Here is a 230,686-nt window from a genome sequence, read left to right as displayed (position 1 = left end):
TACGTAAAAAATATGTCTACAGATTTCGAGTATACTTTAGATCATATGAGTTTTGATAATTTAAGTATTAAAACTGAAAATTCTAAACTCCTCGGAAATATTCGTTTCGATTATGATCGTGAGGATTTTAAAGATTTTGAAGATAAGGTTAAAGTTACAGCCCGATTTAAAGACTCTGAAGTTTTTCTTAACGACCTCAATACGTTCTATAATGAGTTTGGAGCAAATCAAAAAGCAAGATTAAATGTTAATCTTTCAGGAACGCTTAACGACTTAAATGCCAAAAACCTTCAACTTAATGCCAGCGGAAGAAGTAGAATTTATGGAGATATAAACTTTAAAAACCTGTTTAGTAAGGAAGATGGAGATTTTTCGATGAACGGACGCTTTGATAATTTAACATCTAATTATTTTGATTTAAGGGCATTGTTGCCAAATATTCTTGGTGAGTCTATTCCTAGCGTGTTTTCAAAACTTGGAAACTTTACGATTACCGGAACGTCTTTTATAACAGATTCTACTATTGATGCCGATCTAAATATTAATACTGACCTTGGTCTTATCGTTTCAGATATGAATATGACACATGTTGATGATATTGATAATGCTAGCTACAAAGGGAATGTTGTTTTTGATGAATTCAATTTAGGCGCTTTATTAAATGATCCAAAAGTAAATACCACCTCATTTGATTTGGATGTAGATGGCAAAGGGTTTACAATAGATAATTTGAGCACACAAATTACAGGGAAAGTATTTCATATAGAATATAATGATTATGATTATAAAGATGTTGATGTTTCTGGTAAACTAGGAAATCAAATCTTTAATGGCTTGTTAGAATCGAAAGATGAAAACTTTAAATTTAAGTTTAATGGTTTGGCAGATTTATCAAAGGATATTAAGGCTTTCGATTTTAATGCCAATGTGGAATACGCCAATTTAAGAGCCCTTAATTTTATTACCAAAGATAGTATTTCTATTTTCAGAGGAAATGTAACGACCTCAATGAAAGGGGCTTCAGTTGATGATGCCTACGGAACGCTAAACTTTAAAAACACTACTTATATCAATCAAAATGATGAATATTATTTTAAAGATTTTAAGGTAGAATCTAAGTTTGAAAAAGATAAACGAGTTTTAACTATAAACTCACCAGATATCATTCAAGGAACAATGAGTGGTAATTTCAAATTTAGAGATATTGGCAAATTAGTTGAGAATTCGGTAGGTAGTATTTATACCAATTATATTCCAAATGAAATAGAAACAGATCAATACGTAGAATTCGATTTTAAAATTTATAATAAAATTGTCGAAGTCTTTTACCACGATATAGAGTTGGGGCCTAATACAACAGTAAAAGGAAGAATTGAAACCGACGAAAAGCAATTCAATTTAACTTTTAAATCGCCTCAAATTAAGCTGTTCGACTACTTTGCAAATGATATATCGGTGTTAATTGATAATAGCAACCCATTATTTAATACCTATGTTGAAATTGACACTTTGAGTACAAAATATTACGACATCTCAAAATTTAGCCTCATTAACGTAACGCAACGAGATACTTTATTTATTAAATCAGAATTTAAAGGCGGAAAGAAAAATGCCGATGATTTTGATCTTAATATGTTCTATACTATAGACGAAAACAACAAATCTGTTGTCGGATTTAGAAAATCTGATGTCACTTTTAAAGGAAATACGTGGACATTAAATGAAGAAAAGAACAACCAACATAAGGTTGTATTTACAAGAGACTTTAAAAACTTTGATATAAGCCAAATGGTCATGAACCACTTTGATGAACGTATTGAGTTATCAGGCGTGCTGAATGGTAATAATTACAAAGATCTAAAACTAGATTTTACAGATGTTGATCTCACTAAAATTACACCAAGAATAGATAGTTTGTCTCTCGAAGGACTCGTAAATGGTAAACTAGAAGTATTGCAAAAGGATGGTGTATATTTACCAAATTCGAGCGTGACCATAAGTGAATTAAAGGCAAACGATTTTGAACTAGGTGAACTGAAAGCACTAGTAAAAGGGAACCAGTCGTTAACAAATTATGATGTTGATGTGACGCTTATAAATGATAATTTAAAGTCGTTAGACGCCAAAGGAACAATAGACGTGGACTCCAATGCTATTAATTTGGATGTCGTTTTTGAGGAGTTCTTATTAGATCCGTTAGATCCTTTCGGAGAAGGCGTAATTACCAATATTAGAGGTTTGGTTTCTGGGAATGCTAAAGTCTCAGGTAGCTTAAAAGAGCCACAATTTAATGGCGATTTACTTTTAGATAATGCCGGATTAACAATTCCATACCTTAATATAGATTATAGTTTCGATTTTGATTCTCGTGTAAAATTAGAGTCACAACGCTTTATTTTTCAAGATGTAGAGATTACAGATTCAGAATTCTTTTCTAAAGCCACTTTAAATGGATTTATTGCACATCAGAATTTTTCAGATTGGAGATTAGGGTTGAAAATAGAAACCGATAGATTACTGGTCCTTGATACTGAATATGATGAAGATGAATTGTATTATGGAACCGCTTTTGTTAATGGAGTTGCAGATATTACTGGTCCTACAAATGAGTTAAAGATAGAATTTAACGGAAGTACAGCTGAAGGGACTGTATTTAAAATTCCACTCAATGACTATGAAACTTATGGGGAGAACTCCTATATCCATTTTATTACACCTGAAGAAAAAGAAGCACGTCTTAAAGGAGAGGTTGTAAATACGACGGAAATTAAAGGGCTTGAGCTCGAGTTCAACCTCTTTGTTAATCCGTATGCAGATATTGAAATTGTGATTGATAAAAACCAAGGGAGTACAATTCAAGGGAAGGGAAATGGAAATTTATTGTTTGATATCAATACTAACGGAAAGTTTCAAATGTTTGGAGATTTCCAAATTGTTGAGGGTAATTATAATTTTGCTTATGGTGGATTGGTTCAAAAGAAATTAGAGGTAGAACCAGGTGGAAGTATTCGATGGGAAGGAGATCCATTAAAGGCCAATATTGATCTTACTGCCATATATTCCACAGATGCGAATCCATCTGTATTATTAGATAATCCAATCAATAGAGAAATACCAATTGAAGTAGAAATTAATCTAGTTGGACAATTAGAACAACCTGAATCTGATTTCACCTTTAACTTTCCTAACGTAAATTCGACTATAAAATCTGAGCTCGATTATAGACTAGAGACTAAAGAAAGTCGTTTTACACAAGGAACATTTCTTTTAGTTACTGGATCATTTCAAAGTGATATTGGCTTAGGTCAACAGGCCTATGGTACAGTGTCAGATAGAGTAAATGATCTTTTAAATAGTATTTTATCTACTGGTAATGACAAAGTTCAAGCTTCTTTTGGTATTAACCCGGGAGAACAAACGGCAGAATATCAGACTGGAGACCGTTTAGACCTTACACTAAGTACAAAAATTAGTGATAGAATCTTAATTAACGGTAAAGTTGGTGTACCTATTGGTGGTGTAGACCAAACGGTAATTGCTGGTGATGTAAGAATTGATATTCTACTTAATGAAGATGGTACACTTAAAGCATCCTTTTTCAACAGAGAAAACAGCATTAGAAATTTTGGAGAAGAAATTGGATATACACAAGGCGCAGGTATTACTTATAATGTAGAATTTGATACATTTAAAGAACTTCTTGAAATCATATTTTCTGGAAAAAATAAAAAGGAAAAGAAAAAAGAGGGTGAAAAGAAGGATGAAGACCTTGAAAAATTAACACCAGACTTTATTAATATCAAATCAAAAAAGGACACAAAAGGCAATTAATTCAGCTATTTTTTAACAAAATTATTTTTTTTTATTAACGAAAACGTTTGAGTTTTTGTAGTACTGTTAAATAAAGTCCAATTCCATTTTTATTGTTGTTTTTGTTTACTAGCTTTACTTTTTGAAACAGAATTTATATGTCAAAAAAGATAAAAAAAGTTGGTGTAATGACTTCTGGAGGAGATGCTCCAGGAATGAATGCAGCCATTAGATCTGTTGTTAGAACTTGTGCATTTCACGAGATAGAATGCGTTGGCATTTATCGAGGCTATGAAGGTATGATTGAAGGCGATTTTAAAGCCATGAATGCTCGTAGTGTGAAGGGTATTATTAACAAAGGCGGAACCGTTTTAAAATCGGCACGCTCTAAAACCTTTAGAACAGCTGAGGGACGTCAACAGGCTTACGAAAAATTAACCGAAGCCAATATTGATGCTTTAGTAACCATTGGTGGTGATGGTACATTTACAGGAGCCATGATTTTTAATAAAGAATTCGATTTTCCTGTTATTGGAATTCCAGGTACAATTGACAATGATATATATGGTACTTCACATACTTTAGGTTACGACACAGCCTTAAATACAGTAGTTGATGCTATTGATAAAATTAGAGATACAGCAAGTTCTCATAATCGCTTGTTTTTCGTAGAAGTGATGGGACGTGATGTTGGGCATATAGCATTAAATGTTGGTGTTGGAGCAGGAGCCGAAGAAATTTTAATACCCGAAGAAGATTTAGGTCTCGATCGATTATTAGAATCTTTACGTCGAAGTAAACAATCGGGTAAGTCCTCAAGTATTGTTGTTGTTGCTGAAGGAGATAAAATAGGAAAAAATGTATTTGAACTTAAGGATTATGTTGATGAAAACATGTCTGAGTATGAAGTACGTGTTTCCGTTTTGGGACATATGCAACGTGGTGGATCACCTTCTTGTTTTGATCGCGTACTAGCCAGTAGAATGGGCGTAAAAGCAGTAGAAAGTTTGCTCGAGGGTAAAACAAACTACATGGTAGGTCTAATAAGTGATAAAATTGAATTAACCCCTTTGGATAAAGCCGTAAAAGGTAAATCTGAAATAAATATGGAATTATTACGAGTGTCTGATATTATGTCTACATAATAGCGACTAATTCCAACGAAAATTAATAATAAATAATAGAAAATAAAGAAAAGATGTCAAATTTAAAATTAGGAATAAACGGTTTTGGAAGAATTGGAAGAATCGTTTTTAGAGCAACAGTAAAAAGAGATGATGTAGATGTTGTTGCAATTAATGACTTGCTAGATGTAGAGCATTTAGCGTATCTATTAAAATATGACTCTGTACATGGAAATTTTGATGGGACCGTTGAAGTTAAAGATGGTCACTTAGTTGTTGATGGAAAAACGGTAAGAGTCACCGCCGAAAGAGATCCCAAAAACTTGAAGTGGGATGAAGTAGGAGCCGAGGTTATTGCAGAGTGTACTGGGATTTTTACAACCTTAGATACAGCAGACTATCATATTCAAGCAGGAGCAAAAAAAGTTGTTATTTCTGCACCAAGTAAAGATGCACCTATGTTTGTAATGGGTGTTAATGATAATGAATTAACAGGAGATCATAAGATTGTATCGAATGCGTCTTGTACAACAAATTGTTTAGCGCCAATGGCGAAAATTGTTGATGATAATTTCGGATTAGAAGAAGCATTAATGACAACAATTCACGCAAGTACGGCTACACAGTTAACGGTAGATGGACCATCACGAAAAAATTATCGCTTAGGTCGTTCAGCAATTGTAAACATCATACCTTCTAGTACTGGAGCAGCTAAAGCTGTAGGGAAGGTTATTCCGAAATTGAACGGAAAGTTAACAGGTATGGCGTTTAGAGTCCCAACTGCAGATGTATCTGTAGTAGATCTAACGGTTAGAACTAAGGAAGAGACGTCTCTAGAAGCGATTAAAGCTGCGTTTAAAAAGGCTTCCGAAACCACAATGAAAGGTGTTGTTGGATATACTGAAGATGCCGTTGTTTCTCAAGATTTCGTTAGTGATACACGTACTAGTATTTTTGACGCCGATGCAGGTATCGAATTGAATTCTAAGTTTTTTAAGTTGGTAGCCTGGTACGATAATGAATTTGCTTACTCAAATAAATTAGTCGACTTAGCTCAAAAAGTCAACACGTTATAAATAATCATTTAAATCCGTAGTGCTAATCTCACTGCGGATTTCTTTTTCAAAATAAATCATGATTTTAATCACTGATAGCGGTTCTACTAAATGCGACTGGATTGCGGTAGATAGTAATGGAGAACAACTTCACGAGAAAATTCGAACTAAAGGACTTAATCCTGCAATACTAAAAGAAAAGAAGCTCAAGAAAATCATAAAAAAGAGTGATGAGTTAATGCGGTTTAAAGACCAAGTTACACATGTCTTTTTTTATGGCGCAGGTTGTGGTACAACTAACCCTAAATTAATCTTAACAGGTGTTTTAGAATCTGTTTTTACTAATGCAATAGTAGACGTTCAAGAGGATACTATGGCTGCTGTAAGAGCAACGCTTAATCACAGTAATGAAGCCGCTATTGTTTGCATAATGGGCACAGGTTCTAACTGCAGTTATTTTGATGGTCATAAATTGCATCAACGTGTAATATCTCTAGGATATACGCTTATGGATGATGCTTCAGGTAATTATTATGGAAAAGAGCTTGTGAAAGATTACTATTATAACAACATGCCAGAAGACATTAAAGTAGCATTTGACCATAAATACAATTTAGAAGCCGATTATATAAAATACAACCTTTATAAACAACCAAATCCGAACGCTTATCTAGCGAATTTTGCCGAATTTATGTTTTTGAATAAAGATTCGGTCTATATAAAAAATCTTATAAAAAAGGGATTTAGACAATTTTGTGAGAATATGATTTTTCAGTATAAAGAAGAATTAAAAACGATTCCTGTACATTTTGCAGGATCTATTGCGTTCTTTTCAGAAACCGAAATACGAGAAGTGGCGAACGAATTAGGCTTTACAGTTGGTAACTTTGAAAGACGACCTATTGAAGGTTTAGTGACCTATCATATTAACGCCCTTTAATAATCATAGCATAACATTTATTTTAAATTATTGAGCAGATTTTAGCGCCTTTCTAACTAATAGTGCGCAAATAATAACCCCTGCAACTAGGCCAAATGCTAACGTTGTTTTTCCATAGATAAAATTACCAATAGCAAAAAGCGCACAATATACACCTATAACACCAGAGAAAAACCCTAGAATTTTCATTCCAAAACCTTTAAATTTAGAATCAGTACCAAAAATGAGGCTATTGAATGAATGAAGCGTTTTGTCATCTGTTGGTTTAGTTAACAAAGTCACAAGAATCCAGCCTATAGTTGTAACCACAACACCAAATACCAATTGCCAATGACCTGCAAGTTCTATCATTGGAGTTTCCATCTTACCATTAATAAAGAAGAAAACAGCAATGATAAATGAAATTATCATAGCAGCAATTTCACTATACGGATTTATCCTTCCCCAAAACCAGCGTAAAATAAAAAGTAATCCAGTACCAGCACCAATTTGAAGCAATAAGTTCAACACTTCACCTGCAGATTGCAAGAAAAATGAAAAGGCAGCAGCCAAAATCATTAATACAATAGTAGAAATTCTACCTACCAAAACTTGATCTTTATCGGTAGCTTCAGGTTTTATGAATCGCTTGTAAAAGTCATTTACAATATAGGAACTTCCCCAATTTAATTGTGTAGATATTGTACTCATGAATGCAGCAATAAGTGATAAAAGAACAATTCCTATTAAACCTGCAGGCAAATAGGTCATCATTGCGGCATAGGCAACATCTTCACCTTGCATTGATGCAGATAGACTAGGGAATGCTTGATTAATACTTTCTAAGTTTGGAAATACAACTAATGAGGCCAAACCAACAACAATCCATGGCCATGGACGGATAGCATAATGAGCAACATTAAAAAATAAAGTAGCCCAAGTTGCATGTTTTTCATCTTTTGCAGCCAACATACGCTGTGCAATATAGCCACCACCACCTGGTTCGGCTCCAGGATACCACGTGCTCCACCATTGTACTGCAATAGGAATAATAAGTACTGTAATTAAGGCTTCGGTATTACTAAAATCGGGTAAAAGTGCTAACTTATCACTAACATTTACATGTGATAGAAGGTTGGTTGTTCCTCCAATTTCGGGTAAGTTAATAATATATATGGTTGCCCATATACTACCAATCATTGCAATTATGAACTGTATAAAATCTGTAATTAAAACACCTCTTAATCCTCCAAAGGCTGAATAAATAACTACAATAATAGAGGAGTACAACAACATCTCACCTTGAGAAATACCTAATAAAATATTGGCAATTTTGGCGCCTGCCAAACAGACTCCAGCCATAGTAATGACATTAAAGATTACGCCTAAATAAATGGCTCTAAATCCTCGTAAATAACCTGCAATTTTTCCGCTGTAGCGTAATTCATAAAATTCTAAATCTGTTGTTATTCCACTTTTCCGCCATAATCTCGCATAGAAAAACACGGTAAGCATTCCAGTGAGGAGCATGGCCCACCACACCCAATTTCCTGACACACCATTTTCTCTTACTAATTGCGTGACCAGACCTGGAGTATCAGCAGCAAAAGTAGTAGCAACCATACTTACTCCTAATAACCACCAAGGCATATTTCTACCAGACAGAAAAAACGCTTTAGAATCTTTACCTGCTTGTTTTGAGACATAAATACCAATTCCGGCAAAGAGCAATAAAAAAAAGATTATTATAATCCAGTCTAAGGTTGAAATAGTCATGGGTTGTTTTTAAAAAGTTAGTGTAACAAATCTAATATTAAAATAATAAAAAAAAGCATTAGAATTCTCTAATGCCTTTTTAGGATAAAATAGGTTGGTTAGGATATTATTTTATCCATGCTTTTGAGATGGCTTTCTTTGAAAACCATATTAGAAATATACAAACAATAATGACTAGTGTAGGCATTACCTTGTCTGTTCCTTTAACTTCCATTACATAATATATTTGTTGAGTTGTAGCACATATAAATGAAATTATAAAAAGAAAATAAGCCCATTTTTTGCGTATGAGCAATGAAATACAACCAAGTACACCCCCAAATACAGCTAATGCAAATAGTGCTGTGTACCAAGCAGGATGTTCATAAGCCATTTCAAATTGAAGTTGTGGCTCGAGTTCAGCAATCATTTCATCTGTCATAAAATGTGGCGATAAATATGCGACAACACCCATAAGATTCCATAAAAGTGCTAATATACTCACAATCCAAAACCAAACGGGTGGTTTATTGTTAGAATAATCTGTCATGATTAATTGATTTTAGTTAGTTAAACATAACAATTTATAAAAATTAGGGCTATTAAAAACGAAAAACTCAACTAAATTTCATAGTTAATATAAAATTGAGTTGAGTTTTAACACTTAAAATTTGTAAAAACTTTAATCTTCTACAACATGAAGTACAGGTGTTTTATTGACCCATTTTCCATTTTTAGACTCACCTAATATGAGTACATCCTTTGAATGTTCATATTCTTTAATAGTACGCATCATCTGCTCCTTAGTGTCTCTATGTAGTTTGATTCCAGTAGATTTACCTTTGTTTCGTATTTCCAAGTAGAATCCATCTCTGAATTTTATTGGTCTTGTTGGAGGTCTTCCCATGTATATATATTTGTAGTAATAGTCTCGCATATTAGTAAAAAAAACAGCAATATGCAAGTGATTTATTAATTATTCAAAGCTAATCATTTTATCCTCTATAAATCAGTGGTTTACATAGTTAAAAACTATGTGGTAATAGAACAACATTATATCTAGTTTTTTTAGATTTTTAATGCATCTCTGCTAAGGAGGTCCTTAGTTTTTTTGTATTTTTAAGCTGAAAAAATAAAATTAAATGGCGACTCCAAAATTCTCAAAAGAAATTCTAGACTTCTTTAAAAAATTAGAAAAAAATAACGATAGAGACTGGTTTAATGAACATAAAAAAGAGTTCAAATCAAATGAAACGAAGGCTAAAGAAGCCTATAAATATCTCTATGAGGCCATAAATAAGCACGATGTTGTTGATAATTTTAAATTGTTTAGAATTTATAGAGATGTGCGATTCTCAAAAAACAAACTACCCTATAAAACTCATTTTGGTGGTTCGTTTCATAGAAAAAAACCAGAATTGAGAGGAGGTTATTATTTACATATTCAGCCCAATAATGAATCATTTATAGCCACTGGGTTCTGGGAACCAAATAAAGATGATTTACTAAGAATTAGAAGAGAGTTTGAGCAAGACGACAAAGAGATACGTGACATTTTAAGTGATAAGACGTTTAAGTCAATTTGGGGGGATTTTGTTGGTGATGAATTGAAAACAGCACCAAGAGATTTTGACAAAGATCATCCCGCAATAGACCTCATAAGAAAAAAGCAATACATTTTTACGAAAAAATATACAGATAAGGAGGTCGTAAGTGACAACTTTATTAATGATGTTGATGCATCATTTAAGGCTATCAGACCATTTTTTGATTATATGAGTGATGTACTTACCACAAATTTAAATGGCGAATCTATTATCTAAATAGCTTTAGCCAAAGGTTGAGAAAATAACTGAATATTTGCTACAAGTCGATCTTTAACAATATTCATCATGCGCTTATTCAATGCAGATGAATTTTGAATGTAGAGTTCGTATTCTTCAATAGTAAACTGACCAATTATCATTCCTTTAACCGAATTTCTGAACTTCATGTCTTTATGAATGGCGTTTTCAATATAGACCAATTGCTTAGGTACACTTAAATCGTAAAAAACATTTTTACGTTTATCAATGTAATTCCTGAAAACGGCAATTAATAAATGGTTTTGTAATTTAATAATTGGGCGTAAAGTCCCATTTTGAAAGCACTCGTCACTGGTCATTGAATCATTAACTTGTGCAGAAGTAATGACAGGGCGTATAGATTTTAGGTGGGTAGATCGATCATTCATGGCTTTAAATTTTATTAAATATAGCCATTATGCTTGCGAAATTTCTGGCAGGTTTTAGATGTTGTCAACGGTGTTATTAACAAAAGCGTAATGGGTATAAGACCATTACGCTTTAATTTAAAATTAAGGTCTTAATTAAATCTGACTCAAACCTCCATCGACTTCAAGTTCAATACCGTTGATATAAGAGGCATCATCCGAGGCTAAAAACAATGCCGTTTTAGCAACTTCCTCTGATGTACCAAAACGCCCTAAAGGTACTTGTTGAGCAAATCCTTTCCCCATATCTTCAACGACATCTTGTGGTAACCCCATTTTTCCATAAAGAGGGGTGCTAATTGGGCCAGGAGCAATAGAATTTACTCTAATACTACGAGACTTCACCTCCGATGTTAATACACGCGCATAAGATCTAATTGCTCCTTTACTTGCAGAGTATACGCCTAATCCATCAAATCCTTTCTGACTTACAATTGAGCTAGTAAATAATATAGAGCCACCATCATTTATATGTGGCAATGCCTCTTTTACTGCCAATATCGGACCTTTAACATTGATGTTGAATATCTCATCATAGTGTGTTTCAGTAATGTCTGTGGTAGGGGATATAGGCGCAATTCCTGCGTTAAGAAATAGAATATCTATGTTTCCGTAAGCATTGGTCGCTTCTTTAATGAGGTTGACATTATCTTCAGGTTTTGAAACATCTGCCACGACAGTTATAAATGTACCATCTAAATCTTTAGCTACTGTGTCTAGTGCCTCTTTCCGTCTTGCCGCTAATACAACTTTTGCGCCTTCTTTTAGATACAATTTTGCAGTTGCTAATCCGATTCCACTATTTGCGCCAGTTATAATAGCGACTTTGTTTTTTAATGTATTCATTTGACATTATTATTTTATTTGAAACAATCGTTTCAAATAGGGTTAAAAAAAATTAAATTAAAGTTTGAAGTATTGTTTTAATAATACTCTGTAAATGTTTTTTATCTCTAATAAGTATACCTGTCATTCTAAAGCCTTGTAATGAGCTAAACAAATACAATGCATATTCATTGGCAGATTTATTACTATTTATATGTTGGTCTTGTTGTCCTTTTGCAACCAACTGTTCGAAAAAATCTATAGTATAGTTTTGATTTTGAGTTAAAAACGATGTTATCTTATCGTCATGATTTGCCATTTCAGATTTGCAGTTTGCAATCAAACATCCTCGATCTTCACTATCACTAAGCATTTCATTCATGTACATATGGAACAATAGTTCTATAGCATCAATGGAATTTTTAGCATCTAATAAAACCGTATTACTTTTCTTATGATATTTAAGTTGGTAAGCGTTTAGGCATTCCATGAACAAACTAAGCTTACAACCAAAAGAATTATATATACTCGACCTATTTAAACCTGTAGCTTCAACAAGATCTTGCATAGAAGTAGCATTGTAACCTTTATCATGAAAAACCTCGATGGCTTGACTGATTACTAAATCTTTATTAAATGTTTCTGTCTTAGGCATATCTATTTGAAATGAACGTTTCAAAATTAAACATTTTTTTATACTAAGATGTTAAAATTTTGTTATTCTAAATATCAACCATTGAAAAGGAGTTTATAAACTTCACTTATAACTAGTATCTTTGATAAAAACGATAATATGAAATTTGGAAGTGTTGATAATCCCCAAGATTTAGATTTAAGTTTGCCACAAGATCATATTGATACTGCTGGTGTATTAAATAGGGTTAAGGATGATAATTTTCCCGAAATTTTCGTGGGTTGTGCTAAATGGAATAAAGCCGACCTCAAAGGATTTTATCCTCGCGGAACCAAGGATGAACTTCAGTATTACTCTAATCAATTTAATTCTATTGAGTTAAACGCCACGTTTTATCGAATTTTCCCTCCAGAACAATTTTCTAAATGGTATGATAAAACTCCTAATGGGTTTAAGTTTTTTCCAAAGCTAAATCAAGAAATAAGCCATTGGAAGCGACTCAATGAGGTTAATGCAGTCGTGGATAATTATTTAAATAGTGCTATTAACTTAAAAGAAAAACTCGGGACTATTTTCCTTCAAATGCATTCAAATTTTGCACCTAAAGATTTTGATAGAGTGGTGCACTTTGTAGAAAATTGGCCAAAAGAAATAGGACTTGCCATAGAATTTAGACATACCAATTGGTATAATGATAGTGCCGTTTCTAATCAATTATATGATTTATTAGAACGAAATAATATTTCTAACGTTATTGTAGACACGGCTGGAAGGCGTGACTTAATGCACATGAGATTGACCAGTCCAACTGCATTTGTGCGTTACGTTGGAGCAAATCATGAAAGTGATTACACCAGATTAGACGATTGGGTGACTAGATTAAAAGATTGGAAAGAACAGGGCATTAAGGAGATAGATTTTTTTATACACCAAAATATTGAGAAAGAATCTCCATTACTTTCTGCTTACTTTATAAAGAAATTAAATGAAACTTTAGGTTCAAATTTAAAAGTGCCTAATGAAGAAAGTAATACGTTATTTTAATTAATAGTTAGGAATATTTAATCCCAAAATAATATCCCTCGTGGCCGTTTTAATCTTAGCATTACCCTTAAGAGTAATAACGCCCGATCCACCTCTAGGCTTAGCTCTTTTGACAATATTTGGCGTAATATTAGGATCATCAGAGAAATAAAAATCTTCTACGTAATAAGCGCTAACATTCGGTTCTTTTACCGTTATATGTATATGTTGCGGGACAGTAGAATTTGGGTATGACGCCGGTCTTGTAGTATAAAAAGTATAGCAACCTTTTTCATCTGTCTTTAACCAAGTTCTTAAATAGCCATGTCTTTTTTCCCAACCTTTAGAAGACGTGTTTGTTGGATAACGACCATTTTGATCTGTATGATACACATATAAAACAACATCTTTTGCTGGTGTTTTGCCATCCTTATGATACACTGTGCCATTAATTTTAATTTTATCGGTTTCAGTTTTAAAGCCATGTATGGTATCTATAGATTGTAATGTTTTTTTTCCATAATCGTTTACAGCTTCACAACCTTCACATGATCCTCCAACTTGAGTGCTTTGCGATTGTGCACATGAACTGGCAATGAGTATTAAACTTATTAATAATGTGACAAGATGTTTCATTTTGATTGATTTAGCTTTTTAAAAATACCATTTCAAATATGTTTACCACCTTGATTAAGAAAAGTTTAAAAAAAGATTAACATCAGATTATGTGTTTTTGCTAATAAATGGTAATCTTTACATAAAAAAAGATGAGATTTCATACACGGAAATGGGTAAAACCAGAAGATTTAAACCCCAATCAAACCCTTTTTGGAGGACAGCTATTAGCTTGGATTGATGAAGAAGCTGCATTATACACAATTATTCAACTCGAAAACTCCAAAATAGTAACCAAGTACATGTCTGAAATCAACTTCATGGCTTCGGCAAAGCAAGGAGATATTATTGAAATTGGTATTGAAGTTATTAAGTTTGGTCGTTCGTCATTAACAATGAAATGTGAGGTACGAAATAAAATGACACGAGAAACTATTCTCACTGTCGATAATATTATAATGGTTAATCTGGGCAAAGATGGAAAACCTGCACCTCATGGAAAAACCAAGGTAGAATTTGTAAAAGATAGGATAGAGGAGTAGATTAACTTAAAGCCTGTTGGCCAGTGTTAAACTCGAAAACCTCCAAATCGAAATAAGATACAGCAGCCATAACATGATCGAAAATATCAGACATGATGTATTCATAATTCTCCCAACGTTTATCACTACTAAAACAATAGATTTCTAAAGGTAAGCCTTGAGCTGTAGGTGCTAATTGACGCGTCATTATTGTCATGTCTTTATTTACAGCAGAATGACCTTCAACGTAGGTTTGAATGTATTTTCTAAAAACACCTAAATTGGTCAAATTCCTCCCATTAATCAATAGCGATTTGTCTATATTTTTTTCTTGATTTGAAGTGTTTATTTCAGTCTGACGCTCATTTAAATACGACGTAATTAGCGCTACTTTCTTTAACCTTTCAATTGTAGGGTCATCTAAATATTTTATACTCGTTGCTTTCAAAATTACAGAACGCTTAATGCGCCTTCCACCAGACTGACTCATACCTCTCCAGTTTTTAAACGAGTCTGATATCAACGCATATGTAGGGATTGTGGTAATGGTTTTGTCAAAATTTTGAACCTTTACAGTAGCCAAATTAATTTCAATAACATCGCCATCTGCTCCGTATTTTTCAAAAGTAATCCAATCTCCAATACGTACCATGTCATTTATAGAGACTTGAATACTGGCTACAAAACCAAGAATAGTATCTCTAAATACTAAAATAATAACGGCAGAAGCGGCACCTAGTGTCGTAACAAACTTCCAAAATGATATGCCACTAATGATTGCAAAAGAAGAGAACAGCCCAATAACCCAAGCAAAAATCATAAAGACTTGAATATAACTATCAATAGGTTTGTCTTTATAACGATCTAAAGTTTTGAGATAATCTTTAATGGTGTTTAAAACACTACGTGCAATCCATAACGTGAGCACTATACCAAATACTTTAGCACCCTTTTCTATTATAGTTTCTAGATATTGAAAGTCAGAAAAAATAATCGGAATAAATTCTATCGCAATTAACAAAGGAATGATATGTGCAATATTTCTAGGAACTTTGTTCTTAACAAGGATATTATCAAAACTCGTTTTAGATCTTACTGCAAAAGCATTAAACGCATTTACCAGAACTTTTCTAATAAGATAATCAATAACAAACAGCACGATTAATAGTGAGATACTAAGTACCAACATGTTTAAATACTTAGCAGATGTATCACTTAATCCTAGCGACACAAAATAATCGTAAACGACATGGCGAAAGTTCATCATGATGCTTTATTCTTTAAATATTTTTTTTCAATATAGAATGTACCAAACGGAATTATAGATGCCAATAAAACAATAATCAATGTCTTAGTGTTCCATTTAAGTTCTTGCCAAACCATTATGGCCAGAACAACATAGGCCAAAAATAAAATGCCATGCGGCATTCCAAGCAGTTTAACATAGGTTGGGTCGTCTCCAAAATATTTTATTGGAGTCGCAATAAATAGTAATAGTATATATGATACTCCTTCTAATAGAGCAATTATTCTAAAGCTGTTCAATAATGACATCTGATATAAATTTCCTGCAAAATTACCTCATGTGGAACTAAAAGCCACAGTATTTGATTATTTTTTTTGGTAAATGCTCTTTATCAGTTAAGTTTTTAAAGCCATGACGCAAACAATTACAAAACTTACAAATAAATAATTTTAGAAAACTATCTGAAAATTATGAAATTACTGATTTGAATGTTTGAAATTATCAAATTGATAATTTTTACTACAACGATGTAGTATATTTTATTAATTATTCATTCATCCATTTTTTTTAACACCTTATCGAAAATGATAACTAATTCGTGGTTTTTATCCACAAAAAGTGCCCGTAGTAGATTTTATTTTTAACTTTAAAATGCTATTAATCGACAGAATTGTTCCGTTGATTTCCCAAAATTTACAATAAACATTCATGAAATGTCTATAAGGCTCAAATTTTAAAAAGGCTTTATACGGTTACTTATGGTCTAATATGTTTGGTAACTCAAAACTAATTAGTTAATTAAATAACCAACCAAAATGAAGAAAAAACTATTTTTTCTATCGTCCCTTATTTTCCTACTATTTATTAATCAAAATCTCTTTTCCCAAAATTCAGGAATATTTGAAGCCTATGTCGTCACAGACACCAATGGTAGTGGAAATTTTTACAGCAATTTAGTCCCCACAGGAGGATTTAATGGTGCCGATTTCGGAGATTTTAATCCTACAAATACACTTATATTAAGAGGAGGACAAGCGAAAACGTTTAAAAACAATGGGCATAACGTATTTAACAGTAGTTTGTTTTATAGAATATATCCAACAGGTTCACCTTCTGGAGCTTTTATTGAAATCAATTTAAATTTTGATCAAAACTTGGGGAATCCTGGCGATCAACAATGGGATAATGTTCAAACAGGAAACCAACAGAATATTGATGTATTATCTGGATTAGCAACAGGAAATTATACAATTGAAGTTTTTGTGAGATCTCAAGTAGACACAAACAATGATAATCAAATTGACTTGGATAATTTCTGGAGTGACTTTGGAAATAATTTTAAAGCAACATTTGATTTCTTTGCCGATGATGACAATGATGGTTTTGCGAGTGATGTAGATTGTGATGATACTAACCCTGCAATTAACCCAAATGCTGATGAGATATGTGATGGAATTGATAATGATTGTGATGGTTTTACAGACAGTGCCGATAATAACTTGGTTGATACTGATGCTCCAACAGCAGTGTGCCAAGACCTTACAGTGGAGTTAGATGCTTCTGGAAGTGCAACAATAACTGCCGCTCAAATTGATAATGGGTCTTCAGATAACTGCGGAAATGTAAGTTTGAGTTTAAGTCAGGATACGTTTAGTTGTGCTGATATTGGAAGTGGCGGACCAGCAATCACTGATTTATTCATTTCAGAATATGTGGAAGGCTCATCTTCTAATAAATATATAGAAATCTATAATGGTACTGGAGCCGATGTAGATCTTTCAGATTATCAATTACGTTTATACTCTAATGGTAATGGATCTCCTTCTACATCAAATACCTTATCGGGCACACTTGCCGATGGCGATGTGATTGTCTATAGAAATTCAAGCGCTACTATTTATGCAGGAGCAACAACAGTGCTTTCTGCGGTAAATTGGAATGGTGATGATGCTATAGAGCTCTTTAAAATAAGCACAGGAAGTGCAGTTGATATCTTTGGAGAAATAGGTGTCGATCCAGGTTCTCAATGGACTGTTTCAGGAAACAATACACAGGACCAAACTTTAGTAAGAAATGCGGATGTATTAGCTGGTAACACCGTTAATAGCTCTGGTTTCCCAACATTAGGGACTGAGTGGATAGAGTCTGCTCAAGATGATGTGTCTAATCTTGGTAGTCATACCGTTAATGCGCCAAGTGCTGGCGTAGAAGTCACGTTAACAGTTACAGACGATAGTGGAAACCAATCTACTTGTACAGCTACTGTGATGGTTTCAGACCTATTAGGTCCAACTCCAGATGTGGCTAACTTACCAGATGTTAACGAACAATGCGAAGTTACAGCTTTAACAGAACCAACAGCGACAGATAATTGTGGAGGATCGGTTGCAGTAACTAATGATGCTACATTGCCAATTACAACACAAGGAACTACCGTTGTAACTTGGACTTATGAAGACGAAAATGGAAATACATCTACTCAAACTCAAAACGTTATTATTGATGATACCGAAATGCCAACAGCTGTTTGCCAAGACCTTACAGTGGAGTTAGATGCTTCCGGAAGCGCAACAATAACTGCCGCTCAAATTGATAACGGATCTTCAGATAACTGCGGAAATGTAAGTTTGAGTTTAAGTCAGGACACGTTTAGTTGTGCCGATATAGGAGGTAGTGGAGCAGGAATTACTGATTTATTCATTTCGGAATATGTTGAAGGTTCATCTTCCAATAAATACATAGAAATCTATAATGGTACTGGAGCCGATGTAGATCTTTCAGATTACCAATTACGTTTATACTCTAATGGTAATGGATCTCCTTCTACATCAAATACCTTATCGGGCACACTTGCCGATGGCGAAGTGATTGTATATAGAAATTCTAATGCTTCTATTTATGGAGGAGCAACAACAGTGCTTTCTGCAGTAAATTGGAATGGTGATGATGCTATAGAGCTCTTTAAAATAAGCACAGGAAGTGCAGTTGATATCTTTGGAGAAATAGGTGTTGATCCAGGTTCTCAATGGAATGTTTCTGGAAACAATACACAGGACGAAACTTTAGTAAGAAATGCAGATGTATTAGCAGGCAACACCTTTAATAGCCCTGGTTTCCCAACATTAGGGACTGAGTGGACAGAGTCTGCTCAAAATGATGTATCTAATCTTGGTAGCCATACTGTTAATGTTCCAAGTGCTGGCGTAGAAGTTACGTTAACAGTTACAGACAACAATGGTAATCAGTCAACATGTAAAGCGACAGTGATGGTGTCAGATTTATTAGGTCCAACACCAGATATCGCAAATTTACCAGATGTTAATGAACAATGCGAGGTTACAACCCTTACAGAACCAACAGCGACAGATAATTGTGGAGGATCGGTTACAGTTACTAATGATGCTACATTACCAATTACAACACAAGGGACTACCGTTGTAACTTGGACTTATGAAGACGAAAATGGAAATACATCTACTCAAATACAAAATATTGTTATTGATGATACGGAAGTGCCAACAGCTGTTTGCCAAGACCTTACAGTAGAGTTAGATGCTTCTGGAAGTGCAACAATAACTGCCGCTCAAATTGATAATGGGTCTTCAGATAACTGTGGCGATGTAACATTAAGTTTAAGCCAAGACACGTTTAGTTGTGCCGATATTTCGAGTGGAGGCGGTACTCCTACAAATGCAGTATGGATTAATGAATTTCATTATGATAATGTTAGCTCTGATGTTAATGAATTTGTAGAAGTTGTTTCAAATTTTGATGTGTCAAGTTATCAAATCATCTTCTATAATGGAAGTAATGGAACGAGTTACGGAACAGGTAGTTTAACCCTAATGTCAACAGATTCTGGATACAATTTTTATAGAGTAGAACAACCAGGTAGTGGCATTCAAAATGGAGGTCCTGATGGAATTGCTCTAGTAGATGGATCAACTGTCATAGAATTTTTAAGCTACGAAGGAACATTCATGGCTACTAATGGAGCAGCTAGTGGAATGACATCAACTGATGTAGGTGTTTCAGAAACGAGTTCGACGCCTGTAGGTTCTTCAATTCATAGAACGGGTTCAGGCAGTGTAGCAGCAGATTTTAGCTGGGCTTTGACATCTAGTAATACGTCTGGTGCAATTAATAGCGGACAATCTTTTGTTAGCTCTGGAGGTGGTGTAGAAGTGACCTTAACTGTAACCGACGAAAATGGCAATCAATCAACGTGTACCGCTACGGTAACCGTTACAGATATGTTGGCTCCAACGCCAGATGTTGCTTCTTTAGCAGATGTAACAGCAGAATGTGAGGTGTTGAATTTAACAGCACCAACAGCAACAGATAACTGTGGTGGGTTGGTTACAATAAGCAATGACGCCTCGTTGCCTATTTCAAATCAAGGAACTACGATTGTAACTTGGACATACGAAGATGAAAATGGAAATACATCAACACAAACTCAAAATGTTGTAATTAATGACGTTACAGATCCTTTGGCAGTGTGCCAAGATATTTCAGTGAATCTTGATGCCAACGGAGTAGCATCTTGGTCGGCTGCAGATATTAATAATGGTAGTTCAGACAATTGTGGAATATCATCCATTTCAGTAGATAAAACAACGTTTGATTGTAACGACGTTCCAAAACTTGTAATATCAGGAGTTATTGATGGGCCTTTAAGTGGAGGGGTTCCTAAGGCTGTAGAATTATATGTTTTGGCAGATATTGCAGACCTATCAGAATTTGGAATAGGAACAGCTTTTAATGGCGGGAGTTCAAATGGAGAAGACTTTAGTTTCCCATCAACATCTGTTTCAGCAGGAACCTTTATTTATGTTGCTTCGGAAACATCTGGATTTATTAATTTCTTCGGATTCTCTCCTGACTATACATCGAGCGCACTCGGCGTTAATGGAGATGATGCTTTCGAATTGTTCCAGAATGGAACTGTTATCGATGTATTTGGAGAAGTTGGTGTAGATGGATCAGGAGAACCTTGGGAATATTTAGATGGTTGGGCGTATCGCGTAAGCAATACTGGTCCTGACGGAGATACTTTTAACCTAAGCAATTGGACATTTAGTGGCACTAACGCTCTAGATGGTGAAAGTGAAAATAACACGGCAACAACACCATTTCCAGCAGGAGGTTTTTCTGCGAGTTCTGGTTTAACGTTTAATACATCGGTTGTACTTACAGTAACAGATGGTAATGGAAACAGTAGCAGTTGTACTGCTACTGTTACTGTAATTGATCCTGTAGTGCCTGAAATTTCTTGTCCTACAAACATTGTCGTTAATAACGATACTAATGTATGTGGTGCTATTGTAACATTTGCGGCACCTGTAGGTACAGATAACTGTGTTGGTTCTGCAACAACTCAAACTGCTGGATTAGAATCGGGCTCTATTTTTCCAATAGGAACTACTACAAATACATTTGAGGTTACAGATAGTTTCGGAAATAGTGTAGAGTGTAGTTTTACGGTTACTGTTATTGATAATGAAGCACCAACTATTGCTTGTCCATCAGATATGACCATTAATAATGATGTTGATGTTTGCGGAGCAACAGTAAATTATGCGCTTACAACATCAGATAATTGTCCTGGAGCCATAATCACACAAACGTCTGGTTTGGCCTCTGGTGAACTATTTCCAATAGGAACAACAACTAATGCATTTACAATTACAGATGCTTCAGGGAATTCAGTATCATGTAGTTTTGATGTTACTGTTATTGATAACCAGAATCCAGTTATTGATTGTCCATCAGATATAGTTGTTGATAATGAATTGGGGCAATGTGGAGCAGCAGTTGTTTATAATGTCTCAGGAACAGATAACTGTCCTGGTGAAACATTAACGATGCTTTCTGGTTTACCATCAGGAGATGTCTTCCCAATAGGAACTACAAACGTTTCTTATGAATTGGTTGATGCTTCTGGTAATTCTGTAACATGCATGTTTAGTGTTACTGTTAACGACACCGAGACACCAACTATTAACTGTCCGAGTAACATTGTAACAGTTAATGATGCTGGAACATGCTCGGCAATTGTAAATTACACTGTGACATCAGGTGATAATTGTCCTGGTGTTAGTGTCTCGCAAACTTCAGGGCTAGCTTCTGGAGCGGCATTCCCAATTGGGGTTACAACAAATACATTTGTTATTACTGATGCTTCTGGAAATTCAGAAACATGTAGCTTTGACGTCGTTGTAAACGATACGGAGGCTCCAACAATTGATTGTCCAGTTGATATTTCAGTAGCAAATGATTTGGGAGCATGTAGCGCTGTTGTAAACTACGCTATTACAGGGAACGATAATTGTCCAAATTACACGATTACGCAAATAGCAGGTTTGGCATCAGGAGAAGCCTTTCCAATAGGAATAACAACTAACAGTTTTGAAATTGAAGATGCTTCTGGTAATATTACAACATGTTCGTTTAATGTTACTGTAAGTGATACTGAGCAACCATCAATTACTTGCCCTTCACTTATTGTCGTTGATAACGATCCAGGTTTATGTGGAGCAATGGTAAACTATAATGTAGATATCTCTGATAATTGTCCGGGAGTTTCAATTAACCAGACCTCTGGGTTTGCTTCAGGATCATTATTCCCAGTAGGAACAACAGTAAATATGTTTGTAGTGACTGACGCTTCTGGAAATACAAATACGTGTAGCTTTGAGGTTACAGTAGACGATAAAGAAGCCCCAATAATTACATGTCCGAATGATATTCTTACAGGAAATGATATTGGATCATGTTATGCGACGGTGACTTATGAATTGACCACAAGTGACAATTGTCCTGGTACTGTAATTACTCAAACAGAGGGATTACCTTCTGGATCACAATTTCCAATAGGAGATACAACAAATAAGTTTACAATTACTGATGCGGCTGGGAATACAGCATTATGCTTCTTTATAGTGACTGTAGAAGATACAGAGTCGCCTACGCCTGGAGCAAGCTTGCCAGATATTATTGCACAATGCGAAACTACTGTTTTGCCTCCAACAGCACCAGATAATTGTAAAGGAACAGTGACTGGAACTACAAATGACCCAACAACATATACAGAACAAGGAAGTTATGTGATTACTTGGACATTTGATGATGGTTCTGGAAATACATCACAGCAGCAGCAGCAAAATGTAATTATTGAAGATACAACTGCACCAGAAATTCCAATTATTAATGACTTTGTTGATCAGTGTTTTGCAACAATTCCGGTACCATCAACAACAGATAATTGCGCTGGTACTATTTTTGGAACAACAGCAGACCCAACAAATTATACAGAACAAGGGGTTTATCTTGTTAACTGGACCTTTGATGATGGAAATGGAAATAGCATTGTAGTACCGCAAACAGTTATAGTAGATGATGCGACTAACCCTGTACCTGATAATACTAATTTACCAACATTAACTGCCGAATGTAGTTTAGAGATAACTACAATTCCTACGGCAACTGATAATTGTATTGGCTCAATTTCGGCAACAACAACAGATCCATTAATTTATACAGATCAAGGGAATTATAGTATTACATGGCTATTTGATGATGGTAATGGTAATGTCGTTAGCCAAACACAAACGATTATTATAAATGATTCAACAGCTCCTGATGCTGTAGTATTGGCAGACGTTATTGGTCAATGTGATGCAACTGTGACTGCTCCAACAACATCAGATAACTGTGCAGGTCTACTTACGGGGACAACATCTGATCCTTTAGTTTACACAGACCAAGGTAACTATTTGATTATATGGGTTTTTGATGATGGGAATGGAAATAGCTTTAACGCCACACAAAACGTCATTATTAATGATACTGAGGCTCCTGTTCCAGATGCTAATAGTTTGACGACAGTTACTGGAGAATGTGATGCTACTGTTTCTGTTATTCCAACGGCAACCGATAATTGTAAAGGTTTAATTTCTGGAACAACTAACGATCCATTAAGCTATACAGACCAAGGTACATATAACATTACTTGGACTTTTGATGATGGTAATGGTAATGTATCTACACAAGATCAAACGGTTATTGTTTTAGACACAAGTAACCCTACGATTTCAGCATGTCCATCAGATATCACGCTTTGCGGCATACAATCTGTTTTATGGACGCCTCCAACGGCAAATGATAATTGTGATGTGACTTTAACAAGCACACATAATCCAGGAGATGTGTTTGGCTTAGGAACAACAACAGTGGTTTATACTGCCACTGACAATGCAGGTAATAGTGTGTCATGTAGCTTTGATGTTACTATAAGTGCTACGCCAATTATTAGTATTGTTGAAACACCTTTAGATGGTTTCTGTCAAGGCCTTGGAGAGTTAACTGTTGTAGTAGCTAACGCATCAGATTTTAATCAGCCATTATCTATAAGTTGGTCAGATGGTAGCACAGGAGAGTCTATAATAATAGATGACAATAGTACTTATACAGTAACCGTATCTAGCCAATCGGGTTGTGAAGCAACAACGTCATATACGTCGTCCACAAATCCTGAAGATGTACTTAGCGGTTATGTTATGGTTGCTAAGCGTGGTGTACGACTTATTGGTAGTCGCGTATTTGATGGAGGTGTTGGTGTAACCGACAACAACCGTGTTGCGCAAGTTAGAGCCTTTAGTCAGGTATATGGTTTTGTAAAATCAGATTACATCTATACAGATTGGTTCAGTTATGTTCAAGATCCAATCTATAGTGATGCAGATGTGACCTTACCAACATTCTATAATAATACAGCCGACAGTTATTGTGGAGACGATGTTACTGTTCAACCTTATGATACTGTTGTGTTGGATGAAGAAATCTATGATGACGTTTATGTACGTTATGGAGCGACTTTAATAATTGATGCTCCAGAGATATATATAGACAGATTAAAAACCGATCCAGGTGTGACGATTATTTTCAACCAGTCATCTGCGGTTATGATAGATGAACAAATGAGAATTGGAAGTTATAACACTATTGATCGTAACGGGTTTGGAGCAACATTCTATGTAGAGAAAGATGTAAGAATAAATGGTAGTGTTAATATTGAGGCTAATATCTATTCTAAACGAAGTATCAAAGTAAGTCGCTCAGGGTATTTCTACAGAACTAAAATGCGCGGACTTTTCATTGCGCTTAAGAATATACAATCGTCATTCTTTGTAGATTGGTATCCATCAAATGGATGTTCTACAACGCCAACTCCAGATGGACCACCTTCATGTTCTGGTTATAGAGATGCTGTAGATGCTAGTTTGGAAATTGATGAGGACAAAGTGAAATTGTATCCTGTTCCAACAGTTGATATACTAAACATTTCATTAGAAAGTCCTGTCGCTACAAAAGCGAATTACTCCATTGCAAGTATGAGAGGAGAGGTTTCTATTCAAAACGATTGGACTCTAAATGAAGGGCATAATACTGTGAAAGTTGATGTTACTCGCTTGTCTGATGGTCTTTATAATCTCATTATAAAACTCAACGGAGAAACTATAAGCAAGCAGTTTGTAGTAAAACGAGGTAAATAAAATAGCATTGCTAAATATAAAAAGGCAACTCGTAAAGAGTTGCCTTTTTAGTTCTATTCAATAAAAAAAAGACTGCTGTATCTAGCAGCAGTCTTTTCATGGATTAATTAACCACACGATATAGGTCAAGTAATTATTCATTTGATGACATCATCGCAAAAAACTTATCGATATTAGGTAAAATAACGATTCTTGTTCTACGGTTTTTAGCTCTATTGTCTTTAGTATCATTATCTGTTAAAGGCTGGTAAAAACTACGTCCAGCTGCAATTAATTGCTCTGGAGCCACATTGTAATCGTTCTGTAATTTTTTAACAACAGAGGTTGCTCTAAGCACACTTAAATCCCAGTTATCCTTTACAGCAGCACTGTTTTTCATCAATTTATTATCTGTATGTCCTTCAACCATAACGTCAAGACTTTCTTCAGAATTAATAACATTGGCAATCTTTTGTAAAATATCATTTGCCTTATCACTTACTTTGTAGCTTCCAGAGTTGAATAACATCTTATCTGAAATAGAAATCATCACTACTGTTTCTTCAATATTAACGGCAATATCTTCATCTTCTTCAATGTTATCCATAGATTGTTTCAGATTAAATTGCAATGCTAAATTCATCGAATCTTTTAATGTTTTTGCCGTTGACATATATGCAGGTGGAACATTTTTTAAAGACTCGCGCATGGCTTCTTTTTGATTTTCAGAAACAACAACACCCTCAACAGATACGAGTTTTGCATTATTATCTTCTGTCAGTTCATTTATCTTAGAATTGTAACTATCTACGCGTTGTTGGATTCGAGCAAACTTAGTTTCTAATTCTTCCTTTTCAACCTTTGTTTTTGTTAACTCACTTTTTAATTCGCCGTTGTCTTGCTCTAGTGCGAGGTATTTCTTTTTAGACACACAGGCTGTTAAAAATAATGCTGATAGTATGATTACTGAAATTCGTTTCATAATTGTTTTGTTTATGTTTTGGTTACGTGTATATCTACGAAGCAAAATGAGATACGGACTTTCAATTTCAGAATATTTATTAACCGTTGCTTGTTAACTTCGGAAATGGGAGCCCTTAAAATTTTGTGAAAGGCAATTACATCTTGACATACTTTGATTAATTTTAAAGCATAATCACACGAAACTATCTAATCATGAAAAAATCATTGCTTTTCACATTGACATTACTCTTTTGTTTAATGCCAATGTCTCAACAAGCACAATCCAAAAGAAAGAAGAAAAAAAATCAAAAAGCTGAAGTCACAGCACCTCCACCAAAAAAGAAACAAGGTAAAATTAAAGACTATGATAAAGTCATTACAAAGGATGCCATTACAGATGATGGTCTTTTTAAAGTGCATAAAGTAGGAGAGAAATACTTTTTTGAAATTCCGAATGACCACTTAGGAAAAGACATGCTTTTGGTAAGTAGAATTGCTAAACTCCCAGCTAACTTAGGAGGTGGTTATATTAATGCAGGTTCAAAAACAGCCGAACGTCTTATCGCTTGGGAGCGTTTTGATACTAAAATATTACTTAAAGAACGCTCTTATAATTCGGTTGCCGATGAAGAATTACCGATAAGTATTTCAGTAAAATCAAATAATTACGAACCTACCTTATTTGCTTTCGATATTGCAGCATTTAATAAGGATTCTTCGGCAGTAGTAGTTGATGTCACCAAATTTTACAGTAGTGATGTCAAGGCCATTAGCGGTCTTCCTGGACGTTTACGTAGCACTTATAAAGTGAGAAATTTAGATGGGTCACGTAGCTTTATCAACACAATGAAAAGTTTTCCTCAGAATATTGAAGTGGTTCAAGATATGACCTATAACGCATCTCAGCCACCTTCGGCACGCTCTGCAGAAACCATAAGTTTACAAATGAATCAGTCTATGATTCTATTGCCCGAAGAGCCTATGCAACCGCGTTTCGCAGATGAGCGTGTAGGTTGGTTTACTTTTAGTCAAGTAGATTATGGTAGTGAAAAATTAAAGGCAGATACCAAAACATACATCCGTAGATGGCGTTTAGAACCAAAAGACCCAGCGGCCTATGCAAGAGGGGAGCTGGTTGAACCTGTGAAACCGATTATTTATTATTTAGATCCAGCCACGCCAGAAAGCCTAAGAAAGTACATAAAGGAAGGTATAGAATTATGGCAAGGTCCATTTGAACAAGCGGGCTTTAAGAATGCAATTATTGCCAAATATCCGCCAACAAAAGAAGAAGATCCAGATTTTAGTCCAGAAGATATTCGTTACTCTGTGGTACGCTATGTGGCTAGTGAAACTAGAAATGCAGTAGGCCCAAGTGTTTCAGATCCAAGAAGTGGTGAGATTATAGAAAGTGATATTATCTGGTATCACAACCACTTACGTTCATACCGAAATCGCTATTTATTAGAAACAGGAGCTGCTAATCCTTCGGCAAGAACCTTAGATACACCAGCAGAAGATATAGGCGAAATGATGAAAATGGTAATTGCTCATGAAGTTGGACATGCACTCGGATTACCACATAATATGAGTGCGAGTAAGGCCTATGACGTTGAGAGTTACAGAAATGGTGCTTTTACACAAGAGTTTGGAATAGCATCAACTATTATGGATTATGCGCGTTATAATTATATCGCACAACCTGGAGATCAGAATATTCGATTTATTCGTCAGATAGGACCTTATGATAACTATGCCATAAATTGGGGTTATCGTGTGATTCCTGGTGCCAGTTCTCCTGAGGCAGAGCGTAATATGCTAGACAAATGGATAATGGAAAAAGCTGGAGATCCTAAATATGTCTTCGGAAAACAGAGTAGCCGATTCGATCCTACTTCACAAACAGAAGATATAGGGAATGATGCTATTAAAGCCTCAAATTATGCGTTGAAAAATTTAAAATTCGTTTCTGAAAATTTACCGCAATGGACTAGTAGCCAAACCAATAATTATGATGATTTACAAGAATTATATGGCGAATTATTAGGTTGTTATAATCGTTATATCGGACATGTTCTTGGGAATGTTGGAGGTGTAGAGGAGTACTTAACAACACCAAGACAAGGTGGTGTTGCTTATCAAGCTGTTCCGAAGGAAAAGCAACAAGCATCAATGCAATGGTTGCATAAAAATGCTTTTGCTACACCAACATGGTTGGTAGATAAAACGATGCTTCAAAATATTGACTATGCAGGCTATACAGAGCGTTTACGCCGATTACAAAGCCGTTATCTCAACGGCCTGCTAAGTTTTGATAGATTGGGACGTTTAATAGATCATGAAACACTAGACGCTAACAATTATAGTGCTTTATCAATGATGAGAGATTTAAGAAAAGGCATTTGGAGTGAAGCCAATCTCACAAAAAATGTTGATGTATACCGTAGAAATTTACAACGTGCTTATATCGATAGAATGGCCTATTTAATGACAGAAGATATGGATCCGCAATTTAGTAGAAAGTACTTTAATGTGTCTCAATCTGATATTAGAGCCTTAGTACGAGGCGAGTTAAATACCTTAAAACGTCAGGTTGCAGCGGCAAGCAATAGAGGCGTGAATACCATAACAAAATACCATTATAGAGATATTGTAAAACGTATTGATGATATTTTAGACCCGAAATAGACTCACTTATCAATTTTTAAAAAACACCTTTTGGGCTCGCTCTAAAAGGTGTTTTTTTATGGTAAGCACATTTCAACTATATTTATGGAGTGAAGTTGATTAAACTAATCTTATGAGTATTTTTAATAATAAACGTATGGCATTACTTTCGAAAAAGGGCATTTTTAAATATCTCACTTATGGTATTGGTGAAATTATTTTAGTCGTCATTGGTATTTTAATTGCTGTGAGTATCAACAATAAAAATCAGGAGCGTGTCGCACAGAAAAAGTTACGAAGCTATTTGCAAGTATATCAGCAAGATTTGGTTCAGGATACCTTGGTTGTCGGACAAGTATTAAAATACGTTGATGATAGAAAGAAATTCTTCAGAATCTTTCTTAGTGATACTGTAACAGCCAAAACATATGATGACAACAAGGAAGGTTACGGACTTGTATTATCATATTCGCCATTCAAACTTCAAGAAAAAGGAATCAACCTTTTGGAGAACTATGTGAATGATAACGAAACAGAGCAAGACACACTTATTTCTAGAATTTTAACCAATCACAGGGCTTTTGGAAATCTAATTGACGAAACCAATGTTCGTATAGGAAATGACATTGATAACAATATGATGTATCTTAAAGAACATGAACCATGGATTGCAGACTTACTTATAGGAAATTTGTCTAATCCAGAGATGATCACCTATTTCTTGAGTGCTAATTATAAAGCGCGTTTAGCGATACACTCTACACTAATTTATGGCAATTTAGAACCTATGTTAAAAGGTTTGCAAGCCGCTAATAAGGAAACTTTAGGGATGCTTAACGAACGATTGGAAGAATAAAATGCCATAGAAGTGTAACAAGACCAGGATTTTAGTCTCTTATAGATATATCAATCAACTAATCACCATTTCATGAAAACAACTTCTCGATTAATCGTCAGTTTCATGCTTATCATGAGCATGCTTATAAACGTAAACGCACAAAACACCTTATCTAAAGTAGAATGGCAAGAAGACCTTAGGCATTTGCAAACTATTATTCATAAAGATTACCCTATCTTATTCAAAAAGACAACAGCTAAAGAGTTTGATACTGCAGTAGAACAACTATACAATGAGATTCCGTCATTAGACACTCATGAAATTCCTGTAGCATTTGCTAGAATTGTCTCTTCATTCTTATATGGACATACACAAATTCCGTTTAGTACTGTAGCAAAAAACGGCGTACTTCCTGTTAATCTTTACCATTTTAACGATGGTATTTTTATTGAAGGCGTTCAAAAAGAACATCAAAGCACATTAGGAGCCAAAGTACTAAAAGTAGGAGTTAAGCCTATTGAAGAAGCCCTAACATTAATACGTCCTGTAGTTCCTGCTGAAAATGATAACTATTTTAAGGGTTATGGCTTACGTTTTTTAACCGTTCCGGACGTGTTGCATGCGCAACGCGTAATTCCAGAATTATCAGATACGATTACATTAACACTCGAAAAAGACGGAAAGGTATTTGAATATGCATTTCCGAAGATTGAATTAAGAGCGCTATCAAGAAGCTATTTGTATACCATACCAAATGAGACCTGGATAAGCTCAAGATCCATGGATAAAACACCGTTATATCTCAAGCATTTGAATGATAAATACTACTTTTTTGAGTATCTAAAAGATAGTAAAACGTTGTATGTGCGTCAGAGTTCTGTGTTTAATCACGAATCTGAAACCTTAAAAGCTTTTTATAGCCGGCTTTTTGAATTCATAGATAGCAATGATGTTGATAAACTTATATATGATGTGCGTCTAAATGGTGGCGGAAACAACTACAATAATGTGCATTTAATCAAAGGGTTAATGGCACGACCAAATATTAATAAAAAAGGACATTTCTTTTATATTATTGGTAGAAACACTTTTTCGGCATGTCAAAACCTAACCAATGAGATTACGAATTATACTGAAGCTATTCTGATAGGTGAACCAACTGCTGAAAACGTTAATTTCTTGGGTGATGCTAGGAGGGAAGTATTACCAAATTCTAAAATTTCTGCGTATTTATCTTATGCGTGGTGGCAAGACAAACCACAATGGGAAAATAAAGATTGGACCATACCTCATATTGGCGTTGACATGTCTTTTGAACAGTATATTACCAATCAAGATCCTGTTTTGGATGCTGCCATGAATTATACAGACTCTGGTTTTATCCTAGACCCAATGGCACATTTAACACAGCTGTTTATGGCTGGAAAATATGATCAATTGAAGTCTGACGCTGCTGAGATTTCTAAAAACAAGAACTATCGTTATTATAATTTTCAAGACGAATTTTCAAAAGCAGGAAACCGATTAATATCCAGTGGCGATTCTACAGCTCAAAAATCTGGTATGTTTATTTTGCAATTGGTTGCAGAGTTATACCCTGAATCGGTAAGCGCATTATACAGTTTGGCCAATGCTCAAGAAATAAATAAGCTCAATGAAAAGGCTATAGAAAGTTATACTAAAATGATAGCGTTAGATCCTAAAGGTTCGTTGGTAACAGTAGCCAAAAGTAGGATAGAAGCGCTAAAACAATAGTCAATTTAAGGAGCTATTTGCAAGTATATCAACAAGATTTTTTAATTTTAATAAATGAGCGATTGAAGTAAGGTTGGTAGCTAATTTGCCGTTAATGATATATCGAAAGTTAAATCATGATTTGCTGGATTGTAGTTTCTCCTGTCGACGGATTGGAGGTAAAAAACCATTTTATGTTCAACTCCGAAATTGGAAATTGGAATGCCATCAATATGTTCATTGTAGTAGATCATATTGCAGTTATAATCTGAGCATAATCCACATTTTTTATGACAACGTTTAATTGAATTATCAACATCAAAATAATAGTTCCCTTTCTCTAATACATCTTCCTCAACAACAAAAGCTACTGTATTTTTAGGTAATCTATCTAAGTTTCGCTTGTAAAAATCCTTGCTTTTGTTTCCTTCCCAATTGATAAGTTTTGAGGTTCCACTCGCTTTAATGGGACCAATGATATCTCCATCATTGTCGATAAATAATTGTAATGTAACCTCTCCTTGAATTTTTCTACAGTCATCGTTATGCACAGGAGTCTTTAATTTTGTGATATTAACATATAAAATACGTTTATTGGTATTACTATCTTGGACATTACGATCTATAGGAAGACCAGGGTAAATATTACTATCTTGAAGTCCATCATGATCTATATCTGTTGCAATGGCTACTTGGATTTTTTGATTCCACCAAAGTTTTAACACTCTAGTATCACAAGAACAGTTTCTATCATCACTAATATCACTTCCACCAGTATCACCCTGAACATCAATAAAAAATTTTAAGTCATTAGCTCCACCAGATATATATGCTGAAATATCCTTACTATTATCATCATCACAAAATACACCACCATCTCCACTCATGTCTAAAGATGCATATCCATAAGAATTTCTTGCCCAATTGGAAAAACCATTACCATTAAGATTTTCCTGTCTAAAACCAACTATGGAACTCTTCAAGTCTGAAATTCCGAATACTTTGAATCTTCTACTACCTTTAACAAAGACATTTGGGTTATTTACCCCTTCAAAACTGAACTGGATATCTAAATATAGAATACTCTCACTATCTGTTATATCAATCCACCATCTATTAGTTTGATTGAATTTAACGCGACCATTAAAATCTAAACCTCCTGGGCCTATAGTATCATCTTTAACATTTGGACAGTAGACTCCATTTAAAGTAGGAGTGAGTGCTGTTATTTCATTACCTATATCTATTATTTGGCCAAATCCTTGAATAATTATAAAGAGGCAAATCAAAAAGGTTAGATGTAATTTTCTCATGGTTATTAGTTTATTTAATGTTTTAAATAAACTTAACATATATCGAAACTCTTTTCAAGAGGGAATTCCCCTTTCTTAAAAGGGTATTTACCTCTAAATAGAAATTAAAAAAGTATCTAGGCTAAAGAGTACAAACGCCGCTGGAACCGCAAACACCTTTCATATAGCGGTATCCACAAGTAACATGATGTGCATCACCAACTTGTACAAGGCCAGCTTTTCCTTTTGTGAGTTCTAATAAAATCTCGCCAAAACGAATTAAGGGGTTAGAGGCAGGGAAACTATTATCAATAGCACCATGTTTGTTTATAAACTGCACATTTTTTTCACCTACAGGTTCATAATTCCATTGTGCAGCTTTATTAAGTAAATCCTTAATAATGTCTGGAAGTAATGGAAATTTCTCTAAAAGTTCAATAAAATCTTTACCTGGAGGTAAAAAAGGTACGAGGTCTAAGTAATTTTCAAAATTGGTGCTATTTGGAAATGCGCTGTCATAGTTAGCAGCAAAAGTAGCATCACCAGGTTTTGGGCCAGCAAAGGTTACAACATGATTAGCCGTAAATAATTTTTTATTCTTAAAGTATAAGGCGGCAATTGGAGACATAGCGCCACCTTTGCTATGCCCTGTAATATAAATGGGTTTAGAATTATCTGGATTAAGCTGACCTAAGGCATATAGGATTCCTGTTTCTAAAGACTTTAAAGCATCTAAGAAGCCCTCATGAACTTTCCCAGGGAAACCAGAAAGGTAAGGAACAGTATCAGCATAGAATATATTTTGAATCCAATCGGCAATAGATTGATCTGTAATAGGAAAAGGAGGTAAGGTACCTCGAAATGAAATGATAATACCTTCGGCTGTTTCACCGATAAAACACGCCTCAATCTTTAGAAACTCGTTAGGTTTTAAAGGCGATGCGACCACAACAAACGGATCTGAGAGTAATTTTATAGCATCATACTGATTAATGATGTTATGATTATCTGGGTTTGTGCTTGGTACAGGTCTTAAGTTTTTGCGATAAATACCATTAGGAAATGATATTTCGATAAGATATGCGGAAGCTGAAGCGCATAATAGTCTACAGTGATCAATAGTTGCCATAATTTGAATATTTTGATGTATTCAAATATAACCGCTGAAAACAAGAATATGTACCGTATAATTACGTGGTTTTGAAATCACGATATACTATACAGACCGCAGTATTTTAAGCAATACGCTTTTGATCGGCGTGCACAGATGCTTTAATTTGAAGCAAATGATTTACAATAGAAGATAGCTCAAACTTTAAGAGGCGCGCATCTTTCCGTGTAAAATCTTCTACATGGTGTTTGTAGATGGATTCGACACCTTTTTTAATAGAAATAAAATAACTATCGTCACTCGCATCAAAAGTAACAGAGCTCTTGAAATCACTTTCTTTTAGTAACCAATACGACAAACTATTGATCTGGTTGAATAAGGCTAAATTTTCGTCCATAATAGTAGATTTTAATAGTTTTGAGGGATACTCTAAATTACTATCAATCAGACCGTTTAGTGTTAAAAGGGGATGAACGACCAATAAAATCGCCAACCGAAATAGGAATGTCACGTTTTACCGTTGAATGACCCAATATGATGACATATGATGTTATAAATTGATGTTAATTAATGCCTGCGCATTGCATTTGTTTTTTAACTTGGTGTTATGAAAGTAGTTCTAGTATGCTTAGTGTTAGCCTGTTTACCATTACAAGGTTTTTCTCAATACAAAGAAATGGATTGGAAAGAGCGTGATACATGGATGGCTTTAGACACTATATTTAGTGCCATTGGTGTAGAAAAAGGAGATCGGGTCGCCGATATTGGTTGTCATGAAGGGTATTTAAGCGTACGATTGGCAAAAAAGATTGGCAAAAAGGGGAAAGTGTATGCTGTAGATCTTCGTACAGATCGTTTGCAGACCTTAAAAGACATATCGAAAGAGCGAAAACTTGATAATATTAAAACCATAGTTGGCGATTATGACAATCCGAATTTACCTAAAGGACGTCTAGATACTGTTATTATTATGGATACGTATCATGAGATAACAGATTATATGACTGTTTTGGGTCATGTTAAAAGTGCATTAAAACCAGGCGGTCAGATTGTGATTATAGAAAAACTAAAATCGCGTATAAAAGGTAAGTCTCGTGATGAACAGACTGACGCACATAGCTTAGGTCCAAAATACGTAGAGCAAGAATTGAGAAAAGCCGGATTTACAATTCGCTATGAAAATAATGATCTTGGTGATTGGGAGAATGATCCTGACAAGGTTATTTGGATGTTGATTGCAACTAAAGCGAAATAATCGATTTAGTTAGATGTGAGTATATAAGGAAGTATGTGAAATGACTCAATTATACTTGATCAGCTTTAGACGTCTTATTGACTTTAGATATTTTTATTTTACATACTATTCACGTAAAATGATCCAGTGGATGATTTTACTTGAATATCAAAAATGAAGAGTACAAGATATAATTCACTATATTTTTATTTTACATACTATACGAAAGTGATCATCCTGTGGATGATTGCTTTTGGATACGACGTAGATAGGCAAGAAGTCTTATTGGCTATAAATATTTCTATTTTACATAATATAAATTATAGTACAATTTGATACAATTAGCGTAATAGAGCGTTTTCGCTCTATTCGACATAATTGCAGATATAATATCACATACGTGATTTATATCGATAGTAATTATGTACAAGCTAATTGTATTATCCTATTTATATTTTTAAAACCCTGGAAATCCTCCGAGAATCTTGAAATACGAGATTCTCAACGATTAGGATTTTGTATTAAAAACTAATTATCCACTGGATCATCAGTTTTTAATAGTATGTAAAATATCCGTTACCAAACGCTCGATTGCTTTCATAAAATAAAATTACTATTGTAATTTATTTTATACGCTAATTATCCAACGCTTGCCAGCGCATTATAAAATCTTCACTTTTTGCTACGTTTTAAAAATCGCGTATTCGACAAAATGTACGTCATAAAAAATTTTAAGCGATTCTCAGAGCTTTATTTGTATTTGACATAATTATCCACTGGATGTTTATTTTCAAATAGTGTCTTGAAACACTATTTAGCGAAAGCTAAATACTTAAAACAAAAATTCAAGCTAGGTATTCTCAATATTGATACTCAATCAATATCTCAAATAGTATATAATTTGGAAACAGGAACGAATGTTAAGAAAAGGTCTTGTAGACCTTTTTAATGAAGTTGCCAGCTGGCGCGTTGAGCTCATTCGCTATATTTTAGACTATTTGACGTTTAGAAAATGTCTAGTAGACATTTTTAGTTAAATACGATTAGAAGTTCACTTTGTTATAGATGTGATGTATTCAAATACAATCATCCACAGGATAATTGCATTCTTATAGTCTAAAATATCGTCGTTCCACTCGCCTATTGTTTTGACCAAAATTTTATGAGGCCGTTTCTGCTTCTATTTTACATAATATACTATCATTTAAAGAAACCTGTTTTCTTTTAGGTTTAGATTTCTTTTTAATACTTTCCAAGTATTTTGATATATCCGAATATATTTTTTTAGCTAAAGCTTCAGCTAAATTAACTGGAACAGCATTACCAATCATTTTATAACCAGTATTTAAATTCTCATAAAAGAATAAAAAATCATCAGGAAATGTTTGAATTCTTGCACATTCTCTTATTGATAATCTTCTATATAATCTTTTACTTCCTTTAGCAAACTCCATTACATCTTTTTCTACTTTTACCATTTTTGGCGCTTGAGGATGCAATGAGGCTTGCCTCCCACTTGCTTGAATTGTATACGATGGCAAGTTCCAGTCCAATACTCTATTTCTAGACATAAAAATATATGAATACGTACCTTTAAAATATTCATGATTCGGAATAACACATTTTTTCGGTTGAGCTAAATTATCTTTTGAACTGATAGGCTTTATGGTAATATCTGCTAAATATTCTTTTACAAGTGTTTGATTCGTATTTTTCTTTGGTAATGAGAATTTTAAGTTTAAATCATTTCTATAACCAACAATTATGACTCTTTCACGTTTTTGAGGAACTCCATAATCTGCCGAATTAACCAAGTTAATTGTAACGTTATAGCCAGCTTTATTTAATAAATTTTTTATTAATTCCACAGACTCTTCATGCTTTTCTGACAGCATTCCTTTTACATTTTCTGCTAGAAAAAAGAGAGGCTTTTTATCCTCTAATATTCTTATATACTCAAAAAACAGCTTGCCTCTTGGGTCATTTATTCCTAAACCATTTCCTGCAGCGCTCCAACTTTGACATGGTGGTCCACCTATTAACCCAAAAATATTACTTGGAATATCTTTAGATGGAATTTTTGAAATATCACCTATCTCAATGTCTGTATTCGGGTGATTATACTTATATGTTTCAAGAATGTTTTTGTCATTATCGTTTGCCCAAATTACATTGAATCCAGCATTTTCAAAGCCTCTATCTAATCCACCACAACCAGAAAATAATGATATTAAATTAAAATCTCTATTCATTAAATTAAAAAGGAATTTTATTAGTCAATATATCATTTATTATTTGATTAGCAGGTAATCTATCGATAAATTCATTACTAGATTTGGTTAAATTATTCAAAATCCTTTCTCTATCAAATATAATTGCATTTCTATGTTTCCTATTTATTAACCATTCTCCGTCCAGCGTTCTGTAAGATCTTGGAATAAAAATCATTGGATATGGTTTAGAAGTTTTATTAAATTCAAGATTGTCATTCCAGACAGCAGGTTCGCATTCAGCAATTTTTCTTTTCCAATCTTTTCCACAAGCACATTGACCAAAAAATATAGGAATATTTAGTTTATTTCTGCTATCTAAAGGTATATATCCAAATAAGTCTAATCCCCCATCACCTGAATCTCTTGAATCAAAATCATCTTCATTGTAGGTAGTTGCTAAATCTCCCAACTCTACTCCTAGTTTTTTAATTTTTGCAATTAGTTTTCCTGAAAATTTATTCCCATGATTTAATTGATTTTTACCAAACAAAAACGATTTAGCTCTTTTTGGTAAAACCTCTTTAAATGCTTTTAATGAAATGTATTCAAATGATGAAGTTAATTTAGACGTTGCATTATTTGTCGAGTTATTCAGATTAGAAGATAATAAAAGTGCAATATAAATTTTTCTCTTTCTGGTAATTTTACTTTTCAACTTAAGCATATCTCCATCCACTTGATAAGGGTAGAAATTACCATATATTTCTTGTCTACTTTTCAAAAACTCTAACCAATCGTAAGCCATATTTGACCATTTGATATCAGCTTCTGATGAATCTTCATCATCAGTACCATCTGTTTTGTTTTCATTAATATAGTCTTTAGCAATTTGGCCAATTTCATCTATCATATCATCTCTAGACATCTCTCCATCGTAAGAGTAAATACAAACTAATTCTATATAATCAATCCATAAGTTTTTGTCCCGCACCTCATTGCCTTTATTATTTGGAGGTATTAATTTCCCAATTCTTTGAACTGCCATAAACTATAACTTGCTTTTAAGTTTTTCGATTACAACCTCTAAAGTTTTAGATATTCTTTTTGCAACTGAAAAATCTTCTTCAAGATTATCAGAATCCACATAGTCAAGAATGTTTATAGCTCTTTTTAACTCCGAATCTGCACTTTCTAATGAATCAAGGAATGCTTCATGTGGATCATCTGAAAGTTTTAAACTTTCAGACAAACTAGCACCTTTTTTAAATTCTAACAATGCTTCCTCGCTTGCAACTACTTCATCCAAGTCAGATAAATTCCTTGATTCTCCTAATTTAGTCTTTCCTTTTTCATTTCTTTCAAACATCCAATGAACTAAATCACCCAGTTTTTCTGGATCAAGATTTTCAGTTGGTTTTTGAGCATTTAAATTTACACCAACATAATCTGAAATATTGCTTTTTGCTAGAGCAGTATATAAAACACCAAAATCTAATGTAGTATCATCTAAATTTTCAACGTTATAATATTTTTGTTCATTAATCTGTTCAGCTACCTCTAAACCCACAAGTAAAAGCCTTACATGATTTGACTTACTTCCAATAGTTCGAGCTAAACTTCTATATTGCTCGTCTTTAGGTAAATCTGAAACAGATGATTGAAGTTGTTTAAGATATTTCGCTTTTGCAATTGGGCTCCATGGTTTGACACCTGTAATATGTCTGTAACCTAAATATTCTTCTATTTCATCGCGTACATCATAAATTAGCACAGGTATATTTTGTAAGTCATGCTTGTGATCTGCTGCTAATTTTATTAATTCTTCTACGGCAGATTTTTTCGTTTTTATTTCTGCTAAATTATTTAATAAATATAGAGCTGCAAACCTTCTATTTCCTTCAACTACATAATATTCGTCTTGACCTTCAGAAATAGGAATTACCAAGAGAGGTTCGGCAGGAAAAAAACCCTTTTCAGCTATTGAGCCCATAAGCTCTAATAAATTGGCTGACTTTAACATCCAGTTTATTACAGCGTCATTATTTGTACTATCTATGCTTGAAGGAATACGTGGATTTTGTGGGTCAAAATTAAGGCTTGCAATCGGTATTGGCTGGGTTTGTTTTATTTCTACCATAGAGAAAAAGATAAATTATCAGATAAGTTATAAACTTATAAAATTACTATTATATTTTAGGTTTTAATATGATATTATTTTCTATGTAATATTTAGACATATGCATAGTATTACAATACTAACCGATTAGAATATTCCAATCTGCTGTAATTATTAAAAAATAGGGAGAATTCAAATATAACAAATTCTGTAAGAATATATTTTATGGAAAGCCGTAAAGATTTTATACAACATTATTTAAATCCATTCCACACATATTACGCTTCCCTCCTACGTCGTCGTGTAAAAAGTGTTCCATTAACATCACAGAGAAAAAATTTGTCAAGAAAAAAATAAAGAAAATGATGTATTAAACTTTCGCTTTTAACCAAAGCTCAAGTTACATAACGCGGTACATTATAGTACAATTTGATACAATTAGCGTAATAGAGCGTTTTCGCTCTATTTGACATAATTGCAGATATAATATCACATACGTGATTTATATCGATAGTAATTATGTACAAGCTAATTGTATTGTCCTATTTGTATTTTTAAAATCCTGCACAATACTCCTAGAATTTAAAAATACGAGATTCTCATCGATTAGGATTTTATACGCTAATTATCGAACACATTAACGCCCATTGCTAGCTACTGGCGTTATTGGTTTAGTTTTTTTTCATATTCACCAAGTTTGTCCATAATCGCATAAAACTCCTTTAATCCATCCATACTTGTAATAGTTGTATTAATTATTAGCAGCTTCCCAACATTAGTTTTAGGATTAAAAAACATAAGAGTAGCAACTCCTGGGTCAAATCCGGTATGACCAATATTTCCGTCTCCACCAAATCCCATAAAAATTCCAGAATTATATTCGTCGTTATATTTATCTTCTTTATCACGCTCATCAAAATGAGTTTCGTCTAATTGTAGAGTAAATAATTCCCTATAACTTTTATGGCTAAGAATTGTTCCTTCCCCAAGTTTGCCTTTTATTAGTTCTGTTAGATATAGAGCTAAGTCATTAGCTGAAGTGATAAATCCACCATCTGGAAATGTGATTAAAGAATAATAAGGAAGCTCTGTTTCGTTTTTGGTGTAAAGTTTTGAGTGATTATACATGTTTACATCTTCAAATGACCATCCTGAATTAGACATCTTTAAAGGTTTAAGAATGTGTTCAGTTGTAAAAGATTCATAAGATTTCCCCGTTGCCCTTTCCAGAACAAGTGCAGCTAAAGATGCTCCAATATTTGAATATTCAAATTGCTCTCCTGGCTTTTTTTTCAAAAAACCATCTTTTTGATACCATTCTCCTTCCTTCTGAAGAATTGCCCTTAAAAAATCAGTCATAGCTATTTTCATATCTGGTTGATTCAGGGTTTCCGATAATCCTTCAATATCTATGAACTTCTCTTCTTTTAAAACATATGCCTTTTCATCATAATATTTGGTGTCTATAATGGTAGATGTATGAGTGGCTAATTGTCTAATTGTAATCGGAGAGTCTGGATAATAAGGGTTTGTTATATCAAAAGATAAATATTTACTTATTGAATCATCAAGATTAAGTTTACCTAGTTCTTGGGCTTTTAAGAGGGCTATTCCTATTAATGTTTTAGATATGGAAGCAATATTCTGAATAGAATTTTCATTATACTCCTTATTGTTTTGTAAGTCACTAAATCCGAATCCATTTTGATAAATAGTTTCAGACTGATTTACAATAGCCACAGAAAAGCCGTAAATGTGTCCACGATTATAAATTTGATTCAATTCGTCAGTAAGTGAGTCTCGTACTTGATAAAATTGTTCTAAAGAATTTTTAGATTGATTAGGTTGCTGTTTGCATGATATTATAGTGCAAATTGTTAAAAAAAAGATCGCATTTCTCATGTTTCATTTTTTAAATTAAGGACATTACTTATAGCTAATATGTAAATTTTAGAATAGTACTCTAATCAATGTATTGAATATTTTCTACCATTTAAAAATTTACCAATAAATGTTGACCTAACCAAGTAATGATAAGTTAAAAAACATATTACCGTTGAAATAATTAGTGTAATAAGAAACTTAACAATCGCTGGTAAGATCCATCCAGCAATTAAACCTGGGATTATTATTGTGAATGGAATGTGAATGAGATAAATCCAATAAGAAGCATCAGACGCATAGCGCATTCTTTTAGAGTTTGAGTTAAAATATCGAATAAATAACCCTATAATGCCAAACAGAAATAGTGACATAATAAGAGCACTCATTAGACCTTGTTCAACGTCTCCAATTACGTCAGAATATACAAATTGAATCGTAAATATTACAATTGCAATACTTACATATGCCCAATCATTTCGTTTAAAATTATTCAGTTGATGTTTCAATTTAAATAAAACCCAACCTACACCATAGAAAAACAAATAAAATATAAGAGCGTTAATATCTGGAATAAAACCTAGAGGTACAGGCGGTCCTAAATCCCAAATTAATAAAAGCAAAATAAATATAATCAAAGCAAAAATGAAGATTTTGCCTATGCTCTTTTGAAAAATAATATTAAATATTGAAGCAATAAAATGTTTTAATCGTGATACCTTATTTAAGACTAGAGCAATAAGCACTGTTAGTCCAGAAATAATAACTAGATAGTATAAGAACCATAAATGCAAAGTCCATTCTGGTATGAACTGATTGAAATTTTTTAATGTTTCTGCAAAAGCATTACTTTGGCCTTCAAAAAGCGCTGTTGAATATTCCAATGAGAAAACTACAATTGGATATAAAATCAACAGAAAAACAATAAATGGTAATAAAATTCTTGAAGCTCTATTTTTAAGCATTCTAACTTTACCTCGCTCATAAAACAATAAAGCTCCAAAAAAACCAGCGACAAGAAAGAATACAGGCATCCTAAACATATGGATGATGTTTTCAAGATAATTTAATGAAATAGAAGTAGCATTAGTATCTTTAGGCCAAGGCGCGTTAGTTCCAATTAGGTAAGTTTCCGTGGAATGTAAGACCAAACCTAACAACATCATAATTGCTCTTAGTGAATCTAAAGAATGAATGCGTTCAATTTTATTTTTCATTTGAATACTGGTTTTTAAATGAACCACAAATGAAAATATACTTGCATAAATATAAAAGTGCATCAGAGCATTTTATGCTGAAGTGCTATAAATTTTAGAGTGAACTGCTATTATACCATTTTCTAAATTTAGATGCTTTTAACCTGCTAACTATAATTTCTTCTTCAGTAGAATCGTGTTTTTTTATTTTAACCGAAATTTTACCATACGTAGACGAAGACATTGAGGCCACTTTGTCGAAATGAATAATGATGTTTCTCGTAACTGGAAAAAAGAAATGTTCTGGAAGAAGCGATGCTAGCTTTCTCAAAGTGCCTTGAAAGATAAAAATCTCTCCGTTCTCCATATGTATCTTAATAATTCCAAATTCACTTTTTGCAATTCTTATGTCATCTATATTAGCAAGATAGTCTCGATTCCTTTTTTTAAGTTTAATAGAACGGGCAGTAAGCTCTGGCTTAGATAATAATTCATCTAATTTGATGTTTACCTTCTTTAAATTCCATTCTGAAAAAACCCACTTATTATAAAATTGAACTGCCCATTTTATAATTACTAAAATCAAAGCAATAATAAAAACGACTAAATTGATAATAAGAATTTCTTCATTTGTATAGAATTCATCTGCTAAGTACCAATGATAAACTCTACCAAGCACATTTATAATAAATACTAATATTAATGTGAGATAGAGTAATTGAAAAAAAAACCGCTTTTTCGCTTCGTTATTCCAATTGTATTTTGCTTCTAATTTTTTTCCAACGAACCGATTTACTTCAGTAATTGGAATACAAAAAATGAATGCAGTTACAAATTCTTGCATAGATAGCCAATTTCCTGGATGACTTGGATTAAATAACATATTAATAATAAGATTAGCAAATGAGCCTAAGAGTAAGGGGTCTATTAATCTCCAAAAATTAAAATGCCTAGTATACATTATGCAATATGTTATTCAAATAGCTGAAAGTAAAAATAGTATATTAAATAATATTAAGAAAGGAAAGGAAAGGAAAGGAAAGGAATCAAACCATTCCACACACATCACTCACGCATCCTTATTGTTTTAAGAAATCGTGAACCTCATTCTTCGGTTTCCACTACTCTCCTATCGCCATTTGATCATTTTCAACTATATTGCTTTAATAATTATATAAATCATTTTAATTGATTAGTCACGCACATACCATATCGCCTAGCTTATCTAAATATGTGGCAGCAATGATCTACAATAAAGATTATTATCCAGAATGTGAAATGGACAAATATCTTCCAGACGGAACTATTAACATCATATTCGAGCTCACAGGAACAGATAAATTCATTTTTGATAATAACACTAGAAAGAAAAAGCAAGGCTACTCAGATGTTTGGTTTTCCGGAGTTCTTAAAGATTATATAACGATTAGTGCAGCAAGTGAAGAAATGATAGTTGTTGTATTTAAACCTGGTTCAGGGTTTCCTTTGATTCACAAATCTGTAAACCTATATACCAATAAAGTGGTTCAGGCTAATGAAATTTTTGGAACATCCATTTTAGAACTTCATACTCAGCTTAAAGCACCCACTTCTCCTCAGGAGAAATTTAATGCCATTGAAAAGTGGTTACTACCACAATTTAAAGAAGACGATTTTTATACTAATATCATTCACTTTGCCATAGATACAATTCAAAATTCATCATCAAAAATTAGTATCGCAAATCTTGCTAAAAAGACTGGGTTTTCTCAAAAGCAATTCATTCAATTATTTAAAAAATACGTTGGGATAACGCCAAAACAGTTTCATAGAATCATAAGATTTAATGAGATTTTGGCGGCTTTGGAGAACAAAGAGAAAATCTCTTGGACAGCCATATCTGCAGACTGTGGTTATTTTGATCAGGCACATTTCATAAAGGATTTTCAGTCTTTTTCTGGCTTGAATCCAAAAAAATATTTAAATGATGTTGGCGATTATCCCAACTATGTTCCTGTAAAGTAAATTTTTTACAATTTTCACTACGCTTATTGTCGTTAGTTTGCTTCTATATTTAAAACTAACATTCTATGGAAAGCATGATAATTAATCATTGGGCAGTATTTGTCTGTGCAGTAGTCAATATGATTTTGGGAGCATTATGGTATTCTCCTTTACTATTTTATAAGGCATGGAAGAAAGAAAATGCTTTAAGCGACGAAAAACTCAAATCTGCCAATCCATTAAAAACCTATGGCATAAGTTTTATTTTGGCTTATGTAATGTCATATAACATGGCTTTTTTCCTTGGAGGTGTCGATACCGATTTTACTTGGGGTCTCACAGCAGGTTTTTTAACAGGTTTTGGCTGGGCTGCGGCAATATTTACAATTATCGCCTTATTTGAACAGAAAAGTTGGAAATACATATTTATAAATAGTGGGTATATCATCATCTATTTTACTGTGATAGGTGGAATACTTGGTGCCTGGAGATAAATTAAAACTATGAAGACAATTATTTTTACGTTAGCAATTGCTATGGCGAGTTTGAGTTACGCTCAAAATCAGGATGAAGGAACCAAATTTCAAGGACATCAAAATCTAATTGGTGGCACATGGAAATCTACATCAGGAGCAGCATGGGGTGATGGTACACCTTTCAAATTATATATTGAATTTGAAGCTAGTTTAAATGGAAACATTATAAAATCTCAAACCAAAGGAAATATTAGTGAGAAAGCTTATGAATTTGGCTTAAGAAGCGAGGGCATTGTATCGTATGACAACGAAGAGAAGAAAATTAAATTTTATGAATTTGATGTTTTCGGAAACCTAACTACAGGAGAGGTGAAATACCAAAACAATAGTATGTATTATAGTTATAAATACGCAGCCTCAAAAACTAATTTAATTCTTACAGACTGCTGGGAGTTTATTGATAAGAACACTTATAATTTTACTGTTGGCGTTTATGATAACCTAAATAATAAATGGGAAAAGAAGTTTCTAGAAACGCAATTCAAAAGATCAAAAGACGAATAATTATATCAAAGACATCGTATTCATGGCGCAATGAGCAATAATTACTGGCCATAAGTTTCTACCAAATTTTACATATGCGATGCCCATAATGATGCCAATTAAAGCAACAGATACTGAACGTTCTGAAAAATCATAGGAATGTCTAAATCCCCAAATACACGCTTGAATTATAATAGCTAACGCCGTTTTAAATCGCAAATTTGAAAATAAACGTTCTAACCATGTTATTAGAAAAGCACGCTCTAAGAGTTCTTCTAAGGCAGATTGTATCCAAACAAAAATAATTATAGAAAACACATAGGCATAATCACCATTGCTTATTGTATACCCTTTAATTGTTCCTTTCGCCGCTTCATCACTCTCTTTAACTATTGAAAAAAAATCCTGTATAACATTAAAAACAAGTAACATGGCTATAATTGTAATGAACAGTCCTCCCGCTATTAAGACTGTTTTTGGAATGTCTTTAGGTCTGCGCAATCCTATACTTTTCCAAGTAACACCTCGTCTTTTCATTAGCCAAGTAGCCGCAATTAACGTTGTTCCCGAATAAAGAAAGCCCGTTACCAAATAATGCGTATTAGGAATTGAAGTTTCTCGAATTAGAAACATAATGGCTATATAAATGACTAAGTCTAGTAAATAACCCTTTGAATTTGTTTGATCGGTTGCAGTTATCATCTCTATACCTTTAAGTTTTGAAGCAATTCTATTAGACAGTTAGGTTTATTGAATCGTTTTCTTCAATCTTTTCGTTTAAAGTTTGTGCTTGTAAACTTGTGATAAAACAGATTATAAAAAAAATAGTTACTCGTATCATTGATGCATGTTTTCAGATGAATACATCAAAATTGAATAAACACAAGTTGTTATTGAAATGAAATAGACCTAGTAGGACATTTTATAGATGTTCTATAAGATTTTGTCTATGATGAAAAATCAGTATTGATGAATTTTTGAAACCTTTCTTTATACTTTTCGGAAACAGGAATGTACTTATCTCCAAAAACTATGCGATTGCGCTCAATTGTTGTTATCTTATTTAAGTTGACTATAAAAGAACGATGTACACGCATAAAGTGTTTTTCAGACAATTCTTCTTCTAAAGATTTCATGCTTTTTAAAGTGAGGATTGGTTTTTCAGAATTCACTGTGTAGAATTTTAAATAGTCCTTTAAGCCTTCTACATATATTAAATCTTTTAAATTAATCCTTAATAACTTATAATCAGACTTCACAAAGATATAGTCATCTATAGAATTTACGCGGTTGGGCTGATTTAGAATCTGTTGTTTGGCTTTATTTGCTGCGGCAAAAAATTCAGCATAACTTATTGGTTTTACCAAATAATCAATGGCGTTTACCTTATAACTTTCAAGCGCAAATTCTTCAAAGGCTGTGGTGAAAATAATTTTAGTTGGTTTGTTTAAAAGTAATTTAGAAAACTCCATTCCCGATAGATTTGGCATTTGAATATCAGTAAAAATCAAATCTACAGTTTCTTTTTCAATGATTTCAATTGCAGCAATAGCACTATTGCACTTAGCAACTAATTTCAAAAATGGTGTAGATTTAACGTAAGTTTCCATTAAGTCAAGCGCTAAAGGCTCATCATCAATTAAAATACAGGACAGTATCATTCTTTAAAATTAAGTGTTAGTGTTGCGAAATATTGCCTATTGATTTCCTTTGTAATCAACTCAAAATTATTCGGATATAATAGTTCTAATCGTTTTTTTAAGTTTTCTAATCCAATTCCAGAATCTGTTACTTTTTCTCTTTCTGGAAATGAAGAATTAGTAACTGAATACTTTAACCTATGATTATCAATCGTTAATTCAATTTTTATAAAAGAATGCTGTACTGCATCTATGCCATGTTTAAAGGCGTTTTCAATAAAAGAGATTAATAAAAGTGGGGCAATTTGTATAGGTTGATTTATAACAGGAAAGTTCTTTTCTAGTGTTAGGTTAGAGGATATTCGTAATTGCATTAAATCAATATAACGCTCCAAAAACTCAATTTCTTTAACCAAAGGAACTTTACTGGTTGAAGCATCATGTAATACATAACGCATCATTTTACTCATACTATGTATGGATGCCTTGGCTTTAACAGGAGAGCTATCAATTAATGCGTAGATATTGTTTAGTGTATTAAAAAGAAAATGCGGTTGTACCTGGTATTTTAAATATTTAATTTCTGTATCCAATTGGTTCTGTCTTACCTGTTGTAAGGTTAATTTATTTTTATTCAATTTGGTATTGATTTTTAAACCAACACACATTCCAATACTTAAAATTATTGGCAATATAACTTGAACCGTAGTCATTGCTCCGCTTCTAATTTCACCTGTTTGGACACCTTCAATGCTTGGATGAAATATCTTAAATTTTAAAAAATAACTTAAAATAACATATTGGATTATAATCAATAACCCATTTAAAATATAAAAGTGGACTTTTTTATTATTTAAAAAAAAGTGGTCTACTAAGAAGAAATAATTAATATAAAAGACAAGAAAAATACTTGATAACGACAACCAATTTCTGTAAATAAGATACTCACTATCTAAAGAAACCAATGGGTAGATAAATAATAGTAGCCATAAAAAACTATGTAATAAAATTTTTAAATAATTTTTTTGCACGTATCTCATATAAAAAACTAAGTTAGTTTAAACAATCCAATCTTAGTGATTATATAGACCAATTATAATTTTTTATAGATAAGTACTTCGATTTTATCTACGACATTCTACTTCTCTCCGATCATAGTTATTGTTCTACAAATGCAGGTACTACGGTTTCAAAAATAGATGTCATGATTTTATCATCTTCGCTATCATGGCCAGAAATTACAATGGTTAAATCAAGTTCTTTTACAACCATAACACGCTGACCGCCGCCGCCCCAAGCCAATGTCATGTTATAGCTTTTGTTACCAACCTTTACTGGTGTATAGTACCAAAAATAGCCATAAAGATAGTTCTTAGGCATCCAGTCTATTGCAGGTCTTACAATGCCACTAGTGGCTTGGGCTAGATAGTCTGCAGAGATAAGTTGCTCGCCATTTAATTTACCATTATTGAGTACCAAATGTCCCAGTTTGATCATGTCACGAGACATGATACTCGCTCGCCATCCTGCTTCTGGCAAACCACTAATATGAGTTGACCATTTATAATTTGTAATGCCGAGTTTGTCAAGTAACTCCGTTTTAATAAAGTCCTCAGCTGTTCCTGGGACAACGGCATCAATGACTGTCATAACTAATATCGGATTAAAATTACCATATAAAAACGTCTGAGACGCGTTGGTTATAGGTGCGCTTTGCTCAAGAAGCGTTTGTGCTAGCCCTTGACCTTTTAATCGCACAGAATCATTCTCAATGACTTTCCATGCATCTCTATCAGTAGCTAGACCTCCTTGCATAGTTAATGCCTTATGAAGTGTGATATTTTCGGCACCTTTAGTCATTTTTTTAGGGTCGATATCTTTTAGAAAACTAATCAAAGGTTTGTTTAGATCCTCCATAGATAGGTAACCCATTTGAATGGCTCTACCTAAAACCAAACTGGTGTATGCTTTTACTGCCGATGCTTGTCCGTGAGGCAAATTGATACGTCCTTTTTTATAATAGGATTCAAAAACTAATTTATTGTTGTGTGAAATGAGTAAAGCATCATAGCTTCCATGTTCGCCATCAAAAATCTCTTGAGACAATTTAAGGATGGCTTTTTGATCATTGCTACTTACCGCTAATGTATCAACTGCTATTCCATCATCTCTGTCCTCTGGTGTTGTACTGATATAGGCATTATTAAGATGTGGAATCTCCCAGAATGAGATCTCATCGCCTATACTTGAAATAGGACTCAATAAAGAGGACAACCAAACGGCACTGCGGACAGCTGTTGTAGGGAATGCAGTACTATGGTTCCCATCAATCACTTCTTTATATACGGATAAACCAACATCTCGTCTATCATTTAATAATTTAATAAATGCCTCCATAGGCGCAACCACTCTCTCTTCTTCTAATGAGCCATAGGCAATAAAAACATTGGCATTCAAACTTGAGTTTCTATTGGATGGTTCATAGGGTCCAAATTTGGTATTCAATTCTGTTAGGTAATCGACTTCACCTCTAACTGTTGGACTTCCAATAATGTAATTATTAAAAGTATCAGGTTGAGTCATTAGAATATACGCACCAAATTCACCACTCAATGAATAGCCAAAGTAGGTGCGACTGTTTGGGTCTGTTCGGTATGCATTATCAACATATTTGATAACATCGTTACGAATAAAATCTAGATGCTTATGAGCTTGTCCAAACTGTATTTTTTTTTGAATTTCAGGATTGCTGTGTTCCTTCATCGAGTAATCTCGAAACCTACTCACATAGACTCCTACTTCTTTTTTTAGATCTTCATTAATGTCTAATTGATAAGAAATTCCAACTAGAATCAAATCTTCAAGAATAAATTCTTGGCAAGAAGATAGTATTTCACGATGCCACTTAGCATCTGTATAATAAAGCACAGGATACGTTTTATGTGTGTTCTCACCATAATCTTCTGGCAGCTCTATGTACAGTTCATAGTTTCGCTCTGTCTTTGTGTCTTTTATTGGAACTACCTGTATCTCTGGTAATACTAAGGAAGCTCCTTTCACTACTTGTGAATTTTCGTTTACGCTATTGTCTTGTGCAAAGACAGTATGGGTTATTAGAAGAAAAATTAGAAGTAATAGTCCTGTTATGTTTTTCATAATCTTTAGTATTTATACATATTTTGGTATTGAAACTCACCCATTGATGGACGTTTGTTTTATTCGTTTTTTTGTAATTCCTTGAGTTGATGCTTGACTTCGTTATTTTGTGGATTTAATTCAAGTGATTTTGAATAATTTAAAATGGCCAGATCAATATCTCCAATTTTCACACAGGCTTTTGCATAACTTTCGTATACTTTGAAGCTTTTTGGATAGAGCATCATGTTCAATTTGAAAGTGTTTTGCGATAATTTCATTCTGTTATCGTGGTAAAAATCATAACCTATCTTATTGAGATACTCTTCAGTAACTCTAGAGTTAGTAGGATCATGTTCGATTAATGTTCTATAGGCTTTAAGTGCATTTTCAAAGTCATCTTCAAGAAGGAATTCTACAGGTTCTATTTTATCTGTATCTGTCTTGACAAAAGTTGCAGCTAAGGTCTCATCGCTTCTATTAAGATGAATTAAATTGATGGTTTCATTTTCGGAGTTTGGTTTGAACTGGATAAATCGGCTAGAATTTCTTCTAACAAAATTACTATCCGAGACTTTGATGAGTTCATCAGCTTCTACGTCAAGTATATTTTTATAGAATAGTAGATTGTCCTTTTCAAAAACTTCTACAGTAACATTATCAGACTTGTATCTTCCAGTAATTTCATCGACTAAAGACTGTTCAATTTTCATTTTTTTATAAACAGGAACATAATTATCCCAATTATACGTCTGTGCTACAGCACGTATCACTTCAGCATTAAACTCTGGAAATGTGGAATTGGTCATCACAACCACGCCATAACCTTTGTCTCTATGGGCTACTATCTCGGTATAGAAACCTGTATTCCATCCGTGATGTCTTAGGTAGATTTCATCCTTTCTATTAAGAAGCTGAAAGCCTAAGCCCAATGTAAAAGACCAAGCAGAATCATGCACACCATAAGGTGTTCCCATTAATTTTGTCAGGTCTTTTGATAATCCTTTAGTAGTCTTGCCTTCTAGGGTTTGCTGTACGTTGGTAATAAATTTTGCATAGTCCTCAGCAGTAGTCCATAACCCACTTGAAGCCATTGATGGGCTGATATTTCTTTTACCTTCTACCATAGAACCATCTGATAAATAACCAGTGGCCGCCATCGCTAATTGTTCCTTAGTAAGCGATTGGTTAAAGGTGCTGTTGTTCATTTCTAAGGGTTGCAACACGAGTTCATGCATAATCTCTGGGAATGTTTTTCCATCAACATCCAGCATCATTTGTTGTATGGGTACATAGCTAGCATATGCAAAACGAACACTTTCACCAGGCTCTTTATTTATGGTAATTGGCTCGTTTGTTGCTGGAAATGTTCCGTTTAAAATCTCTACAAGCGTTGGAATTGTTTCATTTATACTATAGGATCCTGTTCCGCGAGGATATATTCCGGCAGAATGATTTAAAAGATTTCTTATGGTGACTTTGCTTTCCTTGTTAAATTCATTTTCGGGTACTTTCCAAGATTTCAAGTAGCTGTTAACATTTTCATCTAAGTCTAATTTATTTTGTTCCACAAGACGCAATGCACCATAAGCCGTTACAGGCATACTAGTTGCCGCAGCCTGAAAAAGGGTGTGTTCTGTCACAGGAACTTTACTTTCTTTATCCATGACACCATACGCTTTTGTCCAGGCAATTTCACCATGATGTATGACCGCAATACTCACGCCAGGAATTCCATAATGATCCATACGTTCTTCTATAGACCATGTTGAATCGCCATCTATATGTATTCGAGTTGTGAGACCAGTTTCTACCGTTTTGCTTAAATCGGTTGTAGTATCAGAATTTGATTTTTCTGTACATGATTGAAAAAGAATTATGATAAAGAGTACTGAAATAATAGTTTTCATGTTTTTTTATTTAATACCGAATAAAGATATCCTATAATCTAGATTCAATATCTTAAAGATGATAAACACAAGGGTTAAATGACAAAGCTGTTTCGTCATTGATATATGGCTTTCGTAAGAAATTGTAGAATATTGTTTTTGTAGATACTATCTTTATTTTTTCTAAATGAAATGTTTATGCTTAAAAAATCTTTGAAGCACACTATTCTCCTTAACATAGGAGCCTTTTTATTGGTTTTTATACTTGAAACAGTAAGTAATTTGTTTTTCAAAGATAATTTTGATGATAGTTATTCTTTTTACGCACATGGACTTGATTATACGATTATGATTATGGGGTTCATTTGGTTAAATCATTTTATTCTCATTCCTTTTTTCTTAGATAAGAAAAAGTATTTTGCATATGGAATTTTGCTTATTGGAAGCTTATTTATTTTTTCGCACTTAAGAGCAAATGCTTGGTCTGGAACTTCTAAGATATTCTTCTTTCTTCTTTATACAACAGGAGCTGGTATGGCTGTTTTTTTCTTAAGAAGAAATATGATCTTCCAAAAAGAAAATGATGAGAAAGAAAAATTGCAAAAAGAGATGGAGCTTAACTATTTAAAGGAGCAGGTAAATCCTCATTTTTTGTTTAATTCATTAAATAGTATTTATGCCCTTTCTAGACGGCAATCACCAGAAACACCAGATCTTGTCATGCAACTTTCAGAATTAATGAGATACCAGTTAGAGAGTTCTAAAAAGGATACCGTTTTATTAAAAGAAGAGCTTGAATTCATAGAGAATTATTTATTGCTTGAAGAGAAAAGATTGAGTAAACGTTGTACTATCGAATTTTTAATTGAAGGAGACTTGATGGATTTAAGGATGTCTCCAATGTTACTTATTCCATTTGTAGAAAATGCCATTAAGCATGGTGCTCAAAGTACTAATGAACAAAGTAAGATTGACATTTCAGCTGCTGTTAAAACTAACACGCTTTATTTTTCCGTAGTTAATTCAAAACCTAATATGCTTTCTGAATCGAAAAGAAAGGGACTAGGACTTGAAAATGTAAAAAGACGATTAGATTTGCTATATCCAAATTCTTATGCGTTAGAAATTGATGATATGGAAAAAAAATATCATGTAAATTTATCTATTGATTTAACAGATTCCATACTAAAAAAGACAGGAGATGATTAAAATTGGTATTGTAGATGACGAAATACTAGCACGTAAAGTGTTAGAAGAGTATTGTTCTAAAATTGACAACTTTGAATTAGTCTTTAGTACAGGAAACCCTCTTGAATTTGTCAACTTTATGCAGCAAAATGAAGTTGATCTCATTTTTCTTGATATAGAAATGCCAGAACTTAATGGCATGGAAATTTTGCGTTCTATGATACATCCACCTAAAGTTATTTTAACTACAGCGTATTCTGAATATGCCTTAGAAAGCTATAATTATGGTGTTGTAGATTATTTATTGAAACCTATAAAGTTAGTACGCTTTTTAAAGGCCATAAACAAAGTTTCGGCTTCAGAAATAACCCCTAAAAAAAATAATGGTAATGAAGATCTTCAAATAAAACATGATGGTATACCAATTAGTATCTCATTTAAATCGATTCTATATATTCAGAGCTTTGGTAACTACTTGAAAATTTTTACAGATTCAAGAATGTACCTTATCTCCGAAACACTAGTTAATATTACGTCATCATTATCTGATAATTTCCAACGCACGCATAAATCATATATTGCCAATTTGGAGAGAGTTGCAAAAGCCACCAAAACACATTTGCAAATTGAAAATAAAAAGGTGCCAGTGAGTCCTATGTATAAGATTATTGTTTTTGAAAAAATTAGAAGTTTAAACGACATCTTAAAATAGTTGTTTATTCTGTAAACATTCCATCTTTGCTCCTATGATCAATTTGTTAGAATTTCTTTCGTTTTCAGAAAACTGTCGTCCCAGATATGTTCTATATTCCAGATACCTACTTGAATGTCTGTTAATGCCATTTGTAATGACTGCTTTTGTTATACTTAATTAATTTATAGTCAATAAACTTGACACATTTATATTATTCCTTAATCCTATATTCAACATACAGCTCATGCTCTTTAAAACTTCCTCTAGGCCAATTATTAGAGCTATATTTAATCTTCCCTTCATCCATACGAGCAATGCGCCCTTTAGTTTTCTTTTTGAGTTCTTTATACAAGTTTTTGGCTGGCATTTTCCAAGGTATCTTACGACTAGAGATATTAGGATCTCTTTTATCTACAGGAATGAATGCCACTAAATCTTTATGAGTCATCAGATCTAATGTTGGTTTTATAGTGGCATTATGACTACCATGATGCCCCACTTTATAGAAAACGGTTTTACCCATCATCTCCTCAAGATTCATTTTTTTATTGTCATCTTTCCAAGGAACGGTCTCCCATGAGCGCCAATTTCCAGCTTGAGCATCACCAACGAATAGTAATACCTTACCAGATTCAACCAACTCAAATGCAAGAACTAGGCTTGTATTATTTGTGTAGCCATTTAGATGTAATGCAAACCTATTAACAGAGCTTAACCAATCATGATCTATCCTTTTCCAATCATACTTTTTATCAATATATTCCTTGAATATGGTTTTGGTTGATTGATGAGAAAATACTTTATCGTTTTTATCCTTTTTATGCGGATACTGGCGGTATTTTTTGTTGAAAGGAAAGTGCTTATCGGCATGTCCAGTATCTAGTACCTCCTTTATATCATCTATGGCTATTGATAAATCATGTAATCGTGTATGGAATGATTCTTTCTTTCTAGGGTTTTTAGATTTTAAAGATTTAGAGTCTTTAGGAGGCCCTAAAATATGAATTCGAACTTTATCTTTGTCGTAACCAGGTAAATCCAATATATCTCCTGGCGATAAATATTTTATGGGTTGTTTTCCAACGCTTTTTAGAAATTGTGTAGCTTGTCCTGTAAGTGAATTATCTGTTTTAAAAGTTCTTTCATCAACTAATTGACTTAAGGAACTTTTTACCGTTTCAGCAAATCCACCTTTTTTCTTATCTATAATCCCTTTAATATTGCGTAACTTATTCATTACTTTACCATGTTCTTCAGCTATCGCTATAGCCTCTGGATCTGTTTCATCATCAAGCCAAGATAAAACGACCTGTTCCATCCCTAAACTTGTGAAAGCGTTTTTGGCATGCATAAATCCAGACATATGATCGTTGTGTTGATGCGTGGCAACTACCAAATCTAAAGACGCATTATTACCAATAGTTTCCTGTATGTTCTTAACGATACGTTTAAATTTTTTAGGAGAGTCGTTTCTATTCCAATACGAACCACAATCAATCATAACATTATAATCTTTACTATCGTCTGAAAAAGTTACTAGAAAGCAATCTCCTAGTTCTTCTAATTTATACATTCGAATGTTTGTGGTGATATTACTCATGGCTATGTAAATTCTTGATTTGTAATGGTAAGAAAGATTTGTCCTCGTCCATAAAGGAAGAGTTCAATTCATAGAAATTGTCGTATCCAAGCTGATGTTTAAGTTGGTTTTTAAGTCGTTGTTCGCTAATTAGCTTTTTTACAATGGCATAAGTTAATGTCGATGTTTCTGAAAGATCAAATACCAAAGTACAGCCACCTCTAAACTTAAGCCCGTTTAAATCGTGCCCTTTCTTCTCCACCCTCAACGTTTGCAAAAGTGATACAACAACTTGGTCTATACGACGACCATCCCTACTCGATCGATATACAGGTCTAAGGTTTAAGACTTGTAGTTTAAAGTCTTGATTAAACGGAATTTTTTTACCTTCATATTCATGCATTAATCCCATATTTGGCATTAACCCTAAATTCTCTAAGAAGTTTCGCCAACCATTGTTCTTTTTAACATCATTAAGCGACATCGATACCTTCTTTTTTTTGTCGTAGGTAATCTGAGATGTACTTTGATTAATTTGAGATTCATAGTTAGATTGGTACGATTTAAAGTTAATGATACTCATTTCTTCTTCCTTATCATAAACTTTGGTTGGTTCCAACTCATCTATAATTAAACCATGTATAATAGTGTTAATTTTTCTACTGAGATTATAGATCTGACTTCTATTTTTTTTACCTAAGAGCTCTCTAATAATAGGTTTTAAATTAGATACAATAACAGCTAAGGCCTCAACGTCAAAATCATTTTCAAAAAGTTCTTTTGGTGAACTCCATTTTAAGGATTCGGCAGACATGGTATTAACGCGATCAACCATAAAACCCCAATCTCGAAAGGACTCTATTAGTGCTACACGATAACCACCATTGTCTTCTGGAGTCATTTCCATATCGGCGGTAATCATGGCGCGAATGTAATCGCCAAAAGTGATGTCGCAAGGTGGTACAAAATCTAGAGCCTGAATGCAAATTTTTAATAGTGTCTGACTAATCTCAATCGCTTCTTTTGTTAAACGGTTTACCAAGTCTATACTAATGGCTTCTTTAGAGTTTTCATCATATTTTGCGATCCTCAGTAAATCTTGTGTTGAATGATTATAGAGTCTTATAAATGCATCAAATACACAGGCTACAAAGACGCCACCTTTATCATGATATCCTTGTGTTTTTTGTTGAGCAAATCTATCTGCTTTAATTCTACGCCACTTGCCCTTTTTATCATAATAACCTATCATATTTCTCAAAGCATGGTGACCTAATTTGGAGGCTTGACCAACCTGAGTTGCTAGATTACCAAAAATACTTTCGGAGTCTATTTGTCCGTTTGCAGAAAGGAGCTGGTGAGTCACTAAATCTTTATTACCTACCATTTCTAAAAGCGCAATAATGTCTGCAAAAGCTTCATGAAAGGCGGCCACGTCAGGATTGGTGTTCTCAATAAAATGTGGATGTATACTATCGAGAATAGCATGAGTCATTTCATGAGCTATGATGTCTGGAGATAAGCATGTAAATACTGTGCTTCCTGGTATGTTAATACCTTGAAATAGTTCTTCTGCTTTAAAATATCCAAAGAGAATCGCATTTTTTTCTGAATTATAATAAGCATTGGCTTCTAGTAATGCATGGGGATAAATGCGTAAAGGTTCGATACCATCTTCCTCGTCTACATCATTGTAATGATTAGGTCTCCAAATAATCTTGCGGCCTAAAGCATCTTCAAATAAACGGATAATTTTCATTCCTATAGTGTAGACAAACTGTTGATGAAATTGAGGATTACCCTCACTTGGTTTTAAGCCTTGCTGCGAAATGACCTCGGCATTGTCTAAGTCTATTGGCTGGTACCAACATTCATTTGGTGCATCAAAATCCAATACTTCCAAATACTCTCCTTTTGGTCCAGGATCAACATTTTCCCAAGGAATTTTGTAAACGGTTTCATTGACGTTATAGGTTTTTAATACGTTAGAAAAACTGGGATCTAAGGTGTATCCCTTTAAATATCTATTGGCTGGCATAACTACTAGAATCTTTTATAGCTAATGATTTTATGATTAAAAAACACTAGACTGTATCCAATACTGGATAATTCATAAACATGCTATGTAACAACTTAAAAGGGAGAGTTAATCATTGATTATTAAATGATTATTATAAATATAGTGAAATTATTTTAAACCAATCTATGCATCATAAGACATATATAATCCCTTGTAAACCTGGTCTTAGCACATGATTGGACCTTTTTTGATAATTTTATAAGATGATGATATGTTAACGATATTTTTAGTTAATTTGTTTTCTAATCAACTCACATGACTTTTAAAACCAACCGCTACTCTATTTTTATAATCATCTGCCTTTTTAGTTTCGGCCATTTCTATGCTCAAATTAAAACCACGGAAACGCCACAATGGGTCATACAGCAGTCTTATGAAAAATCACCTAATATTGATTTAAATGAAATATCGTATGGATTACTTACTTTGCTTAGTGATGAGCAAATTCATATTCCTAAAAAAGAACGCTACATTAGAATTGTACGTAAAATAACAGACTATGTTGGTGTGCAGGATGGTTCGTCCATATCAATTAATTATGATCCAACCTATCAGCAACTTTTTCTTCATAGCATTACCGTTTTAAGAAACGGAAAAACCATAAACAAACTCAACGTTGATGATTTTCAGTCTATTAGACAAGAATCTAATGCTGAAAGTTATATCTATGATGGTAGTCTTAATGCTATAGCTAACCTAGCCGATATTAGGAATGGTGATATTTTAGACCTAAGCTATACTATTAAAGGCTTTAACCCTATTCATGGTAATCATTTTTCTGGTGGCACAACCTTAAACGATTTTCAGCCTGTTGGTAAAATCAACTACTACTTAATTGCTAATAAGACACTGTATTATAAAACTCTAAATTGTGATATAAAGCCTAAAATAGCTAGTTATAATGGTTATAAAACATACAACTGGACGACAACCTTAACCAAAACGCCTCAATTTGAAGAGAACACGCCTAGTTGGTATTTGCCTTATCAAGATCTCTTTGTAACCGATTTTAAATCTTGGGATGCCGTAGTGAATTGGGCTTTACATATATATCAAGATGATACAAAACTGTCGGAAGCATTGAAGTCAAAAATTGAACACATAAAAAATAGCACAGAATATGAAGGCGAGCGTATTTCGGCTACACTTAAGTTTGTACAAAACGAAATTAGATATCTTGGTTTAGAGTCTGGTATTGGTGCTTACAAACCATTTTCGCCAAATAAAGTATTAGAGCAACGCTTTGGTGACTGCAAAGACAAAAGCTGGCTTATGATTACCATGCTGCGTCAAATGGGTATTGAGGCTTATCCTGTACTTATTAATTCGGCCTTCGGAGAATCACTGCATCAGTTTTTGCCGTCACCAAAAGCATTTGACCATGTGGTTGTTAAAGTAGTAGATAGCACAAATACTAACTTATTTTATGATCCAACCATTAGCAACCAATTTGGCAGTTATAAGAAAATTTCATTTCCAAATTATGGTAAGGCTTTAGTCATAAAAAAAGGGGTTAACGCTTTGGAGAAAATCAAATCTAAAAACGAAGATTTAGTAGAAGTATTTGACACCTTCGATTTGCCAACTGTTGGTGGACCTGCAACACTAAATGTTATGACAGTCTATCGCGATGCCGAAGCAGATGCCGTTAGAACGCGTTTTAAATCGAGTAGCCTCTCATCCATAAGCAAGGAATTTAAAAATTATTATGATAACCTTTATGATGGTGTTGAAGTGTTAAAAGATCCAGTTATTGATGACGATAGTTTGTCTAATAAAATACTCGTTGAAGAATCGTATAAGATCAATGATATATGGATTCCAATGGTTGGCAATGATAAAAATATCAATGTAGAATTTTCACCATATAGTATTTTGGATATTTTTTATTCACCAGACGAAAAGGAACGAAAAACGCCATTTGCACTTTATTATCCATCGCATAAAAAACATCAGATTACTGTTAAATTACCACAGCGATGGAGCATTGCTAATGATAATGTAAAAGTGAATTCTAAGAGTTTCGATTTTTCTCTGAAAACCAAAATGAATAGGGCTCGCGATATCATGTATCTTAATTATGAATACCGAAATAAAGCAGGTTTTGTTAAGCCTGAAGATTTTGAGGACTATTACACAAAAATTAAAGAGGTAGAGCAAATAATAGCCTATTACGTTTACATACCTAAAAGTGAATCAAAAAGTCGAAGTTTTGAAAAATCTTTTGATACCGAAAAAATAACTTCAAATTTAGCTACGTTGTTTTTTTGGATCGCTGGTATCGTCTCAATTGTTGTAATTGGTCTGATTATTTACGTTGTTAGAAGTAATAAAAATAGAGATTAATTATTACTTATTTAGGCACAACAGTCGCTCTCATTGTTTGTGCTACGATATAGCCATTTCTAATAACAAACGTATCAACGCCATCTGAAATACTTATAGAAGGAGAATCTGCTGTCCATTCGAAAAATACAATCTCGCCTTCTATAGTTTCACTAATAATAGATGAAGATGAACCTTCTTCTAAGGTATCGAAATGGTTTTTATACAAGGCTCGTATTTTGTCTTTACCAACAAGTGATTTATTTGTTGTGACATAAATACAATCCTCGGCATAATCTAACATCACTTCTTCTAAATTGGCATTTGCAAATGCAACTTTATGGTGTTCCCATACGTCTTTTACAGTTCTCATAATCTGTTCGTTTTATTTGGTTTATTAGGCAGGTGTCTAAATGCATCTTTGTCCTACTCCAATAATAGTAGGCCTTTATTTAAAACGAAAACATACCCAATAAGAGGTAATTTTACCTTGTACTTTAAAATTCTAGAAAAAAGGATGCGACTACCGTCTAATTACCACATTCTCTTTTTTTAATATTATTTCTAAAAAGGCACCTAACTTATCTCTCTCTCCTATTTGAGCTTTAATCAAAATGTAACCTGTTAATCTATTTGTTACGCTATTGTAACACACTGAATCAAATTGAACACCCAAGTATCGGTCTGTCCTTGACGTTTCAATGACGAGAATCGGAATTTCTCCATTTTTTTCAAGTCCATATCGTCTTCCTGAAAAAATGTCCTCAGACACACTAGCATTACTGCTAGTATTTACACGTAAAGATCTACCAATATCCAAGGTATATTGCTCTGTTTCAGCGTTAACTTCTACCGAAAAAGCAATTTTAAATTGCTTGATCATAGGGGCTCCTGCCCAAGCTCTCCAGCCTCTATCAGGTTCTCCATAGAAATTCTTTTTTTCATCATATCGATCAGAACCATCCTGTACAATTAGCATATGTTTTATTCCTTCATCGTTTTCCCACCACAATAACTCTGAAGGATGTATTTCTGGTCTATTACCATGTACTTCTTCTCTTACCCAAGGTCCATAGACACAAATATCTTGATTGCTTAAAAGTGAAGAAGTAACATTTTCGATAGAGAAATCTTCATAGTCATTGAGCTCTTTTGGTGGTGTAATTTCAGCTTCCATACAAGGTACGCCATCACATTCCTGCCAATTATGCCATGAATAATTATAATATTGATATGGTCTAGCATCTTCAATAAGGTAATTGTAATTATCATGAGGAATTATAAATATATTCCAATCATTTTCAGAGTGTGCTCTAATTGGCCTAGCAGCATTTATAGCAAATCGGTTATACGATCCACATAGAACTTTACGATTTCCATCCAGAGGGTACCAATTTTTACCACGCGGAGGTTTTCTTGCCGCGGCCGAACCAATGAAATCCCCGCTTGGATCACCTCCTCTAATGCCTAGCATATCCTCTAAAACTAAAGACAATTCGTTATTTTGATTTTCAGTGCACTCTAAGCAATCATCAACGTTTAAGTATCTATTGATGTCATTTTTTAAGGTAAGTATTCCAAAATTTGACTGATCTTTGATTATAAAATCACTTGTATCATCATCATTAAAATCTCCCACTCCTTGAAATTGTTCAGCGCTCCATAAGTTTAGAGGTGAAGTCGTTGATGGATAATTACCAGCTTTAATAATTAGTGCTGTATAAGTGCCCAAATCATTTAACCCTATAATTCCAAGATGAGTACTACTCTTAATTACAAAATCGGTTTGACCGTCACCATTAAAGTCGCCTACTCCTAAAATTTCATCAGCGGTATTAAGACGCCAACCAGAATCACCTAAAGTACTATTATTAGCTGCAATGGCAAGATTTGTATAGTTTCCTTCAGCACTGAGACTCATAATACCCAAATGAGTGGAACTTTTAATGATAAAATCAGTTTTATTATCATTATTGAAATCGCCTACTCCTAAAATTTCATCTGTAGCATTGAGACGCCAACCAGAATTTCCTAAGTTATAACCATTAACGCCAATGGCAAGGTTAGTATAATTTCCGCTATTATTGAGACTCATAATACCTAGATGAGAATTACTTTTAATGATAAAATCACTACGATTGTCATTGTTAAAATCTCCTATTCCCAAGACCACATCTCCTGCATTAAGTCGCCAACCTGAGTCTCCTAGGTTATGATTATTAGCACCACTTGTAATTGCTTCAAAATTTCCAGAGTTATCAATACTAATGATACCCAAATGGGTTGAGCTCTTAATAATAAAGTCACTTCTATTATCATTGTTAAAGTCGCCTACTCCTAATATTTTATCATACCTATTATATTTCCACCCACTAAACCTCTCTCCATTTGAAACCATACTTGTTGTTTCAAAATTATTTAAGCCATCCAAGCTAATAACACCCAAACTATTTACGTTTTGAATTAAGATATCATGTTTGTAGTTAGGGTGAAAATACCCAACACCTTTGATATTATCATTTCTACTAATTGTCCACCCCGAATTGTCCAACTTAGATCCATTCTCAGCGAAAGTTAGTGTTGTGAGTTCATTAGCACTGTTTAAATTAATAATACCAAGACCCGAAGCCCCTTGGATTAACATGTCACTTCTTCCATCTGCATTAAATTTACCAATTTCGACTATTTTATCTTGGCTTTTTATTGTCCAACCATTTGAACCCAAAACCTTTGGAAAGTTTGGGCTACCATAGTTGGTAATACTTAATTGTTCAAATAAGGTTTGAGTGTAAGAATTTGTTGTAAATGCTAAAAGTAATGCACTAGTCATGCATAAACATCTCAGGCTTGAATATATATCTATCATTTTAAATAGTTTTAGAATGGTTATCATTTTTATTATTGGAAATTAAGTTACAACAACCTGTATTTTAATCTATAGGCCTTTATCCTCATTTTTTAAGGGGTTTTCACTGTTTTTTTAGAACTAGTATTAGAAGTAACTTTGGCAGAGTTTTGAAATATATCAGAGATCATGAGTTGTAAATAATATATGTTAATTCTGAAATATCATTTTACAGACACTTTTTATCATCTAAAACTGTTACTTTGTAATCTCATATCTTACTTATGAACTCAACCAACAAAATTAGAACGCTAAATGATTTAAAGACTCCTAAAGGTCATCTTCTACTTGGAAACTTAAAAGCATTTAAAAAAAAAGACAAGCATCGTAAACTAGAAGATTGGAGTAAACTTTATGGCGCACTTTATACCATTCGTCTTGGTCACATTAAGGCATTAGTATCAACAGATTCTGAGTTCAATAGAACGATTCTAACGCAAAGACCTGAAGGTTTTAGAAGGCTTTCCAAAATTAATGAGGTCCTTTTAGAAATGGGAGTTCAAAGCGTATTTAATGCTGAGGGAGAGAATTGGAAAAGACAGCGTAAAATTGTTGCCGAAGCCTTAAATGTTAAAAAAGTAAAGGGCTTTTATCCTGTTATTAATAAAAGGGCTACGCAGCTTATTAATAAAATCGAAACCTATTCACATAGCAATGATTCCGTAGATATTATAGATGATTTTATTTCGTTTACAATTGATGTTACCACAGAAATTGCATTTGGATACCAATTAGATACTGTAAACAAGAAAAGCGATAGTTTTCAAGAACATCTAGAGTTAATATTTCCGCTTATTAATGAAAGAATTACTGCTCCATTACCTTTATGGCGATGGTTTCCGAATAAACGAGATAGGCAGCTAAAAGACTCCTTAAAAAGTATTGAAGTGATTATACAGAAATGTATTGAGGAGGCAAAAATTAAGGTCAAAAACAATCCTGTTTTACAAGAAAAACCTTCCAATTTTTTAGAGGCTTTGTTAATTGAAAGCAGTAAAGAAGAAACGGTATTTGATGATAAAACGCTATACGGAAACGTTTTTGCTATGCTATTGGCGGGTGAAGATACTACGTCTAACACCTTATCATGGACATTATACTATCTTGCACAATATCCAGACGTCGTTAGCAAAATACGAACAGAGGCTATTGATGTTTATCAAAACAATCAAGTTCCAGAAGCGTTTAATCAATTGTCACAATTAAAATACACCAGTGGTGCAATTCAGGAGGCTATACGATTAAAGCCAACGACTCCCATGTTGTTTTTTCAGGCAAATGAAGCCACTATAATACAGGATTTAAAAGTACCAAAAGATACTTTAATCATTGTGCAAAACGGTTTTGGTCAAATTCAAGATGAGCATTTCTCAAAGCCAGAATTATATGATCCAAAACGTTGGTTAAAAAATGAATGTCCTGTTTATCAAAATCATTCACCAAAATTAGTACGTGCTTTTGGAGGAGGACCAAGATTATGTCCTGGAATGAATTTGTCACTAGCCGAAATGACTACAGTGATTTCAGGTATATGTAAACATTTTGATATGGAACTAGCAGTATCTAAAACCGAGGTTCATGAAAATTTTGCATTTACCGTTTTGCCAGAAAACTTGAAAATAAGGTTCAGTAAAGTTTCAAAGTAAATACTCGTGACTCCCAGTTTTTTTTATGCTCTTACATCTCTTTTTTTCTAAATGCCGAAGGGGTTGTTTTTTCAAATTTCTTAAACGCACTATTAAATGATGACAAACTGCTAAAACCAACATCAAAAGCTATAGAGGCTATCGTATGGTTTTTAGTTGATTCACTCAATAACAACTTTTTGGCATCTTGAATTCGATGATTGTTCACAAAATCATTAAAGTTCTGCTTGGCATATTGATTAATAATTTCCGATGTTTTTTGTGTGCCCTTCCCTATCTGTTTTCCTAAACTAGCCAGGGATAATTGAGCATCTAAATACAGTTTTTCTTCCTTAAATAGCTTTGAAATCTGGTTAAATACTAAGGCATCGTCATTCTGCTTGAAGATTGAACCATCCACATCAATGATTTTTAATTGAAACGCCTTATAACTTAAAAAATAAACAACAATCGAATACATTATTGGTCCAACGATATATGGAACCGCATCTTCTATAATGTTTAAACAATAGGATAACCAAATGACTACAAACCCACCTATAAGTAGTTTCAACCAGCTAAATACAGCCTTTTGAGACTTTGTTAGCAAGGTTTGAGAATGATCTCGTTTTGCGCGTCTCCATATCAACCAAGACATAAGAATATGAGTGGCCAAATGCAGATATATAAAGATAAGCACTGTTGCAAATACAATAATTACTTGTTTACTCTGACTTTCAAACCAACTTTTACTAACAAAGAAGCTCAACGCAAAAACCAATAGAAATGGTGTAAACTCTAATACAAAGTATTTTGACAACTTAAAATTGGCAGCCGTCATTCCTAAAACATACCATTTCAAAAGTGGGCCAATTAATAGTAAAAACGCTAACCCAGCGAAAATAAATATAGGTTCTAGATCATTACCAAAATTTAGCATAACAGACTTTCCTATCCTAAAGGCCATAAAAAATAAAATGAGACCAAGCAGTATATTGGTAATCGTTCTTTTCTTTTTTACAAAGCATAAATAAATAGCAAACAGAACTCCGTGTAGAAGTCCTGCGCTACTTATTATTATAAGAAGTATATCTGAAAAATTCAATTGGTTATTTTATTCAAATTTAAGGATATTATTTATTCTTGCTCCTCTAAATCTTTAGCATATGATGTTAAGTTTAATAGACTAAAAAAGCGTCCTAATCTACCTTTCATTGCTGCAAGAATCCCATGTTTGGCAATAAGTAATCTATTTACTGGTTGATCTTCATCTCTAATAAGTTGATTGAGAAGCGTTTTAGCCCCTTCGCTGCCATTATTTTCATACGCTTGCAATACATGAATAGCATGCTCTTCGTCGGTAACAGGTCTATATTTAGGCACATAACCTAATTCAGAAATCATCGTTTCGGCTAAAACCCATACAGACCAAGGATTTTGACCAGTAATAAGGTTTTTATCATGGCTCATTTTTTCTAAATACATTGTGCCTGCATTAAAACGAGCACCTTCTTCAACTAATTTGTCTTGTAGTAAAAAAGGGAATATAGATTTCGCATCAGAAATAAGGAGCAACTCTTCTTCATTGGTAAAACTACTTACCGTTTTGTTCTCTACTAAAGGTTTTCCGTTATCTAAAGTGACATTTACCAAAGCAGCTGGACCATGACATACCGCTCCAATAACTTTGTCGTTCTGATAATAATTACGCACAAGAGATTGAATGGCTTTATTATTTGGAAAATCAAACATTGCACCTTTTCCGCCAACAAAATATATGGCTTCATAATCTTTAGCTATAACGTTACTAATTTTTTGAGTATTATTTGCTTTGTACTGGGCAATAGAATCATTTAAGAAAGCATAGTCATATTTGCCCATATCTTCATCATCAATAACAACAGGTGGCTTCCCTCCTAATGGGCTCGCTATATCTACTTCAAAACCGTTGGCTTTAAACACATAATATGCACGTGCCAATTCAGTAAGCTCATACCCTGTACTTTCATCGCTTGTTCCCATCTTATCAGTGCTGGTGACAACAGCCAATATTTTTCCTCTGTACTCAGGGACATCCTCTGTAATATATGCAATGTTTTTTGCCTCGCTAGAGACTATGTTTGTATCACGTGGTGGAATTAAACTTCTTATCCAAAAAAATAGAGATACTAGAAGTATTATTAAGCTCAAAAAAACACCTAGTATCCATTTCAATATTTTAAATTTTTTTTTCATGTCATTTCGTTTATAATTATGCTGCAATAACAATAAACCTGTTTAAAAACACTGACGAAATGATAATTCCGTTAGAGTAAAAAATATATTAACATAAAGTAAAAAATAAAGTAAGAGGTGCTTAGTGACTTAAAATCAAAACATTAGACTTGAATATTATAAATTAAAAAGCCACAACATAAAGTTGCGGCCTTTTATAAAATCAATCTGGAAATCTAGATGATTTCAGCTTAATATCTTTTAGTGACGTTACCAAATTTTGATACGCTCATCTTCGGTTTTAAAATTTGCCTCTCCTGGTTGAAGATCAAACGCTTCATAAAATGGTGTAAAGTTCATTAACGGACCATTTACACGCCAAATTGGAGGCGAATGTGGATCTGTAGCAACATAATTACGTAAATACTCATCGCGCATTTTTACACGCCAAATGTTGGCTATAGACAAAAAGAAACGTTGGTTTGGTGTATAACCGCCAATTTTTGTGGTGTCTTGTCCTTGCTCTGTCATTTTAAAGGCATCAAACGCAATAGCTATACCTCCGTTGTCGGCAGTATTTTCGCCAACAGTTAAGGCGCCTTTTAAGTGCACACTATCCAAGACTGTAAATGCACTATATTGATCAATAATTTGTTGTGTTTTCGCTTTAAATTTGGTGTAATCTTCTTCGGTCCACCAATTAGAGACATTTCCATTTTTATCGTATTGTGCACCTTGATCGTCAAATGCATGTGTAAATTCATGACCAATAACCATGCCTATGCCTCCATAGTTTACGGCATCATCGGCATATAAATCAAAATATGGAGCTTGTAAAATTCCTGCTGGAAATACGATTTCATTAAGGGATGGGTTGTAATAAGCCGTCACTGTAGAAGGCGTTGTTCCCCAGGCATCCCTGTTTGGCGCTTTATTAAGTTGATCTAACTGGTATTGGTAAGCATCCTGACGCAAGGCTACAACATTTTCAAAAAACTGATTTCGATCTATTGAAACATCATACGTTCTCCATACATCTGGATATCCAATCTTTTTATTAATAGCATAAAGTTTGTCTTTTGCCTTAATTTTGGTACTATCACTCATCCAATCTAAGTTGTCAATTCGAGTTTCTAGAGCCTTTTGAAAATTATTAACCAATTCTAATGCACGCTTTTTCGCATCCTCATTAAAATAGCGCTTCACATATAATTGTCCTAATGCAAAACCAATTTGTCCATCAACACGACGAACCATTTGTTTATCACGAGGTTGTTGTTCAGATTGCCCAGACAATACTTTAGAATACTCAAAAGACGCATCTTGAAACGCTTTACTCAAAATACTGGCATATGATCCAATAGAATTTGCTTTAAGGTACAGTTTCCAATCACGCAATGGAACGGAAGACAACATCTTATTTAATGTATCGTAATAAGCGGGTTGTGAAACATCTACATAGTCCACTTCAGCACCTAAATTATCAAATATGGTTGGCCAATCAATGTTTGTATGTCTTTCGTTTAATTCGGAAATTGACATCTTGTTATAATTGGCTTTAACATCTCTGCGCTCTATTCTAGTTTTATGAGCTTGAGCCAATTCCTTTTCTATATGATATACGATGTCGGCATGTGCCTTTGCTTCTGTGTCACCAACCAATTCAAAAAGTGCACTTAAAAACGTTTTATAAGCACTTTGAATGTTCATTACTGAAGGATTATCTGAAAAATAGTAGTCTCTATCTGGTAAACCTAAGCCTGTTTGAGCAACATGCATTATGTTTAATGCACTATTCTCTTGATCTGGAGAAATAAATGGTGCCAATATCGAGTAGTCTCCAGATTTTATTTGAGTGGCTACAAACTTAGTCAATTCAGAAATATTAGTAATTGCATCGATGCGATCTAATATAGGCTGTATCGGTTTCATGCCTCGATTATTAATACTTATCGTATCCATACCTGATGCAAAAAAGTCACCAACTTTTTGTTCAATGCTCCCTTTAGGATGTTCTTTTTGTGACACTTCTTCAAGAATATTCTTTAATAATTCTTGCTGAGGAATATTTAAAAAACGATAAGAACCAACTCCAACTTGGTCATCAGCAATAACGGCCTTATCAAACCAGTTTTTATTTACGTGATTAAAAAAATCATCTCCTGGTTTAATGGAGCTATCAATACCATCAAATACAACTGGTTTTAATACTATAGAAGTATCGTCATTTTCCGTTGTTTTGTCCTGTTTACATGAAAAACATAAAACAAGAATTAAAGAAAAATATCTTAGAGTTTTCATAAATGAATGTGTTTAGTTTCTCAAAGATATACATTTCTTTGAGCGATGTATAAAGTTTAGTATTTTGTTAATAGTGTCACATTAGAATTACCTATTGAAACGTTAAATTTTATAGGATATCTACTTGATTAAATGACATTTGTACTAATTATTATCAAAGACAAGGCGCTACTGTTAGAAAAAAACTAATAACTCTAACAACAAATTAACACTTCCCAACGTTTTTATTTTTTAATTTCGGCCATCAAAAATTAGCAATTTTTTAATCACACCATGAAATTATTTATTACTTGTGTCTTCATTGCATTGACCGCTAACGTTTTTGCCCAAAAAGAACCTGAGTTTAAATTAGTTGATCTTTCAGAATTTAATTTTAAGACATCGATAGATTCTATAGAAAAGGAAACTGTTAAGGTTAAAGACAGCTTCACTCCTATTGATATCAAAGCTGAATATTGGGATCATACAGTCTACAACCCTTATAAAGAGGTTGATGTCGTTTTTCCTTTGCAATTAAAGTTCGAAGATTCTACCTATGCTTCTCCTATTGGTAAAAATAAGGTTATTACATCTCGTTATGGTTGGAGACGTGGAAGGGCTCACAAAGGAATTGATATTGATTTGATAACTGGCGATAGCTTATATGCCATGTTTGATGGTGTTGTAAGAATGTCTAGATATACTAGAGGTCATGGAAGAACAGTGGTGATTAGACATTATAACGGATTAGAAACGGTATATGCACATTTATCGGCTTATGGAGTTAAAGAGAATGACACCATAAAACGCGGCGCATATATAGGTAAAGGAGGTGTTTCTGGTAATGCTAGAGGGAGTCACCTGCATTTAGTTGTGAATTATAAAGGAGTTTCTATAAATCCAGAATACCTTTTTGAGTTTAATGAAGATAATACCATACGTTCTAAAGAACTTTGGATTACCCGAAAATGGACACGACCAATTGCTCATAATTCAAAGCGCCAAAGCAAAATTATTCCTTTATTATCTGAAGAAGATGCTGTAGCAAGTTTAATTAAGCAACAATCTATTTATACAGTTAAGCCAGGAGACACTTTGTCGAGAATTTCTAGACGAAATAATGTGACCATAGCTTCACTGTGTAAGACCAATGCAATCAAGAGAAACGCTGTTATTCGAGTTGGTCAAAAATTGGTCATAGAAAAATAACAACCCACTTTCCTCGAGTTTTAACCAAATACTCGCGATTTTATTTTCAAGTACATTTACGTGGTATATACTTCCTTGTATGGATTTAAAATACAAGTATTAATACGTAATTCTACCTTGTATCAATACTATAATTTTACAGTGTTATTAGCTTAAACAAAATGCTAGTAAACGTATTATTAATCTTTAAAATCATTTTATTATGGGAAATTTAAGTACAGTATTCGCAAATCCATCAGACAATAACACTGGATCTGCTACAGATGGTGTAGCCGTAAATGCTTACGGACAAGGACAATGTTCTGGTGTGACTTACACAGTGCCAGCACACGGAGACATTGCAGTATCTTTTAAACTAAAAATGCAGTGTGTAACACCTGCAAATGTTGATGCATTAGATAAACTAATTCAAGGAATGTTAAGTGCTTCAAACAAAAGGAAGTATGATCAGCTTACACAAAAGAGTTCTAGTGGTGGACGAGGGTTTTTCTTGTTTTTCTCCGCTGGAGGAAGTAGAACATCTACAAAACAAACAACACATACGATGACAGAGTATGGTTTAACAACAGAGCAACAAACAAAAATTATTGATGCTATGTTAAAAATGGCAAACGAAATAAACACCTTTAATTATAAAGGTACCATTAACAATACTAGGTATGATTATTCAGTATCTGGAAATCTATTCGGAATTGTTATGGACGCTACAATTCAAAAAGGTGAAAACCATACCCAATTGCGTTTCTTAGCTCCTAACGTACATTTAGATGGAGACAATGGATCGTCATTGCCTTCTGTAGGAAAATTGTACTAATAGTAGCTTAAATTCTCCCTAATTTTAATATCTAACTATTTATAAATGAAGTGCTAAGTTTATTAGCACTTCATTTTTTTGTTAGAAATAAAACTTAATATAAAAGTCATTAGAAAACATACGTCGTTTTTGATTTGTAGTCGACAGAATGAGGTTTTGATCTTGAGCATTAGTATTGGTGCTTCTTAGAATAAATAAATCTTTCATATTTGGTGACCTTTCCATGATAATGAAATGTCCAATATGTATGATTTTATAACCAATCTCTATATTTGTAAAGTTTTCAAATTTAAACAGAAACCCAGCTCCTATATGCCACGCAAAAGGAAGGTTTCTGTTAGTTTCTGGAGCAATATTTCCTGGGCCAAGAATATTATTTTGACTATTGTTGTTGTTGTTACTATTAGTGACTTGCATCGTAAGAAATACATTATTGAGTTGAGATCTTAAGGTCATAAAAGACAATCCAGCTCCAGCAGATATTTGGAATGAGACTTGCGAACGATAATTCATATCAAATTGAAATAGCTCAAATTTTGAAAGCGCAAATAAGGACGTCGTACTAATCTTTGAATAATGACTAAATAATCCTGTTGTGGCAATCAATAGATTATTTGATAACACATGCTTTTCTTCTGCAAAGGACATGACAGAACTGTAGTTATAACTATCTCGATATTGCAAACCTATTCCCAATGACAGTTTCGGATTTAATGGATATTGCAGCTCCAACCCCAAGTACCCCAAATTAGAAATATAATCAGCAAATGACCTACTTTGAAGAGAAAAGACTTCGTCTTGAGGGTTTGAAGGAAAACTTAAAATTGTAAAACTCTGGCCACCTTCTATTGTAGGATATGACAAGCCATATTCGACATTGACTGCTAATTGAGACCACCAATCATGTCTTGAAGATTGCGCATGCGTTCGAGATGAAATCATGCTAATGCCAAATACTAATATGCTAGAATAGCAATAATTTTTTAATGAATATAAAGAGCTCATGATGTATTAGATCTCTATTAAAGATGGATAGACAATCTAACAAATTCATGTTATCAATTTATAAGTAATTATACCCGATTTAAAAAAATAAACATAGATGAAATCGAACTGTTATTTCGTGGTATTTACATCTGAGCCAAGAATAATGTCTTTTTGAACAACAAGTAGTCCATCCACTTTTTTAGGTTTAAGAACTCGAGAAGGATCACCTTTTTTTGCTAATCTTTTTCTACATAGCTTTGATAATAGAGGATCTTCATCAAAAAGGAAACTTGCAATATCGTATTCAGGCTTAGAGGCTTCTTTTATAGAAGGGTACAACTGTTGCAATTGACTATAGCGTCTGTCATTTCCAGGAATATAAGTGTAAAATGTATAATGTCCGTTAGCATCTGTTTTTACCCAACCTCTATTATACACATAACGTTTGCCATCTTGTTCTCTTAAATCGAAATCGCCGTTTTCGTCAGCTTGTTCAATAAATAATATAACGTCGGCAGCTGGCGTGATACCATCACTTTTAAAAATGGTTCCTGAAATCTTAAGCTTTTCTTGCTTGGAATCAAAACCAGGAATTGTATCGGTATGATTTAATTGTACTTCAGAATAGTCATAGATTGGGTGACGTTCTAAAAAATTTGTAGAACCGTCATCAAGAGTATTTACAGATTCTTGTGCAATCGACACATGATTCATGCAAACCAAACAAATGAAATAAAGTAGGGCGTTAATATTTTTCATGAGGTTAAGCATTTTAGATATATCCAAAATTGGTGGATTTATATCGTAAACCACTAAAAATCACATGAATGTTCAAATTTTACGATAAAATGTTGAAAACGGTAAATTCTATCGATGAAAGGATCATAAATGTCTACCTCAAAGTTTAGTACGTATTAAGAACTTAAAGGATTCGATTATGAGATATTAAACTAAAAATTAAGTTACTGGATATTTAATTTATTTGATTAGTTAAGCTGAAAAAACTCAAAATAATTTCACTTTTCAAAGCTAAAAAAAGACCAAAAAAGCATCAAGTATTTCGTCGTATAAATCTGCATTTTATCTAGTAATTAAGCACTTTATCCAAGAAATATGCATTTCGTAAGGAAAAATACTTTGCAAAAAAAAGGAAAATTTAGTTGTTTTTTTTAATTATTTGTATAGATTTGCTTATCTAACGTTAACTAAAAACCCAAAAAATGAAAACAAAGCCTACTTTATTTATCGTTGTTTTTTTTCTGATGGTTAGCTTCGGTTTTGCTCAAAAAAAGAATGCTCCAATTAATATGATCAGTGGAAAAACAAGTATATCCAAATATCATAGTCATGAAGAATTAGGTAAAATGTCTAAAGGCGCATTACTTAATCTCTATATAGAGCGTATAGAAGTTATTGTAAATATCTTACCAAATATTGCTTTTGCTACTAAGCCCGGTGTAACCATGGAATCTCTGGGTATCCCGGAAACTAAAGACAATAAAAAAGCACTGGAAGATAACAGAGAGGCGTCTGTAGAATACTTTGATAGTACTGTCGAGTTTCAAAAGAAAATATTGCCTTATTCTGATACACGCGATTTAATAGCTGCGATTATGTTTTATGAAGAAACCTTAAAATCTTTGCACACTTATAACGATTACAAAACAGATTAGTTTTATTACTTATAAATTCAATTTAACCTCAACTTTTTAGTTGAGGTTTTTTTGTGTCTTATCCAAAATACTTAAGTGATTGATTTGTTGTCAGTTAGTCGTTTAAGTTTAATTCATTAAAATAACCTCTATTTTTGTAGGAAAAAGAATACGACATGTCAAAATATATGTATTTCGTCGATATTTTTTGCATTTCATAAGTATTGTTCATATGTTTGGTATATATATTTTAGCGCCCACTAATCTAAACAAATACGAATTTAACCACTATGAAAAAAATTACTCAAATTGCACTTTTATTTTTAGTAGTGTATGGCAATACATTTGCCCAGCAAGAGAAAGGAATTATTGGCTATAACAACTGGCTAAATCCTTGGACAGAATTCAAACCAAACAAGGTTGAATATGGTAAGCCAACCAAAATACTAAGTGGTAATATTACCAAAGACACAAAACTGCTTAAGCGAGATATCTATCTTTTGCTTGGCGATGTATTTGTAACAGACAGTACTACACTTTCTATAGAACCTGGAACTGTTATTCTTGGTGATTTTAAAACCAAAGGTTCTCTTACTATTAGCAACGGTTCGAAAATTATTGCTGATGGTTCTCACACCGACCCTATTATTTTCACATCTAATAGAAGCGTGAAGAAACCTGGAGATTGGGGAGGCGTCTTTATTTTAGGAGATGCACCTACCAATAAGTATGGTAATGAATCTTCATTAAACTATGGCTTAGTTCCAAGTGCTGCAAAAACAATAAGCTATGGAGGGAATAATCCTGCTAGTTATTCAGGCGTATTGCGTTATGTACGTATCGAATATGCTGGAAAAAGAACTAGAGATTATGGGTATTTTAATGGACTTACATTAGCTGGTGTTGGTCAACAAACCATTATAGAGAATATCATGGTAAGTTATTGCGAAGGCAATTCATTTAATATATTAGGTGGTGATGTCATTTTAGATAAAATGGTATCGTATAAATCTAGCATAAATGACTATGAATTTAATTACGGAGCGCAATGCCAATTAAATAATTCACTTGCCATAAGGTCTCCATACGTATCTGGTGCCGAAACATCAAGATGCATGTACGTCTTGGCACATGATCTAAAAGAAGAAGCCGATTTTTCTAAAAGACAAACGTTTGTTGACGCCGAAAATTTAACCTTAATAAATCTAAGCTCTGATCTTAAAAATGATATCAAAGTTGGTCTCGTTAATGAAGCTATATTTATTGGAGAAGATGCCTCATTCAGTATTGATAAAAGTGTTATTTCTGGATTTAATCCTGCTGTGATTTTCGATAGCAAAATAAAAATCAACAGTGAGAATCTCGAAAAAATAAAATTTACGCGAACCTATTTCAATAATTGCAAGGGAAACATTTTTGTTGAAAATGTCGCTAACAATGAAGATTTAGAAAACTGGTATGGAAACAGAGCATTTAATAATGTGTATTCTAAAGGGCCAGATTCTGAAACCTTTATTGATGTAGAAAATTTAAAGCGTCCAGATTTCAGATTAAGAATCAATAGAATTATTGCTTCTAATGATATTGAAGATGATGACGATTAAAATATTTAAAATTAGCTATTAATCTCAATACGAATTAAAACAACCAAGCTTATAGAAAAAAAATACGCCCCAAACTAAATGTACTACCTAAATTCCCTATATAAATTCCTTTTAGGATTTTGTTTATTTGTTCTTGTTTCACAAGAAAAAGTAAATGCTCAGATTGTTATTGGTTCACCCAATCTTGGGTTTAGTCAAGCTTGTGCTAGCGATTCTTTTAATACGTTTAGCGCAACTTTTGTATTCTCTCCAGAAAATGGATTGAACCCATCAAACCAGTTTACAGTTGAAATGTCGGATGCTGATGGTGATTTTTCAGACCCTACTGTCGTTTATACATCTACAGCAGGCTCTATAACAACATCTCCGGCTACTGTTAATTTTTCAATACCAACTACTGCTGCTGGGGAAAACTATAAGATTAGAATAAAAAGTAGCGCTCCAGTTGCTACGAGCTCTGGTTCTAGCACTTTTGCCGCTTATTATAAACTACAAGATTCGCCTTTTACCATTAATAATTTGGTGTCAACTGGAGCATATTGTTCTGGTGGAAGTTATCTATTAACTATTGATAATCCTGGTAATGGCACCAATGATTCACCACTTAACTACCCCTCACTTACATATAATTGGTTTAAAGAAACGGGGCCAACGACTTCAGTTTTTGTGTCTGAAGGTCCTACTCTATCTGTAAATGAAGAAGGAACTTACTTTGTGGAAACAAACTACGGAACATGCACATCCGATTCATTTTCTAATCGTGTTACAATTAGTGAAGTAACTAATGGTGAAGCCAATGCAGGAATAGCTTCAAGTTTAGGTAATCCATTTTGTCCAGGTCAAGGTGCTACAACATTAAGTACTATTGGAGGCAATAGCTATCAATGGTTTAAGGATGGTAATATTATTCCTGAAGCTACCAATCAAATGTATCAGGCAGATGAATCTGGTACTTATGCTGTTCAAGTAGATTTAGGAGATTGTTCTGCTTCTGGAACCATTGAGCTTGAAAGCGAACTATTTGATGGTTCAATTAATGTTTCAGAAACAAATACTATTGAAGATGGTGAGACCTTATCTGTAGTCGTAACTACATCTGCTATAAATCCCGAATTCAAATGGTACTTAAATGACGTTTTAATTACTGGTGCTATAGATGACAATTATGATGCTGGTGAATTTGGAAGCTATAAAATCGTGGTCAACGAAACTGTTGGATGTATTGGGTCAAGAGCGTTTTTATTCGAACTTAATGAAGCCTTGGATCCTTTTCCTGAAGTCGGAAATATACCAAATGTTATAAGTCCGAATGGCGATAATATTAATGATACTTGGGTTATTCCTACCAGATATGTAAGTGGCACTAACACCGAGGTATTGATTATGACCAATCGAGGAAAAGTGGTCTTAAAAACAAATAATTATTTAAATAATTGGCCCGAGAATGACTTAGGCCTTACGAGTATCAATAAAGTATTCTATTACGTAATAACAACTGAAAATAACGAAACTAAAAAAGGTTCAATAACAATTGTGAAATAATATGAAAACATATATGTTGGTTTTAATATTATGTTTCTGTTCTATACAGATGTTCTATTCTCAAGAAGATGATGGGGTAGTATCATTGAGCCTTCCTGTAAGAAATTCACTAACATTTAATCGTTATACAATTAACCCTACGTTTAGCTTTGTTAGAGAGCAAACCAAATATATTAGTATTTTCAATAAAAGAGAATGGATCCAATTTGAAGATGCTCCACTCACCTACTTAGCCAGTTATTCTGGGCGATTTGGAGAAAATATTGGAGCAGGATTAGGAGTGTTTCAACAAAACTATGGTGTTTTAACAACATTTGGTGGTGTTGCAAATTTCGCATATAATGCTCAATTGGCACGTGACAGCAACTTAACCTTTGGGTTAAATATTGGGGCTTATAAAAGTGGTGTCAATACTGGAAATGTTATAACAAATTTTGATGATCCATCACTACAAAATGTTCCTGAAAACTTCCTGTTAACTGTAAGTCCAGGGATTAATTATGGTCTAGTGTTTTTAGATTTTGGTCTATCAATAAACAACTTGGTAACTTATAACTCTACATCTTCAGCACTCATTGAAGATAATCCAGAACAAAGTATTCAAGCACATTTAATGTACACTGGATATATGAACACCAGAGGCTTCTTTGATGAAAGTAAGTTTTCAGGTCTTATCAAATCTGAATTTAAAAAAGATGAAACAGTAATTTCTGCAATTGCTATGCTTACAGTTCCAAAAGGAATTTGGGCACAAGTTGGTTATAACAATGTATATGGAGCATCTGCAGGTTTAGGCGTTAACATTACTCCACAAATTGCCATTGAATATAATTATGAAAAAGCACTTGGCGATTTAACCGATTTCGGTCCATCGCACGAATTTACACTTGCTTATAGGTTTAAGAGCAAACAAAACTATGATTATAGTAGTGGTGATGAAATAAGTGGATTAATCTCTGGAAATAAAAGAAAGCCTGTCAAGTCAAACATATCTAAAGCACAAGCAGAAGCAAATCGTAAAGCCTCTGCTGAACGAAAAGCTGCAGCTCAAGACAAACTATTGGCAGAACAGAAGGCTAAAGAAGAAGCTGATACTCAAGCTAAATTATTAGCAGAACAAAAAGCCAAAGAAGAAGCTGATGCTCAAGCTAAATTATTAGCAGAACAAAAAGCCAAAGAAGAAGCTGATACTCAAGCTAAATTATTAGCAGAACAAAAAGCCAAAGAAGAAGCCGATGCTAAAGCTAGATTGTTAGCAGAACAAAAAGCTAAAGAAGAAGCTGATGCTAAAGCTAGATTGTTAGCAGAACAAAAGGCTAAAGAAGAAGCCGATGCTAAAGCTAGATTGTTAGCAGAACAAAAAGCTAAAGAAGAAGCCGATGCTAAAGCTAGATTGTTAGTAGAACAAAAGGCTAAAGAAGAAGCCGATGCTAAAGCTAGATTGTTAGCAGAACAAAAGGCTAAAGAAGAAGCCGATACTCAAGCTAGATTGTTAGCAGAACAAAAAGCTAAAGAAGAAGCTGATGCTAAAGCTAGATTGTTAGCAGAACAAAAGGCTAAAGAAGAAGCTGATGCTCAAGCTAGATTGTTAGCAGAACAAAAAGCTAAAGAAGAAGCTGATGCTCAGGCTAGATTATTAGCAGAACAAAAAGCTAAAGAAGAAGCCGATACTCAAGCTAGATTGTTAGCAGAGCAAAAGGCAAAGGAAGAACGTATTTCAAATCCACAAGATGAGATTGGAAAATCAATGTATGCGCTTACTCAACAAGCAGAAGATGCTAAAGTGACTCAAAACGAATTACTTAAAAAGTTTGATGATATCGTAGCTATTAAGGATAAAGACCTTAAAGATCTTAAAGAGGAAAATGATTTAAGCGAACAAGGTATAGCAGTTAAACCTAGACCTTTCAAAAGTATTACTGCCGAAAACAATGCCTTAAATGCGATCAAGTCAGATTTAGATGCAGCCATTAAAACAAGAGGTGATAACATCAAAAAGTTAAAAACGCTTTATGAAGATAAATATCAGGCAGATACGTTGATAAATGATGATGTATATCTCTATTATCAAAAAGCTTTAAAACGTTTAGAATCTGAACAACTAAAAGCAACAGAAGCTAGAACCAATTTAGAAACAAGATTAGAAGACATTAGAGTGGCTACTGAATTTGAGAGAAGACGTCGAATAAAGCGTGCCGCTTTTGACAACGAAGATGAACGTTATGCACAAGACAGAACAACACTTGAAAATATCAAGCAATCAACTGCCTTAAGCAGCACCCCTATAAAATCAGAAGATTTTGATTTCGGTGAAAAACAGAGTGATAACATTCAAATATTAGAGAATGTAACAAATGTTGAAAAAGGATATTATTTGATACTTGCTGTGCATAGTGATGTTGAAAAGAGAAATGAATTTTTAAGAAAAGTTGTTGCTTCTGGACGTACAGATATTGATTTCTTTTATGATGTGAACACAAGTAAATATTACATCTACTATGATAAGTTTGATAATATAGAAGCTGCAAATGAGAAATTAAAATCAAAAGGCAGCAGACCATATAATAGCAAAATGTCTATAGCAAAAATTGAAAATTAAGAACGAATATAACTAAGGCTCCATTCCTTATTTCTGAAAGCCTCACTGATGAAAAAGGAATAACAAATATTAAATATTATGAAAAGACCTACATTTTCTAAAATCACCATCATTGCATCAATACTATTTTTTGGTCTTCAGTCATATGCCCAAAATTATGAGCCCTTTACTCCTCGATTTGATCAGGATTTAAAGGGAGATATCGTACTTATAGGAAATAACATACTTGGGCCAGATAACAATGCTTTTAATGATAACTCTGTTTACAACCACAATGTTGACATGCAATATATCGACATTGATGGGGATGCTACAACGTTCAGTTCTTCTAGTGCTGACTTAGAAATTCCTAATCCGAATTGCTATCAAATTATCTATGCCGGTTTATATTGGGGAGCTGTAAATCCAGGAGATGAACCTATAACTGATGTTAAATTTAAAGGGCCCGTTGGAGGCTATAACGATATTCAAGGAACAATTATTTATGATGCAAATGGAACGACTGTTGATGGTGGAGATAGTTTTTCATATGCCTGCTTTGCAGATGTAACATCTATTGTAACCAGTTTTGGTTCTGGTGTTGATTTAGGAACATATACAGTTGCTAATGTTTCTTCTGCATTAGGAGAAACTGCTACATTTGATCCTTATAATGGTACTGGTCAATCCGCAGGATGGTCTTTATTTATCGTTTATGAAGATCCAACATTGCCAGGTAAATCAATTACAAGTTTTGACGGATTTAGTGCTATTAGTGTTCCAGGTAACAATCCTAACTTAGATATTCCTGTTGATGGTTTTAGAACTGTCCCTGCTCCTGCTCCTGTAAGAGCTAATTTTGCTTTTGCAACCTTGGAAGGAGATAGTCCTATTTTAGGAGATAGATTACGACTAAATGGCGTTAGTTTATCAACAGTAGATCGCCCTGTAACCAATTTCTTTAATAGTTCGGTAACACAATTAGATGCGACACCCGTAAATAATAGGGTTCCTAACAGTACAAATACTTTAGGTTTTGATACTGGAGTAATTGCAATTCCTAACCCTGGAAATTCAGTTATTGCCAATGATGCAACTTCTGGCGTCATTAGATTAGAAACAAGTGGTGACACCTACTTTCCATATTTCTTTGCCTTCGCAGTTGAAATTATAGAGCCCGATATTGTGCTCACGAAAATTGTAGAAGATGACGCAGGTAATGATATAGGTGGACAAATTGTCGATCTTGGAGCGTCTTTAAATTACGTTATTGGTTTTCAAAATACAGGAAATGATAATGCAACAAATTTTATCATACGTGATGTACTTCCTGTTAATATTATATTCAATTACCCTGACGATTTAGTGCTCCCTCCTGGTGTATCGGTTGTTAGTTATGATCCTGTAACAAGAGAACTTGTGCTTAGTATTGAGGATTATCTTGTTGAAGAAAATGATCCTGTATATGAAATCAGAATTGAAGTACAGGTTGTAGATACTTGTAATGAACTCGCAGATGCGTGTTCTAATATTATCAATAACCAGGCATTTGCAACATATAACGGATTCTATAACCCGACATTTCAAATTTCGGATGATCCTAGTTTAAATAGTAATACAGGATGTTTATTAACACCACAAGCAACCAATTTCTTAGCTGATCTTGATTGTGTGTTTTCAGAAGAAATAATTCTCTGTGGATCTAGTGTAGAATTAACGGCTGCAGATGGTTATGACTCTTATTCTTGGTCTACCAGCCCTACAGGAACACCTGTAATTGGGACAACACAAACGATTACTGTTACTGAAGTGGGAACTTACTATTCATTTAATACAGCTATTGCGCCTTGTCAGTCTATTGAACAAGAATATGTTGTAGCATTATTTGGAGGTGATATAGAAAACCCTGTGATACCTTATGCAGATGAAGTAGTAACTTGCCCTAACGATGGGAAACTATTACCAAATATATTTTTATGTGGTGCCAATGACTCTAGATTTATTCAAACCAATATTTCTGGAGCATCCTCTATTATTTGGGAACAATTGGATGAATCTAGTTGCCCAGCCGTATCAGATCCAGATTGTGCAAACGAAGACGATACCTGTACGTGGAATGAAGTTGGTACAGGCCCAGATTTCTTAGCTGATACATCAGGTCAATTTAGGTTAACCATAAATTATTCAGGTGGTTGTTTTGTTCAGTTTTATTTCAATGTATATCAAAACTTATTAAACCCAACAGTCATTGCTACAGATATTATTTGTACAACTCCAGGAACAATAACAGTAAATGATGTTCCTTCTGGTTATGAGTACAGTTTAGACGACATTAACTACCAACCTAGTAATGTTTTTACGGTTAATACGCCTGGAACTTATACTGTATATATTAGACAAATAGGTGTGCCTACAAACCCATGCGTTTTTACTGTACCTGATGTTCAGATTAGAGATCGTGATTTTAGTGTGTCAACAACAATACTTCAACCGCTTTGTAATGGAGATTTAGGCAGTATTCAATTAGCAGCGAATGATGTAGACCCACAATATACCTTCACACTTCATGAAGGCGGAACACTAGTGAATACCGTTGGTCCTATTATTGAAAACACATATATTTTTGCCAATTTAAACCCAGGAACTTATACGGCAACAGTTGAAACTGAAAATGGATGTTTCTATACTGAAGATGTCACTATAGTTGAACCACCATTATTAACTGTTACAGCCGCTATTACTATACCATTGACTTGTACAGATGGTGAAATTACCATATACCCAGAAGGTGGCACACCTCCATATTTCTATTTTGTAAATGGTTCAACAGATTTTCAGACTGTACCAGAAATTATTGTGACTACGGCAGGAGTATATGACATCACAGTTGTAGATTCTAATAATTGTAGCGCGAGTACTTCTATAGTAGTTGATCCATTACCAGAGCCTGAATTTAATATTTCAACAACAGACATAGCTTGTTCTGGTACTACAGGCGAGATTTCTATTAACGTTACGGCTAGTAATGGCTATAGCCTTGAGTATAGTATTGATGGTGGGAATTCATTTTTTAACTCACCAATTTTTACAGGACTTGCCCCAGGTGATTACGATGTAGTTGTTCAGTATTCTATTGGTGCTTCAATATGTGATAGTACACCACAAACCGTATCAATTATAGCAAATGATGCCATTTCAGGTACCGCAGAATTGACTACCGATTACACCTGTAATTCTGATGCAACAATAACTGTGACTGGAGTCACGGGAGGAGCCCCTCCTTACACTTACAGTATTGATGGCGTTAATTTTCAATCAAATAATGTGTTCACTGGTTTAACAGCTGGTACTTATACGATTAGTGTACAAGATACCAATAGTTGTACCGCTGTGATCAACGATATCACAATAGAACCATTAAACCCTCCAACCGATTTAATGTTTGATAACTCACCTATTACTTGTCCTTCAAACACAACTACTGTGACTATCACTGGTACAACAGGAGGTACAGGAGTTTTAGAGTATCAAATCATTGCACCAGCTGCTAATGCAACACCATATCAAACATCAAATAGTTTTACTGGATTAGAACCAGGAACTTATACATTTCAAGTAAGAGATGAAAATGATTGTATTTATAACGAGTCATACACTATTGATCCTATACCTACACCAACAGTAAATGTTGTTTTATCACAAGACTTAAATTGTACGGTATCACCAGATGCCATAATTACTGGTAATATTACTGGAACTGCGCCATTTACTTACGCAGTATCCATTAATAATGGAGCCTATACCCCATTAGGAACTACAGGAACACCATTCACTTATACAACAGCTACAGATGGGACTTATCAATTTCAAATTACAGATGCAAACGGTTGTATAGCAGAATCGAGTATTATTACTATAAATCCATTGTCTCTTCCAGATATTAGTGCTGTTGTTGAGAGTCAGCCTATTCTATGTAATGGTGATTCAAATGGTGCGATCGATGTAACAATTGACACTTCGGTTGGAACGCCTCCGTTTACAATTAATGTAAATAACGACACAACTGCAACAAATTATGGTACACAAACCTCAGGTTTGCCTGCAGGATCATATACTGTTACAATAACAGACGCCAATTCTTGTACTGCAACAGAAACAATAGTCATTACCGAACCTGATGCCATAATATTAGATTACGACACCGTAGATATCACTTGTGGACCAGGCGGAGTTTCTCAAGGGTCAATTATAATAAATTCTGTTACTGGAGGTACGGCTCCTTATAATTATTTCGTAACTGGAAGTAATAACTATTCTAACTCTGAGCTTAATGCAACAGGATCAACATCTGTTAGTTTTGATGTTGTTGATTTTGGATTATATGAAATCAATATTGTAGATTCTAATGGTTGTTCTGTATTAGTTCAAGATGTATTGGTAGCTTCTCCTCCAACCGATTTAGATATTAATGTTACTGCAACTGTCGATTGTTTAACGGGTGGTGAAGCTGTGGTTAGCATAGGATCAACATTAAGTAGTTCAGGACCATTTCATTTTAGTATTTATCAGGGTCCAATATCTGTTTATCCTAATCCGATTGGATCATGGATTCCAGAAGACGCACCAGGAAGTCAATCTGCAACGTTTACAGGTTTAACACCTGGAGTAACCTATACATTCATCGTATATGATGAATCTACTCTTTGTAGCTACTATGAACCTGCTACAACACCAATACCAACGAATTCAACATTAACTCTAAGTGCTATAAGTTCAAACAATATAACATGTACAGGAAGTGACGATGGTAATGTTACGTTTACGGTTAATAGTGTTTATGGTGTAGCAACAACCGTTAATTATGAAATTTTCGATGCATTAACTTTAATTTCAACAGGAGTAACAGGATCTGGAAATGTTCCAGCTAATGGAACGTTATCAGTAACAAATTTAGGTCCTCTGCCTTTTGGAAATTACTTCGTGTCAATAACCGAAACATCTGGTCCAAATTCTGGCTGTGGTGTGGTTACCACTCCATTTAACATTACCGAATCGGCTATACTTTTAGACTTAAATGTATTTATAGACCAAAATGCAAACTGTAACGCCAACTCAGGAGTTATTAGTGCTATTGCTCAAAATGGTACTGCTCCTTACCAATACCAAATTACAACAACACCTGCAGCACCATTAGATACAGATCCAGCATGGGCTTCTGCTAGTACATTTAACGTAGACGCTGGGAACTATTATGTTCATGTTTTGGATGCCTTTGGATGTATTATTTCTAGCCCGGTAATTGTATTGCCTATGGATCAAACACCTGTAATCTCTGCAGTTATTAATAATTTATGTACTGTGACCGAAGGAAATTTTGAAATGGATGTTACTTTAGATACAGCAGGTATAGCTCCTTATAGTTATAGTATTGATGGAGGTGCCTTCCAAACATTGTCGGCACCATTTACAATTTCAAATTTATTTTCTGGTACACACACCGTAGAAATACAAGATGCCAATGGTTGTGGAAATTTGATATCTGTAAACATCCCAGAACCATTAACAATAACTCCGAGTGCGACTGCTTTACCAACTTGTAACAATGACGATGGAGAAATTACGATTGCAACTTCAGGAGGTTCAGGATCTTTTACATATAGTATCAGTCCTAATCCAGGATCAATTAATTTAATTGGAAATACCTATTCTGGTGTACCATCAGGAATTTATACAATAACAATAACAGACACAGTAACATCTTGTACTGGAGAGGTTACAATCTCCTTACCTGAAGCTGTAGCGCCATCTATTTCAACATCTCCAACAGGTTTAACTTGTTTTGCTGATAACTCTGGTGCTTTTGATATTAATGTGATTGGATACTCAGGTGCATATACCTATGAAGTTTTTGACAGTTTAGGTGCTTCGGTATTTGGAGTAGTAAATGCTAATACATCAACAAACCCAATAACGGTTACAGGGATGTCTGCTGGAACATTTTCAGTAGTAATAACTGAAACTGAGAGTCCATTTTGTACTGCCAATTCTACTGTGGTAATCGCATCTCCTGCAGAGGCTTTAACCTTGGTTGCAAACGAAACGTCAAACGTAACTTGTGACAATAGTCAAGGAACAATAACTGCTGTTGCAACAGGTGGTTGGGGAGATTACGAATATGAGCTTACAGGACCAATTACGGTTCCATATTCTTCAAATAGCACGTTCACAGATTTATCAGCTGGAAATTATACGGTAAACGTAAGAGATGCTGAAGGCTGTATGGTTTCAGTAAATGTAATTTTGGCTGAACCGAACCCAATTAATGCAACATTTACGCCGAGTACGACATTACTTTCCTGTTTTGGAGATCAAAATGCGTCAATAAGTATTACAAATGTAACTGGAGGTCAAGGAGCTGAATATATTTACACTTTAAATACTATTTTGCCTACACCTAGTAGTTCTGGCCCGCAGACATCAAATGTCTTTAGTAATTTAGGAGCAGGAACATATTCGGTTACCATAACAGACAGTTATGACTGTATATTAACATCTGTTGATATAACTATTAATGAGCCAACTCCTGTTGATGCTAGCTTAGTTGTGGCTACAACTCAAACATGTTTAACAGAAGCAACACTTACTTTAAGTGCCAGTGGCGGAACAGGTGCCTATTCTTACAGTAATGATATTTCATTTAGTACTGTTTTAGGAACATTTAACTCATCTACAACATTCTCTGTACTTCCGGGCACATTTCAATATTATGTTAGAGATGCTAATGGATGTATTGCCAATGTTTCTAATGAGATTACTATTGATCCACTTCCTGAACTGGAAATTAATTTACAATCTACAAATCCAAGCATTAATTGTGCAGGTGATAACACAGGTACTATAGTTGTGACAGCGTTAGGTGGACTTGGCGATTATGTTTATACCTTAGAGGACACTTCAGGTAATACTTTACCCGCAACACAAGATAGTCCAGGAGTATTTACAGAACTTATTGCTGGTACATATGTTGTTAATGTTGTAAGTGGTGACTGTAATACAGCGTCGGCTCCAATAACAATTACTGAGCCAACGGCTCCATTAGAAGTTGATTTTGTTGTAAATGATGTTACCTGTAGTGGTAATAATGATGGTGTTTTAGAGATTAATGCTTCTGGTGGAACAGGGATTATTAAATACGCAATATCACCACAGTTAGATCAATTTTTTGAAACTAACATTTTTGAAAACTTAGCTCCTGGTACTTACGATGTCATTGTACAAGATGTTTTGGGTTGCTATATCACTTTTGATTTTACAATTAATGACCCTCAACAAGTTATTCTAAGTATTGTTCCTGATTCACTATTTGAGGAAACTTGTGAAGGTGAAGGCAATGGAGAATTTAGTATAGACGTTTCTGGTGGAAGTTTACCATATAGCGTGAGTTTAGATAACTATGATGGGCCTTATACGACAGGGGCATCTGGCCAAACTATTTTTGATTTCACCAATTTAGGTGGTGGCGATCATACAGTTTACGTTAGAGATGCTCAAGGTTGTGAATCTGAATGGAATATTACATTTCCAGAATCAGTAAGTATTAACCCGATTGTAGATATTGAATATGTTTGTGAAAACAACGCGTTAAGCAATATTGTTACTGTTACAGTTGACGAAAGTATTACTGATCTTTCTCAGCTAGATTATTCATTAGACGGAGGTCCTTATCAAATAAGTAATGTTTTTACCGACGTTATTCCTGGGACAGATCATTATATCGATGTTAGACATACAAATGGTTGTATCCAAAGAACAGACCTATTTGATATTGAAGATTATGCACCTCTATCCTTAGTGCTTGTCGAGGGAGACGAAGCTGGTGAAATCATTGCTAATGCAGCTGGCGGAACAGGAATTTATCAATATACTTTTGAAGGTGAAGACTATGGTGACACAAATATATTTTATGTTACCGAGTCTGGTGTATACACAGTTGTTGTAACTGATAGTGCAGGTTGTCAAGCTACTGCAGTAATTGAGTTAGAAATATTAGGACCTTGTATTCCTAATTACTTTAGTCCTAATGGTGATGGTGTTACCGATACGTGGTCACCAGGATGTACGGAAAATTTTCCAAACCTAACTTTTGATATTTTCGATAGATATGGTCGTAAGGTAGCCACTTATCGTGTAGGTGAATATTGGGACGGTAGATATAATGGAACAGAGCTTCCAACGGGTGATTATTGGTATGTAGTACAACCAAATAATCCAGCCGTAGCAAAAGAGTATGTTGGGCATTTTACACTTTACAGGTAATGATACCGAAGAATTTAAACAAATTTCAAATGAAAAATTTTAAACTATATATTCTCTTATTTTTCTGCTCATTTAGCTATGGGCAAGAACTAAATTTACCTGTTTGGACACAGTATTTAGCCGATAACGACTTTATTGTGTCGCCTACTTATGCAGGAATTGGAGACTATTTTAAAGTTAGAGCTAACGGACTTACCCAATGGGTAGGAATTAAAAATGCACCAGATAATCAAGCACTATATGCCGATTTCAGAATCGCAAATCAATCAGGTGTTGGTGTATCAATGTATAATGACAAAAACGGAAACACACGCCAAAAAGGTGTTAAGTTTTCATATGCTCACCATATTATTCTAGATTATACATCAAAGCAATATTTGTCATTTGGAATGTCTTACAACATTAATAGTTTCAGAATTGATATTGAGAACTTTCAGCCTACTGCAGAAATTCCAATTGTTGATCCCAGTATTACTGATGATAGATCTGTAACTAATCACAATTTTGATGTAGGTATGTTGTATCGATGGAATCGTTTCTATTTTAGTTTCAATGCTAACAATATCTTAGAGAAAAAGATTGACGATTTTACGGGATTTGAACCTAATAATCTTCTGAATTTTCAGGCTTACACAGGTTATGTATTTAATAATAAGCGAAATAATAGTGTAGAGTTTGAACCTTCAGTCTTCTTTCAACTATTTAATAGTGATGGGCGTTCGGCAACCGATATTAACTTTAAATACAGAAAATTTAATAGAGCTGGTGATTATTACTGGGTTGGTGGATCATACCGCTTTTTAAATGATCAATTTTTAAAACCTCTTAACTTTGGTCCTATGGCAGGTGTTATGAAAAATAAATTATACTTTGCTTATTCTTATCAGCTTACAATGAATGATCTTTCAGGATTTAACTCTGGAACACATAGTATTACCATAGGTTTAGATTTCTTACAAGGCATTAGTAATTGTGCTTGTACCAAAGGAACCAGTTATAGAAAATATAAGAATAACGGAAACAATCGTAATTAAGGTTCTTAAGTATTATACTTTATACTTTTTAAGCTACAAAATTAGTTAAGAAACTCATTACATTGGTTACACCTTCTACTGCGTCAGGGTTTGAACGAATGGCCTCAGACGCCGAATCTACAATAGTTTGCCAACCTAATCCAGCCGTAAAAACAGGAATTAATTGCATCCATTTAGGCCTGTTTGCATCGAATGCAGTTCTATAAACTGTTGGAAAAGCAACGACTGATACAATAAGAGCGAATACTATAAAATAGTAATCTTGATAGACTTCACCTGGAGTACCAAAGTTTTTCACTTCTTTATAGAAGGCATAAAACGGTTGAATTAATACACCTGCAAAAAGTGCTAACCACTGAAAAATGGCTTTTGGGCCACTTTGTGAATTGTCGTCTTCTGTATCAGATTTAAAAATTGAAGTATTAGCTTGATCTCTGTAAAGTGAAAAGTAGTTTTGTGAAGCCATAATAAATTGATTTAAGTTATACGTATAAATAGTTTTACAATAAACCATCGTTATATGAGATGGTCATATGTATTGAGCTAAAATGTCTTAAATAGGGAAAGGCAAACTACTGATTACGCATCAATTGTATCAAATATAGTGATTTTTTACAAAATATTTACAACTGCTCCAATGAGCTAACTAACTTCCAATTTATAACCAACACCATGCACATTAGTGAGCTTAATGGCACTATCATCCTTTAATTTCTTACGTAATTTTGAAATATAAGTATCCAAACTTCTGCCAACAAAAACGCCATTATCTTCCCACACTTTTTTTGTAAGTTCGTCTCTTTTAATGACTTGATTTGGGTGTTTCACGAAAATTTCTAAAAGCTCACATTCTTTTTTGGATAAGCTAATTTCTTCAGCTTCCTTTATCAATTTGTTTTGCTCAGGGTAAAATTGAAAACGACCAATTGTAGTGTAGTTAGTATTTGGACTGTCCTGAATACTTTTATGTTTGCTCCTCGAATACAACACATCAATAACGCATAACAGGAAAATTCCAATAAAAATATAAGACAAGACTTTTCTATTTATAAAGGCCGAAACACGTTTCGTAAATTTAACAGTTATGATATAACAGCCATTTGGTAAATATCGTCCTCCACAAGGAATAATAGTGCTTTCTTCATCTGCATTCATTTGATAGCTATATGCTACTTCTTCATCAGAGCATTGCAATACTTCTACTCTATAATATCTGGGCAGACGCGATTTTGCAAATGTACTGTCTACAATTGAAACTAATTGACTAGGTTCAAATGTTAGCTCATTTTGAAAGGATACTTGATATTTAGAATGATCTACTTCTAATACGGGTAAAATTAAAGACGTTGAATCCTTGTTAGCCAATAACAATCTGTTACCTACTTCACGCAAAGCTATTTTTGTACGCTCCACAAAAGCCTCATTTTTGGAGGTAGAATCAGATAGTATCCACCCTAACGCCACAAGTATGAGCACACCAACATAAGTATATACCTTGTTCTTCTTCATAATTCCTGTAAATAACATACAAATTCCCGACTTTTTACAACTCTTGACACTTCTTTTACACTTTTTTGACACTTTTTACGAAGACCACCAATAGTTTTATCATCAGAATTAATTTAAAACACAAAGTTATGAAAACATGTATATCATTATGTATTGCAGCTATTGGACTTATATCATTTAGTTATGCTCAAGAAAAATTAGAAATAGACACTTCTTTAAGCCAATTAAAATGGTCTGGAGAATATACCTTTTATTTTGGTGGCCACGATGGTACAATAAATTTTAAAGAAGGCTATTTCGTTAAGTCCGAAGATGTCATTACAGGAGGCGAGTTTGTCATAGACATGCATTCTATTAAATGTGACGATATTAAAACTGCTGATGCCAATAAAAGCCTTGTTGACCATTTGAAAGACCCAGATTTCTTTGATGTTGCAAAGTTTCCAGAAGCCAAACTAAAGATTAATAGTGTAAACTATCATGATCCCACTCACATGAAAATTTTTGCCGATTTAACAATAAAAGGTATTACATTGCCAATAGATTTTCAAGCTGAAGTTGATTTTCATAAAGCACAAATGACAACAAAATTTAAAATTGACCGAATGCGCTGGGGAATTAGTTACAATAGTAAGATGAGAGATGGTGCTATTTCTGACGCTATTGCTTTTGAAGTTACGCTAAACTTAAAAAAAATCAATAAATGAAACGAATACTCTTTGTCATCATACTTCTACTCTATGGTTTTACTGGCTTTGCCCAAGAAGAACAGGAAAAAGGAGCCTTTACGTCAGATACGACTTGGTTGAAAGAAATCATTAAATTTCCAATTAGTTTTGCTCCAGAAATTAAATACGAAGGTTATGAAGATCTTAGATTTGCCAAGAAATGGAGAGATAAAGATCACCAAGATTTTTGGTGTTATACATTTGTTTGGCATATTGAAGGTATTCAAAAATTTACAACTCAAGGTTTAGAAAAAGATTTAGGATTCTATTATGACGGACTTATGAAAGCCGTAAACAAGAAAAAAGAGTTTACTGTTCCACAGACCACTGTCCTTATGGTAAATACTAAAGGCGCCGGTTACGATACTTCCGATTTCGTTGGTAAAATACATGTATACGACTCATTTAATACCGAAAAAATGATCACATTAAATGTATTGGCTAAAGTTATAAATTGTGAGAAAAACAACACATCAAACATTGTTTTTAGATTATCACCTAGAGATTTTGGTCAAGACATTTGGGAACGCTTTAAAGCTATAGAACTTAGAAAAGAGATATGTGATGACTAGCATTAGATTAATGATTATATTTATAAAATAAAGTCATTATAAATCTAAAATCTCGCATTATGAGCATAAAAAAGAATATACTAGTGTTAACCACTTTGTGCCTATCTATGGTTGTTTCATTATCTCTTGAAGCGCAAAATGACACAGCCCAAACACAAGATTATAGCTCAGATTCTAAAAGTCCGCAAGCACTAATAGACGCGTATTATGATTGTATTTCTGGTCCAATTGGAGATGTACGCGACTTTGAGCGTTTAAGACATATGTTCCATAAAGATGCACGCCTAATATATAGCTATTGGAATGAAGACTCAAGTAAGGCTAATCTTATGATTTTTGACACTATTGATGCGTTTATTGATAAATTGGGCTATCTTGATAAAAAAGGATTTTATGAACATGAAATTGCTAATATTACGCACAGTTTTAGCACAGTAACCCAAGTATTTAGTACATATAAGTATCGTGCTGAAGACAATAGTATCCCAAAAGGTCAAGGTATTACCAGTTACGATTTATTCTTTGATGGCGAACGTTATTGGATTATGTCTATGTTTTGGGCTGCAGAAAATGACAAATATAAAATCCCTAAAAAATATCTTAAAAACTAATCTAATTATATTATATGCCAAGTATCCCATGCCCGAAATGTAAAACACCTCTTGCGTTTGAATTACCTAAAGTGTTAGATGGAAAAACATTTACATGCAGTTCTTGTCAAACCGTTATTGCAATATCCTATGAAGACAATAAGCAATCGTTAGATAAAGCAACTGAAGCTCTGGATAAATTAAAAGATGAATTAGATATTGATTAGTTTATTTAATACTATTCCAAATATCTAAATACATTTTCCAGATGCCATCTATTTTTTTCCATACAATAACATATTTGCCTTTCCAAGAGACTTCTTTTCCATTTTTTAACAGTGTAGTACCTTCATATGTGCCATAATCATAGGCTTCATCTCCTAAAATTTTGATTTCGTTCGAAACCACTTTATGATGCTTTATAGAGACACCATCAGGTAATGTCCAATAGGCAATTATGTCTTTTGTTCCTTCAATAATATCTCTATTATTTGGAAATATCTTAGCATCATTTGTATATGAGGCTCCAATCATTTTATAATTAGAGTCTTTAATATATGTTGAAAATAATACCGTATTTTTTAATATGTGATCAATATCCTCTTTACCCCCTGTATAGGTTTGACTATAGGATAGTTGTGAAGTAAGTATCACTAATACTATTGAAAGTAATGATTTCATAATGTCTAAAATTTAATAATCGAAGTTACAATTTTATTAATAGAATTATTGGTGGTCTTGAGTTTCAAATAATGTCATAGTATAATCTAGAAGTTGGGTATTACCATGTTCTCCATGACCCGGAATCACAATTTTCAAGTCTTTATAATGAGACTTAATATTTTTAGCTGTAGTTGGCCATTCATTGGTATTGGCATCTTCTAAATTCCCTTTAGTTGCACCAAGTGATTTAATCAGACATCCTCCAAATAGTGCTTTTTCAGAAGGAATATATGCTACAACATTGTCTATGGTATGCCCTTCTCCAAAAAATGTGAGGCTAACTTTTTCTTTGCCAATGTATAGGTCTCTTGTTTTGTTAAATCCAGATTTTGGAACATAATTATTACGTTCTTTCGCTAATGCAATGGTCATTTCATTGGCTATAGAGTTGATGCCTTCATTATGAAATGCTTCTAAACCTCCCAAACAATCTACGTGAAAATGCGTTGGAACAACTGTCGTGATTTTAGATTGAAGGGAATCTTCAACCCACTGTATGAGTACACTAGACGCCTCATTGGATGTTGGCGTATCAAAAACTATAGCTTCATTGTTATCAATAAAAATAACACCATTACAAGAAACCTTAGTTCCGTTTTTTAAGTTAAGATAAGATCTATGAATAAACATATGGTCATTCAGTTTTGTAACCTCCAAAAGTTCGGTTTGGTAAACGATTTTAGGTTCAGGATGGTTGTGACAACAAGTAATAGATATAAATAGTAGTCCTGAGATAATTATAGAGCAAATTCGTTTATTGTATTTCATTTACAAAATATAAAGCCGTTCGAATCCTAAAGATAGCAAATATGCTTATTCTTCAAACAAATCACTAACAATATGCTGCTGATCTTCAGGTACAATATCTCTAAAATAAGAGAGTAAATCTTTGGTTGTAGCGTATCTGTATGTTTTTGTTTTTAACAGACCATCAGTAGTATTCCAATCTCTAATAAATTGCTTTATGGCTAAATTTACCTGTTGCTCTCCAACGACCTTTTGAAATTCATACATATTAATTACCCCTTTGGCATAGTATACATATTCTTGATTTTCAACCAAGGCTAAAGAAGGCTCCTCAAATTGTTCACGTACTTGCCCATCTTTATAAGTTTCTTTCTGAAATTCTAAAAACTGGAGCACTTTATCCTCGGAATAATAATGTTTCAAAACCATTACAGCTGCATATTGAGATAATGTCTCTAAGATGAAATGTTTGCCTTTAACATTTGCTGCCTCTACTTGCATTCCAAACCATTGGTGTGCAATTTCATGTGCTGTAACATAAAAAGCCATGTCAACATCAGTATGATCATCAATATCTAATATAAATCCTATCGATTCTGAAAAAGGTACAGTTCCAGGAAATGATTGTGCAAATTGAGCATATCTGGGGAATTCCATTATTCTAAGATGTTCATATTGATACGGCCCAAAATTCTTACTAAAATATGCTAATGATGATTGCATAGATGTCATCATTCTATCGACATTATAATCATGACCTTCATGATAATAAATTTCTAGGTTTACCGGATTAATATCTATGGATGAACTAGGTGTCCATATTCCCTTTTTAGTAATGTACTCACCAGAAACAACAGCATAAAAATTAATGATAGTCTGGTCTGTTTTATAGTGAAAGTAGTTTCGGTCATTTTCTGTCCATTGTCGTAATAAATTACCAGGGACAATAGCCGTTTGATCTTTATGAGTGCCAACAATCATTTCGAGTTGAATACCATCAGAATCGCTTCCTGAACGCGCTATACCTAATTCATTATAATCTTCTCTACTTGCTTTATTTAATCGCTTTGGTAAATTATTGTCTGCACGATCATCACTATCATTAAGTTCATATTTTTTATTGTAACCAATACTTGGGAAATCATTATTATTAAAAAATGTACCATTCTCTACAACGTTCTCATTAGAAGCATCGTGCTGAAAACCTCTAGTTCTATAGGTTTGCTTAAAGTTCATTTTAACCGAATCTCCTGGTTGCAATGCGTTTTGTAATTCATAAATAACATAATCATATGTTTTATAGGTATTGTTTGGAGTTGAGCCGCCTTCAAAAGTGACATTGTCTAGCGTAGTATTCGATTCAATTTGTTTTTGAATATGAACCTCTTTAATGACATGGTCTGTTGCATTTTTTAAGATATATTGACCTTCGGCCACATAGTGTCTCAACTCAGGATATAACTCAAGTTTCATATAAACATCTACCAATTTTGGTTGTGGGATATATTCAAATTTTTTGAGTGTTTTTTCATAGGCTATTCTAAAATCTACAGCGTCCGCATCCGTCCAATAGATGTTTAAAACATTGGTGTTATAAAAAATAAAGCTGCCAAGTATAATGAATGCTATTGTAACGCCGCTGCTAAATTTCATAAGACGTGTACTCACCTTATGTCTAATCATCTTAATACGCCTCAATAATTGAGTCTCCATTCCTCTCACTAAGAGCAATGAAGAGATAACAAGGAGTAATATTCCAAATAGCATCCAATACGTTTTAATAAAGAGATATGGTTTTAAAAAATCACCATAACCATTCATATCAGAATAACTTCCTAGGGAACTTCCACCAAATAAGTAAAGGTTATGATTAAAACCTAGCACACCTAAGAAGACTATTAAAATGAATACTACAGTAACAATCATAATTCCAATAAACTTATGATTAACAAGAGCCTGCACAAAAAAAGACAAACATGTGTATAATGCTAAAAAGGGTAATATTTCTAAAAAGAAGCCATAAAAGTAGACTTGAAATTCGTAATTATAATAGCCATTCAGCGTTTGAAAAATAACTCCCGATAAAATCAAGGCCAACATCAATACGATATATATAAGGTTTAATCCAATGTACTTCCCTAAAACATTCATAAAACTAGACATTCCGGTGGCATCATAAATCAGATTTAATTTCGCACCTCTTTCTTTCCACATCAATTCTCCAGAATAAAATACCATGATGATAATAAAAAAGTAAATTGATGTTTCTTGGAGTTCTTCTACAATAAAATATGTAGCAGGATAACTATCTACGCCATATACAGTTCCAAGGTTAACAGAGTTAATTAAAATGATAATCATACCACAAATAACAATCCCCCAAAACGAAGGTTGTTTAAAAATGCTCACAAAATAAAACCATGAAAAATGTCTTAGTTGTTTCCATTTGCCTGCTATACTAGTTTGCACCTTAGTATTCGGTACTTTAATTAAACGACTGTCATAACTTTTTCCTGCATCTAAAGTTTGAACACGTTTAGACTTTGGCTGTCCTTTTTTAACGCTACTGAGGTTAAACTTTTTATAGCCATAAAACAAAATAATTAATCCCAATGTTATCCAAACCAATTTATTTATTAACAATAAGCCAATAAAAGGAATGCTTTGTATACACTTTTCAGATGGCGTCCAAGCGTCTGTTATTAGCGTTAATGTAGTTAATGAAAAAGGGTCTAAAATGGCCTGAATGGTATCGTTAGTAATTGCTTTGGTAAGCATGAACATAACAAAAAAGATAATACCTTGAGTGTATACAACGACCAGCTTCCTACTAAGTGTTCCAGAGACAAAAAACAATGCTGCTCCAAAAAATAGAATTGGTAGTGTGACTTGAACAAATGCGCTCAAATAGGTTAATATATTGAAAGGTAGTAAATCATCTGGTTTATGCCATGGCATAAACTCTCCAAGCATCAATCCAAAGAAAACTCCACTAAATACTATAACTAAAATGGCAAAAGAACCTAAGAATCTACCCATCAAATAATCTTTCTTACGTATAGGCGTTGAGAACATTAGCGATGCAATCTCATACTCAAAATCCCGCAACACCGAAACGCCCATAATCATTGATGCCAAAATCATAAAAATTCCGGTAATTGCTCCCATAGCTTTAGCAACAACAATTGGGGAATTCTTTTTCAAAACACCTAAATCGACACCTTGAAAAACAAAGTCCACACCTACAATAGAAAACAGAAATAAAAACAAAAAGAATACATAAGTATCTGCTCGTCTAATTCGATATTGAATTTCAAATTTAAAAATGTTGTACCACATGATTAAGAAATGGTTTTAAGGTTAGTGTTTTGATTAAAAATTTGTGCGAAGTATACATCTTCCAATTCGGCATTGATAAGGGAAAAACCATTTCCAGGATTCACATCACTAATGATATGAATAGTTGGCTGACCAAGAAATAGCTTTTCACTTATAACCTGATAATGCTGTCGATAAGATTCTAATTCAGATTTTTCAATTGTTTTTTTATAAACCTTTCCTTTTAACTCTTCAATTATTTTTAATGGATTTCCTTTTAGCGATACCTGACCCTGATTTATAATCGCCATATTGGTACAAAGTTCTTTAACATCATCTACAATATGAGTAGATAAAATGACCACAGTACGTTCTCCCAATTCGCTCAGTACATTATAAAATCGGTTCCGCTCAACAGGGTCTAAACCAGCAGTAGGCTCATCAACAATGAGTAACTTTGGATTGTTCAAAAGTGCTTGAGCAATACCAAAACGTTGCTTCATACCACCAGAATAACCGCTTAGATTTTGTTTTCTAACATCATATAAATTTGTTTTTTGTAGTAAAGCCTTAACCAAGTCATTACGCTCTCCTTTCTCTGAAATACCCTTTAATACAGCAAAATGATTTAGCAATACTTCAGCAGATATTTTAGGGTATAAACCAAACTGTTGTGGTAAATACCCTAAAACTTGCCGCAACTCATTTTTTTGATTTAAAACATCTATATCGTCTAAAAAAATAGAACCCTGATCTGCTTCTTGCAGCGTAGCAATGGTTCGCATTAGCGTGGATTTACCTGCGCCATTTGGTCCAAGTAAACCAAACATGCCCTGAGGAATTTCTAAAGAAATGTTTTGGAGCGCTTTAATGCCATTTGAATAGGTTTTAGATAGATTGTCAATAATGAGTTTCATACTGATCGTTTTTTAATTGATATGGGCAAACGTATAAATCACTTCAAATAGAAAAAAGAAATAGGGATGTAAAACACTGAGCGCGTGACATGAGTAATTTTAAACGCTATAAAAGAACTTGGTCACTACTATCTATGAGTTTGTCACTTACGCACATCTGTTTATCAACTTATTTGTTAGCCGATTTTTATTTAATTAATATTGACTATGATTTTTAAAATTTCAGAACATAGAAAACCATTAGTAAAGCGTTTGTACAGAGTAACGCTTATCATCATTGGGCTCCTAATTGTCATTTTTAATGACGCATTTGGAGACAATGAGGCTTTTGGAATTTTTGGTTTATTATATTTCCTATTTCTATTTGTATCTATAGCCTATTGGATATTTAAACAGATAAGGTCCATTATCAGGTTGAAACATGAAAAAGCAAAAACCGAGTTAATGCATTTAAAAAGTCAGGTAAACCCTCACTTCTTTTTTAATATGCTTAATAACCTTTATGGTTTGGTAGATAAGGATTCTAAAAAGGCACAAGAACTCATATTAAAATTGTCTGATATGATGCGATATAGTATTTATGATGGGCAAAAAGAAACGGTATTGCTTTCTGAAGAAATAACGTATTTGAAAAACTATATTGAACTTCATAAAATGCGTTATCATAAAACGATAGATATTCAGTTTAATGACGATATAAAAGATAACGATTATCAAATAATGCCGCTTCTATTTATCATATTAGTAGAAAATGCATTTAAGCATGGTGTAGAAAATTTAAGAGAGAATGCCTATGTTTACATCACAATGACTGCTAAAAATAATCAGGTGCATTTCGAGGTTAAAAACAACTTTGACAATGCCATTGATAATGAACAAGGAGGTATTGGTTTAGACAATCTTAAACGTCGATTGGAATTGGTATATCCAAAACAACATCACTTATCATTTTCAAAGGAGAATGACGTTTTTGAGGCACAACTCACAATTTCAAAATTATGATAAAATATATCATTATTGATGACGAGCATATTGCTCATGACATTATTAAGAACTATTGCGACATGTTACCAAATATGGAACACATGACTGATTGTTATGACGCCATAGAAGCCTTAGATTATCTTAGCAAGACTAATGTTGACCTCATTTTTTTGGACCTCAATATGCCCAAGTTAAAAGGGTTTGAGTTTTTAAAAACCTTGCCTTCTCCTCCTAAAGTAATAGTAACAACAGCGTATAGCGAATTTGCGTTAGAAGGTTTTGAACTTAATGTTGTAGATTATTTATTAAAACCGTTCAGTTTCGAACGATTTTTAAAAGCCGTAAATAAAGTATCAGAATCTAACACCACAGCGAATGTATCGGCAGTACATGATCATAAAACTAGTACTGGTCAAATCTTTTTAAGGCAAAACAAGAGTTACATTCAAGTTGATATTTCAGATATATTATACATTGAAGCCTCTGGCAATTACACGAAAGTGGTAACAAACGATGATACCATTACTGTTCGAGAAAAAATTTCTGATATGTTAGATTCATTGTCAAGTAACGAGTTTTTACAAGTACACAAGTCTTTTGTGGTTGCCAAAACGCATATATCTCGTATTGAAGGCAATAGAATTCATCTTAAAGATGCTATCGTTCCAATTGGCAAATTATATAAGGCCAATATTAATGACTTATTAAAATAACTTTATTCCGAAATAGGCTCAACTTTACCTGTATAGCGAATAGGAAATCGTTTGGCGCCTTTAAGCATGATCTCACTTCTTAGACTAGGAAACAATGTCACAACAACATTAAAGTTTTCATTATGACTTTTAGCCTTAAATTTTATAACATAAGAGTTGTTATCACGTTTTAAAACTTCGTAATCTTTAATACCATTTTTAAATTCTATGCTCCCATTCCCTGTTCTACTAGTAACCATCTGACGTTCTCCAAAATATGGTAAATAAGAATCTATATCATCGTTAGATAATTTGAGATGATTAGGATTTCCTATAAGACTAAAACGACCAGCATTGGCATCGCCAGGTGCTAATAAACCTGCATTTTGAAGTGCCTGTAAACCACTAGAAGATTGCGGAATCGCATAATCTGATTTGATAATAAATGATTTCCCTGCAACCAAAGCATCTAAGACATCTATTTGCTCTTGTGAGATACTTGTCTTTGTAGAACTACAGGATAACAAAAAACAACTAATAAAAAGTGTGATTAAATATTTAGCTCTCATAGCAATATGATTTTAGTGCCTTTAAGATACGAATAAAGTGTGTTATCTAGTTGTTTTTTAACATTTTATAAAGTCTTTTGCTTAAACTTTATGCCTAGCGTTTTTTGAATCCCTTGAATATTTTGTTCTTCTCCTGAAATAATTAAGGCAATGGACTCTCCTGTTTTTCCAGCTCTAGCTGTTCGACCACTTCTGTGTGTATAATATTCTAATTGATCTGGCAACTGATGGTGAATAACAAATGCCAGATTATTGACGTCAATACCTCTCGCAGAAACATCAGTAGATACTAAATATTGTAACGATTCATTTTTGAACGCTCTCATCACTTTATCACGCTCCTTTTGCTGCATGTCCCCTTGAAGGGCGTCTACTGAAAACCCTTCATTCTTTAAAATTTCAGTAAGCTGGTTTGTTCCTGCCTTTGTTCTGCAAAAAATAATGCCTCTATCATTATTATAACCATCTAATAATCTCGTGATAATGTTGGCCTTTTCTTTTATAGACGTTACAATATAATGATGAGAAATATTTGCGTTTACAATACTATTTCTGTCTATTTCAACTCTAACAGCATCCGAAGACATGTAGGTTCGTATAATTTTTTGAATCTCTTCTGGCATCGTTGCCGAAAACAACCAAGTATGTCTTGTTCCTGTTGTATATTTTAAGATCTTGTTTAAATCTTGTTTAAAACCCATGCTTAGCATTTCATCTGCCTCATCTAAAACTAGAGTCTCAATTTGTTTAATATTCACTTCACCGCGTTCAATAAAATCTAATAAACGTCCTGGAGTAGCGACAATAACATGCGTAGTTCGTTGTAAGCGTTTTAATTGGATATCCATTTTTTCTCCACCATAGACACCTTCAGAAAAAATCTTTGCGTCACAATATTTTGTAAACTTGAACAGCTGCTTTTGTATTTGTTGCACTAATTCTCGCGTAGGCGCCAATATTAAAGCCTGAACGTGATCTTTTTTTGGGTTTATATTCTCAAGTATAGGCAAACCATAAGCTGCTGTTTTACCAGTTCCTGTTTGGGCTAAACCTATAAAATCGGTATCATTTTTTAACAATACAGGTATGGCTTCTTCCTGTATTTGTGTTGGTGTTTTTATTTCGAGTTCTTTTAAACCTTTTATAAAAGGTTTTGAAATTCCTAAATCGAAAAATGTCTTATCCATAATTTTATTATTATCGCACAAAGGTATTGTTATTCTGTAAGCTTTCAGAATTAATATTCGTAATTTCGACGTGACATGCACATCGAACCAAAACATCTCCAAAACCTCTACCAATCGTATTGCAAAACGCCATTGCTTTGGAAAAACAACTTGGTTTCCGAACTCGTGCAATTTGACATTCCAATAACCACATCTTTCCCTTTTCTTCGGACATTAGAGCGTCAACTTAGATTAGGGCAATTGGCCGAACAATTTGTTTTTAATCAGTTAGAAACCGACCCAACAATTACATTATTGGCAGAGAATATTCAAATTCAAAAAGGTAGCCAAACACTCGGCGAATTAGATGTTTTAATCCGCAAAGACAAGCAACCAATACATCTTGAAATCGTTTACAAGTTTTATGTGTATGATGACACGTTAGGCCGAACGGAAATTGATTGCTGGATTGGTCCTAATAGAAAAGACAGTCTTATTGAGAAACTAGATAAACTAAAACAAAAGCAGTTGCCTCTACTCTATTCTAGTGAGTGTAGTAGTACCTTGTCTCAATTAAAACTCGACCATTTAAATTTTGAGCAACAGGTACTTTTTAAAGCACAACTTTTTGTACCATACAACAAGAGTGTGAATTTTGAAAATTTAAATAAAGAGTGTGTTTATGGGTTTTACATACACCATTACGAACTAGAGCTGTTTCAAAATTGTGTATTCTACATACCTCCTAAACTCGACTGGTTTCTTGACCCTAGTGATACGATAGAATGGCTAGATTATAAACGATTTAAGGACAGTGCTTCAACTTATCTCAATAGCCAACAATCACCTTTGTTTTGGCTTAAAAACGATAGCCAAGACTTATCGAAATGTTTTTTGTTGTGGTGGTAAAATTAAAGAGTTGAACTATAGTTTTTTCACATAAAAAGTGGGAGTTATTAACTCCCACTAAATAGATTAAAATTGATAGTTAAAGAAGTTTTACCAATTAATTGTGGTATCAAAAATATTTTGAATTTTATCGCCATTAACTTGGTGCTTTACACTACCCGCAATATTTATGTCCCATTTATAATACGATAGATTTGGTATCCCTGTTAAATATGTGTAGCTATGTATTGGGAATGTTTTTGTTCCTTTGTACGCATTAAAACAGCCGTTTTGCTCATCTAAAGTAAAATATTTAGTAGTACCAGGTATTGCTGTGTTTTGTAACCTTATAAGTGCAAACCCAGACAAGTTCACATCATATAATCTACCAGTTGATGTATTGTTATATTTCCATCCTGAACTCGTTTTATAACTCATTCGTAATCTAAAATTAAGATTAGACGTTGTATAGGCGCCAATAGTAACACTCTCGACAGCTAAATAATGAATCAATCTATACTTTAAACTCTTGTAAACTAGTCCGCTACAATTGTTAGTCAAATATTTTTGTCTCGTAAATTCTCTCCAAGCAGATGATGGTTTATATTCAGAACCATTTGTGATACTTATTAACCTATTTTCGTTACCTGATAGTTCTGTTTCTCCTACTTCGGATAATTCTTGTTCAAAGTGACCGATAACATTATTTTCTTTAATTGTATGTCCAGATTCATCAATACTATTCTCGTAAAAAAGATTGTCTGAATACGTAATGATTTTGTCACCAACTCTAAATTCTTTGTTTTCATTTAGAATAAATAAAAAGGTATATGGCGTATTGTCTTTTTCCTCTATGGATACCACATCAGAACTATAAAGAGATTTAAAATCTTGCTGTAACAACCAATTTTCATAATCTTCGTTTGAATTAAATGTACTAAACTGGTCGAGCGTATTTTTTAAATCGTCCATACTTTCAAACGATAGCATTCGGTTTTGGTTTAGTTCGTTTGATAATGGGGTTTCTTGAGTGTCAATTTCATCGTTACATGAAAAGCAAAGTGCGAGACATAGCACGCCATAAATAAGTGTTTTTTTCATTTTTAAAAGTTTCTTGTGTTAATATTAAGTTTGATTTAAATATTTAACAATAGTACTGTTAACTTAAAATTTGAAAAAATATATATTCTGAACGTAGACGTTTAAAGTTTAAACGTAGCAATGTAACTTATAAGTCTTTATTATGAAGCTAGTTAAGGATAAATTATTCTTTTATAATAGGTGTTTCTAAAATAACTTTTGTTCCCGACACTACTCCATTTTCTTTGAGATCAACAATTTGAAAATTAGCATTAACTTTAAACTTATCTCCATAGATTTTTAATCTATCATTAACGATATCGGAAGATATAGAAGGCTTGTTTTTTGATTTTTTATGAATTGCATTGGCATAGCCAACCCCATTATCAACAATGATACACTTCAAAATTTGAGAATTATCTTCAGAAACACTAAAAGTAATCTCAATCTTGCCGCTCTCTTTCAATGCGCTAATACCATGAATAATTGCATTTTCTACAAAGGGTTGAATTAACATTGGCGGAATAAAAATATCAGCAATAGTAAGTTCACAATTGATGACATATTCAAATTTCGCCATCAATTTGGATTTTAATACTAAATAATTATCTAGTGTCTCTATTTCTTCTTCTAAAGAAATAAAATCCTTACGAGAGTTTTCTAAAACACTTCTCAGTAGCTTAGAAAAACTCAATAAATACGTTTTTGCCTTTTTTGAATTAACATCCAACAAATTATATACAGAATTGAGAGCGTTATAAGTAAAATGAGGATTCATTTGAGACAATAACAAACGTTGTTCTAAATTTACCTTTTCATATTTATCCTTTAATGTCTTTCGCTTATACAGCACAATAATTAATAACACCCCTAAAAACAAAGAGCAAATAGATACAATAGCCGTAATTTTTTGTTGATCTAATTTTTGTTTTTGAGAATTATTAAGTTGCTCTAAATTTGATATTTGTTCTTCTTTAAGTTTAGTTTTATAGCCAACCTCAATCTTTTGCAGATCTTCTTTAAACAATTCTTGATTAAAAAGCGTGACTACATCAAATTTCTTTTTATAACTTTCTTTAACTTTTTTAAACCGCCTTTCTTTTTCGTAAGCTAGTATAAGGTAATCCAATACATTTAGAACAAAGTCTCTATCTTCTTTATCTACCTTTTTTAAACTAGTAACAGAATCAACGATGCGAGTTAATACATTAATTGTTTCTTTATCATGCTTATTGTTATAAATATCTACAAAATGATAATTTGTCTGAGCAAAAACCTTAGAATCTGCCCTCAAGGAACTGATGTCAATTGTATCTGATATTCGCTTAGCAATGCTAAAATAATGTATTGCAGAGTCCATTTGTTCTTCTTTATAAAAAAGCTCGCCCAAATTGGTGTAAGCAGCTAAACCGCTACGATCAGACTCGTATTTTAATGATTTATGCAAATAAATTTTTGAAGAATCTCTTTTATCCAAATACCCATATAAAATGCCTATTTGATTAAACAAATTAGCCGCTTGATAGGAGATTTTATAAAGCGAGTCTTTTTCTATTTGCTTCTGATATCTTAAAGATAATTCGGGATTACCCATGGCAAGGTGTATCTCGGCAATGGATGTCAATATATAAACTTCAATTTTATAATGATCAGGGTATTTTCTATGAATATCAAGAGATTTTAGAAAGAAGTTTAACGATTCATTATAGTTCTTACGTCTTTTATGTATCCAACCACCAACATAATATGCACGTTGTAATGACCTTTCTGCATACGTATATCCAGCTTCATCACTATTATAAACATCTATTGTCTTTTCTGAATAAAATAATGCAGAATCTCTTTTAGATTGTTTTAAACATAAAAAACTTTTGTGAGCATAATATTTAGTCCATCCTTTAAGTTCGTCATTAGATAGTAAGATGTTTTTAAAATTGGAAACCTGCAATGAATCTATAGGTTCTATTAATAGTGTGTCAACGTAATGTTGATTGATTTTTTCCGATTGGGAAAACATCAAAAAATTTAACAAAAAACAATATAGAAACAGTGCTCTTTTAATGATTAATTTTATTTCTTTATGTAAAATTTGATAATAGAGGGTAGTGAGCAAATATACTATTAATTCCATAATAATTGAAGACGATTCTGATGCCGTTAATTTTCTAAATCATTTTCTTGAAATAAATTTTAATAAATTCAAAATCAATGGTGTAGCCAAAAATGTTGGTCAGGCAATACATCTAATTGACACATTAAGACCTGAGCTAATTTTTGCCGACATTGAACTCCTTGATGGAACTATTTTTGATGTTTTAAAATCGTCTAAATATCAAGATTTTGAGATTATTTTTATTACTGGTCATAATCAATATCTTAAAAAAGCGATGGATCACTTTGCTTTTTACTTTATTGACAAGCCTATTGATGAAATTATATTGTCAAAAACACTTCATCGTTATTTAAAATTAAAAGAACGCTTATACACTTTACATAAATTCCAGTTTTTTAATGAATTTATTCATGAGAAAAAATCTAAAATAATTCTTGACGTAGGTAGAAATCAAAAAATTGTTAAGATAGATTCCATAATAAAATGTGTTGCAGACGGAAATCATACCAAGTTTTACACAGATAATAATGAAACTTTCTTGGCTCAAGGGTCTCTAAAACACTTTGAAGATCTATTAATTCGCAAAGAATTTCTAAGAATTCACCGGTCTGTTTTGGTTAATTTATCCCATGTTCTGGGTATTCAAAAAAAGTCAAAGCTCTTACTATCAAATAATATGGAAGAAGTTATTTCCGTAAGAAATAGGAGTCAGATTTTAAATCAAATCAATCTGTTTTTAAAAAGTATCTAATTTGATTTACTAATATTTTTTTAATCAATAGTTAGGCTACATCCCTAAAGTCTCATAGACATAGCAAATACCTTTTTCATAATCTATAAAATAACGAGACCGATTCCATTCATCTGGCAGTCTATACTCTATAAACCTATCGCCAGGTCTAAACCAATCTAACGGACGAGTCATTTCAATCCACATGTCATCATCATCTGGAGTTGTTAATACTAATTGATTTTGTTCCTTAAAACTATACCACCATTGTTTTGTTGGCTTAAACTTTAAAAAAACTTCATATTCTAAAGTAAAATGTGGTGATTGGTAATATTCGCCATTCAAAAGCACAAAACCCTTTGGTACTGCTGCTTTCGTCCAGTACTCAAAAGTACTTACCGCATCTGTTGATGATTTTGATATACAGCTTGATAACAAAATAAAAGAACAGAAAAGGAGTCTTAGTTTTTTCATACTAAAGACATTACAATATCAAGCATTTTTTTAATGTGTCTTCATAAATAGCCTCATATTGAGGTACAATTGCGTGTATGCCAAATTTCTTTGAAGTTGCTTTAGCATTGGCTTTGAATTCTGCCAATAAAGTATCATCCTTTAAAATATAAAGTGCATTTTTAGACATATCCTCAATGTCGTTAATAGGGCTCAAAAACCCTGAAACACCATGAACATTAACTTCAGGAATTCCTCCCGTATTACTTGAAATTACAGGAACACCAGATGCCATTGCTTCTAAAGCAGACAATCCAAAACTTTCAGTTAAAGATGGCAACAAGAACAAATCACTAAAGCAGAGAATTTTATCAATTTCATTACTATTTCCAAAGAATACCACTTTATCACTAATTCCTAATTCGGCGCATAAACGTTCTGCAGGTTCTCGCTCAGGACCTTCACCAACCATCATAAGTTTTGCAGGAATTTCTTTTTGGATATTGTAAAATATCTTAATAACATCAGGAATTTGTTTAACCTCTCTAAAGTTACTAATATGTGTAATTATTTTTTCATCAACATTGGCCATCATGGCACGTTTGCAATCAGTAAATTGATGCTCATACTTCACTAAATCAATAAAATTAGGTACGACATTAATCTCCTTTTTTATATCAAATAATCGTAAGGTGTCGTCCTTTAAACTTTGTGATACAGAGGTAACCGCATCAGATTTATTAATACTAAAAGTAACGGCTGGTTTATAAAATGGGTGACTTCCAACAAGTGTAATATCGGTTCCATGTAGCGTTGTCACAATTGGTACATAAATACCTTCTTCCTGTAACATTTTCTTTGCCATATATGCAGCATAAGCATGCGGAATCGCATAATGTACATGCAACACTTCAATCTTATGAAGTTTAACCATATCTACCAATTTACTGGATAAGGCCAATTCATAAGGCTGATAAAGAAACAGCGGATATTCTGGTACATTAACTTCATGATAATGTACATTGTTACTAAGTAGCTCTAACCTAACAGGCTGACTATAGGTAATGAAATGGATTTCGTGCCCACGTTTAGATAACTCTAATCCTAATTCTGTGGCTACAACTCCACTACCTCCAAATGTAGGGTAACAAACTATTCCTATTCGCATATAATTTTATTTCTAATGTTGGTTTTCAGCGATATCATTTTCGGTTTCATCGTCAATAATAGCTTCATAAATTAACCGCTGTATTTCAGTTCTAATATTTTCTCTTAGCAACAAATTTTTCCCTGCTTTTGGATACGTTCTATTTGCTAAGAAAATATAAACGATCTCCTCATCTGGATCTGCCCAAGCATAAGTTCCTGTAAATCCAGAATGTCCAAAACTCTTCATTGATAAACAACCGCAGGTTGGTCCTTCATCTCCCAGTTGTGGTTTGTCGAAACCAACCCCTCTCCTTACATTTTTATGACAATAATGACAGGTATTAAACTTATCTATGGTTTCGGCATTTAAATAGCGTTTTCCACCATAAAAACCCTTTTGAAGATACATCTGCATAATCTTAGCGACATCATTTGCATTACTAAATACACCAGCATGCCCGCCAACACCGTTTTGCATGGCTGCTCCCATATCATGTACATAACCATGTACTTCTTGATAGCGGAAATAATCATCTACTTCAGTTGGTATAATGTGTTTGTCGCTAAATTTAGTTGAAGGGTTATAGGTGGTATAATTAGCTCCCAACGACTGGTAAAAATGTTGTTGTGCTAATTGATCTAAAGGTGTATCGTAATAACCTTCAATATATTTTTTTAGGATGTAATATGGCAAATCGCTATAACGATAACGCAATCGAGATAACAGGTCTGTTTCTACAATTATTTTCTGAATAGAATCTGGGTAATCATGTCTCAAGAACATATTCTCAGCCACTTTAATATTAAATCGCGGAGATGCTGTTCTTCTATAATATTTTGCCAATGGTTTTTTAGTCACTGTATCTAAAGTTGACACATAAAAAGGTACCCAAGGACGCAATTGCGCATAATGTGATAGCATTTGCTTAATGGTGACATTCTTTTTATTTGAGTTGGCATATTCAGGTAATATTCTAGACAATTTTGTATTCAATGATATGGCCTTCTTTTCTTCAAGTTCCATTAGCAATGGTAAGGTCGCGAGAATTTTTGTCAAAGACGCAACATCATAAACATCCTCGAACTTTACCTTTTCCTTTCCTTTGTACGTGTGTTTTCCAAAGTTTTTATTATAAATTACTTTTCCTTTTCTAGCAATTAATAATTGTATGCCAGGCGTCATCTTATTGTCTACAGCATAATTGGCGACAGAGTCAATTCGTTTTAGTCGTTCTGAACTCATTCCAACGCGTTCTGGTAAACCATAACTTAGTGATGAAATACCATTATATGCTAGCCCTTCGCCTACTTTAAAATGATCCCCTAATGAGACTGGAAGCATCCCTTTAGAAGGAATTGCTCCAAAAATTAACTGTGCCGATTTCTGTTGTGAAACGCTACTATTTTGATAGCTCATTACAATGCTTTCGATATTTTCTATACTAGACAAGTCTAGTAAAGAATAAGGTCTTGCAAACACATCTAAAATTACCGTATTCGTTCTTGCAATCTCGTAGAGCCAAACCAATTCTTTATCCTTGAACTTGTAACCTTGCCATGGGTTTTCGTTTTTCTTATGAAATCCAACAATAACCGTATTGTAGTTTTGAAGTTTCGCCATAAGTTCATCTAACTTATCTGCTTTAACTTTATGAACCTTAGTGTATTTTTTAAGTTCATCATAAAAGGCAGAGCCTGTATCATCTCCTAACTCAACATAAGCGATTTTTTTAGTTTCCAAATTGCGAAGTGGTAAAAGTTCCGACTTATTTTTTAACACTGTAATTGCATTCTCTAAAAGTTCCTCGTATAGCACATCATCTTGAAGTCGGTTTAGATCAGCAACCAAAGTCGTAGTTCCAATAGGCTTATAATTATCTAAACCTACCTTATATTTTGCCATTAAAATCTTCTTTACAGAGTGGGCTAAACGCTCTTCTGTAATCTCTTTTGTATGATAAGCTTCAATAATTTTAGCAATTCCCTTCGGAACATCTTCGGAAATAAGAAGAACATCGTTCCCTGCTTGAAATGCAGCTAAGTCTATTTCTCCAGGAGTGCTGTAATTTGAAACGCCCTTCATTTCTAAAGCATCAGTAAAAATTAGCCCTTTAAAAGCCAAAGAATCTTTCAGTATATCTGAAACAATATGAGTCGATAAAGACGATGGAAACCCTGAACGCGGTTCTAAGCTCGGAACATTTAAATGTGCAACCATTACACTCGATAGTCCCTCTTTTATTAACTGTTTATAAGGGTACAATTCTATTGAATCTATTCGCTTTTCGTTGAAATTAATTGTAGGTAAGGTTTTATGAGAATCACTATCTGTATCTCCATGTCCAGGAAAATGTTTTGCATTAGCCAATACTCCTGCTTCTTGCATGCCTTTCATAAAGGCTGAGGCTTTCTCTGTTACATTATCGCGATCCTCCCCAAATGAGCGATTACCAATAATTGGGTTTTTCGGATTGGTGTTTATGTCTACAACAGGAGCAAAATTAAAATGAACACCAATACGTTTACAATGTTCTCCAATATGATAACCTGTTCGTTCTACCAGCTTGTTGTCTTTAATTGCCCCAAGCGTCATATTCCAAGGAAATGCATAGGTTGAATCTAAACGCATACTCAAGCCCCATTCTGCATCCATTCCAATTAACAATGGTGTTTTAGAGATCGCTTGATATTGGTTATTAAGTTTTGCTTGTCTAATTGGCCCACCTTTAGAAAAAATCAAACCTCCAATGTGATTGTTATTAATAAGTCTTGCAATTTCAGCTTCATTGCTTTTATTATTATTTGAAAATGCCCGAACCATAAATAATTGCCCTACTTTTTCTTCTAAGCTCATACCGTTATAAACACTGTCAACCCATTTTTGCTGAGCTTCAAGATTTTCATGCGCTAAAGGATGACCAGCATCTTGTGAAAAGGCAGGTATGGCAATTGTAAGAATGCAAAGGAGGGACAATATATAACGCATAAACTAAAGGTCTTTTGATATGTTCTTAATTTAGAACTAAAAACTATGCCAAAATAGTATTTTAGTATTAAGTATAAAAGACTTTAAGATAGATTTATAAACTAGGTTGTGAACAAAAAATAGAGCGCAATTTAATTATGCAATCCAAATGTGACCAATTAAATATGTCCTTGCCTCACCGCTAATTAAAACGCGATTCCCATTATCCTTGCATTTTAAAATACCTTTTCGTTCTGACACTTGAATGGCCGACAACTCTTTTGTTTTAAGACGTGTTGACCAAAATGGAATTAAAGAACAATGTGCAGAGCCCGTTACAGGGTCTTCTAATATGGATGCCTGAGGTGTAAAAAAAGCGAGATACGAAGTCACTTTGATCTCCTGGGGCTGTTACAATAACGCCGCCAGGATCAAGATTAATTTCGTCAAAATACTGTCTGTTAATCGTGATGTTTTTTACATCTTCTTCAGATTTATAAACCAAAACATAATCTCTAGATTTATAAACTTCCATTGGTTGGATATTAAGGGCTTTAGAAATGTTTTCTGGCAGTTTTGATTGTATTGGCATTCGGGAAGGAAAGTCTAAATAATAGCTATCATCCTTACACAATACTACCAGATTACCACTAGCTGTTTCAAAATTAATTGTAGCACTCTGATAGTTTAAAATGGTCTTTAAACAATGTGCCGTTGCCAGGGTGGCATGGCCACATAAATCCATTTCAATATCTGGAGTAAACCATCTTAAATGCACCTTATTTTCTTTTTCAACAAAAAAGGCCGTTTCTGCAACAGCATTTTCTTTTGCAATATTTAATAAGACATCATCCGGTAACCATTGCTTCAACGGCACTACGCAAGCTGGATTTCCTTTAAAAATCTCACTCGTAAATGCGTCAATTTGGTATATATCTAATTTCATTTACCGTGTTTATTTAAGGTAATTACTCTATCAAATCTATATGTCTATCATGATATCCTAAAAGATAAAGCACACCATCTAACCCAATACTAGAAATAGAACTTTGCGCATTGTCTTTTACTTTTGGCTTAGCATGAAACGCTATACCCAAACCAGCCAAATTGAGCATTTGTAGATCGTTCGCGCCATCTCCAACTGCAATAGTTTGACCAATGTCTATGCCTTCCATTTTTGCAATTTCTTTGAGGTATTCGGCTTTTTTATCGCCATCAACAATGTCTCCAATATAACTTCCTGTCAAAACACCATCTACGATTTCTAATTGATTGGCATAGACATAATCCATTCCTAATTTTTCTTTTAAATAGTTTCCGAAATATGTAAATCCACCTGATAAAATAGCTGTTTTAAATCCGTAACTCTTTAATGTATCAATAAGTCGTTTTGCTCCTTTGGTAATAGGTAAATTAACCGCTACGTCATGTAACACTTCCTCTTTTAGCCCTTTCAAAAGTTTCATTCGCCTTATAAAACTCTCATTAAAGTCAATTTCGCCTTGCATGGCAGATTCTGTAATTGCTCTTACTTCATCTCCAACTCCAGCTATTTCAGCTAATCTATCAATGACTTCTGCCTGAATTAGTGTAGAGTCCATATCAAAACATACTAAACGTCTGTTACGTCTAAAGATATTATCTTCTTGAAAAGCAATATCTACATCCAACTCTTTTGAAATCTGCATAAATTTTTCGGTAAAGTCTACCTTACAGTCAATTTTCCCACGAATAGAAAGTTCTATGGAGGCACGAGGATATTCTTCTTCTTTTCTAAGTGAAGTCCTCCCTGTTAGCCGCTTAATAGCATCTATATTTAAATTACGTTCGGAAATAACATTAGTAACTTTTGATATTTGCTCGGCAGTTAATGTCTCTCCCAATATGGTAATGATATAACGATCTTTACCTTGTAATTGCACCCAACGCTCATAATCATCTAAGGAAATAGGTGTGAATTTGGCCGTAACTCCCAGTTCATAAGCCTTAAACAATAAATCTTTTAAAACCGAAGCTGAATTATTCCCAGCTTCAATTTCAAATAAAAAACCTAAAGATAATGTGTCATGGATGTTTGCTTGACCGATATCTAATACCTTCGCTTCATAGTTTGCTAAAACGCCTGTTAAACTGGACGTTAAGCCTGGCTTATCTTGCCCAGAAATATTCAATAAAAAGATGTCCTTCGCCATACTATTTCAAAAATCTACTATGCCAACTTTCGCTTGCTGGAACTTCCCAGTTTTCTTTGAATTCAGCTATGTTAGTCACAAGATTGTTAAACACAATCGTCTTTTTTGAAACGGCCTTATCTTTTGCCATTTTTTTAAAGTCTAGTAGTGACTTATGAGCTACGTATTCTCCTTGTTTATATGACACATTCATTTTATCCATTAAATCAACGTTATAGTCTCTTTCTAGCTGTTGAATAAAATGTACAGAAGCATCTATACTACACCCTGTAGCATTATTTAAGTTTTGGTTTAATCCAATAACTATAAATCGTTTATATTCAATTGTATAACCAGATTGCAAATCACTTCCGTGTGCAGTCCAATTCTCAATAAAAATATTGAGTTTTTCTTTAATTCCTGAAAGCTCTTCCTCTGTAAAAGATCGGTTGGCTTGATAAATCCAAACACGTGATTCTTCAGGAAGTATATTAAAATCTACTAGCATATATTTCACTTTTTCTGAGGACAAAAATACGACTTTACATCCAATCTTTATCTTCAGACTCTACTTTAAACAATAAGAAATTATAGATCGATTTGGCATCATTTTCTTTAACGTAAGGTATTTTAACCGACTTAGATGCCGTAGTAATAATAACGGATGCTATTTGTCTACGCTTTTGAAAAATACTCTGTCTTAATTTAACGGCCTGTATTTTGTGAATTTCAAGAATATTTGTGGTTGTATCAATAACACCTCCACCAACTGTGACAAATCTATCATTAATGTGATAATAGGCCTTTTTATAACCAAAATATACATACAGAATAGCTAATGGCAAAAGAAACGCATTAACCCAGAGCGCTCCATTTCCGAAGATAAAAAAAGCAACCATATTTACTAATAAGGCCGTTACTAGGATCTTCAGAGCTAAAATGCGCTTGTAATATTGAGTTGGTTTATCAACGTCTGAATCTAAGGTATAATGCTTTAAAATCTTATCAATTAAATGATCAACCTGAGATTTCTCCAAAGCAATAATAACAAAGTTCTTTTTCTGTTTAGCACTTACCATGGCTTGATTGACAGACATTGTATGTAACCCAAAATACTGTTTAATACGATTAGTCTTAATTACGATATTTTGTATTCTGCTAGGCGTTAAACTTAGGGATACCTTGTTTAAAAGCCCTTTATTAATCTCAATGGTCTTTTGATTTTCAACAACTTCAAGATCAAAATTCGTTACAAATGTTTTTATGACTGAAAACAGCAATGAAAACAAAACCGCAAATAGAACAATGATTACATTAGTTAGAAATATGCCTAATAATGTGGTTTCATCAAACTCTGCAATAGCCTCTATTCGCTCCCTAATTTTTAGGTCTTTTACATAGTCTTTAAATTCATAGTACAACCCAAATACAAAAGACGCAATAATTGCAAAGCTCTTTAGATGGTTTTGAGATACCCCTTCTAAAAGTAAACGTTTAGGCGACACCTTAAAAAACACTTGTTTTTGTTGCTCTTGCTCACTCGAACCTGTAATGTTCCCACTAAGTATGTTAGATTCTTGTTGATCAAAAAGCTCTCTTTTAAGTAAAAGTGCAGTTGGTTTATCTAATGCATGAATTTCAATTTCAGATTTATTGTCACCTGCAGTTTCTATATTTAATGAAACAACATTTATGAGCTGCTGCAAGAAATTTTGTTTTATATATACATTTTGAATTTTGGATTTAGAAATAATCGTATTATCCTTATTAAAAATGCCAGTTGATAAATGGAAGTCATCCTGATTAATATGAAATCTAAAATGCAGGTATTTTAAAATAGCAAACACCAATAATCCTATCACAATAGCCACTAAGCTGATAACTATAACGGTTTTATTTATATGAGCAAATGATTTCTTTTTAGCAAGTGATAGGCCAAAAGCAATGAATAACACGAAAAACTTCTTAAAGAATTTAAAAGCGTTAAATGCAAAAATAATTATGATACCTTTTGCTGATTGACGAGAAGGATGCGAAAAATCAGCCGTTTCCATTAATTCTAGAGCTTATATAATCATTTATTTGTTTTGCCTCTTGATATGGCAACCCTTTAATACTTAAATCACTTCCAGATTCTCCAGCTGTATAAAGATTAAGTGTTGCAAGATTAAATTGACGAGATAACCAACTTCTAGATTCTTCTATATGCTGTATTCTTGAAATAGGAACAGTTGTAATTGAATTTATCAAAAGACCCTTTGCATAAATAACATCATGTTCTCGAATGGCATATTTTCTCTTTTTAAATGCCAAAATAGCCAAGCCAAAATTGAGAAGACAAAATCCAACAACAATGCTAAAAATGTACCAAAAACCTTCTTGAAAACCAGCCTTTGTAACAAAGAATTTACCTAATACTAATACACTAACAAACGCAAGACACATGACAACCTTATTTAAAACAATAATCTTAAGATATTGTTTTGAAATTGATAGTAACTCCACGTCTTCTACATTGGGTAATGCGTCGTTGTGTATCTGCGAATTAGAAAACCCCATAAATTATAGTTATTATCTTTTCTGCTGCTTCTTAAAAGCTCTATACGTTAGAAAGCCATACATAAGCACAGCAAAAGGGAAATAAAAAGCTAATCTTATCCATGAAAATCCACGGTTGAGCAGAAAGTATTCAAATAAAGTCACAAAAGTGCAAAACACGATTCCGCCAATTAAGGCTGCTGTAATTACGCGTTTTTTATTTATTTCGGCCATAGTTATTTTTTTAATGAATTTATATTGAGATAGGAAACCCTAACAAGACAAAGTATAGATTAAGTCGGTAATACAAGAAAGGGAATTTTTAACAGTGATTAAATGCAGCTATCAACTTGGTAAAGACGAAGGAATAATAACATCAAACTTTAGTTTAATCGTTACAAATAATACTTCCTTTACAAATCTTGCGCATTGGCTATTAGCTCGGCAATATCCATTACAGCAACATCATTTTCTTTTTCTTTATTCTTAACTCCATCTGTCATCATTGTATTACAAAACGGACAACCAGCTGCAATAATTTGTGGCTTGGTTTCTAAAGCCTGCTCTGTTCGTTCTACATTAATGTCTTTATTTCCTTTTTCTGGCTCTTTAAACATTTGTGCACCTCCTGCTCCACAACACAAACCTCTCGACTTACAGCTTTTCATTTCTACAAGCTCTGCATCTAGTTTTCTAATCAGATCTCTTGGAGCTTCATATACTTGATTAGCTCGTCCTAAATAACATGGGTCATGAAATGTAATGCGTTTCCCTTTGTACTGACCTCCTTCTATTGTTAATCGTCCTTCGGATAACAAGGTCTTTAGAAACTGCGTATGATGCATCACCTCATAATTTCCTCCAAGTTCTGGATATTCATTTTTAATAGTATTAAAACAATGTGGGCATGCCGTTACAATTTTCTTGATTTCATAGGCATTCATCACCTCAATGTTCGTAACAGCTTGCATTTGAAATAAGAACTCATTTCCAGATCGTTTAGCCGGATCACCAGTACAACTTTCTTCTGTTCCTAAAACCGCAAATTCTACATTTGCTTTATTTAAAAGTTTCACAAAGGCCTTCGTAATCTTTTTTGCTCTATCGTCAAAGCTTCCTGCACAACCAACCCAAAATAAAACTTCTGGTTGTTTCCCTGCTGCCATAAATTCTGCCATTGTTGGCACTTTGAGTAATTCGCTCATATTGTTGTTATTTTTGAAAATTGCGGATTAAAAATCAACAATTTTATTCTTCTTTAATGTTTGCAAAGTCTTTTTTTGCTATTCTTATATAGATGGCCAGTTTTTTTTGGCCTTCCTTCATTTTGTTTTTAGGATCCAAACGTTCGAGATAAGCTCGACGCTTGGCTTCTTCTCCAATGATTTTCTTTTGAAAATCAGTACAATAGTCACACAGTACTTTTAAGAGTTTAATATCCTTAACTTCATCGTTACGATATTCTATAAGTGTATACGACTTAATTTGCAACGAATCCTTTGCATATGATTGCCCAAATAACAGTCCACTATTTAAACAAAGAACAGCAGTAATTATGATACGATATTTCCGAAGAAACGTATACATCGCTATTCATTTTTCCAGTTTAAACGATCCATTTGATTATATGGCCAAGGCGCTCCATTATTTTCTATATTGGTCATCATATTATTAAGTTCCATAGGTGCTGCGCTCTGCTCCATCACTAAATATTGGCGCATTTGCATGATAATATTTAAGGGGTCGATACTCACTGGACAGGCTTCAACACAAGCATTACAACTTGTACATGCCCATAACTCTTCATTTGTAATATAATCACCTAACAATTGTTTGCCATCATCTTTAAAGCTACCTTTATTCGAATCTATATTTTTGCCAACTTCCTCCAAACGATCACGCGTGTCCATCATAATCTTACGTGGTGACAAGGCCTTACCTGTTTGATTCGCTGGACACTCACTTGTACATCGACCACACTCTGTGCACGTATATGCATTAAGCAAATTAACCCAACTTAAATCCTGAACATCACTGGCACCAAATTTCGCAGGAACGGCCGCCTCAGCTCCTTCTGGTGGAACAGCAAAAGGATCAACATTTGGATCCATCATCATTTTTACTTCTTTAGTAACCGCTTCATTATTTTCAAATTGTCCTTTAGGCGTTAGCTTCCCATAATACGTATTTGGAAATGCTAAAAGAATGTGCAAATGTTTAGAAAAATATAGATAGTTTAAAAAGACGAGTATACCAAGTATATGGAACCACCAAGCGCTTCTTTCAATAAGATGAATACTATGCTCAGAAAAATTACTAAACCAAGGTGTTATATACTGACTGATAATATTTCCAGAATCCATAGCTTGGAATTTCAAATCTGTAGCATTCATAACCAAAAATAAGGTCATAAGTACCATTTCGAAATACAAAATCATATTACCATCACTCTTTGGCCAGCCTTTCATTTCAGAGCTTAGAAAACGTTTTAATTTAATAACATTTCGGCGTAACCAGAAAATAACAACCGACACAAATACCAGTACGGCTAAAATTTCAAAAGTACCAATAAGAAATCCGTAAATAGATCCCGCAGAAGAAAACACACGATGCTTTCCTGTTAATCCATCAATTATTATTTCAAGAACTTCTATATTAATAACAACAAACCCTACATAAACAACAACATGAAGAAATCCAGCAATTGGTCGTTTTACCATTTTGCTTTGCCCTAGTGCAATCATGGTCATATTTTTCCAGCGTTGTGATTTATTATCACTAACATCCATAGCGCGACCCAGTTTAATATTTCGCATTAATTTTTTAACATTTCTTGCAAAATAACCTATGCCAATAACAAGCGCTACAGCAAATAATAGTTGTGGTAGATATTCCATATATGGTTAGTTTTTTTGGTCTTCTTCTTTTGGTGGTGTATATGGTATTTCCTTTTTAGATAGTATCCGTCTGTAACGAGCAGGATGCAACTTTATATCTCTAAGGAGTTCTTCCATTTCTTTGGATGCTGCCAGAAGGTTATCATATAACCCTTCGTCTTTTAGCAATTTACCAATGGTTCCATCTCCATTCTTAATACTGGTCATTAAGCCATTAACAGAAGTTAATGTTTCATCTAATTTTGTAATAGACTGAGACAAGTTGGTTTTCGATAGGTCTTTGGTAATCACCGCCAAATTTTTCGTTATAGAATCAAAATTTGTCAATACTGCGGCAAGTTTGTCGTCATTTTTATCAACCAAGTTGTTAATAGAAAAAGCCACAGATTTAAATGACTTCATGGTGGCATTAAGTTCTTTAATGGCGTTTTTAATACCATCTTCAGAATCATCTGCAACGAGTGTATTTAAATTAACTAAAAGGGTGTCTGCCGCTTTCAAAGTTGAGCCTAACTCATCACCAACCCCAGTGAAATTTTCAGTAAGACTTCTTACTAGACCAGGTTGAACCTCAGATTCAAGGTAGTCTCCAGGCTTAGCTTCTTCTCCTTCCTTACTAATAATTATAGCTAATGCGTTACCTCCCATTAGACCAGTTTCGTATAACCTTATTTTACTCTGTTTTGAGAAAGACAGTTTGTCATTTACGGTAAAAGCGACTTTTGTCTTACCACTTTCAAAGTCATAAGTAATCTCTTTTATTTTACCTACAGCATTTCCTTTTACAGTCACTGGTGACGCCGTACTTAAAGCGTTATAATCAAATTCTGTATAATACGTATTAGGAGATTCAAAGAGATTTTCACCTTTGAGATAATTGAATAAAAATATCAATAATATAATACCCGAAAGAACGAGTATGGCAGTTTTTACTTCTCTAGAAATTTTCAAATTTTACAATTTTGGGTTAAAACAAAATTAGCAATAATTATATAAAGAACCTTTCTAATTAGAGCCAGATTTTAATGCTTCGGAAACGTCTACTTTAATTCCATCCTTATAAGCCACTACAAAACAGTCTTTATAACCTTTAGCCCTAGCCTCTATTTGAAATTGTTTTATCTTATTATAATCAGAAGTATATCCATAGAAATACTTATAAGTGTTTCCAATTTTTATTCTTGAAATATCTGACAAGCCTTTAAAGTTATATGATTTAGGCGCCAGCTCCTTAGAGCTTGAAGCAATCTGAACTTTAAACACCACATTGTCTACTATATATGGTTCGACTTCTGCAGTTTTGGTACTTGTATCTTGATAAATATTCTCTCCAACATTCTGATCTAGTTGCTTTTTATAGGCTAAAATAGCATCTGTAATAGATTTTGACATTTTTGATTGCCCGTTTTTAGAATTTAAATACGAGCCTTCTTTTTTATATGTTAAAAAACCTGTCTCAACTAACACACTCGGCATATACGTGTTGTGCAATACCCAAAAACCAGCCTGCTTTACGCCTCGGCTTTTACGCTTTTGTTGCGACTTAAAATTATCTTCTATTTGACGAGCAAGTCGTATACTTTCATCTAAATACACTTCTTGAATAATTGTTAATCCTATTAGGGACTCTGGAGAGTTTGGATCAAACCCTTCATAATGTTGTTCGTAATCTGCTTCTAAGAAAATAACCTCATTTTCTTTTTTTGCAATTTCAAAATTACGTTGGTTAGCATGGAGTCCGAGTACAAAAGTTTCTGTACCATTTGCAGAAGAATTGTGCGCGTTGCAATGCACAGAGACAAACAAATCGGCATCAGCATCATTTGCGATTTTTGCACGTCCTCTCAATGTAACAAACACATCTTTCTTTCTCGTATATATAACTTTTATGTCTTTGTTTTTTTCTAGAGCTTTCCCTATTTGAAGTACAATCTTTAGTGCAATATTACTTTCCTTATACCCGTTTCCTGTGTTACCAGAATCATCCCCTCCGTGTCCTGCATCTAATACTACTACAAACTTATCTTTGTCTCCTTGAAAAGCATGGGCAGATGTTAAAAAACTGGTAATTAACAAAATCACTAGTACGAATCTATAATAAGGTGTCGTTTTCATACGTGTTTAACGTTTTATCAACTCGATTTATTTTAAGCCATCAAACATCTCACTTTTGTGAGCTTCGAATACTTTTGATAAATTAATTGAATTATAAATTAATCATAAAAAATATATGTAATTTTGGCAATTCAAAAACCGAGCCATACTTTAGCAAAAATACATTTAAAAGCATTGCGTACAAAAAGCTTACACATACTTTTTACCCTAAGTTTTACCATGTTTATTAACATGTTTTGCTTTGCACAAGAGTTGCCAAAAACGAAGGAACCTATAAAAGCTAAAACTGAAAATGATTCGGTTACGGTTTCGGTGAACAGTTTAGTAGCAAAACCTCTAAACCTAAAGGCGCAGGATAGTGTAAAAAATGATTCTGTACCTAAAAAGAAAGAACTTCTTACAGACATCGTAAATTACAAGGCTAAAGATTACGTTAGATTAGATCAAAGGAAAAACCAAACCACACTTTATAATCAGGCCGAAGTCAATTATACAGACATGAATATAAAGGCTGGTATTATTGTCATTGATCATAGCAAAAATTTAGTCTATGCTGGGCGCTTAAAAGATTCAGCTGGTGTTTATACTCAAGCACCTGTGTTTACTCAGGGTGAAAGTGTTGTGGAACCCGACTCCATTATATTTCATACAGTCACAAAAAAAGCGATTATATTCAACTCTAAGACTGAATATGGGGAAGGCACAATTATCGCTGCTGTTACAAAGCGAGAAAATGATTCTACATTATTTATAAAGGATGGAAAGTTCACTACTTCAGAAAATCTAGACGATCCCGAATACTATTTCTTAATGCGAATCGCCAAAGTAGTTCCTGGAGTAAAAGTAGTGACTGGAGTAACCAATCTCTTTATTTATGATGTTCCTACTCCTATTGGTTTGCCATTTGCTTATTTTCCAATGACAAAAAAACAGACCTCTGGTATTATTATGCCTACACCTGGTCAAGATCTTGGAAATGATAGAGGTTATTTTTTACAAAATGGTGGTTATTACTTTGCTATTAGTGATTATTTAGACCTAGCAGTACTGGGAGATTATTACACCAACGGAAGCTACGGATTGCGCTTAGAAAGTAATTATGCTTTGAGGTATAAATTTAGAGGTAATCTTAGTTTTAGATATGAGAACTTAATAAATAGTGAACGTGGTTTTCCAGACTTTTCGAAATCGACTATTTATAATATTAGATGGTCTCACAGTCAAGATCAGAAAGCTAACCCGAACTCTCGTTTTTCAGCATCTGTAAATTTAGGTAGTAGTCAATATTACAGACAATCTATTAATCAACTAAACTTATCTAATACTCAAAATAATACCTTAGCTTCTTCTGTATCGTATTCTAAAACATTTCAGGGCGAGCCACAGGTTAACATGAATATAACAGCCACACACTCTCAAAACACAAACACAGAACAAATTAACATGACTTTACCAACCTTTCAGGGTAGCGTTAGTCGTGTATTTCCTTTTGCGCCAAAAACAGGAACAAAAAAAGGCTTTTTTCAAAATATCAACGTTCAGTATAATGTTCGAGCAGAAAATAGAATACAAACAACAGACTCATTATTTTTTAGATCTGAAATGTTCGATGATGCACGCGTAGGTGCCTTGCACTCGATTCCTGTCGCTACGAATTTCAAAGTATTTAAATATTTCAGTATGAGTGCTAGTGCTAATTTTGAAGAAAATTGGACGCTTAATACCATAAATAGATTTTATGATGATGTGAATGATGAAATTGTCACTCAAGACCTCAATAATTTTGATCGTTTCTTTACCTACAATTTTAGCGCAAGTATAGGAACAACACTCTATGGTATGTTTGGAAAAGAAGGCAGCGAATCATTGATACAACAAGTAAGACATGTAATGCGTCCATCTATTAGTTATAACATTAATCCAGCCTTCGACAATTATTATGACACTTTTGAAATTGTTGATGCAGATGGGACCACAGCTGGCGAAGTACAAAGAGAACAATTTACAAGATTTGAAGGCTCTTTATTTGGAGTACCAAACAGAACCTTTTCTAGTTCAATGGGAATATCCTTAGGTAACAATTTTGAAGCCAAGGTAAGAGATAGAGACAGCACTGCAACCGAGCCGAAAAAGATAAAATTATTGAACAATCTTAACTTTTCGACCTCTTATAATTTTGCTGGAGATTCGCTAAATTGGAGCCCGTTACGTGTTTCTGGAGGAACTTCAATATTAAAGGATAAGATGAATATCAACTTCGGAATGGTGTTAGATCCTTATGCTATAGATAATAACAACAGAAAAATTGATAAGTTTAATATTGATAATGGCGGAAGTTTATTTCGATTAACCTCGGCAAATCTTAATATTAGCTATTCATTATCTAGCAAACAATTTGAAGGTGACGATAGCGGTGAAGACGACAGAGCTCGTCAAGAATCACTGAGAAGTGGTGGTCGAGCCGATGACCTATTTGGAAAACCTCAAGATTTTGCCGATCAACGTTTAACAGACAATGATCGCTCTGATAAAAAGAAAGAACCCTCAGAATTTTACAATTTCAAAATCCCTTGGAGTCTAAGATTGGCATATGCCGTGAATTATACAAATTCAGCAAGACAAAATAGAATTTCCAATAACTCACTCATGTTCTCTGGTGATATTGAATTATCTCCACGCTGGGCTGTAGGCGCATCCTCAGGTTATGACTTTGTAAACAAAGGGTTTACGCAAACACAATTGCGTTTTGAGCGTGATTTATTGAGCTGGCGCATGAATTTCACTTGGGTACCATTTGGAACGTATAATTCATGGAATTTCTTTATTGGAATACGTTCTAATCTTCTTAAGGATATTAAATACGATAAGCGAAGACAACGCGATCAGCAACTCTAACATTTTAACATTGTTCAACTATGAAAACAATAATAAATACACCTAATGCTCCTGCTCCTATAGGACCATACAATCAAGCGGTTTTAAGTGGCAACACCTTATATACATCTGGTCAAATAGCTATTAATGTTAGTACAGGAGAACTTGTTCTAGACTCTATTTCTTCGGAAACAGAACAAGTTATGCAAAATCTAAAAGCTGTTTTGGAAGCGGCAAATATGACTTTTGAGGATGTTATTAAGACCTCCATATTTATTAGTGATATGAATAATTTCGCACAGATTAACACGATTTATGCCAAGTATTTTGATTCAAATACAGCACCAGCAAGAGAAACTGTTGAAGTTGCCAATTTACCCAAATTTGTTAATGTTGAAATTAGCATGATTGCCGTAAAATAGACGTATTTGAGAGTTATAAACAATCATTTCTTAAAAACTTCATTTAACTCTTGTTTTATCATGTCTTCATACTTTTAAATTTGAAGCCATAAAACAACACGCCTTATATTATGCGAAAAATTTTACTATCTACACTTCTTTGCCTATCATTGTCAATGGTCTTCGGCCAAGATAATTTTGAAAAATCATTAGATTCCATCCAAACCCTAGACGATGTCACCATTTTTTTAAAGAAAAACAAAAAAGTCAAAGGCAAAGTGATTGTTTTTAATAGAGAGAAGCACGCTACGCGTATGGCAGATGTGATTTTTAAAATGGGTGTTGGTTCTAAAAGATCGTTTAAAGATGCGCCTCAAAAAACCTATTATAAAGTTATTGAGAAATACAAGATCCCTTACTACAGAGTAAGTTACGTTTATTTGGATGGAAGTGAAACACCTTTAGAAGACATAAATGCCGCTAGAAAACGTGTGATATCACAGTATAATCAAGGAGCCACTTTCTCTGATTTAGCGGTAAAAAACTCCATGGATGATACCGCAAAACGTGGTGGAGATTCGGGTTGGTTTAAAGAAGGTGATCTGCATCCAGAATTTGAAAAAGCGATTGTAACTAGTAATCATGCCGAAGGTGATGTTTTTACGGTAGATATTCCAGAGATAAAAGCGTATTATGTTGTATTAGTAACGCATGAACGAAAACTAATTGAAGAAGTTAAGGTCTTAAAAATTACAGAACCTAAGAACTAATGCAACTTTTCTATAATAAAAGCCTAACTACAAACGATACTGAAATACGATTCTCAAAAGAAGAAAGTCGACATATTGTTAAGGTGCTGCGTAAGTCTGTTGGAGACCCATTGCAAATAACTAATGGTAAAGGTTGGTTATTTGTGGCTAAAATTAGCTTAGCCGATGTCAAAAACTGTATTGCAATAATAGAATCCTCAACGCTGCAATCAAAAAGAGATTACCAAATTCACCTGGCTGTTGCACCTACTAAAATGAATGACCGTTATGAGTGGTTTTTAGAAAAAGCAACAGAAATTGGTGTAGACAGCATCACTCCTATCTTTTGTGATAATAGCGAACGTCGTGTTATAAAACCAGAACGCTTCAAGAAAATTGTCCAATCTGCAATGAAACAATCTTTGCACTTTTATTTACCAAAACTTAATGATGCCGTACCATTTAAAGATTTCATATCTCAAGACTTCAAAGGACAGCAATTTATTGCCCATTGCGAAGACACTCATAGAACTTCATTAAAACAAGCTCTTAAAACCAATACCGATGTCACCATTTTAATTGGTCCAGAAGGTGATTTTAGTACCAAAGAAATTGAGCTCGCTTTTCAAAATAATTTTGATCCAGTGGTATTGGGAAAAACCAGATTACGAACAGAAACGGCTGCTGTTATAGCTTGTCATTCTGTAATATATTCAAATGAACTATAAGTTCACTTGAGAAGCTCCAATTATATCTAAATCAGAATTTTGAGACATTACGATTAGTTTCAATTTATCTTCTTTATTTACGATTTTCGGAATAGAAAAACTATAGCTTCCATTCGATTTTTTCAAACCTAAAGCATCATCTAAAACCACAATATTCGAATTTTTTAATGTTCTATTTCGGTTCTCTCCTCTTGGTATTTCTGTGGTACGCTCTTTAATAGCCAAAACGATTCTCATCGTTTTGTTTTTAATAGCACCAGCAATATTATAATTAAAACTCACACTGTTTCCGGACCTTTTAACTACGGATAATTCGATTTTATTTTCTGCGGAAATTTTAGCATATGATTTTAATTTAGCATTCATTTCTCTAGTGTTAGACCCAACGAAATGTGTTTTCCCATTTACGACTACCTGAGGCGTATAAATTGAACTGCTATTAAATTTCCTGCTGTATTGACGTTGCTTATCACTAAAGGAGGCCTTACTAAATGGGTCTTTCCAACCAATATAATTCCAATAATCAACGTGATAAGACAGTGTTATAATTTGATTTTCATTATCAAATGTATCAACCTCAGTTAAAAGTTTATCGGCAGGTGGACAGCTAGAGCAACCTTGTGATGTAAAAAGTTCTAATACAATAACAGGTGGATATGTCTCTACTTTTTCCGAAGTAAAACATAAGGGTATCATAAATAACGTTAAAAGGATATGTTTCATCTGCTTAATTTTTTATTTTTGGAGTATGAGGTTTAGTTCGAAACATTTAAGAAATCTTACAGCGCTATTAGCACTTGTGATAAGTTTAACAAGTTTAAATGGCCATGCGCAAGATTTAGCTATTGTAAAGTATAAAGGCGGTGGTGACTGGTACAGTAACCCTACCGCTCTACCAAATTTGATTAAATTTTGTAATGACAATATAAAAACTAGAATGAATGAAAAACCTCAGGTTGTAGAGGTTGGCAGTATAGATATTTTTCAGTTTCCCCTGCTTCACATGACAGGGCATGGCAACATTTTCCTTACGGACGAAGATGCCGAAAACCTCAAAAAATACCTTACTTCTGGTGGTTTTCTACATATTGATGACAATTACGGTATGGAACCCTATATTAAAAAAGAACTTAAAAAAGTATTTCCAAATCAGGAGCTTATCGAGTTACCCAAAGACCATGAGATTTTTAATACGGCCTATAAGTTCCCAGAAGGTTTGCCAAAAATTCATGAACATGATGGTAAACGACCGCAGGCTCTTGGGCTTTTTCACGAGAGTCGATTGGTTTTACTCTTTACTTTTGAAAGTGATTTAGGCGATGGCTGGGAAGACCCTGAAGTACACAATGATCCTGAAGATGTTAGAGAAAAGGCACTTAAAATGGGAGCTAATATTGTGAAATACGCCTTCGAAAATTAGTAAAAGTTTACTTGGTTTCAAATACGATTCCCATAACCTCAGATTTATTTAATACCGCATGGCAATAGCCATTTGGTATAAAGACTATGTCACCAGCTTCTTGGGTACAACGATAGACGTTCTCTTGTTTGTTTGGTAATTTTGGAACTTCATTTTTAAACCAATCTTTGGCATGTGTTCCTAGTCCATATTTCCTATTAAACGTATGCAGCAATTCATAACCTTCTGGATTGTGTTTTTCACTGGCATCATAAAACACCCATTCTTTAGTACCACTTTGAAGGATATTAAACGCATTGCCATGGATATGAGGTAACGTTCCCGCGTTTTTCACTGAGTGAAAAAAGAAAAAACGTTGAATATCATTTGTTTTAAAATAAGGATTAGACGATTTCACATCTTTATAGAAAAGCGGTGGCTTTCGGGCATTAAAAGGATCTAATGTTAGAGTACTTACGCCAGATAGTTTTTCGAAGTAAAATTTCAATGTTGTTTGTTCTTTAGAGTATGCTGGTCTAGAATCTTTGATAACTTTACACACATAGCTCCCCATATGCTCAACAATATACTCTTTTGTCCAGTTAGACATCAAAGGCCAGTTGGCTGCTGCGCCTTTAAGTAATACTGGTATACGCGGTTTTTTGTAATTTGAAACAAACAAATCGCTGTCACCACTTTGAAGTTCATCAAGCGCAATCATCTTGTTACTATTACCGCTTTTGAAAATATTGAATAGTCCCATATTAAACTATAAATTGATCTGACTGAATAAATTTAAACTTTTTATTATTGATAACAACTTTGTTTTTGGCATATTCATATAACTTATAATCAAAAGCGTTAAGTTCCATAACACGACTTTTTATGGTTTCATCAACAATGGTTTGATACATAAAAGGTGTTTTTTTTCTAACCGTCACTTTTTTGGGCAAAACTATTCCTGTTTTTTCTTCAAACAGGTTTAAAAAACTTGCATACTCATCTGTTATACCACAATGTATAGGAAGCGACTCAATGCTATCAATTAAGCGCTCGAACTCTTTATCCGTAATCTTTTTAGGGTCATTGATAGGTCTTCCTAATAAAAATTTAGATTGATAATTCTGAGTTTCTTTACAAGCAATATAAGCCTCAAAGGTTTTTGGTTTCTGTTTCAACTTTGTTAGAATTGCTGCATTAGTATTTCCATTTTTACCATCTAGAATATGAAACTGAAAATTAAATTCAGAGATTAATCGGTCTAAGGGATTTCTTAATATTAGAAACATTTCCTTGTCGTCTCTATTGTTAATTTCAATATCTTTTAAAAACTTTGCGCCTTTAAACCTCCGATGTTTGTCTAAAAAATCAATATGAAAAATTGTTGTGTCTCCAACGCTATCAGTTTTATGCGTAGGTGTTGCTGTTTGCGCATTTTGATTTAATGACGCTTGTAATAAACCAACAAATGTAGAGCCGCCAGATTTTGGGATATGAAAAAAAACAGATGCTTTCTTTGGCACTGTTTTCTTTTTAGAAAAAATCGAAAACATACTTGATAAGTTTAAAACGAAAGTAAGATATAATTATTTGTGAAATTGAGATATGTATTAAGTGATTTTTTAGAAATAGTTTTTCATTGATACTGCTTTTTTACATATTTACATTCTTGAAACATAAACACCATGCAACTTGATCACTACTCTAATCAGTTTAATAAACGTACATTTTCAATTAAAGTCATTGCCGAAAATGTAACTAATGCTCCAAATATTGGCAGTCTATTCAGAACAGCAGATGCTTTCGGTGTTGAAGAATTAGTTTTTTGCGGATCTCAGATTACGTTAGGTAGAAAAATGATGAAAACATCAAGGGCCACAGAAAAATCTGTCAAACACAGGACTCAATTAGATATACAAAAGGTTATTTCAGAATTGAAACATGAAGGTTATTTTATCGTTGCTCTAGAAATTACTTCTGAAAGCAAATCTTTAACGGAATTCAATTTTCCTAGAAATAAACCTATTGCTCTGATTATTGGGGATGAAAATTTTGGAGTTTCAGAACATATTTTAAAAGTTTGTGATGCAATCATTCACATTGATATGTATGGTCAAAATAGCAGTATGAACGTTGTTCAAGCAACAAGTATTAGTTTATACGAAATTACAAAGCAACTTAGCTAAAGTCTTTTTATATTTATAGAGTAAAATCAATCTAATGAATTCTAGAACCATTGCAAATGGCATACTACGTGCCGTGGGGATTATAGTAGCCATCGCACTTATCCTATATTTCTTTTATAAAATTCAATCGGTAATTGTATATATTCTCATAGCTGCCGTCATTTCTTTAATAGGCAGACCTATTGTTATCTTTTTAAGACGACGTCTAAAATTTAGAAACACTATAGCTGTTGTTGCAACCATGCTTCTACTCGTTGGTGTTTTTGTTGGCATTATAGGGCTCCTGATTCCATTATTAGTTGAACAAGGACACAATCTATCTTTACTAGATATAACAGCACTGCAAGAGAACATTGAAGAGCTTTATAGATCTGGCATCGCCTATTTAGAACTAAACCATATTGATGCAGAAAAGGCAATAAAAGAATCTAAAATTTTATCCAATTTAGATTATAGTGTAATTCCAAACTTCTTGAATAGCCTAGTATCTGGCTTGGGAAGTTTTAGTATAGGTTTAATGTCTGTGCTTTTTATTGCATTTTTCTTTTTAAAAGACAGTAATTTATTTGAAAAAGGCATCTTAACTTTTATTCCTAATGAAAAGGAATCTAAGACAAAACGATCATTTACTAAAATTTCAGATTTACTTTCGCGTTATTTTGTTGGCCTCTTTTTTCAAATATTAATATTGTTCGTTATTTATACAATCGGACTTCTAATTATTGGTGTTAAAAATGCCGTTGTTATCGCTTTCTTATGTGCTTTAATCAATCTAATCCCATACTTAGGACCATTAATTGGCGCCTTTTTAATGCTGTTTTTAGTAATGACAAATAATTTGGGTGATAGTTTTAACGACATTGTTCTGCCAAAGATTATTTACACGCTAATTGTTATTACAATTGCTCAACTCGTTGACAATTTCTTTAGCCAGCCTTATATATTCTCTAAAAGTGTAAAATCACATCCGTTAGAAATATTCTTGATTATTATAATCGCTGGCTTGTTATTTGGCGTTGTTGGAATGATTGTGGCTGTACCTTCTTATACTGCTATAAAAGTTATATTAAAAGAGTTTTTATCAGATAATAAAACAGTAAAAAAATTAACTCAAGGATTGTAGAAATCGTTTGAATACTGAAATTTTAAATAAAGACATTCAAGATTTTATTAACAAAAATCTAAGGGCTGATGTTTCAAAAATTCTATTAAGAGGTACTCCTTTTAAAAACGTTAGCACAAGAGCAGTTGTTGAACAAATTGAATCTAAACTAAAGAGCGAGCACAAACTACCTTCGTGGTTTTCTACACCAAATATTTATTTTCCTAATAAACTTAATATAGAGCAAACATCATCTGAAATAGCCGCTAAGTATAAATCCGAATTATTTACAGGCACTACTATAGTTGATATTACTGGAGGTTTAGGCGTAGATAGCTATTATTTTTCTAAGGTCTTTAAAAGCGTTATTCACTGTGAAATAAATGAGACATTGTCTCAAATCGTATCACACAACAATGAGCAATTTGAAATTGCAAATATTGCAACGATTGCTGAAGACGGTATAGAATTTTTAAAATCTGGCGATCAACAATTTGATTGGATATATGTAGATCCGTCCAGACGACATGATAGCAAAGGAAAAGTGTTTTTTCTAAATGATTGTTTACCTAATGTACCCGAACATTTAGAAACATTATTTAAACACGCCCCAAACATTGCAATAAAAACATCTCCTCTTTTAGATCTCTCTGTAGGTTTAAATGAATTAAAACATGTTAAACACATACATGTTTTGGCAATTAAGAACGAGGTGAAAGAATTATTATGGATATTAGAAAACGGTTTTGAAGGTCCTACAACCATCAAAACCGTTAATATAGTTAAAGGAAAAAAAGATATCTTTTCATTTAGATTAAGTGACGAGTCACAACGAAATGTCGTCTATAGTAAACCTTTAAGATATCTTTTCGAGCCTAATTCGTCAATTTTAAAATCTGGTGGCTTCAATAGTCTTGCTGAAAGTTTAAAACTCTCAAAACTACATCAGCACTCCCATTTATATACAAGTGACATGTTAATTGAATTCCCAGGGCGTTCTTTTAAAATCGAAACTGTAATCAATTACAATAAAAAGGCATTGAAATCCTTAGGAATATCTAAAGGCAATATCACTACTAGGAACTTTCCAGAAACAGTACAACAACTTCGCAAAAAACACCGCATAAAAGATGGAGGTAACACCTATATCTTTTTTACAACTAATAACTTAAACGAAAAAATTGTAATCGTAAGCTCTAAAATTAATTAAAGATCTTCTGGAGAACTCGATATTAAATAGTTGTCTATACCAACTTCCATATCAAAGCTCATACATTGATTCATTGTATGCACTACTTTCTCATCATTAAATCCTGTAGCATTTTTTACAACATTAAAAATAATGTCATTAGCTTCAAAAGTTAAGTAGCTTGATGATGTTCCTGGAGCTAAATCTTGTGCTGTTTGTAAAACAACACCATCTGTAGTAGCAATTTCCAATGTTATAGAAATTGTTCCATTGTTAGTAATCCTAGCTTGAGGATCCTGATTTTCGCAAACATCTTGGGTGTTTTGATTCTCTGGAATAACGTTTTCAAATTGCTCATTCTCAATAGATTCAACTGAACAATTAAAACATGTAGTCATAACAATTGCACATGCAATTGCATTTTTTAGTAGGTTTTTCATCGATTTGGGGTTTAATGAAATATAAGACAAAGGTAATTTTAAAATCGAATAAAACAAACTATTTTATCGTTTAAATGTTCCAAATACTCGATTAAGTGTGTTTTTTAAGATGAAATATCGACGAACGACACGCTTAATTTAACTTAAAACGATATTTCCATGCATGACAATTTTATATCAAAAACGAACTTTTCAATAAAACTAAACTCGATATAATCTATATAATAAATTGTTAGAAACGATCATCTACACCTCCCTTTTTCATCAAGATTAATTATCTATTCTAGGATCATGTGACTAATTTAAAAAATCGTGTCTTAAGACCATGTATACTACTAGTTTTTAAGCGGTTAATTATTAGTATATACTATAAGCTCTCATATTGTTTGGGAGCTTATTTTTTTTAGAAAATAGTTGAGACACGTCATAGATTTAAATAAAATCAAACAAAAAAGCCGCATCATTACTGATGCGGCTTTAAGTGAGCCCTGAAGGATTCGAACCTTCGACCGCCTCCTTAGAAGGGAGGTGCTCTATCCAGCTGAGCTAAGAGCCCTAATAAAAGTCGGGGTGGCAGGATTCGAACCTGCGACCTCCGCGTCCCAAACGCGGCGCGATAACCGGGCTACGCTACACCCCGAAAACGGTTATCTAGTTTTTGAGTTATTAAATTAATAATTTCTCTAAAATTTCGAGGTGCAAATATATATCTTTTCTTTAAAAATTGACAACTTTTATTATTAAATTTAAACATAAAATTTAATTTTATGAAATTTATAAGGCAATCTCTATTTATAATTGGTTTTCTAAGCCTCAATACTTGCGCTCAAGACAAAAACCCAATCAATACCGAGCATTCTTATGAACTTGCTGTACCAGAACTAAATAACCCTTGGGGCTTCGTGTTTTTGCCTGATGGCTCAATGCTTATTAATGAAAAAGCTGGGCAAGTTATCCACTTTAAAGACGGACAAAAAACATTTATTAAAGGTGTGCCCGAAGTATACAATCGAGGTCAAGGAGGTTTGTTAGACATTAAGTTGCATCCTAAGTATAAAAGTAACGGTTGGATTTATCTCACGTATGCCTCATCTGAAGGTCCACAGCGTGGCGGCAATACAGCACTCATGCGTGCACAATTAAAAAATAATACACTTGTAAATAAAGAAGTTTTATATAAAGCGACTCCAAATACTACAAGAGGTCAGCATTTTGGTTCTCGCATAATTTTCGACGATGATGGTTATCTCTTTTTTACAATTGGAGAACGCGGAGATCGAGATGTAAATCCGCAAGATCTCACAAGAGATGGCGGTAAGGTATATCGCTTACATGATGATGGATCGATACCAAAGGATAATCCCTTTAACTCAACTAAAGATGCGAAGACGGCTATATATTCTTATGGACATCGTAATCCGCAAGGCATGGTAATTCATCCTGAAACAAGAGAAATATGGACACATGAACATGGACCTAAAGGTGGTGATGAAATTAATATTATTAAATCTGGAAAAAATTATGGCTGGCCTGTAATTACATATGGGGTTAATTATTCTGGAACAAAAATCACCAAAGAAACATCCCATAAAGGTATGGAACAACCTTTACATTATTGGACACCATCAATAGCCCCAAGTGGAATGGCATTTATTTCAAGTGATAAGTACGAAGATTGGAAAGGTAATTTATTGGTGGGTTCATTAAAATTTCAGTACTTAGACAATTGCTACATTGAAAATGGTAAAGTGGTAAAACAAGAGCGACTATTAGATGGTTTGGGACGAGTTCGCTCAATTAATCAAGGTCCAGATGGATATATATATGTTGGAATAGAAAATTTAGGAATCGTAAAACTTATAAAAAACAAATGAATAAAAACTTACTAATGGCACTAGTGCTGGGATGTTTAATATTAGCATGTAACTCTTCAGAAAAAAAGGAAAACAAGGATAAAGCAATATCTGAAGCCAAAGTCTCAAAGGTTATTAAAGAAGAACAGAGCCCTGAGCTTATACAAAGTATGAAACGCGGAAAAGAAATATATTCTGACTTTTGTATCTCTTGTCATTTACCAAACGGAAAAGGAGTATTAAAAGCCTTTCCTCCTTTGGCAAAATCAGATTATTTAATGACCAATCGTGAGGAGAGTATAAAATCTATTAAATATGGTCAATCTGGTGAAATTACTGTGAACGGGGTAAAATACAATGGAGTCATGACACCATTAGGCCTAGAAGACAAGGAAGTTGCCGATGTCATGAATTATATTACAAACAGTTGGGGAAACACAAATAATAAGTTAATAACTGAAAAAGAAGTTTCAGAAATAGAGCAATGATTTTCTATCATTATTGTTAAATTTGTCCAACTAAAAATCAGTTTTTATTTATGCTCATTATAGGAATAGCAGGAGGAACAGGTTGTGGAAAAACAACCGTTGTAAATCAAATACTTAACGAATTACCAGAAGGTGAAGTCGGTGTTATTTCACAAGACTCCTATTATAAAGACACCTCGCATTTAAGCTATGAAGAACGTGTGAAAATTAATTTTGATCATCCGCGCTCTATAGATTTTGAGTTATTAGAAGAACATTTAAAGGAATTAAAAAGTGGAGCACCTGTTAATCAACCTGTGTATTCCTTTGTAAAGCACAATCGCACAGGAGATACCATCAAAACCAATCCGCGAAAAGTGATGATAGTGGAAGGTATTTTAATCTTAACAAACCCTGAATTAAGAGAGATGTTTGATATTAAAATCTTCGTGCATGCCGATAGTGACGAACGTTTAATACGGCGTTTGAAACGTGATATTTCAGAACGTGGTCGAGATATAGATGAAGTATTAAGCAGATACCAAACGACATTAAAACCTATGCATCAGCAGTTCATAGAACCTATGAAAGAATATGCAGATATTATTATACCAAACAACAAATATAACACTGTTGCAGTTGATATAGTGAAAACTATTATCAACGAAAAATTACATTAATTTTGAATTATCTAAAAAACATATTTGTCATTGTCTTTATCGTTTTTGCGATATGGATGCTTTTTATTGATTCTAACTCACTTCTCATTCATAGAGAACTCAACCAAGATATAGATGATTTAGAAAACGAGAAGCAATATTATAATGATGAAATAGAAAAAGATAACAAGGCTATTAAAGAATTAAGTACCGACGATGGTATAGAAAAGCTAGCACGTGAAAAGTACTATATGAAAAAAGAGAATGAAGACATCTACATCATTGAATATGAAGACAGTCTAAAACTAGAGAAAAAGGATGAGTAAAACTTTATTTAGCGATTTTCCCGAAATCTCCTCTAAACAATGGAAGCAAAAGATTCAGGCCGACTTAAAAGGAGCGGATTATAATGATACGCTTATTTGGCATACCAATGAAGGAATTGATGTAAAACCTTTTTATCATGCCGATGACTTCGAACAACTAGAATCTGAATTACATTCTACTGCAAGTACGTTTAATATTGGTCAAACCATCTTTGTTGCTAACACTGAAAAGTCTAATGCTAATGCTATAGATGCTATATCTAGAGGCGCCGAAACTATAATCTTTGTTATTCCTTCAGAAGATATTTCAATAGAAAACCTGTTAAAGAACATAGATACTGCCTCTACTCCAATTATCATTAAACCGGAATTTTTATCTCCTAAGTTTGTCAAACAGGTCGCTTCATATGATCATGTTAACCTGGAGGTTGACATTATTGGTCACCTTGCAAGAACAGGTAATTGGTATCACAATCTTACAGATGATCATTCGCTTTTTGAAGCCACTGTTAAACATACCAATACACTGTCTGTCGATGTCGGTTTATATCAAAATGCAGGTGCCAACATGATACAACAACTTGCTTATGCTTTGGCGCATATCAACGAGTACCTAAATCATTTTGACGATCAACCAAACACAATTCAAAAACAATCGTTAAAGGTCATTTTCAATGTTGCTGTTGGAACCAACTATTTTTTTGAAATTGCCAAACTTAGGGCATTAAGATTATTATTTAAAACGATTGCTAATGCATACCCGATAAACACTGATTGCATCATAAATGTGTCTCCTACAAAACGCAATAAGACCATTTATGACTACAACACCAATATGCTTCGTACAACAACTGAGTGCATGAGTGCTGTTTTAGGTGGCGCAAATACTATTATCAATTTACCATATGATGCTATCTATCACAAAAGCAACGAATTTGCAGATCGTATTTCTCGTAATCAATTGCTAATACTAAAGCATGAAAGCTATTTTGATAAGGTTGGCAATCCCTCAGATGGGGCTTATTATATAGAAAGTCTTACATCTCAAATGGCGAGCAAATCCTTGACGCTATTTAAGGATATAGAAGCGAATGGCGGATTTCTATCTCAACTCAAAGAAGGAACAATTCAAAAGAAAATAAAAGAAAGCGCTATAAAGGAGCAGTCACAATTTGATACTGGTGATTTTGTATTATTAGGAACGAACAAACACCCTAATCCGCAAGACAAAATGAAGGAAGACTTGGAGTTATATCCATTTGTGAAAACAAATCCAATAAAAACCTTAATTGAACCAATAATTGAAAAGCGACTTGCAGAAACTATTGAACAAGAACGACTTAAAACCGAATAAACTCTAAAAATATGAAGTTACGATTAACACTTTTAGCATTATGTATATGCCTATTAAACTGTAAAGATGATACACCAAAAAAAATAGATTTTGAGTATAAATATCCAAGTGTAGAAAATATATTGGATTGCGAAGGGATGGATACCGATTTATTAAGAGAGGCCTTTTACGCTTTTGAAGATGATTTAATAAAGTTCTATACACCAGGCAACCCAGTATATTCTCGCGCGTATAGTTTATTTGTAAGCCAAGCATCAAATAATAGAGTTGATTATCATAAAATGGTCTCTGAACATTCTAAAAAAGTGTTAGAGGCGTTAAAACAAGATGAGACATTATGGCGTCCTGCTGTTGACGCCTTTGGTAGTCGCTTAAATTATAACCATCCTTTTATAAAATGTGTGGCAGAAAACATTAAAGATGAGCCACTGCAAAAAACATTTAATGCTCTAGTACAAACTAACAGCCTCAGTTTACGTATGGTTGGAGAAGAACTTAAACGTAAAACTTTTGGTATGAAAGACGACAAGTATTTGGCAACTTACATAGCTCTTGAGTATTTCTACGGAAAAATATTTGATATCGATTTTAGTAAGGCTCCAGAAAAAACAATCGAAGTTAATAAAGAACATTCATCTCATGATGGTCACAACCATTAATATTATATTATGAGAAAAAACCTCCAGCATATACAATTAGAAACAACTACAACTTCAAGTAAAATCAATAAAGTTGATAGTTTCAAAACCGCTGAGGATATTAATGTCAAAGCATCATACTCAAAAGAAGACATTTCTAATCTTGAGCATTTAAATTTTGTAGCTGGTATTGCACCAAACTTACGTGGTCCTTATTCAACCATGTATGTTCGAAGACCTTGGACTATTCGTCAATATGCTGGATTTTCTACCGCTGAAGATAGTAATGCATTCTATCGTAGGAATCTTGCTGCTGGTCAAAAAGGGCTCTCAGTAGCATTCGATTTAGCAACACATAGAGGATATGATTCTGATCATGAACGCGTTGTAGGTGATGTTGGAAAAGCTGGTGTAGCCATTGATTCGGTGGAAGACATGAAAATCTTATTTGATCAAATTCCGCTTGATAAAATGTCGGTATCAATGACTATGAACGGCGCTGTTCTTCCAATTATGGCGTTTTATATTGTTGCCGCCGAAGAGCAAGGTGTTGCTCCTGAACTTTTAGCTGGAACCATACAAAATGATATTCTAAAGGAGTTTATGGTGCGTAACACGTACATCTACCCTCCTACGCCATCCATGAAAATCATTTCAGATATTTTTGAGTACACGAGTAAAAACATGCCTAAATTTAATAGCATTAGTATTTCAGGATATCATATGCAGGAAGCTGGTGCTACTTGTGATATCGAATTGGCTTATACTTTGGCCGATGGTTTAGAGTACATAAAGAAAGGACTTGAGGCTGGTATGGATATTGACACTTTTGCACCTCGCCTTTCTTTCTTTTGGGCGATTGGCATGAACCACTTTATGGAGATTGCTAAAATGCGTGCAGCGCGTATGCTATGGGCAAAATTAGTAAGCCAATTTAACCCTAAGAACCCAAAGTCTTTAGCACTTCGAACACATTGTCAAACTTCGGGATGGAGTTTAACCGAACAAGACCCTTTTAACAATGTAGCACGAACCACAATAGAAGCTGCAGCTGCGGCATTTGGAGGCACACAAAGTTTGCATACCAATGCCTTGGATGAAGCCATTGCATTACCAACAGACTTTTCGGCACGTATTGCTCGAAATACACAAATCTTTTTGCAAGAGGAAACAGGAATCACAAAAACTGTCGATCCATGGGCTGGAAGCTACTATATTGAAAAACTCACCGACGATATTGCCCAAAAAGCCTGGACATTAATACAAGAAGTTGAAGATTTAGGAGGAATGACCAAAGCTATTGAAGCTGGGATTCCAAAACTTAGAATTGAAGAAGCTGCTGCGCGTAAGCAAGCTCGTATAGATTCTGGGCAAGACATTATTGTTGGCGTGAATAAATATCGCCTAGAAGAAGAAGACCCTATCGCTACTTTAGAAGTTGATAACCAAACGGTTAGAAACGGACAAATAAAACGATTGGAGCAAATAAAAACTACAAGACATACAGAAGCCGTTCACAAAGCCTTATCAAAATTAACGGAAGCTGCACGCTCAGGAAAGGAGAATTTATTAGCTTTAGCAGTAAATGCAGCAAGAGAACGTGCTACTCTTGGTGAAATTAGCGATGCATTAGAAGCAGAATTTGGACGATATAAAGCACAAATAAAATCATTTTCAGGCGTGTATAGTAAAGAAATAAAAGATGACGAGAGCTTTAAAAAAGCTAGAGAGTTAGCCGATAAGTTTGCAGAACAAGATGGTCGAAGACCTCGTATAATGATTGCAAAAATGGGACAAGACGGACATGATCGTGGAGCAAAAGTTGTTGCTACAGGTTATGCAGATGTTGGCTTCGATGTAGACATTGGTCCGTTATTTCAAACACCAAAAGAAGCGGCTAAACAAGCTGTAGAAAATGATGTTCATATTTTAGGTGTATCTTCCTTAGCTGCAGGACATAAGACGCTTGTACCTCAAGTTATAGACGAATTAAAAAATTATGGCCGCGAAGATATAATGGTCATCGTTGGAGGTGTGATTCCAAAACAAGATTATCAGTATTTATTTGACGCTGGAGCTGTTGCTGTATTCGGGCCAGGAACGAAAATTAGCGATGCGGCAATTAAAATTTTAGACATCCTTATTGAGTAATATGACCTAAGTCAAATACTATTTATGAAACACATAGACAAAGCTACCCGATTTGCAAACTACATCATCGATATGTTAATTGTTTATATGTTGTTTGTCATATTTACATTGTTTGAAAATGACTACGGTCTCTATTATTTTGTGTTCAATGGTATCATGTTTTCTTATTACTTTTTGTTCGAAGTCACAACCAGTCAAACTATTGGTAAAATGATTACTAAAACCGAAGTTGTTCGTAAAGATGGTTCAAAAGCTAGTTTCATTAAAATTTTAATCCGATCTATCAGCAGACTTATCCCTGTAGACTGGTTGTCTTACATGTTTGGAAATGACATTGGCATGCACGACTTATTTTCAAATACAGTACTCAAGAAAAAGAAATGAAATTCTACCAAATAGAGTATAACACACTTACACTACATGTCAAAAAAGCACCTCTTTTTGTTCGTATTACCATGTTTGCTTTTTCTATCTTATGTTTTATTTTACCGCTTGCAGGTATAGTTGCTTCTGTTTCTTTTGGTAGTGGACTAAAGTTTGGGTTCTTCTTTGGTATGTTCATATTTGGACTTCTTGGATTCTATTTATTACGTCTATCACTTTGGAATACTTATGGAAAAGAGATTATAAGCCTAGATAGTGAAGTCATAACTTACTATGCCGATTATCGTTGGTTTAAAGGCGCATTAAAATCTGCAACTGCTGTGAAACCAACATTTTTATGGAATCCTGTTGGCTACATCGAAGATCAACAAGCGTGTTTAGTTATTGAAGCCGATGAATCGTCCATTGAAAGTGTTGTTAAAATGCCAATTTCTGAAATTGAAACACTTATTAAAAATTTAAATGAAACATTTTGAGAACAGGAGTGATTAAAATAAACAATACGTCAAAACTCTATAAAGCATTTGGTAAACGGGATTACATCTTATATGTGATGATTCTCTTATGTGTTTTTATTAATATAGACCTCTTTAGTTCGCAGCCACGCTTTTTAATCACAACAGGATTCTTTTGGAAAGGTATTGCTCTTGCCAGTCTTGTCGTGTTACTTTTCAGTTTAATACAATGGCATTTAAAGAAAAAAAAGGTTATAGATGTACTCTCAAATGGAATCATCATTGAAGGACAGCTCAAGTATAGTGATGTTATAAAACCTAATAAGACATCGTCATTTAACGTGCATCTTTTAGAATATCAGGTTCTAGGTAAAACCTATGAAATTGGTTTCAAAAGCAAAAACAAGCACCTACAATCAAATGTTATCATCTACAAAGTAAATCAGCCCGAAAAGGCTATTGTCTTTGAAGACTTGAGGCCAAATATGAAACAAATAATAGCACATTATTTATAGCCAATAATTCAACTAATTTTGCGTTACACCTATATGAAATTTGAAAGACGACATTTACTTTTAAACTATATTTTCATCATATGCCTTGTTATTTTAGTACTTAACGATCATGTATTTAAATGGGGATTCTCTAACTGGTTTACTGGAAAATTATCTGATATCGTTGGGATGATTATTCTTCCGATTTTAATTACATTTTTTAATCCTAAACACGTAAAATTTAACCTTTTTCTTTCGGCTGTATTGTTTATGTTTTGGAAATCGTCATTATCTACGAGCGCAATTGATTTCTATAATCAATACGCATTCATAAAAACCTCAAGAGTTGTAGACTACACTGATTATATAGCTATTGCCATGCTACCATTAGCCTATATTCTAATTAAAAAAATACGCAATGAGTCTGCATTTGTTATTCCCATCAAATTAAATGCTACCTTTATACTTCTGCCAACAGTGTTTATACTCATGGCAGAAACGCCTCCTAGATACTTTTATTTAACAGCTAATAATAGTCGTTTTATATGTCATAATTGTGATGTTACCTTAAACATGTCACAAAAGCGGATCTTAGAAAAACTTCATGAATTTGGCATCAAAAAAGACACAACATTAACGCCAATGGCAAGTTACTATGCCTCTAAAGGTGATAGTCTCAATTATTACAAAATTGAAAAGTTTATCATTGAAAATGACACCTTAGATAATGTGCAGCTATCAATGATAAAAACTAAAAAAGGCAAAACTAAGGTGTATTTTAATGGCTTTGATTACCGCGATACCATTTCCAATGCTAGAATGAAACGCAAATTAAGACGCTACTTTAGAAAATCTGTAAAACGGTATTTAAAAGCCATGTGAGATTATTATTTTCACTTCCTCTAGTATTTAGTCTGCGTTAAAACCTGTTAAACTTCTTTAAATCAATACCTTCTTTCCTATCTTCGGAAAAAAATTAGGAATTTTAGTACAAATTAACTTTTTCAACTAAAAACTTAGTTTTATATTTATACATTCAAACTTAAAATCAATTAAACTCAAACACATGAATCAAAATCCATCAACAAGAGTCATGCTTTGCATGCTCATGGTATTCTTTATTTCAATGGGATCCTTTGCACAGGAAACCACTATGGAGAAAAAAGAAATTTCACCTTCAGAACCAATTCCATCTAATCCTAATGTAAAAACCGGTGTTCTTAGTAATGGTCTCACTTATTACATTCAGAATAATGGAAAACCTGAAGACAAAGTTGAATTGCGTTTAGCAATCAAAGCAGGTTCTATATTAGAAACTGAAGATCAAAGAGGTTTGGCTCATTTTATGGAGCATATGAACTTTAACGGAACCACAAATTTTAAGAAAAACGAACTTGTTGATTACTTACAAAGTATTGGTGTAGAATTTGGAGCAGATCTTAATGCTTATACAGGTTTTGATCAAACAGTATACATTCTTCCTATTCCTAGTGATGATCCAGCAAAACTAGACAAAGGGTTTCAAATCCTACAAGATTGGGCTGGTGGAGCTTTACTTACTGCTAAAGATATTGACGAAGAGCGTGGTGTTGTAATTGAAGAATACAGAACACGTCTAGGTGCTGCAACAAGAATGCAATCTAAATACTTAGATAAAATCGCATATAAGTCGCAATACGCAGATCGTTTACCTATTGGAACTAAAGAAAATCTAGAGAATTTCAAATATGAAAGTTTAAGAAACTTTCAAAAAGATTGGTATCGTCCTAATTTAATGGCAGTTATTGCTGTTGGAGATTTAGATGTTGAGACACTTGAGAAGAAAATAAAAGACAACTTTAGTGGTTTAAAAAACCCAGAAAACCCTAAGCCAAGACAAGAATTTGGATCAGAAAACCATGAAGGTACATTTGTAGCTATTGAATGGGATGAAGAAGCAACAGGTAGTCAAGTTCAAATTTATTACAAGGATAAAGGTGATGTAAAAAAGACCAGAACTGTAAAAGACTATAGAGACAATATGGTTGAAGGTCTATTTACTCAAATGATTAACAATAGACTTAGAGAGTATAGCAACAAACCAAATCCACCATTTATTTTTGGATTTTCGTTTCATGGTGGAATTATAGGAAACAAAGAGGCTTACCAATCTATAGCTCAAACTAACGAAACTGGACAGTTAGAGGCATTGAAGACACTTTTAGAAGAAAACGAACGTGTAAAACGTTTCGGATTTAACGCTTCGGAATTAGAGCGTGCTAAAAAAGATTACTTCGCTAGAACAGAGCGTTCATATAAAGATAGAGATAAGCAAGAATCTGGTCGTATCGTTGGTCGTTATATTCAAAACTTCCTACAAGAAAGCCCGATGCCTAGTACCGAATGGACTTATGATTATGTAAAATCACAGCTCCCAACAATTAAACTAGATGAAGTTAATGGCCTAATAAAAGACTTTTTACATGATGACAATCGCTTAGTCGTGCTTACTGGCCCTAAAAAGGACGGATTAACTAAAGTGACCGAAAAAGAAGTTATCGACTTATTGGATAGTGTTAAAAACAGTGATATCAAAGGTTATGAGGATGAAGCTGTACGCTCAGAATTAATGACAAACAAACCAGCTAAGGGTAGCACTGCTAGCGTAGATGTGAACCATAAAGGACAGATTAATGAGACAACAACAATTACATTAAGTAATGGCGCAAAGGTTACTTATAAGAAAACCGATTTTAAAAATGATGAAATTCTTTTTGAAGCATTTAGCTATGGAGGTACTTCTTTATACACTACAGAAGAATTAAAGCAAACGGCAAGTGCTAATGGTGGATTAACTGAAGCTGGTATTGATGGCTTATCTAAAAATGATATGACGAAAGTGATGTCTGGTAAAATTGCAAATGTTAGACCATACATTGGAGGATTAGACGAAGGTATGCGAGGATCGACGACGCCTAAAGATTTAGAGTCGATGTTTCAACTTATTCATTTGTATTTCACAAAGTTAGATAAAGACCCAGAGGCCTTTGCATCTTTTATTAGTAAGCAAAAAGCATTTCTAGGAAATATCATATCAAACCCTAATGTGTCGTTTTCAATTGCTTTAGGAGAGTTTTTAAATGAAGGAAACCCAAGATACACTGGCTTCCCTACTCCTGAAAGATTAGACAAAGCAAACTATGATTTAGCATACGAAAAATATAAAGAGCGTTTCGCTAACGCTGGAGATTTTAATTTCTATTTTGTTGGAAACATTGACGAAAATAAAATTAAGGAACTAGCTGAGACCTATATTGCTTCTTTACCAGGAAACTCTAACAGAGAAACTTATAAGGTTTCATCTTTTAGACCTAAATCTGGCGCACAAGAATTTGTTTACAAAAAAGGTACTGAGCCTAAGAGTCAAGTAAATTTAGTCTTCAGAGGTGAAACTAAGTACGACGTTAAGGAAGCTAGAGCAATGAGTGCTTTAGGTGAATTATTAAGTATTAAACTCATAGAAAAATTGCGTGAAGAAGAAGGTGGTGTTTATGGTGCTGGTGCAAGAGGTTCTATAAGCAAGCTACCTTACGGACGTTTTAATTTTAGTATTTCTTTTCCTTGTGCTCCTGAAAATGCTGAAAAATTGGCAGCTGCATCTATTGCAGAACTTCAGAAAATTATAGACAATGGTCCTGAAGCCTCAGATTTAGACAAAGTAAAGAAAGCCTTATTATTAACAAGAAAAGAGCAATTAGAACAAAATCGTTTCTGGTTATCAGCAATTAAAAATGCAGATTATAGTAAATCAGATTTAGATAATGTTGTTAACTACGAAGCTAACGTGAATGCACTTACAACGAAAGATTTGCATAATGTTGCTAAAAAGTATTTACAAGATGGCTATTTAAAAGCAATACTATTACCAGAAGAATAAACCTATTTAAATATATTAAAAAGCAGCCGTTATAGGCTGCTTTTTTTATATTACCCTATCACTATCAATATCTTAACATAAGTGATAAAATACGTTTAAATACTGTTAACAACTTACGTTTCCAAAACTCGTAAATAATCGTATTTTTACAGTTGAAGAAGTCAGTAAAACTTCTATAAATAAAACCAAATCATTTAATGGGTAAAATCATTGCAATCGCCAATCAAAAGGGAGGTGTTGGAAAAACAACAACTTCTGTAAATTTAGCAGCATCGCTAGGAGTTCTTGAGAAGAAAGTACTGCTTATTGACGCTGATCCACAAGCAAATGCGACGTCAGGACTTGGCATCGTTGTAGAACAAGTGGAAGTTGGGACCTACCAATTATTGGAACATACGGCATCTGCCGAAGAATGTATTGTTGAAACAGACTCTCCTAATGTAGATATTATTCCTGCACATATAGACCTTGTGGCTATTGAAATTGAACTCGTAGACAAAGACCAACGTGAATATATGCTTAAAAAGGCCATAGCACATTTAAAATCGTCTTATGACTATATTTTAATAGATTGTGCGCCTTCTTTAGGTCTACTCACATTAAATGCCTTAACTGCTTCTGATGCCGTTATTATTCCTATACAATGTGAATACTTTGCACTAGAAGGTCTAGGAAAGTTATTGAATACGGTTAAGAGCGTACAGAAAATTCACAATACCGATTTAGATATTGAAGGTATGTTACTCACCATGTTTGATCAACGTTTACGTTTATCAAATCAAGTCGTTGAAGAAGTACAAAAACATTTTAGTGATATGGTTTTTGAAACAATTATTCAACGAAATGTAAGATTAGGTGAAGCACCTAGCTATGGAGAAAGTATTATAAAATATGATGTGAGTAGTAAAGGCGCTTCCAACTATTTAAGTTTAGCAAAAGAAATTATAAACAAAAACTCATAATGGCGAAGGCAACAAAAAAGCAAGCACTGGGTAGAGGTTTATCGGCATTGTTGAAAGACCCATCAAACGATATAAAATCTGCAAATGATAAAAATGCAGATACGATTATTGGAAATATCGTAGAATTAGACATAGAAACAATTGAAATTAATCCGTTTCAACCTCGTACCAATTTCAACGAAGAAACACTTAGGGAGCTCGCATCTTCAATTAAAGAATTAGGTGTTATACAACCCATAACAGTTAGAAAATTAGAGTTTAATAAATTTCAACTGGTATCGGGTGAACGTCGTTTTAGAGCATCAAAACTTATTGGTTTAAAAACGATTCCAGCTTATATAAGAATAGCTAACGATCAAGAATCGCTAGAAATGGCTTTGGTCGAAAATATCCAACGTCAAGATTTAGATCCCATTGAAATTGCACTCTCCTATCAACGTCTTATTGATGAAATTGCATTAACTCAAGAACAAATGAGTGAGCGCGTTGGCAAGAAACGATCTACAATTGCTAATTATTTGCGCTTACTAAAATTAGATCCTATTATTCAAACCGGAATGCGTGATGGATTTATTTCTATGGGTCATGGACGAGCTATTATTAACATAGAAGATCAAAATGATCAGTTAGATATTTATGAAAAGATTATAACAGATAAATTATCTGTTAGAGCTACAGAGGCTTTAGTAAAAAATTATCATAATCCTAAAGTCAAAAAAGCCGTCGAATCTCAGGAAATACCTAAATTTGTTAAAAAAGGCATAAAAGAATTTTCAGAATACTTTGGTCATAAAATTGGCGTTAAAGTATCTAAGAATGGAAAGGGACAAATTACAATTCCATTTCATTCCGAAGAAGATTTCAATCGTATAAAAAAACTAGTGCAACGTGCTAAATAAATTAGTCTACAGTTTACTCTTTACACTCGTTTTCAGTGCTAGTATTTTCGCTCAAGAAAATAATAAAACTGAAGAAGTAGACACTGATCTCATTGTTGTTAGAGATTCTACAAAAACTAAAAGAGAACCTATTAATGTTTTAGCGCCTTCTAAAGCCGCTTTTTATTCTGCTATACTTCCGGGTTTAGGACAAGCATACAATAAAAAATATTGGAAAATACCCGTTGTTTATGCCTTAATAGGAACACCTTTATATTTTTATATTAAAAACGATAAGGATTATAATATTTATCGTGATGCTTATAAACGACGTTTGGCTGGTTTTGGGCAAGGATCTCCAGGAGATCCGTTTCCTAATGTTTCAGACGATGGATTAATTAGAGCTCAACAGCAATTAAGACGTAATAAGGAATTGGCATTATTAATTACAATTGGGATGTATGCATTGAACATCGTCGATGCAAATGTTGATGCACATTTACTGCAATTTAATGTTGATGAAGATTTAACTGTAAGGCCTCATTTTAAGTACAACCAAAGAGAAAACAATACAGATTTAGGGTTGACACTAAATTTTAAATTCTAAGGCATGAATATAGCATTATTAGGCTACGGAAAAATGGGCAAGGCAATAGAGAAAATTGCATTAGATCGTGGGCATCACATTCAATTAAAAGTCTCTAGTTCTACTCAAAATTTCGTGCTAAACAATATTGACGTTGCTATAGATTTTAGTTTACCCTCTACCGCTGTTACTAACATTTCTGCATGTTTAAATGCTGGTGTGCCCGTAATTTCGGGAACAACAGGTTGGCTAGATGCCTACGACGATATGGTTCAACTATGCCGTTTAAAACGTGGTACATTTCTATATGCTTCAAATTTTAGTTTAGGTGTCAATATCTTTTTTGAAATTAATAAAACCCTAGCCAAGTTAATGACTGGGTTACCACAATATAAAACAAGCATCGAAGAAATTCATCATACACAAAAGTTAGATGCACCAAGTGGTACTGCAATCACCTTAGCCGAAGCTATTATCGAACATTCTAACTATAAAAACTGGAATTTAGATGCATCAAAACAAAATGAGATTGGTATTTTAGCAAAACGAATTGAAAATGTACCTGGAACTCATGAAGTTAATTATGATTCTGAGGTGGATAGTATTCAAATAAAGCATACCGCTCATAGTAGACAAGGCTTTGCCTTAGGAGCCGTTATTGCTGCAGAATACGTTCACGATAAACAAGGACTATTTACAATGAAAGACGTCTTAAATATTAGTTAATCTTAATATCTAATGTAACGTTTATTAATACTTAACAACTCACAAAGAAATTAAAATATAGACATGACAAGTACGCAGTGGTTAATTTTTATTCTCATCATACAATTCATTCATGGTCTTGGTACATGGAAACTATACGTTAAAGCTGGGAGAAAAGCCTGGGAGGCTTTCGTTCCTGTGTATAACGCTGTGGTTCTAATGAAAATTATTAATCGTCCAAGATGGTGGACCTTTTTATTATTCGTACCTATAGTGAACCTTATTATGTTACCTGTTGTTTGGGTGGAAACTGCTAGGAGTTTTGGTAAAAACCAATACATAGATACCTTTTTGGCGGTAATAACTTTAGGATTCTATAACTACTACCTCAATTATGCAGCTGATGTATCTTATGTAGAAAACAGAAACATCAACCCAAAATCGAGCTCTGGTGATTGGGTGAGTTCTATTTTATTTGCAATCGTTGCAGCTACAATTGTTCATACATATTTCATCCAGCCTTTTACAATTCCGAGTTCTTCGCTCGAAAAATCACTATTGGTTGGTGATTTCTTATTTGTTAGTAAAATACACTATGGTGCACGCGTACCTATGTCCACAGTAGCAACTCCAATGGTTCATGATACCATTCCAGTTGTCAATGTAAAATCATATTTATACAATGATAAGATTGAAGAAAATAAAACATCATTAAAAAACAAATTACAGTTACCTTATATGAGGATTCCTGGATTTGAAACTATCGAACGTAACGATATTGTTGTTTTCAATCAACCAGCCGATACCTTGTTAGACATGAATGATTTCACGCCAGATCGAAATTATTATAAGCCTATCGATAAGAAAACAAACCTTGTAAAACGTTGTGTTGGTATCCCTGGAGATTCCTTGCAAATTATTGATGGCTATGTTTACATTAACGGTAAGAAAAATGAACTACCAGACAGAGCTAAACTTCAACACCATTATACTTGGGAAGCAAAAGATAATTTAACTCAAAGTTATATGGATAATCTCATTAATCAATATGAAATTGAAACGGTTTCGTCATTTTATAAAATTGACAAGAAACTATGGGACAACCCTAGAATTAAAGCCTACTTTGAAGACTTAAAAAAGCAAAGAAAAGCCTATTTAAAGGAATCGTCTAGAGACTCTCTAATGGTTGAAGTTGTTGGTGCAATTAGTAGCGATGAAATGAGAAAACTGAAAATGGAACCGCTCCCTTTAAAATACAACTTAAATCTAACTGCGGAAAATGCGGCACTCATCAAGAGTTTGCCTATGACCAAATCTTTACAACAGTTTTCCTACCAGCATGAAGATCCAACTGTATTTCCTCATAACCCACAATATAACTGGAATTATGACAATTTTGGACCAATTTACATTCCTGAAAAAGGAGCAACGGTTGAATTAAATTTAGAAGTCTTACCGCTCTATAAACGATTGATTTCAGAATATGAAGGTAAAAAAGTGACGACGCGAGGGAATCAGGTGCTCATTGAAGGTGAACCCGTAAACTCTTACACCTTTGATAATGATTATTACTGGATGATGGGAGATAATAGAAACAACTCGGTAGACGCTCGTGCATGGGGTTATGTTCCTTTTAATCATGTGGTTGGTAAACCTGTATTTATTTGGATGAGTTGGGACGGCATTAAAAACCCACGTTGGGAGCGCTGGTTTACAACGGTTGGCGGTTCTGGAAAACCAGTCTCTTATTTAATTCCGTTTTTAGTTCTACTGGCAGGCTGGTTTGGCTTCAATAAATGGAGACAAAAGAAAAAAGCTAAATAAGACTTAATGACATTACGATGGAGGTTGTATTACATCCAACATATTTTCCGAGCATAGCACATTTTGTAGCCATGGCACAGGCCAATCATATTATTTTTGAAGTCTGTGATAATTACCAAAAGCAAACTTATAGAAATCGAACGTCTATTTATGGTGCTAATGGTAAACTCGACCTAAATGTTCCTGTGGTTTACTCTCAAAAGAATCGTCAATTGTCTAAAAATGTTGCTGTTTTTAATTCAGAAGATTGGCAAACTCAGCATTTAAAATCTCTGGAATCAGCTTATAGAACCTCTCCCTTTTACGAATTCTATATTGACGACTTACTTCCTCTTTTTCAAATGGAGGCAACAACTATAACGGACTTTAACTTCAAATGTATCGAAGCCATTTTTAATTGTTTACAACTACCCCTTTCTTATGGGAAAACCGAGCAGTATGAGATGGACCTTAAGCCTAATATCGATGCTAGAGGATTAGTTAATAGTCGTAAAGAAATTCTACAAAATTTTAAACCTTATGCGCAAGTTTTTGATACAAAACATGGTTTTTTAAATAACTTAAGCATTTTAGATTTGTTGTTTAATGAAGGCCCAAATACCGAATTGTATCTGAACGCACAAACCTTGCAACTGTGACATTACAATCTGTTGTTCATTACGGTATTCATTTTTTGTTGCCTTTAGTTGTTGCCCTAGTATATTTTAGAGCGCAATGGAAATTTGCATACTTTATCATGTTATGTGCCTTTGTAATTGATCTCGATCATCTGCTCGCAAATCCAATATTTGACCCTAATAGATGTAGTATCAATTTTCATCCTCTACACTCCTATTATGCTATTGGTATATATGTGCTATTGTCCTTGTTTAAAATCACAAGACTAATTGGTATTGGGTTAATTATTCATATTATAGCAGATCAGGTAGATTGCTGGATGATGTAGTCGCTATTTAAGTTTTACCTTGGCCATAATAGGAAAGTGGTCAGAATAATTGACTTCATAAGTTTTGAAGGCATTAATCTCAAAATCTTTGTCGACTAAAACAAAATCTATTCGAACTGGGAAAAACTTAAAATCAAACGTTCTTCCAAATCCGTTACCTGCTTGTTCAAAAGCATCTTTTAAATCACCTTTAATCTCTTTATACACATAAGAATATGCCGTATTGTTAAAATCGCCACAAATAATCATTTGATAATGACATTTTGCTTTATGCTTTAAAAACAACTCCGTTTGAGATTGTTGCATTTTAAACGTAGAACTTACTCGTTTAACTAAGTTTTCAGATTTTTCTTTTGTTAATTCTTCAACGTTTGGATCAATACCAGACGATTGCAAATGCACATTATATATTCTTATAGTGTCACCAAATCTAACGATATCAGCAAAAATGGCATTGTTCGATGTATTCGGAAATTCTATAGAACCAGAATTGATAATAGGGTATTTCGTGAATATCGCTTGTCCGCTTTTTACTTTTTGTCCAGAGAGTTTTTCATACTTAAAATAACCATTTAATTCAACAGCAGCATCAGGTCTGTATTCTTGCATACATAGTACATCTGGCTGCTTTTCAGAAATAAATCCTGAAAGATTCTGCTTTAAATCAGGATCGTCAATCCAATCAAAGAGATTAAACAATCTTACATTATAGTTCATTACAGAAAGGTTATCTCTGTCATCAACGTTTTTTGACGATGAGAACTTATACAATGAAAATACATAGCTATAGCCTAAAACAAGAACGACCAGAGAAACTAAAAGCTGTTTTTTAACTTTTAGTAGCCAGTATATTACAAAGAGTATATTAATTATAATGAGAAAAGGAACGGCCAAACTAAGCACTGATAAGAACGCAAATTTCTTTGGTTCTACATAGGGTAAAACATAAGATAAAAGCAACACAAATGCCATCAATGAATTGATAATAAATATGAGTTTCTCTAAACGTCTTAGTTTACGCATGGGGTTTCAATCCTTACCTGCTTTAAATAAAAATGCCTTTTCTTCCTTGGTTAAACTTTCATAACCACTTTTATTAATCTTATCCAAAATAAGATCAACTTTTTTCTGATTATTAAACTCACTAAACTCGGCTTTATTATGGCCAGCAAAGGGTTTCTTTTTATTTCTATGAACTGTTCTAAGTGTTGGTTTGGGCTTAAACAAGTTAGCAATTTTGTCCATCAATTTCCCAAAACCCTTACCTATATCCTTACCTTTTAGTAATTGGGTCGCATAAATATAGCCCAATAAATTTCCCCCTAAATGGGCAATATTTCCTCCCTGATTGTTTCCAAATAAGCCAATAACATCAAATGCTACTAATGCCACTCCAATATACCATAGTTTAATTTTTACTGCAAAAAATTGGGCTTCACGATATGGCATATAAGCACAAATAAATATGAGCAAAGCCCTCACACCTGCCGATGCACCAACCAAAGGGCCAGCATTGGCTAATAACATGTTATTAGGTAATATATTATAAGCTGCTAAATAGGCCAATCCTCCAATAATAATCCCTAAAAAGTAAATATTTAATGACTGTTTTCTTGGAAAAAGATTCACCATGGTTCGTGATATAAAGTACAGTACAACCATGTTAAACAACAGATGAAATAGATCATAATGTGTAAATCCGTAGGTAACAATAGACCAAGGTTTCACTATAAAATCGGAAACATCTCTTGGTAATTCAAGCCAAGTTAAGGTCATCTCTCTAGGAACAGCTCTAACCACCTTAAGTATCCAACTAAGGAAAAAAACAGTAACATTTACTGCTATAATTTTCTCAAAAACGTTTAAATTTTTAAGTTTCTCTTTGAAGTCATGCGCTAGCGATGTCATCGATCCCAACGATTTTTGTTAAACTGCGTTTTTTTCCAATACCACATAATAATAAAACCTGTAAATGCGCCACCAACGTGCGCCATATAAGCAGTGTTGCTATTACTGAAAAATGATTGACCAGAAAAAGCCGAAATGATATCTAGGATAATGATTCCAGGAATAAAATATTTTGCTTTAATAGGCACTGGTAAAAAGATCAACATTAATTTTGCCTCAGGGTTCATCATTCCAAAAGCAGCCAAAACCCCCATAATACAACCAGAAGCACCAACCATTCTGGCCATCGTTACCTTATTCATTTCATAAAGAGAACTAAAGGCATCTGAGCCAATTTGAGGTCCTGAGTAATTATTTTCTACTAATATATCACTCAAACCACTATGGAAAAGTCCTGGCTTAATATAATCGCCCTCAATAGAATTTACATTTATGATTTCATGTAACAACTCTGGGCTAAAATTAAACCCAGTAATACCTTGAGAAGCAGAATAATATTGAAAATAGTAATACCCTAATTGAAATAGCATTGCGCCTAAGCCAGCAGAAATATATAAGAACAAAAACTTCTTAGAACCCAACTGTGTTTCTACCGCAGTTCCAAACATCCAAAGGGCAAACATATTAAATAGAAGGTGTGCTCCTCCACCATGCATGAACATATGCGTGAAAATTTGCCATGGTTTAAACAAATCATTTTCAGGAAAATACAATGAAAACCAATGACTAAACAATTCACCATTACCTAAGGTAATAGTCCCAATAAACATAATAACGTTTATTATGAGTAAATGTTTAACTGTATCTGTTATGCCTCTTATCATATATTAATTACATAAATTTTTTATCAAAATCGTCGACGCTCATGGTAATAAACGTGACTCTATTAGTTGGTGAAACCGATGGTTCTTTACAAGCAAATAAGCTATTTACCAAATGCTCTTGTTCTATCGTTGTTAAAGATTGCCCCGTTTTTATCGCAAGACTTTTAGACATTGATTTTGCCAATAAATCTGTTGCACTAAAATTACTATCAGGGACTTCTTGCTCTATATCACTTATAAGTTGTTCCAAAATAATAGAAACTTCACTTTCAGGAACATTTACAGGTACACCAGTAATTTCTATAGTGCTGTCTTTAAATGAAGAAAACACAAAGCCTGTATGTTCCAGGTCTTCTTTTAGTTGTTGTAACACTGTCATTTCCGTAGAAGAAAATTCTAAAGTAAGTGGGAATAATAATTGCTGACTCACAGCTTCCTTGACAGTGAGGTGTTTTAAAAATCCTTCATATAAAATACGCTGATGTGCGCGATGCTGATCGAGTATCATCATTCCTGATTTTATAGTACTTATAATATATTTATTATGAAGTTGGTAAGTAGTTTGAACAGTTTCAGTAGTTACATCATCAGAAAACAACGATGTTTTTTCAGGATCGCTTTCAAACTCCACTTCACTAAAATCACTATCCGTTTTTGTGCCTTTAGATTCCAGACCTACATACAAACTTTCCCACTGTGCTGCTGGTTCTTTCCTATAAGTTTGGGTCAATCCACGAGACGATACCGGACTTTTTTCTTCTTGAAATGGATTAAAAGAACGATCAACTTCAACCTTTGGTGTAGTTGCATTTTTATCTCTATAACTGTAAGGTGTGTCTAAGTTGTTATCTCGTTCAAAATCTAACACAGGTGCAATATTAAATTGTCCTAAACTGTGTTTTACAGAAGAGCGCAAAATAGCATAAAGCGTATGTTCATCATCAAACTTAATTTCAGTTTTTGTTGGATGAATATTAATATCAATGCTCTTTGGATCAACCGTTAAGTTGAGAAAATAACTAGGATGACTTCCTTCTTTTACTAAGCCCTCAAATGCCGAATTTATAGCGTGATTGAGATAAGCACTTTTGATAAATCTATTGTTAACGAAAAAGAATTGCTCACTTTTTGTTCGTTTTGCAAATTCAGGTTTCCCAACAAATCCTGAAATTTTCAAGACTTCAGTTTCTTCTTCAACAGGCACCAGTTTTTCGTTTGTTTTTCCTCCAAAAATATTTACAACGCGTTGTCGATAATTACTTTCTGGAAGATTAAAACTCTCACTCCCGTTATGATACATTGAAAATGTTATGTCAGGATGTGCCAATGCTACACGATGAAACTCGTCAATTATATGTCGGAGTTCAACATTATTAGATTTCAAAAAATTACGTCTAGCTGGAATATTAAAAAACAAATTCTTCACCGATAGTGACGTTCCTTTTGGTGTCACCACCATATCTTGATTTTTAATCGTGCTACCTTCAATCTCAATTAATGTTCCCAGTTCGTCTTGCTCTAGTTTCGTTTTTAGCTCTACATGTGCAATGGCAGCAATACTGGCAAGTGCTTCCCCTCTAAAGCCTTTTGTATTTAAGCTAAAAAGATCTTCTGCAGAACGTATTTTAGATGTAGCATGACGCTCAAAGCTAAGTCTAGCATCGGTAGCACTCATACCTTTTCCATCGTCAATAACTTGAATTAAGGTTTTACCCGCATCTTTTATGATAAGTTTGATTGTGCTGGATCCAGCATCTATAGCGTTTTCTAATAATTCTTTAACAACCGAAGCTGGTCGTTGTACAACTTCACCTGCCGCAATTTGATTCGCAACATGATCTGGTAACAATTGAATAATGTCTGCCATTAGCGTTTAAGAGAGAAAATGGATAAATCGAAATCTATGATATAAAGAAAGACTAAAATCAAAACACCAATAATAATAAGTACGCGACGGTTAGCTCCACTTCTATCACCATTATGTCGATAGTCATCAATGGCATTATTAAACTTTGTTTTCAACCCCTTATTATCACCAGCAGTAACACGATATTCGTCAAATTTATGCTTTAATTCATAAGGATTCCCATCACCTTTGTAGTAACGAGGTTGATAGCTGTATTTCTTATTTTTTCTTGTACTTAAAATTCCCATAATGCTATGATTTTTCGTAGTGAGTTAAAATAAACCATAGTGCAATTATCATACCTAAAATCACTATAAGTCTAATAATAGATATACGTCGTTTGCCACTATGCTTACCTTGGCTTCTTACAGTATCCCATTGCGACTTTAAATCGTCCTCTTCCTTCTCATCGCGAAGATGTCTCGGAATATAATTAAAACGTTTATTTTTTCGCTGTTGGAACAAACTCACTAATTAATCTAGTCTATTGTTTCAAAAGTAAAGAATTTACAAGGAAAACTTGCTGTTCAAGTCCTAAAAATTGTTAACAAACAGTGCTTTCATCAGAAATATGAAACTCTTAGTTGTTATCGTTTCAAGACTACTTGATAAAACAACTCTCTTAAGTTAGTATAAGGGATAAAACATCTATTGACGTCGCAGATCTGCCATTTTAATAGCAGCAATAGCAGCTTCTGTACCTTTATTACCATGCTTTCCACCAGAGCGGTCTATAGATTGTTGCATAGTATTGTCTGTAAGTACACAGAAAATAACTGGAGTATCAGAAGATAAGTTCAGTTCTTTGATACCATGAGTAACACCTTCACAAACAAAATCGAAATGCTTTGTTTCGCCTTGAATTACGCAACCTATAGCAATAACGACATCTACATCTTGTTCAATCATTTTTTTGCTGCCATAGATCAACTCAAAACTACCAGGTACATCCCATTTGATAATGTTATCAGCCAATGCACCACAATCTACCAAGGCATCATAAGCGCCTTCATATAAGCCATTAGTTATGGTGTCATTCCATTCTGAAACAACAATCCCAAACCGAAAGTTCTTCGCGTTTGGGATTGTGTTTTTATCGTAGTTTGATAAATTATGATTTGCAGTTGCCATATTAGTTGTTTGCTTCTGCTCTACCTATAAATGTTTCAATATTTTTAGCTTGATCAGAATCTGAAAAATCAGATTTAATTCTCTTATAGTATTGTAATGCCTTATTATACTCACTTAAGGTTTGAGCTACATTAGCCGCCTTTAATAAATACATTGGTGTTGTATAGTCATTTGTTGACGCCGCAATTGCTTTTTCATAATATTCTAAAGCATCAGGTAATTGATTTAACTGAACAAAAGCATCTCCCATTCCTCCTTTTGCAAGAGGTCCTAAAACAGCATCATCGGTTTTAAACTCACCTAAATACTTCACAGCATTTGAGTAATCTTTTAAGTTTAAATACGCCATACCAGCATCATAACTAGCTATATTTCCAGCAGGAGTACCACTGTATTGATCTGCGATATCGGTTAAACCTAATTTTCCTTCGGCACCATCAAGCGCTATAGTTAATAGAGAATCTTTATTAGCTCCAGCAACAAAGGCATCATCAAAATGCTTTTTAGCTGTATACATTTCATTCATAGCTTCTTCTGCCTTTGGCTCTGCAATAAACTTCTTGTATCCTAAGTAACCTAACATGATAGCCGCAGCCAAACCAATAATAATGAAAATACCTTTTTGGTTTCTAGCAACAAAGTCTTCCGCTTTATTAGCTCCTTCATCTAAAGTATTAAATACTTCAGCTGTTGTAGACTCTTGTTCTAAAACTTCTATCTTCTCACCTTTTTCCTTAATAGGTTTCGGTTTATATCCTCTTTTCTTATATGTTGCCATAATTCTGTATTTGTGCCCGCAAAAATAAAATTTTTATTGGGATTTAAAAGGTAAATTATTTGTTATTTTTACATCCTCTTACAATAAACACAACCTTAATAAGAATATTCCTATTAGTTTTATGATTTTAAACACGTTAAGTTTAGTTAATTATAAAAATTTTGAAAGCCAAGATTTTGAATTTGATTCTAAAATTAACTGTTTTGTTGGTTCTAATGGTGTCGGGAAAACCAATGCCTTAGACGCTATCTACCATTTGTCCTTCGGAAAGAGCTATTTCAACCCAGTGGCTACGCAAAACATTAAGCATAAGGCAGACTTTTTTGTTGTGGATGGCATTTTTAACAAAAACGACAAAACTGAAAAAATCGTAGTGTCCTTAAAACGCGGACAAAAAAAAATGATAAAACGTAATGGTAAAGCCTATGAACGATTTAGTGATCATATTGGGTTTATTCCATCTGTAATCATTTCACCTGCCGATCGCGATTTAATTATTGAAGGCAGTGATACACGCCGCAAATTTATTGATAGCGTCATATCTCAAAGCGACAAGCCATACCTCAATACGTTAATTAACTATAACAAAGTACTATCACAGCGTAATGCTTTACTCAAATACTTTGCACTCAACAATACATTTAACGCACAAACTTTAGAGGTATATAACGAACAGTTGCACACTTATGGAAGTGCCATTTTTGAAACACGCGATGCGTTTCTAAAAACCTTTATACCAATATTTAAAGCGCGTTATCAAGCCATTAGTAATAATAACGAGGCCATTAATATTCATTATAAAAGTGATTTGTTTGATAATGACCTACAAACTCTTCTAACTCAAAACATCAATAAAGACAAAGCTTTACAATACACAAGTGTAGGGATTCATAAGGATGATCTTAATTTTCAGATCGATACCTACCCTATTAAAAAATTTGGAAGTCAAGGTCAGCAAAAATCATTTTTAATTGCTCTTAAATTGGCGCAGTTTGATTTTGTAAAGGAACAAAGTGGTGTTACACCATTGTTGCTACTCGATGATATTTTTGATAAGTTGGATGAAAATCGCGTTGCTCAAATTATCAGTTTGGTCGACAATGATGATTTTGGGCAATTATTCATAAGTGATACGCACGCCGAACGCACCGAACATATTGTGAAACAAATTCACCAATCATATAAAATTTTCAAACTATGAAAAAGATAGCACTCCTACTCTTTTTAGTTGGTCTATTTAGCTGCTCTAAAGACCCAGCATCTTTTGTAGAACATATTGGGGGTTATTGGGAAATTGATGAAGTTACCTTAAAAGATGGTTCTAAAAGAACATACACGTTTAATAATACTATAGACTATATTGAAGTTTCTGATAGTTTAACAGGATTTAGAAAAAAGATGTTACCAAATCTCGCTGGAAAGTACGAAACGTCAAAAAGTGCTGAATTTTTTAAAATGATTATTGAAAATGATAGTTTGAATATTTATTACAAAACACCATATTCTAGTTGGAAAGAAACGGTTTTAAATGCTAATGAGAGTCAGTTGTTAATTATAAATAATACCAATAAAGATGTGTATCTTTATAAACGCTATCAACCTCTAGATTTAGACTAATGGCAAAACGACAAAATGATCACTTACCAATAAGCGATATCCTTAAAGAATTTGTGGATACCAATAAACTTCAGGCAGGTTTAGATAAGGTAGATGTGCGAGAAGCTTGGGCCAAAATGATGGGAAATGGTGTTAACAACTATACCACAGATATCAAACTCGATAGGGACACCTTATACGTTTCATTAAGTTCGAGTGTACTTCGTGAAGAGTTAAGCTATGGAAAACAAAAAATAATAGATATGCTCAATGAGTCTGTGGGAAAAGAAGTTATTAAAAAATTAGTGCTTAGATGATATCGCAAGTTGTAGAGTATTGTTCATGAAATGGCCTTGGGATATGTTCAAAAAGAAGATACCTTTAGATGAGCTTATTGGTACTTGGAAAACAGAAGATGACCTTTTTTTTAAAATAGACATCGTCTATTACTTATCTTTTTCAGAACATGGAAAAGGATATTATCAAACATGGTGTTGGACCAATGGTGATAACGGCGAGGTAACCGTTCCTATTGAATGGAAACGACTAAATTCTGATACCATTCTTATAAAAAAAGCGAATGATACAAAAGCCGCCGAAATAATTTATACCATCCATAAAACATCAAAACAATTGGAACTTACAGAACTAAAAAACAAGACTGAACTATCGCCATACAAACGGTTCTGGATTGTCCCAAAACCGCTATTCAAAGCATTTGAATTATAACTTTAAACTCTCAAAATATTTCAGTAAATTCAAACTTTAAAAGTTCCAACCACATGAAATACATGAAACTCATTGCAACTTTGGTACTCACCTTAGTTGTTTTTTATTGTTTAAATACGAAGCTGGGCGCAATTCCTCCCGTCGGAAAGTTTCTTGACCCCGTAAATGGTGTATGGCAAAATGAAACCAACGAGATTATCGAAGGAGATGTAACCATTGCTGGCTTATCGGCTCCTGTAACGATTCATTATGATGCGCATTTAATTCCGCACATCTTTGCACAGAATGATGCCGATTTATATAAAGCTCAAGGCTATGTTACCGCCAAACATCGTTTGTGGCAAATGGAATTTCAAACTCATGCAGCCGCTGGACGTCTTTCTGAAATTATAGGAAAGAATGCACTAGATTATGATCGTCGCGAACGCAGACGTGGTATGGCTTATGGTGCAGAAATGGCCTTAGAAAAAATGAAAGATGACCCTGAAGCAATTGCACTTTTAAAAGCCTATCGTGATGGAGTAAATAGTTATATTGCATCACTCGATGATAAAAATATTCCTGTGGAGTTTAAACTTCTCGATTATAAACCAGAACCTTGGACTATAAAAAAGACAGCACTACTGCTGATGTATATGACAAAAATGCTAGCAGGCGGCGATGACGATTTAGAGTACACAAACAGTTTACGCAAGTTTGGCCAAGAACGATTTGATTTGCTCTTTCCTGATTTTTTCGATGTGAACGACCCTGTAATTCCGAAAGACACCGATTGGAGTTTTATAGATACTGAAATGACAAAGGCACCGCAAGGTGATATCCCTCTAGATACTATTAGAGAAACGATTGCAAAGCCTCATCCAGATAATGGAAGTAATAATTGGGCTGTATCTAGTGAAAAATCAGTTACGGGAAATGCCATTCTTGCTAACGATCCTCATTTGGGTTTAAACCTTCCTTCTATTTGGTTTGTCATGCAATTAAGCACACCACAACACAGTGCTATGGGAGCAACATTACCAGGTGCTTTAGGTATTATTTCTGGATTTAATAATCATATCGCTTGGGGAGAAACCAATGCAACACGTGATGTACTCGATTGGTATAAAATTGAATTTAGAGACGATTCAAGATCCCAGTACAAATATGGCGACTCGTGGAAAGATACCAGCATTCGTGTTGAAACGATTAATGTTAGAGGCGCATTACCAGTAATAGACTCGGTGCTATACACACATCATGGTCCTGTCACTTACGATCATAATTTTAAAAGTGATAACAAACGTGCTGGCTATGCTATGAAATGGGTTGGTCATACAGGTGGTAATAACCAACGTCCGTTTTTAGATCTTAATAAAGCTAAAAATTACGACGACTATGTAAATGCCTTAAAAGGCTATACGGCACCAGCCCAAAATTTTGTCTTTGCTTCAACTAGTGGTGACATTGCCTTATGGATTCAAGGTTTGTTTCCTAATAAATGGGAAGGTCAGGGCAAATTCTTAATGGATGGCTCTAATCCAGATCACGACTGGCAAGGTTATATTCCACAGGCCTTTAATGCTCATGTGAAAAATCCAGAACGCGGATTTGTAAGTTCGGCTAATCAACATCCTGTAGACGAAAGCTATCCCTTCTATGTCTTTAACGATGGTTATGAAACGTATAGGAATCGTGTTATTAATGATTTCTTTAGATCAAAGGATAAATTTAGTGTAGATGATTTTAAAGCCTTGCATAATAACAACTACAATCTTAAGGCCGCTGAACTTCTAACGGAAATGTTTAAATCCATAGATGTTTCGGCATTAACCGAAGAAGAGCGTGCTATTTATAAGCAAATTAAGTCATGGGATTTTAATAATGATATTGATCAAGTTGGACCAAGTATTTGGAGAGCCTGGTGGTATAAATTATACCCAATGGTTTGGGATGAATTTGATACAGAAGATGAAGCGTTAACAACACCTTTTACATACCAAACAATCTACCTCCTTATCAATCGCCCAAAAGATAAGTTCATGGATATTTTAGAAACTCCCGAGATAGAAACCGCTCACGATTTATTCTTAAAAGCGTTTAAAGATGCGGTAAAAGACTTAAATGATTGGAAAGCCAAACATGGTGATTACAATTGGAAAGATTATAAAGCAACCTATGCTGGGCATTTATTACAAGCCTTACCTGCCTTTTCACGCTTTGATATTCCTATTGGTGGCGATGCTAATATTGTTAATGCAACATCTGAAAATCATGGGCCGTCGTGGCGTATGATTGTAGAAATGAGTTCCCCTCCAAAGGCTCTAGGTATCTATCCTGGAGGCCAATCAGGAAACCCTGGAAGTCTCTATTATGATAATATGATTGATGACTGGGCTGCCGGGACCTATTACGATTTAAATTTTATGCAGAATGATACAGCTACTAGTGATATCATTTCCACACAAACCCTAACACCATCAAACTAATGCGTAAAGAACATATTATTAATTTCATTGTGACCATCCTATTAGCGTTTATTCTTTCTCAGTTTTTACCTTGGTGGTCCATTATGGTAGCAGGTTTTGTTTCTGCGCTCTTTTTTAGTCTAAAGAAACTAGCCGTGTTTGTTGTACCTTTTTTGGCCATTCTCCTATTTTGGTCTGTCTATGCGTTTATAGCAAGTAGCGGTAATGATTTTACGCTTGCCAAAAAGATATCTGTATTGCTTTCTCTTGGTGGCAATCCCTACCTTCTTATACTAGTAACTGGTATTATTGGAGGTTTGGCGGCTGGTATATCTGCTTTACTGGGGAAACAGTTAAGTTTATTGGCAGGGCGTTAAAAAATACGTAGATATACGTTAGGAAAAACTAAAACCATTATAATCTTAGTCCTAAATAATAAAGCAGTATAAAACGACCATAACCATGCATCAAAATTTATCTCAATTTGAAAAAATAAAAATATTTTTGAATGAATACTTCTTTGGCTATGGTATTTTCTTTTCCATTTTAAGGCTAATTGGTGGACCACTTATTTTAATCATGGGACTTTTTCAATATTTTAATGGGAACACCAAAACGGGTATTGGCTATGCTGGGTTTATGATCATTTTCGGAGTTTACTACACACTCAAACCCTTAATACTTATTTTAACTCGAAAATCTTGGTTCAAAAACTTTGACCTCGACTATGATATTGAACCAGAAAAAATAATTATTAGGTCAGACAAAAGTAAATCGGAATTAGATTACTCCAACTTAAAAGCGATCCTAAAAAGGAAAAACTATTTTGCGCTAAAAACCAAATCGAATCAAGGTATTTACTTGCCTATAAAATGTTTAAAGGCCAACGAGATTGCGATCTTAGATGCTCTGACGAAAAACTAATAGTATGACACATTGAAACTGAGGCAACCATTTGGGTGAATTTTGCGTCTATATAAATAGAAATACTTTTATTTAAACACTAAAGACCGACCATTATGTTAGAAAATCAAAAAGTAAACATCAAAATTAAACTTGCAGCATTATGGGCATCGGTAACATTTTGCTATTTATATGGCGATTATTTCGAACTCTACACGCCTGGTAAAATAGACAGTCTAATTACAGGAGACAACGTTTTAGACAGCCCAACCAAACTGTTGATAGCATCAATAATTCTAGTGATTCCTTCTGTTATGGTAGCCTTATCAGTAATTCTGAAACCGAAACTCAACCGAATCCTAAATATCATTTTTGGATTACTATTTACATTGATGATGTTATTAATTGGTGTCAATTCTTTAACCGAATGGTATAGCTTTTACGTCTTTCTCGCATTTGCAGAAAGTATCATTACTATTTTGATTGTTTACTATGCTTGGAAATGGCCACGTGAAGCATAAACTAAACGTGAAGCATAAACTAAATAAGAAGAATAATTTGCAAAAATACCGTCTCAAGACAAACTGTTCTATTTGGACCTCCTACTCTAAAAATAGGATGCTTCCAAAAACACTCGAGTTTGTATAACCTTCGTCATTATTTTGTCCGTGTGATTGTTTCGAACCCATGAAGTTTTCGCGGCTGTTGTTACCATCATTATCACCATAGGCAATTGAAAAACCGATGTGTTTGTTTTTTAAAATTTCAACGGGAACATTATCCGTAGCTTTTTCATCAAAATCCTTGTTATAAAGTTGAATTGCCATTTCCCAAAGGTATTTGTTACCTTCTTGCGAACGCGCAACAGTAACATGATCATCCAAAAAAATAGTTTGTTCAGATGTACTTTTATCTATTGCATGACCTTCTGAAGACACATGATAAGCAAAGGCTTGATGATTAAATTTATGGTCACCTCCAGATCTATCTTCATCAATAAACACCTCTACATAATCACCTTTCCAATAGTTATCTATACCATTATCTAACGTCGGATTTAAATGATCATCAAAAACTTCAACCAAAACATATAGATAGTGCTTATCCCAAGCGAGTTTAAACTTCCCATGGTAATCTACAGAGTCTACTGGTTCACCCATCCATACATAATTCATATCATACCAATCTACGCGAGACCATATATCGTCTTTACTGCAACCATCCATAATCAAAGGAGATGGCGTCATATAGGCTTTAAAATGACCATCGTCTTGAGCCAGTATAGAATTAGATAATGTATCTAATTGGCAGCTCAAAGTATCTGATGATGCGTTTTGTTTAGAATTATCTACATGTCGGCAGCATGTTAAGCATAAAACTAAACACATCAATTTCATGTAAAGCGTTCCGAATTTTTTAACATCCATTTTATATGACTTAATTTTCTTTTCTAAAGTAACGAATTAAAAACCTAATGACTAATCACAGGAGCTGGCAATTTGTTATTCTTACATAAGTTTTAGAACCGTTTTCTTTTTATTTAGTTCGTTTCCTTTTACTAACTTCGTATGAACAAAGCGCTGAAAAAGCCATTTCAATTGACACGTTATACTTCAAGTGATAAATAGAAAATTAAAGATTAGAATACGAGATATGGCAAGTATATTTGCTAGTACAACAGGTATTGACATTCCAAAAGAAATCGTTGATTTTTATGAATTGCATGAAGATAAAAACATAGATTTTGAATTCATTCGCCTATTTAGAGACCTCTATGGTTCTAGCAAAAAAGGCGAATACCCTTATAAATCACTATTAATATCTGAGAGCTTTGCATTAGAGATTTTAAAGTTAATCTATGCCATTCCTGATACCAATAGAACGGAAATTCTATTTGAAAGTATCAAGAATCATCCTTTTAATGGCATACATTCTAAAATCTATTTGAAGAACAATACACTCTATGGAAGCATAGACGATAAACCTATTGCAGAGGAGACTGAAGAGTTTATTGTAGAGGAAATTCTTTTTGCTGTAAATGATTACGATTACAGGAGCAATAGCTTCAATTTTCCTTTAATTCAAAAAGCCTATGAGAATCTTAATTCTGACAGTAGTAATATTAAGGTTATATTAATTTTATCGGTAGATTGTGGTGGAGAAGGCGGTATTATTGTTAGGGGAAAACATACGGGATATAGCGCAAGCTATGCACATATTGATGAATCGTATGTTATGTTTAACGAAAAAAGAATAGCCTATAGAGGGTTCTTATGCGAGGACTCGGAAAGGCCTTATATAGAAATGGATAAAAAAAAAAAGAACTAAAGCGAAAATGAAAAAACTATTTTTAGACGATGTCAGAACTATTGAAATGATTTATGACAAATCTATGACACCCGAGTTTGATATCGTTCGTACCTATACTGCATTTGTCGATTATATTAAAACAAACGGACTTCCAAATTATATAAGTTTTGATAACGATCTTGGTCTTGGATCAAACGGTAAGGTGGCACCAGATGGATTGGCTGCTGCAAAATGGTTAGTCTACGAATCTGGACTTGATTTAAGACATTTAGAGTTTAAAGTGCACTCTGCAAATCCAGTAGCTGCCGAACAAATTAAAGGTCTTTTAACCAATTATATTAAGCATTTAAAGTCAAAAAACAACGAAAATCTTAGTTAGCACAATGATATTACAACTTAAACGTTGACAATATTATGAGATGCCTAACCATCATTTTAACCATTATTCTACTCCATTCTTGTGCAAAAGAGAAAAGCACATTAAAAGAAACTATCAAACGAACTAAGGTTGATAGTATATCAAATCTAAACGAGTTACGCACCTTTATAAAAACCACAGATTCCACGCTAAACCAATTTTTATATGCAACACCCAAATCTTATAACCAAGAAGGGTTTCATGTAGCGAAAATAAAACGGAGATTAGATTCAATGTTTCCCAATATTACGTTTATAAAAGAGGATTTCGATGCTAATGGATTTACAGATTTAATTATAACTGGAGCGTTCTATCAGCATTCATTTAAAGTCATGGCGATAATGAATTATGGAAATGACCACTATGCTCCTATTCCTTTAACGCTATCATTAATTAATGATTTTCCTATTTACCCAAAGTTGGTCTATAAAGATGAAATTCCTGCCGTAGAATTGTATTCCATTTCTAACTATGCTGAAAATTTTGAAAATGGTATTTCAAAAACAACACTTGTATATAAATACGGAAGATTTATAGATTTTAATGAGGAAAGTGAAGATTATCAAATCTCTCAAATTGAATATCGTGCTGAAGGCTGTTTTGGAACTTGTCCTGTGTTTGAATTAGTTCTAAACGAAAATGCTAAATCCTCATTTATTGCAAGATATCATAATTTCAGTAAAACATTGAAAATTGATCCTAATAAAGAAGAAGGCTATTTTGAAACAACAATTGCAAAAGACAAGTTCTCAGAACTATGTGAAATAATTAATTATTTACAAATTAAAAATCTTAGTGATTCTTATTTTGCCGGAGGTACTTGCCAGCCCTCATGTACACTCAAAGTTTATTTTACAGATGGCACTGTAAAAACCATAGAAGACTATGGAAAATCAGGAACCAACGGTTTGTATTATTTATACAGAAAATTATCCGACTTAAGGTTTAATCAAGACTGGGTAAAACTGTAACTCTACTATCAGCAACTATACTTTTTTCCAAAGTAGCTCCAGTTTTCTTTCTTTTGCTAACTTTAAACCAAATAACATAATGAAAGATCTATAGATAGGTTTTAATTGATAAAAACACAAAAAGTCATGACATTAGAGATGCCAATAACAATTATTTTTATTATCATTTTAAGCATTGCACTAATATTTTGGTTCTTAAAATCGAAGACCAGATTAAGAAAAATGATAGTCATTTTAACTGGACTAGCACTTGTATTATTTGGGTATATCCTAAACCAAATTGATATTTATAACTCCAATAAAGACTTGGTTTTAAATCAAGAGGATTTAGATAGTGTCCAAAGAAATGAATTGATGAGTAATCTCAATTTTGATTTAGGATTAATCATTTATTCAGTGTTATTGGGCTTGGCAATCATTTCAATTGTCTATTTAGAAGTACATCATAAAAAAGTGCTACAGCAACGTGTATAACTATTAATTATCGAAGTTAAACGTTTAATCGTTTGATATAAAGCAATAAAAAAGCGCAACCTACGGTTGCGCTTTCTATATATTTCCAGCGTGTTGAATTAAAACATCTCTCTACCTGAGAAATGAAATGCACCTTCTATAGCAGCATTCTCATCACTATCACTTCCGTGAACTGCGTTTTCTCCTATAGACGCTGCATACAATTTTCTAATTGTTCCTTCTGCGGCTTCTGCTGGATTAGTAGCACCAATTAATGTTCTAAAATCTTCAACAGCATTGTCCTTTTCAAGGATTGCCGCAACAATTGGTCCTCTTGTCATGTATTCTACTAATTCACCAAAGAAAGGTCTCTCTTTATGAATAGCATAGAATGCTTGAGCATCCGCAGTTGTCATTTGCGTTAATTTCATCGCTACGATTCTAAAACCTGAAGCTGTTATTTTTTCTAAAATTGCACCAATATTCCCTTTTTCAACAGAATCTGGTTTAAGCATTGTAAATGTTCTATTTGTTGCCATTATTTTATTTTAAATTTGACTGCAAAAGTAATGCATTTCTTAATAAAAACAATAGAATCCATTATTAAAAAATTGTATATTCGTCCTCTATGAATAAAGACGACATTAATAGCATCAAAGCGCTTCTAAGTTCACCTAAAGCCATTGTTATCATTCCGCATAAAAATCCAGATGGAGATGCCATAGGCTCTACATTAGGCTTATATCGTTATCTAAAAATGTACAATCACAACGTCATTGTCATTGCTCCAAATGATTATCCAGATTTTCTAAAATGGATGCCTGATGAATCTACCATTCTGAAGTATGAGTCGCAGCAAGAAGAAAGTGACGACTATATAAAAAACGCCGACATTCTATTTACATTAGACTTTAATTCGCTAAGTAGAATTGGTGATATGGAGGCCGCTGTAACGGCCGCACAAGGCATGAAAATTATGATTGATCATCATCAACAACCAGATCAATATGCCAAATACATGTACTCCGATGTTTCGATGTCTTCAACATGTGAAATGGTCTTCAATTTCATAGATATGCTTGGCGATTCAGATAAAATAAACAGTGATATTGCGACGTGTTTATACGCCGGAATTATGACTGATACTGGATCATTTCGATTTCCATCTACAACTAGCGCAACACATCATATTATAGGTAATCTCATTGAAAAAGGTGCTCGAAACTCTGATATTCATAATAATATATATGACACCAATAGTTATGAACGCCTTCAATTGCTTGGGCGCGCACTAAGCAACCTTAAAGTCATTCCAGAATATCGTACAGCCTATATTACCTTATCGCAAGATGAACTTAATACTTTCAATTTCAAAAAAGGTGACACTGAAGGTTTTGTAAATTATGGCTTGTCACTTAAGGGTATCATTTTCGCTGCGATTTTTATCGAAAATCAACAAGAAAATATCATTAAAATATCATTGAGAAGTAAAGGTGATTTCTCAGTAAACAAACTGTCTAGAACGCATTTTAGTGGTGGAGGTCATACCAATGCCGCAGGAGGCAAAAGTGATTTAAATTTAAACGAGACCATTGACAAATTTATTAGTATCTTGCCTCAATATAAACAAGACCTCAAAGCATAATGAAAACAATATATTCCTTATTATTTTTAATTCTCTTGGCCTTGAGTTGTAAAGCTCCTGAAGCCCGAGAACCCAAAGGCGTGCAGTCGGGTTCCTTTATAGAAGAATCTGCTGAGCGCAATAAAAAACTAAATCAGCGTGAACAAAAACGTATTGAGGCGATAATGGCTCAAAATCCAGAGTATGATTATATCGCTTCTAAAACAGGATTTTGGTATTACTATCACACTAAAGTTGAAATTGATACTATAACACCTGGCTTTGGAGATATTATTAACTTCGATTATGATATAAAAGATTTAAACGGAAATGTGATTTACTCACAACAAGAACTTGGTACACAAAACTATGCTATGGATCAAGAAGAAATCTTTAAAGGACTGCGAGAAGGCTTAAAACTATTAAAACCTACAGAGTCTGCCACCTTCCTTTTTCCTTCGCAAAAAGCGTATGGCTATTATGGCGATAATGACAAAATTGGCACCAATATTCCGTTGATGTGCAAAGTAACTGTGAACAACATAAAACAAAACCAATAAATTTAATTTAGATACAAATGCAATTGATGAGCAAAACACTCCAAATTTTAATGTTATGTCTATGTGTAACATTAACTTCATGTAAAGAAGAATATCCAGAATTAGAAGATGGATTATATGCCGAAATCGTGACGTCTAAAGACACCATGATCGCAAAATTATTCTACGACAAGGTACCTTTAACCGTTGCTAACTTTGTAGCCTTAGCGGAAGGAAATCACCCTATGGTAAGTGAAGAATTTAAAGGCAAAAAATATTATGATAGCTTAACATTCCATCGCGTTATGGATCAATTTATGATTCAAGGTGGTGATCACACGGCAACTGGTGCAGGAAGTCCCGGTTATAAATTCACTTCGGAATTTGACGAAAGTTTAAAGCATGATAAAGGTGGTATTTTATCAATGGCAAATTCTGGAGGTATTGGAACCAATGGTAGTCAGTTTTTTATAACAGAAGTACCTTATCCTAGCTTAGATGCATTTGATGCAAACGGACTTTTAAAGCCGTGCGACCGCCCAAGAGTAAGTTGTCACAGTGTTTTTGGTGAATTAGTAAAAGGAATTGATGTACAGGATTCCATTTCTAATGTTGCTGTTGAACCTGGTAGTAGTAAACCACTAGAGACGGTGTACATGACAAAAGTAAATATCATTAGAAAAGGATCTGATGCAAAAGCGTTTAACGCACCAAAAATATTTGAAGACGAACTTGAAAACGCCCCTAAAAAATGGGAAGCTCTTAAAGAAGCAGCAAAAGTAAAGGCCGAAGAAATGAGAAAAGAGCGCGAAGCAAAAATTGCCGAAGCAGCTAAAGAAACAAAACCTTTAATTGATGATTACAATGCTAAATCTACTACTTTGGCTTCTGGCTTAAAGAAGTTTGTAATTATCGAAGGTACTGGCGAAAAACCTAAGGAAGGTGATTTTGCAATGATTAATTATGAAGGTTACTTTACAGATGGTCGTTTGTTTGATTCTAACCAAAAAGCAATTGCAGAAAAATCTGGAATGTATGATCAAAGACGTGAAGATGCTGGAATGTATGGTCCTTCAAGAATGCAAATTCGTCCAGATGCGCAAATGATCGCAGGCTTTAAAGAAGCAATAGCATCTATGAAAGTAGGCGAACGTGCATTTTTCTACTTGCCTTCTCACCTAGCCTATGGTGAGCGCGGTAGAGGAAGTATTAAACCAAATACAGATTTGACCTTTATTTTAGAAATGACCGAAATAGCCAAATAAGGCTAACTATTGCCAACTAAAACTAAAAAAAAGCCTTTCAATATTGAAAGGCTTTTTTGATTATTACTATTAAAATTTATATTGTTAACGCTTTGGGATATTCTTTAAAATCTCAAGAACATAAGTCCAATACTTTTGCGCAGAAGAAATCTGAGCTCGCTCATCAGGCGAATGGGCTCCTTTAATATTCGGACCAAAACTTATCATATCCATTTCAGGGTAATTTGTTCCTAAAATACCACATTCTAAACCAGCATGGCAAGCTGCAACATGAGGTTCTTCTCCATTATTAAGTTCTTTATAAAGTGGTACCATGACTTTTAAAATATCAGAATCCATATTAGGTTTCCATCCAGGGTAATCTCCAGAAAACTCAACCTCACAACCTGTTAATTCAAAAGCGGCACGTAGCATGTTTGCCAAATCCCATTTAGAACTTTCAACAGAACTACGGGTTAAACAACCAATTTTTATAGCGCCTTCTTTCACGATTACACGTGCAATGTTATTTGAAGTTTCTACAAGATCTGGTATATCTGCACTCATTCGATACACACCATTAAGCGCAGCATATAAGGCTCTTGTTAATCCTTCTTGAACTCCTAAATCCATAATTTTATTTGGCGTCTCTGTTTTAGAGATGTCAATGACCAATTCTGGTTCCATTGTTCTTAACTCCGATTTAATCGTATTCGCAAGGTTATCCATTTCAGATATAAAAGCGGCTTCATGAACAGCATCTATGGCAACAATGGCATTACTTTCTCTCGGTATAGCATTACGCAAGCTCCCTCCATCAATGTTTGAAATGCGCAAGCCAAAATTTTCAAATCCATCAAATAACAAACGGTTCATTATTTTATTAGCATTTCCAAGGCCTTCATGGATTTGCATACCTGAATGACCTCCTTGTAAGCCTTTAACTGAAATTATAAACCCTATTTTAAATTCGGGAGTCTCCTCTTCCTTATAAGTTCTTGTCGCAGTAACATCAACACCTCCAGCACAACCTACACCTATTTCATCATCTTCTTCTGTATCTAAGTTTAAAAGAATTTCGCCATCAAGCATTCCTCCTTTTAATCCCATTGCTCCTGTCATTCCGGTTTCTTCATCTATGGTAAATAACGCTTCAATAGCAGGATGTACAATTGTTGTACTTTCTAAAATAGCCATAATGGTAGCTACACCCAACCCATTGTCAGCTCCAAGTGTTGTACCTTTTGCTCTTACCCAATCTCCATCTATATACATCTCAATACCTTGTGTATCGAAATCAAAATCTGTATCATTATTTTTTTGATGTACCATATCTAGATGTGATTGCATCACAACGGTTTTGCGATCTTCCATCCCAGAAGAGGCTGGCTTTTTTATAATAACATTCCCTACTTCATCCTCAATAGTTTCCAAGTCTAATTTCTCACCAAAATCTTTCATGAACTGTATTACACGTTCTTCTTTTTTAGAGGGTCTTGGTACGGCATTTAAGTCGGCAAATTTATTCCAAAGTTGCTTAGGTTCTAGTTGTCTTATTTCTGAACTCATTCTGTTTTTTTTAGTTTAGCAAAGGTACATTCTTTTTAGTATTTTTGAGTCATGCTGAAATATAAAAGACTCATTATAGCTTTATCTATTATTCCCCAGATTATTTTTCTAAAGGTATTAGTAAATTTTCCAAATTTGGTCGAATCTGTCTACAGTCATGGCATTTATATTTGGATCTCCAAAGCCATGCGCTATGCGTTTGGATGGCTGCCATTTTCAGTAGGAGACATTCTTTATACGCTTTTGGGGTTATATATTATTAGGTGGCTCTACAGCAATAGAAAACGTATAATTAAAGACTCGAAGCAATGGTTTTTAGATGTATTATCGGCAGTTTCGGTTGGTTACTTTGCATTTCATCTACTTTGGGCTTTTAACTACTATCGCCTACCGCTACATAAGTCGTTGAACATTAATCATGATTATACAACCGAAGAGCTAGTAGACCTCACCAAGCAATTAATTGGCAAAACCAATAGCCTTCAACTTCAACTTGCCGCTCATGATTCTACGAAAGTGGTGATACCCTATTCTAAGTCTGAAATCTTAAAAATGATACCTGAAGGTTATGATAAATTATCTCAAGAATTTCCTTATTTAGCATATCAACCTCGAAGTATAAAGCGTTCATTATATAGCACACCATTAACCTATATGGGATTTTCGGGATACTTAAACCCATTTACAAATGAAGCACAAGTTGATGGTTTAATTCCATCATTCAAATTTCCCACAACAGGGAGTCATGAAGTTGCGCACCAACTAGGTTATGCTGCCGAAAACGAAGCTAATTTCATAGGTAGTATGGCTGCTATGCATCATCCAAATGTGTATTTTAATTATTCTGGATTTGCATTTGCACTTCGCCATTGCTTGCATGAAACTTTTAAAAGAGATCAAGAACTATATAAAGAACTCGTCTCTCAGGTTAATGAAGGTATTATCTATAATTATAAGGAAGTTCAGGATTTCTGGGATAATTATCAAAACCCTACAGAGCCCTTGTTTAAAGCCACCTACAATAACTTCTTAAAGTCTAATAATCAGGCTGGTGGCATGGAAAGTTATAGTTATGTCGTCGCATTATTAGTTAATTATCATAAAAACCATCCCATAGATTAAACGTTAAAATATAGGAGTTTTGCAGTGTCGTAAGGTCTTAATTTTTATCTTTAGAAGGAATTAAAACCAACCATTCATATGAATAAAATCAAGTTTGCAATAGCGCTCTGCTTTTGCAGTTTTGCATTATTTGCTCAAGACTATTTCCCTAAGAACAATGGTGTTAAAGTCACCAACACCAATTATCAAGCATTTACAAATGCAAAAATTTACGTCACACCTTCTCAAATTATTGAGAATGGCACATTACTAATTAAAGATGGAAAAGTAGTGGCATCTGGTACACAGGTGACCATTCCAAAAAACACGACCATCGTTAATCTAGAGGGTAAAAGTATTTATCCGTCTTTTATAGATATATATTCCACATTTGGTGTAAAAAAACCTGAACGTCCAAACAGTAACGCCAGAGGACCGCAATATGGTCCAAGCAGAACTGGATACTATTGGAACGATCATGTAATGCCAGAAAATAGGGCTATTGATAAGTTTAGATATGATTCTAAAATGGCAAAAGAACTATTAAAAGCTGGTTTCGGTGTGGTAAACACATATATTGAAGATGGTATTATTAGAGGAAGCGGAACCTTAGTAGCCTTAAATCCTAGTGCTGGAAATGAAGTTCGTATACTAGACCCTCAATCTGGACAATACTTTTCTTTTCGAAAAAGTGTTACTTCAAGGCAATCCTATCCTGGTTCTATAATGGGAAGCATGGCTCTATTGCGTCAAATGTATTTAGATGCTGATTGGTATGGAAAAGGTTATAGTCAAACTAAAGACCTTTCACTTGAGGCTTTAAATGATAATAAAAATTTAGTACAAATCTTTGGTGCTGGTAACAGAGTAAATGCCCTTAGAGCAGATAAAATTGGAGACCAGTTTGGCATTCAATATGTCATTCTTGGTGGTGGAGATGAATATGAGCGCATTAGAGACGTAAAGGCAACAAATGCATCTTATATCCTTCCAGTCAACTTTCAAGCAGCATATGATGTAGAAAATGCTTTTTTAAGTAGATCTCTTTCATTAGGAGATATGAAAGCTTGGAATCAAGAACCGTCTAACCCAAAGGTTTTAGCGGAAAACGACGTGACTTTTGCTTTTACCACGCACGATTTAAAATCTCCAAAATCGTTTAAATCTAATGTCATGAAAGCTATTGAGTATGGGCTTTCAAAGGAAAAAGCATTAGAGGCTCTAACAACGACACCTGCAAAATTACTAGGAAAATCTTCTCAAATAGGATCATTAAATAAAGGCGCTTATGCTAACTTTTTAATTACATCTGGAGATGTTTTTGATAGCAAAACTACACTGTACGAAAACTGGGTTCAAGGAAAGAAAACAGTACTTGAAAATATGGATGTTAAAGATATTCGCGGAGATTATGAATTTCGCTTAGCTGGTGCATCTTACAAAATGACCTTGAAAGGATCATTAAGTAAATTAAAATCTGAAATTACTAGTGATGGTAAAACAAGAGGTTCAAAAATTAACTACGCAGATGATTGGGTAAATATCTCCATGACAACCAAAGATTCTACCCAACAAAAATTTATTCGATTAGCAGCTCATGTTAATCATAATAATGCCCTTAACGGAAAAGCCATTTTCCCAAATGGCAATGAAATGACATTTTATGCCACCAAGATGCCTAAAGAAGAAAAGGCCAAAGAGGATAAAAAAGCAATGAAGGATAAAGTGCCTAAAACGACAGTTGCTGTAACATATCCAAATGTCGCTTATGGTTTTGATCAGCTACCAAAAGCAGAAACATTACTCTTTAAAAATGCAACCGTCTGGACTAATGAAGATGCAGGTGTTTTACAGCAAACCGATGTCTTAATTAAAAATGGTAAAATTGCTAAAATCGGTAAGAATATTTCCGACGGAAATGCGACGGTTATAGACGCTACTGGCAAACATTTAACTGCGGGAATTATTGATGAGCACTCACATATTGCGGCATCTTCTATTAATGAAGGAGGTCACAACTCTTCTGCTGAAGTATCTATTGAAGATGTTATTGATGATGAAGACATCGATATTTATCGAAACCTTGCTGGAGGTGTTACTTCTATTCAAATTTTACATGGATCGGCAAATCCTATTGGAGGGCGTTCGGCCATTATAAAACTAAAATGGGGAGAAACTGCTCAAAATTTAATTTATGATGATAGTCCGAAGTTTATAAAATTCGCTTTAGGCGAAAACGTAAAACAATCTAATTGGCAAAGTTTTGCAAGATTTCCACAAACTAGAATGGGTGTTGAGCAACTATATATGGATTATTTTAATCGTGCTAAAGCCTATGATGAGTTAAAGAAAAGCGGAAAGCCATATCGAAAAGATATTGAAATGGAGGTAATTGCCGAAATCTTAAACAAAGAGCGTTTTATTTCCTGTCATTCTTATGTGCAAAGTGAAATTAATATGTTGATGAAAGTTGCCGAAAAGTTTGACTTTAAAATCAACACATTTACGCACATTCTTGAAGGTTATAAAGTGGCAGATAAAATGGCTGAACATGGCGTAGGCGGATCAACATTTAGTGATTGGTGGGCCTACAAATATGAAGTTAATGATGCCATCCCATACAACGCTGCAATTATGCATAACGCAGGTGTTATAGTAGCTATTAACAGTGACGATGGTGAGATGTCTCGGCGTTTAAATCAAGAGGCTGCAAAATCTGTAAAATATGGAGGTATTAGTGAAGAGGATGCTTGGAAATTTGTAACACTTAATCCTGCAAAACTATTACACATTGATGATCGTGTAGGAAGTTTAAAAGAAGGAAAAGATGCAGATGTTGTTTTATGGTCTGACCACCCAATGTCTATTTATGCAAAAGCAGAAAAGACCATTATTGAAGGTGTAACCTATTTTGATTTAAAACGTGATCAAATCATGCGTGATCAAATTAAAAGAGAAAAAAGTGACCTTATAAATATGATGATGCAAGCCAAAAATAAAGGCCTAAAAACGCAGCCTATCAAAAAGAAAGAGAAGGATCAAATGCATTGTGATTATTTAGATCAAGAACAACACTAAAAAGATGATTATGAAAACTATATATATAAAAACAATCGTTGTATTTCTAATGAGTTTCTCTCTTGGTTATGCGCAACAAACACCTGCTCCAACACAAGACAAAGCAGTCGCCATTACTGGCGCCACAGCACACTTAGGAAATGGAAAAGTAATTAACAATAGCTTGATCATTTTTGAAAACGGAAAATTAACTCAGGTTTTAGATGGAACTACAGTTAGAGTAGATATGTCAAAAATGGATGTTATTAATGCCAATGGAAAACACGTGTATCCTGGTTTTATTGTACCCAATTCAACCTTGGGATTGGTTGAAATTGGAGCCGTTAGGGCTACAGATGATGATTCTGAGCTTGGAACTTGGAATCCTCATATCAGAAGTTTAATAGCATACAATGCCGAGTCTAAGATTGTTGAATCTATGAGGCCGAATGGCGTGTTAATTGGCCAAATCACTCCAAGAGGTGGTCGTATTTCAGGAACTTCATCAATTGTACAATTTGATGCATGGAATTGGGAAGATGCCGTTATAAAAGAAGATGATGGGATTCACATGAATTGGCCCAACAGTTTTTCTAGAGGCCGTTGGTGGTTAGGAGAAGATCCTGCTATGAAAGTTAACAAAAACTATGATAATCAAGTCACGCAGATTGCCGATTATTTTAATGGAGCGAAGGCCTATATGCAAAGTGATAAAGCAATTAAAAATTTACCATTTGAGGCTACTAATGGCTTGTTTGACGGAAGTAAAACATTATATATTCATGTCGATGATGAAAAAGGTATTACAGATGCCGTAAATTTTTCAAAAGTGCACAATGTAAAGTCAACTGTTATTGTTGGTGGGTATGAGGCATATAAAGTAGCCGATATGTTGAAGAAACATAACATTCCGGTGTTATTACAACGTGTTCATTCTAGACCAAGCCAATCAGATGATGATTATGACATGCCTTTTAAATTAGCAAAATTACTTACAGATAAGGGAGTTACTGTTGCTTTAGAAACAAGTGGGCAAATGGAACGTATGAACTCGCGTAACTTGCCTTTTTATGCAGGTACTACAGTTGCTCATGGTTTAACAAAAGAACAGGCCTTACAACTCATTACTCTCAATCCAGCTAAAATTTTAGGAATAGATGAGAATTATGGCAGTTTAGAAGCTGGTAAAAGTGCTACGCTCTTTATTAGCGAAGGAGATGCCTTAGATATGAGAACCAATATTATTACACATGCGTTTATAGATGGACGTTTAATTAGCTTAGATACACATCAAACAGAACTATGGGAGCGTTATTCTGAAAAATTAAAACCTAAGAAAAAATAACATGCGCTGTGTGCTAAAAAAAAAAGACCTATCAATTTCACAATTGATAGGTCTTTTTTTATTAATTAGATACATACTACTCTATTAAAATAGCGCCTTCTGGTTTAGCAAAAAGTGTAGCATTAGGGGTTTTATCTGATACGATAATATCTGAAAATTCTACAGTGTTACGTTTTTCTGTAGGTACGTTGTTTTCATAGTTATACCAATCAATACTTTTAGGTAACACTAATCCATTAACCGTTTGCCAATTGTTATACCTGATAAAATGAAAATCGGTACTTTTTTCATCCTTACCAAAAGTAACTGTATATCCTAACCATTGCAATTGTCCTGTCTCTTCATCATAATATAAAACATATTGATCGTCTGATGATGCTCCTACCCCATCTTCATAAGAGATTAGAACTCCAGGGTACGTTTTACCTTCAAATTCAAGAGGAGTTGCCTCTTCATATATAATACCATTGTCACTAACGATAAAAGGCATGGCATAGAAATACATCATCAATCCTTTATAAAATTTGGCATTGCCTTTATATTCATTACCGTCTTTCTCACTAACCCATAGCACATCCCCATCATAACCTGCTGTATATGTTGGCGTATCAATACGCTCTGCGCGTGTTTTTAAATTGGTTGTGGTCACTTCTTTTCCATTTGGTCTCTCCATAGTAAATGACAATGTGTTCATGTTATTCCATGCGTCTACACCTCCATGCGCATCAAATATCTTGCTAATATTCTCAGGATATACGCTTGTTGTAGCATCTAAATTTTCTTCCGAATAGTCAATAGATTCTACTGTTTCGTTGGTTTTATTCTCCTTGCAAGATGCAAAAACTACGAGTACAATTAAAAGTAAAGTTTTAAGTTTCATTTGTTGATGTTTTAGTTTCGTGCTTAGACGAAGGTAAACAGAATAGTTTACAAAAAAAGCCTCAGAAAAATCCTGAGGCCTAAATTCAACTAAATAAAGATTTGGACTATTCTATTACAAGTTTCTTTATTAAACTTTTTGTTGTTGTATTCAATTTTATAAAATACAGTCCATTTTGCAAATGGGATGTGTCAATATTCGCTGTATGTCCTTCTGAAATATCTTGTTCCAAAACTTGCTTTCCTTGGATGTCAATAACCTGAATCGTTACATTTCCGAAGTGTACCTCATTCAATTCAACCATAACATTATCTTTCGCTGGATTTGGATATATATTGAAGTTTAATGCATCTATTTCTGAAATTGATAAGCTCTCTTCAACAAACTCAGTTTGAAAAGTATTAGTTATAATAGGAGCATTAAAATCAAAATAGATAGACGCTGTATTTGGAATAATATCATTAAGGGCATAACCCGCTTGAGGTTTAATTCTAAAATAGACAAAACCGTTACTACCTTCTGCATCGTCTTGTTCTGCAGGCAAATAAATATTATCAAATTGCCATGTGATTTCATTATCAATCTTAGACAAAATATAATTATGGCTAGATTGCAACATTTCGAAGGTTGTTTGATCTAAACCAGAATCTAAAACATCTTCAATTCTAACGGTAATGGCATCTGCTGTACCAACATTTTGAAAACGAATTGTATAGTATAAGAATTCATCGGACACCACGAAATCATCATAAACAACTTCTGGTCCATGAGCTTCCATTTTGTCATTAGGATCAAAAGAGCCAACAACTATTTGACTAAGAGTTGATGTATTGTTGAGTTCGAAATCGTCATTTCCCGAAGTTACATATGTTACCGTATTGGTTACGACTTGATTCAATTCTACGCTCGCTGGGCAATATAACAACACATTTATAAACTCGATATCACCTGGTTGCAAATCTGTAAACTCCAAAATAAATCCGTTTGAAGTATTAGTAATAACATGGTTGGGGTTTGTTTGATATAAGGTTGTATCAAACTGGACTGAATCATCTGCCACAAACTCTATGGTACCTGAAGCAATCGTATTAAATCCAAAATTCTCAATATATACGCGGTTTACATAATTAAATCCTGGTCTTGGTGCCGCGGAAAAAGGAGCTAATACATAAACACCTAGATCTTCGCACATGAGGTCGTTAGTTACGGGGAAATTAATTTCTAAATCTTCATCTCCAGTTACTGAAACGTTACTCACAGTACTTGTTGTAATCGTGTAGCAATCGTCATAATTGTCAAACAAATGATACGAAATCTCATAAGTATTTCCTTCTCCTGGGTTGGCTATGTAATAGCTGCCATCCGAAGTCATAATTTCATTAATGATACCGTTGTTGTTTACTTCATACGTAAAATACCCATTTCTAAAATTAGAATCATTTCCGTCTACCATCCCATTACCATTTTCGTCAAAGAAAGCGCGACCGCTAATACTTCCAGAAAAATCATTACAAGACACATCAAACGTAATAGATTCTGAACTACCATCTCCACAACTTATACTTTCATTTGTTTCTATTCTAACCGAAATGGATGCTCCAGTAGATTGGAAACTTAGTCCATCAAGGTCTCCATTATTATTACCATTGAAAAGTTGAGTTACACCATCAGAATCAATAACGATAACATAATCTCCGTCTGTTTCTAATTGTCCAGAATTAAATGTCAGTGTTAATGGTGAACCCGTATAATTTAGAAAGTTATACTGATAACTCGTATTATCTGGATAACAATAGTCTATACTTACTGGAATTGCCCCACAGAATACTTCTATATCCTCGCAATTTGGGTCGACTATAAGATCAAAATTCACTATTGAAAAACAACCGGTTACAACATTCTCAGCACGAGCCCAAATAGTCTGAGGATTACTAATATTAGAATACGGGCTCGCCAACGCATTAACATAGGCTAATGCATCAAATTCTGATTGGTAATAGCTTATTGAAACATCGAGATCGTTTCCAATGATTTCGGCATCCTTAGTGGTAAAATCAAACACCCCAAAGCCTCCAGAATTAGCATCGCATACCACATAATCTGATGGGGTTTGAGCATCTGGTGATGGATTGAATGTTACGAAAATCGTATCTGCAAAAATGGTGTCTGCATCAATAATAACTTGAACTTCATAAATATCTGTGTAATTCACCTCTAATGTTGGTCCGTTTTCATTGATAATAATGAAACCATTCTGAAACCAAGCATACTCTATGGCATTGGCAGTCGTAGCATCTAACACAACAGTCTCTCCTTCGCATGTAAAAATATCCTCTCCTAAATCAACTTGTGTATAACCAGATAAAAAACTTAAAGTAAATAGGGCAATTAGTAATTTTTGTTTCATAAATATAGTGTCTTAAATAGTCTATTAAGGTAATACAATTACCCTAATAATTTAATAGTATTAAAAGGAAACCTCAGGCTTGTCCCTGAGGTTTTGTGAAATCATTTGTTTGGGTTATTCTATAACAAGTTTCTTTACCAAACTTTTAGTTGCTGTATGTAACTTAACGAAGTACATTCCGCTTTGTAAATTTGAAGTATTAATATCCATAGAGCTTCCTTCTGAAATATCTTGTTTCAAAATTTGTTTCCCTTGTATGTCAATAAATTCAACGGTTATATTTTCAAAGTTATTAGTATTTAACCTAATCGTTACCTTATCTTTTGCTGGATTAGGAAACACATCGAAAGATGTTATATCAATTTCTGAAACCGATAAGGCAAACTCAACAAACTCTGTATCAAATCTATTGGTAATTACAGGTGCATTAAAATCGAAATATATAGCCGCAGTATTAGGGATTATATCTCCTATAGCATAGCCTGGTTTTGGTTTAATTTTAAAGTATACAAAACCTCTACTTCCTTCATCATTATCTTGTTCTGCAGGTAGGTTTATAGCATCAAAATACCATTCGAGATTAGCTCCTGATCGTGTCACAACATAATCGTGACTAGATCGTAGCATCTGAAAAGTAGTCTCATCTAAATGGTTATTTAGTGCATCCTCTATTCTAACAAATGTTGCTGCAGCTGTACCCAAATTTTGGAAACGAATCGTGTAATACAGGTATTCATCAGACGCGGCAAAATCATCATAAACCACAGTTGGACCATGAGACTCCATTTTATCATTAGGATCCCAAGAGCCAACTACAACTTCAGATAATGTGGAATAATTATTTACAGGCACCAAATCATTATTATCGGTAATATAGTCTGCTGTATTTGTAACAATATCTCCCAAGGCAACACTTGCTGGACACATGATTGAAATTCCAATAGTCTCCACATCTCCTGGTTGAAGGTTTACAAAATCTACAGTGAACCCTGTTGTTGTTGTCGTAATCATATAAGCCGGATTTACGCTAAAGGTGTTATTTAATACCATCTGAGGATCAATTGTAAACTCAACTGTTCCAGATGCAATCGTTGTAAATCCTAAATTTTCTAAATACAAATAATTTGTGTGGGTAAAGCCTGGTCTTGGTGGCGTCCAGTTATTAATAAGGTATACCGCCAAATCTTCACAACTTTGTTCTTCTACTACAGGGAAATCTAATGTTACTGTATTTCCATTGGCTACACTAATAGCATTAAAACTGCTTGTTGTTAAATCATAACAGCCTGCAGACTCTTCATATAAATTAAACGTAATATCATAAGTATCAGTGTCATTTGTACTAATAATTTGAAAACTCCCTGTAGATGAATTCACGGTATTAATAATACCATCGCTATTAACTTCATAGGTGAAATATCCATTTGAGAAATTAAACTCATTGGCATCAAATACAGCATTTGTATTGGCATCTTCAAAAGCATTTACTTGTATCAATCCAACCGAAGACGCACAGAACACATCAAAATCAAAGGCTTCGGTACAACAAGTACTTCCAGATTGACAGCTAATAGAACCATCAGTATCAAAACGTATAGTAATACTATTTCCAGAAGACGTATAACTTAATCCTGTAAAGCTTCCATTATTCCCATAAGGAAGTGTTGGATTTAAAACGGTTCCGTCAGAATCTAGTATTGAAATTTCATCATAATTTACCTCGGTCGCTCCTGCGTTAAAAACAACAGTTAGTGGCAGTCCGTCAACACTTTCAAAAGAAAATTCGCTAGTGTCATTATTTCCGTAGCAATAATTTGTGTTAACAGCACCATTATCACAATCTACGAGCTGATTAGGGTTTGCTCTTGTAGTAAAACTCTCTTCAGCACATTCTATGGCATCACCATTGTCATTGTAAGGCACAATACTTACATAATACGTAATCTCATAATCGAGTGTTCCTATATCATAAGTTAATACATTACCTACATCAACATGGTCAAGAACCTCCGTTCCTCCAGGCGTGATTCCTACTGATACCTTATAACCGTTAACCAACCCAGACGAAGCCGTCCAAGTTATATCTGTATTTTCGTTTACGTCCTCAGAACCATTCTCAGGTGATGTAAGTACAGACGTACAGTTAGGTAAGGCATTTGGATCTAAACAACTTACGGTAAAATCTATTGGAATATAATTTTGATTTGCACATGCAAAAACCTCATCAGAATTAATATAAATAGTAATTGTATCACCTGTTGACACAAAAGATAATCCTGTTAAGTCACCTCCATTCCCATAAGTTGTTGCTTCTGGATTTAAATTTGTAACACCATCAGAATCTAGAACTACCAATTCGTCCCAAGTATCTTCAACCTGTCCAGCATTAAAAAACACATGCAACTGTGAGCCATCAGAACTAGAATATACATATGGTGTAGCATCATCCAATTCATAGCAAAACGTTGTATTAACTGGATCTTCTCCACACGCCACTTCAATAGGACATGTTTCTGTTAGGATATTAAAATCGCTAAGAGCAAAACAACTATCGTTTTCATTTTGAACTCTTACATAAATTGTTTCCGTAGCATTTGTCGAAGTATAAACTGTAGGATTTGCAATAGGATTAACACCGAAGAACGCATCGTTTGGATTGACATGAAATGTTATAATAAAAGAACTTGCATCTGCTCCTAATAAAATCTCTGGAAGCGTCAAGGTTAAATCATATATTGCATTTGGTTCACAGCTTGTTAAATCGGCGGCATCACCTAGTGCTATTGATTCTCCTTCTATAACATCTATAGAAAACGTTTCAGCGATACAGCCAGTAAATGCATCTGTTACATCGATAGTATAAACACCACTTTCGAACACGACAATTTCTGGATCTGTGGCACCTGTATTCCATAGGTATGTATATTGTCCACTACCTCCAGAAACTAAAGGTGTTAACACAACTTCCTCTCCATTGCAAATCGTATAAGAACCATTATAATCAACTATTGGTGCTAAATTGGCATTAATCGTTAATGTTGTTATTGCTGTGTTACCTGTAGCATTTTCTTCTACATGTACATAAATCACTAATGTTTCTAGGGTATTTTGATAAGATGTTGGATTGGCTATAGGGTTATTCTGATTTACAGCATCTGCTTCTGTTGTATAATATGTAAAAACATAATCGGCAACATCCGCTCCATTAACAATCTCTGAATTCTCAGATGTTAAATCAAATTCACCAATAAAATTAGGGTCGTCTGAACAAAAATCTATCGTTGCTGGAGATACCGAAAGGCAGTCAACATCTACTACTAATTCTAAAGTTGTGGTTTCATAACAATCACCAAAATTTGTCGACACTCTTACATAAATAGTTTGTGCAAAACCAACAATATTAAAATATGGCGTTGATAATGCGTTCACATTAGCGTCAGCATCAGCAAGGGTTTCATGGTAAGTTACAATAAGTGTTGGGTTTTGGTTTCCGTTTAAAATTTCAGCAGTTTTACTTTCTAAATCGAAAGGATAAAACCCATCTCCGTCGTCATCACAAACAACAAATGCTGTTGGTTCAGTTAGAATAATACTTTGATCTACATTTAAGTATAAAACGGTATTTGGGCTCGCATAATAACAACCCGTAACGTTATCTTCAATTCTAACGTAAATGGTTTGAAAATAAGCAACCGTATTTATATAAGATTCAGGGTTTGCTATTGAATTTATCCCTAAATCTGCATTCTGTAATGTTTCATAATAAGTAACAGATAGGTTTGGGTTACCCTCGGCAAATTCTAGATCAAATTGAGTTAAATCAAATACTGCAAAGCCACCCCCTTCATCACATGCAATAACATCTTGAGCAAAACCATTTATTGGTAATGAGTTTACAATGAGATTAAATGTAAATAGCTCTATATTACCTGTGTTTTGAACTGCGCTAACATAAATTGTCTGAGGATTTGAAGAATTGGTATATGGAGATGGTAAAGGATTTAACTGATTTACCGCATCTGCTTCTGTAAGATGATAGGTGATCGTGTATTCATTTGGACTGAAATCTCCAAGAATTAATGGTGTTTGAGATTCTAAATTAAAAGAAGCAATGTCATCATTATCATTGTCACAAACGACCATATCATTGGGTTGATTTAAAGTTTGAGAAAACGTGGTTATCGAAAAAAGTAGGGCAACAAGCGGAAATAGTAATTTTACTTTCATAGAAAAGATAGCGTTTGGTTAGTAGTTAAATTGATTGTTAACTGGAAAGTTAAGTATCAACGGATTAATGTCATTACTATAACAATTGGGTTTGGAATTTTCCTACCTTTTTGTAAAAAGAATTGTTAACTCTAATACCAATAAAGACATTGTGAATGATCTATAAAAGCGTAAATTTGTGGCTATTCAAATATAGCGCATAGCCAGAAAATGAATCATAAGGAGATTACGAGTACTCAAAACCCATTAGTAAAAAAAATAATTGTTCTAAAGGAGAAATCACGAGAACGAAAAAAAACAGGGCTTTTTGTAGTTGAAGGACAGAGAGAGCTGAGTTTGGCTCAAAAGGCAAACTATCAAATAAAAACAGTTTTATTTTATAAGCCACTCTTTTCTGAACAACTTAGGCAATCGCTATCATCTTCTGAGATAGAATGTATTGAGATTTCTAAAGAAGTTTTTCAAAAACTTGCGCATCGCGATACTACTGAAGGGGTTATTGCCATAGTTAACGTTAGATCTCATGACATGAATCATTTAAAATTTGATTCGCCAAATCCTTTAATTCTTGTTGCAGAGGCTCCTGAAAAACCTGGAAACATTGGTGCTTTATTGCGCACTGCAGATGCCGCAAATGTAGATGCCGTTATTATTGCTAACCCTAAAAGCGACCTTTACAATCCGAATATTATTAGATCCAGTGTAGGGTGTGTATTTACAAACCAAATAGCAACTGGTCAAACAAAAGAGATTATTAATTTTTTACAGCAGCAAAATATAGCTATCTATTGTGCTGCTTTACAAGCCTCAGTAGATTACCACACACAAGATTTTACTAATCCAACGGCTATTGTGGTTGGCACAGAAGCCACGGGCTTAAGTGATGAATGGTTAAAAAATTCTTCTCAAAATATTGTGATTCCAATGCAAGGAGAAATTGATAGCATGAATGTTTCGGTTGCCGCCGGAATTTTAATCTTTGAAGCAAAACGTCAACGACATTTCAAATAATATTATGACAGCAGAAATACTTTTCTTATTAATTATTGGCATTATCATTTTCAACTTTATAATAGATAAATATTTAGATGCACTCAATGCTAAACATTATGATGATCCAATACCAACAGAGTTGGATGATGTATACGATGAAGTAGAATACAAAAAATCGCAATCTTATAAAAAAACTAATTATAAATTCGGAATATGGAGTTCTCTTTTCTCATTAATCCTAACACTTGGTTTTTTATTGTTTGATGGTTTTGAATTTGTAGATACGATAGCTAGAAGTTTTAGTGACTATTCCATAGTAATTGCTTTAGTTTTCTTTGGCATCATTATGTTAGGCAGCGACCTAATTTCTACTCCCTTTAGTTATTATAAAACTTTTGTGATTGAAGAACGATTTGGCTTTAATAAAACCACAAGAAAAACATTCATCTTAGATAAGATTAAAGGATTGATTATGATGGCTATTATTGGTGGAGGAATTCTAGCATTAATTATTTGGTTCTACCAACAAACTCAAGATTTGTTTTGGCTATATGCTTGGGGAATCGTGACACTCTTCACCATTTTCATGAACATGTTCTATTCTAGACTTGTAGTTCCTCTTTTCAATAAACAAACCCCATTAGAAGCAGGTAGTTTAAGAGATAAAATTTCAGAATATGCAAAATCTGTTGGTTTTAATCTCGACAAGATTTTTATTATTGATGGTTCAAAAAGAAGCACTAAAGCTAACGCTTATTTTTCTGGGTTTGGTAATGAAAAGCGTGTTACACTTTACGATACCTTAGTAAATGAACTTAATGATGAAGAAATTGTTGCTGTGCTTGCTCATGAAGTAGGTCATTACAAACGAAAACACATTATTTACAACTTAATAGCGTCTAAAGCTTTAACCGGAATCACTTTTTTTATTCTATCTATTTTTATTTCCAACCCACTATTATCCAATGCGCTTGGTGTAGAGATACCTAGTTTTCATGTTGGATTAATAGCCTTTGGACTCCTCTACTCGCCTATTTCAGAATTAACAAGTTTAGTAATGAATCATCTCTCACGAAAATTTGAATACCAGGCAGATGATTATGCCAAGCATACGTATGCAGCTGAACCGTTGGTCACATCTCTTAAAAAATTATCAAAAAACAGCTTGAGTAACCTAACACCTCATCCATCATATGTATTAGCACATTATTCCCATCCAACATTGCTTCAACGTGTTAGAAATTTACGTAGAACTACGTATTGATTTCAGTTTAGAATTAAACGAACTTCGCCATAAAAGTATTCTCTTTTTAGTTATTAATAGAACACATTATGGTACAATGGCAACCAACCAGCGCATTAGCTCAAGCTATTTATCTTGCGGGTTTTAGATATGATCCAAAACAAGATATTCTTTATTCTCGTATGTATGCGATTCAAAGACAATTGGGTTATGCTTATGGCTATGATGCTGCCGCATTTATGATAAGTGCCAATATAGATTGCGAACCCATATTTTTTGAATATGATAATAAAGTATGGATGATTGAACTTTGGAAAGGACAATATGGTCTAGAAACTGGTTGTGAAATTGGCATTTATAATCGTAACCCAAATGATCATTCTGGAATATATAATACTTTAGACAAATACTTAGGTAAGCGCCCAGATGACCCAAATCCAAATCACAATTTATTCTATAATTGCGTTGGTAATGACGAAATGCTAGACATGCATTTTTCTTTATATCGTGATAATGAATTACTGTTTACAAGAGGTCAAGAAAAAGATTGGTGGCTTACGGGTTTTAAATGGGGAATTTACTCAGAACCAGAGCAGTTAAAAATGGAAGTTGCCATAACCTTCCCAGAAGAAACCATGCTAAAGGCTTTTGAAGGGGCTATAAAGCATATGGGATACGTATACACTTTAGATTCAAATTCAATTAACTTTGTTTTTGACAGACCGAAAACCAAATACCAACCACGACTTCACAATCCAATTATGCCAGAAATTAATGAGGCTAATAAAGATATCGTTGCAGTTTATGATAGTTTTGATCTTCCAAATAATAATCCAAATACTATTCCTAAAGAGTTAGCTAAAAAAATAGAAAAATACTTCACTAATTATGTTTCCTACTTTGAAACCATAATTGGCCAAGCCATTAAACCTTTAGATGGTTGGATTAATTCTTTAACTGAATTAGTACAGTTAAAACATTCTATAGTAAATCAACATTTATCTCTTTTCTTAATTACAAGTCCGAAAGCCTCCGTAAATGATGGGCATATCGAATTTTCTAAAAAGGCTGATCTCATCTTTTTTTCTAACCAATCACATAGTGTTGCAAAATCCTTATCTGGTGGGTTTGAATCTTTCGACAAATTATATACCGATTCTATTTCTAATAAAAATCTACCAAAAGTCACCTTTACTGGTAATTTAAGTGTAAGTAACAAAGAATACGTGGCCAAATTTGAACTAGGAAACCCTGTCTTAGCAAAACGTTCTGTCTTATTTCCTATTGCTAAAATAATTGGTGATATAGAACTTATTCCAAATGGTGATTACACAAACATTAGTTTGGCAATAGACGGATTTAATGAAATTTCTAATGCAAACGGAAGGACCTAAGAATTATTTAAAAACAAAGCATAAAACCCATTGCACAATAAAAATCTTATTGTTACTTTAGTTCTATGACTGAAGTAGAGATAGAAAAAGAAAATGCAGAGATTGCGAAAGCCTACAAAGAGCTTCTTAAAGTAAGTTATCAAACCCTTTCTAAAGATGACAAAAAGTTAATTAGGGAAGCCTTTGAAGTTGCTGTAGATGCGCATAATGGACAACGGAGAAAATCGGGCGAAGCCTATATCTTCCACCCTATTGCAGTTGCTAAAATCGTAGCGAGTGAGATAGGTCTAGACGCTACGAGTATTGCCGCTGCTTTACTTCATGATGTTGTTGAAGATAATCCAGATTATACCAAAGATGATATCGAACGTCTTTTTGGAGAAACTGTAGCGCGTATTGTAGATGGTTTAACCAAAATATCTTCACTTAGTAAAGATGCCGATGTATCGACACAAGCAGAAAATTTTCGTAAGATGTTATTAACGCTTAATGATGACGTACGTGTTATCATTATTAAAATAGCAGACCGACTTCATAACATGCAAACCATGGACTCCATGCGTCGGGATAAACAAGAGAAGATTGCTTCGGAAACTTTATACATTTATGCACCTCTAGCACATAGAATTGGACTTTACAATATTAAAACAGAACTTGAGGATCTTGGATTAAAATACACCGAACCAGAAGTTTATAATGATCTTCTCGAAAAAATGCAAGAGAGTAAATCTGAACAGGATGGTTACATCAAAGATTTTTCTAAAGTCATTGTTGATTCATTGGATAAAGAAGGGCTTAATTACGAAATTAAAGGAAGACCTAAATCTATTTATTCTATCAGAAAAAAAATAGTCAAACAAGGTGTTGATTTTGAAGAAGTATATGACAAATTTGCTGTTAGAATTATCTATAAATCCGATTTTCAAAACGAAAAATTCCTTGCGTGGAAAATCTATTCTATAGTTACAGATCATTTTAGACCCAATCCTACCCGATTACGTGATTGGATTTCATCTCCTAAATCTACTGGGTACGAAGCGCTACACATTACTGTAATGGGACCAAAAAGCAGATGGGTGGAAGTGCAAATTAGGAGTGAAAGAATGAACGAAATTGCCGAAAAAGGGTATGCAGCACACTATAAATATAAACAAGGCAACGCAGAAGATGCGCTGGATACATGGATAGATAAACTACAAGAAGCTCTAGAAAGTAACGAAACGAACGCTGTAGATTTTGTTGAGCAATTTAAACTTAACCTCTATTCTAAAGAAATATTCGTGTTTTCTCCAAAAGGACAATTAAAGTCTTTACCAAAAGGAGCTACACCAATAGATTTTGCCTTTAGTATACATACTGAAATTGGCATGAAAACCAAAGGAGCCAAAGTTAATGGTAAACTTGTTCCTTTGAGTCAGGAGTTAAATAGTGGTGACCAAGTAGAAATCCTTACTGCTGAAAATATCAAGCCAAATCGTAACTGGTTAGACTATGCTACAACAGCTAGAGCTCGAAGCAAAATAAAATCTTCACTTAAAGCAGAGAAGAAAGATGTTGCCGAAGAAGGAAAAGAAATTTTAAGGCGTAAACTAAAGCAACTAAAAATAACTTTAGACGAGAAATCGGTAAATGAAATGGTAAATCATTTCAAATTAAAAACAAGTTTAGATTTATTTTATCGCGTTGGAATTGGTACTATAGACAACACCATGTTAAAAGATTATGCGTCGTCTCGTAGTAATATGTTTATGAGCTATATTAAAAATAGAATTCGTAAACCTACAGTGGCTCCAGATCTTGATAAAGACGAAATAACATCAAAATATGATCAACTCGTTTTTGGTAAAGAAGAAGAGAAACTAGACTACAAGTTATCGTCTTGTTGCAATCCTATTCCCGGAGATCCGGTGTTTGGGTTCCTCACTATAAATGATGGTATAAAAGTGCACAAGAAAAACTGCCCGAATGCTTTGAGTATGCAATCAAATTACGCTTATCGTATTATGAAGGCCAAATGGATTGATTCTACTCAGCAAGAATTTGCCACTCAAATTAAACTTTCTGGAATTGATAATTTAGGATTAGTTAATAACATTACTCAAGTGATATCTTCAAATATGCACGTTAATATGAAAAGTATCAGTTTTGAAACAGATGATGGCGTATTTAGTGGTAAGATTAACGTTGTTGTAAACAATATTAACATGCTTAAAAAACTAATTGATAATCTTAAAAAAATTAATGGAATAGATAAAGTGACTAGAGTCTAAAAAATGTGTAAATTTGTGCCTTGATTATGAGCGAACAAACAGAACAGACTAACCAAGAGATTGTAAAAAACGTTTTTACAAAATTTTTAGAAGAAAAAGGGCATAGAAAAACGCCCGAGCGTTATGCTATTCTTCAAGAGATTTATGATAGTGAAGAACATTTTGATATAGAATCGTTGTATATCAAAATGAAAAATAAAAACTATCGCGTAAGTCGTGCTACGCTTTACAATACAATTGAAATTTTAATGGAATGTGCTTTGGTAAGAAAACACCAATTTGGGCAGAACCAAGCGCATTATGAAAAGTCATATTTCGATAAGCAACATGATCATGTTATCATGACAGATACTGGTGAAGTTATCGAATTCTGTGACCCTCGTATCCAATCAATCAAAAAAACAATTGAAGAGGTTTTTGATATTTCTATCTCTAACCATTCTCTCTACTTTTACGGAACAAAAAACAAACCAACTAACTAATACACAATGGCAGTAGATTTACTACTAGGATTACAATGGGGCGATGAAGGCAAAGGAAAAATTGTTGATGTACTCACCTCCAAATACAATATTATTGCCCGCTTTCAAGGTGGGCCAAATGCAGGACACACATTAGAATTTGATGGAATTAAACATGTGCTAAGAACAATACCTTCTGGAATTTTTCACGATGATTCTATCAATGTCATTGGAAATGGTGTTGTAATCGATCCTGTTGTTTTTGTGCAAGAATTAGATGGCTTAGATCAATTTAATTTAGATTATAAGTCAAAATTGATTATTTCAAGAAAAGCTCACGTTATTTTACCAACTCATCGCTTGCTTGATGCTGCTTCAGAGACCTCTAAAGGAAAAGCTAAAATTGGCTCTACTTTAAAAGGTATTGGACCAACATATATGGATAAAACAGGTAGAAATGGTATAAGAGTTGGAGATCTGGAATTAGACAATTGGAAAGAAAAATATCGTGCTTTGGCTAACAAACACGAAGCTATGATTGGCTTTTACAATGTAGACATTCAATACAATTTAAAGGAAATGGAAGACGAGTTCTTTGCGGCTGTAAAACGCTTAAAAGAATTGCAATTTATAGATAGCGAAGAATATTTAAACCAAGCCTTAAAAGCTGGTAAGCCTATTTTAGCCGAAGGTGCTCAGGGCTCATTGTTAGATATTGATTTCGGAACATATCCATTTGTTACATCTTCTAATACTACAGCTTCAGGAGCTTGTACTGGCTTAGGTGTAGCTCCAAATAAAATAGGTGAAGTCTTCGGGATTTTTAAAGCCTATACAACTCGAGTTGGGTCTGGACCATTTCCAACCGAATTATTTGATAATACAGGAACCGAAATGGCACGTATTGGTCATGAGTTTGGAGCCGTAACTGGTAGACCTAGACGTTGTGGCTGGTTAGACCTGGTAGCACTTAAATATGCTTGTCAGGTTAATGGTGTTACACAACTAAGTATGATGAAAGGTGATGTGCTTTCAGGGTTTAAAACTTTAAAAGTATGTACGGCATATAAGTACAAAGGTGAAACAATTCATCACTTGCCTTTTAATATTGAGGAAGAAAACGTCACTCCTATCTATACCGAATTTAAAGGTTGGAAAGAAGACCTTACTAAAATGAGGGATGTCAAAGAATTTCCCGATGAACTAAACACATATATCTCATTTCTTGAAAAAGAATTAGAGATTCCTATTACAATAGTTTCTGTTGGTCCAGATAGAACCCAAACTATTAATAGATAGGTATTAAAAATCTGTTAAGGCATACTATTCCGAAGAGAATATAGTTATTTTTGGAGCAAACCATATTGACTTGAATCTAATTTTCAGATACATATTTATACTCGCATGTTGTTTTGCAACAACTTACAGCTATGCTCAAGAATCCAAGAAAATTTTTATAGAATACTCTGGATTTACCGTTAGGGATTCGCTTTCAGGCCCTAACGTTACCACTTTTGTTCGTAGTGACCAAGGTCAAATTCACATTGTTCATGAAGGGGTTGATATGTGGTGCGATAAGGCACGATATTATCATGATGAAGATTTTATAGAAGCGTTTAGTAATGTGGTTATCAAGCAAGGAGATACCATTAATATGACATCAAAATATGTTGAATATAGTGGTATTACTCAACTAGCTTTTGCCGCAGGTGATGTTGTACTTACCGAGCCTCAATCTACACTAACAACAGACACACTGTTTTTTGATAGAACGAAACAAGAGGCTTTTTACAAAAGTATGGGTAAGGTGGTTCGAGATTCTTCTGGAACGATTACAAGCCAAATTGGTCGTTATTATTTAAACAAAAGCAAGTATCGTTTCAAAAAAGATGTGGTTCTTGTTAATCCAGAATACACCCTTAACACCAACCAGTTAGATTTTTATTCTGAAACAGGACATGCTTATATGTATGGCCCTTCTACAATTGTTGGTGAAACCAGTAAAGTATACTCTGAACGCGGATTCTACGATACAAACAATGACTTGGGTTATTTTGTAAAGAACTCAAAAGTTGATTATGATAATCGAGAGGTTAAAGGTGATAGCTTATATTTTGACAGAAACAGGAGTTTTGTTTCGGCAACAAATAACATTACAGTAACAGATACCACTAATAAAAGTATCGTTAGAGGCCATTATGCTGAAGTTTTTAGAGCTAAAGATTCTGTATTCATTACGAAACGTGCCTTGGCAATTACCGTTCAAGAAAATGACTCTATTTATATTCATGCCGATACCTTAATGGTCACTGGAAAACCCGAACATCGTATCACCAGAGCATTCTTTAATGCCAAAATGTACAAGAGTGATATGAGTGGTAAGGCCGATTCTATACATGCCGACCATAAAACTGGACTAACGCAATTAATTAATTTAAAGCGTTATGCAACTGGTGATGACTTTTCGGTAAAACGAAGACCTGTTTTATGGAATTTAGGTAACCAAATGACTGGAGATTCTATTCATTTAATCTCTGATGTGGAAAAAGAAGAACTCGATTCGCTTAAAGTATTCAATAATGCATTCCTTATTAGTAAAGACACCTTGGGTGATGGCTTTAATCAAATTAAAGGTCAGCGATTAATTGGTCTTTTTAAAGATAATGAACTTTATAATGTTGATATTATTAAAAATGCTGAAATCATCTTTTATACGCGAGATGATAACGACACTTTAATAGGTATTAATAAGTCAAAATCAGGTAGCATTAACCTTAAATTTGACGGTCCTTATAAAATAATAACTTTATTTAATCAGGTCGATGGAGACATATATCCTGAATCTCAATTTCCCGAAAACGCACGAAAGTTTAGAGGTTTTGATTGGAGAGGAGATGAACAACCCAAAAGCGTAGAAGACTTGTTTAGTGACGATCCTCCATTAGTTTTGCCAGTGATTAAAGGCTTAGAACCCTACGTTGAAGATGACGAATTCTTTGATGATGCGCTCTTAAAACGAGTAAACACGGCAAAACAGAAAGACAAAAGCAAAGAAAATAAAGCCAACAGGCAAATACCAAAAAAGGATAGACTTAAGAAAAAAAAGAAGCCCTTAAGTAATACGTTACCAACCACCTATAAAAAAAAGAAAGGTAACTGATGAAAGATGATTTCTTCAAATATCAAGCTCAAACGACATCACACCCTTTGGCAATGTCAATTTCTCATGCTGAAGGCTCCTATATTTATGACGCAGAGAACAAAGCATATTTAGATTTTGTTGCTGGGGTTTCGGCATGTAGTCTTGGTCATAAACATCCCAAAGTTGTTGAGGCGATTAAAAACCAAATTGACCGTTATTTGCATGTTATGGTTTATGGCGAATATATACAGCAACCAGCTGTAGAACTCGCAAAGTTATTGGCTAATCATCTTCCTGAAAATTTACAAAAAACATACCTCACCAATTCTGGTACAGAAGCTATAGAAGGTGCATTAAAACTTGCAAGACGTGTTACTGGACGTAGTGAAATTATTGCTGCGCATGGGGCGTACCATGGTAATACAATGGGAGCCATGAGTGTTATGGGCTATGAAGATCGGAAACGTGCTTTTAGACCATTACTTCCAGATGTGAAATTTATTGATTTTAACAGTATCGACGATCTCACATGGATTACTCGTAATACAGCTGGTGTTATTTTAGAAACCATTCAAGGTGGTGCTGGTTTCATAGCACCTTCAAACGATTACTTATCTAAGGTTCGTAAGCGTTGTGATGATGTTGGTGCTTTATTGATCCTAGATGAGATACAACCTGGTTTTGGTCGCACAGGAAAACTATTCGGTTTTGAACATTTCAATTGTATTCCAGATATTTTAGTCACTGGAAAGGGTTTAGGAGGTGGCATGCCAATTGGAGCATTTACAGCATCATCTGAGCATATGAATCAATTACAAGAAGCTCCTAAACTTGGGCATATCACTACATTTGGCGGTCATCCCGTAATCGCAGCCGCGGCGTTAGCTACCCTTAAAGAAATAACAGAAACTAATCTCATTTCTGATACTTTAGAAAAGGAAAAATTATTTCGAGAACACTTAAAGCATCCGTTGATTACTGAAATCCGTGGAAAAGGATTAATGCTGGCCATCATAACCCATTCTGCTGATATGGCAAATGACATCATTTTAAAGTGTCAAGATGAAGGATTGATTTTATTTTGGCTACTATTTGAACCAAAAGCAATTCGAATTACACCGCCTCTTACCATTTCAAAAGATGAAATCCTTGAAGGTTGTGCCATTATTACACGAGTTTTAGATTCTATTTCGGCATAATTTATGCTATTACTATTATAACTTAAGTCTTTGATTTATAGAAATTAAAAACTATCAATCTTAACTTCTACTCTAGCTGTTAACTATTTTGTTGAAAACATTAAAATTAGATATTAAATTTTTTAACTGATAAGAGTACTTTTATTTAACAAACAATGCTATTTGCTTATGGAGTTTGGTCTACCTCAAGACAACAACAATATTTCGCTTAATCGATTTGAATCAATGCTCAAAACTAATAATGTTTTGTTCTTTGATTCTGTAGAGTTTGAAAATATTATTCACCATTATCTAGAAACAGGTAAAATCGCTTTAGCAAAAAAAGCAGTTAAGTTAGGACTTGAACAACACCCATCTTCAATCAACTTAAAGTTATTTCAAACAGAACTTTTTGTTCTCGAGAATAAATTTGAAGAGGCAGATAAGCTACTAGAGGAGCTACACATTTTAGAGCCTTCAAACGAAGAAATCTATATACAGAAGGCAAATGTACTTTCAAAGCAAGATGAGCATGAAAAAGCCGTTAATACCCTTTTAATTGCGTTAGATTTAGCTCAAAATGATGAAGGCGTAGGAGATTTATATGCTCTAATTGGTATGGAGTATTTATTCTTAGATCAATTTCACAATGCGAGAACTTATTTTAAAAAATGTTTAGAACTTGATTTAGACGACTATTCTGCATTGTATAATGTAATTTACTGTTATGACTTTCTAGACGAAAATGAAGACGCTATAAGTTTTTTAAATGCATATCTTGATAAAAGCCCGTATTGCGAAGTTGCTTGGCATCAATTAGGTCGTCAATATTTCACGATAAAAGATTATGACAAAGCTTTAGCTGCTTTCGATTTCGCCATTATTTCTGACGACAGTTTTGTTGGTGCTTATCTAGAAAAAGGGAAAGTTCTAGAAAAGAAAAAAGCGTTCCATGAAGCTATTGAAAATTATAAAATCACATTAGCCTTAGATGAACCAACTTCGTTCGCTTTATTACGAATTGGATACTGTTATGAAAAACTTGGTAATGATGATTTGGCTGTACAATATTTTTATAAAACAGTTCATGAAGACCCCTTATTAGATAAAGGATGGATTGCTATTACCAAATTTTATAATAAGAAACAGAATTACCAAAAAGCACTGTTCTATATTAATAAAGCCATTAATATAGATGGTGAAAACGTCGTATATTGGAAGTTATACGCAAAAATTAACCATCGTCTCAATTTTCTCGAGGAAGCTGAACGTGGTTATAAAAAAACACTCGATTTAGGTAATTACGAACTACAAACATGGTTGTCCAGAGCAGACATTCTTATTGCACTTGGTGAATATGAGGCTTCAATCATGAATTTGATTCAAGCGGCAGAGTTTTATCCAGAAACGGCAGAACTAGAATTTCGATTGGCTGGTTTAAACTTTAGCTTAAATCAAAGTAACAAAGGGCATTATCATTTAAAAAATGCATTGCTGCTAAATCACGAATTTTATTTCATTTTAGAGGAGTTATTTCCAAACGTTTTGCATAAACCCTCTGTTATTGAAATGATTAGTAACGCAAAAAAATAGACACTTACTTTTTTCTACAAACAAGTCAAATCAAATTAAACTTTGTCTGAAATTACTCATAGCTATTTCATACCTTTACGCTAGCTATTAAAAATCAACATGCAGAGACAGTTTAAAGATTACTTTTTCATAACACTTAAAGGAATAGCAATGGGAGCAGCAGATGTTGTTCCAGGCGTATCTGGCGGTACAATTGCGTTTATTTCTGGGATTTATGAAGAGCTTATAGAGAGTATTGACAACTTAAATTTAGGAGTTTTTAAAATTTGGAAACAACAGGGATTCAAAGCGGCATGGTCTTCTATAAATGGGACCTTTCTCTTAGCCTTGTTCTCAGGTATACTCATTAGCATCTTATCTTTGGCTAAGCTCATCAAGTACTTATTGCACAATGAGCCTATTTTACTCTGGTCGTTTTTCTTTGGACTCGTCTTGGCGAGTGTATTATACATTGCAAAACAAATAAAATCTTGGTCGTTATCTGTAATTGCTGCTATAGCAATAACATCGGTCCTCTCCTATTTTATTACACTAGCCGAACCGTTTGCATCACCAGATAGTTCCTTGTATCTATTATTTTGTGGTTTTATAGCAATTATTGCAATGATTCTTCCTGGCGTTTCAGGCGCCTTTATACTACTCATACTTGGTGCTTATGAAACTGCAATTAACACCGTAAATAATCTCATTGAAGGTGTTACAACCGGGAACTTTGATTTATTAAAAGATGCCTTACTTAAATTTTTTCTTCTAGGTATTGGAGCTGTTATTGGTCTTAAAGTGTTTTCTAAAATACTCAATTGGATGTTTAAACATAAGAAAAACTTGACCTTAGCCATCCTTACTGGATTTATGATAGGCTCTTTAAATAAAATATGGCCATGGAAAGAGGTATTAAAAACAAGAATAAATTCTGAAGGCTTAGAAGTAACTGTTTTAGATAAAAGTATTTTGCCTACCTCCTATAGTGGCGATAATCAGATTGTATTAGCATTAGTTTTAATAATTGCTGGGTTTGCAACGATATTGGTACTTGAGAGCTTAGGTACTAAAAAAGGAAAAGCCTAATGGAGAGCACCAGAACACTAAAAGACAAAATCTTCCTTGTTATAAAAGGTTTAGGCATGGGAGCCGCAAATAAAGTCCCTGGTGTTTCTGGAGGTGTTGTCGCTTTTGTTGCTGGGTTTTACGAAGAGTTTATATATTCACTACAAAGGGTTAATAAAACAGCTTTTAAATTGTTATTTAATGGCCGATTTAAAAGTTTCTACCGCTATATCAATGGGAAATTTTTGGGTCTACTTTTCTTCGGAATGATCGTTAGTTACTTTAGCGTATCTAAAATTTTAGATTACTTCCTCCAAAATTATGAATTGTATGTTTGGAGTTTATTTTTCGGAATGATCGTAGGATCAATTTACTATATCAATAAAGACTTTAAAGATTGGAACTATAAAAGCATACTGTCTTTAGCTATTGGCATTTCCTTAGGTATTGCTATTAGTTTTTTAGATCCTGCAATGGAAAATGACAACCTGTTTTTTGTTTTTTTCTGTGGCATAATTAGTGTTTCGGGGATGACACTCCCTGGTTTTTCTGGATCGTTTATCTTAATTCTTTTAGGTAATTATGTGTTGCTACTTGTTGATTCTGTGAACGCATTATATGATACAATTGCCGAGGTTTTTTCAGGAGATTTTAGCTTTCTACAAAATGAAATCCGTGTGAGACTACTTAAGGTGTTAGTTGTATTTACCTTGGGCTCTGTAACTGGTTTAGTAACATTTTCGCATGTTTTGAGTTATGTTTTAAAACATTATAAAAGCATTACAACAGCTTCTATCATTGGATTTATTGTGGGTTCGCTGGGTGTAGTTTGGCCTTGGAAGAAAACGATATTCAAAACTCAAAATGACGGGAGTTTCTTGCTAGATTCAAATGGAGGGAAAATTATCTCTAATTATGAACGTTTTTTACCTGAACTAACTTCTGAAACCTATTTTGCCATAGGCTATATTATCATAGGAATTTTTATCGTACTTGCTTTAGAGTGGTATGGTCAACGCACAAAAAAAGCACATGTTTAAATTAGGCTTATTAGGAAAAAATATTGATTATTCATTTTCAAGAGGGTATTTCAGTAAGAAATTTGAAGCTGAAGAACTCTCATGTACTTATGAGAATTTTGATATAGAGGATATTTCCGATTTTGAGCATTTACTTAAAACCCATCCTGACATTTCGGGCTTAAATGTCACGATTCCATATAAAGAACAAATTATCCCATATTTAGACACTCTTGATAAAAAAGCAAAAAAAATTGGAGCAGTTAATACGATAACAATAAATTCTAAAGGCAAACTAAAAGGGCATAATACCGATTGCTATGGGTTTAAAAAATCTATTAAACCCTTTTTAAAATCACATCATAAAAAAGCGCTTATTCTTGGTACAGGTGGTGCATCAAAAGCAATTGCATATACTTTAAAAAAGTTGAAAATAAAATATGACTACGTCTCAAGACAAAAAAGCGATAGTGTAAAATTCACCTACGACGACCTTACTATAGATCATATAAAATCATATAAGGTTATTATTAATTGCACACCGTTAGGAACGCATCCAAATATCAATAGTTGCCCAAATCTTCCATATGATGGTATTTCGAATAAGCACTTGGTATTTGATTTAATTTATAATCCCGAAGAAACCAAGTTCTTAAAAATCGCAAAACTCCAGGGAGCTAGTACTATTAACGGTTATCAAATGCTCGTATTCCAAGCTGAAAAATCATGGAAGATTTGGAATTTATACTCTTAAAAAATCATAACTAAGATTTCTTTTTTTGTAAATCAGCCGCTTGGTTGTATATTAGCCTTCTAATACATAAAACATTGAAAAATGTCTGAGAATGATAACCTGCAAGAAGCAGATGGAAAAATAGAATTAAATACTACCGAAGCACCTCAATCTCCTGAAAAGAAAACTAATTCAGAAGAGCCAATTTTAGAAGAGGTAAAAGAGCCTGCTGAGCCTGTCGAAAATAACGTAGATATTTCGCAAGAGACCGAAACTATAGAAACCGAAACAACTAATAAAGAAAACGTTGATGACGTCATGGATGCTGTAGATGACGTTATAGAGCATACCGATGAGCCTAAAGCAGAAGACACAAATAAAATCGACGCTCACGTTGAAGAAATTGAAGAAGCAAATGCCGAAGATGCCGAAGACGAGGCCAACGCTGAACGTCATAAATTAGAATCTAAAGACTACCATTCTATGTCTATGGAACAACTCACTATTGAGTTTGAGCAGCTTATAGACAACCATAAAATTCAAAACATTAAAGCTCAAGTTGATGAAATCAAATCAGAATTCGGTTCTAAATTTGATGCACTTCTGGATGAGAAAAAAGAAGAATTTATAAACGATGGTGGAAATGCAATTGATTTTTACTACTCCTCTCCTGTTAAAAAACGTTTTAATAATGCCTTTAAAACCTATAGAAATAGCTTAAATGCCTATTATAAAGAACGTGAAAATAACTTAAAAGCAAACCTTGAAAAAAGACTTCATATTATTGAGGAAATTAAGGGACTTGTAAATGCTGAAGAAAATATAAACACTACTTATAAACATTTTAAAGACCTCCAAGAACAATGGCGTAATGCTGGACCTATTCCCAGAGATCGCTATAACAATGCTTGGAATTCCTACCACCATCATGTAGAAATATTTTATGACGTGTTGCATTTAAATCGCGACTTACGTGATATGGATTTTAAGCACAATCTGGAGCAAAAAACTAAAATTATTGAACGTGCTGAAGAATTAGCAAAAGATGATAACATTAATCGTTCTTTTAGAGAGTTACAAGTTTTACATAAACTTTGGAAAGAAGACCTAGGGCCTGTGGCTAGAGAGCATCGTGATGAAATCTGGGAACGTTTTAGTGATGCAACTAAGACAATTCATGATAAGCGTCAATCGTATTATGCTAATTTAGACAAGGCTCGCGAAAAGAACTTAGAACGTAAAGAAGAAATTATTTCTAAAATTGAAGAAGTTGCGTCAGACACATCTAGCTCTCACCAAGCATGGCAAAAGAAGATTAAATCTATTGAAGCCTTAAGAGAGGATTTCTTTAATGCAGGAAAAGTACCTCAAAAAGTAAATGAAGAGACCTGGTCTAAATTTAAAGGTGCAGTTAGAACATTTAACAGAAATAAAAATGCCTTTTATAAAAATCTTAAGAAGGATCAATATGATAATCTAGAGAAAAAGAAAGCTCTAATTCAAATTGCAATAGATAATAAGGATAATGAAGATTTTGCTGCAACAACACCTTTGATGAAAAAAATTCAAAGTGATTGGAAAAAAATTGGACATGTACCGAGGCGAGATAGTGATAAAATTTGGAAAGAATTTAAAGGTGCTTGTAACGCTTATTTTGATCGATTAAATGCAGAGCGCAATGAAGCTAATAAAGAATTGATGGCTGCCTATGAACAAAAATCGGCTTTATTAGAAGAGGTTAATGCTTTGAAGTTATCTGGCAAACCTGAGGCAGATATTAAAAGTATAAAAGAGAAAATCTCGGCATGGAAAGCTATTGGTCATGTACCATCAAACAAACGCTATATTGATGGTAAATTCAATAAAGCATTAGATGGACTTTTTGGTCAATTGGATATGGATAAAACCAAATTGGAAATGATCAAGTTTGAAAATAAACTGGAAAGTTTATCTCAACCAAATGATACGAGGTTATTGGACAATGAGCAAAACTTTATTAGAAAGAAAATTTCAGAAGTTAAAGGAGAAATCAATCAACTTGAGAATAACATGCAGTTTTTCTCTAATGTTGACGAAAGCAATCCTTTAGTTAAAGATGTTATTAAAAATATTGAAAAGCACAAACAAGGCCTTTTAATTTGGCAAGAAAAACTAAAGAAAATAAAGAGCATGTACTAAGACTGCTTAATATAAAACACTCAAAAGACCATCTCTATTTAGATGGTCTTTTTTCTTTTACCAAATTTAAACTCGAAATCTTATAATCTAAACCTCGTTGCCATGTAATTAAGTAAGCGTTCATAACAGAATAATTGTTAACTTTAAAACATGGATGAACTCATTAAGAAATTTTATACAGCCTTTGATCAATTAGATGCGGAAACAATGGCATCGTGTTATCATGACGACATTGTATTTGAAGACCCAGCTTTTGGTGTTTTAAAAGGCCCGCAAGCAGGTAATATGTGGCGAATGCTTGCGAACTCACAGAAAGGAAAAGAATTCAAAATTACATTTTCTAATATCAAAACTGATGATAACAATGGTAGTGCCCAATGGGAAGCCTTTTATAATTTCAGTAAAACGGGAAGAAAAGTTCATAATGTTATTTCGGCATCTTTTGAATTTAAAGATGGAAAAATCATAAAACATACAGACTATTTTGATTTGCATAAATGGGCAAAGCAAGCCATGGGTTTTAAAGGTTTACTTTTAGGAGGGACAGGCTTTTTTAAAAGAAAATTGAACCAGCAAACCAATCATTTACTCTCAAAGTTTGAAAATAATAAGCTCTAACAACAAAAAAGCTATCTAAGATGGTCTTAAATAGCTTTTGTAATAATCAATATCTGTTTCTTTTTAGGGACTAATAGTTTACTTTATGTTTCAGTATTTGATTACATTTTAAGTAACTCAAAATGTGTGCCAAAAATATAAAATTTGATCAAAAAAACAACATGAATTCAGGATATTCGCAAACACCTTTAGCGAAAAAATTAGGCTTAAAACATGGACACTCATTCTTGCTCTATAGAGCTCCTAATCACTACTTTAGCTTGTTTGAAGATTTACCAGAAGACCTTATAGAACTGAAGACATTAAAAGAAAAATCTGCAGATTTCATACATGTCTTCTGTACAACGCTTACAGACTTGTCTCAAGTTATTGATAGATATAAACCTGTACTAAAAATTAATGGTTTGATGTGGGTGAGTTGGCCAAAAGGTAGCAGCAAAATAATTACAGATTTAAAGCGAGAACCAGTAAGAAAATTAATCTTGAATAAAGGATTAGTTGATATTAAAGTTGCGGCCATTGATGCAGATTGGAGCGGACTTAAATTCGTGTATAGATTAAAAGACAGAACTTAACAATATTACTATGAGTTGGATAACAGTAATCCCATTTGAAAAAGCCACAGGCAAACTAAAATCTATTTATTCTAAAATAAAAGGTCCTAATAATCAAATTGATAACGTTTTAAGCATCCATAGTTTAAGACCACATACTTTAATTGGACATATGAGTCTTTACAAAAACACATTACATCATACCGATAACACCTACCCTAATTGGTTTTTAGAATTTTTAGGAACTTATACTAGTTTTATAAATGACTGTGATTATTGTTACAAGCATCATTTTGAAGGTATGAAACGTTTTTTAAATGATGCTGACAGAGCTATGCTTCTCCAACATCATATTGAGAACGACTCGCTGGACACAATTCTTAATGCAAAAGAATTAGGCATTATTAGATATGCGAAAAACCTAAGTTTAAAACCAAATAGCATTACAGAAAACCATATTAAAGCATTGAGAGATTTGGGTGTCTCTGATGGAGAAATTTTAGAAGTCAATCAAGTCGTAGCCTATTTCAACTATGCCAACAGAACAGTATTAGGTTTAGGTGTAAATACCAAAAATGAAGTTTTAGGCTTATCGCCTAAAAATAAAGATGACGAGAACTCTTGGAACCATTCCTAACAAGGCTTATGAATATTCAGGTTTTTTACCTTTCACATCCTTATAAAACGCCTTCATAAACCTAAAGTCAGCATCCACATCATCTGTAGGATAAAACGGTTGTGAAATATGATTTTGTTTATTCTGAAAATCTAAAGTGAACATTATTATAGGCACCTGAGCAGCTTTTGCAATATAATAGAAACCTGTTCTCCAATTCTCAACTTTTTTTCTTGTTCCTTCTGGCGCCAAGGTTAATCTAAATTCTTTTTTATCTGCAAACAACTTTGCAATAGCGTCTACTTTGTTTTGACCAGAAGTTCTGTCTATAGCAGCACCTCCCACTGCCCTAAAGTACCAACCAAATGGCCATCTAAACAGTTCCTTTTTTGCTATGAAATTAGTTTTCACATTAACAACTTTCCGAAGTAATATACCAATAAAGAAATCATGCCAACTTGTATGAGGAACAGCTATTATTACCGCTTTTTTAATAGTGTCTTTTGAGAAATTGGTATTACCAGTGACTTTCCATCCCCAAATTTTAAAATAGATAAGTCGTGCTAGCCACCGCATATTACATTTTTTGATATAATGCTTTAAGTTTTGCTCTTGTAATCACTTGCTTCCAATTTTTACCTATTGCATTTTCCCATAATGGTTCAAGGCTTAATGCTACATCAATCATAATATCAAACTCATCATCATGAAGTTGGGCGCAAATACCTTTAGGAATCGTGATGTTATGCTTTTTTCGCATCGCTTTGTACATAGCAACACCTTCAGGATAATAATCTTCCAAATGTTCGAAAACAATGCAATTACCCACGCCATGCTTAATACCTAATAAATATCCTAAGCCATAACTCATTGCATGAGCAACGCCAACTTGAGAATAAGCAATACTCATCCCTCCATGCCAAGAAGCCATCATTAATTTATCTGCAGACTCTTCATCTGATAAATTATCACTAAGAAATATCTCTTTACAAAGTTCTAAGGCTTTCTCACCATAGCTTTGGCTGAACGCATTGAGATACGTTCCGTTTAAAGACTCTATACAATGTACAAAACAGTCCATTCCAGTATAAAACCACTGGTTTTTAGGAACGTCTTTAGTTAACTCTGGATCTAGAATAACTTGATCAAAAGGTGTATAATCACTGTTAATGCCAAGTTTTCTTTCTGGGCCTGTTAATATCGTCGTACGTGAGACTTCGGCTCCTGTTCCAGATATCGTGGGAATACCAACATGATAAATAGCTGGGGTTTTAACCAGATCCCATCCTTGGTAATCCTTAGCTTCGCCTTCATTAGTTAGCATAATAGCTACTGCCTTCGCAAGATCTAAAATGGTTCCGCCTCCAATACCAATAATTCCTGAGGGTCTATCTTTATGTGTTAAAATAATATTTTCTACGAGTTCATCAACCTGAGAAGTTTTTGGTTCATGTTCTGCAGAAATATATAGAAGTTGGTCATCGTAAGCTAAAGGAATTCTTGCTGTTAAATCTGAATTGCCTTTGAATACATCATCGACCAAAAATATAAATGGGGCTTTTCTATTTAAACGCTTAGGTGCGATAATATCACCTAACTGATTAAAACTGCCTCGTCCAAAAACAACTCTGGACACCATTGGATAATTTTTATAACTCATTTATTCGTCTTCGTGTAACAAAAATAAAAACATAGTTGGATTTATCTTTACTTATTTAAATAATGTTGGAATTTTTCAGAAAATAATCCAACGTGATACCCATCAACTAGGGCATGATTTACATGTATAGACACATTCATTGTAATTTTGCCATCTTGTTGATATTCTATTTTACTAAATGCCAATTTAGGGACAGATTCCAAGGTTCCAGACACAGGTTCTTTATGTCCCGAAAAATGAACCCAAGGTAAAGCAGAACAGTGTATACAAGCCAAATCGTTACGTTCTGGAAACAATTCACTCGATTGTTCTATTCTCTTTTTCTCTGCATTTAAATTGACTAAAAATCGTTCTAAATCACGATCAAATTCAATATAAGAACATCCAAATGTCTTATTGGGTCTCATAATTGTAGCCGAAGCATTAATTTGATCATGTAGCACAATTTTATCATTTTCTATTCTAAGCTTTAATTCGTCAATATCATTTATCGCTTTCATGCAATCGTGCAAATACTTTCCGAAAAAAGATAAGGTATTCGATTTAGCAAAGCGATACGCTGTTGTCATATCAAATGGAATCACAACACCAAAATATGGATCTTTAAAAGATCTAAAATGTTCATAATGCGCCTTGCGTTTCCAAGTATCTAGATCTATTACTTTCATTAATCTAAAATCGATTTTAAATCTGACAAACTAGATATTGTTCTATATTTTTTTTGCTCCGTTTCTTCTGTATTTACTTGCTCATGCAACCATGTTGTGTGAAAAGGCACATGTATTGCTTTAGCATTTATATTCACCAAGGGTAAAATATCAGATTTTAACGAATTACCTACCATTAAAAATTCACTAGGCTCTATATCTAAATGTTCAAGCAATTTCGCATAATTACTTTCTTGCTTATCACTTAAAACCTCTATGTGGTGAAAATAGGATGTTAAATTAGATTTTTCAAGTTTACGTTCTTGATCTAACAAATCACCTTTAGTTATTAAAATTAACCTATAGTTTTCAGAAAGAACATTTAAGGTATCCTCAACCCCATCCAATAATTCTACAGGTTTATTAAGCATGGATTTACCAATATCTAAAATTTTAGAAATGGTGGCATTAGACACCATATTATTAGAAAGTTCAATAGCCATTTCTACCATAGACAATACAAAACCTTTAACTCCATATCCATACAATGGAAGATTATCCATTTCCTTTTTAAACAATTCTTGATCTATTTTATTTGCTGTTTCATAAGGCGCCATTAACTTAGCAAATTCTAGTTCTGCATCACGAAAATAAGTTTCATTAACCCAAAGCGTGTCGTCTGCATCAAACCCGATGACTTTTATATGTTTGTAGTTTGTATCCAATCTATTTCCAGAGTTTTTTAGCACGTTCTAAGTCTTCTGGCGTATCAATTTCAACACCTTCAACTGTTGTTTCAATCATTTTTATACGTTTTCCATACTCTAGGTATCTAATACATTCTATTTTTTCTGTGGCCTCAATAAACTGCATTGGTAATTTGTAAAAGTCTAATAAAGCTTCTTTTCGGAAGGCATAAATACCTTTATGTTTGAAATAGCGAGCTCCTGCATCCTTATCTCTTGGGAACGGAATAGGGCTTCTCGAAAAATATAAGGCAAAATTATTTTGGTCAACAATAACCTTTACTGTATTTGGATTATTAATTTCATCCCAATCATGAATTTCAACCATAAGGGATGCCAAATCAATATCTTTTTTCTCATCATCCTTAAACACCTCAAGAACCTTTTCTAAACTTGTACGCTCTGTAAAGGGTTCATCTCCTTGGACGTTTACAACAATATCAACATCTAAATGTTCTACGGCTTCTGCAATACGATCGCTACCAGACTCATGTTCTTTCTGGCTCATTATGGCTTTGCCTCCATTCGAAACAATTTCATTGTAAATGGTGTCACTATCGGTAACAACATAAACATCATCAAACAAATTCGTGGCTACAGTCGCTTCGTATGTTCTTAAAATAACAGTCTTCCCTGCTAAATTCTGCATGAGTTTTCCTGGGAATCGAGATGCACTATATCGTGCAGGTATCATTGATATTATCTTCATTAAACTGATATAGATTGAATATCAAAAATAAAACTTTTATGTGGTTTTGCTCTTACTTCTTTTAATCTTTTTATAAACTCTAAAAATGAGATATAAAATAGCAACAACAAAAATAAATGCCAGTACAGGAATAAATAGAGATAAGACAGACATAACTATGGATGTGCCTGTTTCAACAGTTGATACTATAGGATTAGCTACTCCTCCCGTTGTTGCAGTTGATGTTAATCTTGTTACTCCAGAGCTCCCGGCGACTGCTGCTGCGGTTCCACCTCCTGCTATAATTGCAAGTGCCCAGGTGATTACTGGGCCGAGATCTGCAATAGTAGATACCATTACGGCTGTTCCAGCAATCGTAGCTAAAGGTATGGCTATAGTATCAAGTAAATTATCAATGTAAGGAATATAGTATCCAAAAATTTCTACTAAAGTAGCAACACCTAAGGTCACAACAGCAGTTAAACTGCCTATCCATTGCCACGAATCATTAAGTTCCCAAAGATTAAAATAAGTTGCCAAACTTAGAGCAAATAATGGCACAAACACTCTAAAACCTACAGATGCCGATAATCCAATACCTAAAAAAATACTAATAATTGTTTCGGTTGTCATATTAATAACACTTAAATTTCTTCAAAAAGATCATCTTTAAAACCAATAAGATACAATTTTTCCTTAGCTCTAGTTACAGCAGTATATAACCATCTCATATAGTCTCTATCGATACCATTTGGCAGGTAAGGCTGTTCTACAAAAATGGTATTCCATTGTCCTCCTTGAGATTTATGACATGTTATTGCATAGGAGAATTTAACCTGGAGCGCATTGAAATGCTTATTCCCTTTAATTTTTAAAAACTTTTTATAATTAGACGTTTCATCTTCATAGTCCTTTTGAACCTCTAGATACAGTCTATTACTATCTTCATAAGTAAGAGATGGTGTTTCGGCCTCAATAGTGTCTAATAAAAGAACGGTTTCAAATGGTCGCATTTTGGGATAATCTACCATTTGTACTTTAACCTCTGCAAAACGAAAATCATAGAGTGTGGTAATAGAGAAGATTTCTAAAACTTGAATGATATCCCCATTAGCAATAAATCCAGCCTCGGTTGTAGGCTTAACCCAGAAGTAATTGTTCTTTACCACCATTAAAAAATCACCAACAGTTAGTTCGTTTTCATTAAAAAGAATTCTGTGTCGTATTTGTTGATTATAAAGATTTGCACGTTTATTACTTCTAACAATGATTGCAGTGTCTTCATGTCCATGCTCACTATAAGAATCATTAATGGCGTCCATAATCTCATGTCCATCTACAAGCCTAACAATATCTTTAAACCCATTAAGGTTAAACTTAAATGACTCAAAAAAGTCATTTTCTATAACCTCTCTAATTCGAGTAGCATTACTCAAAATGCCCGAATCTTGATTTTGCCTAACCACTTCGTCAAGTTCAATAGCTGTTACTCTTTTGTTATAATTTAGATCAAGTTTATCTTGGTTTAGCGCTGGAGACAAATCGGCTTTCACAGGAGGTAGTTGGGCTTTGTCTCCAATTAAAAGGAGTTTACATTTATGCCCAGAATAAACATATTGTATCAAATCATCCAATAATGACGTGCTTTCAAAGTTTTTAGAGTCTGAAGGTGTATCAGGAATCATAGACGCCTCATCGACAATAAAAATGGTGTTGCGATGTTTATTAGGTTGCATCACAAATTTCACTCCTCCTCCTCTATTTTTCTTAGGAAAGTATATTTTCTTATGAATAGTAAAGGCCTCTTTGTTAGAATAATTAGAGATTACTTTGGCTGCTCGGCCTGTTGGCGCCATTAGCACAGCACTTTTCTTTGTTTCCCATATATTGGAAACCAAGGTGCCAATAATACTTGTTTTCCCTGTTCCTGCAAATCCCTTTAAAAGATATAAGGCGTTAGGAGTGTCGTCATAAATAAATTGCGATAGTTGCTCTAATGCTATTGTTTGCTTTAAGGTTGGAGCAAATGGAAACTTCTTAATGAGTAATTTATAAAATTCTGATGCCGTCATCTATGTAATTGAAATCCAAATAAAAACGCAAGATATGATTTAATACATTATAATTTTATGGGGTGACATGGCAAAATTTGTTATATAATTTGAAAGTTATTTTATATCTTTCACCATTGATTGATTTTTCTCTACAATATTTTAACGAATAAAAAAAAATTGTAGATTTGCGTAACTCCTTAAAAATATAAAAAAAACTAACTATGTTAAAAGTAATTCTTGTAGTTGTAGCCCTAATTTTGCTTACAATTGGTATCGTTTGGCTAATTGATAGATTTGTACCTAAAAAATTAAAACCTGTATTGAATATAGTTTTGTGGGCTTTAATCTTCTTTTTGGGCTACCTTACTTTCGATTCTGTTTATGGCGAAATTAAATTTAATAAGCTGAAAGAAGAACGATACAAAACGGTAATCTCAAAATTAATAGATATTAGAGATGCCGAATTAGCGCATAGAACTGTAACTAAAAAGTTTACGGGTAATTTTGATGATTTAATTAAGTTTATTGATACTGCCAAATTTATAATTACTCAAAGACGTGACTCAACGGTTATTGACGAGGAACTAACTGCTCGTTTTGGAGGTGTTGAAACCACAAAGGATATTGTTATCATTGACACATTAGACTTTGTTTCTGTTAGAGATTCTCTTTTTGGTGATGATCCACGTTATAAAACAATGATGAACCTTCCTGAAGGTATTGGACCTGCAGGCTCTATGTTCACTTTAAATGCAGGTAAATTAGAAGATACTGGAATCGCAGTATTTGAAGCGTCTGTTGATAAAGATATTATTCTACACGATCAGAATAAAAATTTAGTTGCTAAAGAAAAAGAAGTGATGTCTGTAGATGGTGTGAATGGACCAAAATTACAAGTTGGTTCTATGATAGAAGATGTTACCAAAGGTAACTGGCCTAAAAACTTAAGTAAAGACTAAATTGAAACAAATTAGTATAAAAGCACTGTCCATTCAAATTCGTTTGAGTGGACTTTCTTTTTGTATTTTAAATCGTACGACAAATACCATTGAGTTATTACAACACGTGCATTTAGAAAAGAAAGCAACTCCATTTGAGTTACTTAATGACTTAAAAGTTATTCTTGCATCAAATTCAGACTTTGAGCAAACGTTTGACACCATAACTTGTATTTATCAAAATGAATTGTCTTGTCTGGTTCCTGACGCATTATTTGACGAACAAAATTTGGCCGATTATTTAAAGTTTAATGCAAAAATATTAAAGACAGATTTTATCAGTTTTGACACCTTACCCACAAATAAAAGTGTTAATATCTATGTGCCGTTAATTAATATTAACAACTACATTTTCGACACCTTTGGAAGTTTTGTTTATAAGCATTCATCTACGATACTTATTGAAACCTTGTTACAAACAAATTTCAAAAATGAAGAAGAAAAACTATATATCAATGTCAATACATCGACATTCGAAATAATTGGTATCAATAACGGAAAACTCATTTTCTATAATTCCTTTGAGTATAATACGAAAGAAGATTTTATCTATTATGTTTTATTCACTGTTGAGCAACTTAAACTTAACCCTGAAACAATTCATACGGTTCTAACGGGTCAAATAGAAGAAAAAAGTGAACTATACGCTATACTCTATACCTATATAAGACATGTGGCATTTGAAAAGCCTATAGCTTACTTTAAGTTTGATGATGGTATAAAAACCACATCGAGTCATAGTGATTTTATAATCCTAAATAGCTTTAATTAATGCGCATTATCTCTGGTCAATATAAAGGACGTCGTATAACCGCTCCAAAGAAATTACCTGTTAGGCCTACTACAGACATGGCCAAAGAATCTTTATTTAATATTCTAAATAATAATTTTTACTTTGACGAGATCTCTGTATTGGATTTATTTGCCGGCACAGGGAATATAAGTTACGAATTTGCATCTCGTGGTACGAAGTACATTACTGCTGTGGATGGGCACTACCCTTGTATCAAATTTATTAATGAAACGGCTCAAGCATTTGAAATGCAGATTTCGACTATAAAAAGTGATGTTTTCAAATTTTTAGAAAAAACGAAGCAACAACATACCGTTATTTTTGCAGACCCTCCGTATGATTTTCCTTTAGAAGAATTTGCAAAAATTCCTGCTTTAGTTTTTCAAAATGAGTTATTAGAAGATGATGGCTTATTAATAGTTGAGCATTCTAAGCATACCGATTTGTCAGAACTCAAACACTACGCCTACTCTAAAGGCTACGGTGGTAACATGTTTAGTTTTTTCGAGTAGATATACCTGTTTTTATTTAAGCGTATTTTCTGTCTATTATTTGTGTTTGCTCTTAACTTAATTTGTAGTATAAATCCTAATCATTTTTTTTAATTATCTTATAAGTCTTCAATTCTGAGTAAACGCTCGATTTACCTATAAAACGTCCTCTTATTTGCTTTGATTTTAGTTGTTATGGCTTTTAACTAAGGCTATTAATGCAATCAACATATTAACTTAAATCAATTATTATGAAAACTTTAAAAAGAGGGTTAATTATCCTAATTTCTGTAGTATTTGCGGCTAACATTTCTTACGCCCAAGATGCACCAACCATGTTTGTTGTTCATACAGACAACGTGAAATTTGAAAAAATACCACAGTATGAACAAGCTGCAAAAAGCCTAAAAGACAACTGCGTAAAACATGATATCAAGGGTGTAAACTGGACTACCATAAGTGTGGAAGATGGACGATATGTCTATGTATCTCCAATTGAAAACATGGCCGATTTAGATAAAAACCCAATGGCGCCACTATTTGAAAAAATGGGAGAAGAAGCTGCTGGGAAACTATTTAATGATATGGATCAATGTTATGATTCTCACAACAATTCGATTATTCATTATAACGCAGAGTTATCTTATACTCCTGAAGGTTATAGCACTGAAGGAAAAAACCATAGAGAATATCACTTCTTATACTATCCGCCAAAAAATGCCAAAGCGATGAAAGAAGCCATGGCTAAAGTCAAAGCGCTATTTGAATCTAAAGGCATCAAAAACGGTTATAGTATTTATCATAGCGGCTTTGGAAGCCCTGAAAGCTATTATATGGTATCTATTGCAGGTAAAGACGATGTTGCTATAGCTATGGGAGGCAAAGAAAATGATGAGATTTTTGGTGACGATAAAGGTGATACATTTTTTAATGTGATTAAACTTACTTCAAAATATGACCAAGTTGAAGGTGATATAAGACCAGACTTAAGCTATACACCAACTAAAGAATAATCCCATTCAGATTATGTTACTGATAAAAAACCCTTTACAGTTTGTAAAGGGTTCTTTATTTAAGTTTGTAGCACATAAAGCCTCTATATAATCTTAAAAATAAACTAATTAGCTATTACAACATACTATTGCTTAATAAGTTTAAGTGTCTTAGTAGCACTCTTGTTGTATAACCTCATAAAGTATACGCCTGCATTCAATTGATGCATATCTACGTTCTCAAAGCTGTTATATTTTGTAATCACTAGTCGACCACTAATATCTATTATCTCTAATCTTTTTAATTCATTATTAGTTGCATTGATATTCAAAATATTCTCAACTGGATTGGGATATACAGAAATAGTATTTAACTCAAAGGTGTTTGTCCCTAACGTCGCAGCACAATCTTCAGAATATACAGTACCAGCATCTTTCATCCAACTTGAATAATTCCCTAAACCATCTGTAGCTGCTACTTCATTGTCAACTTCTACACACGATAAATTAGTATTGTTATCGGCTCTAAAAGTAGTCATGATACCATTATTCCCATTCTTAACATCTAAAGAGGTTAACGCATTACTGAAAGCTAATAAGCTAACTAAATCTGGATTGTTGGATACATCAAGACTTTCAATATCATTATTCTGACATTCTATTGTAATTAATTCTGGATTACTATTAACATCCAAGTTTAATATATTATTTCCACTGCAAAAGAGTCTTTCTAATAATGGAAAATTAGTTAAATCTATGGATGAAAAGTTATTCCCAGCGACTTGATAATATATGAATACGGTTGAATTTAATAAAAGTGTAGACAGATTATTTGAATCTACAATAAGAACCTCAAGACTTGTACTATTACTTAAATCTAACGTAACTAAGTTATTGCGAGTTGCTCTAAACGTAACTAAATTGATTAAATTGTCTAGATAAATGACCTCTAGGTTATTATCATTAACCTGCAAGGTTTCTAAAACGACAAACTCGTTGATACCAATGGCATCTATAATGCCTAGGTTCTCTAGGTTAATTGAAGTTACTGTACTTATTAAACTCTTATCAACTCTATTGTCATTAGCAATGCCATTACCTAAACTGTTGGATTCTAAATACGCTTCAAAAGCATCATCTGGCACATAAGTTTCGTTTACGCCTAAAACACAATAAACAACGTTAGATCCTGCGGAGTATGTTCCTGGTAAGTTTATATTATTGTTCCAATCATCTGCGATAGTTGGGTTATCTACTTCGACGCACGTTAAATTTGTATTAGAAGAGATGTTAAGGTGATTGATATTACTATTATTTCCATTAGCAATATTTAAACTCGTAAGTGAAGGACACGCATAACTTCTTAATTCAAATAGTTGAAGGTTATTAGACAAATCTAAATTAACTAGTGGGTTATTGTAACAACGCAATCTTTGAAGGTTTAAATTCTGACTTAAATCTAAAGTCATAAGATTATTATTATTACATCTTAACTGCTCTAATGCTTCAAAATCCTGAATCCCATTAAGACTACTTATATTATTGTCTCCAACATTTAAAAAAGTTAGCGTATTTATATTGTTAGTTGGTACTTGTCCATCTCCTGGAATGTCATCATAGGCTGCTAATGCAATTTCAAAGTTTGCGTCAGGAATGACAGTATATTGGGCATTTGTCGTGTATGTAAAGACTAGTGATATTAATAGTAGGTAAAAGTGTTTCATTTGTGTAGATTTAGTGTTTTTAATTTTTTGCAAAAATAATGGCTGTATTATTTTGGCTCATAAAAGATGAGTGTCAAAAGGTGTCGCTTATGTTTGCTAATGACTTAACAGCATTATTTTCTAGTATTGACTATAAATTGTTTTTGGAAAGATTTACCATCCTTAGTTTCTATTTTAATGACATAAGTGCCTGTTGATAAGGTTGAAATATTAATATGATTAACGATTTCAACCGATTTAGATGACAGTACATTCTTACCAGAGGTATTATAAATTGCATATGTTCCATTAAAAGATTGGTTAAATTGTAAAATGGAATCAGTTGGATTAGGAAATAATTTAAAATCTATCTCATTGTCAATAACGGCAGTAGTAAGTGTTTCTTCGAGTACAGATTTTATAATAATACTATAGTGTCTAACGGCATAATATTGAAAATCATCAGCATAACGACCAGTGGTATTATCGAAACAATTATCTGCTAAAGACCACATTGTATACTCGTTAGAATTGGAAACAATAGACGAATAAATAGTCCATTGAAGACCCGATCCTACTCCAGCAGATTGTTCAAACTCAAGGTTGACTGTGTTTCCTTGAGAATTAAAAATACTAAACTCTGGTTGTGCGCATTCACCTCCAAGTGAGTTACTTATTCTAAATCCATTTATTACAAAATCACCCGGCTCTTTATTTAAACTACCTAAATGCGTAAACACAGGCTTTTGCCCAATGATGTTTTCAAAATCATTAAGTTTAGTATCATCCATAGTTTGCTCTACATTATTTAAAGTAAATACTGTATTTATACCTTTTGAAAAATTTAAATCAGCTACAAATTCGGTAGTGACATCACCTAAGTAGACTATGAAAACTTTAGTCTCAAAACCAGAATCATTTAAGCTATATACTGGCAAGCCATTAAAGTTTTGTATATCAGAAACTTGAGCAGAGCTAGCATCGCTAATCACCATAATCAGCGCTTTATCATTCCCTGTAGGTACAGTAATAGAAACTGGTGAGTCTGAGGGTACTAAACCACTTAATGCCGTATTATCTTGAGTGATTTGAGCATTGGTGCTGTATGTTAGTAAACTAAAAAGTAACAGTAAGACAGTAGGTTTCATCGATTAAAGGTTTAAAATTTCAGCTAAAATACATAGCTAAACGTTTCAAACCCACAAAAAACACGTGTCAAAACGTGTCAAAAGTTTCAATTGAGCGATTGAATAAAATCTTCTATACGTTGTGTTTTAGGAACTTGCATTTTCTTCCGAATACGACGACGCATAGATTTAACAGAATCTTCTGAAACATTACGAATCGTCATAATTTCTTTGACACTCAAATTTAAACGTAATAAAGAAGCTACTTCTCGTTCTCCTTTTGTTAACTCAGAAAAGCGTGTTTTTAAAACAGTATCGAATGCTGTATTTGTAGCATCTATGGTATGTTGTAAGTTAGATAATTTACTTTCTGTTTCAATTTGAAGCCTTAAATCATTGGCTAGTTTTGAAATGAATTCTTTAGCATCTGCTGTCTCATTATCATTTCTAATGCGATCCAATAATTCCTTTTTAAAATCTAATCGCATCGTATTATCTGCAATAAGTTGTTTAACATTAACTTCTTTATTTTTAATTTCCTGATCTAAAGACAGTGTCTCGGCTTTATGATTTATACGTGCTAATTCAATTTTATTTCTATAATTTTTTCGTACTAATAAGGTGATCGTAATGGCCACAATTAATGTTAGAATAAACAAAGCTAAATACAACCATTTTTTGGAGCGTTCATTTTCTGTAATCAATTTAGCTTCTTGCTGTTCTTTTTCAAAAGTATATTTCAGTTCTAATTCTTGAATTTGTGATACCGTTTCTATATTAAAAATAGAATCTGAATATTTTTTAAAGCGCTTATAATCTCTATAAGCTGCTCCATAATTCTCTAATTTATTCCATAATTGAGAACGCTTTTTATAGCCTTTTGCTATACGATGAATAAATTTTTCCTTCTTTGCTAATTTTATTGAGGAATCTACATATTTACCAGCCAATTTATAGGCTTTAAGTTTTTCATAAACTAAGGCGGTATCATAGTAATTTCCGCACAAAGCCAATTGCTTTCCTTTACGCTTCGAATAATCGACGTTTTTTAAACTAAGATTCAAAGCCGCATCATAGTCTTTCTGCTTTCTATAAATCGCTACTAAATTGTCATTAACCTCTTGAAGTTGTTCGTCTGCATTAAGTGTATTAAAAATGGCTTTTGCCTTGTTATAACAAATCAACGCCGAATCTAATTGTTTAGTACTACTATAAGAGACTCCAAGCATTAGAGTCGCCTGAGCCACGCCGTGGTTATTATCTAAAGCCTGATTAACTGCTATAGATTTTTTAAAATATTGAATAGACTTACGATACTCTTTTTGCGACCTGTAGACCATTGCGATGTTATGATACACATCTGCTATATTTTTATCGTCTTCGTCTACTTCAAATCGTTTTAAAGCTTGGAGGTAGCTGTCTAAAGCCTCAACATGTTTACCCAAACGTCTTTTAAGCACACCATATTGAACTAATACTAAAGCCTTTTCATGATTAGTGAATTTTGTAGGTGTTTTATTAATTAATTCATATGCATCATTAATGATATACTTTGCTTTTGTAAAATTATGATCCAATTCAAGTTCTCCCAAAGCCAACATAGCGTTTAACTTTTGAGCCTCTGAATTTGCTTCCTTTAAATTACTTTCTAAAATAACTCTAACACTATCTATTTCCTGAGATAAAACTGAAAGTGACAAGGAAAAAAACAGGATATATGATATAATACATTTCATGCTATAAAACTAATGATTATCAAAAATCAGAACAGAAAAAAACGACCGTAACTAAAGTGTCAAAACGTGTCAAAAAAGAAAAAAAGCAGATCTATAAGCCGAATTCTGTACATTTTCTTTTTTTGAGAAAATGAATTCTCAAAAAAAAAAGAAAAGCCCTTATCATTTATCTACGTTTACTGTTGCCAGCAAACTTTAGCTGCCTACCCTCCAACAATCGCACGTGCCGCACTCAAGCGTTGGTATACATGACATTGCACCTCATAGAGTTTACCTGATTTCACTACAGCTTAACCTGTACATTCTTTCTGTTGCACTTTTCCTCACCTTACGATGGATGGCTGTTAACCACTATAATTGCACTATGGTGTTCGGACTTTCCTCAGAGACAATAAATGCCACTGCGATAAGGCGATCTGCTTGGTGCAAAAATACAATTAATTGTTAATAACTCCTCCTAAATTAAAGCTACATAATTCTTAATTTTGAACTGAATTTTTAACTTTGTTCTTCTAAGTTTTTTTCATGGAACACTTTGTAGTATCTGCGCGTAAATACAGACCACAAACATTTAAGGATGTTGTTGGTCAGCAAGCTATTACAAATACTTTATTAAACGCTATTGAGAACAATCATTTGGCTCAAGCCTTGCTGTTTACAGGCCCAAGAGGTGTTGGGAAAACAACTTGCGCTCGTATTTTAGCCAAAATGATCAACAGCGATGGCTCGGAAACTGAAGATGAAGATTTTGCTTTTAACATCTTCGAGTTGGATGCGGCTTCAAATAATTCGGTAGATGATATCAGGAGCCTAACAGATCAGGTGCGTATTCCTCCTCAAGTTGGAAAGTACAAAGTTTATATTATTGATGAAGTACATATGCTTTCTCAAGCGGCATTTAATGCCTTTCTAAAAACCTTAGAGGAACCACCAAAACATTGCATATTTATTCTTGCAACTACTGAAAAGCATAAAATCATTCCAACGATTTTATCGCGTTGTCAAATTTTCGATTTTAAACGAATTACAGTAAAAGATGCTAAAGAGTATTTAAAATATATTGCTCAAGAGCAAGGTATTAATGCTGAAGATGATGCTTTACATATCATTGCTCAAAAAGCAGATGGAGCAATGCGAGACGCATTATCTATTTTTGATCGTGTTGTAAGTTTCTCTGGAAAAGAGCTAACTAGACAAGCGGTTACTGAAAACTTAAATGTACTAGATTATGAAACCTATTTCAATAGTACAGATTTGATTTTAGAGAATAAAATTCCTGAGCTTCTTATTCAATTTAACCATACCCTATCAAAAGGTTTTGACGGTCATCACTTTATTGCTGGATTAGCATCTCATTTTAGAGATTTGCTGGTTTGCCAAAATGAACAAACCATAGAATTACTTGAAGTTGGTGAAGATACCAAAGCTAAGTATCTAGAACAATCTAGAAAAGCACCCCATGACTTTCTTATAAGAGGTATAGAACTTGCTAATGATTGTGACCTCAAATACAAAAGCAGCAAAAATCAACGCCTACTTGTTGAACTTTGTTTAATGCAACTTGCCTCTATCACTTTTGATGGAGAAAAAAAAAATAGTAAACATTACATAATTCCTCCATCTTACTTTAAAGCTAAAGGCATCACTCCTATTCCTGTTGACCTTGAAAAAGCTAAAGTAAAAAGCGCGACTGCTCAAAATCAAACTGAAGAAAAGTCAAACGACAATGACACCGTAGATAAACCAATTACTGCCGATCCTCCAAAACCAGTTTTAGACTTAAAGAAAGATCAACGTACATCTGGATTGTCACTAAAAAGTATTAGGGCTAAAAAAGAGCATCAAATTAGACAAATGGAGGTTGTTATTGATGTGGATGATCTCCCAACTGAAGATTTCACCGAAGAACAGTTTCATACTGCCTGGAACAACTATATTGCTCAATTGCACAAAAAGGGAGAGAAAATCATGGCCTCGATTCTAGAAATGGGTGAACCTACCTTAAATGGTACAGATATTCAGCTCGAATTTCCAAATGATACACTTAGAGTAGAATTAGAAAGAGCTCAATACCCACTAATGGAATTTCTTCGTAAAACACTTCAGAATTTTAATTTAAAACTCGATATTAGTGTCAACGAAGAGATTTCAAAAAAGTACGCCTTTACTACTCAAGAAAAATATGAAAAGTTAAAGGAAAAAAATGCGAGTATTGAGGTGCTTCGAAAAACATTTGGCTTAGATATTTAATTCCAATATCATGAAAAAACTTGCTCTACTTATTCCGTGTTTAATCCTACTTATTCTTATGTCTTGCAACAGAAGAACAAGTAAGAAAGACAGGCTTGAAAACGCTGTTTCAGAATTCAATAAAAACTTTAATTTATTAGAATTAAAATCTTACTATCCAGAACATTATACGGAAACAAAAACAGATTCAATTATTTCGAAAACATTTCATGTAAGCATCAAGAATTATAGCGCCATGGATCGTGAAATTTTAATGCAATCAACCAAAGAAAAGTTAGACCAATCAACAAAATATCATCGCGTTTTTGAGTCTGATATTTTAGTAAAGGTTGCTGATAAAATTATATATGACAAGCACATTTCCGCAGAAAAATTTAGAGGCAATTCAAATTCTAATTTCTGGAATAATGCCACATTAGAACATATCTGGGTTAATCAAGAAGCATCAAACAGCAGTAAGTTATCATTAGGGCTTTCTTTTATAAACCCTCAGAATTCGGCCTACAAACTCTATGAAGTGCACATCGATAAAAATGGTCGAGAACGTTTAACACTTATTGAAGAACAGAGTTAATTATGCTTGGATTAAAACTTCCCACAGATCCGCGTTGGGTTAATATCGTTGAAAAAAACGTAGAAGAAATTCTTACAGATCATGCTTATTGTGAGCAAAAGGCTGCCAGTACTGCTATTTCCCTTATTGTGAGTTTTCCGGAATATACCGATTTGGTTAAAGAAATGACAGCACTCGTTAAAGAGGAAATTAGTCATTTTAAAATGGTACATGATCGTATTATTGAAAATGGCTGGGTTTTAGGTCGAGATAGAAAGGATGAGTATGTCCTACAATTACTCAAGTTTTTTCCAAAAGGCGGAAGTAGAACAACTCAATTGGTACATCGTTTATTATATGCTGCACTTATTGAAGCTAGAAGTTGCGAACGCTTTAGACTCCTTTCTGAAGAATTAGAAGACAAAGAGCTTGCCGAGTTTTATAGAAAACTTATGGTAAGTGAAGCCAATCATTACACCATGTTCTTAAGTTTTGCCAGACAATATGGAGATCGCAAAGAGGTTGATGAGAAATGGCAGCAATTACTTGAATTTGAAGCCAATATCATGAAAGATTTAGGCAAGAGCGAAACCATTCATGGCTAAATTTTGTAAAAAACAAAGTGATTAAGCTCCAGTAGCACCATAGCCTTATATTAAAATAATCCATAAAAAAAGACCTCAGTTAAACTGAAGCCTTTTTTTATATCTTATAGAGTCTTAGATTCTTATACCAAATCCAAACTGAAATGTTGTGTTTTGAGCTTCAAGACCGTTTGAAACATCTTCATCTAAGATATTACTTAATCCGTAATGTACTCGAGCATCTACAAATAACTCATCGTTAATCATATACTCAATACCTCCTACTCCTGAAAATGTAAATGTTGAAAAGGCATCCTGGTTTTTCCAAGTTTTTAAGCTCACCATTGGTCCAACACCAATTGCAAACTTATCACCTAGTGAAAAACGTGCCATAATTGGCATTTGAATATAATCGGCTCTAATGTCGTCTGCTTTCCCGCCTTCTGCTGAATACTGAAGTTCAATTTGAGCAGAAAAGGTTTCAGTAATTCCAAAATCTACAAATCCGCCAAAGGCAAATCCGTTTCTATGCTGATTTACAAAATTAGGGTCGGGATCAAAATCTAAATTTGAAATATTAACACCTGCTCTAACTCCATAACTAACTTCTTGTGAAAAAGACAGTGTTGTAATGGATATGAACATTAAAGTAAGTAGTATTGATTTTAATTGCATAACTATTCTTATTTAGGGTTTTCTTTATCGTAAGATTTGCGTCAAAATTGTGCTAATATCTAGCAAAGATTTGAGTTGGCTAATATATAATGAAAATTAACAATACAAAATAAATATTGGGTATTCGGTTCAAAAATACGCCAAACGAACTTAAAATTAGACGTTTATACTAGAAACCGTATTATAATACACACTCTTTATAATGCCATCAGATAACCCGATTTTTGGAACGTATATATCTTTGGAGCCACTCCATTTCATGGCAGATAAATATATTTTAGTAGCCGGAATAATAACATCGGCTCTGTCTTGATTAAGGCCCAATTCTGTAATTCTTTCTTCATAAGAATACGTTTGAAGGCGATGATAATATGACGTTAAGTAAAAATAGGTTAATGGTTTACCCAAAGCCTTTCCTGAGATTTTAAAAATTTTATTGATATTTCCTCCAGAACCAATTAAATCTACCTTATCATATGATTCGGTGTTCTTTTTTATCCAATGCTCTAAATCTAACCAAGTTTCATTTTTAACGATATCTTTTAACAACCTTACTGTTCCTATTTTAAAGGATTTTGAAGCCACTATGTTTCCCAAATGAAATACTGAAAATTCTGTACTTCCTCCACCTACATCTACATACAAATACGTTTTATCTTCCTTTATGTATGAATGCAAATCTGTAGCTGCAATAATAGCTGCTTCTTCTTCTCCATCAATAATATCAATGTGGATTTTAGCCTTTTTAGAAATAATCTTTGCAATTTCTTTTCCGTTATTGGCTTCGCGCATAGCAGACGTTGCACAAGCCTTATATGTTACAACTTTATGCGATTTCATCAACAAATTAAACGCCGTCATTGTATCCAGCATGCGTTTTTTGTTTTCTTCGGAAATTTCACCATTTAAAAACACATCAGACCCAAGACGAATTGGTACACGCACCAATGAGCTCTTTTTAAACTGAACAGGCCTTCCTTCTTGTTCAATAATATTCGAAATTAAAAGTCTTACAGCGTTAGAACCAATATCTATTGCTGCATATTTCTTGATGGATAACATAGACTAAGATTTCAGTTTGTTTTCAAAATAATCATACAATGCAAATTGCGCTCTTACTTTTGGTTTACTGTTTTTACGGTATTCATTACTTTGTGTTTCATTAATTGCTCTGGCCTTAACATTATCATTCCAGCAAATATCAAAAACATCAAGAAGCTCTTGTTTAATGTCATTTTGATAGATTGGACAGCTCACTTCTACTCTATTTTCAATATTTCGTGTCATCCAATCTGCCGAAGAAATATAAATCTTAGCATCTCCATCATTACAAAACATATAGAGCCTTGTATGTTCTAAAAATTTATCAATGATACTTATCACTTCGATATTTTCACTCATTCCTTTTATTCCAGGAATCAGGCAGCATATACCTCTAACTATCATTTGAACTTTCACACCAGCTCTACTCGCTTCATAGAGTTTATCTATCATCTTATAGCTCGATATACTATTAAGTTTAAGTTTAATAAAAGCAGGTTTACCGTTTTTTACATTTTCAATTTCGGTGTCTATTAATGCAAACAATTTTGACTTTGTATAATGAGGAGACGTAATAATGTGCTTATACCTGTATATTCGATAATTCGTTTGAAAAAAGTTGAAAACTTTATTTACATCTTTTAGGACTTTTTGATTGGCCGTAAAAAGAGTAAAATCTGTATATATTTTTGCGGTGGACTCATTAAAATTACCTGTACTTATAAAGCCATAACGCCTTACGCCTTTACCTTCTTCGCGCTCTATAACGCAAATTTTACTATGCACTTTTAAGCCAGAAACGCCAAACAAAAGATTAACACCTTCGTCCTGCATTTGCTCGGCATAATCGATATTTGCTTGCTCATCAAATCGTGCCCTCAACTCAATAACAACCGTTACTTTTTTTCCGTTTTTAGCGGCATTTATTAATGAACTTGCTATATGCGAAATTTGAGCAAGTCTATATATCGTAATCTTAATTGTTCTTACCTGAGGATCTAATGCAGCTTCTCGCAAAAACTTAACAACATAAGAAAACGTTTGATATGGCGTGTGCAACAAATAGTCTTTTTTGGCAATCGTATTAAAGATACTATGTTGCAGACTTAAACCATTGATTTCCAGTGGTTTAATTTTATTATACAATAAATCCGTTCGCCCAAGGCTAGGAAAGCCCATATAATCGCGTCTGTTATGATAACGTCCACCTGGAATTACACTATCTTTTGAGTCAATCCCCATTTTGGTCATTAAATATTCTAAGGTCTCTTCGTCTATGGTTTTGTCATAAACAAAACGTACGGGATCACCAATTTGTCTATCCTTTACACTCGCCGATATTTTTTCAATAAAACTTTTACTCAAATCACTATCAAAATCTAATTCTCCATCACGTGTGATTTTAATCATATTAGCGGTAATATTGGTATAGCTAAATATATTGAAAATATCATCTAAGCAATATCTTAGTAAGTCATCAAGAATCATGAGGTAACATTTTCCATTTTTCTTTGGTAATACCACAAAGCGATTCATCGATTTAGGAATTTCAATAAGAGCAAATTGCTTTTCATGGTTTGTCAATTCCATTTTTACCGCTAAATACGCAGCACTATCTTTCAAATGAGGAAGATCAACAGTATCACTAAGAACAATATTTACTAGAGCCGGACTAATTTGCTGAATGAAATAATTCTTTATAAACGAATGTTGCTCATCATCAACTTGAGTCTCATCAATGATATAAATTCCTTCATTTTCTAGTTCTAATTGAATATTATTAAGAATATCCAAACTCTTACTTTGCTGTTTTATAACAACTTGAGTAATAATCTCTAATAAATCTGCAGCTTTGATTCCTAATTCGCTTTTACCGCCTTTACCAGCTTCATCAATACGCTTTACTGTAGCATATCTCACCTTAAAAAACTCGTCTAAATTATTAGAAAAAATACCTAAAAAACGAAAGCGCTCAATCAAAGGAACACTTTCATCAGCGGCTTCTTGTAAAACACGTTCATTAAACTGAAGCCAACTTAATTCTCTATTTATGTAACTATTCTTGTCTTTTGTCATTATTTTAAATCTCTGGGTAAAATCATAAAACGCGTTTTTCCATCGCCAATTTCAGACCATGAATTTACGTTAAAATCTATAACAACTAAACCACTTGTAGGAAGGTTGTCAATATATTTATCACCAAATATATTGCAAATTGATGTGAATGCATGATTATGTCCAAAAATCATAACCTTTTGATTTTCTTCGCTAATATTTTTTATAAAATCTATAACGTTCTCGCCTCCAAAATCATAAATTTCTTTACTGATTGTTAGAAGATTAGTGTCTAATTTTAAATTTTCCATTACTATTTCACAGGTAAGTAAAGCCCGTTTTGCAGAACTAGAATAAATCGCATCTGGAACTAGTGATTTAGCTTTAAATGCTTTCGAAACTAAGTTAGCATCCTTAATTCCTCGCTTTTTTAATGGCCTTTCATGGTCATTAACGTCATATTCCCATGACGATTTTGCATGTCTTATTAATATAATTGTTTTCATAGATATTCGATTAAATGCAAATTTTATCGATAAAATGTTGCATATTTCCGTTTTAACGAGTATTTTGCCCTCTTAACATTTAAATTTGTCAAACGAACTAGTAATCAGTTCATTTGTTTAGTTAAATTAATGTTTTAATGACCCCAAATCAAAAATATATTAATATATCCATTTACCAAACATTGGTTACCAATGTTCTTCCCTCATTTTTCCATAGAAGTTTAATTAGAAAATTGTTTTCTAATCATCCCTTTTATGAAAAATAATTTTATTAAACATCGCTAAGCGAAATATAATACGTTGTTAATTAATTTAAACATGAAAAAGATTGTAATTACAGTTTTACTTGTATGTTTTGGCTATCAATCATTTTTTGGCCAAGAACAGCTAAGTTTATCTTTAAAAAAGGATACGGATAAAACCGTAAACGAAACCGAACATTTTTATTTGATGGAAATCACTAATTCATCTAAAAGCAATATACAGTTTAGTATTTCAACTGAAAATGTAGCGTGCAAAGATATTAGTGCTCAAAATCAAGTGCTTTTAAAACAGAGCGCATTAAACAAACAAAAAAGTAACGTTAACAGCGCAATGAGTATTGAAGCTGGTGCAACTTTGGAGTTTTATGTAAAAATATCTAGACCTCAAGACACAAAACTTAACACCTGGAATTGCTCTCAAGTAAAAGCTATTTCTAATACAGGAAAGCCATTGAGCAACCCTATAATAATAAAATCATTAATTCCAGATCCCAAAAGTTTTAATTAGTCTGTACTAATTAATCCATAAATTTAAACTAGGGCTTATGAAAAATGCTATTAATCATAACAAAATAAAAAACATACTTAGCTTGATTATGTTTGTTTCTGGAATCTATGCGTCTGCACAGGTTTTGGATCCTTTCACTCCTCGTTTCAATGAAACGGTAAAAGGAGATGTCACCATGATTGCTAACAATATGTTATCGAGAACAGCTACTACTAATTACAACGGTACCGATGGTAACCACGATTTTACAAATAATGTATATGTGGATATTGATAATGACGTTACTACATTTAACTCTAGTAGTGCGAATTTCGCTAATCCAGAGCCTCAGCTTTTTTGCTTATCTGTTTTAAAAGCCTATTTATATTGGGCAGCAGCAGATAGAGAGCCTGGGACAGATGCAAATTCTGAAAATCAACCAAATTGGAATTACAATGACATAAAACTTATGTTACCTGGTCAGTCGGCATATGCAACTTTAACGGCAGACGACATAATTTTTAGAGGTAGAAATACTCATATTTATAACGATCCATATATATGTGTAAAAGATATTACTGACCTTGTTTCGAATTTAGATGATCCTTATGGAACCTATCAGGTTGCCAATGTTGAGGCTAAAACAGGTAGTGTAATAGGTCACGACGGAGGTACTATTGGTACGTCTGGTGGATGGCAAATTGTATTTGTATATGAAAGTCCGAAATTACCATCCAAAAATATTGGTCTATTTGATGGATATGCCAATGTATCTTCTGCAACAAATAATTTTGATATCACTTTTGGTGGATTTCAAACAGTACCTACTGGAGATGTTAATGCAAATGTTGTCATTGGATCTTTAGAAGGCGATCAAGATTTAAGTGGCGACCAATTACAAATAAGAACGCCTTTAAATACATTTGTGCCAATTTCAGCACCTCAAAGATTAAGTAACAATTTTTTCAATAGTAGGATTACTGTTGGGAACTCGAATTTTATAGACAGAAATCCAGCGAGTCTAAATACTTTAGGTTTTGACGCTGCCGTGTTTCCTCTTAATAATCCTTCCAATAGTATAATTACAAATAACCAGACTTCTGCAACTTTAAGATTAACTTCTAATCAAGAAACTTATGGTTTATATTTAGTTGGACTCGCAGTTGACGTTTGGGCTCCAGATTTAGATCCAATTGAAATCATGATGGATTCGGGATCAAACCCAACAAATCCTGGTGAATTACTTGGATTTAACTTTTCTGTTTTTAATAAAGGAAATGATGATGCCATAAACTTAACTATTTCGGCAACATTGCCACCTCAAATAGAAAATATTATTCCAAACAATTTACCTAATGGTGTTACTTATACATTTAACCCTAATACAGGTGAACTTGTCTTTAATTTTGTAGACGGTATGGTCGATGTAGGTGATGCACCTCTGGACCTAGATTTTGATCTTCAAATACAAGATGCTTGCTATTTTCTAGAAGATAACTGTGATTTGTCATTTGATTTGCAATTTACAGCAAACTATAATGGTGTTCAAAATCCAAATAATCAATCGACAATTAGTTCTTCTGATTTAAACGATTGTAATATAGGTAATAAACTTCCCGTAACGATTAATATAATTCAACCTACAGTTAACTGGGCAACAGCTCCTGCTGAATTGGATAGAACTATTGATTGTTCAGATACTAATGCATTAAACGCAGCGCAAAGTCTAGCTCCTGAAACAGATCAATGCGATTTTACACTTAGTAAAACTACTGGTGCTTTTGTTGTAGACCCAAATTGTGCTAGCAATGGTTCATATACGAATACTTGGACTTTTACAGATGAATGTGGTGCTACACTAGAATACGAACAAACTATTTTTGTGGTTGACAATACGCCACCAACATTAACGATACCTGATGATGCAACTGTAGAATGTGGAGGAAGCACTGATCCTGCTGCTACTGGTAATGCTACAGCGACCGATAACTGCGGAAATGTAACAGTTACGTTTGCCGATACGTCTGTTGATGCTTGTGGTAATACAGAGACAATAACGAGAACTTGGACTGCTACTGACGACTGTGGTAATTCCATTTCTGATACGCAAACAATTTCGGTAGTGGATACTACTGCACCAACATTAACGATTCCTCAAAACAAAATAGTAGAATGTACTGAAAGTACTGATACTGCTAATACTGGTAGCGCTACAGCTACAGATACTTGTGGAGATGTAACAGTTACTTTTGCTGATACCGCTGTTGATGCTTGTGGAAACACACAAACCATTACGAGAACTTGGACAGCTACTGACGACTGTGGTAATGCTGTGTCTGATACACAAACGATTTCAGTAGTAGATACTACTGCGCCAACATTAACTGTTCCTTCAGATGTTACGGTTGAATGTGGAGAAAGTATAGATCCTGCTGACACTGGTAATGCTACAGCTACAGATTCTTGTGGTAATGTAACAGTTACTTTTGCTGATACTGCTGTTGATGCTTGTGGAAACACGCAAACCATTACGAGAACTTGGACAGCTACTGACGACTGTGGTAATGCTGTGTCTGATACTCAAACGATTTCAGTGGTAGATACTACTGCGCCAACATTAACATTACCTGCTGATGCTACAGTGGAATGTACGGAAAGTACTGATCCTGCTGCTACTGGTAATGCTACAGCGACCGATAACTGCGGAAATGTAACAGTTACTTTTGCTGATACTGCTGTTGACGCTTGTGGAAACACGCAAACAATTACAAGAACTTGGACTGCTACTGACGACTGTGGTAATGCTGTGTCTGATACTCAAACTATTTCGGTAATAGATACTACTGCGCCAACATTAACATTGCCTGCCGATGCTACTGTGGAATGTACTGAAAGTACTGATCCTACTGATACTGGTAATGCTACAGCTACAGATTCTTGCGGTAATGTAACAGTGACTTTTGCTGATACTGCTGTTGATGCTTGTGGAAACACACAAACAATTACGAGAACTTGGACAGCTACTGACGACTGTGGTAATGCTGTGTCTGATACTCAAACGATTTCAGTGGTAGATACTACTGCGCCAACATTAACATTGCCTGCTGATGCTACAGTGGAATGTACGGAAAGTACTGGTCCTGCAGCTACTGGTAATGCTACAGCCACAGATTCTTGTGGTAATGTAACAGTGACTTTTGCTGATACTGCTGTTGATGCTTGTGGAAACACGCAAACAATTACAAGAACTTGGACTGCTACTGACGACTGTGGTAATGCTGTGTCTGATACACAAACGATTTCAGTGGTAGATACTACTGCGCCAACATTAACATTACCTGCTGATGCTACAGTGGAATGTACGGAAAGTACTGATCCTGCTGCTACTGGTAGTGCTACAGCTACAGATACTTGTGGAAATGTAACAGTGACTTTTGCTGATACTGCTGTTGATGCTTGTGGAAACACGCAAACCATTACAAGAACTTGGACTGCTACTGACGACTGTGGTAATGCTGTGTCTGATACACAAACGATTTCAGTGGTAGATACTACTGCGCCAACATTAACATTACCTGCCGATGCTACTGTGGAATGTACTGAAAGTACTGATCCTACTGATACTGGTAATGCTACAGCTACAGATTCTTGTGGTAATGTAACAGTGACTTTTGCTGATACTACTGTTGATGCTTGTGGAAACACGCAAACCATTACAAGAACTTGGACAGCTACTGACGACTGTGGTAATGCTGTGTCTGACACACAAACGATTTCAGTGGTAGATACTACTGCGCCAATATTAACATTGCCTGCCGACGCTACAGTGGAATGTACGGAAAGTACTGATCCTGCCGCTACTGGTAGTGCTACAGCTACAGATTCTTGTGGTAATGTAACAGTTACTTTTGCTGATACTGCTGTTGATGCTTGTGGAAACACGCAAACAATTACAAGAACTTGGACAGCTACTGACGACTGTGGTAATGCTGTGTCTGATACTCAAACGATTTCAGTGGTAGATACTACTGCGCCAACATTAACATTACCTGCTGATGCTACAGTGGAATGTACGGAAAGTACTGATCCTGCAGCTACTGGTAATGCTACAGCTACAGACTCTTGTGGAAATGTAACAGTGACTTTTGCTGATACTGCTGTTGATGCTTGTGGAAACACGCAAACAATTACAAGAACTTGGACAGCTACTGATGACTGTGGTAATGCTGTATCTGATACTCAAACAATTTCGGTAGTAGATACTATCGCTCCAGATATAGCAGCTTGTACTATAGAAAATACAGTATTAGAATGTTCTGACACGAATAACGAAACTCTTGCAGATGCATGGAATGCAGCTAACATTGTAGCTTTAGAAGCATGTGCTACTGATGCCTGTGATGCTGACCTAACTGTGTCTTCTGATTATGACTTTAATAACTTAAATACAACTTGTGGTCCTTGTGGTACATTAAATGTTACTTACACTATTGCTGATGATTGTGGTAATACCTCAACAGTTGTTGCAACCTTAACTTTTGATGATGGAACAATTCCTGATTTATCCAATTGCTCTGTAACTGATGAATCTATTGAATGTTCTGGTGCTGACAATGAGCAGTTAGCTAACGACTGGAATGCTGGAAATATTACTGCTCTAGAAACATGTGCTGATGATCTTGGCGTTACCGTAACTTCAGATTATACTTATACTAATTTAGTATCTACATGTGGGCAGGCTGGTACAATTACTGTAATCTATACAATTACTGACGACTGTGGTAATGCTACTACATTAAGTGCAACCTTAACGATTCAAGATACTACTGCGCCAACATTAACATTACCTACTAATGCTACAGTGGAATGTACGGAAAGTACTGATCCTGCAGCTACTGGTAATGCTACAGCTACAGATAACTGTGGAAATGTAACAGTTACTTTTGTTGATACTGCTGTTGACGCTTGTGGAAACACGCAAACAATTACGAGAACTTGGACAGCTACTGACGACTGTGGTAATGCTGTGTCTGATACTCAAACGATTTCAGTGGTAGATACTACTGCGCCAACATTAAC

Annotated in this window: 193 protein-coding genes, 2 tRNA genes, 1 other RNA gene and 1 pseudogene (1 of these 197 cut by a window edge); 105 read left to right on the top strand and 92 right to left on the bottom strand. The window is 33.8% G+C overall.

Annotated features, from left to right (window positions below):
• From Q0893_RS08890 to Q0893_RS08875, 4 genes are all read left to right on the top strand, one after another.
• On the top strand, window positions 1–3,831 hold the 3' portion of the coding sequence (locus tag Q0893_RS08890) for a translocation/assembly module TamB (protein WP_299274565.1). It extends 582 nt beyond the left edge of the window; 3,831 of the gene's 4,413 nt are visible here — the last part of the coding sequence; its start codon lies off the left edge, out of view; the stop codon is at window positions 3,829–3,831.
• A 137-nt stretch (window positions 3,832–3,968) separates the two neighbouring features.
• A complete protein-coding gene (gene pfkA / locus Q0893_RS08885) occupies window positions 3,969–4,955 on the top strand; it encodes a 6-phosphofructokinase (RefSeq protein ID WP_298901808.1) in 987 nt (328 codons plus the stop codon).
• 53 nt (window positions 4,956–5,008) lie between these two features.
• Window positions 5,009–6,010, top strand: coding sequence for a type I glyceraldehyde-3-phosphate dehydrogenase (gene gap / locus Q0893_RS08880; RefSeq protein WP_298901806.1), 1,002 nt, complete (start codon window positions 5,009–5,011; stop codon window positions 6,008–6,010).
• Between the two features lie 58 nt (window positions 6,011–6,068).
• Window positions 6,069–6,929 carry an N-acetylglucosamine kinase gene (locus Q0893_RS08875; RefSeq protein WP_298901803.1) on the top strand — a complete coding sequence of 287 codons (861 nt, stop codon included), beginning with the start codon at window positions 6,069–6,071 and terminating at the stop codon, window positions 6,927–6,929.
• Between the two features lie 27 nt (window positions 6,930–6,956).
• Here Q0893_RS08875 and Q0893_RS08870 read toward each other — a convergent pair whose 3' ends face one another.
• The 3 genes from Q0893_RS08870 to Q0893_RS08860 all read right to left on the bottom strand — a co-directional run bounded on the left by Q0893_RS08870 (window position 6,957) and on the right by Q0893_RS08860 (window position 9,570).
• Complete coding sequence (locus tag Q0893_RS08870; protein WP_298901801.1) at window positions 6,957–8,684, bottom strand: sodium:solute symporter family protein; 1,728 nt, start codon at window positions 8,682–8,684, stop codon at window positions 6,957–6,959.
• Between the two features lie 106 nt (window positions 8,685–8,790).
• The gene (locus tag Q0893_RS08865) at window positions 8,791–9,213 is read right to left on the bottom strand and encodes a hypothetical protein (protein WP_298901799.1); all 423 of its coding nucleotides are present in this window, start codon (window positions 9,211–9,213) and stop codon (window positions 8,791–8,793) included.
• A 132-nt stretch (window positions 9,214–9,345) separates the two neighbouring features.
• Complete coding sequence (locus Q0893_RS08860) at window positions 9,346–9,570, bottom strand: hypothetical protein (protein WP_230935659.1); 225 nt, start codon at window positions 9,568–9,570, stop codon at window positions 9,346–9,348.
• A 235-nt stretch (window positions 9,571–9,805) separates the two neighbouring features.
• Here Q0893_RS08860 and Q0893_RS08855 point away from each other — a divergent pair, with 235 nt between their 5' ends.
• Window positions 9,806–10,486, top strand: coding sequence for a DUF2461 domain-containing protein (locus Q0893_RS08855; protein WP_299274560.1), 681 nt, complete (start codon window positions 9,806–9,808; stop codon window positions 10,484–10,486).
• Here the strand turns inward: Q0893_RS08855 and Q0893_RS08850 are convergent.
• The 3 genes from Q0893_RS08850 to Q0893_RS08840 form a co-directional block, all read right to left on the bottom strand.
• Window positions 10,483–10,896: a glyoxalase gene (locus Q0893_RS08850; RefSeq protein ID WP_298901796.1), complete on the bottom strand. Its 414-nt coding sequence runs from the start codon at window positions 10,894–10,896 to the stop codon at window positions 10,483–10,485. The genes Q0893_RS08855 and Q0893_RS08850 overlap by 4 nt on opposite strands.
• Window positions 10,897–11,031: 135 nt before the next feature.
• The gene (locus tag Q0893_RS08845) at window positions 11,032–11,781 is read right to left on the bottom strand and encodes an SDR family NAD(P)-dependent oxidoreductase (RefSeq protein WP_298901793.1); all 750 of its coding nucleotides are present in this window, start codon (window positions 11,779–11,781) and stop codon (window positions 11,032–11,034) included.
• Window positions 11,782–11,833: 52 nt separating this feature from the next.
• Window positions 11,834–12,439, bottom strand: coding sequence for a TetR/AcrR family transcriptional regulator (locus tag Q0893_RS08840; RefSeq protein WP_299274556.1), 606 nt, complete (start codon window positions 12,437–12,439; stop codon window positions 11,834–11,836).
• Window positions 12,440–12,553: 114 nt separating this feature from the next.
• Between Q0893_RS08840 and Q0893_RS08835 the strand changes: the two genes are divergently transcribed.
• A complete protein-coding gene (locus Q0893_RS08835) occupies window positions 12,554–13,438 on the top strand; it encodes a DUF72 domain-containing protein (RefSeq protein ID WP_298901789.1) in 885 nt (294 codons plus the stop codon).
• Here the strand turns inward: Q0893_RS08835 and Q0893_RS08830 are convergent, their stop codons facing one another.
• Window positions 13,439–14,053, bottom strand: coding sequence for an intradiol ring-cleavage dioxygenase (locus tag Q0893_RS08830; RefSeq protein WP_299274553.1), 615 nt, complete (start codon window positions 14,051–14,053; stop codon window positions 13,439–13,441).
• Window positions 14,054–14,184: 131 nt separating this feature from the next.
• On the opposite strand from Q0893_RS08830, the gene Q0893_RS08825 reads away from it, so the two are divergent.
• A complete protein-coding gene (locus Q0893_RS08825; protein ID WP_298901785.1) occupies window positions 14,185–14,574 on the top strand; it encodes a hotdog domain-containing protein in 390 nt (129 codons plus the stop codon).
• 1 nt (window position 14,575) lies between these two features.
• Here Q0893_RS08825 and Q0893_RS08820 read toward each other — a convergent pair whose 3' ends face one another.
• Together Q0893_RS08820 and Q0893_RS08815 are read right to left on the bottom strand one after the other, a co-directional pair.
• Entirely contained in the window at window positions 14,576–15,820 is a 1,245-nt protein-coding gene (locus Q0893_RS08820; RefSeq protein ID WP_298901783.1) for a mechanosensitive ion channel domain-containing protein, read from the bottom strand.
• Window positions 15,817–16,107 carry a DUF3817 domain-containing protein gene (locus Q0893_RS08815; RefSeq protein ID WP_299274550.1) on the bottom strand — a complete coding sequence of 97 codons (291 nt, stop codon included), beginning with the start codon at window positions 16,105–16,107 and terminating at the stop codon, window positions 15,817–15,819. The genes Q0893_RS08820 and Q0893_RS08815 overlap by 4 nt, the downstream gene beginning before the upstream one ends.
• Before the next feature lie 507 nt (window positions 16,108–16,614).
• Here Q0893_RS08815 and Q0893_RS08810 point away from each other — a divergent pair.
• Window positions 16,615–25,356: an HYR domain-containing protein gene (locus Q0893_RS08810; RefSeq protein WP_299274548.1), complete on the top strand. Its 8,742-nt coding sequence runs from the start codon at window positions 16,615–16,617 to the stop codon at window positions 25,354–25,356.
• 133 nt (window positions 25,357–25,489) lie between these two features.
• On the opposite strand, the gene Q0893_RS08805 is transcribed toward Q0893_RS08810, so the two are convergent.
• The gene (locus tag Q0893_RS08805; RefSeq protein ID WP_298901778.1) at window positions 25,490–26,317 is read right to left on the bottom strand and encodes an OmpA family protein; all 828 of its coding nucleotides are present in this window, start codon (window positions 26,315–26,317) and stop codon (window positions 25,490–25,492) included.
• Window positions 26,318–26,511: 194 nt separating this feature from the next.
• Between Q0893_RS08805 and Q0893_RS08800 the strand changes: the two genes are divergently transcribed.
• The 3 genes from Q0893_RS08800 to Q0893_RS08790 all read left to right on the top strand — a co-directional run bounded on the left by Q0893_RS08800 (window position 26,512) and on the right by Q0893_RS08790 (window position 31,558).
• Window positions 26,512–28,986 (top strand): zinc-dependent metalloprotease, encoded by a 2,475-nt coding sequence (locus Q0893_RS08800; protein WP_299274545.1) that lies wholly within the window; start codon window positions 26,512–26,514, stop codon window positions 28,984–28,986.
• A 112-nt stretch (window positions 28,987–29,098) separates the two neighbouring features.
• A complete protein-coding gene (locus Q0893_RS08795) occupies window positions 29,099–29,821 on the top strand; it encodes a DUF6090 family protein (RefSeq protein ID WP_299274543.1) in 723 nt (240 codons plus the stop codon).
• Between the two features lie 72 nt (window positions 29,822–29,893).
• A complete protein-coding gene (locus Q0893_RS08790; RefSeq protein WP_299274541.1) occupies window positions 29,894–31,558 on the top strand; it encodes a hypothetical protein in 1,665 nt (554 codons plus the stop codon).
• 80 nt (window positions 31,559–31,638) lie between these two features.
• Here Q0893_RS08790 and Q0893_RS08785 read toward each other — a convergent pair whose 3' ends face one another.
• The 3 genes from Q0893_RS08785 to Q0893_RS08775 form a co-directional block, all read right to left on the bottom strand.
• Entirely contained in the window at window positions 31,639–32,850 is a 1,212-nt protein-coding gene (locus Q0893_RS08785) for a hypothetical protein (protein ID WP_299274539.1), read from the bottom strand.
• 121 nt (window positions 32,851–32,971) lie between these two features.
• Window positions 32,972–33,958 (bottom strand): lipase family protein, encoded by a 987-nt coding sequence (locus Q0893_RS08780; RefSeq protein WP_299274537.1) that lies wholly within the window; start codon window positions 33,956–33,958, stop codon window positions 32,972–32,974.
• A 106-nt stretch (window positions 33,959–34,064) separates the two neighbouring features.
• Window positions 34,065–34,337 carry a hypothetical protein gene (locus Q0893_RS08775; protein ID WP_298901771.1) on the bottom strand — a complete coding sequence of 91 codons (273 nt, stop codon included), beginning with the start codon at window positions 34,335–34,337 and terminating at the stop codon, window positions 34,065–34,067.
• A gap of 210 nt (window positions 34,338–34,547) precedes the next feature.
• On the opposite strand from Q0893_RS08775, the gene Q0893_RS08770 reads away from it, so the two are divergent.
• Window positions 34,548–35,195, top strand: coding sequence for a methyltransferase domain-containing protein (locus tag Q0893_RS08770; RefSeq protein ID WP_299274534.1), 648 nt, complete (start codon window positions 34,548–34,550; stop codon window positions 35,193–35,195).
• Window positions 35,196–36,334: 1,139 nt separating this feature from the next.
• Here the strand turns inward: Q0893_RS08770 and Q0893_RS08765 are convergent.
• The 6 genes from Q0893_RS08765 to Q0893_RS08740 form a co-directional block, all read right to left on the bottom strand.
• A complete protein-coding gene (locus Q0893_RS08765) occupies window positions 36,335–37,426 on the bottom strand; it encodes a DNA cytosine methyltransferase (RefSeq protein WP_299274531.1) in 1,092 nt (363 codons plus the stop codon).
• A 4-nt stretch (window positions 37,427–37,430) separates the two neighbouring features.
• Window positions 37,431–38,432, bottom strand: a complete 1,002-nt coding sequence (locus Q0893_RS08760) for a hypothetical protein (RefSeq protein WP_299274528.1) — start codon at window positions 38,430–38,432, stop codon at window positions 37,431–37,433.
• Between the two features lie 3 nt (window positions 38,433–38,435).
• Window positions 38,436–39,524, bottom strand: coding sequence for a ParB/Srx family N-terminal domain-containing protein (locus tag Q0893_RS08755; protein WP_299274525.1), 1,089 nt, complete (start codon window positions 39,522–39,524; stop codon window positions 38,436–38,438).
• A gap of 642 nt (window positions 39,525–40,166) precedes the next feature.
• Window positions 40,167–41,405 carry a serine hydrolase gene (locus Q0893_RS08750; RefSeq protein ID WP_299274522.1) on the bottom strand — a complete coding sequence of 413 codons (1,239 nt, stop codon included), beginning with the start codon at window positions 41,403–41,405 and terminating at the stop codon, window positions 40,167–40,169.
• A 65-nt stretch (window positions 41,406–41,470) separates the two neighbouring features.
• Window positions 41,471–42,601 carry an acyltransferase family protein gene (locus tag Q0893_RS08745; protein ID WP_299274519.1) on the bottom strand — a complete coding sequence of 377 codons (1,131 nt, stop codon included), beginning with the start codon at window positions 42,599–42,601 and terminating at the stop codon, window positions 41,471–41,473.
• Window positions 42,602–42,695: 94 nt separating this feature from the next.
• A complete protein-coding gene (locus tag Q0893_RS08740; RefSeq protein ID WP_299274516.1) occupies window positions 42,696–43,541 on the bottom strand; it encodes a LytTR family transcriptional regulator DNA-binding domain-containing protein in 846 nt (281 codons plus the stop codon).
• A 227-nt stretch (window positions 43,542–43,768) separates the two neighbouring features.
• On the opposite strand from Q0893_RS08740, the gene Q0893_RS08735 reads away from it, so the two are divergent.
• The 3 genes from Q0893_RS08735 (at window position 43,769) to Q0893_RS08725 (ending at window position 45,603) form a co-directional block, all read left to right on the top strand.
• A complete protein-coding gene (locus Q0893_RS08735) occupies window positions 43,769–44,584 on the top strand; it encodes a helix-turn-helix domain-containing protein (RefSeq protein ID WP_299274513.1) in 816 nt (271 codons plus the stop codon).
• Window positions 44,585–44,649: 65 nt separating this feature from the next.
• Window positions 44,650–45,057: a DUF1761 domain-containing protein gene (locus Q0893_RS08730; RefSeq protein WP_299274510.1), complete on the top strand. Its 408-nt coding sequence runs from the start codon at window positions 44,650–44,652 to the stop codon at window positions 45,055–45,057.
• A 9-nt stretch (window positions 45,058–45,066) separates the two neighbouring features.
• Entirely contained in the window at window positions 45,067–45,603 is a 537-nt protein-coding gene (locus Q0893_RS08725; RefSeq protein ID WP_299274507.1) for a hypothetical protein, read from the top strand.
• On the opposite strand, the gene Q0893_RS08720 is transcribed toward Q0893_RS08725, so the two are convergent.
• From Q0893_RS08720 to Q0893_RS08700, 5 genes are all read right to left on the bottom strand, one after another.
• A complete protein-coding gene (locus Q0893_RS08720; RefSeq protein ID WP_299274504.1) occupies window positions 45,604–46,284 on the bottom strand; it encodes a CPBP family intramembrane glutamic endopeptidase in 681 nt (226 codons plus the stop codon). It abuts the gene before it with no gap.
• 245 nt (window positions 46,285–46,529) lie between these two features.
• Entirely contained in the window at window positions 46,530–47,243 is a 714-nt protein-coding gene (locus tag Q0893_RS08715) for a LytTR family DNA-binding domain-containing protein (RefSeq protein ID WP_299274500.1), read from the bottom strand.
• Window positions 47,240–48,037, bottom strand: coding sequence for a sensor histidine kinase (locus Q0893_RS08710; protein WP_299274497.1), 798 nt, complete (start codon window positions 48,035–48,037; stop codon window positions 47,240–47,242). Before Q0893_RS08710 ends, Q0893_RS08715 begins: the two co-directional genes overlap by 4 nt.
• 343 nt (window positions 48,038–48,380) lie before the next feature.
• On the bottom strand, window positions 48,381–50,378 hold the full coding sequence (locus Q0893_RS08705) for a serine hydrolase (protein ID WP_299274494.1): 1,998 nt from the start codon (window positions 50,376–50,378) through the stop codon (window positions 48,381–48,383).
• Window positions 50,379–50,437: 59 nt separating this feature from the next.
• Window positions 50,438–52,267 (bottom strand): beta-lactamase family protein, encoded by a 1,830-nt coding sequence (locus Q0893_RS08700; RefSeq protein ID WP_299274491.1) that lies wholly within the window; start codon window positions 52,265–52,267, stop codon window positions 50,438–50,440.
• Between the two features lie 177 nt (window positions 52,268–52,444).
• Here Q0893_RS08700 and Q0893_RS08695 point away from each other — a divergent pair, with 177 nt between their 5' ends.
• Both Q0893_RS08695 and Q0893_RS08690 read left to right on the top strand, forming a co-directional pair.
• The gene (locus Q0893_RS08695) at window positions 52,445–53,455 is read left to right on the top strand and encodes a sensor histidine kinase (protein ID WP_299274489.1); all 1,011 of its coding nucleotides are present in this window, start codon (window positions 52,445–52,447) and stop codon (window positions 53,453–53,455) included.
• A complete protein-coding gene (locus Q0893_RS08690; protein ID WP_299274486.1) occupies window positions 53,448–54,146 on the top strand; it encodes a LytTR family DNA-binding domain-containing protein in 699 nt (232 codons plus the stop codon). The genes Q0893_RS08695 and Q0893_RS08690 overlap by 8 nt, the downstream gene beginning before the upstream one ends.
• Window positions 54,147–54,339: 193 nt before the next feature.
• On the opposite strand, the gene Q0893_RS08685 is transcribed toward Q0893_RS08690, so the two are convergent.
• Together Q0893_RS08685 and Q0893_RS08680 are read right to left on the bottom strand one after the other, a co-directional pair.
• A complete protein-coding gene (locus tag Q0893_RS08685; protein ID WP_299274483.1) occupies window positions 54,340–55,728 on the bottom strand; it encodes an MBL fold metallo-hydrolase in 1,389 nt (462 codons plus the stop codon).
• Window positions 55,721–57,745 (bottom strand): hypothetical protein, encoded by a 2,025-nt coding sequence (locus tag Q0893_RS08680; RefSeq protein ID WP_299274481.1) that lies wholly within the window; start codon window positions 57,743–57,745, stop codon window positions 55,721–55,723. Before Q0893_RS08680 ends, Q0893_RS08685 begins: the two co-directional genes overlap by 8 nt.
• A gap of 297 nt (window positions 57,746–58,042) precedes the next feature.
• Between Q0893_RS08680 and Q0893_RS08675 the strand changes: the two genes are divergently transcribed.
• Window positions 58,043–60,133, top strand: a complete 2,091-nt coding sequence (locus Q0893_RS08675; RefSeq protein ID WP_299274478.1) for a DUF3857 domain-containing transglutaminase family protein — start codon at window positions 58,043–58,045, stop codon at window positions 60,131–60,133.
• Between the two features lie 7 nt (window positions 60,134–60,140).
• Here the strand turns inward: Q0893_RS08675 and Q0893_RS08670 are convergent, their stop codons facing one another.
• Both Q0893_RS08670 and Q0893_RS08665 read right to left on the bottom strand, forming a co-directional pair.
• Window positions 60,141–60,485 (bottom strand): nuclear transport factor 2 family protein, encoded by a 345-nt coding sequence (locus Q0893_RS08670; RefSeq protein ID WP_298901731.1) that lies wholly within the window; start codon window positions 60,483–60,485, stop codon window positions 60,141–60,143.
• A 150-nt stretch (window positions 60,486–60,635) separates the two neighbouring features.
• A complete protein-coding gene (locus Q0893_RS08665) occupies window positions 60,636–62,978 on the bottom strand; it encodes a VCBS repeat-containing protein (protein WP_299274473.1) in 2,343 nt (780 codons plus the stop codon).
• Window positions 62,979–63,241: 263 nt separating this feature from the next.
• Here Q0893_RS08665 and Q0893_RS08660 point away from each other — a divergent pair, with 263 nt between their 5' ends.
• Window positions 63,242–64,663 (top strand): cytochrome P450, encoded by a 1,422-nt coding sequence (locus Q0893_RS08660; protein WP_299274470.1) that lies wholly within the window; start codon window positions 63,242–63,244, stop codon window positions 64,661–64,663.
• Window positions 64,664–64,694: 31 nt separating this feature from the next.
• Here the strand turns inward: Q0893_RS08660 and Q0893_RS08655 are convergent, their stop codons facing one another.
• The 3 genes from Q0893_RS08655 to Q0893_RS08645 form a co-directional block, all read right to left on the bottom strand.
• The gene (locus Q0893_RS08655; protein ID WP_299274467.1) at window positions 64,695–65,747 is read right to left on the bottom strand and encodes a helix-turn-helix domain-containing protein; all 1,053 of its coding nucleotides are present in this window, start codon (window positions 65,745–65,747) and stop codon (window positions 64,695–64,697) included.
• A 32-nt stretch (window positions 65,748–65,779) separates the two neighbouring features.
• Window positions 65,780–66,877: a type 1 glutamine amidotransferase domain-containing protein gene (locus tag Q0893_RS08650; RefSeq protein WP_299274464.1), complete on the bottom strand. Its 1,098-nt coding sequence runs from the start codon at window positions 66,875–66,877 to the stop codon at window positions 65,780–65,782.
• A gap of 249 nt (window positions 66,878–67,126) precedes the next feature.
• Window positions 67,127–69,157, bottom strand: a complete 2,031-nt coding sequence (locus Q0893_RS08645) for a M13 family metallopeptidase (RefSeq protein ID WP_299274461.1) — start codon at window positions 69,155–69,157, stop codon at window positions 67,127–67,129.
• A 273-nt stretch (window positions 69,158–69,430) separates the two neighbouring features.
• Here Q0893_RS08645 and Q0893_RS08640 point away from each other — a divergent pair, with 273 nt between their 5' ends.
• Window positions 69,431–70,345, top strand: coding sequence for a M23 family metallopeptidase (locus Q0893_RS08640; RefSeq protein ID WP_298901721.1), 915 nt, complete (start codon window positions 69,431–69,433; stop codon window positions 70,343–70,345).
• Between the two features lie 202 nt (window positions 70,346–70,547).
• Window positions 70,548–71,159: a hypothetical protein gene (locus tag Q0893_RS08635; RefSeq protein WP_299274457.1), complete on the top strand. Its 612-nt coding sequence runs from the start codon at window positions 70,548–70,550 to the stop codon at window positions 71,157–71,159.
• Window positions 71,160–71,240: 81 nt separating this feature from the next.
• Here the strand turns inward: Q0893_RS08635 and Q0893_RS08630 are convergent, their stop codons facing one another.
• Together Q0893_RS08630 and Q0893_RS08625 are read right to left on the bottom strand one after the other, a co-directional pair.
• Entirely contained in the window at window positions 71,241–72,101 is an 861-nt protein-coding gene (locus Q0893_RS08630) for a hypothetical protein (protein WP_299274455.1), read from the bottom strand.
• Window positions 72,102–72,275: 174 nt separating this feature from the next.
• A complete protein-coding gene (locus Q0893_RS08625; RefSeq protein ID WP_299274452.1) occupies window positions 72,276–72,905 on the bottom strand; it encodes a hypothetical protein in 630 nt (209 codons plus the stop codon).
• A gap of 461 nt (window positions 72,906–73,366) precedes the next feature.
• On the opposite strand from Q0893_RS08625, the gene Q0893_RS08620 reads away from it, so the two are divergent.
• The 6 genes from Q0893_RS08620 to Q0893_RS08595 all read left to right on the top strand — a co-directional run bounded on the left by Q0893_RS08620 (window position 73,367) and on the right by Q0893_RS08595 (window position 88,872).
• Window positions 73,367–73,819 carry a hypothetical protein gene (locus Q0893_RS08620; RefSeq protein WP_298901715.1) on the top strand — a complete coding sequence of 151 codons (453 nt, stop codon included), beginning with the start codon at window positions 73,367–73,369 and terminating at the stop codon, window positions 73,817–73,819.
• A gap of 269 nt (window positions 73,820–74,088) precedes the next feature.
• Entirely contained in the window at window positions 74,089–75,402 is a 1,314-nt protein-coding gene (locus Q0893_RS08615) for a hypothetical protein (protein WP_298901713.1), read from the top strand.
• A 78-nt stretch (window positions 75,403–75,480) separates the two neighbouring features.
• Complete coding sequence (locus tag Q0893_RS08610) at window positions 75,481–76,944, top strand: gliding motility-associated C-terminal domain-containing protein (RefSeq protein WP_299274447.1); 1,464 nt, start codon at window positions 75,481–75,483, stop codon at window positions 76,942–76,944.
• Between the two features lies 1 nt (window position 76,945).
• Window positions 76,946–79,543 carry a PorP/SprF family type IX secretion system membrane protein gene (locus tag Q0893_RS08605; RefSeq protein WP_299274444.1) on the top strand — a complete coding sequence of 866 codons (2,598 nt, stop codon included), beginning with the start codon at window positions 76,946–76,948 and terminating at the stop codon, window positions 79,541–79,543.
• Between the two features lie 78 nt (window positions 79,544–79,621).
• The gene (locus tag Q0893_RS08600) at window positions 79,622–87,838 is read left to right on the top strand and encodes a T9SS type B sorting domain-containing protein (RefSeq protein ID WP_299274441.1); all 8,217 of its coding nucleotides are present in this window, start codon (window positions 79,622–79,624) and stop codon (window positions 87,836–87,838) included.
• A gap of 29 nt (window positions 87,839–87,867) precedes the next feature.
• Window positions 87,868–88,872, top strand: a complete 1,005-nt coding sequence (locus Q0893_RS08595; protein ID WP_298901707.1) for a type IX secretion system membrane protein PorP/SprF — start codon at window positions 87,868–87,870, stop codon at window positions 88,870–88,872.
• Between the two features lie 28 nt (window positions 88,873–88,900).
• On the opposite strand, the gene Q0893_RS08590 is transcribed toward Q0893_RS08595, so the two are convergent.
• Complete coding sequence (locus Q0893_RS08590; RefSeq protein WP_299274437.1) at window positions 88,901–89,338, bottom strand: hypothetical protein; 438 nt, start codon at window positions 89,336–89,338, stop codon at window positions 88,901–88,903.
• Between the two features lie 176 nt (window positions 89,339–89,514).
• Window positions 89,515–90,381 carry a winged helix-turn-helix domain-containing protein gene (locus Q0893_RS08585; protein ID WP_298901703.1) on the bottom strand — a complete coding sequence of 289 codons (867 nt, stop codon included), beginning with the start codon at window positions 90,379–90,381 and terminating at the stop codon, window positions 89,515–89,517.
• Window positions 90,382–90,509: 128 nt separating this feature from the next.
• Between Q0893_RS08585 and Q0893_RS08580 the strand changes: the two genes are divergently transcribed.
• Genes Q0893_RS08580 through Q0893_RS08565 form a run of 4 tightly spaced genes read left to right on the top strand, consistent with a single transcriptional unit; the run spans window position 90,510 to window position 92,498 of the window.
• Window positions 90,510–91,088 carry a YceI family protein gene (locus tag Q0893_RS08580; protein WP_298901701.1) on the top strand — a complete coding sequence of 193 codons (579 nt, stop codon included), beginning with the start codon at window positions 90,510–90,512 and terminating at the stop codon, window positions 91,086–91,088.
• Window positions 91,085–91,681 carry a hypothetical protein gene (locus tag Q0893_RS08575; RefSeq protein ID WP_299274432.1) on the top strand — a complete coding sequence of 199 codons (597 nt, stop codon included), beginning with the start codon at window positions 91,085–91,087 and terminating at the stop codon, window positions 91,679–91,681. Before Q0893_RS08580 ends, Q0893_RS08575 begins: the two co-directional genes overlap by 4 nt.
• 59 nt (window positions 91,682–91,740) lie before the next feature.
• Window positions 91,741–92,292: a hypothetical protein gene (locus Q0893_RS08570; RefSeq protein WP_298901697.1), complete on the top strand. Its 552-nt coding sequence runs from the start codon at window positions 91,741–91,743 to the stop codon at window positions 92,290–92,292.
• Window positions 92,293–92,306: 14 nt separating this feature from the next.
• Window positions 92,307–92,498 (top strand): hypothetical protein, encoded by a 192-nt coding sequence (locus tag Q0893_RS08565; protein WP_298901696.1) that lies wholly within the window; start codon window positions 92,307–92,309, stop codon window positions 92,496–92,498.
• Between the two features lies 1 nt (window position 92,499).
• Here Q0893_RS08565 and Q0893_RS08560 read toward each other — a convergent pair whose 3' ends face one another.
• Genes Q0893_RS08560 through Q0893_RS08545 form a run of 4 tightly spaced genes read right to left on the bottom strand, consistent with a single transcriptional unit; the run spans window position 92,500 to window position 97,976 of the window.
• Window positions 92,500–92,952, bottom strand: a complete 453-nt coding sequence (locus Q0893_RS08560; RefSeq protein WP_298901695.1) for a nuclear transport factor 2 family protein — start codon at window positions 92,950–92,952, stop codon at window positions 92,500–92,502.
• Between the two features lie 45 nt (window positions 92,953–92,997).
• Window positions 92,998–93,762 carry a subclass B1 metallo-beta-lactamase gene (gene bla, locus Q0893_RS08555; protein ID WP_298901694.1) on the bottom strand — a complete coding sequence of 255 codons (765 nt, stop codon included), beginning with the start codon at window positions 93,760–93,762 and terminating at the stop codon, window positions 92,998–93,000.
• Between the two features lie 45 nt (window positions 93,763–93,807).
• A complete protein-coding gene (locus tag Q0893_RS08550; protein ID WP_299274425.1) occupies window positions 93,808–97,080 on the bottom strand; it encodes a M1 family aminopeptidase in 3,273 nt (1,090 codons plus the stop codon).
• 2 nt (window positions 97,081–97,082) lie between these two features.
• On the bottom strand, window positions 97,083–97,976 hold the full coding sequence (locus tag Q0893_RS08545) for an ABC transporter ATP-binding protein (RefSeq protein ID WP_298901691.1): 894 nt from the start codon (window positions 97,974–97,976) through the stop codon (window positions 97,083–97,085).
• A 207-nt stretch (window positions 97,977–98,183) separates the two neighbouring features.
• Here Q0893_RS08545 and Q0893_RS08540 point away from each other — a divergent pair, with 207 nt between their 5' ends.
• Together Q0893_RS08540 and Q0893_RS08535 are read left to right on the top strand one after the other, a co-directional pair.
• Window positions 98,184–98,978: a sensor histidine kinase gene (locus Q0893_RS08540; protein ID WP_299274421.1), complete on the top strand. Its 795-nt coding sequence runs from the start codon at window positions 98,184–98,186 to the stop codon at window positions 98,976–98,978.
• Window positions 98,975–99,673, top strand: a complete 699-nt coding sequence (locus Q0893_RS08535) for a LytTR family DNA-binding domain-containing protein (RefSeq protein ID WP_298901689.1) — start codon at window positions 98,975–98,977, stop codon at window positions 99,671–99,673. The genes Q0893_RS08540 and Q0893_RS08535 overlap by 4 nt, the downstream gene beginning before the upstream one ends.
• Window positions 99,674–99,675: 2 nt before the next feature.
• Here the strand turns inward: Q0893_RS08535 and Q0893_RS08530 are convergent, their stop codons facing one another.
• Together Q0893_RS08530 and Q0893_RS08525 are read right to left on the bottom strand one after the other, a co-directional pair.
• Window positions 99,676–100,221, bottom strand: a complete 546-nt coding sequence (locus tag Q0893_RS08530) for a DUF4251 domain-containing protein (protein WP_298901688.1) — start codon at window positions 100,219–100,221, stop codon at window positions 99,676–99,678.
• A gap of 65 nt (window positions 100,222–100,286) precedes the next feature.
• Window positions 100,287–101,408: a DEAD/DEAH box helicase gene (locus tag Q0893_RS08525; RefSeq protein ID WP_299274416.1), complete on the bottom strand. Its 1,122-nt coding sequence runs from the start codon at window positions 101,406–101,408 to the stop codon at window positions 100,287–100,289.
• A gap of 75 nt (window positions 101,409–101,483) precedes the next feature.
• Here Q0893_RS08525 and Q0893_RS08520 point away from each other — a divergent pair, with 75 nt between their 5' ends.
• A complete protein-coding gene (locus tag Q0893_RS08520) occupies window positions 101,484–102,296 on the top strand; it encodes a DUF1853 family protein (RefSeq protein ID WP_299274414.1) in 813 nt (270 codons plus the stop codon).
• A 90-nt stretch (window positions 102,297–102,386) separates the two neighbouring features.
• Here Q0893_RS08520 and Q0893_RS08515 read toward each other — a convergent pair whose 3' ends face one another.
• Both Q0893_RS08515 and Q0893_RS08510 read right to left on the bottom strand, forming a co-directional pair.
• Window positions 102,387–103,376, bottom strand: coding sequence for a hypothetical protein (locus Q0893_RS08515; protein ID WP_298901684.1), 990 nt, complete (start codon window positions 103,374–103,376; stop codon window positions 102,387–102,389).
• Window positions 103,377–103,539: 163 nt separating this feature from the next.
• A complete protein-coding gene (locus Q0893_RS08510) occupies window positions 103,540–105,372 on the bottom strand; it encodes a histidine kinase (protein WP_299274410.1) in 1,833 nt (610 codons plus the stop codon).
• A gap of 88 nt (window positions 105,373–105,460) precedes the next feature.
• Between Q0893_RS08510 and Q0893_RS08505 the strand changes: the two genes are divergently transcribed.
• A complete protein-coding gene (locus Q0893_RS08505) occupies window positions 105,461–106,219 on the top strand; it encodes a LytTR family DNA-binding domain-containing protein (protein ID WP_299274407.1) in 759 nt (252 codons plus the stop codon).
• 36 nt (window positions 106,220–106,255) lie between these two features.
• On the opposite strand, the gene Q0893_RS08500 is transcribed toward Q0893_RS08505, so the two are convergent.
• The 14 genes and pseudogenes from Q0893_RS08500 to Q0893_RS08435 form a co-directional block, all read right to left on the bottom strand.
• On the bottom strand, window positions 106,256–106,672 hold the full coding sequence (locus tag Q0893_RS08500; protein WP_299274404.1) for a hypothetical protein: 417 nt from the start codon (window positions 106,670–106,672) through the stop codon (window positions 106,256–106,258).
• A 10-nt stretch (window positions 106,673–106,682) separates the two neighbouring features.
• A complete protein-coding gene (gene bshA / locus Q0893_RS08495) occupies window positions 106,683–107,819 on the bottom strand; it encodes an N-acetyl-alpha-D-glucosaminyl L-malate synthase BshA (RefSeq protein WP_298901678.1) in 1,137 nt (378 codons plus the stop codon).
• A gap of 12 nt (window positions 107,820–107,831) precedes the next feature.
• Complete coding sequence (locus Q0893_RS08490; protein WP_299274399.1) at window positions 107,832–110,786, bottom strand: glycoside hydrolase family 3 N-terminal domain-containing protein; 2,955 nt, start codon at window positions 110,784–110,786, stop codon at window positions 107,832–107,834.
• Between the two features lie 135 nt (window positions 110,787–110,921).
• Window positions 110,922–111,711, bottom strand: a pseudogene (locus tag Q0893_RS08485) (PhzF family phenazine biosynthesis protein).
• 22 nt (window positions 111,712–111,733) lie between these two features.
• Entirely contained in the window at window positions 111,734–112,957 is a 1,224-nt protein-coding gene (serB, locus tag Q0893_RS08480; protein ID WP_299274396.1) for a phosphoserine phosphatase SerB, read from the bottom strand.
• Window position 112,958: 1 nt separating this feature from the next.
• Complete coding sequence (locus tag Q0893_RS08475; RefSeq protein ID WP_298901672.1) at window positions 112,959–113,444, bottom strand: ABC transporter ATPase; 486 nt, start codon at window positions 113,442–113,444, stop codon at window positions 112,959–112,961.
• Between the two features lie 34 nt (window positions 113,445–113,478).
• A complete protein-coding gene (locus tag Q0893_RS08470; protein WP_298901671.1) occupies window positions 113,479–114,990 on the bottom strand; it encodes a PH domain-containing protein in 1,512 nt (503 codons plus the stop codon).
• Entirely contained in the window at window positions 114,977–115,495 is a 519-nt protein-coding gene (locus tag Q0893_RS08465; RefSeq protein ID WP_299274391.1) for a PH domain-containing protein, read from the bottom strand. Before Q0893_RS08465 ends, Q0893_RS08470 begins: the two co-directional genes overlap by 14 nt.
• 12 nt (window positions 115,496–115,507) lie before the next feature.
• A complete protein-coding gene (locus Q0893_RS08460; RefSeq protein WP_299274388.1) occupies window positions 115,508–115,708 on the bottom strand; it encodes a hypothetical protein in 201 nt (66 codons plus the stop codon).
• 179 nt (window positions 115,709–115,887) lie between these two features.
• Entirely contained in the window at window positions 115,888–116,679 is a 792-nt protein-coding gene (locus tag Q0893_RS08455) for a (Fe-S)-binding protein (RefSeq protein WP_298901668.1), read from the bottom strand.
• Between the two features lie 43 nt (window positions 116,680–116,722).
• Window positions 116,723–117,061 (bottom strand): hypothetical protein, encoded by a 339-nt coding sequence (locus tag Q0893_RS08450; RefSeq protein ID WP_299274384.1) that lies wholly within the window; start codon window positions 117,059–117,061, stop codon window positions 116,723–116,725.
• Window positions 117,062–117,063: 2 nt separating this feature from the next.
• Entirely contained in the window at window positions 117,064–118,371 is a 1,308-nt protein-coding gene (locus Q0893_RS08445; protein ID WP_299274381.1) for a 4Fe-4S dicluster domain-containing protein, read from the bottom strand.
• A gap of 6 nt (window positions 118,372–118,377) precedes the next feature.
• Window positions 118,378–119,322 carry an MlaD family protein gene (locus tag Q0893_RS08440; RefSeq protein ID WP_298901664.1) on the bottom strand — a complete coding sequence of 315 codons (945 nt, stop codon included), beginning with the start codon at window positions 119,320–119,322 and terminating at the stop codon, window positions 118,378–118,380.
• Window positions 119,323–119,376: 54 nt separating this feature from the next.
• Entirely contained in the window at window positions 119,377–120,486 is a 1,110-nt protein-coding gene (locus Q0893_RS08435) for an N-acetylmuramoyl-L-alanine amidase (protein WP_299274376.1), read from the bottom strand.
• 123 nt (window positions 120,487–120,609) lie between these two features.
• On the opposite strand from Q0893_RS08435, the gene Q0893_RS08430 reads away from it, so the two are divergent.
• The 4 genes from Q0893_RS08430 (at window position 120,610) to Q0893_RS08415 (ending at window position 125,238) form a co-directional block, all read left to right on the top strand.
• The gene (locus Q0893_RS08430) at window positions 120,610–123,381 is read left to right on the top strand and encodes a putative LPS assembly protein LptD (protein WP_299274373.1); all 2,772 of its coding nucleotides are present in this window, start codon (window positions 120,610–120,612) and stop codon (window positions 123,379–123,381) included.
• Between the two features lie 20 nt (window positions 123,382–123,401).
• Window positions 123,402–123,782, top strand: a complete 381-nt coding sequence (locus Q0893_RS08425) for a RidA family protein (protein WP_298901661.1) — start codon at window positions 123,402–123,404, stop codon at window positions 123,780–123,782.
• Window positions 123,783–123,892: 110 nt separating this feature from the next.
• Complete coding sequence (locus Q0893_RS08420; protein ID WP_299274370.1) at window positions 123,893–124,531, top strand: peptidylprolyl isomerase; 639 nt, start codon at window positions 123,893–123,895, stop codon at window positions 124,529–124,531.
• Entirely contained in the window at window positions 124,531–125,238 is a 708-nt protein-coding gene (locus Q0893_RS08415) for a 16S rRNA (uracil(1498)-N(3))-methyltransferase (RefSeq protein ID WP_299274366.1), read from the top strand. Before Q0893_RS08420 ends, Q0893_RS08415 begins: the two co-directional genes overlap by 1 nt.
• On the opposite strand, the gene Q0893_RS08410 is transcribed toward Q0893_RS08415, so the two are convergent.
• On the bottom strand, window positions 125,233–125,961 hold the full coding sequence (locus Q0893_RS08410; protein WP_299274364.1) for a thioredoxin family protein: 729 nt from the start codon (window positions 125,959–125,961) through the stop codon (window positions 125,233–125,235). The two genes, Q0893_RS08415 and Q0893_RS08410, sit on opposite strands and share 6 nt — an antisense overlap.
• A 25-nt stretch (window positions 125,962–125,986) precedes the next feature.
• Here Q0893_RS08410 and Q0893_RS08405 point away from each other — a divergent pair, with 25 nt between their 5' ends.
• Window positions 125,987–126,658: a DUF4159 domain-containing protein gene (locus Q0893_RS08405; protein ID WP_298901655.1), complete on the top strand. Its 672-nt coding sequence runs from the start codon at window positions 125,987–125,989 to the stop codon at window positions 126,656–126,658.
• A 7-nt stretch (window positions 126,659–126,665) separates the two neighbouring features.
• On the opposite strand, the gene Q0893_RS08400 is transcribed toward Q0893_RS08405, so the two are convergent.
• On the bottom strand, window positions 126,666–127,400 hold the full coding sequence (locus tag Q0893_RS08400; RefSeq protein WP_298901654.1) for a hypothetical protein: 735 nt from the start codon (window positions 127,398–127,400) through the stop codon (window positions 126,666–126,668).
• Window position 127,401: 1 nt separating this feature from the next.
• Window positions 127,402–128,190 (bottom strand): sulfotransferase family 2 domain-containing protein, encoded by a 789-nt coding sequence (locus Q0893_RS08395; RefSeq protein WP_299274359.1) that lies wholly within the window; start codon window positions 128,188–128,190, stop codon window positions 127,402–127,404.
• A gap of 132 nt (window positions 128,191–128,322) precedes the next feature.
• Between Q0893_RS08395 and Q0893_RS08390 the strand changes: the two genes are divergently transcribed.
• From Q0893_RS08390 to Q0893_RS08380, 3 genes are read left to right on the top strand one after another with little or no spacing between them, the layout of a single operon-like run.
• Window positions 128,323–128,823 carry a TrmH family RNA methyltransferase gene (locus Q0893_RS08390; RefSeq protein WP_299274356.1) on the top strand — a complete coding sequence of 167 codons (501 nt, stop codon included), beginning with the start codon at window positions 128,323–128,325 and terminating at the stop codon, window positions 128,821–128,823.
• A gap of 34 nt (window positions 128,824–128,857) precedes the next feature.
• Entirely contained in the window at window positions 128,858–129,946 is a 1,089-nt protein-coding gene (locus Q0893_RS08385; RefSeq protein ID WP_298901651.1) for an AI-2E family transporter, read from the top strand.
• A gap of 7 nt (window positions 129,947–129,953) precedes the next feature.
• Window positions 129,954–131,135: a class I SAM-dependent methyltransferase gene (locus Q0893_RS08380; protein WP_299274351.1), complete on the top strand. Its 1,182-nt coding sequence runs from the start codon at window positions 129,954–129,956 to the stop codon at window positions 131,133–131,135.
• On the opposite strand, the gene Q0893_RS08375 is transcribed toward Q0893_RS08380, so the two are convergent.
• The 3 genes from Q0893_RS08375 to Q0893_RS08365 all read right to left on the bottom strand — a co-directional run bounded on the left by Q0893_RS08375 (window position 131,132) and on the right by Q0893_RS08365 (window position 132,194).
• A complete protein-coding gene (locus Q0893_RS08375; RefSeq protein ID WP_298901649.1) occupies window positions 131,132–131,554 on the bottom strand; it encodes a hypothetical protein in 423 nt (140 codons plus the stop codon). The two genes, Q0893_RS08380 and Q0893_RS08375, sit on opposite strands and share 4 nt — an antisense overlap.
• A 482-nt stretch (window positions 131,555–132,036) precedes the next feature.
• Window positions 132,037–132,110: transfer RNA gene (locus Q0893_RS08370), tRNA-Arg, on the bottom strand.
• A gap of 9 nt (window positions 132,111–132,119) precedes the next feature.
• Window positions 132,120–132,194: transfer RNA gene (locus Q0893_RS08365), tRNA-Pro, on the bottom strand.
• 127 nt (window positions 132,195–132,321) lie between these two features.
• On the opposite strand from Q0893_RS08365, the gene Q0893_RS08360 reads away from it, so the two are divergent.
• From Q0893_RS08360 to Q0893_RS08270, 19 genes are all read left to right on the top strand, one after another.
• Window positions 132,322–133,428, top strand: a complete 1,107-nt coding sequence (locus Q0893_RS08360) for a PQQ-dependent sugar dehydrogenase (protein WP_299274347.1) — start codon at window positions 132,322–132,324, stop codon at window positions 133,426–133,428.
• Window positions 133,425–133,895 (top strand): cytochrome c, encoded by a 471-nt coding sequence (locus Q0893_RS08355; RefSeq protein WP_366915881.1) that lies wholly within the window; start codon window positions 133,425–133,427, stop codon window positions 133,893–133,895. The genes Q0893_RS08360 and Q0893_RS08355 overlap by 4 nt, the downstream gene beginning before the upstream one ends.
• A gap of 50 nt (window positions 133,896–133,945) precedes the next feature.
• Window positions 133,946–134,554: a uridine kinase gene (udk, locus tag Q0893_RS08350; protein ID WP_298901647.1), complete on the top strand. Its 609-nt coding sequence runs from the start codon at window positions 133,946–133,948 to the stop codon at window positions 134,552–134,554.
• The gene (locus Q0893_RS08345) at window positions 134,554–134,859 is read left to right on the top strand and encodes a septum formation initiator family protein (protein ID WP_298902228.1); all 306 of its coding nucleotides are present in this window, start codon (window positions 134,554–134,556) and stop codon (window positions 134,857–134,859) included. The genes udk and Q0893_RS08345 overlap by 1 nt, the downstream gene beginning before the upstream one ends.
• Entirely contained in the window at window positions 134,852–136,213 is a 1,362-nt protein-coding gene (locus Q0893_RS08340) for a methylmalonyl-CoA mutase subunit beta (RefSeq protein ID WP_299274343.1), read from the top strand. Before Q0893_RS08345 ends, Q0893_RS08340 begins: the two co-directional genes overlap by 8 nt.
• Before the next feature lie 11 nt (window positions 136,214–136,224).
• Complete coding sequence (locus Q0893_RS08335; RefSeq protein ID WP_298901644.1) at window positions 136,225–136,872, top strand: hypothetical protein; 648 nt, start codon at window positions 136,225–136,227, stop codon at window positions 136,870–136,872.
• 6 nt (window positions 136,873–136,878) lie between these two features.
• Complete coding sequence (scpA, locus tag Q0893_RS08330; RefSeq protein WP_299275166.1) at window positions 136,879–139,002, top strand: methylmalonyl-CoA mutase; 2,124 nt, start codon at window positions 136,879–136,881, stop codon at window positions 139,000–139,002.
• Between the two features lie 24 nt (window positions 139,003–139,026).
• A complete protein-coding gene (locus Q0893_RS08325; RefSeq protein WP_299274339.1) occupies window positions 139,027–139,386 on the top strand; it encodes an RDD family protein in 360 nt (119 codons plus the stop codon).
• Window positions 139,383–139,862 (top strand): hypothetical protein, encoded by a 480-nt coding sequence (locus Q0893_RS08320; protein WP_299274336.1) that lies wholly within the window; start codon window positions 139,383–139,385, stop codon window positions 139,860–139,862. The genes Q0893_RS08325 and Q0893_RS08320 overlap by 4 nt, the downstream gene beginning before the upstream one ends.
• Window positions 139,859–140,356, top strand: coding sequence for a hypothetical protein (locus Q0893_RS08315; protein WP_299274332.1), 498 nt, complete (start codon window positions 139,859–139,861; stop codon window positions 140,354–140,356). Before Q0893_RS08320 ends, Q0893_RS08315 begins: the two co-directional genes overlap by 4 nt.
• Before the next feature lie 33 nt (window positions 140,357–140,389).
• Window positions 140,390–141,217, top strand: coding sequence for a hypothetical protein (locus Q0893_RS08310; RefSeq protein WP_299274329.1), 828 nt, complete (start codon window positions 140,390–140,392; stop codon window positions 141,215–141,217).
• A 184-nt stretch (window positions 141,218–141,401) separates the two neighbouring features.
• Complete coding sequence (locus tag Q0893_RS08305; RefSeq protein WP_299274326.1) at window positions 141,402–144,251, top strand: pitrilysin family protein; 2,850 nt, start codon at window positions 141,402–141,404, stop codon at window positions 144,249–144,251.
• Window positions 144,252–144,448: 197 nt separating this feature from the next.
• Window positions 144,449–145,213 carry an AAA family ATPase gene (locus tag Q0893_RS08300; RefSeq protein WP_298901637.1) on the top strand — a complete coding sequence of 255 codons (765 nt, stop codon included), beginning with the start codon at window positions 144,449–144,451 and terminating at the stop codon, window positions 145,211–145,213.
• Window positions 145,213–146,112, top strand: coding sequence for a ParB/RepB/Spo0J family partition protein (locus Q0893_RS08295; protein WP_298901635.1), 900 nt, complete (start codon window positions 145,213–145,215; stop codon window positions 146,110–146,112). The genes Q0893_RS08300 and Q0893_RS08295 overlap by 1 nt, the downstream gene beginning before the upstream one ends.
• Window positions 146,102–146,698, top strand: a complete 597-nt coding sequence (locus Q0893_RS08290) for a DUF5683 domain-containing protein (RefSeq protein WP_298901634.1) — start codon at window positions 146,102–146,104, stop codon at window positions 146,696–146,698. Before Q0893_RS08295 ends, Q0893_RS08290 begins: the two co-directional genes overlap by 11 nt.
• Before the next feature lie 3 nt (window positions 146,699–146,701).
• Entirely contained in the window at window positions 146,702–147,403 is a 702-nt protein-coding gene (gene dapB, locus Q0893_RS08285) for a 4-hydroxy-tetrahydrodipicolinate reductase (protein ID WP_298901633.1), read from the top strand.
• Window positions 147,404–147,466: 63 nt separating this feature from the next.
• Window positions 147,467–149,206 (top strand): signal peptidase I, encoded by a 1,740-nt coding sequence (gene lepB, locus Q0893_RS08280; protein WP_299274319.1) that lies wholly within the window; start codon window positions 147,467–147,469, stop codon window positions 149,204–149,206.
• A 17-nt stretch (window positions 149,207–149,223) separates the two neighbouring features.
• Window positions 149,224–149,844 carry a WbqC family protein gene (locus tag Q0893_RS08275; protein WP_299274317.1) on the top strand — a complete coding sequence of 207 codons (621 nt, stop codon included), beginning with the start codon at window positions 149,224–149,226 and terminating at the stop codon, window positions 149,842–149,844.
• A complete protein-coding gene (locus Q0893_RS08270) occupies window positions 149,841–150,152 on the top strand; it encodes a DUF6122 family protein (RefSeq protein ID WP_298901629.1) in 312 nt (103 codons plus the stop codon). Before Q0893_RS08275 ends, Q0893_RS08270 begins: the two co-directional genes overlap by 4 nt.
• A gap of 3 nt (window positions 150,153–150,155) precedes the next feature.
• On the opposite strand, the gene Q0893_RS08265 is transcribed toward Q0893_RS08270, so the two are convergent.
• From Q0893_RS08265 to Q0893_RS08230, 8 genes are all read right to left on the bottom strand, one after another.
• Window positions 150,156–151,175, bottom strand: coding sequence for an endonuclease/exonuclease/phosphatase family protein (locus Q0893_RS08265; RefSeq protein ID WP_299274313.1), 1,020 nt, complete (start codon window positions 151,173–151,175; stop codon window positions 150,156–150,158).
• Between the two features lie 6 nt (window positions 151,176–151,181).
• A complete protein-coding gene (locus Q0893_RS08260; protein ID WP_298901627.1) occupies window positions 151,182–152,060 on the bottom strand; it encodes a rhomboid family intramembrane serine protease in 879 nt (292 codons plus the stop codon).
• Window positions 152,057–152,884 (bottom strand): rhomboid family intramembrane serine protease, encoded by an 828-nt coding sequence (locus tag Q0893_RS08255; RefSeq protein WP_299274308.1) that lies wholly within the window; start codon window positions 152,882–152,884, stop codon window positions 152,057–152,059. Before Q0893_RS08255 ends, Q0893_RS08260 begins: the two co-directional genes overlap by 4 nt.
• 7 nt (window positions 152,885–152,891) lie before the next feature.
• Window positions 152,892–154,751: a DNA mismatch repair endonuclease MutL gene (gene mutL, locus Q0893_RS08250; protein WP_299274305.1), complete on the bottom strand. Its 1,860-nt coding sequence runs from the start codon at window positions 154,749–154,751 to the stop codon at window positions 152,892–152,894.
• Entirely contained in the window at window positions 154,751–155,038 is a 288-nt protein-coding gene (locus Q0893_RS08245; RefSeq protein WP_298901624.1) for a riboflavin synthase subunit beta, read from the bottom strand. Before Q0893_RS08245 ends, mutL begins: the two co-directional genes overlap by 1 nt.
• Window positions 155,039–155,042: 4 nt before the next feature.
• Window positions 155,043–155,255, bottom strand: coding sequence for a hypothetical protein (locus Q0893_RS08240; protein WP_298901622.1), 213 nt, complete (start codon window positions 155,253–155,255; stop codon window positions 155,043–155,045).
• A 183-nt stretch (window positions 155,256–155,438) separates the two neighbouring features.
• Window positions 155,439–155,921, bottom strand: a complete 483-nt coding sequence (ribH, locus tag Q0893_RS08235) for a 6,7-dimethyl-8-ribityllumazine synthase (protein WP_299274300.1) — start codon at window positions 155,919–155,921, stop codon at window positions 155,439–155,441.
• Between the two features lies 1 nt (window position 155,922).
• Window positions 155,923–156,699, bottom strand: coding sequence for a tetratricopeptide repeat protein (locus tag Q0893_RS08230; protein WP_298901620.1), 777 nt, complete (start codon window positions 156,697–156,699; stop codon window positions 155,923–155,925).
• Window positions 156,700–156,820: 121 nt separating this feature from the next.
• On the opposite strand from Q0893_RS08230, the gene Q0893_RS08225 reads away from it, so the two are divergent.
• From Q0893_RS08225 to Q0893_RS08190, 8 genes are all read left to right on the top strand, one after another.
• On the top strand, window positions 156,821–157,900 hold the full coding sequence (locus tag Q0893_RS08225) for a DNA replication/repair protein RecF (protein WP_299274297.1): 1,080 nt from the start codon (window positions 156,821–156,823) through the stop codon (window positions 157,898–157,900).
• Entirely contained in the window at window positions 157,897–158,316 is a 420-nt protein-coding gene (locus tag Q0893_RS08220) for a hypothetical protein (protein ID WP_299274294.1), read from the top strand. Before Q0893_RS08225 ends, Q0893_RS08220 begins: the two co-directional genes overlap by 4 nt.
• Window positions 158,316–158,612 carry a DUF721 domain-containing protein gene (locus Q0893_RS08215; RefSeq protein WP_298901616.1) on the top strand — a complete coding sequence of 99 codons (297 nt, stop codon included), beginning with the start codon at window positions 158,316–158,318 and terminating at the stop codon, window positions 158,610–158,612. Before Q0893_RS08220 ends, Q0893_RS08215 begins: the two co-directional genes overlap by 1 nt.
• A gap of 25 nt (window positions 158,613–158,637) precedes the next feature.
• Window positions 158,638–159,024, top strand: a complete 387-nt coding sequence (locus tag Q0893_RS08210) for a hypothetical protein (RefSeq protein WP_298901615.1) — start codon at window positions 158,638–158,640, stop codon at window positions 159,022–159,024.
• A 53-nt stretch (window positions 159,025–159,077) separates the two neighbouring features.
• Window positions 159,078–161,492: a penicillin acylase family protein gene (locus Q0893_RS08205; RefSeq protein ID WP_299274290.1), complete on the top strand. Its 2,415-nt coding sequence runs from the start codon at window positions 159,078–159,080 to the stop codon at window positions 161,490–161,492.
• A complete protein-coding gene (locus Q0893_RS08200) occupies window positions 161,492–161,848 on the top strand; it encodes a hypothetical protein (protein ID WP_298901613.1) in 357 nt (118 codons plus the stop codon). Before Q0893_RS08205 ends, Q0893_RS08200 begins: the two co-directional genes overlap by 1 nt.
• Before the next feature lie 85 nt (window positions 161,849–161,933).
• Complete coding sequence (locus tag Q0893_RS08195; RefSeq protein ID WP_298901612.1) at window positions 161,934–162,395, top strand: YcxB family protein; 462 nt, start codon at window positions 161,934–161,936, stop codon at window positions 162,393–162,395.
• A gap of 95 nt (window positions 162,396–162,490) precedes the next feature.
• A complete protein-coding gene (locus tag Q0893_RS08190) occupies window positions 162,491–162,895 on the top strand; it encodes a DUF6326 family protein (RefSeq protein ID WP_299274285.1) in 405 nt (134 codons plus the stop codon).
• An 81-nt stretch (window positions 162,896–162,976) separates the two neighbouring features.
• On the opposite strand, the gene Q0893_RS08185 is transcribed toward Q0893_RS08190, so the two are convergent.
• A complete protein-coding gene (locus tag Q0893_RS08185) occupies window positions 162,977–163,801 on the bottom strand; it encodes a sugar-binding protein (protein ID WP_299274282.1) in 825 nt (274 codons plus the stop codon).
• Between the two features lie 226 nt (window positions 163,802–164,027).
• Between Q0893_RS08185 and Q0893_RS08180 the strand changes: the two genes are divergently transcribed.
• The 4 genes from Q0893_RS08180 to Q0893_RS08165 all read left to right on the top strand — a co-directional run bounded on the left by Q0893_RS08180 (window position 164,028) and on the right by Q0893_RS08165 (window position 166,547).
• The gene (locus Q0893_RS08180; protein ID WP_299274279.1) at window positions 164,028–164,702 is read left to right on the top strand and encodes a hypothetical protein; all 675 of its coding nucleotides are present in this window, start codon (window positions 164,028–164,030) and stop codon (window positions 164,700–164,702) included.
• A 7-nt stretch (window positions 164,703–164,709) separates the two neighbouring features.
• Window positions 164,710–165,063, top strand: coding sequence for a cyclic-phosphate processing receiver domain-containing protein (locus Q0893_RS08175; RefSeq protein ID WP_299274276.1), 354 nt, complete (start codon window positions 164,710–164,712; stop codon window positions 165,061–165,063).
• A gap of 35 nt (window positions 165,064–165,098) precedes the next feature.
• Complete coding sequence (locus Q0893_RS08170) at window positions 165,099–166,073, top strand: DUF6438 domain-containing protein (RefSeq protein WP_299274273.1); 975 nt, start codon at window positions 165,099–165,101, stop codon at window positions 166,071–166,073.
• 126 nt (window positions 166,074–166,199) lie between these two features.
• Window positions 166,200–166,547 (top strand): hypothetical protein, encoded by a 348-nt coding sequence (locus Q0893_RS08165; protein ID WP_299274270.1) that lies wholly within the window; start codon window positions 166,200–166,202, stop codon window positions 166,545–166,547.
• 98 nt (window positions 166,548–166,645) lie between these two features.
• Here Q0893_RS08165 and Q0893_RS08160 read toward each other — a convergent pair whose 3' ends face one another.
• Window positions 166,646–167,065: a nucleoside-diphosphate kinase gene (locus tag Q0893_RS08160; protein ID WP_298901600.1), complete on the bottom strand. Its 420-nt coding sequence runs from the start codon at window positions 167,063–167,065 to the stop codon at window positions 166,646–166,648.
• A gap of 89 nt (window positions 167,066–167,154) precedes the next feature.
• Between Q0893_RS08160 and Q0893_RS08155 the strand changes: the two genes are divergently transcribed.
• Genes Q0893_RS08155 through Q0893_RS08145 form a run of 3 tightly spaced genes read left to right on the top strand, consistent with a single transcriptional unit; the run spans window position 167,155 to window position 169,954 of the window.
• Window positions 167,155–168,171, top strand: a complete 1,017-nt coding sequence (locus Q0893_RS08155; RefSeq protein ID WP_299274265.1) for a bifunctional oligoribonuclease/PAP phosphatase NrnA — start codon at window positions 167,155–167,157, stop codon at window positions 168,169–168,171.
• On the top strand, window positions 168,171–168,710 hold the full coding sequence (gldI, locus tag Q0893_RS08150; protein WP_298901598.1) for a gliding motility-associated peptidyl-prolyl isomerase GldI: 540 nt from the start codon (window positions 168,171–168,173) through the stop codon (window positions 168,708–168,710). Before Q0893_RS08155 ends, gldI begins: the two co-directional genes overlap by 1 nt.
• A 26-nt stretch (window positions 168,711–168,736) precedes the next feature.
• Window positions 168,737–169,954 (top strand): peptidylprolyl isomerase, encoded by a 1,218-nt coding sequence (locus Q0893_RS08145; RefSeq protein WP_299274261.1) that lies wholly within the window; start codon window positions 168,737–168,739, stop codon window positions 169,952–169,954.
• An 84-nt stretch (window positions 169,955–170,038) separates the two neighbouring features.
• Here Q0893_RS08145 and Q0893_RS08140 read toward each other — a convergent pair whose 3' ends face one another.
• Window positions 170,039–171,502 carry an aminoacyl-histidine dipeptidase gene (locus Q0893_RS08140; protein ID WP_299274258.1) on the bottom strand — a complete coding sequence of 488 codons (1,464 nt, stop codon included), beginning with the start codon at window positions 171,500–171,502 and terminating at the stop codon, window positions 170,039–170,041.
• A 51-nt stretch (window positions 171,503–171,553) separates the two neighbouring features.
• On the opposite strand from Q0893_RS08140, the gene Q0893_RS08135 reads away from it, so the two are divergent.
• The 3 genes from Q0893_RS08135 (at window position 171,554) to Q0893_RS08125 (ending at window position 177,005) form a co-directional block, all read left to right on the top strand.
• Window positions 171,554–172,624: a DUF3810 domain-containing protein gene (locus Q0893_RS08135; protein WP_299274255.1), complete on the top strand. Its 1,071-nt coding sequence runs from the start codon at window positions 171,554–171,556 to the stop codon at window positions 172,622–172,624.
• A 78-nt stretch (window positions 172,625–172,702) separates the two neighbouring features.
• Complete coding sequence (locus Q0893_RS08130; RefSeq protein WP_299274251.1) at window positions 172,703–175,681, top strand: amidohydrolase family protein; 2,979 nt, start codon at window positions 172,703–172,705, stop codon at window positions 175,679–175,681.
• 10 nt (window positions 175,682–175,691) lie between these two features.
• Window positions 175,692–177,005 carry an amidohydrolase family protein gene (locus Q0893_RS08125; RefSeq protein ID WP_298901591.1) on the top strand — a complete coding sequence of 438 codons (1,314 nt, stop codon included), beginning with the start codon at window positions 175,692–175,694 and terminating at the stop codon, window positions 177,003–177,005.
• A gap of 76 nt (window positions 177,006–177,081) precedes the next feature.
• Here the strand turns inward: Q0893_RS08125 and Q0893_RS08120 are convergent, their stop codons facing one another.
• The 3 genes from Q0893_RS08120 to Q0893_RS08110 form a co-directional block, all read right to left on the bottom strand.
• Window positions 177,082–177,885 carry a DUF6503 family protein gene (locus tag Q0893_RS08120; protein ID WP_298901589.1) on the bottom strand — a complete coding sequence of 268 codons (804 nt, stop codon included), beginning with the start codon at window positions 177,883–177,885 and terminating at the stop codon, window positions 177,082–177,084.
• A gap of 106 nt (window positions 177,886–177,991) precedes the next feature.
• Complete coding sequence (locus Q0893_RS08115) at window positions 177,992–180,292, bottom strand: T9SS type A sorting domain-containing protein (RefSeq protein ID WP_299274246.1); 2,301 nt, start codon at window positions 180,290–180,292, stop codon at window positions 177,992–177,994.
• A gap of 114 nt (window positions 180,293–180,406) precedes the next feature.
• A complete protein-coding gene (locus Q0893_RS08110; RefSeq protein WP_299274243.1) occupies window positions 180,407–184,519 on the bottom strand; it encodes a T9SS type A sorting domain-containing protein in 4,113 nt (1,370 codons plus the stop codon).
• Window positions 184,520–184,729: 210 nt separating this feature from the next.
• Here Q0893_RS08110 and Q0893_RS08105 point away from each other — a divergent pair, with 210 nt between their 5' ends.
• From Q0893_RS08105 to Q0893_RS08030, 16 genes are all read left to right on the top strand, one after another.
• On the top strand, window positions 184,730–185,530 hold the full coding sequence (locus tag Q0893_RS08105) for an RNA methyltransferase (RefSeq protein ID WP_298901586.1): 801 nt from the start codon (window positions 184,730–184,732) through the stop codon (window positions 185,528–185,530).
• Between the two features lie 4 nt (window positions 185,531–185,534).
• A complete protein-coding gene (locus tag Q0893_RS08100) occupies window positions 185,535–186,776 on the top strand; it encodes a M48 family metallopeptidase (RefSeq protein ID WP_299274239.1) in 1,242 nt (413 codons plus the stop codon).
• A 68-nt stretch (window positions 186,777–186,844) separates the two neighbouring features.
• Window positions 186,845–188,149 carry a DUF4474 domain-containing protein gene (locus Q0893_RS08095; RefSeq protein ID WP_299274236.1) on the top strand — a complete coding sequence of 435 codons (1,305 nt, stop codon included), beginning with the start codon at window positions 186,845–186,847 and terminating at the stop codon, window positions 188,147–188,149.
• A gap of 65 nt (window positions 188,150–188,214) precedes the next feature.
• Window positions 188,215–190,419 carry a RelA/SpoT family protein gene (locus Q0893_RS08090; RefSeq protein ID WP_298901583.1) on the top strand — a complete coding sequence of 735 codons (2,205 nt, stop codon included), beginning with the start codon at window positions 188,215–188,217 and terminating at the stop codon, window positions 190,417–190,419.
• A gap of 26 nt (window positions 190,420–190,445) precedes the next feature.
• A complete protein-coding gene (locus tag Q0893_RS08085) occupies window positions 190,446–190,901 on the top strand; it encodes a Fur family transcriptional regulator (protein ID WP_298901579.1) in 456 nt (151 codons plus the stop codon).
• A gap of 6 nt (window positions 190,902–190,907) precedes the next feature.
• Complete coding sequence (locus Q0893_RS08080) at window positions 190,908–192,179, top strand: adenylosuccinate synthase (protein WP_299274232.1); 1,272 nt, start codon at window positions 190,908–190,910, stop codon at window positions 192,177–192,179.
• 70 nt (window positions 192,180–192,249) lie between these two features.
• Window positions 192,250–194,040 carry an OstA-like protein gene (locus Q0893_RS08075; protein WP_298901577.1) on the top strand — a complete coding sequence of 597 codons (1,791 nt, stop codon included), beginning with the start codon at window positions 192,250–192,252 and terminating at the stop codon, window positions 194,038–194,040.
• Complete coding sequence (locus tag Q0893_RS08070) at window positions 194,040–195,221, top strand: aspartate aminotransferase family protein (protein WP_299274228.1); 1,182 nt, start codon at window positions 194,040–194,042, stop codon at window positions 195,219–195,221. The genes Q0893_RS08075 and Q0893_RS08070 overlap by 1 nt, the downstream gene beginning before the upstream one ends.
• Before the next feature lie 168 nt (window positions 195,222–195,389).
• Window positions 195,390–196,793 (top strand): tetratricopeptide repeat protein, encoded by a 1,404-nt coding sequence (locus Q0893_RS08065; protein WP_299274224.1) that lies wholly within the window; start codon window positions 195,390–195,392, stop codon window positions 196,791–196,793.
• Window positions 196,794–196,892: 99 nt separating this feature from the next.
• On the top strand, window positions 196,893–197,861 hold the full coding sequence (locus Q0893_RS08060) for a DUF368 domain-containing protein (protein WP_298901572.1): 969 nt from the start codon (window positions 196,893–196,895) through the stop codon (window positions 197,859–197,861).
• Window positions 197,861–198,880, top strand: coding sequence for a DUF368 domain-containing protein (locus Q0893_RS08055; RefSeq protein WP_298901570.1), 1,020 nt, complete (start codon window positions 197,861–197,863; stop codon window positions 198,878–198,880). The genes Q0893_RS08060 and Q0893_RS08055 overlap by 1 nt, the downstream gene beginning before the upstream one ends.
• Window positions 198,873–199,613, top strand: a complete 741-nt coding sequence (locus Q0893_RS08050) for a shikimate dehydrogenase (RefSeq protein ID WP_298901569.1) — start codon at window positions 198,873–198,875, stop codon at window positions 199,611–199,613. Before Q0893_RS08055 ends, Q0893_RS08050 begins: the two co-directional genes overlap by 8 nt.
• Before the next feature lie 81 nt (window positions 199,614–199,694).
• A complete protein-coding gene (locus tag Q0893_RS08045) occupies window positions 199,695–201,770 on the top strand; it encodes a DUF349 domain-containing protein (RefSeq protein WP_299274217.1) in 2,076 nt (691 codons plus the stop codon).
• A gap of 150 nt (window positions 201,771–201,920) precedes the next feature.
• Window positions 201,921–202,388, top strand: coding sequence for a nuclear transport factor 2 family protein (locus Q0893_RS08040; RefSeq protein WP_298901567.1), 468 nt, complete (start codon window positions 201,921–201,923; stop codon window positions 202,386–202,388).
• A 161-nt stretch (window positions 202,389–202,549) separates the two neighbouring features.
• On the top strand, window positions 202,550–202,963 hold the full coding sequence (locus Q0893_RS08035) for a DUF3052 domain-containing protein (RefSeq protein WP_299274214.1): 414 nt from the start codon (window positions 202,550–202,552) through the stop codon (window positions 202,961–202,963).
• A 10-nt stretch (window positions 202,964–202,973) separates the two neighbouring features.
• A complete protein-coding gene (locus Q0893_RS08030; protein WP_299274211.1) occupies window positions 202,974–203,579 on the top strand; it encodes a peroxidase-related enzyme in 606 nt (201 codons plus the stop codon).
• Between the two features lie 6 nt (window positions 203,580–203,585).
• Here the strand turns inward: Q0893_RS08030 and Q0893_RS08025 are convergent, their stop codons facing one another.
• From Q0893_RS08025 to Q0893_RS07995, 7 genes are read right to left on the bottom strand one after another with little or no spacing between them, the layout of a single operon-like run.
• Window positions 203,586–204,134 carry a 1-acyl-sn-glycerol-3-phosphate acyltransferase gene (locus tag Q0893_RS08025; protein WP_298901564.1) on the bottom strand — a complete coding sequence of 183 codons (549 nt, stop codon included), beginning with the start codon at window positions 204,132–204,134 and terminating at the stop codon, window positions 203,586–203,588.
• Window position 204,135: 1 nt separating this feature from the next.
• A complete protein-coding gene (locus Q0893_RS08020) occupies window positions 204,136–205,218 on the bottom strand; it encodes an iron-containing alcohol dehydrogenase family protein (RefSeq protein ID WP_299274206.1) in 1,083 nt (360 codons plus the stop codon).
• Between the two features lie 47 nt (window positions 205,219–205,265).
• Window positions 205,266–205,886, bottom strand: a complete 621-nt coding sequence (locus Q0893_RS08015; RefSeq protein WP_298901562.1) for a CatA-like O-acetyltransferase — start codon at window positions 205,884–205,886, stop codon at window positions 205,266–205,268.
• Window positions 205,886–206,590: an HAD family hydrolase gene (locus Q0893_RS08010; protein ID WP_299274202.1), complete on the bottom strand. Its 705-nt coding sequence runs from the start codon at window positions 206,588–206,590 to the stop codon at window positions 205,886–205,888. Before Q0893_RS08010 ends, Q0893_RS08015 begins: the two co-directional genes overlap by 1 nt.
• A 1-nt stretch (window position 206,591) precedes the next feature.
• Window positions 206,592–207,320, bottom strand: a complete 729-nt coding sequence (gene kdsB / locus Q0893_RS08005; RefSeq protein WP_299274199.1) for a 3-deoxy-manno-octulosonate cytidylyltransferase — start codon at window positions 207,318–207,320, stop codon at window positions 206,592–206,594.
• 36 nt (window positions 207,321–207,356) lie between these two features.
• On the bottom strand, window positions 207,357–207,932 hold the full coding sequence (locus Q0893_RS08000) for a DUF4126 domain-containing protein (RefSeq protein WP_299274196.1): 576 nt from the start codon (window positions 207,930–207,932) through the stop codon (window positions 207,357–207,359).
• An 11-nt stretch (window positions 207,933–207,943) separates the two neighbouring features.
• Window positions 207,944–209,371, bottom strand: a complete 1,428-nt coding sequence (locus tag Q0893_RS07995; protein WP_298901558.1) for an AAA family ATPase — start codon at window positions 209,369–209,371, stop codon at window positions 207,944–207,946.
• Between the two features lie 203 nt (window positions 209,372–209,574).
• Here Q0893_RS07995 and Q0893_RS07990 point away from each other — a divergent pair, with 203 nt between their 5' ends.
• The 4 genes from Q0893_RS07990 (at window position 209,575) to Q0893_RS07975 (ending at window position 212,648) form a co-directional block, all read left to right on the top strand.
• On the top strand, window positions 209,575–210,312 hold the full coding sequence (locus Q0893_RS07990) for a hypothetical protein (protein ID WP_299274192.1): 738 nt from the start codon (window positions 209,575–209,577) through the stop codon (window positions 210,310–210,312).
• A 1-nt stretch (window position 210,313) separates the two neighbouring features.
• Window positions 210,314–211,123: a DUF3822 family protein gene (locus Q0893_RS07985; RefSeq protein WP_298901556.1), complete on the top strand. Its 810-nt coding sequence runs from the start codon at window positions 210,314–210,316 to the stop codon at window positions 211,121–211,123.
• Window positions 211,123–211,656 carry an RsmD family RNA methyltransferase gene (locus Q0893_RS07980; protein WP_298901555.1) on the top strand — a complete coding sequence of 178 codons (534 nt, stop codon included), beginning with the start codon at window positions 211,123–211,125 and terminating at the stop codon, window positions 211,654–211,656. Before Q0893_RS07985 ends, Q0893_RS07980 begins: the two co-directional genes overlap by 1 nt.
• Window positions 211,657–211,886: 230 nt before the next feature.
• Window positions 211,887–212,648: a hypothetical protein gene (locus Q0893_RS07975; protein ID WP_298901553.1), complete on the top strand. Its 762-nt coding sequence runs from the start codon at window positions 211,887–211,889 to the stop codon at window positions 212,646–212,648.
• 125 nt (window positions 212,649–212,773) lie between these two features.
• Here Q0893_RS07975 and Q0893_RS07970 read toward each other — a convergent pair whose 3' ends face one another.
• The 4 genes from Q0893_RS07970 to rnpB all read right to left on the bottom strand — a co-directional run bounded on the left by Q0893_RS07970 (window position 212,774) and on the right by rnpB (window position 217,616).
• On the bottom strand, window positions 212,774–214,351 hold the full coding sequence (locus Q0893_RS07970) for a T9SS type A sorting domain-containing protein (RefSeq protein WP_299274187.1): 1,578 nt from the start codon (window positions 214,349–214,351) through the stop codon (window positions 212,774–212,776).
• A 113-nt stretch (window positions 214,352–214,464) separates the two neighbouring features.
• On the bottom strand, window positions 214,465–215,478 hold the full coding sequence (locus tag Q0893_RS07965) for a T9SS type A sorting domain-containing protein (RefSeq protein ID WP_298901548.1): 1,014 nt from the start codon (window positions 215,476–215,478) through the stop codon (window positions 214,465–214,467).
• Between the two features lie 86 nt (window positions 215,479–215,564).
• On the bottom strand, window positions 215,565–217,193 hold the full coding sequence (locus Q0893_RS07960) for a tetratricopeptide repeat protein (protein ID WP_299274183.1): 1,629 nt from the start codon (window positions 217,191–217,193) through the stop codon (window positions 215,565–215,567).
• A 78-nt stretch (window positions 217,194–217,271) separates the two neighbouring features.
• Window positions 217,272–217,616, bottom strand: an RNA gene (gene rnpB / locus Q0893_RS07955) — RNase P RNA component class A.
• A gap of 102 nt (window positions 217,617–217,718) precedes the next feature.
• Between rnpB and Q0893_RS07950 the strand changes: the two genes are divergently transcribed.
• The 3 genes from Q0893_RS07950 to Q0893_RS07940 are packed head-to-tail and all read left to right on the top strand — an operon-like array spanning window position 217,719 to window position 220,601.
• A complete protein-coding gene (locus Q0893_RS07950; protein WP_299274180.1) occupies window positions 217,719–219,443 on the top strand; it encodes a DNA polymerase III subunit gamma/tau in 1,725 nt (574 codons plus the stop codon).
• 10 nt (window positions 219,444–219,453) lie between these two features.
• A complete protein-coding gene (locus Q0893_RS07945) occupies window positions 219,454–220,017 on the top strand; it encodes a hypothetical protein (RefSeq protein WP_299274177.1) in 564 nt (187 codons plus the stop codon).
• Between the two features lie 2 nt (window positions 220,018–220,019).
• A complete protein-coding gene (locus tag Q0893_RS07940; protein WP_298901543.1) occupies window positions 220,020–220,601 on the top strand; it encodes a tRNA-(ms[2]io[6]A)-hydroxylase in 582 nt (193 codons plus the stop codon).
• Window positions 220,602–220,715: 114 nt separating this feature from the next.
• On the opposite strand, the gene Q0893_RS07935 is transcribed toward Q0893_RS07940, so the two are convergent.
• From Q0893_RS07935 to Q0893_RS07920, 4 genes are all read right to left on the bottom strand, one after another.
• On the bottom strand, window positions 220,716–221,255 hold the full coding sequence (locus tag Q0893_RS07935) for a porin family protein (protein WP_299274173.1): 540 nt from the start codon (window positions 221,253–221,255) through the stop codon (window positions 220,716–220,718).
• 156 nt (window positions 221,256–221,411) lie between these two features.
• Entirely contained in the window at window positions 221,412–222,317 is a 906-nt protein-coding gene (locus Q0893_RS07930) for a rod shape-determining protein (protein ID WP_299274170.1), read from the bottom strand.
• A 3-nt stretch (window positions 222,318–222,320) separates the two neighbouring features.
• Window positions 222,321–224,372 (bottom strand): polyphosphate kinase 1, encoded by a 2,052-nt coding sequence (ppk1, locus tag Q0893_RS07925; RefSeq protein WP_299274167.1) that lies wholly within the window; start codon window positions 224,370–224,372, stop codon window positions 222,321–222,323.
• Window positions 224,372–224,857 carry a histidine phosphatase family protein gene (locus Q0893_RS07920; protein ID WP_299274164.1) on the bottom strand — a complete coding sequence of 162 codons (486 nt, stop codon included), beginning with the start codon at window positions 224,855–224,857 and terminating at the stop codon, window positions 224,372–224,374. The genes ppk1 and Q0893_RS07920 overlap by 1 nt, the downstream gene beginning before the upstream one ends.
• A gap of 318 nt (window positions 224,858–225,175) precedes the next feature.
• On the opposite strand from Q0893_RS07920, the gene Q0893_RS07915 reads away from it, so the two are divergent.
• Both Q0893_RS07915 and Q0893_RS07910 read left to right on the top strand, forming a co-directional pair.
• Window positions 225,176–225,628, top strand: coding sequence for a hypothetical protein (locus tag Q0893_RS07915; RefSeq protein ID WP_298901538.1), 453 nt, complete (start codon window positions 225,176–225,178; stop codon window positions 225,626–225,628).
• Window positions 225,629–225,665: 37 nt separating this feature from the next.
• Window positions 225,666–230,686, top strand: a 5,021-nt coding sequence (locus tag Q0893_RS07910; RefSeq protein ID WP_299274159.1) for a hypothetical protein, incomplete at its 3' end; no start/stop codon positions are given.

Origin of the sequence: uncultured Psychroserpens sp. (assembly GCF_947494225.1) — a bacterium.
Lineage (GTDB): Bacteria > Bacteroidota > Bacteroidia > Flavobacteriales > Flavobacteriaceae > Psychroserpens.
Note: the sequence above shows the minus strand (reverse complement) of the source record. Positions and strands in the feature narration are given on the sequence as shown.

Excerpts from the sequence above, each read along its gene's own strand:
- Q0893_RS08050 (WP_298901569.1), top strand. The coding sequence starts at position 198,873 with ATGTTTAAATTAGGCTTATTAGGAAAAAATATTGATTATTCATTTTCA.
- Q0893_RS08220 (WP_299274294.1), top strand. The coding sequence starts at position 157,897 with ATGAAAAAGATAGCACTCCTACTCTTTTTAGTTGGTCTATTTAGCTGC.
- Q0893_RS08640 (WP_298901721.1), top strand. The coding sequence starts at position 69,431 with ATGAAATTATTTATTACTTGTGTCTTCATTGCATTGACCGCTAACGTT.
- Q0893_RS08060 (WP_298901572.1), top strand. The coding sequence starts at position 196,893 with ATGCAGAGACAGTTTAAAGATTACTTTTTCATAACACTTAAAGGAATA.
- Q0893_RS08195 (WP_298901612.1), top strand. The coding sequence starts at position 161,934 with ATGCATCAAAATTTATCTCAATTTGAAAAAATAAAAATATTTTTGAAT.
- Q0893_RS08375 (WP_298901649.1), bottom strand. The coding sequence starts at position 131,554 with ATGAAAAACCTACTAAAAAATGCAATTGCATGTGCAATTGTTATGACT.
- Q0893_RS08705 (WP_299274494.1), bottom strand. The coding sequence starts at position 50,378 with ATGAAAAACATAACAGGACTATTACTTCTAATTTTTCTTCTAATAACC.
- Q0893_RS08135 (WP_299274255.1), top strand. The coding sequence starts at position 171,554 with ATGCTGAAATATAAAAGACTCATTATAGCTTTATCTATTATTCCCCAG.
- Q0893_RS08850 (WP_298901796.1), bottom strand. The coding sequence starts at position 10,896 with ATGAATGATCGATCTACCCACCTAAAATCTATACGCCCTGTCATTACT.
- gldI (WP_298901598.1), top strand. The coding sequence starts at position 168,171 with ATGAAAACAATATATTCCTTATTATTTTTAATTCTCTTGGCCTTGAGT.
- Q0893_RS08630 (WP_299274455.1), bottom strand. The coding sequence starts at position 72,101 with ATGATTTCATCTCGAACGCATGCGCAATCTTCAAGACATGATTGGTGG.
- Q0893_RS07915 (WP_298901538.1), top strand. The coding sequence starts at position 225,176 with ATGAAAAAGATTGTAATTACAGTTTTACTTGTATGTTTTGGCTATCAA.
- Q0893_RS08025 (WP_298901564.1), bottom strand. The coding sequence starts at position 204,134 with ATGCGGTGGCTAGCACGACTTATCTATTTTAAAATTTGGGGATGGAAA.
- Q0893_RS08255 (WP_299274308.1), bottom strand. The coding sequence starts at position 152,884 with ATGATAAGAGGCATAACAGATACAGTTAAACATTTACTCATAATAAAC.
- Q0893_RS08210 (WP_298901615.1), top strand. The coding sequence starts at position 158,638 with ATGAAATGGCCTTGGGATATGTTCAAAAAGAAGATACCTTTAGATGAG.
- Q0893_RS08035 (WP_299274214.1), top strand. The coding sequence starts at position 202,550 with ATGAATTCAGGATATTCGCAAACACCTTTAGCGAAAAAATTAGGCTTA.
- Q0893_RS08520 (WP_299274414.1), top strand. The coding sequence starts at position 101,484 with ATGCACATCGAACCAAAACATCTCCAAAACCTCTACCAATCGTATTGC.
- Q0893_RS08000 (WP_299274196.1), bottom strand. The coding sequence starts at position 207,932 with ATGACAACCGAAACAATTATTAGTATTTTTTTAGGTATTGGATTATCG.
- Q0893_RS08745 (WP_299274519.1), bottom strand. The coding sequence starts at position 42,601 with ATGAAAAATAAAATTGAACGCATTCATTCTTTAGATTCACTAAGAGCA.
- Q0893_RS08725 (WP_299274507.1), top strand. The coding sequence starts at position 45,067 with ATGAAGACAATTATTTTTACGTTAGCAATTGCTATGGCGAGTTTGAGT.
- Q0893_RS07945 (WP_299274177.1), top strand. The coding sequence starts at position 219,454 with ATGAAAAAACTTGCTCTACTTATTCCGTGTTTAATCCTACTTATTCTT.
- bla (WP_298901694.1), bottom strand. The coding sequence starts at position 93,762 with ATGAAATACAATAAACGAATTTGCTCTATAATTATCTCAGGACTACTA.
- Q0893_RS08790 (WP_299274541.1), top strand. The coding sequence starts at position 29,894 with ATGAAAACAACTTCTCGATTAATCGTCAGTTTCATGCTTATCATGAGC.
- Q0893_RS08455 (WP_298901668.1), bottom strand. The coding sequence starts at position 116,679 with ATGAGCGAATTACTCAAAGTGCCAACAATGGCAGAATTTATGGCAGCA.
- Q0893_RS08540 (WP_299274421.1), top strand. The coding sequence starts at position 98,184 with ATGATTTTTAAAATTTCAGAACATAGAAAACCATTAGTAAAGCGTTTG.
- Q0893_RS08165 (WP_299274270.1), top strand. The coding sequence starts at position 166,200 with ATGACATTAGAGATGCCAATAACAATTATTTTTATTATCATTTTAAGC.
- Q0893_RS08815 (WP_299274550.1), bottom strand. The coding sequence starts at position 16,107 with ATGTCATTATTGAACAGCTTTAGAATAATTGCTCTATTAGAAGGAGTA.
- Q0893_RS08230 (WP_298901620.1), bottom strand. The coding sequence starts at position 156,699 with ATGGCAACATATAAGAAAAGAGGATATAAACCGAAACCTATTAAGGAA.
- ribH (WP_299274300.1), bottom strand. The coding sequence starts at position 155,921 with ATGGCAACTGCAAATCATAATTTATCAAACTACGATAAAAACACAATC.
- Q0893_RS08550 (WP_299274425.1), bottom strand. The coding sequence starts at position 97,080 with ATGTGGTACAACATTTTTAAATTTGAAATTCAATATCGAATTAGACGA.
- Q0893_RS08530 (WP_298901688.1), bottom strand. The coding sequence starts at position 100,221 with ATGAGAGCTAAATATTTAATCACACTTTTTATTAGTTGTTTTTTGTTA.
- Q0893_RS08425 (WP_298901661.1), top strand. The coding sequence starts at position 123,402 with ATGAAAACAATAATAAATACACCTAATGCTCCTGCTCCTATAGGACCA.
- Q0893_RS08830 (WP_299274553.1), bottom strand. The coding sequence starts at position 14,053 with ATGAAACATCTTGTCACATTATTAATAAGTTTAATACTCATTGCCAGT.
- Q0893_RS08635 (WP_299274457.1), top strand. The coding sequence starts at position 70,548 with ATGGGAAATTTAAGTACAGTATTCGCAAATCCATCAGACAATAACACT.
- Q0893_RS08190 (WP_299274285.1), top strand. The coding sequence starts at position 162,491 with ATGTTAGAAAATCAAAAAGTAAACATCAAAATTAAACTTGCAGCATTA.
- Q0893_RS08435 (WP_299274376.1), bottom strand. The coding sequence starts at position 120,486 with ATGAAAACGACACCTTATTATAGATTCGTACTAGTGATTTTGTTAATT.
- Q0893_RS07980 (WP_298901555.1), top strand. The coding sequence starts at position 211,123 with ATGCGCATTATCTCTGGTCAATATAAAGGACGTCGTATAACCGCTCCA.
- Q0893_RS08140 (WP_299274258.1), bottom strand. The coding sequence starts at position 171,502 with ATGAGTTCAGAAATAAGACAACTAGAACCTAAGCAACTTTGGAATAAA.
- serB (WP_299274396.1), bottom strand. The coding sequence starts at position 112,957 with ATGGCGAAGGACATCTTTTTATTGAATATTTCTGGGCAAGATAAGCCA.
- Q0893_RS07935 (WP_299274173.1), bottom strand. The coding sequence starts at position 221,255 with ATGCAATTAAAATCAATACTACTTACTTTAATGTTCATATCCATTACA.
- Q0893_RS08620 (WP_298901715.1), top strand. The coding sequence starts at position 73,367 with ATGAAAACAAAGCCTACTTTATTTATCGTTGTTTTTTTTCTGATGGTT.
- Q0893_RS08185 (WP_299274282.1), bottom strand. The coding sequence starts at position 163,801 with ATGGATGTTAAAAAATTCGGAACGCTTTACATGAAATTGATGTGTTTA.
- Q0893_RS08155 (WP_299274265.1), top strand. The coding sequence starts at position 167,155 with ATGAATAAAGACGACATTAATAGCATCAAAGCGCTTCTAAGTTCACCT.
- ppk1 (WP_299274167.1), bottom strand. The coding sequence starts at position 224,372 with ATGACAAAAGACAAGAATAGTTACATAAATAGAGAATTAAGTTGGCTT.
- Q0893_RS08795 (WP_299274543.1), top strand. The coding sequence starts at position 29,099 with ATGAGTATTTTTAATAATAAACGTATGGCATTACTTTCGAAAAAGGGC.
- Q0893_RS08415 (WP_299274366.1), top strand. The coding sequence starts at position 124,531 with ATGCAACTTTTCTATAATAAAAGCCTAACTACAAACGATACTGAAATA.
- Q0893_RS08730 (WP_299274510.1), top strand. The coding sequence starts at position 44,650 with ATGGAAAGCATGATAATTAATCATTGGGCAGTATTTGTCTGTGCAGTA.
- Q0893_RS08340 (WP_299274343.1), top strand. The coding sequence starts at position 134,852 with ATGAGTAAAACTTTATTTAGCGATTTTCCCGAAATCTCCTCTAAACAA.
- Q0893_RS08085 (WP_298901579.1), top strand. The coding sequence starts at position 190,446 with ATGAGCGAACAAACAGAACAGACTAACCAAGAGATTGTAAAAAACGTT.
- kdsB (WP_299274199.1), bottom strand. The coding sequence starts at position 207,320 with ATGAAGATAATATCAATGATACCTGCACGATATAGTGCATCTCGATTC.
- Q0893_RS08500 (WP_299274404.1), bottom strand. The coding sequence starts at position 106,672 with ATGAAAAAACTAAGACTCCTTTTCTGTTCTTTTATTTTGTTATCAAGC.
- Q0893_RS08300 (WP_298901637.1), top strand. The coding sequence starts at position 144,449 with ATGGGTAAAATCATTGCAATCGCCAATCAAAAGGGAGGTGTTGGAAAA.
- Q0893_RS08420 (WP_299274370.1), top strand. The coding sequence starts at position 123,893 with ATGCGAAAAATTTTACTATCTACACTTCTTTGCCTATCATTGTCAATG.
- bshA (WP_298901678.1), bottom strand. The coding sequence starts at position 107,819 with ATGCGAATAGGAATAGTTTGTTACCCTACATTTGGAGGTAGTGGAGTT.
- Q0893_RS08460 (WP_299274388.1), bottom strand. The coding sequence starts at position 115,708 with ATGGCCGAAATAAATAAAAAACGCGTAATTACAGCAGCCTTAATTGGC.
- Q0893_RS07940 (WP_298901543.1), top strand. The coding sequence starts at position 220,020 with ATGCTTGGATTAAAACTTCCCACAGATCCGCGTTGGGTTAATATCGTT.
- Q0893_RS08650 (WP_299274464.1), bottom strand. The coding sequence starts at position 66,877 with ATGAAAAAAAAATTTAAAATATTGAAATGGATACTAGGTGTTTTTTTG.
- Q0893_RS08275 (WP_299274317.1), top strand. The coding sequence starts at position 149,224 with ATGGAGGTTGTATTACATCCAACATATTTTCCGAGCATAGCACATTTT.
- Q0893_RS08765 (WP_299274531.1), bottom strand. The coding sequence starts at position 37,426 with ATGAATAGAGATTTTAATTTAATATCATTATTTTCTGGTTGTGGTGGA.
- Q0893_RS08470 (WP_298901671.1), bottom strand. The coding sequence starts at position 114,990 with ATGGAAACGGCTGATTTTTCGCATCCTTCTCGTCAATCAGCAAAAGGT.
- Q0893_RS08860 (WP_230935659.1), bottom strand. The coding sequence starts at position 9,570 with ATGGGAAGACCTCCAACAAGACCAATAAAATTCAGAGATGGATTCTAC.
- Q0893_RS08160 (WP_298901600.1), bottom strand. The coding sequence starts at position 167,065 with ATGGCAACAAATAGAACATTTACAATGCTTAAACCAGATTCTGTTGAA.
- Q0893_RS08145 (WP_299274261.1), top strand. The coding sequence starts at position 168,737 with ATGAGCAAAACACTCCAAATTTTAATGTTATGTCTATGTGTAACATTA.
- Q0893_RS08770 (WP_299274534.1), top strand. The coding sequence starts at position 34,548 with ATGAAAGTAGTTCTAGTATGCTTAGTGTTAGCCTGTTTACCATTACAA.
- Q0893_RS08670 (WP_298901731.1), bottom strand. The coding sequence starts at position 60,485 with ATGAGAACTGTAAAAGACGTATGGGAACACCATAAAGTTGCATTTGCA.
- Q0893_RS08400 (WP_298901654.1), bottom strand. The coding sequence starts at position 127,400 with ATGGGACTATTCAATATTTTCAAAAGCGGTAATAGTAACAAGATGATT.
- Q0893_RS08065 (WP_299274224.1), top strand. The coding sequence starts at position 195,390 with ATGGAGTTTGGTCTACCTCAAGACAACAACAATATTTCGCTTAATCGA.
- Q0893_RS08625 (WP_299274452.1), bottom strand. The coding sequence starts at position 72,905 with ATGAAAAATATTAACGCCCTACTTTATTTCATTTGTTTGGTTTGCATG.
- Q0893_RS08405 (WP_298901655.1), top strand. The coding sequence starts at position 125,987 with ATGAGGTTTAGTTCGAAACATTTAAGAAATCTTACAGCGCTATTAGCA.
- Q0893_RS08535 (WP_298901689.1), top strand. The coding sequence starts at position 98,975 with ATGATAAAATATATCATTATTGATGACGAGCATATTGCTCATGACATT.
- lepB (WP_299274319.1), top strand. The coding sequence starts at position 147,467 with ATGACAAGTACGCAGTGGTTAATTTTTATTCTCATCATACAATTCATT.
- Q0893_RS08410 (WP_299274364.1), bottom strand. The coding sequence starts at position 125,961 with ATGAAACATATCCTTTTAACGTTATTTATGATACCCTTATGTTTTACT.
- Q0893_RS08720 (WP_299274504.1), bottom strand. The coding sequence starts at position 46,284 with ATGATAACTGCAACCGATCAAACAAATTCAAAGGGTTATTTACTAGAC.
- Q0893_RS08450 (WP_299274384.1), bottom strand. The coding sequence starts at position 117,061 with ATGTATACGTTTCTTCGGAAATATCGTATCATAATTACTGCTGTTCTT.
- Q0893_RS08600 (WP_299274441.1), top strand. The coding sequence starts at position 79,622 with ATGAAAAGACCTACATTTTCTAAAATCACCATCATTGCATCAATACTA.
- Q0893_RS08490 (WP_299274399.1), bottom strand. The coding sequence starts at position 110,786 with ATGCGTTATATATTGTCCCTCCTTTGCATTCTTACAATTGCCATACCT.
- Q0893_RS08690 (WP_299274486.1), top strand. The coding sequence starts at position 53,448 with ATGATTAAAATTGGTATTGTAGATGACGAAATACTAGCACGTAAAGTG.
- Q0893_RS08810 (WP_299274548.1), top strand. The coding sequence starts at position 16,615 with ATGAAGAAAAAACTATTTTTTCTATCGTCCCTTATTTTCCTACTATTT.
- Q0893_RS08510 (WP_299274410.1), bottom strand. The coding sequence starts at position 105,372 with ATGTTTTCCCAATCGGAAAAAATCAATCAACATTACGTTGACACACTA.
- Q0893_RS08260 (WP_298901627.1), bottom strand. The coding sequence starts at position 152,060 with ATGACATCGCTAGCGCATGACTTCAAAGAGAAACTTAAAAATTTAAAC.
- Q0893_RS08605 (WP_299274444.1), top strand. The coding sequence starts at position 76,946 with ATGAAAACATATATGTTGGTTTTAATATTATGTTTCTGTTCTATACAG.
- Q0893_RS08335 (WP_298901644.1), top strand. The coding sequence starts at position 136,225 with ATGAAGTTACGATTAACACTTTTAGCATTATGTATATGCCTATTAAAC.
- mutL (WP_299274305.1), bottom strand. The coding sequence starts at position 154,751 with ATGGCAGACATTATTCAATTGTTACCAGATCATGTTGCGAATCAAATT.
- Q0893_RS08545 (WP_298901691.1), bottom strand. The coding sequence starts at position 97,976 with ATGAAACTCATTATTGACAATCTATCTAAAACCTATTCAAATGGCATT.
- Q0893_RS07970 (WP_299274187.1), bottom strand. The coding sequence starts at position 214,351 with ATGAAACACTTTTACCTACTATTAATATCACTAGTCTTTACATACACG.
- Q0893_RS08785 (WP_299274539.1), bottom strand. The coding sequence starts at position 32,850 with ATGAGAAAATTACATCTAACCTTTTTGATTTGCCTCTTTATAATTATT.
- Q0893_RS08310 (WP_299274329.1), top strand. The coding sequence starts at position 140,390 with ATGAAATTTGAAAGACGACATTTACTTTTAAACTATATTTTCATCATA.
- Q0893_RS08695 (WP_299274489.1), top strand. The coding sequence starts at position 52,445 with ATGCTTAAAAAATCTTTGAAGCACACTATTCTCCTTAACATAGGAGCC.
- Q0893_RS08560 (WP_298901695.1), bottom strand. The coding sequence starts at position 92,952 with ATGAAATCATTACTTTCAATAGTATTAGTGATACTTACTTCACAACTA.
- Q0893_RS08070 (WP_299274228.1), top strand. The coding sequence starts at position 194,040 with ATGAAAGATGATTTCTTCAAATATCAAGCTCAAACGACATCACACCCT.
- Q0893_RS08170 (WP_299274273.1), top strand. The coding sequence starts at position 165,099 with ATGAGATGCCTAACCATCATTTTAACCATTATTCTACTCCATTCTTGT.
- Q0893_RS08180 (WP_299274279.1), top strand. The coding sequence starts at position 164,028 with ATGGCAAGTATATTTGCTAGTACAACAGGTATTGACATTCCAAAAGAA.
- Q0893_RS08320 (WP_299274336.1), top strand. The coding sequence starts at position 139,383 with ATGAAATTCTACCAAATAGAGTATAACACACTTACACTACATGTCAAA.
- Q0893_RS07950 (WP_299274180.1), top strand. The coding sequence starts at position 217,719 with ATGGAACACTTTGTAGTATCTGCGCGTAAATACAGACCACAAACATTT.
- Q0893_RS08205 (WP_299274290.1), top strand. The coding sequence starts at position 159,078 with ATGAAATACATGAAACTCATTGCAACTTTGGTACTCACCTTAGTTGTT.
- Q0893_RS08570 (WP_298901697.1), top strand. The coding sequence starts at position 91,741 with ATGAGCATAAAAAAGAATATACTAGTGTTAACCACTTTGTGCCTATCT.
- Q0893_RS08120 (WP_298901589.1), bottom strand. The coding sequence starts at position 177,885 with ATGAAACTTAAAACTTTACTTTTAATTGTACTCGTAGTTTTTGCATCT.
- Q0893_RS08200 (WP_298901613.1), top strand. The coding sequence starts at position 161,492 with ATGCGTAAAGAACATATTATTAATTTCATTGTGACCATCCTATTAGCG.
- Q0893_RS08305 (WP_299274326.1), top strand. The coding sequence starts at position 141,402 with ATGAATCAAAATCCATCAACAAGAGTCATGCTTTGCATGCTCATGGTA.
- Q0893_RS07995 (WP_298901558.1), bottom strand. The coding sequence starts at position 209,371 with ATGACGGCATCAGAATTTTATAAATTACTCATTAAGAAGTTTCCATTT.
- Q0893_RS08020 (WP_299274206.1), bottom strand. The coding sequence starts at position 205,218 with ATGAGTTATAAAAATTATCCAATGGTGTCCAGAGTTGTTTTTGGACGA.
- Q0893_RS07920 (WP_299274164.1), bottom strand. The coding sequence starts at position 224,857 with ATGAAAACAATTATATTAATAAGACATGCAAAATCGTCATGGGAATAT.
- Q0893_RS08610 (WP_299274447.1), top strand. The coding sequence starts at position 75,481 with ATGTACTACCTAAATTCCCTATATAAATTCCTTTTAGGATTTTGTTTA.
- dapB (WP_298901633.1), top strand. The coding sequence starts at position 146,702 with ATGAATATAGCATTATTAGGCTACGGAAAAATGGGCAAGGCAATAGAG.
- Q0893_RS07930 (WP_299274170.1), bottom strand. The coding sequence starts at position 222,317 with ATGTTATCCATCAAGAAATATGCAGCAATAGATATTGGTTCTAACGCT.
- Q0893_RS07975 (WP_298901553.1), top strand. The coding sequence starts at position 211,887 with ATGAAAACTTTAAAAAGAGGGTTAATTATCCTAATTTCTGTAGTATTT.
- Q0893_RS08580 (WP_298901701.1), top strand. The coding sequence starts at position 90,510 with ATGAAAACATGTATATCATTATGTATTGCAGCTATTGGACTTATATCA.
- Q0893_RS07960 (WP_299274183.1), bottom strand. The coding sequence starts at position 217,193 with ATGAAATGTATTATATCATATATCCTGTTTTTTTCCTTGTCACTTTCA.
- pfkA (WP_298901808.1), top strand. The coding sequence starts at position 3,969 with ATGTCAAAAAAGATAAAAAAAGTTGGTGTAATGACTTCTGGAGGAGAT.
- Q0893_RS08445 (WP_299274381.1), bottom strand. The coding sequence starts at position 118,371 with ATGGAATATCTACCACAACTATTATTTGCTGTAGCGCTTGTTATTGGC.
- Q0893_RS08175 (WP_299274276.1), top strand. The coding sequence starts at position 164,710 with ATGAAAAAACTATTTTTAGACGATGTCAGAACTATTGAAATGATTTAT.
- Q0893_RS08095 (WP_299274236.1), top strand. The coding sequence starts at position 186,845 with ATGGTACAATGGCAACCAACCAGCGCATTAGCTCAAGCTATTTATCTT.
- Q0893_RS08385 (WP_298901651.1), top strand. The coding sequence starts at position 128,858 with ATGAATTCTAGAACCATTGCAAATGGCATACTACGTGCCGTGGGGATT.
- Q0893_RS07990 (WP_299274192.1), top strand. The coding sequence starts at position 209,575 with ATGTTAAAAGTAATTCTTGTAGTTGTAGCCCTAATTTTGCTTACAATT.
- Q0893_RS08390 (WP_299274356.1), top strand. The coding sequence starts at position 128,323 with ATGCAACTTGATCACTACTCTAATCAGTTTAATAAACGTACATTTTCA.
- Q0893_RS08115 (WP_299274246.1), bottom strand. The coding sequence starts at position 180,292 with ATGAAACAAAAATTACTAATTGCCCTATTTACTTTAAGTTTTTTATCT.
- Q0893_RS08870 (WP_298901801.1), bottom strand. The coding sequence starts at position 8,684 with ATGACTATTTCAACCTTAGACTGGATTATAATAATCTTTTTTTTATTG.
- Q0893_RS08565 (WP_298901696.1), top strand. The coding sequence starts at position 92,307 with ATGCCAAGTATCCCATGCCCGAAATGTAAAACACCTCTTGCGTTTGAA.
- Q0893_RS08875 (WP_298901803.1), top strand. The coding sequence starts at position 6,069 with ATGATTTTAATCACTGATAGCGGTTCTACTAAATGCGACTGGATTGCG.
- Q0893_RS08750 (WP_299274522.1), bottom strand. The coding sequence starts at position 41,405 with ATGAGAAATGCGATCTTTTTTTTAACAATTTGCACTATAATATCATGC.
- Q0893_RS08585 (WP_298901703.1), bottom strand. The coding sequence starts at position 90,381 with ATGAAGAAGAACAAGGTATATACTTATGTTGGTGTGCTCATACTTGTG.
- Q0893_RS08245 (WP_298901624.1), bottom strand. The coding sequence starts at position 155,038 with ATGGGAATTTTAAGTACAAGAAAAAATAAGAAATACAGCTATCAACCT.
- Q0893_RS08295 (WP_298901635.1), top strand. The coding sequence starts at position 145,213 with ATGGCGAAGGCAACAAAAAAGCAAGCACTGGGTAGAGGTTTATCGGCA.
- Q0893_RS08595 (WP_298901707.1), top strand. The coding sequence starts at position 87,868 with ATGAAAAATTTTAAACTATATATTCTCTTATTTTTCTGCTCATTTAGC.
- Q0893_RS08215 (WP_298901616.1), top strand. The coding sequence starts at position 158,316 with ATGGCAAAACGACAAAATGATCACTTACCAATAAGCGATATCCTTAAA.
- Q0893_RS08080 (WP_299274232.1), top strand. The coding sequence starts at position 190,908 with ATGGCAGTAGATTTACTACTAGGATTACAATGGGGCGATGAAGGCAAA.
- Q0893_RS08835 (WP_298901789.1), top strand. The coding sequence starts at position 12,554 with ATGAAATTTGGAAGTGTTGATAATCCCCAAGATTTAGATTTAAGTTTG.
- Q0893_RS08715 (WP_299274500.1), bottom strand. The coding sequence starts at position 47,243 with ATGATACTGTCCTGTATTTTAATTGATGATGAGCCTTTAGCGCTTGAC.
- Q0893_RS08685 (WP_299274483.1), bottom strand. The coding sequence starts at position 55,728 with ATGAGTAATATCACCACAAACATTCGAATGTATAAATTAGAAGAACTA.
- Q0893_RS08780 (WP_299274537.1), bottom strand. The coding sequence starts at position 33,958 with ATGGCAACTATTGATCACTGTAGACTATTATGCGCTTCAGCTTCCGCA.
- Q0893_RS08395 (WP_299274359.1), bottom strand. The coding sequence starts at position 128,190 with ATGTTTTCGATTTTTTCTAAAAAGAAAACAGTGCCAAAGAAAGCATCT.
- Q0893_RS08845 (WP_298901793.1), bottom strand. The coding sequence starts at position 11,781 with ATGAATACATTAAAAAACAAAGTCGCTATTATAACTGGCGCAAATAGT.
- Q0893_RS08675 (WP_299274478.1), top strand. The coding sequence starts at position 58,043 with ATGACTTTTAAAACCAACCGCTACTCTATTTTTATAATCATCTGCCTT.
- udk (WP_298901647.1), top strand. The coding sequence starts at position 133,946 with ATGCTCATTATAGGAATAGCAGGAGGAACAGGTTGTGGAAAAACAACC.
- Q0893_RS08360 (WP_299274347.1), top strand. The coding sequence starts at position 132,322 with ATGAAATTTATAAGGCAATCTCTATTTATAATTGGTTTTCTAAGCCTC.
- Q0893_RS08100 (WP_299274239.1), top strand. The coding sequence starts at position 185,535 with ATGACAGCAGAAATACTTTTCTTATTAATTATTGGCATTATCATTTTC.
- Q0893_RS08825 (WP_298901785.1), top strand. The coding sequence starts at position 14,185 with ATGAGATTTCATACACGGAAATGGGTAAAACCAGAAGATTTAAACCCC.
- Q0893_RS08465 (WP_299274391.1), bottom strand. The coding sequence starts at position 115,495 with ATGGGGTTTTCTAATTCGCAGATACACAACGACGCATTACCCAATGTA.
- Q0893_RS08525 (WP_299274416.1), bottom strand. The coding sequence starts at position 101,408 with ATGGATAAGACATTTTTCGATTTAGGAATTTCAAAACCTTTTATAAAA.
- Q0893_RS08645 (WP_299274461.1), bottom strand. The coding sequence starts at position 69,157 with ATGAAAACTCTAAGATATTTTTCTTTAATTCTTGTTTTATGTTTTTCA.
- Q0893_RS08015 (WP_298901562.1), bottom strand. The coding sequence starts at position 205,886 with ATGAAAGTAATAGATCTAGATACTTGGAAACGCAAGGCGCATTATGAA.
- Q0893_RS08615 (WP_298901713.1), top strand. The coding sequence starts at position 74,089 with ATGAAAAAAATTACTCAAATTGCACTTTTATTTTTAGTAGTGTATGGC.
- Q0893_RS08865 (WP_298901799.1), bottom strand. The coding sequence starts at position 9,213 with ATGACAGATTATTCTAACAATAAACCACCCGTTTGGTTTTGGATTGTG.
- Q0893_RS08225 (WP_299274297.1), top strand. The coding sequence starts at position 156,821 with ATGATTTTAAACACGTTAAGTTTAGTTAATTATAAAAATTTTGAAAGC.
- Q0893_RS08125 (WP_298901591.1), top strand. The coding sequence starts at position 175,692 with ATGAAAACTATATATATAAAAACAATCGTTGTATTTCTAATGAGTTTC.
- Q0893_RS07965 (WP_298901548.1), bottom strand. The coding sequence starts at position 215,478 with ATGAAACCTACTGTCTTACTGTTACTTTTTAGTTTACTAACATACAGC.
- Q0893_RS08475 (WP_298901672.1), bottom strand. The coding sequence starts at position 113,444 with ATGCTAGTAGATTTTAATATACTTCCTGAAGAATCACGTGTTTGGATT.
- Q0893_RS08110 (WP_299274243.1), bottom strand. The coding sequence starts at position 184,519 with ATGAAAGTAAAATTACTATTTCCGCTTGTTGCCCTACTTTTTTCGATA.
- Q0893_RS08090 (WP_298901583.1), top strand. The coding sequence starts at position 188,215 with ATGACTGAAGTAGAGATAGAAAAAGAAAATGCAGAGATTGCGAAAGCC.
- Q0893_RS08105 (WP_298901586.1), top strand. The coding sequence starts at position 184,730 with ATGAATCATAAGGAGATTACGAGTACTCAAAACCCATTAGTAAAAAAA.
- Q0893_RS08515 (WP_298901684.1), bottom strand. The coding sequence starts at position 103,376 with ATGAAAAAAACACTTATTTATGGCGTGCTATGTCTCGCACTTTGCTTT.
- Q0893_RS08855 (WP_299274560.1), top strand. The coding sequence starts at position 9,806 with ATGGCGACTCCAAAATTCTCAAAAGAAATTCTAGACTTCTTTAAAAAA.
- Q0893_RS08755 (WP_299274525.1), bottom strand. The coding sequence starts at position 39,524 with ATGGTAGAAATAAAACAAACCCAGCCAATACCGATTGCAAGCCTTAAT.
- Q0893_RS08575 (WP_299274432.1), top strand. The coding sequence starts at position 91,085 with ATGAAACGAATACTCTTTGTCATCATACTTCTACTCTATGGTTTTACT.
- Q0893_RS08740 (WP_299274516.1), bottom strand. The coding sequence starts at position 43,541 with ATGTATACTAGGCATTTTAATTTTTGGAGATTAATAGACCCCTTACTC.
- Q0893_RS08030 (WP_299274211.1), top strand. The coding sequence starts at position 202,974 with ATGAGTTGGATAACAGTAATCCCATTTGAAAAAGCCACAGGCAAACTA.
- Q0893_RS08355 (WP_366915881.1), top strand. The coding sequence starts at position 133,425 with ATGAATAAAAACTTACTAATGGCACTAGTGCTGGGATGTTTAATATTA.
- gap (WP_298901806.1), top strand. The coding sequence starts at position 5,009 with ATGTCAAATTTAAAATTAGGAATAAACGGTTTTGGAAGAATTGGAAGA.
- Q0893_RS08055 (WP_298901570.1), top strand. The coding sequence starts at position 197,861 with ATGGAGAGCACCAGAACACTAAAAGACAAAATCTTCCTTGTTATAAAA.
- Q0893_RS08700 (WP_299274491.1), bottom strand. The coding sequence starts at position 52,267 with ATGAAAACTATTATTTCAGTACTCTTTATCATAATTCTTTTTCAATCA.
- Q0893_RS08820 (WP_298901783.1), bottom strand. The coding sequence starts at position 15,820 with ATGATGAACTTTCGCCATGTCGTTTACGATTATTTTGTGTCGCTAGGA.
- Q0893_RS08660 (WP_299274470.1), top strand. The coding sequence starts at position 63,242 with ATGAACTCAACCAACAAAATTAGAACGCTAAATGATTTAAAGACTCCT.
- Q0893_RS08680 (WP_299274481.1), bottom strand. The coding sequence starts at position 57,745 with ATGCCAGCCAATAGATATTTAAAGGGATACACCTTAGATCCCAGTTTT.
- Q0893_RS08325 (WP_299274339.1), top strand. The coding sequence starts at position 139,027 with ATGAAACACATAGACAAAGCTACCCGATTTGCAAACTACATCATCGAT.
- Q0893_RS08805 (WP_298901778.1), bottom strand. The coding sequence starts at position 26,317 with ATGAAACGAATTTCAGTAATCATACTATCAGCATTATTTTTAACAGCC.
- Q0893_RS08040 (WP_298901567.1), top strand. The coding sequence starts at position 201,921 with ATGGATGAACTCATTAAGAAATTTTATACAGCCTTTGATCAATTAGAT.
- Q0893_RS08775 (WP_298901771.1), bottom strand. The coding sequence starts at position 34,337 with ATGGACGAAAATTTAGCCTTATTCAACCAGATCAATAGTTTGTCGTAT.
- Q0893_RS08800 (WP_299274545.1), top strand. The coding sequence starts at position 26,512 with ATGAAAAAATCATTGCTTTTCACATTGACATTACTCTTTTGTTTAATG.
- Q0893_RS08265 (WP_299274313.1), bottom strand. The coding sequence starts at position 151,175 with ATGCGTAAACTAAGACGTTTAGAGAAACTCATATTTATTATCAATTCA.
- Q0893_RS08130 (WP_299274251.1), top strand. The coding sequence starts at position 172,703 with ATGAATAAAATCAAGTTTGCAATAGCGCTCTGCTTTTGCAGTTTTGCA.
- Q0893_RS08045 (WP_299274217.1), top strand. The coding sequence starts at position 199,695 with ATGTCTGAGAATGATAACCTGCAAGAAGCAGATGGAAAAATAGAATTA.
- Q0893_RS08760 (WP_299274528.1), bottom strand. The coding sequence starts at position 38,432 with ATGGCAGTTCAAAGAATTGGGAAATTAATACCTCCAAATAATAAAGGC.
- Q0893_RS08665 (WP_299274473.1), bottom strand. The coding sequence starts at position 62,978 with ATGATAGATATATATTCAAGCCTGAGATGTTTATGCATGACTAGTGCA.
- Q0893_RS08590 (WP_299274437.1), bottom strand. The coding sequence starts at position 89,338 with ATGGCTTCACAAAACTACTTTTCACTTTACAGAGATCAAGCTAATACT.